This window comes from Enterobacter sp. ECC_219_Taxon_10 (assembly GCF_058354905.1).
This window is the reverse complement of sequence record NZ_CM178005.1, coordinates 1422747-1652074: the sequence shown is the minus strand read 5'-3', so window position 1 is coordinate 1652074 and position 229328 is coordinate 1422747. Positions and strand designations below refer to the sequence as shown.

Here is a 229328-nt window from a genome sequence, read left to right as displayed (position 1 = left end):
AAGCGACAGGCGGTTAATACCGCGAAACCCGACAATTTCCACACGTTCGAGAAGCATAAATCCCCCGCGAAATGATCACTTTTTCCTTTAAGTTATCAGCAGTATAGCGGCAGGAATCCTGGCACGACAGCAGAACATTCATCCTTGCGAGATTTGAACTATGCTCTATTTACCGCTGACTTGAACAAGGATTGACATCACATTGCCTTAAATCAAATTAATCGAATTTATTTAAGTGGCGAAGGGGTGTTGTTGGTTTTTAAAATACGGGCTCTTTGAGTCGTCATCCCTTTATGGCGATATATCCCGCGCGCGGGAAAACGCGTGGAAAATAATTTTGAGGTGGTTATGTTTAGAAAATTGGCAGCAGAGTGCTTTGGTACATTCTGGCTGGTATTTGGTGGTTGCGGTAGCGCCGTTCTGGCAGCAGCATTCCCTGAATTAGGCATTGGTTTTGTCGGCGTCGCGCTGGCGTTTGGTTTAACCGTATTAACCATGGCGTTTGCCGTAGGGCATATTTCCGGCGGTCATTTTAACCCGGCGGTGACATTAGGTTTATGGGCGGGCGGCCGTTTCCCGGCAAAAGAGGTTATTGGCTACATCGTGGCGCAGGTGGTTGGCGGTATTATTGCGGCGGGCGTTCTGTACGTCATTGCCAGCGGTAAAGCGGGCTTTGACGCAGCGGCCAGCGGCTTCGCCTCTAACGGCTTCGGCGAACACTCTCCGGGCGGTTATTCCATGCTGTCTGCCATCGTCATTGAAATTGTGCTGACCGCAGGCTTCCTGCTGGTGATCCACGGCGCAACCGACAAATACGCGCCAGCAGGTTTTGCGCCTATTGCCATCGGTCTGGCGTTGACGCTTATCCACCTGATTTCTATTCCGGTCACCAACACCTCCGTGAACCCGGCGCGCAGCACCGCGGTGGCCATTTTCCAGGGCGGCTGGGCGCTTGAGCAGCTGTGGCTGTTCTGGGTGATGCCGATCGTCGGCGGTATTCTGGGCGGCGTGCTTTACCGCACCCTGCTGGAAAAACGCGATTAATCTATCCCTCCCTCTCCCCGTGGGAGAGGGCCGGGGTGTGGGCAACAGGCCGCACATACAAGCCGGGTAAGGCGCAGCCGCCACCCGGCTTTCTTTTGCCGCTTTACTGAATAGCCTTTATTGGGTAGTGTCTCTGGCGCTTAACGAATACTCAAAAGGACCGGCTGTTCATGTTTTCAGGACTCCTCATTATTCTGCTGCCCCTGATTGCGGGCTATCTTATTCCGCTGCGTCATGAATCGGCCTTAAAGCTTATCAACCGTTTTCTCAGCTGGATTGTTTACGTCATTCTGTTCTTTATGGGGATCAGCCTGGCCTTCCTGGATAATCTGGCGACGAATTTACTTTCCATCCTGCATTATTCTGCGGTCACCGTGGTGGTTATTTTGCTGTGCAATATTGCCGCCCTGCTGTGGCTGGAACGCACTATTCCGTGGAAAAATAATCACCACCAGGAAAAGCTGCCCTCCCGAATTGCAATGGCGCTGGAATCATTAAAGCTCTGCGGCGTCGTGGTGCTCGGATTTCTTCTGGGCCTTACCGGATGGACATTTTTACAGCACGCGACAGAGGCCAGCGAATATACCCTGATCTTCCTGCTGTTCCTGATTGGCATTCAGCTGCGAAATAACGGCATGACGCTGAAACAGATCGTCCTGAACCGTCGGGGAATGATCGTTGCCGTTATGGTTGTCGCCAGCTCAATGGTGGCGGGCGTCATTAATGCCTTTATTCTCGATCTGCCTCTGAAGACCGGCCTGGCGATGGCCTCCGGGTTCGGCTGGTACTCCCTCTCCGGTATTCTGCTGACCGAATCCTTCGGCCCGGTCATCGGCAGCGCCGCCTTCTTTAACGATCTGGCGCGAGAGCTGATTGCCATCATGCTGATCCCGGGTCTGGTTCGCCGCAGCCGCTCAACGGCGCTGGGCTTGTGCGGCGCGACGTCGATGGACTTTACCCTGCCGGTCCTTCAGCGTTCAGGCGGGCTGGAGATGGTGCCCGCCGCCATCGTACACGGCTTTATTTTAAGTCTGCTGGTTCCGGTTATGATGGCCTTCTTCTCCGCCTGATACTTCTTTGGCGGTAGGTTTCCTGCCGCCAAAATTGCGCTAAATCAATCTCCCCCTATTTTGTCGCAGAAAGCCCTTTTCACCGTTCAGGCACAGGCATAATCTTAAACATGTATATCAAATATAACTTTAACAGGTGTGATTATGTTTTGTGTGCAATGTGAACAAACCATCCGTACCCCGGCAGGCAATGGCTGCTCTTACGCACAGGGTATGTGCGGCAAAACCGCAGAAACATCTGACCTGCAGGACCTGCTGATTGCTGCCCTGCAAGGCCTTTCCGCATGGGCGTTCAAAGCCCGCGAATACGGCATCGTCGACCACTACGTCGACAGCTTCGCCCCGCGCGCGTTTTTCTCCACGCTGACCAACGTTAACTTCGACTCTCCGCGCATCGTCGGCTATGCCCGTGAAGCGATTGCCCTGCGCGAAGCGCTGAAGGCGCAGTGCCTGAAGGTGGATGCTAACGCTCATGTGGACAATCCTATGTCAGAGCTTCAGCTGGTGAGCGACGATCTGGGCGACCTCCAGCGCCAGGCGGCAGACTTTACCCCGAATAAAGACAAAGCGGCGATTGGCGAGAATATTCTCGGCCTGCGCCTGCTGTGCCTGTACGGCCTGAAAGGCGCTGCGGCCTATATGGAGCACGCGCACGTGCTCGGTCAGTACGACAATGACATCTACGCTCAGTACCACAAGATCATGGCGTGGCTGGGTACCTGGCCTGCCGATATGAACGCCCTGCTTGAGTGCTCAATGGAAATCGGCCAGATGAACTTCCGCGTGATGAGCATTCTGGATGCTGGTGAAACCAGCACCTACGGCCACCCGACGCCGACACAGGTCAACGTGAAAGCGACCGAAGGCAAGTGCATCCTGATTTCGGGTCATGATCTGAAAGATCTCTACAACCTGCTGAAGCAGACCGAAGGCACCGGTGTTAACGTCTATACCCACGGCGAAATGCTGCCGGCGCACGGCTACCCGGAGCTGCGTAAATTCAGGCATCTGATCGGTAACTACGGCAGCGGCTGGCAGAACCAGCAGGTGGAGTTTGCCCGTTTCCCGGGCCCTATCGTGATGACCTCTAACTGCATCATCGACCCGACCGTGGGCGCGTATGACGACCGCATCTGGACCCGCAGCATCGTCGGCTGGCCGGGCGTGAGCCACCTCGAAGGCGACGATTTTGGCCCGGTTATCGCCCAGGCGCAGCAGATGGCGGGCTTCCCGTACAGCGAAATTCCGCACCTGATCACCGTCGGCTTCGGTCGCGAGACGCTTCTCGGCGCCGCTGACTCGCTGATCGATCTCGTCAGCCGTGAAAAGCTGCGCCACATCTTCCTCGTCGGCGGATGCGACGGCGCGCGCGGCGAACGTAACTACTTCACCGATTTCGCCACCCGCGTGCCGGAAGACTGCCTGATCCTGACCCTGGCGTGCGGTAAATACCGTTTCAACAAGCTGGACTTCGGCGACATCGAAGGTCTGCCGCGCCTGATTGATGCGGGCCAGTGTAACGATGCCTACTCGGCCATTATTCTGGCGGTCACGCTGGCGGAAAAACTGGGCTGCGGCGTCAACGATCTGCCGCTCTCCCTGGTGCTCTCCTGGTTTGAGCAGAAAGCGATTGTCATCCTGCTCACCCTGCTCTCTCTGGGCGTGACCAACATCGTGACCGGCCCGACCGCGCCAGGCTTCCTGACGCCGGACCTGCTGGCCGTGCTGAACGAGAAATTCGGTCTGCGTTCAGTCACCAACGTTGAAGATGATATGAAGCAACTGCTGAGCGCGTAAGGAGCTATTCATGACCATGCCAACCTCACAATGTCCGTGGCGGATGCAGGTTCATCACATCCATCAGGAGACGCCGGATGTGTGGACGCTGTCACTGCTCTGTCACGACTACTATCCGTACCGTGCAGGCCAGTATGCGCTGGTCAGCGTTCGCAATTCGGCGGACACCCTGCGCGCCTACACGATCTCCTCCACGCCGGGCATGAGCGAGTACATTACGCTCACCGTCCGCCGCATCGATGACGGTGCCGGCTCTCAGTGGCTGACCCGTGACGTGAAGCGCGGAGATTACATCTGGCTGTCCGACGCGCAGGGAGATTTCACCTGTGACGACAAGGCAGACGATAAATTCCTGCTGCTGGCGGCGGGCTGCGGCGTAACGCCGATTATGTCTATGCGCCGCTGGCTGGCGAAGAACCGCCCGCAGGCCGACGTGCAGGCGATCTTCAGCGTGCGCTCTCCGGAAGACGTCATTTTCGCCGAGGAGTGGCGTGATTATCCGGTGACGCTGGTGGCGGAACATAACGCGACGCACGGCTTTGTGCCCGGCCGCCTGAGCCGTGAGCTGCTGCAAAGCGTGCCGGACATTGCGAACCGTACCGTAATGACCTGCGGCCCGGCGCCGTACATGGATATCGTGGAGAAAGAGGTGAAAGCGCTCGGCGTAACCCGCTTCTTTAAAGAGCAGTTCTTCACGCCGGTGGCGGAAGCGGCAAGCAGCGGGATTCAGTTCACCAAGCTGCAGCCCGCGCAGACCTTCTTTGGCCGCGTGGGCACCACGCTGCTGGAAGCGCTGGAAAGCAACAAGGTACCGGTAGTAGCGGCCTGCCGTGCGGGCGTGTGCGGCTGCTGTAAGACGAAGATCGTTTCCGGGGAGTACACCGTCACCAGCACCATGACGCTGTCCGACGCGGAGATTGCCGAGGGTTACGTGCTGGCGTGCTCGTGCCACCCGCAGGGGGACCTGGTCCTCGCATAAACGGTAAACGTTCGGTCGAAGGCCCGGTAAGCGTCAGCGCCACCGGGCTTTTTGTCGGATGACACTGCGTATACCCGACCTGGATTGTGCAGGCTGCTTGTACGGCAGTGAACGAGAATGGCAAAATCGCCGCAGCGGTAACGATTTTCTAAGCTGCCTGTACGGCAGTGAACTTTCATCTGGCTTGATTATGTTCACCGATATTTTTCTAAGCTGCCTGTACGGCAGTGAACAGTGACGCTTCCTCTGAGCGAGTATTATGACGTTTCTAAGCTGCCTGTACGGCAGTGAACAAGGTGCTTGGTTGTTTGTACGTTTCGGGAGTTTTCTAAGCTGCCTGTACGGCAGTGAACTGGAACAATCTACACCTATAACCTTGTCAGATAAAGAATTCCCCTAAAAATTCCCCTTAAACCCTTTTTTTACCACTTACAATTCAACCTAATAAAATCAATCACTTAAAACCCACCAATAAAAAAGGGTCCGTAGACCCCTTCCTTCATTCCAGCATCCAACTTTCACCGCCACGCCGGACCTTTCCCCAGCGCAAACCGCCCTGCCCCTAAAAACGCCACCGTCAGCGAGCCAATAAAGAAGTACACCAGGCTTTCAATCGCCCATGCACCGACCTTATCGAGCGCGAATGTCTCATCCATTCCCACCATCAGCCACGCCACGATCATGGTAAACGCCAGCACCAGCGCGGCCGGGCGCGTGAAGAGGCCGACAATAATCAGTATCGGTGCCACCACTTCACCAACCAACACGCCGTAAGCGATAAACCCCGGCAACCCTTTTTCCACCAGCATGCCGCTGATGAACCCCACACCGCCCAATAGCTTGTGCAAACCGTGAAACAGCATCAGCCCGCCGACGGTAAGTCGTAACAAGAGTTTGCCAAAATCGTCGTGCGACAGCTTTTCATTAACAGCAATTAACAATGATTTAACCATTTGAAATGATTCCTGTTTCCATCCAAGTGATGACCAGATTATGCTGAATAATTGCACAGGAAAACCACCTTTAATTGAGGGGTATAGAGCAGGCAATACAGTGACTTTCTTCTAAGCTTGTAAGCGATATCACAAAAAGGAGACGGACAACCATGAAACAAACCGTGGCTGCATACATAGCGAAGACCCTTGAACAGGCAGGTGTAAAACGTATCTGGGGCGTAACCGGCGATTCCCTGAACGGGCTTAGCGATAGCCTCAACAAGATGAAAACCATCGAGTGGATGTCCACCCGCCATGAAGAGGTCGCCGCCTTCGCCGCGGGTGCCGAAGCGCAGCTCACCGGAGAGCTTGCCGTGTGTGCGGGCTCGTGCGGGCCGGGCAACCTGCATCTGATCAACGGCCTGTTCGACTGCCACCGTAACCACGTGCCGGTGCTGGCGATTGCCGCCCATATCCCCTCTTCCGAAATCGGCAGCGGCTATTTTCAGGAGACGCATCCGCAGGAGCTGTTCCGTGAATGCAGCCACTATTGCGAGCTGGTTTCATCCCCGGAGCAGATCCCGCAGGTGCTGGCGATCGCCATGCGCAAGGCCGTGCTGAACCGTGGTGTGTCAGTTGTCGTTATCCCCGGCGACGTGGCGCTCAAGGCCGCGCCGGAAGGGGCAAGCACCCACTGGTACCACGCCCCGCAGCCGGTGGTGACGCCTGCCGAAGAAGAGCTGAAAAAGCTGGCGCAGCTGCTCCGTTACTCCAGCAATATCGCCCTGATGTGCGGCAGCGGCTGCGCGGGCGCGCATAAAGAATTACTTGAGTTCGCCGGTAAGCTCAAAGCGCCTATCGTCCACGCCCTGCGCGGCAAAGAGCACGTGGAATACGACAACCCCTTTGATGTAGGAATGACCGGGCTTATCGGTTTCTCCAGCGGCTTCCACACCATGATGAATGCCGACACGCTCATTCTGCTCGGCACCCAGTTCCCGTACCGCGCGTTCTACCCGACGGATGCCAAAATTATTCAGATTGATATCAACCCGGCCAGCATCGGCGCGCACAGCAAGGTCGATATGGCGCTGGTGGGCGACATCAAATCCACCCTTGCCGCCCTGCTGCCGCTGCTGGAAGAGAAAACCGATCGCAAGTTCCTCGATAAAGCCCTGAGCGATTATCGCGACGCGCGCAAGGGGCTGGACGACCTCGCCAAACCGAGCGACAAAGCCATTCACCCGCAGTATCTGGCGCAGCAGATCAGCCATTTTGCGGACGACGACGCCATTTTTACCTGCGACGTCGGCACGCCAACCGTCTGGGCGGCGCGCTATCTGAAGATGAACGGCAGGCGCCGACTGCTCGGCTCGTTCAACCACGGCTCGATGGCCAACGCCATGCCGCAGGCGCTGGGCGCAAAAGCGACGGCGCCGGAGCGCCAGGTAGTGGCGATGTGCGGTGACGGCGGGTTCAGCATGCTGATGGGAGATTTCCTGTCGGTGGTGCAGATGAAGCTCCCGCTGAAAATCGTGGTCTTTAACAACAGCGTGCTGGGCTTCGTGGCGATGGAGATGAAGGCCGGAGGCTATCTCACGGACGGCACCGAGCTGCACGACACCAACTTTGCGCGCATCGCCGAAGCCTGCGGCATCACCGGTATTCGGGTAGAGAAAGCCTCCGAGGTGGATGAAGCCCTGCAGCGCGCTTTCTCTATCGACGGCCCGGTACTGGTAGATGTCGTCGTCGCCAAAGAAGAGCTGGCCATCCCGCCGCAGATCAAGCTGGAGCAGGCCAAAGGTTTTAGCCTCTACATGCTGCGCGCCATCATCAGCGGGCGCGGTGACGAAGTGATCGAACTGGCAAAAACCAACTGGCTCAGGTAAAACATTTCGCATGACCTCTTAAACTAAAGGGATGTGAAATGATTGATTTGCGTAGTGATACCGTTACCCGCCCGAGCCGTGCCATGCTAGAAGAGATGATGGCCGCCTCGGTCGGGGATGACGTCTACGGCGATGACCCGACGGTCAACGAACTGCAACGCTATGCGGCAGAGCTGAGCGGCAAGGAAGCCGCCCTGTTCCTGCCAACCGGCACGCAGGCGAACCTGGTGGCACTGCTCAGCCACTGCGAGCGCGGTGAAGAGTATATCGTCGGCCAGGGCGCGCATAACTATCTCTACGAAGCTGGCGGTGCTGCCGTGCTCGGCAGCATTCAACCGCAGCCGATTGACGCCGCACCGGACGGCTCCCTGCCGCTCGACAAAGTGGCGGCGAAAATCAAAGCCGACGATATTCACTTCGCCCGCACCAGGCTGCTCAGCCTCGAAAACACCCACAACGGCAAAGTTCTGCCGCGCGAGTACCTGAAAGCGGCGTGGGAATTTACCCGCGAGCGAGGGCTCGGCCTGCACGTTGACGGCGCGCGTATCTTCAACGCCGTGGTGGAGTACGGCTGCGAACTGAAAGAGATAACGCAGTATTGCGACTCGTTCACCATTTGCCTCTCAAAAGGTCTGGGTACACCGGTGGGCTCCCTGCTGGTCGGCAATGCGGACTACATCAAGCGCGCCAACCGCTGGCGTAAAATGACCGGCGGCGGCATGCGTCAGGCCGGCATTCTGGCGGCCGCAGGGCTGTATGCGTTAAAAAATAACGTGGCGCGCCTTAAGGACGATCACGACAACGCCGCGTGGATGGCGACGCAGCTGCGCGAGATCGGCGCAGACGTGATGCGTCACGACACCAACATGCTGTTCGTTCGCGTGGGCGAAGAGCACGCTGCTGCGCTGGGCGAATTTATGAAAGCGCGTGGCGTGCTGATCAACGCCTCCCCGATCGTGCGTCTGGTGATGCATCTCGACGCGAGCCGCGAACAGCTGGCGGACGTGGTGAAACACTGGCAGGCGTTTTTACAGCGCTAAGGAGCATCACGTGCCGCAACGCATTCTGGTGCTTGGCGCCAGCGGATATATTGGTCAGCATCTCACCTCTGCGTTAAGCCAGCAGGGGCATCAGGTGCGGGCAGCGGCACGCAACACCGAGCGTCTGCAAAAACTCACTTTGCCAGGCGTGACCTGTCACAACGTCGATCTCAACTGGCCGAAGGAGCTTCCCGCGCTGCTGGAAGGGGTAGACACGCTTTACTACCTGGTTCACAGCATGGGCGAAGGCGGCGATTTCATCGCCCACGAGCGGCAGGTGGCGATGAACGTCCGCGATGCCCTGCTGCAAACGCCGGTGAAGCAGGTGATTTTTTTAAGCTCGCTTCAGGCGCCCGAACACGAGCAGTCCGATCACCTGCGCGCCCGCCAGCTGACGGCCGACACGCTTCGCGGGGCGAATATTCCCGTCACCGAGCTGCGCGCCGGGATCATCGTCGGCGCGGGTTCCGCCGCCTTCGAGGTGATGCGCGACATGGTCTACAACCTGCCGGTGCTCACGCCGCCGCGCTGGGTGCGTTCGCGCACCACGCCGATTGCGCTGGAGAACCTGCTGCATTATCTGGTGGCCCTGCTGGATCACCCGACAGAGCAACACCGCGTGCTGGAGGCGGCAGGCCCGGAGGTGTTGAGCTATCAGGAACAGTTCGAACACTTTATGCGCGTCAGCGGACGCCGCCGCTGGCTTATCCCCATCCCCTTCCCGACCCGCTGGATATCGGTGTGGTTTTTGAATGTGATCACCTCGGTTCCCCCGACGACCGCGAAGGCGCTGATCCAGGGGCTGAAGCACGATCTGCTGGCGGACGATCGCGCGCTGCGCGCGTTGATCCCCCAGGAATTGATCCGCTTTGACGACGCGGTGCGCCATACGCTGAAGGAAGAAGAGAAGCTGGTGAACTCCAGCGACTGGGGTTACGACGCCCAGGCCTTTGCCCGCTGGCGGCCCGAATACGGCTATTACCCGAAGCAGGCGGGCTGCACGGTAAAAACCTCTGCTAGTCTCCACGCGCTGTGGGAGGTAGTGAACCAGATCGGCGGCAAAGAGCGCTATTTCTTCGGCAATATCCTCTGGCAAACGCGCGGCGCGCTGGATCTGCTGGTAGGCCATCGTCTGGCGAAAGGTCGTCCTGCCGCCCCATATCTCAACGTGGGCGACACGGTCGACAGCTGGAAGGTGATCATCGTCGAACCGGAAAAACAGCTGGCGCTGCTGTTCGGCATGAAGGCCCCGGGCCTGGGGCGGCTCTGCTTTACGCTCAGGGACAAAGGCGACCACCGGGAACTGGACGTTCGCGCCTGGTGGCACCCGCACGGGATGCCGGGTCTGTTCTATTGGCTACTGATGATCCCCGCGCACCTGTTTATCTTCAGGGGGATGGCGAAACGCATTGCGCAACTGGCAGAACAAAAGACGAAAATAACTCAATAAAACCCTCTTTCTTTCACCTTTCCCATTGCAACACATCGTAATTCACGAAAGAATGCGCACGAAATTCTTTTCAACACAGTGGATTGATATGAAGGTACTGGTTACCGGGGCGACCAGCGGCTTAGGCCGAAATGCGGTCGAATTTCTGCGCAACAAGGGCATCAGCGTCAGGGCCACCGGTCGCAACGAAGCGATGGGTAAACTGCTGCAAAAAATGGGCGCGGAGTTCGTCCATGCCGACCTGACGGAGCTGGTCTCCTCGCAGGCGAAGGTGATGCTCGCCGGTATCGACACGCTGTGGCATTGCTCCAGTTTTACCTCCCCGTGGGGAACCCAGGAAGCCTTCGATCTCGCCAACGTGCGCGCCACGCGTCGTCTGGGCGAATGGGCCGTCGCCTGGGGCGTGCGTAACTTTATCCATATCTCCTCTCCGTCGCTCTATTTCGACTATCACCACCATCGCGACGTGCAGGAGGATTTCCGTCCTGCTCGCTTTGCCTGTGAGTTTGCCCGCAGTAAAGCGGCCAGCGAAGAGGTGATCGACCTGCTGGCCCAGTCAAACCCGCACACCCGTTTTACGGTCCTGCGTCCGCAGAGCCTGTTCGGGCCGCATGACAAGGTATTTATTCCGCGTCTGGCGCAGATGATGCACCACTACGGCAGCGTGCTGCTGCCGCGCGGCGGCGATGCGCTGGTGGATATGACCTATTACGAAAATGCTGTCCACGCCATGTGGCTGGCAAGCCAGCCGGACTGCGACAAGCTGATTTCCGGGCGCGCGTATAACATCACCAACGGCGAACCCTGTACGCTGCGCAGTATTGTGCAGCGGCTGATTGATGAACTGCAGATCGACTGCCGTATCCGTTCCGTGCCCTACCCGATGCTGGACATGATCGCCCGCAGCATGGAGCGTTTTGGCAGTAAATCCGCCAAAGAGCCTGCGCTGACGCACTATGGGGTATCGAAGCTCAACTTTGATTTTACGCTGGATATTTCGCGGGCGGAGAACGAGCTGGGGTATAAACCGATTGTGACGCTGGATGAAGGCATTATGCGCACGGCGGCATGGTTACGGGATCACGGGAAGCTTCATCGCTAGCGTTTTGCCCGCCTGCAACAGCACCGTACCGTCCCCTCGCCCCTCCGGGGAGAGGGTTAGGGTGAGGGGAAAGTGCAAATACTAAAACGGCAACCTTTCGGTTGCCGTTTGCTGTTTATAATGCCGTCCAGGCATCAGACCATGCCAGACCTGCGCCTGGTTCATAGTATGCCGGGGCGTTGTTACACCAGCCGCTGTACGGGAACGGTTTGCACTGGAACAGTTTACCGTGGTTGTTCACGATATCACCTGCGTTGTACTTGCTGTTCGCGCTCCACGCCGGGTAAGAGCCGGAAGTGCCTTCGTCCTGAGACGGGGTCGCTTTCGCCTTCACGTTCAGCAGATATGAGGTGGTGCTGCTCAGCTCGCCATCGCTGACGGTCAGGCTCACTTCAATCTGCTGCGCCGTTGCGGACTCAGGTGCAGTGAAGGTCACTACCGCTTTGTCTTCGCCGGTCACGGTCTGGCCGTCCTGAGAGCGCCAGGTATAGGTCAGCTTATTGCCGTCGGCATCGGTAGAACCTTCGGCGCTCAGAGAGACCTGTGCGCCCGCGTCAACAGCCCCGATTGGACCCGCAATATGCGCAACCGGTGCATGGTTTGCCACTACAGGCTCTGCCGGGGTTTCATCCGGCGTCGGCGCTGGTGCCGGTGCCGGCGTTTCATCTTCGGAAGGCGTTGGCGTTACCGGGGTTTCGTCCGGCGTTACGGCAGAGCCGTCATCGTTTACGATATTGACGTTATAGAACTTCTGCACGCACTTGGTGTAGTCACCGTCTTTAAAGGCGCTGAACGGCGTCTGGTAGCCCACCAGCTGGCAAGAGTAGGTCTTACCGTCCGGCGTATCAGCGCTCCATCCCCAGTCCTGTTCCCAGTAAATCTTCAGGGCACCGGCACCGTATTCGTCGAACTGCTTCATGTTGGCGCAGCCCAGCACTTCATTGGCCGGAACGGGCACTTTCAGATAGTTCGCGAACTCTTTGTAGTACTTGATACGGTTCTGCGACTGGGCAATTTCAGTCGGGCCGCCGCACTCTACGCCGCCGTTGATGATCTGGGTGGTCACGCCGAAGCCAGGGACCAGACCGTTGGCTTTATCGTGATCGTTCGGCTGCCACGTGCCGTCGATAACCTGCAGCATGCTTGGTTTAGGCGGCTGCGGGTAGGCGAAGAAGAAGATCGCACTCGCCAGGTTCAGCCAGGTGTCCGCCACCAGCTCAGGTTTGTCGAGCAGCGTACGCACGTCGCCGTACATCGCTTCAGAGAATGGACCGTAGTTGTAGTTGTAGGACAGCTGCTTCGCACCGCGGCCGAAGTAGCTCAGGAAGTCGCCGTCTTTGTCTTTACCGCACGGCCAGGTCTGGCCCTGCCAGACGTCTGGGTTACATTCGCCGTTATAGCCGCCCTTCTGGCCTTCGCTCCAGCCCATTTCACGCACGTGCACCAGCGCCTGACGCCATTCGGCTTCAGGACGCCAGCTTTCGTGACCGCCGGTCTCTTGGGCAAAGTGAGCAAACATGGTTGCTAGCTCTTTGCGGCAGATCGCGTCGCTGTCACGGCCGTCGTTGTAGGTCTTACACAGCGCCGGGAATTTACCTACCGCTTTCAGGAAGTTGCTGTAGGTGTATGCCTGAGCACGCAGCGGGAACAGGTATTCCCAGTCGCTGGCTTTCACAATCCCTTCAACGCGCTTCACGTTTTCCGGGTTCGCCGCGCGGCCTGGTTCAATCAGTTCAACCTGAGCGTTGTCCAGAGTCTTGATGGTCTCTTTAACGGAGGCCATCAGCGGGAAATCCGTCAATTCCTTCTCTTTCTTCGCCAGATCGCTGGCTTTCATGGTGTATGGTTCACTGGTGGTCGCCTGCAGCGAGGCAGCCTGCGCCATAAACGGTGCTACGCATGCGCCGGCAACGAGTACACTCAGTAACGTCCTTTTATTCATTTCAGTATTCCTGTTAATTGAAGTTAAAGATAAATCCCGGCTTATGTATTAATCCATTAATAAATAAACCACAGACAGCTGTTTTCACTTTTCGAAGAACACCCTCGGGAATTCTTCAAAAATAAAAAACCTTAATATTGCGCCGCTAATTTCAACTGTTGATATTTTTTCCAGACCTTATGCGCATACTTCATTCGCTGCGGATAATTCTCTTTTTTTAAACCGGCGTTATAGGCACCTACCGCTTCCCAGTTATAGCCGTACACCTTGATCATCCCTGAAAGGATGGAGGCGCCGACCATGATGGAGGTACAGGGTTCGGTCATCAGCCGATATTCGTCAATGCCTCTGCTTTCCAGCTCCGTAAAATGTGTACTGTTAATCTGCATCAGCCCGACATCACGCGTGCCGTCATGATTTTGCCCAACCGCATACGGATTCATACCGGATTCAACATTGGCTATGGCATACAATAAATACGGATCGACATGATAATAGTGCGCTGCTCTGTCCCAACAATTTGCCAGTGCGCTTTGGCTTATTATTAATAACAACAATATTACCTTTTTCATTTTTACCTGCTGTAAGCGTCAGTGATTTCTCCTTAGCAACATCCTGTAAAATGAATTTTGAATCACTCACCATCCCTCACGGGGATGGTGAGTGTTTATCGGGCTATATTATTTGCAGTCTGTTGAAGGACCTTCTTTCACCCATACATCGCTGTTAGCCGGGTTATCACCGCGAGTCCACCATTTGGCACGGTAAACGTTGCCCTCGTAGGTGGTGGTATCACCGCCGTTGTAGACCAGGTCAGAACGCCAGTTCATCTTCACGTCGCTGACCAGTTCCCATGCGTCCACACCGAAGCCAGGCTGGTTGCCCTGCGTCCAGTACTTCGCTTTCCACACCAGATGGTCGAAGCTGACGGTATCGCCATTGTTGTAGATTTTGCTGGCATCCCACGCGGCATACTTGCTGGCGTTAGCATCAACAGGCGCGTCGCAGCTGCCGGTTGCAGATCCTTCGTCAGAAGGTGGTGTAACGTCATCAGCCGGAGGAGTAACGTCGTCCGCTGGAGGCGTCACATCATCAGCAGGTGGCGTAACATCGTCAGCAGGCGGCGTAACGTCAGCCGGTTTCGGATTCACGGTCACCTGGACGTTAGACTGCACGCTGGTTTTACCGTCGCTCACCACAACACTCAGGGTGTAGGAAGAGGCGGAGCTCACTTCCGGTGCGGTGATGTTAACGTTCGCCGTGTCGGTACCGGTCGCGTGCATATCCGCTGGAACGCTCCAGGCGTAGGTCAGTGCATCACCGTCTGGATCCGCAGCCTGCGCATGCAAAGCGTAGGTTTCACCCGCCTGCAGCGTTACCGCTTCCATTGCATTCACAACGGGTGCCTGGTTCGCTTTTGGCGCTTTGTTCACAACCTGCACATCAATCGCGTTGCTCAGGCCTTTCGCGTCGGTCACCGTCAGGCGGAACGCCAGAGTCTGATCGCTGGTAGCAGCCGCAACGTTGAAGGTCGCTTTCGCTTTGGTGCTGTTGGTGAGGGTCACAGATGGGCCAGAAATCTGGGTCCATTTGTAGGTAATGGCATCGCCATCCGGGTCGGTTGAGGCGGAGCCATCCAGCGTAACAGTGGCCGGACCGGAGATGGTCTGGTCTGTCGATGACGCGATTGGCGCGTGGTTGGTCACCACAGGCTCAACCGGCGTAGAGCTGCCCAGCAGGCTTTCGTTCATGGCGTTCAGAATGTCGCCGTTGTCAGAGTCAATAGACCAGGAGAACAGACCGCCCAGTTTGTTGGCCAGAACGTATTTACCTTTCGCAGCGGCAGAGCGCGCATCTTCATAGGAGATCAGATCGCCGGTTGACTTGTTGAAGACATAAGGCGCTTCCGCGTCAGCATCGTAACCGTATTCCCAGCCTGGCTTACCTTTGTACTCGTTCACAATCTGACGATAATCCACCACGCCCGGTTCCCAGGTGCCTTTAACAGGTCCTGTTGCGGTACCGGTGAACGGATTGTCGCCCGTCTGGCCGTGTACGCCGGTCCAGCCGCGACCGTACATGCCCGCACCCACCACAATTTTGCCAGGCTGTACGCCCTGCTGGAGCAGCGCATTCACGCCGTTTTCGGTGGTGTAGTCGGTATCTGGACGCCATGCTGGTGCACGCAGCGCCGCCTGGTGACCCAGCACCGTGTTGCTCCACGCGCCGTAGAAGTCGTAGCTCATCAGGAAGATATGATCGAGATACTGCTGCGCGGTGGTGTAATCCACATCTTCAATCTTGTCTTTACCGGAACCAATCGCGGTGGTCAGTTCGTAGGTACGGCCCGTCTTCGCAGACAGTTCATCCATCATCGCGCGCAGGTCGTGCATCAGGGCGGTGTAGGTTGCCTTATCCTGCTGCGGGTTGCCCAGCGCCGCGTTCTCACCGCCGCCGCCCGGGAATTCCCAGTCGATATCTACACCGTCAAAGAATTTCCAGGTCTGCAGGAACTCTTTCACTGAGGAGACAAAGCGGGCGCGAATGGCCGGATCGTTCATCTGATAGAACGGGTCAGACAGGGTCCAGCCGCCGATAGATGGCAGAACTTTCAGGCCTGGATGCGCTTTTTTCAGCGCCATCAGCTGACCAAAGTTGCCTTTGTACGGGTCGTCCCAGTTAGAGACGCCGGACTGTGGCTTTTGCAGGGCTGCCCACGGATCGTGGATCGCCACGGTGTAGTCCTGACGGCCGTTACAGGCGCGCTTCAGGGCTTCAAAGCTATTACCGCCTTCGATAGATTTCAGGCTGTCGTTGATGCCGTCACCGCCGCAGATTGGAATGAAGCCGTACAGAATGTGGTTCAGGTTAGCCGCAGGGATTTTATCAACCGGGAAGTTACGGCCATACACGCCCCACTCGGGGAAGTAGGCACCGACCACTTTATCGGTATGCTGTGCGAAGGTTTTGTTGTTCTCCAGCATCGGCGCGTTCAGCGGCAGCAGGTGGCTACCGTCGGTGTCCGCAACGATAATCAGCTTGCTGGCGCTTTTGGTGCAGCCGCTGGCATTACAAAGTTCAACTTGTTCCTGGTAGCGTCCACCTTTTTTTACCTTGAAGGTGGCAGAGCCGGACGCGCTGCCCGCGCCAGACCAGACCGTGGTGCCGTCCAGCAGCACTTTCGCTGAGGTTGGCGCGTCGCCACTCCAGACATTCCACTCAACCTTCACGTCCACGCCGTCAGGGTGAACTTTGACAAGGCTGTTATAGTCCTGTGCAGCCTGGTCTACTTCTACCAGCGCAAATTTGTCATTACCGCTGCTAATAGTAGGCGTACCGGGTGCCGCTGCAAATACTGAGCTTGTTGCGGCTGCAACAAAAAGCGCCAGATATTTAGGCTTCATAAATTTCATTTTTATTTCCTGATAAATTTATTCGTAACGTTAATAACCCATGCCTTCCTTGAGAACATGGATGCGTTTCGCGTAATGCGTATTTAACCAACCTGAAAACCGTGACAAAAAACGTTTTGCTGCGTTGTATTCCTCCATAAAAAGATACAAGCCCATATTCCGTGTAGCTTATATCCCTTACGATACACTGAGCGCAAAGAGACGTCCTTCTCTTCCACCATCAAAAAAATTTATAAAAAAACTTGACCTGTATATTTAAAATATGAAAGCAAACTGCTGTCCAATAAACACCACTATTCCAGCAAATGAGAGATACGGTCCGAAAGAAATAGTGAGGTTATTTTTATTTAAATTATTTAAGGTGAAATAACCCACAATACCGCTCAACGCTGCCGCGAGTTCAATTGAAGGCAGCGCCTGCCAGCCGCACCAGGCGCCCAGGGCCGCCAGCAGCTTAAAATCGCCATATCCCAGCCCTTCCCGCCCGGTAATCAGACGGAATGCCCAGTAGAGCAGCCAGAGGGAGAGATAGCCCACGACCGCACCGAACAGCGCATCGCGCAGCGGCATCTGGTGGTCAAACGCATGGAACAATAATCCTGCCCACAGCAGAGGCTGCGTCAGACAATCCGGCAGGAGCTGATGCCGCCAGTCAATCATTGCCAGGGGCAGCAAAAAAGCGGCCAGCAGCCACAGGGCGAAAAGGGACAGGATGTCTGGCATACACCAGGCGGTGATGCCGCAAAACAGCGCGGAAAAAAGTTCGATTAAAAATAGCCGCAAGGGGATAGCCGTTCTGCACTGGCGGCAGCGCCCGCGTAATACAAGCCAGCTGACCAGCGGGATATTCTCCCAGGCGCTCAGGCTGTGCTGGCACACCGGACAGTGCGACGCCGGAAAGAGCAGATTACCGCCCCTCTCCTCCTGCATCACCATGCCCGGCACGCGTTCGGCAACCACCCCAAGAAAGCTTCCGATAATACTGCCGAAGATCGCACTCATTACCGGGAACCCCACCGGGTATACGTCCCGCATCAGCGCGAACGTGTTCATGCCTTTTTGCTCCAGGTGAGCTGGACTTCCGCTTTCACATCGCTGAGGCGATCGACCGGCGTGAGGTTCATTTTCTGCAGCCTGACGCCGGAGGTCTGGTTTATTTCCCGCAGCCAGCTCTTTAATTCATAGACATTTACGCGACTGACCACGAACGATAAGGTTTGCCCATCCTGACGCACGTCTGTCAGAGGCAGATGAATTTCCTGGGCGCTGTTCTCCACCACCGTGCGCGGATTATCCGTTTTGACAATCTGGACCTGGAGATGGTTTTTATCTATTTCACTGCGCATCCAGTTCAGCGTCTCTTTTTGTCTGCTCAGCGTGGCCTTACTGTTCTGAATCATATTATCCAGCGGAACCATTCCCGCGTAATAAATAACCCCCCCCGCTATCGCGACAGCACATATTTTCAGAATAATTTTTTCCCTGGCACTGTAATTCTGGTAACGAGACTTAAGCTGCGTGATTCGCTCTTTCATTTATATTTCCCTGCGATCATGGCGGTATAAGGAGCAGAGGTCGAAACAGGCTGTAAGGTGAAATCAAAATATTCCCCCGCCTGGTTTACAAACGTCTGCAACGCGGATTGGCTTTGCGAACTGGCGCTCAGCGTCAGCGTGTTTTGCTGAGCATCGTATTCGAGCAGCGTGATCTCCAGCGCGGGTACGGCCTGCCTGGCTTTCTCCAGATCTTCCAGCTGCAGAAACACCCCTTTGCTCTGCTTTTTCATGTTTTGACCAAAGTGATATTTGATATTGGTCTGCTGGCGCATGCTCGGAAAATGGTGCTGATAAACCTGCAGGATCTCCTGCTGAAGCTGATTTTCCTGCTGCACCAGCATCCAGGCCATGGCGACGCGCGGGCCCAGCAACAGGCCGAGAGAGAGCAAACCCGCCGCGGCAATTGTCGCTTTGATGCCCTTCGAGGCTTTCCCCGAGCCCGCTTTCGCGCTGAATTCGCAGTGCAGGAGCGTGACGCGGCAGGCTTGCCACTGGGGCTGGATCAGCACCAGCGGATGCTGCCAGGGCTGGGCGATGTCGACCGCGACGCCGGCAGGCACTTCACCGTAGCAGCACACCTCCCCCTCTCCGGCCTTCTGCATCAGAAGCGGCAGCAGGCTCGCTTCCATCTCACTGGCAATATGCGGTGATAAACGCAGCCAGTAGCTGTCATCCAGGGCGACAAGGGTACTTCCGCCAGCCGTCACGGGCAGCAGCCAGGCATCCGGCAGCACCTGAATCACCTTTAACCCCGCCTCCTGACAGCGGTTTAACCACCCGCGCAGCAGATCGGCGTCTATCGCCACCGCATCCACTTCGGCACCTTTTTTGTTCAGCACCGTCCAGTGGAGATTATCCACGTCGCCAATCAGCGTCTCTTCCGCCATCCAGGAGAACGCCGTCGCCTGAGAGGCGACTTTTTTCGGCAGCGTAAAATGACGGAAGATCATGCTGCTGGCGGGCAGCAGCAGACAAACACGGGACGCCAGTGGATGGTCCGCCAGTGCGTCCAGGCTCTCCAGCGTCTCAACCTGCTGGCTGCCGGAGACACACCCCATAATTTTCCCGCCCTCGCGGTTATCGGGACGAACAAAAAGTACCTGTTTCATAGCGATCTACTTTTCTTATTCAATCATTCGGTAACGACGTTGCCACGTCACGATCTCACCGGCTTCGTTATTGACCTGAAGCTGGCTAACCACGCGAAGCGTTAATTCATCGGTATTGCCGGTATAGTTCACCCGGAAATACCGGCTGCTGATGGAGAGAAGCTCAGCCACCTGCGGGAGATCGTCTTTCAACTGCGGGAAGGTCTGCTCCAGCGCCTTGCTGAAGGTTTCCATATTTTCCCAGCCGGTTTCTGGACGCGAATCAATCAGGCGAACGGCGTCATCTTCCGTTAATTTTCCGGGGAACAGGGCGGCCAGTAAGGCGGCCTGCTCCGGTTTCAGGGTATTCACATCCACTTTGCTGGCAGAGTCCGGCAGCGCGCAGAGCAGCTTGCTCACCTTCGGGTATGCCGCTGCCGGGAACGCGGGCAGCTGTTTGATCTCAGCAATGGTGCGCATCATCTGGTTTGCGGGCTGGCGGGCAGGCACGACGCCGGCCCAGGCATCGCTCTCTGCACCGTCTTTGGCGGTCGTCGCGTCGCCATCTAGATAGTCCACCAGCTGTTGATACACCTCTTCCGCCGTAGCGTGGCTGATGCCGCTTTCCGTCAGGATCTGTTCAACAATCTGCTCGTTACGCGGTTTTTCCGGCACCGCGGGCGCGTTTTGCCCCTGCGGTATTTTCTCTGCGGCCAGCAGGTTGTTGACGTTAAAGCAGTCCTGCGCGTCTTCCACCTGGCTGACCACCGTGTAATCTTCGCCCCGGGTTTCCAGCGGCTGATGCCAGTCGCCTTCAAGGTTCAGGGCCTTGTTTTCACCGCTGGCGTCGGCCTGCAGGCGGTCTTTCACCACCTTTTCCTGCGCCTGCATCGCCCAGCGCAGCTGCTGCTGGCTCACCTGGTAATGGGTTTTCTGCAGGTTGCGGCAGAACTGCTGGCTGATTTTGGCGGCCAGCGCCGACATCATGACCAGCAGGATCAGCACCACCAGCAGCGCGACCCCTTTTTGTTTACGTAATGCACTCATGATTTTGCTTCCGGTGCTGGTGCTGGTGCTGGTGCTGGTGCTGGTGGTGGCGCAGACGCAGCGGCGGGCGCAGCCGCTTCAGGCATATCGCCCGGGGTCGTGAAGACCCAGCGCCAGGTGTCGCCGTTTTCCATGGTCAGCGTCAGCTCCACGCCGTCCGGCAGATGCGCCGCGTCACTCCAGCTTTTCTGCCAGCCCTGACGGTAAAAACGCCACTGCAGGGATTTCACCTCGCTGACAATCGGCACCTCATCGGGTTTAACGTCCGCCGGGCCGTCAATCACCGGCCAGACGTCGCGATACAGACGCCCCTCTTCCAGCCGCCAGCGCACGCGCTCCAGCTGAACCGTTCCACTCACCCCGTTCAGGGTGGTCAGCTCAAGGGCATCGCCCTCCTGACGAAACAGTTCCGGCTCGTTACGCGGCGCGCGCGCCTGAAGCTGATAAAAATCGCGCTCCATCAGATTCCAGGCCCGCTGCAGCTGGTTGAGCTTTGCGGCGCTGGCATCCGTCGCCGAACTGGTGCGCATCGCGCCGTCCAGAATTTGCCAGGCCAGCGTGCTGATCACCGCGAAGATGGTCAGGGCAATCATGATCTCCAGCAGGGTAAATCCGCGCTGGCGTCGCGTTTTTTTCACTTGCTCTCTCCCGGCGGAATGATGTGCAGGGCAATAACCGGCTGGCTGTCGTCGCCTTCCGCGTAGACGCGAATCGCGTTCGCCCAGACGTTGTCGGCGGTTTTTACCCGCTGCTTGCGCCAGTTCCAGCTGCGCCCGCCCATGATTTCCGTCCCCTGCTCCTCGGCGTCCGGGAAGTCGGTTTTCGTGAGCTGCGCTTCCGCCAGCTGATTTTCCGCCACCCAGCTGGCCTGCAGCGTTTCGGCCAGACCGTGGGTGAAACGCACGTTCAGGGTGACGGAGTTCATCAGAGCCAGCGCGGCGGTGGAGAAGATCACCAGCGCGACCATTACCTCCAGCAGCGTCATCCCCTTTTGCTTTTTATTGCCGTTAGCCATCGTTTTCTACCGATACCGGGGCCGCGCCTTGCGACACCACGCGGAAATGGTGCTGTTTGTCGTAGCTTTGCAGCGTCAGCGTGAAGCGGCTGATTTCGCCGTCCGGTAAAAAGAGCACCTGCGGGTCAGAGGTTACCGTGGCGGCAAGGCGCTGCGGCGAGAGCGAAACGTGCATCTCCTCCGGGAAATCGCCTTTGGTGGTAATTCGCCCCGCGGATAACGGCACCCAGCGACGTTCGCCATTTTTATCTTCGAGCGTCACCAACTGATAGTTATCCGTGGTAATCACCAGCCCGACAATATTTCCGTCCATCACCGCACGGTCTGAACCATAATCAACGAGGGCTTTTAATTGCTGGCCAAATATATCCGCACCGCTGCGTGAAGGTATTGTTGACACTACCATCATGGCGCAGCTGGCAAATATCACCAGCGCCAGAATAATTTCCAGCAACGTAAAGCCGCGTTGTTTATTCATTATTTCTCTTTCTTATCGAGAGACCAGTTCGTAATATCATCGGCGGTATTCGCTTCACCGTCCGGACCGGCTGAGAAGACATCGACCGCGCCGTGTTCGCCCGGGCTCACCAGAATATAATCTCCACCCCACGGGTCCTGCGGCAGACGGCGGATATAACCATCGGCACGGTAGCCGTTCGGAATTGGCGCGATTTCAGGCTTGGTCACCAGCGCCTGCAGGCCCTGCTCAGTGGTCGGATAGCGGTGGTTATCCAGCTTATACATATCCAGTGAACCTTCGAGCGCAACAATATCGCTGGTCGCTTTTTGTTCGTCCGCTTTCTCTTTATTCCCCATTAAGTTTGGCACTACCATACTCGCCAGAACGCCGAGAATAACAATCACCACCATTAATTCGAGCAACGTGAAGCCCGCCTGGCGCGCCAGGTTTTTACGTTTTAAAGCCATGATTTAACCTACCATATTATTAAGTTGCAGAAGCGGTTGTAATATTGACAGTACGATGAATAAAACAATCGTTGCCATGGATACCACCAGCGCCGGTTCAAATACCGACAGCGTTAATGTAATGCGATGCTGTAATGCCGATTCCTGGTTTTCCGCCGCGCGGTCCATTAAATTACCTAATTCCCCGCTCTCTTCGCCGGAGGCAATCATATACAGCATGGTCGGCGGGAATAATTTCGCCTGTTCAAGCGCCGCGTAAAGGGATGCCCCCTGGCGCACGGTATCCGCCGCCTGCTCCAGCACCTGCCGGGCGTAGAGGTTTTCGATACCGTCCATTGCGATATACATCCCCTCCAGCAGCGGCACGCTGCTGGCTTGCAGAATGCTCAGGGTGCGGATATAGCGGGCACTGTTGATGGCGCACACCAGCTTTTTAATTGGCGAACCGTTCACCAGCCAGCTGTTCCAGCGAAAGCGGTTTTTGACATTTCTGAGCCAGGTTTTAAAGCCGATAAAGCCGCCCCCCAGGATGCCCACAATATAGATGCCGTACGCCTGCAGGAAATCGCTCACGGCAATCAGCGTGCGGGTAGTGATTGGCAGCTGCTGCTTCATGTGGGTGAACTGCTCGATCACCTGCGGCACCACCGCCACCAGCAGTATGCTGATGACCGCGATGGCCACCACGGTCAGGGTGATCGGGTAGACCATCGCCTGCGTCAGCTTGCTCTTCATCTTCTGGCGCTGCTCGTTGTACTCCGCCAGCTTCTCCAGCACGTCGCCCAGGTGGCCGGTCTTTTCACCGGCCATCACCAGCGTGCAGTAGAGCTTGTCGAAGGTGCGCGGAAACTGGCTGAAGGCGTCAAACAGCGTGTGCCCTTCCACCACCTTCTCGCGGATCTCCACCACCATCGCTGCCAGCTTTTTGTCTTCCGTCTGCTTAGAGATCGCCTTCAGCGCACTCTCCAGCGGCAGCGCGGCGTTGACCAGCGTGGAAAGCTGGCGGGTAAACATCGACAGCACCGGCGTTGAGAGCTTTGCCCCGGTTTTTGCTTTTCCGGCGGACGCCGCTTCACGGGTTTCGGTGATGCTGACGGGCATCAGCTTTTGCTCGCGAAGCATCTGGCGAACCTGCTTTTGCCCCTCGGCCTGCAGCGTACCGCGCTGGGTTTTTCCCGCGGCATCCGTCGCCGTCCAGGCGTAGAAGGCCATTACGCATCCCCCCCACGCTCGGCGGTGACGCGCATCACCTCTTCCAGAGAAGTCACGCCGCTAATCACCTTCAGCAGCCCGTTTTCACGCAGGCTGTAGGCCTGCTTAAAAAGCTGCGTTTCAATCGACATTTCGTCTTTATCTTCATGAATGGCGCGGCGCATGGTGCTGTCCACCACCAGGAACTCATGAATACCGGCACGGCCCTGATAGCCGCTCTGGCGGCAGTGTTCACAGCCCACCGCGCGGTAGATTGCTTTTGGCGGCGCGTCCATAAAGCCGAACAGCGCTTTTTCATTGGCGTCCAGCGGACTGGTGGTCCGGCAGTGCGTGCACAGCCGGCGCACCAGACGCTGGGCAATGACACCGAGCAACGATGATCCGATTAAAAACGACTCCAGCCCCATATCCCGCAGACGCGTAATCGCCCCTGCGGCGCTGTTGGTGTGCAGCGTAGACATGACCAGGTGACCGGTGAGCGACGCCTGCACCGCGATTTGCGCGGTTTCACCGTCGCGAATTTCCCCGATCATCACCACGTCCGGGTCCTGACGCAGAATGGCGCGCAGCCCGCGGGCAAAGGTCATGTCCACGCGCGGGTTAACCTGCGTCTGCCCCACCCCTTCCAGCTCGTATTCAATCGGGTCTTCGACGGTCAGGATGTTGCGTTCGTGACCGTTCAGCGCCGAAAGAATGGCGTACAGGGTGGTACTTTTACCGGAACCTGTCGGCCCGGTGACCAGGATAATGCCGTGCGGGCGGTCAATCAGCCCCTTTAACTTCTCCAGCTCTTCATCAATCAGCCCCAGCTTGTTGATGTCGGGCTTCAGATTGCTTTTGTCGAGCAGACGCATGACCACGCGCTCGCCGTACTGGGACGGAATGGTCGAGACACGCACGTCAATCGCCTTGCGGCCAATGCGCAGGGAGATACGGCCATCCTGCGGCAGGCGCTTCTCGGCGATATCCAGCTTCGACATGACCTTGATACGCGACACCAGCAGCGGCGCGAGCTTGCGCGCCGGCTGAAGCACCGGGCGCAGCACGCCGTCGACGCGAAAGCGAATGCTCAGCGTGCGCTCAAAGGTTTCGATATGAATATCCGACGCGCCGTCTTTCACCGCCTCGCCGAGAATGGCGTTGATAAGGCGGATCACCGGCGAGTTTTCGTCGTTATCGAGCAGATCTTCGTTGTCCGGGATCTCCTCGGTTAACGCCATCAGGTCGATGTCCGCGTCCATGTCGTCTACCAGCTGCTGCGACACGCCGCTGCTCTGCTGCCAGATTTTGGCCAGCATCTCGTCAAACGCTTCCGGCGTCAGGGTGACCGGGACGAACGCGCGTCCCAGCACCCGGCGCACCTCCAGCAGTGCAAATGCCGGAGTGTCATCACGGATATAGACGTCATTGTTATAAAATAAAACGCCGTTATCTTTTGCGTAGCTGCTGCTACACAGAGTTTTACTCAGTTCGTCCACGTTGCCCCTCCGCCTTACTCTTTAAACGGATTGCGCGTCGCGCTGGTTTTCACCGGAGCGGCGTGGGTACTGGTGCCGGCAGACGGAAACGCGGGTAAAACGGCGTTATCCGCCGGTTCAAGAATGCCGAGCTTTTTCTCCTCCGCGCGCTGCATCTGGCGAACGCGGATCTGGTCATATTTCTCTTTCGACGCCGCGCTGTAGTTTTCGTCGTCACGCAGGACGGTGGTATGGATAAACACCATCAGGTTGCGCTTGGAGGTATCCTGCGAGGTGTAGCGGAACAGCTGCCCGACCAGCGGGATATCGCCCAGCAGCGGGACTTTGGAGACCGACTGTTTGGTGACGTTTTCCATCAGGCCGCCAAGCACCACCGTCTGACCGCTGTGCACCATCACTTCGTTATTGATGGTGCGGGTGTTGAAGGTTGGGCCGAGGCTGGCGTCTTCCGTTGCACTGTTGTCAACGCTGGACACTTCCTGCTCAATTTTCAGGTGGATCATGTCGCCATCGTTGATTTGCGGCACAATTTTCAGCTTGGTACCGACGGTCTTACGCTCAACGGAGTTAAAGACGTTGTCGCCGCTGGTGGTCTGCGAACCGGAAAGGACCGGCACGTCCTGGCCGACGTTAAACGACGCTTCTTTATTATCCAGCGTAACGACGCTTGGCGTGGAGAGAATGTCGTTTTTACCGTCGGTAGAGAGCGCGGTCATCAGGGCGCCGAAATCACCGTTAAAGAAGCCGGTCGCCAGGCCGGTGAAGCTCGCCCCCTTCATGGTACCGTTCTTAATCTGGCTGATTGGCAGGCCGGTGGAGCCGAACTGTACGCCACCGTGCTTGCCGGTCCACTGCACGCCGAGATCCAGGCCGTTGCCGTCCTGCACTTCAGCAATGATCGCTTCCACCAGCACCTGCGGACGACGAATATCCAGCTTGTCGATCACCTTCTCCAGGGAGTTCATCACGTTAGGCTGCGCGGTGATCACCAGGGAGTTGGTTGACTCGTCGGCGGTAATATTCAGATCCGTTGAGGCTCTCGCGGTTTTCGCTTTGGCGGTGCCCGGCTTGTCTTTCAGCTGCTCGCCAATCCCGGTGAGAACCGGAACCACTTTGGTGGCGCTGGCATATTTGAGATAGAAGACGCGGGTATTCCCCTCGTTGTTCTGCTCACGGTCCAGCTGATGAATAAGGGAACGGGTACGCGCGCGCGCGTCTTCCGGGCCGCTGATCACCAGGCTGTTGGTTTCGTCATCGGCCACCACTTTTGTGGCCAGCTGCGGGGCGTTCTGCCCTTTCTGCTCCTCGTTGTTGAGGTTATTCAGCATATCCGACAGATCTTTGGCGGAAGCAAAACGCAGCGGCACAATTTCGCGACGCTGAACACCGTTTTTATCGACGCGCTGCACCAGGTCAACCAGGCGGTTAACCACCGAGGCTTTACCGGTTAACAGCAGCACGTTGGACGGTTCGAAGTGGACCACGTTCCCGATACCGGTGGCATCGTTAAGCTGACGCAGCAGCGGGGCAAGCTCGCGCACCGGCACATTTTCCATGCGCACCACGCGGGTGATGATCTCATCGCCCTTGCCCGGGTTTTTGCTGTCGGCCAGCGGCGCACCCGCGGTGCGGGCTACGCTTGAGCGCACCACTTTCACCATCCCGTTGTCCATCGGGATCACCGACAGACCATACAGATCCAGCACGCTCAGGAAGAACTGGTAATACTCATCTTCCGTCAGCACGTTATAGGTTCTGACCGACACCGTGCCCTGAACGGACGGGTCGACGAGAATGGTTTTGTTAAGATTGCGGCCTACCGTATCGATAAACTCGCGGATATCGGTATTTTTAAAGCTCGCGCTAAAGTTGGCTGCAAGCAGCGAACTGGAATATAACGACAATGCGGTCAGCGCCACGCACGCCCAAGGAAATTTCTTCATGTCTGTACACTTGTTAATTGTTTAGAACATTGACCCGAATATTTTCAAGGTGAGCGTGACGTCTGACGACGACCTCCGCTTCTTTCATTTTCGACCAGTTGGCAATAATACTTTTTGCCTTTGCTTCATCGGTCATATCGACAGAGTTAACTTCTACCGCCACATCGCCCTTTTGTAGCCCGGAATGGCTATAGAACGAGGAGGCATTCCTTGGATTAATGTTGTAGCCTTCCAGCTGGCCTTTTTCGATTAACGGTTTGAGCACCAGATAATCATCCAGATGCACGCTTTCCGCGCCTGCATCTTTCGTCGATTTGGTTACCGGGCCGCTGTCAACGCCGCCCTTAAAATAGTCAGGCTTATTTAACGCCAGTACCTGCGTAGCACCTTCGTAATTAACCACCACATTGTCTTTGTTAATTTCCTGAATAAACGCATCGTTAAAACCAGTCAGAGGCTCGCCTTCACGATAGCTCTTCTCCCCCCCCGGCGTTTTGATAACCGCGAAGGAAAGCCAGGCGTCATCGCTACGCACGATACCTTCTATCTCCGCTGCCAGCGGGGCTTTCGTCGCAGTCGGTAAGTTGTCCTGACGCACCGCAGCCGTGAAAAGGGTGAACTTTTTTTCTTCACGACGATTTTTCAGTGGCTGTTCATCAGATTTAGCCAACTTATTCGTAACTTTTTTATAATCTTTAAACGTCAGATAGCCTTGCTGGCCGCAAAAAATTAACAGCGCAAACATAATGCAAGGCGTTATCCACCGTGACAGAAATGAGAACCTCATTTTTCATCTGGCCTTTAACAAAGCGAAAATAAGCAGCGTCGTGCTGCGCCAATATGTGAGAAAATAGTAATTAGCTGCTGTAAATACGACCACTGACTTTGCCGCTAACTTTCATAAAGAAAAATATTGACCGTATAAAATCCAGATGTTAGGCATCATCCACTGGATATTTTTACCCTGCACGCAAATTGACCACCCTATAGCGTTGCTTTACTTTCTCGTCCTGTTGCTATTCCTAATCAGAGACGGTAAGTCGTTATGTATCAGAGCCACTTTCATTTTAAAAACCCGCCGTTCAGGGAGATCGCCCGCTCATCCGGGGATTTTCTGGTGCCCTATCATCAGGACGTGTTCAACCTGCTGAAAGAGAAAACCCAACAGGCGGGCGTGAGCGGTCTCTTTTGTGACGACGCCCGTTTGTTAGGTCAGTTCAGCCATGCGCTGAAAACCGCGACGCCCGGCGTTCTTGCCATCAACGCGTTTCCAAAACTGAGCGCCAGTAGCCTGCTGTACAAGCTCAACCCGGGAACGAAAGAGAACAAGAACCGGATTCAGGCGGTAGATGCGGTGCTGCAGCAGTGGCAGGGTGGGAAAGCCAGAACGAAAGTGCTGGTCATTACCCATACCGAAGCCATGAAAGAGAGCTGCCGCGAGGTGCTGGGTATGTTGCTCACGCGCGCCCAGGAGCTGGAGTTTCGCCTGGCCGTGGTGCTGATGGGCACGAAGGATCAGGACGCCGTTCTGATGCAGCAATCTGAACTGCGTGAATATGCGCATACCCGCCACACGTTACGTCCCCTGACCTGCCGGGAATTTCTCAGCTATGTGCAGGCGCAGTGTGAAGAGCACGGGTGCGAGAACTCGCCGCTTACGCCGGCGCGTGTGCGTAAGATGCACGCGCTGACCAAAGGGAATATCAGCAAGCTGAATGAACTGGCACACCTGTCAATGCTGGCCGCCTGGACCGAACGTGCGCTACAGGTCAGCCCGCGTCATTTACGCCTGGCGGCCGGTGAGATCCTTCCTGCGAAAAAACACGGTAAGCGCCTGGCAACCGTGGGACTGTTCGCTTCCGTGCTGTTCGCCGCCTGCGGCTGGTATTTAACCTCCTCGATCACCGCAAAACTTCCCGTTCAACTGCCGGTGCCCGTCAGCTGGAAACAGCAGGCGCCAAAAGTTGAGGCGCCCGCGGTGCCGGTTATCGACAACGAAATGGTTAATCAGCCGGATGCGATGCACCAGCTTTACCTGATGTGGGGGTACGACGCCTCGGCGGATGACGCCCTGTGTCAAAACGCCGCGAAGGTGAACCTGATGTGTAAACAGGGCAACGCCTCGCCGGACGCGCTGGCACGAGAGGGTTATCCGTGGGTCAGCGAACTTAAAACCGGTGACCATCTTAACTACGCCGTGGTCGCCCGCGTTGGGGATACCTCTATCGACCTGCTGATGAACAACCGCACCTGGCAGGTAAGCCGCAGCTGGTTTAACCAGCATGCGACCGGGAACTATACCCAGCTGCACCGCCTGACGCCGGAAGGTAAAGACGCCATCAGTGCCGCCAGCGATGCGAAAGACATGGGCTGGCTGGATCAGCAACTGAGCCTGGCTCTTGCCCAGCCTGAAACCCATGCTCAGACCTGGACGGCGGAGATGATGAAACGCACCCGCGAGTTCCAGCAAAAAATGAATCTGCACGTGGATGGCATTCCTGGGGAAGACACGCTGATGCAGCTCATGCGTGAAACCCATACCACGCCGAGCGTATTGCTCCAGGCCACATCAGACGCCAAAACGCAGGAGAAGCATTCCTAATGTCTACCATCTGTCTTGCGGCTCAGCGCAGCTACGTCACCGGGGAGGCGGTCTGGTTTTCATACCGCTTCCCCAGCCTGAGAAAAATTTGCGGTAATACCCTTTTATGGGCGTTAGGTTTGTGCGCCATGGTCATGGCAGGGTTGTACGCGCACGTTTACTGGAACCTGCGCCATCCTGTGCCGGAACCGGTTAAAGCGAGCGTCGCGAAACCCGAAACACAGCTTTCAGATATGCACTACGTGTATGTAAGTAAGCCGTTCCCGCATCCGCATCCGAAACCCGCGCCGGTACACGCTGATGTTCCCGCCATGCAGGATCTGCCCATCAACAGCGATGATGCTGACTGGCAGCAGGCACCTGACGGCGGCGTGCCGCACGATACCTCGCGGGATACTTTACCCGGAACCGAAGCGCACGATGCGGTACCCGCCAGCGCGAGCGGTGACGATGCCTCAATAACCGAATTATTTAAGCAGGCATTAAAAGAACAAGAGCAGGATTATTCGCAAGGCAAAATTCCCGCGCCGCCGGTTGACGAGACGCAGGATAATTCGCAGAAAGGTTCATTGCAGAAAGTGGATCCCCGGTCACCTTTGAGTAAGAAAGGAGACCGGCTGGAGTAGTTAATATTTTTCAGGCAACGTTGTCAGGTTAAGGAGTCGACCCTTTTCCACGACAATATACTGACCTTTTTTCAGATCGGAGAGGATTTTAATAATGGTACTGCGCGCCAGGTTCGTGTATTCCTGAATATAATCATAAATATTGATATCGCGCTGATGATGAACAATTAGATCGTTAATTTCGTACAAAAATTCACGTACGACAGAATAAGCACTGCGGGCAACCAGCACATCGTCGCGTTTGCTCAGCATGCAAATGTACCAGGAGAGCACTTTGGTCAGTTCAGGCCATAAGTTTTTATCGGTCATCAACTGCGCGAAGACCTCTTTTTTGATTGAGCGCACCACGGTGTTGGCGCGAACGAGGCCGTACATGTGGGTCGCGTTGTAGTACATAGCCGCGAGACCAAAAATGCACTGACCCGTTACCGTGAACATGCACAGCTCGTCGGATTCGCGTCGGAATTCCACTTCGCCGCTGACGATAACATGGATATATTGCGAATCAGACGTAGATATTTTTTGCCATTTCTTTAAGGTTTTCTCTTCAAAACCTGAGGTTGCAGAAATAATGGCTTCCATTTCATGTTGCGGACGTAATTTTTTTGCGTAGATGCTTAACATTGTTATACCCGATTTAAGATATGAAATTTTAAAGATGCAGGACCAAGGCAATAAAAGCCTTAATCTTCGAAAATTTTTCTGAAGATGTTCTCAAGGAGAAAAATTAAGAACTGAATGCGATATATTTATTTGCTGCATTAGTTAGCAAGCTATGTGTCTATCTTAAATCCGGATAATTTTAAGTCAATTAACTAAAAATGAATTGAGTTTGTACTTAAGATTAATCTGAAGGGTTTTCAGGAAAAACAACTGATTCGGGGTATTCCGAAGGATTACCCCTGCCCGTACTTCTCTAAGAGCGCTTCACCTATGGCCATCGTTTCAACATCGGCGATGCCGTTCCACAGGTCAGGCCTGAAGTGCATCTGGAATGCCATGATGATGCGTTTCTGCTGCGCCGGGGTACTGTTAACCGGCACGTCATAGCCATAGCGCGCAAGCACATCGAGCAACGCGACGGTATCTACCTGCTGAAAGCGCGGTCGTCCGTTTATATAGAACGCCACGCGCGCGGGATCGGGCCATGCACCTATCCCCTGCTGAGCCAGCTCCCGCCACGGGAACAGCGGGCCAGGATCGTCTTTGCGCTGCGGCGCAATGTCCGAATGGGCCACTACGTTTTCAGGCCTGATGCTGTAGCGGGCAATGATATCTTTCGCGAGCGGCACCAGCGCCGCAATCTGCGCAGGCTCAAACGGCGTAAAATGCTTCACCCCGGCCGTTTTCTGCCAGCCACGATTTTCCAGCTCAATGCCGACAGACGTATCATTGATGCGGTTGGTGCCGCGCCAGAAGCTGATGCCGGCATGCCAGGCCAGCTCGCTCTCCGGCACCAGCTGCCAGATGCGCGGCTTGCCGTCCGGCGCAGGGGGCTTCGCGGGGATCAGATAATGCGAGCTGACGTTTTTGTCGGTTAAGGTCGCAAGCGAGGTGTCGAAGTCATCGGCGGTATAGTGGATTACCAGCACCTTGATACGCGGATAGGCCGCCTGCGCCTGATGGCGCGTATCCAGCTCGTAGGCGCCTTTATCAACGATACCTTTTTCCGGGGCGCATCCTGCCAGCAACATCGCCAGCAGGAGCGTTGAAAGCGAACGCTTCATCGACGGGTTTTCACCGCCGTGCCGCTTACGCTCACCATCAGCATGCTGGAATCTTTGCCGACGGTTTCATAATCAATATCGATTCCCACAACGGCGTCCGCGCCCAGCGCTTTTGCCTGCTCGCCGAGCTCCTTAAACGCAATTTCTCGCGCTTTACGCAGCTCTTTTTCGTACGCGCCGGAGCGTCCACCGACGATGTCACGAATGCCGGCAAAGAAATCCCGGAAAATGTTCGCGCCGAGAATCGCTTCGCCGGTAACCACGCCGCAATACTCGGTGATGGTTTGTCCTTCCAGGGTTGGCGTTGTTGAAAACTGCATTCTTTTCTCCTTCTTTAGCGTTCAATGCCTTAGGCACAGCATTATCGGTTCGTTACGCTATGATTGAAAGGATAGTTAATAAATAAGGAAATCAACATGCGCTACTCTGCTTTAACACTTTTAGTGCCCTGCGCGCTGGTGCTCAGCGCCTGTACCACCACGGTCACGCCAGCCTTTAAGGATATCGGTACCCGCAGCGGCCCCTGCATCGACGGCGGCCCGGATACCGTGGCGCAACAATTTTATGATTACCGCATTCAGCATCGCGGGAATGACCTGACCGCCCTGCGCCCGTACCTGAGCGATAACCTGGCAAAACTGCTCAACGACGCCACCCGCGATCCGCAGCATAACGCTCTGCTGAAATCCGATCCGTTCTCGAGCCGCGCCACGCTGCCGGACAGCGCCGAGGTGGCCAGCGCGTCAACCATCCCGAACACCGATGCGCGGAACATTCCGCTGCGCGTGAAGCTGACCCAGGGAACCCAGACCTGGCAGGATGAAGTGCTGATGATCCGTGAAGGCCAGTGCTGGGCGGTGGACGACGTGCGCTACATCGGCGGCAGCGTTCATGCCCCGGCCGGCACGCTGCGCCAGTCGATTGAGAACCGCTAAATCATCAGTGATAAAAATGTTACCCCCGTAAAATGTCCGGCATTTCGTGCGGAATGCCGACATTTATACTCGCCGACCTTGCCGTTCGCTATTTTGTGCTATGTTTAAGAGGAAATACGGGTTATATTTAACTTTTAACGCAGAAATATTGCATAACTATTCTGTCAACGGTACTATCTGCGGCCTCAATTGCTATAGATTGCCTGGATGAGTAAAGACTGCCCCGATGAGTATTAAACTAAACGGCATTAACTGCTTCTACGGCGCACACCAGGCGCTGTTTGACATCACGCTGAACTGCCCAGAAGGCGAAACGCTGGTTTTACTTGGCCCAAGCGGTGCAGGCAAAAGCTCCCTTCTGCGCGTCCTTAATCTGCTTGAAATGCCCCGTTCCGGTACGCTGGCTATCGCCGGTAACCATTTTGATTTCGCGAAAACCCCGTCAGATAAAGCGATTCGCGAGCTGCGTCAAAACGTCGGCATGGTCTTCCAGCAATACAATCTCTGGCCGCATCTGACCGTCCTGCAAAACCTGATTGAAGCCCCGTGCCGCGTGCTGGGGTTAAGCAAGGAGCAGGCCATCGCGCGTGCCGAAAAGCTGCTGGAGCGTCTGCGCCTTAAGCCCTACAGCGACCGCTATCCGCTGCACCTCTCCGGGGGTCAGCAGCAGCGCGTAGCCATTGCCCGCGCGCTGATGATGGAGCCTGCGGTACTGCTGTTTGATGAACCGACCGCGGCGCTGGACCCGGAAATCACTGCCCAGATCGTGAGCATTATTCGCGAGCTGGCGGAAACCAATATCACGCAGGTCATCGTTACCCACGAAGTGGAAGTGGCGCGTAAAACCGCCAGCCGTGTGGTCTACATGGAAAACGGGTACATCGTTGAGCAAGGTGACGCGAGCTGCTTCGCGAACCCGCAAACCGATGCCTTCAAAAACTATTTATCTCATTGATTGTGTCAGGGGAAATATAATGAAAAAAGTATTACTTGCCGTGCTGCTTGCTGGCGTTACCCTTTCCGCTACCGCAGCCCAGACTATTCGTTTCGCCACGGAAGCCTCTTACCCTCCGTTTGAGTCCATTGATGCGAACAATAAAATTGTTGGCTTCGACGTAGACCTGGCAAACGCCCTGTGTAAAGAGATCGATGCAACCTGTACCTTCAGCAACCAGGCGTTCGACAGCCTGATCCCAAGCCTGAAGTTCCGCCGTATTGACGCCGTCATGGCCGGTATGGACATCACCCCTGAGCGTGAAAAGCAGGTGCTATTCACCACCCCTTACTATGACAACTCCGCCCTGTTTATTGGTCAGAAAGGTAAATTCACCTCTGTCGATCAGCTGAAAGGCAAGAAAGTGGGCGTGCAGAACGGCACCACGCACCAGAAATTCATCATGGATAAACACCCGGAAATCACCACCGTTCCGTATGACAGCTACCAGAACGCGAAGCTGGATCTGCAGAATGGCCGTATCGACGGCGTATTTGGTGATACCGCTGTCGTGACCGAGTGGCTGAAAGCCAACGACAAACTGGCGCCAGTGGGCGACAAAGTGACCGATAAGGATTACTTCGGTACCGGTCTGGGGATTGCCGTTCGTCAGGGCAACACCGAGCTGCAGCAGAAATTCAACGCTGCGCTGGAAAAAGTGAAGAAAGACGGCACCTACGAAACCATCTACAAAAAATGGTTCCAGAAGTAATTCCTGATGAATGAAATATTTCCTTTAGCAAGCGCCGCCGGGATGACCGTCGGCCTTGCCGTTTGCGCACTGATTATCGGCCTCGTGCTGGCGATGTTCTTTGCGGTGTGGGAATCCGCGAAATGGTTCCCCGTCGCCTGGACAGGATCCGCGCTGGTCACCGTGCTGCGTGGGCTGCCGGAAATTCTGGTGGTCCTGTTCATCTATTTCGGCTCCTCGCAGCTGCTGCTGACGCTGTCGGACGGCTTCACCCTCAATCTTGGCTTTGCGCAGATCCCGGTGCAGATGCAGATTGAAAACTTCGACGTCAGCCCGTTCCTGTGCGGCGTGATTGCCCTCTCCCTGCTCTACTCCGCGTACGCGTCGCAAACCCTGCGCGGTGCGCTGAAGGCCGTACCGCAGGGGCAGTGGGAGTCGGGTCAGGCGTTAGGCCTGTCGAAATCAGCCATCTTCTTCCGTCTGGTGATGCCGCAGATGTGGCGCCACGCCCTGCCGGGGCTGGGTAACCAGTGGCTGGTATTGCTGAAAGATACCGCGCTGGTGAGCCTGATCAGCGTTAACGATTTAATGCTGCAAACCAAAAGCATCGCCACCCGTACCCAGGAACCTTTTACGTGGTACATCGTGGCGGCGGCTATCTACCTGGTGATCACGTTGCTCAGTCAGTACATCCTCAAGCGTATTGACCTGCGTGCGACGCGCTTTGAACGGAGACCAGGCTGATGCTTGAATATTTTCCCGAGCTGATGAAAGGGCTGCACACCAGCCTGACGCTGACCGTGGCGTCCATTATCGTGGCGCTGATCCTGGCCCTTATCTTCACCATCGTCCTGACGCTGAAAACGCCGGTGCTGGTGTGGATCGTGCGCGGCTATATCACCCTGTTTACCGGTACGCCGCTGCTGGTGCAGATCTTCCTGATTTACTACGGCCCGGGCCAGTTCCCGTCGCTGCAGGAGTATCCGGTTATCTGGCACCTGCTCTCTGAGCCGTGGCTGTGCGCCCTGATTGCCCTTTCGTTGAACAGTGCGGCCTATACCACGCAGCTGTTCTTTGGTGCGATCCGCGCCATCCCGGAAGGACAATGGCAGTCCTGCGGGGCGCTGGGCATGAGCAAGAAAGACACGCTGGCAATCCTGCTGCCGTACGCCTTTAAGCGCGCACTCTCCTCCTACTCCAACGAAGTGGTGCTGGTGTTCAAGAGTACCTCTCTGGCCTACACCATCACCCTGATGGAAGTTATGGGCCACGGGCAGTTGCTGTACGGGCGCACCTATGACGTGATGGTGTTCGGCGCGGCCGGCGTGGTCTATCTGGTGGTAAACGGCCTGCTGACGCTGATGATGCGCCTGATTGAGCGTAAAGCGTTAGCGTTTGAGCGCAGAAATTAACCACGCGAGTGCATAAAACGATATTCACAGAGCGGGTAACCTGATGGGTTATCCGCTTTTTTTTGCCATTAAAATAATATTTAATCATTTTTATTGCATATAAATTCATTAAATGGCATTGTACATCCATGCCGCAGACACGGCGCATAAATAAGACAGACGGGAGCATTACAATGAAAAAGTTAGTTCTGGCCGCACTACTGGCAACCTTCGCCGCTGGCGCATCCGCTGCTGATAAAATCAATTTTGGCGTTTCGGCGACTTATCCGCCGTTTGAATCGCTGGATGCCAGCAACCAGATCGTCGGTTTCGATATCGACCTGGCGAAAGCGCTGTGCAAGCAGATGCAGGCCGACTGCACCTTTACCAACCACGCGTTTGACAGCCTGATCCCGTCGCTGAAATTCAAAAAATACGATGCGGTAATCTCCGGGATGGACATCACGCCGGAGCGCAGCAAGCAGGTGGCATTTACCGACCCGTACTACGCCAACTCGGCGGTAGTGATTGCGAAGAAAGGGGCGTACAAGTCCTTCGACGAGCTGAAAGGCAAACGCATCGGGATGGAAAACGGCACCACGCACCAGAAATACCTGCAGGACAAGCATCCTGAAGTGAAGACCGTGGCCTATGACAGCTACCAGAACGCGATTATCGACCTGAAAAACGGCCGTATTGATGGCGTATTCGGCGACACCGCCGTGGTGAACGAATGGCTGAAAACCAATCCGCAGCTGGGTACGGCGACCGAGAAAGTCACCGACCCGCAGTACTTCGGCACGGGCCTCGGCATCGCGGTGCGTCCGGATAACAAGGCCCTGCTGGAAAAACTGAACGGCGCGCTGAAGGCAATTAAAGCGGACGGCACGTATCAGAAAATCAGCGACCAGTGGTTCCCGCAGTAATCTCTTTTGCCGGGTGGCGGCTTCGCCTTACCCGGCACTCTCTCACAGCGGTACAAAGAACCTGAACCGCGCCCCGCTCACCGACTCCATCAGCCTGATCCCGCCGCCGTGCAGCTCCAGCATACGCTTAACGATTAACAGCCCTAACCCACCGCGGTTCTCCCGCGCTGCCTGGGTATTCAGCGCCGACGGCCGCTGGAACAGATCGTCGCGCAGCGAGGCATCCACCCCCGTTCCGGTGTCGGCTACTTCGACCTGAAGCTGTTCATTCTCCTGCCAGACCGCCAGACGAATTTCCCCGCCGGTGGGCGTATGGCGCATCGCGTTATCCAGAAGGTTGGTCACCACGCGCTCGATCATCGACACATCGGCATTGACCAGCGGCAGGGGCCCCGGCACGTCAATATGCAGATTGACCTCGCGCGTGCGGGCGGTGAGCTCAAACTTCTGCGCCACGTCGGAAATCAGCTCTCCCATCGCGAAACGCTCGCGCTGCGGCTTAATGCCGCCGTGCTCAAGGCGCGCCAGCTCGAACAGCTGCTGCGAAAGATGACGTACCTTTTGTCCCTGACGCAGCGCGGTGGCGAGATACTGCTGGTGCTCCTGCGGCGTCAGGGTGGCGGATTTGAGCGACAGGGTTTCCAGATAGCCCAGCAGCGAGGTGAGCGGCGTGCGGAGATCGTGCGAAATATTGGCGATAAACTCCCTGCGCTGGCGATCGCTGTCGGCCAGCTGGTCCCACTGGCGGGTGATTTTCCGCGCCAGCTCGATAAAACTGTTGCGCAGCAGAGCCACTTCGTCATTGGCCGCGGCGTCCGGCGGCTGCGCTGCCAGCAGCCTGATTGCGCTAATGCTGTCCTGCTCCAGGCCGGTGACCTCCTCCGTCAGGCGCTTAACCGGACGCGTCACCCAGTACCAGACCAGCAGTCCCGCCAGCAGGCCAAACAACGCGACCCACAGCAATGACCAGAGCACCGTGCTCCAGAGCGCCTTATGCCAGGCCATTTCCGCCAGCGCGTTCGACTCCTCGCCCTGCAAAATAATGTACAGGTAGCCCTTAAGCTCGCCGTCCTGTCGCAGCGGCGTGGCGCTGAACACTTTTTTATTTTGACTGCGCGGATCGTCGCCCAGTACCGGTATGGCGGTACCGCTCAGGAAGGTCTGAACCGGTGCCAGGTCGATTTTTTGCCGCTGAATATGGCCCGGCGGTGCGGCGTCGGCCAGGATATCGCCGTCCGGCGAGATAACATACAGCTCAACGCTCGGATTAAAGGTCATCAGCCGGTCAAACAGCGGTTTCAGCGCGCTGCGGTCGACCCTGCCCTGCCCGTCCAGAATCGGTTCCCGCTGGACGATCTGCTGCGCCAGCCCGCCCGACAACCGCTGCACCATCGCATTGCCGTACTGCATACTGCTGTAGAGCTGTACCGCGCAGGCGACGGTGGCGCAGAGCATCATCAGCAGGACAAACAGCAACGTCAGGCGCTGGCTCAGGCTAAAGCGGCGCATGATGGTTTGGCTCCGCAAATTTATAGCCCTTGCCCCAGACGGTGCGAATAATCTCCGGCTCGGCGGCGTCCTTCTCAATCTTGATGCGCAGGCGGTTGATATGGGTGTTGACGGTGTGCTCATAGCCTTCGTGCTGATAGCCCCACACCTGCTCTAGTAGCGCCAGACGGGAAAACACCTCGCCGGGATGGCGGGCGAAGAAGTACAGCAGTTCGAATTCGCGCGGGGTGAGATCCACCGCCTGGCCGTGAAGCAGCACGCTGCGCGCCAGCGGATCGATCGTCAGGCCGTGGGCCTGAATTTGCCCGTCAGCCTGCGCCTGCCCCATCGCCTGCTGGCGGCGGAACAGCGCTTTGATGCGGGCAATCAGCTCCTGCACCGAAAAGGGTTTGGCGAGGTAGTCATCGGCGCCGGTTTCCAGCCCGGTGATGCGGTCGGTTTCGCTGCTGCGGGCGCTGATGATGATCACCGGCAGGTAGCGGGTCATCTGACGGATGCGGCGGCAAATTTCCAGGCCGTCAACGTTGGGCAACATCAGGTCGAGGATCACCGCATCCCACGGCTGTTTTTCAAGGCGCTGCAGGGCGTTGCCCCCGTCGGGCTCGTGGGTAATGGCGTAGCCTTCGTCTTCTAAATTGAGTCGCAGAAGCGCCGCGATATCGTGGTCATCTTCCACCAGCAGGATCTGCTTCATGGGTAAGCCTTTATTCATCTCTTATGACGTAAGCTTACCTGATTTTGTGGGCCGGCAGAGTTCACATTTTGTTTAAGATTTCACGAGCAACGTCAGCACTTCATAATGCGCGGTGTGCGGGAACATATCAAAAAGCTGTACCCGCTCAATGCGGTAGCCCGGCAGGCTGGCGATGTCTTTCGCCATGGTCTGCGCGTTGCAGCTGGAGTAGACGATAAAATCGGGCGCCATCTGGCTCAGGTAGTCGCACAGCGCATTTCCAATGCCACGGCGCGGCGGATTGACCAGCACAAGCTCCGGCACGTTGCCCTGACCGGTGGCAAACTGCGTGGAGTCCAGCGCCTGGAAGTGCAGATTGGTTAACCCCAGTTCAGCGGCGGACTGTTTCGCGCAGGCAATCGCCTCGGCAGAGATCTCAATTCCGGTGAGCTGCATCTCAGGCGTGGCGCAGTGCAGACCAAAACCGCCCACGCCGCAAAACAGATCCCACATATGCTTGATGTTTAACGCGCGCACCCAGTCGCGGGCGGTGGCGTACAGGCTGCTTGCCACGGTCGGGTTGGTCTGGAAGAAGCTTTGCGGGCGGATCCACAGCGGCACGCCGTTGAAGCTCTCCGCCAGCGCGTGCTGGTCGGTGAAGAAAATCTCTTTCTCCCCTTCCATGATTGCCATATGCACCGGCTGAATATTTGCGGTAATCACCTTTAACTGGGGAAGCTGTTCCTGCAGCCAAGGCAGCGCCGCGCGCAGCTGCTCCAGCTTGGCTTCCGAACGCAGCACGAAGCGCAGCATCATCCCGCCGTCTTTCTGGCTTTCGGTCAGGAGAAGGTACTTCAGCTCGCCGCGCCTGCGGGCGACGTTATAAGGCGTTAACCCCGCGCGAGCGATAAACGGCTTCAGTGCGGCAAAAACCGGCTCAAACGAGGCGGGATACAGCGGGCAGTGGGTTAAGTCTTCCGGCGTGCCGTCGCGGTGCAGCATCCCCAGCAATGGTTTTTCAACGCTGCCGCTGACCACCATTTTGGCTTTGTTGCGAAAGCCCTGCTCAGGGCCGGTGACGGGTGCGCACCACTCGCCCACCGCGCGTGCTGCCAGCAGCTGTTGCAGGTCGGCCATTTTGGCGGTCAGTTGTTGAGAGACCGGCTGTTCTATCCACTGACAGGAGCGACAGCGTCCGGCGTCATAGAGTGCGCACTGCATATGAAAACCTTAAGGAAAACGAGGGCTGCGATTATACACATTATTGCAGACGGAAGAACCGCCGACTGGAGGCAGGAATATAAAGCAGGCAGAGCACCAGCATATCCGGCAGCTTCTGCAGGACCAGCGCATGGAAAATCTCGCGCTTTGAGCCACCGGCAATGCTGAACAGCTCCGGGTAGCCATAGCCCAGCGAGGCGGCCCACAGATAGCTGGCGGCGGTAATTTGCGTGAGCAGATAGACCCAGCGCGCCCAGTTGCGCCCTTTAACCAGCGAAAACGCGCAGTAGATCTCGATAAACACCAGCACCAGACTGCTCAAAAAGACCAGCGTCAGGTTCCACGTCTGCACGCTGCGGTGAATGAATTCCCCGATGCCGCGCACGCCCAGGGTATTCAGAATCATCAGCACGTCCAGGCAGCGGATCATAATAATGGCGAGCGCCGCCACCTGCACCAGCGCAGGAACGTTAGGACGGGCGTGCGTAAGACGTGATTTTTTTAATAATCCCAATGTTTTACTTCCCTGAAAAACAGTGCCGCGTCATGCGCGGCACATCACTGGAAATTTTAAATGCTTCAGCCGCGTCTTGCACGCTGGATATCGCGCACGCGCTGTTTTTCCGCGCGCGCCATCAAATACCAGGCGATAAATCCGACAATTCCGACCACGCCGAGGATGATAGAGGCCAGGGCGTTGATCTCCGGGTTGACTCCCATGCGCACGCTGGAGAAAACCAGCATCGGCAGCGTCGTCGCGCCCGGGCCGGAGACAAAGCTGGCGATAACCAGATCGTCCAGCGACAGCGTGAATGCCAGCAGCCAGCCGGAGATCACCGCCGGCATGATCATCGGCAGCGTGATGATGAAGAAGACCTTCAACGGCGTGGCGCCGAGATCCATCGCCGCCTCTTCGATGGAGCGATCCAGCTCGCGCAGGCGCGAAGAGATCACCACCGCGACATACGCGGTACAGAAAGTCACGTGCGCCAGCCAGATGGTGAGCATACCGCGATCCGCCGGCCAGCCGATGGCGTGCGCCAGCGCCACGAACAGCAGCAGCAGCGACAGGCCGGTTATCACGTCCGGCATCACCAGCGGGGCGGTGATCATGAAGGCAAACCCGTTCGACCCGCGAAAACGCCCGAAGCGCACCATCACCAGCGCGGCGATGGTGCCCAGAACGCAGGCCATCGTGGCCGCCAGGGCAGCAATGGTCAGGCTCAGCCCCACCGCGCTCATCATCGCGTCGTCGTGGAACAGCTCGCTGTACCAGCGCGTCGACCAGCCCGCCCAGACCGTCACCAGCTTAGAGCTGTTGAACGAGTAGATCACCAGCATCAGCATCGGCGCATACAGGAAGGTAAAGCCGATAATGAGGATCAGAATTCGCCACGGGGAGCGTACTACCGGTAGGTTGTTCATCCGCGATCTCCCATCTGTTTCTGCTGATGCTTGTGGAACCACATGATCGGGACGATCAGCAGCAGGAGCATGATAATCGCCACCGCCGACGCCACCGGCCAGTCGCGGTTATTGAAGAATTCCTGCCACAGGACGCGGCCAATCATGATGCTGTCCGGCCCCCCGAGCAGTTCCGGGATCACAAACTCCCCGACCGCCGGAATAAAGACCAGCATCGACCCGGCGATAATGCCGCCCTTGGTCAGCGGGACAATGACGCTGAAGAAGGTTTTCAGCGGACGGGCGCCGAGATCGAGCGACGCTTCCACCAGCGAGTAATCAATCCGCGTCAGGGCCGTATAGATCGGCAGCACCATAAACGGCAGATAGGCGTACACAATGCCGATATAGACCGCAAGGTTAGTGTGCAGGATCGTTAGCGGCTGATCGATAACCCCGAGCCACATCAGGAAGTTATTCAGCACGCCGTTGTTTTTCAGGATCCCCATCCACGCGTAAACGCGGATCAGGAACGAGGTCCACGACGGCAGGATCACCAGCAGCAGCAGGATATTGCGCGTCGATGGCTTGCTGTGCGCCACCGCCCACGCCAGCGGGTAGCCCATCGCCAGACAGCAGAGCGTCGAGATCGCCGCCACCTGCAGCGACTGCAGATACGCTTCGAAATAGAGCGGATCCTCGGTGAGCTGCAGGAAGTTACCCAGGTTCAAGGTCAGCGTCAGCTGTCCGTCGGCCCACTCCCACAGATCGGTATACGGCGGGATCGCCCGGGCCATCTCCGCCAGGCTGATCTTAAACACGATCAGGAACGGCAGCAGGAACAGCAGGATCAGCCACACGTACGGCATGGCGATTACCAGCTTGCGGCCGTGGTTCATCTTAAGGCGCGTCAGCCAGTGGGCAAAGCCGCCCGGTTTGGCTGCACGGGCTGGAGGTTCAAGTGTGCTCATGATCGCTCCTTATACCGTCAGCACAACGCAGCTGTCCGCGTCCCAGCACAGGCGCACTTCGTCGCCCCAGGTCGGCTGGCCCTTCCGGTAGCGATGTTCGTTCTGCAGCTGGGCGCTGAGCATCTGTCCGCTTTTCAGGCGCACGTGGTAGATGGACAGATCGCCCAGATAGGCAATGTGCACCACTTCGCCGACGGCAAAGTTGTAACCGTCGGCAGGCGGATCGTCACAGAGCATGATCTTCTCCGGGCGCAGCGCCACGTAGACCGGCACGTTGTCCACTACCGAACTGTCAGGATCGACCTTAAGCGGATGCTGCAGCCCCGGCGATTCGATGACCAGACCATCCTCCTGACGATCCTTCAGCAGTCCTTCGAAGACGTTAACCGAGCCGATGAACTCCGCACTGTAGCGGGTGGTCGGATGCTCGTAAATCTCTTCCGGCTCGCCAATCTGCACGAACTTACCGCGGTTCATGATCGCGATACGACCGGCCATGGTCATGGCCTCTTCCTGGTCATGGGTGACCATCACGCAGGTCACGCCCACGCGCTCGAGGATATCCACCACTTCCAGCTGCATGCGATCGCGCAGCTTTTTGTCCAGGGCACCCATCGGCTCGTCGAGCAGCAGCAGCTTCGGGCGTTTCGCCAGGCTTCTCGCCAGGGCCACGCGCTGACGCTGGCCACCGGAAAGCTGGTGCGGCTTACGCTTCGCGAACTCCTGCATGTGAACGAGGCTTAGCATTTCTGCCACGCGCGCGGTGATTTCGGCTTTCGGCAGCTTGTCCTGCTTCAGGCCAAAGGCGATATTCTGCTCCACCGTCATGTGCGGAAACAGCGCGTAGGACTGGAACATCATGTTAATCGGGCGCTGGTACGGCGGCACGCTGGAGAGATCCACGCCATCGAGCATAATCTGCCCGGCGGTGGGCTGTTCAAAACCGGCCAGCATACGCAGCAGGGTCGATTTACCGCAGCCCGAGGCGCCCAGTAGCGCGAATATTTCGCCTTTATAGATAGTCAGGCTGACGTCGTCCACGGCATGCTGGCCATCAAAAGATTTGGTGAGGTTACGAATTTCAAGAAGCGGGGTCAGCGCTTTACGGACTTTCGCCTGCGGGCGGGGGATCGCGTCATTCACGGGGTGCTCTCCGGCATAAATCAAATCATGGTGCAGGCGCACCAGAACGGTGCGCCCGTTGCCGGGGGCGGTGCGCTTGCCCGGCCTACGACTCACGGTAAATTATTTACCGCTTTTCACCTTAGTCCACGCACGGGTACGGACGCGGTCAATTTTTGGATCCTGAACCTTCAGGGTAAACAGCTTGGCGAACACGTCCGCCGGCGGATAGATTGCCGGGTTACTGCGGATCGCTTCGCTGACCAGCGGCACGGAGGCCTTGTTACCGTTCGCGTAGTACACGTGGTCGCTGATGTGGGCGATCACCTCAGGACGCATCAGGTAGTTAAGGAACTGATACGCTTCGTCTTTGTTTTTCGCATCAGCAGGCATCGCGAAGACGTCGAAGAACGCCAGCGCCCCCTCTTTTGGAATGAAGTAAGAGACGTTCACACCGTTTTTCGCCTCTTTCGCGCGGTTAGCCGCCTGCCACACGTCCCCTGCCCAGCCGATCGCCACGCAGATGTCGCCGTTCGCCAGGTCGTTGATGTACTGAGACGAATGGAAGTAACGGATATTCGGACGCAGCTTCAGCAGCAGATCGGTCGCCGGGCCGGTGTAGTCATCCGCCTTGTTGCTGTTCGGATCTTTGCCCAGGTAGTTCAGCACGGTGGCAAAAATCTCTTCCGGCGCATCGAGGAAGGAGACGCCGCAGCTTTTCAGCTTCTCGAGGTTTTCCGGCTTCAGCACCACGTCCCAGCTGTCCAGCTTAACGTCCGGGCCCAGCGCGGCTTTGACTTTATCCACGTTGTAGCCGATACCGGTGGTCGCCCACAGGTAAGGCATGGCGTATTTGTTATCCGGGTCATGCTTGGCGACCAGCTTCAGCACTTCCGGATCGAGGTTTTTCCAGTTCGATAATTTGCTTTTATCCAGCGGCTGGAACACACCCGCCGTCAGCTGACGCTCCAGGAAGCTCGCGGAAGGCACGACCAGGTCAAACCCGGTGCTGCCCGCCATCAGCTTTCCTTCCAGCACTTCGTTGGAATCGAAAACGTCGTAAACCACCTTAATGCCGGTCTCTTTTTCAAAATTTGCCACCGTGTCCGGCGCAATATAGTCAGACCAGTTGTAAACGTGCAGCGTTTTTTGTTCCGCAGCGAGCGTGCCGGCAGAGACGGCCATCAGAGCACCCGCAACCAGACCCGATAACCATTTTTTATTCAAGGCGATCATAGTGTTATTCCTTCTGAAAGCTCGTTAACAAACGAACTAAAACTGTGCAATCTGGATATATGCAAAAATCATGCATAGTTTGTCGCTCTGCTCAAAATAAAAAGAAACCTCTTTACCCGGCAGCTTCCGCTCGCTTTTTTAAGCATCGCAAGAATAACTGTAGCCCGTGTCTCCGGCTATAGCCCAGACGAAAAAACGCCTTTTATCAATTTTTTATGCAGGTTAAGTCTACGTGATAAGCCGAAATGGCCTTTGAGGAGGTGAAATATTCTTTAAAGAAAGGTTAAAAGCAGCAGAAAAAATGGCCTTATGCAGCCGCTCTGGCAGCGACTGCGCAAAAGTCAGACAGGCTTAGTGAAGAAAATTGGGAGATGCATCATTATTCTCTGCATCATCTTCCGCGCTATACAGCAGATGGTGTGCATTGGCTTCCATCATTACCATGGAAATTTGCTCTTCACTCAAGCGCATAAACCAGGCGAACTGCTTGAACGACAGCCCGGCACCGGAGAATAAAGACTGGCAAACCACCAGTTTCGGCAGATTATCATCCTGTATATCGAGAAATGCTTTCACCGTCAAAGAACTGGCGTTGATCGCCGAGAGATCGGAGGCCAGCGCCAGCAGCGCGGACGGCTTCACTTCGGCCAGCGCGGAAAATAGGATCACGTCGTTAATCAGATCGATTTTGGCATCGAAAATGCCATCGAAATTCTGCATGTGAGGCAGATGCAGCGCCTGGCAGGAATCGCATTCAAAGAACGTGATCCCGGCATCATCAAGCCATTGACGTAACGTATCCAGTGTAGGAACGACCTGTAAATCCATCGCTGTGCAGCCTCTTTAATAAAAACTTCGCATAGGGTACTCAAAAAGCGCACGGTAATCCATTTAACCGCCCGTTTTAAGACAGTAGCCCGGCGTCGCATGACGTTCGATCCATGCGATCATTTTACCTGCAATATCGACCCCTGTGGTTTTTTCCACGCCTTCCAGCCCCGGCGAGGCATTCACCTCCATGACCAGCGGCCCGCGCGTCGCCCGCAGAAGGTCCACGCCTGCAACGTCCAGCCCGAGGGTTTGCGCCGCTTTGACGGCAATTTCCCGCTCGCGGTCGCTGATATCAGCCACCCGCGCCACGCCGCCGCGGTGGAGGTTAGAGCGGAAATCGCCCTCTTTGGCCTGACGCTCGATAGCCGCCACGACCTCGTTACCTACCACAAAGCAGCGAATATCGCGCCCTTTCGCCTCTTCGATGTACTCCTGTACCAGAATATGCGCATTCAGACCGCGAAAGGCGTCAATCACGCTCTCCGCCGCCTGACGGGTCTCCGCCAGCACCACGCCAATGCCCTGCGTGCCTTCCACCAGCTTGATCACTAAAGGCGCGCCGCCCACCATATCGATAAGATCGCTGGTGTCGTCCGGGGAATGGGCAATCCCGGTGACGGGAAGATCGATTCCCTGGCGGGCGAGCAGCTGCAACGAGCGCAGCTTGTCGCGGGCGCGGGAAATGGCGACGGACTCGTTGAGCGGGTAGCTGCCCAGCATCTCGAACTGGCGCAGCGCGGCGGTGCCGTAATAGGTGATCTGGGAGCCGATGCGCGGGATCACCGCATCAAAATGCGGCAGCTTGCGGCCTTTGTAGTGAATCGACGAAGCGGCCGGGTCGATGTTCATATAGCAGGACATCGGGTCGAGGATCTCAACCTGATGCCCGCGTTTCGCCGCCGCTTCTCGCAGGCGCTTACATGAATAGAGCGTTCCATCCCGGGACAATATGGCAATTTTCACCCTGCACCTCTCTGAAGACATGGAAAAAGCCTGCATATCATATACGCAGGCAGGCGCAGGAGGAATGGACTATCGCGTCGCCCACCCCTGTTTGTGGAGGTAATCAAGAATAAACGGGCGGTTTTCTTTGATGATGGTGCGACGAATATGGTCAGTCCAGGTGTCGCGACGGTTATTGCTGCCGCGCGTCATGTAGTAGTTGGCCAGCTCTTCATCATATTGATTCAGGACGTTCTGATTGACCGGCTGGTACCCCGCTAACAATACTGTCATCGTCTTGAACAGGATTTCTAACGTTACTATTGTTTTGATTACTTCCATCGGTCTGATCCTCGTCTTCTGAATGTTGGGTTATTTCTTCATCATCTAAAAATTCACCCTGATCCATCTGTTTGCTGATTTCGTTCAGACGTTCAGTAATAATCTCGTTCATAAACGCTTTGATCGAACGGGTATCGGTTGCAGCCTCGATAATGGCTTGCGCCTGAGTAGTTGCGATTTGAAACATTGCAGTGCGAACTAATGAGGAAAACTTACTAATCGAGGATTCGACCAACGCAACCGGGATTAATGATCCTGCTGTCTCACGGGCTTTCATTTCCATGATCCGCGCTTCTGCATCGAGCTTGCGTAACTTCGCCTGAACCATCGCCTCTTTGTTATCTACCTCGCGTAACGGGGTGATAATGTTCTTAACCACCCATTCTGTGACCTCTGGTTCGCGGAAACGCCACTTGTCAGAACACCAGCGAATCCGCGCCCCGTTCGTTCAGCCACGTAGTAACGCTTTTCATGTCGAAACCGTACCGCTTCGCAATCGTGCTTTTTGTTGAGTATTCCACGTAATTTTTTCTCTCTGTTTACGTAATTCTGTACTGGTATTTATGAGAAAAAATATTTGCGGGAATTGTGAACAATCGCGGAAGAAGTGAACTAAGTGTTACATTCTCACAGAAATTATTTATTGATAGCTTCCAACGATGAAACAGGACAGGATTCAAAACTTCACATACACGTAAAAGATCGAGCGTTTGAAAGTACGCAGTTGATCAAGTTTTCGAGAGTACCTTTTTGGTTTGACAGAACCCACTTAAGAAATTGCCACTTTACATGATATGATGTATCTCATTAGAGATACATCATATCAGCGAACATAAATCTCTGTTAATTTATCATATTAAACTTTCGTATTAACTGTTTAACATACTGATATCAGCGCCTATGGCTTTTAAAACTGGACGCATAAAATAGCCCTTTCCTTCATTATCTTTATCTGTTTCAATTAACTCTAATGACGGCTGGCTTTCTTCTGTTTCTCTTAAAATATTCCAATTGATAGTTTTCTGATTATTTTTAGCATCAATACCAACCACCTGTAATCTTTCACCAATTATTGGCATGTTACGGACAAAACCATTCGATTTAACATCTTGTTTTCTTAGCCACAATTCTGAAGCCCAAGCTAACCCAAAGGCGTCCATCATCTTAGCCCGATCTGCCGCGACCCGCCAAAATATATACTTATCGGATTGATCATCGAAGTGTGTACTTAAGATATCAATAACACGATACTCCCTGTCAAAAAGGAACATTGTCTGTACAAGATGTCCATATGTATTGAAATTGATTTCAACAAGCTTTGAAATATGTTTAACAAGATCATCGATACAATTAATAGTACCAATATCTTCAATTAAGCTAACTTTTTCTTTAACGCTATCCGGAATCAAGCCTTCATCATACCGCGTTGAATTAATTGATACTTTGCCAGTTGAATAGTCATTTAATTTAAAATAACTAACATGCCTTTTTTCATTGCGAAGTGAATCAAATGATGACGGGGTGGTAATATCATCACCGATTGGATTACCTAATAAATTCCCAAGTGACTTACAACATTCATACATACGGCTATAAATAATATTCAAAGCATGTAAAAGCTCATAGTCTTCAAGGGTGTTTGCAACCCATCGGCGTTCTGATTTTATTACAGCTGAATCAGACACGGCAGAAGGGAATTTTTTTTGAGCTAAACGAACAAGTTTTTTAACTCCGATCCCAAGCAATTCACGTTTTGTTGAGATGGCAATATCTTGCTCTTCAATGTACGAAAAGATAAGTGTTGCTTTAGCATCACTATACATATCTAAATCACCCTCTTTTTCAATAACATTACGAGAGTCTTTAGCCCAAGTCATCAATTGATCATCACGCCATTGATCAACAACATTTAGCTTATACCATGATTCGTAACCAGCAATTTCCTTCTTATTTTTTTGGATAATAAATGTTACTGTCCTAGATGTGGTAAGGAATTGATTAAGATTTAACCGGAAGAGTTCAGGATCAAAGTATGTTTGCGTACAGCTAGTAAGTACATGTGCAAGATCTTTTAATCTTCTTTCCCAAGGTTTTTTGATCATTATTATCTCCATCATTTAAACATCAATTGGTTAGCACGCTGTATAGCACCCTTTTTGATTGGAGCAGTACTAAAATCACAAGCCGATAACTACTTTCGTTGATCTTCGTCACACTATCAATCGAGAATCATCATTGAAAGTATTGTTTGTCGAAATGATTGATATGAAAATGTATCACGATCCACACAGAGTTATAAATGATGCCCTCTAATATTCCAATACACCTTTACAAGTATAAAAGTTTTAGTGTTGACAGCTTAGATTTGCTTGTTAGTGATCAACTATATTTCGCTAACCCTAACAGCTTCAATGATCCTTTAGATTGCAACCCTTCAATTAAAGACAACATTCATGATGTTGATGTGTTGAAAGATATTCTAAAGAGATTGATAATCGACAACACGAAAAAAGAGCTAACTGAAGCGGCATCTAAAATAAAATACACTGGGCCGCGAACACTTGAAAAGATCGAATTAATAGGCGAGCACGAAGCAGCTCAAGTATTATCAGGTATTGATGATTTCTTGTTAATCTTCGATGAAGATATAGTGTTCGTGCTTAATGATATGCTCGAACTAATCAAAAAAAATCTAATGACTAATTATACTAGTGGTGTTCTATCATTAGCACAAAATTATGATTGTCCGTTGATGTGGTCGCACTATGCAGATCAACATAAAGGATTCTGTATTGGGTACGATGTATCTGACAATGGTTTTTATGATATTTATGCTTTGAACTATGGCGGTTCTCGTTTTATTACGACACAACAGATTTACGATATGCTGTTTGGTTCAACCGAATCAATTAGGAAAAGCGCGAAGAAAGCAATTGATGAAGTTGTGTTATTGAGTAAAGCCCCACAATGGTGTTATGAAAAAGAACATCGCGTGATCCTTGAGCAAGGATTACAAGATAATCCGTTCAGGCTGAGTGATATTACCTTCGGTTTGCGGTTCAAAGATTCTGCAAAATATTCAGTGATGCAAGCGTTATCAGGTAGAGGCGTTGATTTAGCATTTTACGAGATGGTGTTGAGTAATGATTCTTTTGAACTGGGAAGAGTACCCCTGTCGCTAGAAGATATGCCAATGCGCCATTTTCCTAAAAATAATTATCTGGTGTATCAAGATTTCATGGATCTCTCAAATACTACCAATTTTTAGATTCCATTATGAGATTCTGAGGCGGCGAGAACATCGCCGCCTTGAATGTTTAGCGTGTAAATGAATTATAAGTAAAATTTCTTCACTCACTTTTAATTCTAATATACTCATCATTATCTACTATCACCGATAGAATAACCCATCGCAGAATCCTCCACCAAAAATAAACGACATCTATTCCTTGCGACGTGTCATCATCAAGCATTCCATGCGCAACTGTATTTCTTAAGTTAGAGCCATTAGGATTAGTTAATAACATTTTCATTTCGAAAAGAAAATCTTCGTCAAAAACCTTTTTGGCGCTATCTTTACTCAATAAAGTATTGATTGAAACCTCTGTGCTTTTGGCGTTTTTTTCAATAACCGCTGTGTAATCTCCAAAATCATATAATATTTTCCTTATCGTATCTTCGATAAGTGGTGCTAATAAATGGACAGAAGTAGCAAAATCCCGTTCAATACCAAACATCAGAGCTTTAGCAAAAAGCGTTTTTTTATTGGGAGAGATAAATGCACATTTAGCACATATCCCTTTAATAAAGTCGTAATCTACATAATGCTCTTCAATAATTTTATGAAGAGCAGGAATGATGAACCCGTTTACCTTATACGAAATATCATGGAAGAATTCCGTAGTAAGAGGTATCAGTAAGTTTTCGATGTTTTTTGGGTCTATATCATCAATATCAACTCCTCCAGACGAACCCACAATCCTACCTTCAGCATCTACGACGGTATTATCAAACATGTGACTCAATGGATGACGCTTTATGCTATCAACGCATTTTTCGACTAAGCTTTTTTTAGAAATATTGCCTGTTACGAAGCAGAAATAGACTAAAACAACCAATATATTAGGTTTGTTCGTTACAAAGTTGATGGCTTTATTGACTTCGTCTGAAATATCGTAAGGTTCAGACTTGATTATAACCATTGATTCTGAAGCAATCTTCCCTTCAAGTCGAATATTTGCTTTTAATTTTTCAATTTGTTGCACTACACCGAACTTATCTCTGATGGATATTTTTGTAGCTTTATAATGTTTCAGGGCATTTTTATATGAGCTTATGGCTATCAAGCCAGTATAGTGTTCACCTTCTTCGTTAAAAACTCTTGCTTGAGCAATATTAACTAATTGGCATCGATAATCGCCATCCCCAGAGTAAATGTCAGCCTTATATCTTTCATGCAATATATCCAAACATGTCAGAGCATTACGATAATTCTGGGTTTTCCTAAATCTTACAATCTCTTTCCTTATTTTTTTATTGATTTTTTCTGCAAGCTCCGTCCCAATGCCAGTGTTAGTTATGAACGAAGCCATTTCACAAAACAAAAAATCATCTGTAGTATTGAAAAAGCAATTCAGAACTTTTCTTTCGACTTCGATTGAAAAAATATCATCTTCTAGAATTTTAGGTAGTCGTAAACACCTTTGGTAGCTATCTCTGACTAATGAATACCATTTGTCTGTCTCTATTGTAAAAGATGCATAGATTTTTCTGGCTTCATAGGCAAAAGTTCCTTTCCGCCCTTTTTTATATAGCCATAAAAAATCTAACAATCGCGCCCGCAGTGGCATAATTGTGATTTTAGATGCAATATCTTCAATCAAGTCTAAATCTTCTGGATGGATGATTTTCGAGAATTCTTTGCCAGTTTCACGATCTATATAGCTTGAGTTTCTCTTATGTAAATCAATTTTTGCATTAAGAACATTAGTAAAAAAATCTATGGTTGTTTCGCAATCAACATCATAGTTTTTGTATGAGTGCAACTTTAAATCATAACCTTCATAAGCTTCCACATCAGAACTGTTAATGATCTGTATGACTCGCTCGATAACATCAACATTAATTTTACGTTGCATATTTTTATTTAACTTAAAATTTTTTATTTCTAATATTATAAGATGTGCTTCATCTTAGCGGAAGTTAAAGGATGAATTTCGCTCGGTATTATGAGAGCTATTTCACTTTAGTGCACCGACGAAAACGTAATCGACTTTGTTATGTTCGTGATCATTCACGGCCTTTTCACTAAGCGGCATTAAGCATCTAAGGCGGCGAGATCATCACCGCCACAGAAAGTTTAGCGTGTAGCCCATCCTTGTTTATGCAGGTAGTCCAGAATGAACGGGCGGTTCTCTTTGATGATCGTTCGACGGATGTGATCACTCCACGTATCACGGCGGTTGTTGGTTGCGCGTGTCATGTAGTATTCAGCTAGTTGTTCATCGTACTCGTGTAGAAGTTCCATGTTCACTGGCTGGTAGCTGTTTTCATGTACGACCAGATCAGCAGGCAGACGAGGTTTTGTAATTTCTTCATATTGGGGTATTGACTTGTTAGGCCAGCCGAGGCACAGGCCGAACAGCGGCAGCACATGTTTTGGCAGCTTCAGCAGCTCGGTCACGCTTTCGATGTTATTACGCAGGCCGCCGATGTAGACGCCGCCTAACCCCAGCGATTCTGCCGCCGTAAAGGCGTTTTGCGCCATCAGCGCAGTATCCACCACGCCCAGCAGCAGCTGTTCGGCCAGCCCCAGTTCGGCTTCAGGGCAGATTTGCAGATGGCGGTTAAAGTCGGCGCAGAACACCCAGAACTCTGCCGCCTGCGCCACATGCTTCTGCCCGCCGGTCAGCGTGACCAGCTGCTCGCGCATGTCCGGGTCGGTAATGCGGATAATCGAACTGCACTGCAGGAAGCTGGAGCTGGAGGTCGCCCTGGCGCTGTCAATAATCGCGGCACGCTGCGCCTCGGTAATCGGCTCATCGGTGAAGTGGCGAATGGAACGGTGGGACTGGAGCAGGTCTATGGTTGGCGTCATCTTCTCTCTCTTTATCTTGCTAAAACCCTATGGCAGCCAGTATAGGCAATGATGTGCGCGGTGTAATTGGCGAAACATAGCTCATAGATATTATAACGACAGGCGAAACCTTCTTTAATGACGGCGGGTTATGGGGCACTATACGTGTCATTCGCCGTCAGGCTTGTTTTTTTGAGGAGAGAGAAATGTTTGCAGTAATTTTTGGTCGTCCAGGGTGCCCTTACTGTGTTCGCGCGAAAGAGCTGGCTGAGAAACTGACCGAAGAGCGCGATGACTTCAACTTCCGCTATGTGGACATCCACGCGGAAGGCATCACCAAAGCCGATCTGGAAAAAACCGTCGGTAAGCCGGTTGAAACCGTACCGCAGATCTTCCTCGATCAGAAACACATCGGCGGTTGCACCGACTTTGAAGCCTACGCCAAAGAACATCTGGGCCTGTTTGCCGCTCAGTAATGAAAAGGCGCCCTCACCGTGAGGGCGTTTTTATTTGTGGTGCCGTCGGTGCTGAACCAGACTGCGCACAAACAGGTAGCAGAGCGCGCCAAGAGCGCACCAGAACACCGCGCTCAGCAGCCACGCCAGCTCCTGCCAGAAACTCCGCGTTGAAATATACAGCAAGCGCATCATCAGCAGACACAGCGGCGCTGCGAGTATGGCACCGAGAAGCGGTTTCACCACCTCCCCTTTGCGGGAGAGAAAACTGGCGGCAGCACCCGGCAGCGTGAAGAAGAGCAGCCCCAGCTCAGGATGCCCGGACGCCCTGAACGCGCCCTTCACATTAAATGCGAGCGACATGCACACGACCGTGAACAGCAAAAAACAGCTGATCACCCCCGCCCAGTTTCGTTTCATATTCAAACTATCCTCCTGACTTATCTCTATCAAATACACATTCGTCGGGTAGACGCCCAGTCAGATAAAGCAGTGCGGCAATCCATGCCAAAGTACGCACAGGGTGATGCGATAATCAGTAGCTGTCAGTAGCTAATGCGATTAAACTACACGCCAGCTAATGTTTTAGGGAATAAAACAGGAAACAGGGAGCGTTAACGCCTTTCCCTGACCCAGAAAACAGTAGCCCAAAAAGTCCTTTCATTCAACAACTTACTGGTAAACAAGAAGTTAGCCTCCGTGAATATAAACGTCGCAGACTTGTTAAATGGGAATTACATCCTGTTATTATTTGTGGTACTGGCGCTGGGTCTTTGCCTGGGTAAATTGCGCCTGGGTTCGGTTCAACTCGGTAATTCCATTGGCGTTTTAGTCGTCTCCTTATTATTAGGCCAGCAGCATTTCAGCATTAACACGGACGCGCTGAACTTAGGTTTTATGCTGTTTATTTTTTGCGTTGGCGTAGAAGCGGGACCTAACTTTTTTTCAATTTTCTTCCGCGACGGCAAAAATTATCTGATGCTGGCGCTGGTGATGGTCGGCAGCGCGCTGCTGATCGCGTTAGGGCTGGGCAAACTGTTTGGCTGGGATATCGGGCTCACGGCCGGTATGCTGGCAGGCTCCATGACCTCCACCCCCGTGCTCGTGGGTGCCGGTGATACCCTGCGCCATTCCGGCATGGCGGGCGCGCAGCTCTCTACCGCCCTCGACCACCTGAGCCTCGGCTATGCCCTGACCTATCTGATTGGTCTGGTGAGCCTGATCGTTGGCGCACGCTACCTGCCAAAACTGCAGCACCAGGATCTGCAGACCAGCGCCCAGCAAATCGCCCGCGAGCGCGGTCTGGATACCGACTCCAAACGTAAAGTCTATCTTCCGGTGATCCGCGCCTACCGCGTCGGGCCGGAGCTGGTGGCATGGGCAGACGGCAAAAACCTGCGCGAGCTGGGGATTTACCGCCAGACGGGCTGCTACATCGAACGTATCCGCCGCAACGGCATTCTGGCGAACCCGGACGGCGACGCGGTGCTGCAGATGGGCGACGACATCGCGCTGGTGGGTTACCCGGACGCCCATGCTCGTCTCGACCCGAGCTTCCGTAACGGCAAAGAGGTGTTCGACCGCGACCTGCTCGACATGCGTATCGTCACCGAAGAGATCGTGGTGAAAAACCACAACGCCGTGGGCCGCCGCCTGGCGCAGCTTAAGCTGACCGACCACGGCTGCTTCCTCAACCGCGTGATCCGCAGTCAGATTGAGATGCCCATCGACGACAACGTCGTGCTCAACAAAGGCGACGTTCTGCAGGTCAGCGGCGACGCGCGACGCGTAAAAACCGTTGCCGACCGCATCGGCTTTATCTCCATTCACAGCCAGGTCACCGACCTGCTGGCCTTCTGCGCCTTCTTTATCGTTGGCCTGATGATCGGGATGATCACCTTCCAGTTCAGCAACTTTAGCTTCGGCATCGGTAACGCTGCCGGGCTGCTGTTCGCCGGGATCATGCTGGGCTTCCTGCGAGCGAACCACCCGACCTTCGGCTACATTCCGCAGGGCGCGCTGAACATGGTGAAAGAGTTCGGTCTGATGGTGTTTATGGCGGGCGTCGGCTTAAGCGCGGGCAGCGGCATCGGCCACAGCCTGGGCGCCGTCGGCTGGCAGATGCTGGTTTCCGGCCTTATCGTCAGCCTGGTGCCGGTGGTGATCTGCTTCCTGTTCGGCGCCTACGTGCTGCGCATGAACCGCGCCCTGCTCTTCGGGGCGATGATGGGGGCGCGTACCTGTGCCCCGGCGATGGAAATCATCAGCGATACCGCGCGCAGCAACATCCCGGCGCTGGGGTATGCGGGCACGTACGCTATCGCTAACGTGCTGCTGACGCTGGCGGGTACGCTGATTATCATCATCTGGCCGGGACTCGGATAACTCCTAAGTTTGCGCGTAATGAAAAAATTTTTGTTACGCGCAGAACTTTTTTTGCAGGGGGCAGTCATAACTAGTGCCACTGCTTTTCTTTGATGTCCCCAATTTGTGGAGCCCATCAACCCCGCCGTTTTGGTTCAAGGTTGATGGGTTTTTTGTTGCCTGAAATCCCCTCACTTACAGAATCAATCGCTTACAGCCACACTTTCTGATGTTGGACGTCAGCTCCGGATAAAAAACCCTATCCCATTACTTTCTCCTTCCAGACTTCATAAAACTATCGCTCCCTGACAGCAAAAGAATAAAATCAGGAAAAACGTCAGCAAGGAAAGCCGCATGTTCAATTTTTATCCCGAGAAAACCTACAGCAGAACGGAAGTAATGAGCAAGCCATCGCCAGTTCCGCCAGTAAATGGCGTCTACTTCTGGTGGTTTAAGGAAATCCCTCCTGGTGTGCCGACCGAGGGCTGCATCGCCTCAGACGGCTACACGCTGCTATATGTTGGTATTTCGCCCGACCAGAGAGGGAAACCTAACAGCCGTTCGAACTTAAGGAAACGAATCAAAACGCATTACAGCGGCAATGCGGCTGGCTCAACACTCAGGCGCACCCTGGGTGTGTTATTGAGTGGTTTAAGTGGCTTTCCCCTGCGCCGCGTGGGTTCTGGATCCAGAATGACATTTACTCACGCTGGCGAGCAGTGGCTTGATGTTTGGATGGAAAAGAATGCTAAAGTTCACTGGCTTCCTGTCGAAGCGCCCTGGGAACTTGAAGACACGCTGATCGCATCGACTCCCCTACCATTAAATATTCAGGGTAATCTTCACACCTTTAAATCCAAACTTTCGGAAATGCGTAGTCAAGCTGCTACGGAGGCAAGAATGATGGAAATTGCTGATGAACGGGGTTTTAAAAGGCGTTTAGCAGCTCAGTGCTCAATCTAGTCTATGGTAAATCCCTCTTTGGGAACAGCTACTGACCTTTCCAGCCCAGCGTTTGTTGAATCCCCGACGCGGCAGCACAATAATCACGTCCGTTTCGTCCAACTCCAAAACGAGCTGGTCCGCTTCAAAATCCCGGTTTTCTGTCAGCGTCAGACTCATCCGTTGCCAGTCCATCACCATCGTCACATCTTTGCCTTCGGTGGTTATGCTGAAGCAATGTTAGGGTGTTGTGGGAGGGAGAAAATGTGTTTGTAAGAAATGAATTAAATCCACTACAAGTAACTATCGAGCCAAATAATATTTGGCTCGATGAGGAAGTAATTAATTTTAGAAGTTACTCAATTGATTAATCCCTCTCCAAGCAAACCTGTTAGCCTGGAGAGGGTTAATTTAGTGATTCCAAAGACTAGTATACGCCTCTCCAGCGAGTCTATCCGTTCTATTTATGATATTATCGGAGTTCCACTCCCCACCATAAATAGTCTGTAGCTCATGAACAAATTCCTCTGTAAGGATAAACTCAGACTGCTCATAGATAGGAATCTTGCGTTCCAACGGCTTATCGCCAGCTTGCTCATTTAGTTCTTTAGATAACGGGATAAGGTTACCAATCATACCAATTTCCTTCCCCCCACCATTACTCTGGGGCAAAACATGCTCTAAGGTTATTGAATGCGGCCTATATTCATTACCAGCATGCCGAGACATTTCAAACTTACTCAAAATATATTGAATGAGTTTCTTTTGCTTATTTTTTTCATCAGTAAATGTCAGATCCCTGAAGTTTTCAGTGAAGACTGTCAACTCTGGCTTACGATTACTTAGTAGTGTGCATAATTGCTCAATAACCTCACCATTTGTGACTTTCGTCGATTGGGGAGCATTTATTGCTCTCGCAGCCTTCGAATAAGCACCTTCGATCCCTGATGGGCGTAAAGAGCAAACAGCATTAAAAACAAAATGGAAGTTTTCAATTGTATGCAAAGCTCTAAGCAAATCACGTTGCCTGAGTTTACCCGCACGTTTCGCTTTCATTAATGCCAATAAAAAAGGCTTGCACTGAGTCACACTAAAAAGTCGTAATGCGTTTAGTGACTGATAAAGAGGTTTATCTTCCTGCTGCGGAAAATCGCTATCAAGAGGTGAGGATATTAATACATATAATCTTGCATCATCTTTTAGCTCTTGAATAAATGCAGCTGGGTCTATATCTCCTTTTCGCCACTTTGTTATAAATGATTTATATAGATTCTCATTGCTGACATATGCATATTTAGAAACCCACCAATGCCTCATAAAACTTTCAATGGTACCCACACCATTCCTATCTGTTAGAATAGTACGAATCGATTTCCAATTATCTTTTGCATCATCATTTGGATGTTCATCAGTCAAAGCTTTAAACAATTTATTCTTAATCAAATCAACAAAACTTAAATTCATACCTCGAGCATTAAGCGTTTCAAATATAGTATACGCCTCATCTTCCTCATTTACCGTAATAAAAATAATCTTTAAATATCTTAAGATTTGATCACGAACAAACTTCAAAATAACTGCATAGCATTCATCGTTAGTTAGATCGGTGGAAAAGTATCTACCCAGCCTTTCCCTTGACGCAAGACTTGATATTTCTTTATAGGCAGCTAAAAGATTCCTTTCTTCTTGTGATTGAGGCTGTTCCTCTGCTTTATCGATATGTTGAATATTTTTCTGAAAGAAAGGCTTTGGTGTTTCATTAATTAACTTGAAAAATTTCCTCCCTTCATCATCCCTACCTTCGATGTAATTCTCAAATAATGCTTCCGCCAACCCACGCTGATCAATACTTATGAAACACTCACATAATACTGATAAAAATATTGTTAAGGTCGTCAATCTTTGTTGACCGTCGACTATTTGCATCTCCCGACCAGTTTCATCGCCAACAAGAACTAGCGAACCTATAAAATATTCATTATTAACGTATGCGCTCTCAGTATTAGGCTTTATATTAGATATAACGTCATACCAGAGCTCATTTATTTGCTCCCGAGCCCATGAATATTCTCTCTGAAATCTTGGGACAACATATTTTCTGTTTACGGACAATAATTCTGAAATAGTTCGTGTATAAGCATGTAGTTCCATTATGCACCTATCGCTCTGAATATGTGAGGATACATTACATCAATCTAATGAAGTGTAAAGCGTGAACGCTCGCTCGTCCCCCTCCACACTTGGCCGCTTCATGTTGTGGTTTTCATGCAGGTTTATGATGGGCCGGAAAGAGCGCCAGTCCTGACGGTCGCGACCCATCGAGATCCTTTTTGGATCATGCTAATCTACGCACCACAGACATGCACTGCTTTCTTAAACCGCGGGATGCCATATGGAAGAGAGTTTCCCATGGAGCAAAGTCACTGATGCGCACTCTCATCGTGCCTTACTCCATATCTATTCAGCTTAGTAATAAGGTCGCTAGTCAGATCTGACATCCACAAAAGCGCAATTTCCTTCTCGTCATCGATACAATCTGAGCTAGAGACCAGCCGGGCCATAAGTTCTATCCACTACAAAGTAAGTAACTCCATAAAAAAATCGTTCACAATTCCCTACCAATGCTACTGTTCATATGCAAAGTTAACCATATGATTTAAAAATTAAATAGTTTTCTACTCAGCTAACACAATGATTAATAGCTATGCCATCTCCCCGCACCACTGACACCAAATTTCATACTTTTCCAGACGCTAGTTTTCTAGATTATACGCAACCCGGCTCCAAACGGCGAACTTCCATCATTCAGCATCAGATCTACTTCCGCTTCTATCTTGCAATCAAAACACATATGATTAATCGCATATAAAAATCACACCTGCAGGAACTCCCATGCTCCACCCCCTCCAGCTCTTCAAAACCCTCTCCGACGAAACGCGGCTCGCCATCGTCATGCTGCTCCGTGAAGCCGGCGAACTGTGCGTCTGCGATCTCTGCGCCGCGACCGCCGAGTCGCAGCCGAAAGTCTCCCGCCATATGGCGCTGCTGCGCGAGTCCGGGCTGGTGATCGACCGTCGCGAGGGCAAATGGGTCCATTACCGTCTCTCTCCCAACATGCCTGCATGGGCGGCAACCGTTATCGACAACAGCTGGAACTGCCTGCGGGAAGAGACGCGCATGAAGCTTAAAAACCGGCTTCCGGGCTCGTGCTGATAACAATACATTCACAAAAACAGATATAACGGAGTAAAAGATGTTTCTGGCAGGGGCTATTTTTCTGTTTACGCTGGTGCTGGTCATTTGGCAGCCAAAGGGGCTCAGTATCGGCTGGAGCGCGACCATTGGCGCTCTGCTGGCACTGGCAAGCGGAGTGATCCACATTAACGATATACCTGTGGTGTGGAATATCGTCTGGAACGCCACGGCAACGTTTATCGCCGTCATCATCATCAGCCTGCTGCTGGATGAGTCCGGCTTTTTCGAATGGGCGGCGCTGCACGTTGCCCGCTGGGGAAACGGTCGCGGTCGATTGCTGTTTACTTATATTGTGCTGCTGGGTGCGGCCGTGGCGGCGCTGTTTGCCAATGACGGTGCGGCGCTGATCCTCACCCCTATCGTTATCGCCATGCTGATGGCGCTGGGGTTCAGCAAGCAGGCCACGCTGGCGTTTGTGATGGCGGCAGGTTTTATCGCTGATACCGCCAGCCTGCCGCTGATTGTCTCCAATCTGGTCAACATCGTGTCGGCAGACTTCTTTAATCTGGGGTTCAGCGAATACGCCTCGGTGATGATCCCGGTAGATATCGCCGCGATTGCCGCAACGCTGGTGATGCTGCATCTCTTCTTCCGCAAGGAAATTCCCCCGGAATATGACCTGGCGAAACTTCAGGAGCCCGCGCGGGCCATTCACGACCTGCCGACGTTCAGAACGGGCTGGATCGTGCTGCTGCTTCTGCTCGTCGGCTTCTTTGTGCTTGAACCTCTCGGCATTCAGGTCAGCGCCATCGCCACCGTCGGCGCGCTGATTTTATTCGCTGTCGCAAAACGCGGACATGCGATAAACACCGGAAAAGTGCTGCGCGGCGCTCCGTGGCAAATTGTTATCTTCTCGCTGGGGATGTATCTGGTGGTGTATGGCCTGCGCAATGCCGGGCTGACGGACTCTCTCACAGGCGTGCTGAATAGCCTGGCCGGACACGGACTGTGGGCCACCACGCTGGGGACCGGGTTCATCACCGCGTTTCTGTCATCCATAATGAACAATATGCCCACGGTGCTGATTGGCGCGCTCTCCATTGAGGGCAGTACGGCGACGGGATTGATCAAGGAAGCGATGATTTACGCCAACGTGATTGGCTGCGATCTGGGGCCGAAAATCACGCCTATCGGTAGCCTCGCCACCCTGCTCTGGCTCCACGTGCTGGCGCAGAAAAACATGACGATTACCTGGGGCTACTATTTCCGGACGGGCATTATCATGACGCTGCCGGTCCTGTTTGTGACGCTCGCCGCGCTGGCGCTACGTCTCTCCTTCACACTGTAATGAGCCACTGATATGAGCCACATCACCATTTATCACAACCCCGCCTGCGGCACGTCGCGCAATACGCTGGAGATGATCCGCAACAGCGGCACGGAGCCGGAGATTATCCTCTATCTGGAAACCCCGCCGTCGCGCGAGAAGCTGACCACCCTGATTGCCGATATGGGCATTTCGGTGCGGGATCTGCTGCGTAAAAACGTGGAGCCGTATGAACAGCTCGGCCTTGCCGAAGATACCTTCACCGACGACCAGCTTATCGATTTTATGCTGCAATACCCGATCCTGATTAACCGTCCAATCGTGGTGACGCCGCTGGGTACCCGCCTGTGCCGCCCGTCTGAAGTCGTGCTCGACATTCTGCCGGAGGCGCAGAAAGGGGCGTTTACGAAAGAGGATGGCGAAGCCGTCGTGGACGCCAGCGGGAACAAAATCGAACCCAGGTAAAACTGGCAGGGCGAGTGATGCCTAAGGGTTCCCCTCGCCCGCAATTCTCCCCACCATCGCCCGGATCTCTTCGCGGGTTAACGGCGCCCGGTCGGTGACATAGTGCAGCGTCATCCCTTCGATAAACGCATCCAGCGCGCGGGTGGTGACCGGGTCGAACCACTGCTCCAGCGTGGTCTGGCTCATCTTCATCCAGTCCTGCATCACCGTTTTGAGCGCCGCGCTGCGGTGCATAAAGGCGTAGAGCTGATACATCAGCGCCATGTTGTGCGGCGTGGTCACCTGCGAGCTGTGGATCAGCGTGGTGATGGATTCGCACGCCATTTCCGGCCCGGTGACGCCCGAGAAGAAATCCCGGTATTGCTGCGACATCTGTCGGGTAAACCATGTGAAGGCCTCCTCCAGCAGCGGCTCCATACCGTCGAAATAATAGGTCATCGACCCCAGCGGCACGCCCGCGCAGGTGGCGATTTTACGGTGCGTGACGGCGTGAATCCCGTGCTCGGCAATGGTATCGAGCGTGGCCTGCAGGATCTTCTCCCGGCGATGCGGATCGTTCGGTGGTCTGCTCATAAATTCCTCACGTGGTTTATGTACAAATGTACACAAACTTGCTAGTGTTGTCGCTATTGTTGTACTTCTGGTGCTCCCCAATGACGCTGACCTCTCCCCGTAAAGCCCTGCAGCTCCGCATGTGGGCGCTGTTTATGTTCTTCTTCATTCCCGGCCTGCTGATGGCCTCCTGGGCCACGCGCACCCCCGCCATTCGCGATATTTTGTCCGTTTCTACCGCTGAGATGGGCATCGTCCTGTTCGGCCTGTCGATAGGCTCCATGAGCGGCATTCTCTGCTCTGCCTGGCTGGTGAAGCGCTTCGGTACGCGGGCGGTGATCCGCACCACCATGTGCTTCGCGGTGTTCGGGATGGGGATATTAAGCGTGGCGCTGTGGTTTGCCTCGCCGGTGCTGTTTGCCCTGGGCCTGACGGTATTTGGCGGCAGCTTCGGTTCGGCTGAGGTTGCCATCAACGTTGAAGGGGCGGCGGTCGAGCGCGAGATGAACAAAACCGTACTGCCGATGATGCACGGCTTTTACAGCCTCGGCACGCTCGCCGGCGCGGGCGTGGGGATGGCGCTGACGGCCACCGGCGTGAGCGCGAATCTGCACATTCTGCTGGCGGCGCTGGTGTGCATCATTCCGATCCTGACCGGCATCCGGGCGATCCCGAACGGGACCGGCAAGAATTCCGCTGAAGAACAGCATTCAGCGGAAAAAGGGCTGCCCTTCTACCGCGATTTCCAACTGATGCTCATCGGCGTGGTGGTGCTGGCGATGGCCTTCGCGGAAGGTTCCGCCAACGACTGGCTGCCGCTGCTGATGGTGGACGGTCACGGCTTTAGCCCGACCTCCGGTTCGCTGATTTACGCCGGGTTTACGCTGGGGATGACCGTCGGGCGCTTCACCGGCGGCTGGTTTATCGACCGCTACAGTCGCGTGGCGGTGGTGCGCGCCAGCGCCCTGCTGGGCGGCCTGGGTATTGCGATGATCGTCTTTGTGGACGTGGACTGGATTGCCGGGGTCTCGGTGATCCTCTGGGGTCTGGGCGCGTCGCTCGGCTTCCCGCTGACCATTTCAGCCGCCAGCGATACCGGCCCGGATGCCCCGACGCGCGTCAGCGTGGTGGCGACCACGGGCTATCTTGCCTTCCTGGTCGGGCCACCGCTGCTCGGCTTCCTCGGCGAGCACTACGGGCTGCGCAGCGCCATGCTGGTGGTATTAGGGTTGGTCATCATCGCGGCGCTGGTGGCGCGCGCGGTGGCAAAGCCGGAAACGAATCAAACGACACTGGAGAAGGGATATGAGCGTTAAACTGATCGCCGTCGACATGGATGGCACATTCCTGAGTGATGCCAAGACCTATAACCGCCCGCGCTTTCTGGGGCAGTATGCGCGCATGAAGGCGCAAGGCATTCGCTTCGTGGTCGCCAGCGGTAACCAGTACTACCAGCTGATCTCCTTTTTCCCGGAGATCGCGCATGAAATTGCGTTTGTCGCTGAAAACGGCGGCTGGGTGGTCGATGCCGGGGAAGATGTATTCAACGGCGAGCTGACAAAAGCGCATTTCAGCACCGTGGCCACCGTGTTGAATGATGTCCCCGGCATTGAGATTATCGCCTGCGGGAAAGGCAGCGCCTACACCCTTAAGGCCTATGACGATGCCTTCATTGATATCGCGTCAAAATATTATCACCGCCTCGAAAGGGTGCAGGATTTCGACAATCTGAACGACATCTTCTTCAAGTTCGGGCTCAACGTTTCCGATGATGAAATTCCGCGCATTCAGGCGCTGCTGCATGAAAAGCTGAGCGACATTATGGTGCCCGTCACCACCGGTCACGGCAGCATTGACCTGATTATCCCCGGCGTGCATAAAGCCAACGGTCTGCGGATCCTGCAAAAGCGCTGGGGCATAGACGATAGCGAAGTGGTTGCCTTCGGCGACAGCGGCAACGACGTGGAGATGCTGCGCCAGTCCGGGTTCAGCTTTGCGATGGCGAATGCCAGACCGCATATTAAAGCGGCGGCGCGTTTTGAAGCGCCACACAATAACGAGGAAGGCGTTTTAAACGTGATTGAGAAGGTGCTGAACGGGGAGGCACCGTTTAATTGATACCGTGCGGTCTGGTGCCCTCGCCCCTCACCCTGGCCCTCTCCCCAAAGGGGAGAGGGAAAAAAGATTAGGGTTGCAGGGCGTTTCCGACGCGTTTGTCCTTCAGGAACACCACCATCAGTCCAACCCACAGCGCGCCGTTGGCGAGGTTAAACAGGCTGAACAGACCGTTGCCGCCCAGGGCGTAGGCATGCTTGCTCACTTCGATACCGACGGTAAAAATCAGCATCTGCAGCATCCCCATCGCCGCGGACACCGTGCCTTTACTCATCTCGCTCGCAAACAGCGTCAGGCGCACCAGGCCGGCGTTCGCCACGCCAATCCCGAAAGCATAAATACTCAGCCCCGCCGTCATCCACAAGTAGGCGTGGGATGACGCGACGGTCGCCACCGCAGCAAGAATCAGACCTGCCGCAATCGGCCAGCCGCCCATAATAATCAGGGAACGCACGGTGCGGCGAGACGTCAGACGGGCCAGCACCAGGTTACCGATAATCAGCGCGCCAAAGATCGGCACCTGCAGCAGGCCGTACTCATAACTGCTGAGTTTTTCACCGCTGATGATTATAACCGGTGACTGCGCGATCCACGCCAGCAGCGGCAGGCTAACGAATCCGGTCGCCAGCGCCCCCGCCACAAAGCGGCCATTTTTCAGCACTGCTTTGTAATCCCGGCCCAGCTCTTTCAGCGAGAGTTTTTCGCCCAGACGGGTAGCCGTTTCCGGCATCGCACGGTGCAGGCCGAAGAACGCAATAGCGGCGAGAACGGCAAAGAGCACAAACATCCCTTCCCACGGTGCAACGTGCACCCATGCGGCCCCCACCAGCGGCCCGAGTAAGGGGGCGATCAGCGCCACGTTCGCCATCAGCGCGGTAATTTTGATACACACCGCCTCTTCAAACGACTCCTGAATGGCGGCATACCCCACGGCGCCAATAAAGCACAGGCTGACCCCCTGCAGGAAGCGCAGCAGGGTAAATTGCTCAATGTTTTGCGCCAGCAGCGTAGCAAGACAGGTGACGATAAACCACACCACCCCCGTCAGCATGACCGGACGGCGGCCAATACGATCCGACAGCGGGCCTAACAGCCACTGTAAAAACATGCCGCCGGCCAGGTAGGCGGTCATGGAGGTCGGCACCCACTCAATTCCCGCGTTGTACTGCTCCACAACGGCCAGCATACCGGGCTGGATCATATCGTTGCCGATATAGGTAGAGAATTCGTAGAGCACCAGACACAGGGGGAAAAGCAACGCCTGACGACCCAGACGTGAACCAGAAGTAGAACGGTTTAACATGCAATCTCTTTATGATGACAAAATCGCGACGAGTGTAATGAAATGCCGCAGCCCGAGATAGTAATTTATCGAGGATAAACAGAAATAAAGCACATATCGTCTTCGTTTAAGGTTTCCTTAAGTTGACAGATTTATGATAGCCCGATTATTCGTCAACGACCTCATATTATGGCACTCACCTCCAGCCGTTCAGAATTGTCTAACTTACAGACAAATAAGACAAAACGACTTTACCGCTTACCGCCCCGCTTTTATGGTTATCAGCTTTTAGTGCTGATAGTCCTTGCCGTGGTGTTTACCTGGCTATCGCGCAATGAAGCGTTCGACAGATGGATCACCGGCTTTTGGTATGACGCGGCGACACAGACTTTCCCGCTGCAGAAAGACCACCTGCTGGATCTGCTGAACCATCGTCTGGCGAAGTACATTGCGATCGCCTTAGGCGCCATGGCGCTGTTTTACGGCGCTTATAAACGTAATGCAAGGCTGGTCACCGCTGCGCTGCTGATGGGGCTTGGCGCGCTGGTGGTCGGCGTGCTGAAAAGCATGAGCCACCATAGCTGTCCGTGGGATCTGGTGGAATATGGCGGTAAGGCCGTGTCTTATCCTCTGTTCAGTTCCGTTCCGGCAGACAGCGGTCCGGGGCGCTGTTTCCCAGGAGGTCATTCCTCCAGCGGCTTTATGGTGATGGGGCTGTTTTTTGCCTTCTGGCGCGAGCGTCCGCGTCTCGCCTGGAGTTTTGTTGCCCTTGGCGTGCTGCTCGGTCTGGCGATGGGCTTCGGCCAGGTCATGCGCGGGGCACATTTTTTCTCTCACAACCTGTGGGCCGGGTGGTGGGTCTGGTTTTCCCAGGTGGCAGTCTACGGGCTGGTTTCCACCCGGTTTGCAAAAGAGTGATAACGCTATGCTAGAGAATCTGAATTATCAGCTGTTTTATCTGATCAACGCCACCCCGGCCTCGCCAGAGTGGATGATCGATTTTGCCACCTTTCTGGCGAAAGACCTTATCAGTATTGTGCCTGCGCTGGCAGCCATTCTCTGGCTGTGGGGGCCCCGCAGCCAGGTCAAGGCGCAGCGCCAGCTGGTGATTAAAGTGGCAATGGCACTCGGAGTAAGCGTACTGGTCAGCTATATTCTCGGCCACGCGTTCCCGCACGATCGTCCGTTTGTCGATCGCATCGGCTATACCTTCCTGCACCACGCGCCGGATGACTCCTTCCCGAGCGATCACGGTACGGTTATCTTCACCTTCGCGCTGGCTTTCCTGTTCTGGCATCGCCTGTGGTCTGGTGCAGTCCTGATGGTGGCGGCGCTGGCAATCGCCTGGTCTCGCGTTTACCTGGGCGTTCACTGGCCGCTCGATATGGTGGGCGGTTTCCTGGTCGGGCTGATTGGCTGCGTGAGCGCGGCTATCCTGTGGAGCCTCTTCGGTGAAGCGCTCTACCGCACGCTGTCTTCACTCTATCGTGCCATTTTCGCTATCCCGATCCGCAAAGGCTGGATACGTGACTAACCCCAACCTGACAGGTTACACTTGAACCCCCGCCCTGCGGGGGTTCACTTTTTTTATCCCGAGGAACTATGGAAACACGTCGCGATGACCGCATTGCTCAGCTGCTACAGGCGCTGAAGCGCAGCGATAAGCTGCATCTTAAGGAAGCCGCCAACCTCCTCGGCGTCTCAGAGATGACCATTCGTCGGGATCTGAACAGCGAAAGCGCGCCCATCGTGCTGCTGGGCGGGTATATTGTGCTTGAGCCGCGTAGCGCCAGCCATTATCTGATCAGCGACCAGAAGACGCGGCTGGTGGACGAGAAACGCAAAGCCGCGCGCCTTGCGGCCACGCTGGTACAGCCGCACCAGACGCTGTTTTTTGACTGCGGAACAACCACGCCGTGGATTATCGAAGCCATCGACAGCAGCATTCCCTTTACCGCCGTGTGCTACTCCCTCAACACCTTTCTGGCGCTTCAGGAGAAACCCGAGTGCAGGGTAATCCTCTGCGGCGGCGAGTTTCACGCCAGCAACGCTATCTTCAAGCCGCTTAACCTGCAGGACACGCTCAGCAATTTATGCCCGGACATCGCGTTTTATTCTGCCGCAGGCGTGAACGTGCGCCAGGGTGCAACCTGCTTTAATCTGGAAGAGCTGCCGGTGAAGCACTGGGCGTTAAGCGCCGCGCAGTACCATGTGCTGGTGGTCGATCACAGTAAGTTTGGCAAGGTGCGTTCGGCAAGAATGGGCGAGCTGGCGCAGTTTGACGCCATCGTCAGCGATTGCCGCCCGGACGACGAGATCGTAGCCCATGCAAAGGCGCAGCAGGTGAAGTTGATGTATTAAGAGGGGTGCGGCCTGACGCCCTCACCCCGGCCCTCTCCCAAAGGGAGAGGGAGAAAACCCACAAGATTTAACTAAACCAGCTGCCAAACCACCCGTGGAATTTCATCAACACGAAATCCCACATCCGGCTAAAGAAACCGCCCTCTTCTACCGCTTCCATCACAATCAGCGGACGCTGTTCAATCGACTTGCCGTTTAGCTGGAAATCAATCGTCCCGACCACCTGGCCTTTTTTCAGCGGCGCGGTGAGCTGCGGGTCAGTCAGGGTATAGCTGGCCTTCAGGTTTTTCAGCTGGCCGCGCGGAATGGTCACGGAACCGGCCTCACCTGCCCCCAGATTCACCTCGCTCTTGTCACCAAACCAGACGCGCTGGCTGACGAACGTGGCATCCGGTTTAATCGGCGTCACGGTTTCATAGAAGCGGAAGCCCCAGGTCAGCAGTTTTTCTGATTCATTAAAGCGGATGCGGTCGGTTTTGGTGCCCAGCACCACCGAGATCAGACGCATATCGCCCTGCGTCGCGGAGGCCACCAGGTTATAGCCCGCACCGGCCGTAGTGCCGGTCTTCATTCCGTCCACGTTGACGTTGCTGCTCCACAGCAGACGGTTGCGGTTCGGCTGGCGAATTTTGTTGAAGGTAAACTCTTTCTCTTTGTGGATGGCGTATTCATCCGGCACGTCATGGATCAGCGCTTTCCCCAGCAGCGCCATGTCGCGCGCGGTACTGAATTGTCCCGGCGCATCCAGACCGTGAACCGTTTTGAAGGTGGTGTTGGTTAAGCCGAGCTTCTGCGCATAGCCATTCATTAAACCAATGAAAGAATCCTGGCTGCCGGCAACGTAATCGGCCAGCGCGATGCACGCATCATTTCCCGACTGAATGATTACCCCTTTATTCAGATCGGAGACGGAGACCTGATCGCCAGGCTTCAGGAACATCACCGACGAGCCGCGCAGCGCCGGGTTTCCGGTCGCCCAGGCATCCTTCCCGATGGTAACCATATCGTCCAGATTGATCTTGCCCGCTTTTAACGCCTGCCCGACGACATAGCTGGTCATGATTTTGGTCAGGCTCGCCGGATCGAGTTTCTCATCGGCATTGCCTTCCGCCAGCACTTTACCGCTGGAATAATCCATCAGTATCCAGGCGCGCGCGTCCACTGGCGGCGCTTCGGGCGCAGCCTGTTCAGCCGCGTAGAGCGTTGGTGCAAACAGGAAAAGGAGCGCAGAGCCTGCCGCCAGGCTGCGCAGAGAAGTCATTTTTCGCGTCATAAATGCCACCCGAGTGTCCATTCAAAAATTACGTCACATCACCGTGTCGCAAGAAGCGATGAGTAATAGCGCACTAAAACGGTTAAAGAAACCCAACGAGGGTAAAGTTATTAAAGTTTATGCAATAACATTCATTTACGCTTTGATTCAGGCGATTTTTTTGTCTTCTGTTGCGTAATTGTTAGGTTTATCTCACCATGGCGAAAAGCCGACCCGGATTCACATCTCATCAGGAGAAAATATGATTACGCTGTGGGGCAGGAACAATTCGACCAACGTTAAGAAAGTGCTCTGGACGCTGGAAGAGCTGGATTTACCGTTTAATCAAATCATGGCTGGAATGGCGTTTGGCGTGAACAAAGAGGCCGACTTTCTGGCCATGAACCCGAACGGCCTGGTGCCGCTGCTGCGCGATGACGAAACAGACGCGACGCTTTGGGAGTCCAACACCATTGTGCGTTACCTCGCCGCCCAGTACGGTCTTGGCCGCCTGTGGGTTGAAAACCCGGCGCAGCGCGCCCAGGGTGAGAAATGGATGGACTGGGCAAACCAGACGCTCTCCCCCGTTCACCGCGTGATCCTGATGGGGCTGGTGAGGACCCCTGAAGCCGAGCGCGACTACCCTGCTATTCATGCCGCGCAGGATGCCTGCGAAAACCTGTTTGCCATGATGGATGACGAACTGGCGAACCACGCCTGGTTCTCCGGTGAGGCGTTCGGCGTGGGTGATATTGCCGTTGCGCCGTTCGTCTGGAACCTGACCAACCTCGGTCTGAAGTGGACCCCGCGCCCGCACCTTGAGCGCTGGCTTAAACAGCTGAGCGATCGCCCGGCATACCGTAACGTGGTGATGATCCCGGTCACCTGATTACGCTCCGGACGGGCTGACTTTCAACAGCTGCCCGTCCGTTTCATCCGTCAGTACATACAGATACCCGTCCGGCCCGACCCGCACGTCGCGAATGCGCTGTTCCCGGTCGCCCAGGATCCGACCGTCCTCCGTGACCCTGTTGCCGTCCACGCTCAGCACGATAACGTCCTTCTCCTTCAGTGCGCCGATAAACAGCTTGTTTTTCCACTGCGGGAACACGTCGCTGTTGTAGAACGCCATGCCGCTGACGGCGGGTGACACTTTCCAGACAAACAGTGGCTTCTCCGCGCCCTCAACGTGCTCGCCTTTGGCCTCCGGGATTTTCAGCCCGCTGTAGTTGATGCCGTGCGTCGCCAACGGCCAGCCGTAATTTTTGCCCTTCTCCGGGATGTTGATTTCATCCCCGCCGCGCGGGCCGTGCTCGTTCAGCCACAGCGTGTCGCTCCACGGGTTCATCGCCATTCCCTGCGGGTTGCGAATACCATAAGACCAGATTTCAGGCCGCGCGCCGGAGGTATTCACAAACGGGTTATCCGGCGGCACTTTGCCGTCTTCGGTGAGGCGCACCACTTTACCCTGCAGCTTGTCCAGATCCTGCGCCGTCGGGCGCTGGTTGTTCTCGCCGAGTCCGATAAAGAGATACCCTTTTCCGTCGAACACCAGTCGCCCGCCAAAATGGTTTCCGGTAGAGAGTTTCGGCATCTGGCGGAACACCACCTGAAATCCCTCGATGCGGGAAAAATCGTCGCTCAGGCGGCCATAGCCCACCGCCGTTCCGGCCTTGCCGTCCTGCCCGGCTTCGGCATAGCTCAGCCAGACGCGACGCGACTTTTCAAAATCCGGCGCCAGCACCACGTCCAGCAGTCCTCCCTGGCCGTTCGCCCACACCTTCGGCACGCCGACAATGGGATCGGAAAGCCCTTTCCCGGCCTGCCAGCGCTTGAGCTGCCCGCCCTTAAGGGTGACCAGTAAACCGTTATTGCCCGGCAGGAACGCCATCGACCACGGGTGATCGAGTCGGTTTTGCAGCACCTCAACCTTCACCGCCTCTGGCGCGGCAATAAGCGAAAACGGAATGAATAACGCAGGCAGGAAAATCAACGAGGATCGAGGCATAACGCGCTCCTTTTTCGGCATATGGCATAAAGATTAGCCATTACCTCCGGGCGCGTTACCACTTTTACAAAAGCTTAATCAGATGGGGGGAGTTGTCTCCCCCCGGGCTCAGTGCTGTGAAAGCGTCTCGTGCTTATTCAGGCACATGATGCAAAGAGAGAGCGTTGTCAGGCAGTTTTCAAGCTTCTCCGCGTTAACAGCGATAAAATTCGGGCAGTCGTGGCGTCCGTTCATCAAACATACCCCTGCAATGGAGAGCACCTCAGCGGCACGGCGCAGCGCCATTAGCTCGCATTCATCGTATTCCGCCTTCAGGGTTGGTGCTTTTTCACGCATGAAATTACACAGTTCAAACAGGTTATCACGCAGATGTTCGCTTTCGCTGACTGACATATAGCCCTTTGCCTTCCTGAGCTGCAGATAGGCGGCCAGGTCGATTCGGGCGTTGATCAGCTTGTTAAGCAGATCGCGTTTCAGTCTGTCAACGGACATGCTATTTCCTCCTCTGTCAGCCATGTTGCACATTCAGAATAAGTTCATTTTTTGTACAGTTTAATGCCTGAGATCAATTATTCTTAACCAATTAACATTATTTACAATGTTACAACCTCTACCCGGCCCATCCCGCTTGCAAAGAGTGTATAAATCCCACGCGATACGCTGTAAAATCCCGCCCTGATAACTCCATAATTGATGAATTTTTAACCTATGAGCAATGTTACGCACCAGCCGAAAATCGGCTTCGTCTCCCTGGGCTGCCCGAAAAACCTGGTGGATTCCGAACGCATCCTGACCGAACTGCGCACCGAAGGCTATGACGTGGTGCCAAGCTACGACAACGCCGATATGGTGATAGTGAACACCTGTGGCTTTATCGACAGCGCGGTGCAGGAGTCACTGGAAGCCATCGGTGAAGCCCTGACCGAAAACGGCAAAGTGATCGTGACCGGCTGTCTGGGTGCGAAAGAAGACCAGATCCGCGAACTGCACCCGAAGGTGCTGGAGATCACCGGCCCGCACAGCTACGAGCAGGTGCTGCAACATGTTCATCACTACGTGCCAAAACCCAAGCACAACCCGTTCCTGAGCCTGGTGCCGGAACAGGGCGTGAAGCTGACGCCGCGCCACTACGCTTACTTAAAAATTTCTGAAGGCTGCAACCATCGCTGCACCTTCTGCATTATCCCGTCCATGCGTGGCGATCTGGTGAGCCGTCCGATTGGCGAAGTGCTGGCGGAAGCGAAACGCCTGGCCGACGCGGGCGTGAAGGAGCTGCTGGTGATTTCCCAGGACACCTCCGCGTACGGCGTGGACGTTAAGCACCGCTCCGGGTTCCACAACGGCGAGCCGGTGAAAACCAGCATGGTGGGCCTGTGCGAGCAGCTGTCTAAACTGGGTATCTGGACGCGTCTGCACTACGTCTACCCGTACCCGCACGTTGACGACGTGATCCCGCTGATGGCGGAAGGCAAAATCCTGCCATACCTGGATATCCCGCTGCAGCACGCCAGTCCGCGTATCCTGAAGCTGATGAAGCGCCCTGGCTCGGTTGACCGCCAGCTGGCGCGCATCAAGCAGTGGCGTGAAATCTGCCCGGAATTGACCCTGCGCTCCACCTTCATCGTCGGCTTCCCGGGTGAAACCGAAGAAGACTTCCAGATGCTGCTCGACTTCCTGAAAGAAGCGCGTCTTGACCGCGTAGGCTGTTTCAAATACAGCCCGGTAGAAGGCGCAACCGCCAACGAGCTGGCGGACCAGGTGCCGGAAGAGGTGAAAGAAGAGCGCTGGAACCGCTTCATGCAGCTGCAACAGCAGATCTCTGCCGAGCGTCTGCAGGAAAAAGTGGGCCGCGAAATTATGGTCATCATCGACGAAGTGGACGAAGAAGGCGCGATTGGCCGCAGCATGGCGGACGCCCCTGAAATCGACGGCGCGGTGTACCTGAATGGCGAAACCAGCGTTAAGCCGGGCGATATTATTCGCGTGAAGGTTGAAAACGCCGACGAGTATGACCTGTGGGGTAGCCGGGTTTAATCTCCTTTCCCCCTCACCCTAACCCTCTCCCCACTGGGGAGAGGGGACTGCTCGGTGCGGTTTTTCACCCTCGCCCCTTTGGGGAGAGGGCCGGGGTGAGGGGCAAGCAAAAGCCTACCCCTTAATCCTCGGATCCAGCGCGTCGCGCAGCCCGTCCCCCAGCAGATTAAACGCCAGCACGGTCAGAAAAATCGCCAGACTCGGGAAGATCGCCACGTGCGGCGCAATCACCATATCCGCCCTCGCCTCGTTCAGCATCGCGCCCCACTCCGGCGTCGGTGGCTGAGCCCCCAACCCTAAAAACGACAGGCTGGCCGCCGAGATAATCGACACCCCGATACGCATGGTGAAATAGACCACGATGGACGATACCGTGCCCGGCAGAATATGGCTAAAGAGGATGGTAGCGTCGCTTGCCCCCATGCTGCGGGCGGATTCGATAAAGGTTTGCTGTTTCAGCACCAGCGTGTTGCCGCGCACCAGGCGGGCAAAGGCCGGTATCGAAAAGACCGCGACGGCGATAATCACGTTCGCCATACCACTGCCCATGATCGCCACCACGGCAATCGCCAGCAGAATGCCGGGGAAGGCAAACAGCACGTCGCAGATACGCATGATGATGCGGTCCCACCAGCCTTCGTAATACCCGGCGACAAGCCCCAGCACGGTCCCGATGGCCGCGCCGATCAGCACCGCGAACACTCCGGCGGCGAGAGAAATCTGCGCCCCCACCAGCACGCGGCTGAAGATATCGCGACCGAGGGAGTCCACGCCGAACCAGTGCAGCATCGACGGTCCGTCGTTCAGACGGTCGTAGTCAAAATAGTTCTCCGCATCAAACGGCGCCACCCAGGGCGCAACGATCGCCACCGCGATCAGCAGCAGGACAAACAGCCCCGCCGCCATCGCGACCGGCTGACGGCGAAAACGCCGCCAGAATTCGGACCACGGCGTGCGGACATGCTCCGGTTTCAGCCCCGGCATCGCGCTCAAAACGGCCTGACGCCGCCAGTTCAACAATCGCATCTTACTTATACCTGATGGCCGGGTTAATGGCGGCGTAGAGCACGTCCACCACTAAGTTGATAAGAATAAACTCCAGCGAGAAAAGCAGCACTTCCGCCTGAATCACCGGGTAGTCGCGCATCTCGACGGAATCGACCAGCAGACGTCCCAGCCCCGGCCAGTTGAAGACCTTTTCCACGACGATAGAGCCGCCCAGCAGGAAGCCAAACTGCAGCCCCATCATCGTCACCACCGGGATCATCGCATTGCGGAACCCGTGCTTGAGAATGACCCACTTCTCGCTGACCCCTTTCGCCCGCGCGGTGCGAATATAATCTTCGCTAAGCACGTCCACGAACGAGGCGCGGGTAAAGCGGGCCATCACCGCCGACACGGCCGCGCCCAGCGTCATGGAGGGCAGAATATAATGCTTCCAGGTATCGGCCCCGACGGTCGGCAGCCAGCCCAGCTCGACGGAGAAGATCTGCATCAGCAGCATCCCCAGCGCGAACGCCGGGAAGGAGATGCCGGTCACCGCCAGCGCCATGCCGAGCTTGTCCGGCCAGCGGTTGCGCCAGACGGCCGCGACAATCCCGGCGCCAAGCCCAAACACCACCGCCCAGCTCATGCTGGCTATCGTTAACCAGAACGTCGGCATAAAGCGGCTGGCAATCTCCTCCGACACCGGACGGCGCGACACCATCGAGATACCAAAATCGCCCTGCAGAACGTTGCAGATATAATGGATGAACTGCATATACAGCGGCTGGTCGAGGCCAAGCTGCTTACGCACCAGGTCAATGACGGTGGCATCCGCTTCAGGCCCGGCAACCAGACGCGCCGGATCGCCCGGCAGCATGTGGACAAACAGAAACACCAGCACCGCCACAATCAGCAGCGTCGGGATAAGCCCCAGCAGGCGTTTACAAACATAGTTCAGCATGAGGTTTATTTTAAATCCGCATCGTCAAAGCTAAAACCCGTGTCCGGCATGATGTAGAACCCGGTCAAGGCTTTGTTATGGGCTGACACCAGTTTCTCCACCACCAGCGGCACCCACGGCGACTCTTTCCAGATAATATCCTGCGCGTCTTTGTAGAGGCGCGCTTTCTCTTCCGGTTTGGTGGTTTTCAGGGCATCGGCCAGGTCTTTGTCCACCTGCGGATTGCTGTAAAACGCGGTGTTGAACAAGGTTGGCGGCCAGTTCTGCGAGGCAAACAGCGGCGACAGCGCCCAGTCGGCTTCACCGGTCGAGGCTGACCAGCCGGTGTAGAACATCCGCACGCCGCTCTCTTTCTGCCCTTTCCCCTCCACTTCTGCCGCACGCTGCCCGGCATCCATCGCGGTGACCTGCGCCTTAATCCCCACCTGCGCCAGCTGCTGCTGGGTAAACTGCAGCACCTTCTGGGCAGTACTGTGATTATGCGACGACCACAGCGTGGTGCTGAAACCGTTCGGGAAGCCCGCCTCTTTCAGCAGCTCGCGCGCTTTGGCCGGATCGTACGGCCACGGCTGATAGCTTTGCGCATAGGCGATAGCCGGCGGCAGCACGCCGGTCGCCGGGGTGGCATAGCCGGCAAAAGCGACCTTCACCAGCGCCTGCCGGTTAATGGCATAGTTGATGGCCTCACGCACCTTCGGATTATCGAATGGCTTTTGCGTGACGTTCATGCTGATGTAGCGCTGCATGATCGACGGGCTGGCGACCAGTTCCAGCTTGCTGTTTTTCTGCAGAATGGCGGCCTGCTCGTACGGGATCGGGAAGGCAAACTGCGCCTCGCCGGTTTGCAGCATCGCCGCGCGGGTGTTGTTGTCCACCACCGGACGCCAGGTGATGGTGTCCAGCTTCGGCAGCCCTTTCTGCCAGTATCCCGCGAATTTCTTCACCTTCACAAAATCGGTCTGGTTCCAGGTGAGCAATTCGTAAGGACCAGTGCCAACAGGATGGAAGCCGATCTCCTTGCCGTATTTTTTCAGCGCGGCAGGGGAAATCATCGCCGTTGCCGGATGCGCCAGAATATTGATAAACGCGGAGAACGGCTCTTTCAGGGTGATTTTTACCGTCGCCGGGTCGACCACCTCGGTGCTGGCGATATTTTTATACAGGTTATAGCGCTTGAGGCTATTTTCCGGATTGCTGGCGCGATCGAGGTTAACCTTCACCGCCTCCGCATTGAAATCTGTCCCGTCCTGGAACTTCACGCCGGTTCTGAGCTTGATGGTATAAACCAGCCCGTCTTCGGACACGGTGTATCCCTCCGCCAGCACGTTTTTGAGCTTCATCTCTTTATCCAGGCCAAACAGGCCCTGATAGAACGATTTTGCCACCGCCTGAGAGAGCGTGTCGTTGGCGTCGTACGGATCGAGCGTGGTGAAGTTGGAGCCGACGGCGACCACCACATCTTTGGCGGCGAACGCGGGGGCAGCGGCCAGGGCTGCCGTCACGCTCGCGGCTAACAACCATCTACGCGCTACAAAAGTAACCATTGTGTTCTCCTGCCTGTTGTAAGTTATAACCGCGAAAACGCATTGTCCTGACGCGGGGGAGCCACGAAGTGGCCAGGACCGACCTCGCGCAGCGTCACGCGCTCCACGGCCTCGCCGCGTTTACGTATGTTGCTCGGCATTTCATCCTGCAGCAGCACGCGCTGGCCGTGACGGTGCGCCGGATCGGCAACCGGGACCGCCGCGATAAGCTTGCGGGTATACGGATGCTGCGGGTTTTCAAACACCGCCCTTCGCGGCCCAATCTCGACTATTTGCCCCATAAACATCACCGCCACGCGGTGGCTGATGCGTTCTACCACCGCCATATCGTGCGAGATAAACAGGAAGGCAATACCCATATCCCGCTGTAAATCCAGCAACAGGTTGATAATTTGCGCCCGGATGGAAACATCCAGCGCCGAGACGGATTCATCGGCAATCACCACCTTCGGGTTTAGCGCCAGCGCGCGGGCGATGCAGATACGCTGCCGCTGTCCGCCGGAAAACTCGTGCGGATAACGCCAGGCGTGTTCCGGCTTCAGGCCGACGCGCTCCAGCAGCCAGGCCACGCGGCGCTGTGCCGCCTCGCCGTCGAGCAGGTTATGTACCCGCAGCGGCTCCATAATCGAATACCCCACCGTGTGGCGCGGGTCGAGAGAGGCATACGGATCCTGGAAAATAAACTGAATATCCCGGCGGACTGCCTGTAATTTGTTATCTGGCAGGGTGTCGATACGTTCACCGTTAAAGGTTATCGTCCCCTCCTGCGTCTCCACGAGCCTGAGCAGCGCCCGCCCGGTGGTGGATTTCCCGCAGCCGGACTCCCCCACCAGCGCCAGCGTTTCGCCCGGCCAGAGATCGAAACTGACGTTTTCCACCGCGTGCACTTCGCGCTTTACGCGGTTCAACACGCCGCTGCGCAGCGGAAAACGGGTGACCAGATCGCGCACTTCCAGAATGGGCTTACCCGGCACCACGGTGTCCTGCTCGCGCTCATCCTCCTGCGGCTCAGACGCCTCGAGAGAAATCAGGGGGAAGCGGCGCGGCAAATCGCTGCCGTTCATCGCCCCCAGGCGCGGTACCGCCGCCAGCAGCGCTTTGGTATAAGGATGAACCGGCGCGTGAAAGATCTGCTCGACCGGGCCAGTTTCCACCGCGCTGCCCTTGTGCATGACCAGCACCCGATCGGCAATATCGGCGACCACGCCCATATCGTGGGTGATAAAGATCACCCCCATCTCCATCTCCTGCTGCAGCACCTTGATGAGCTGCAGGATCTGCGCCTGAATCGTCACGTCCAGCGCCGTCGTCGGTTCATCAGCAATCAGCACCGCCGGACGGCAGGAGAGCGCCATGGCAATCATCACCCGCTGGCGCATGCCGCCGGAGAGCTGATGTGGGTAGCGCCCCAGAATGGCCTGCGCCTCCGGAATGCGCACCAGCTCCAGCATCCGTCGGGCCTCTTTCAGCGCCTCATCGCCGCTCAGACCCTGATGCAGCCGGATGGACTCGGCAATTTGCTCCCCGACCGGGAAAACCGGGTTGAGCGAGGTCATTGGCTCCTGGAAGATCATCGCAATGTCCGCCCCGCGCACGCCCTGCATCTGCGCGCCGCTCAGCTCGTTTAAATCAATGACCTGACGGTTACGTCGGCGCAGGAACATTTTTTCGCTGCCGATCTGCCCGCCCGTCTGTTCCAGCAGGCGCATCAGCGCCAGCGCGGTGACCGATTTACCGGAACCGGACTCACCAACAATCGCCAGCGTCTCGCCGCGCCTGAGCGAGAACGATAAATTCTGTACTGCGGGGATGAACTGCCGCTCTTCCTGAAACGCAATATTCAGCTGGTGGACAGCCAGCACCTCGCGGTTGTCCAGCTCTTCACTGTGCGGCACGCGCAGCCCCCTTATTCACGATAGATGCCCGTGCTCGGCTCATCACCGGCGTAACCCCAGGCGCGATACATCCCTTCGCTGTTAAACGGCAGAGCCACGTTGCCCTCACGATCCACGGCAATGAGCCCGCCGACGCCGCCCAGGGCGGGCAGTTTCTCCATCACCACGCGCTCGCAGGCTTCGCTCAGGCTTAAGCCGCCGTAATCCATCAGCGCGGTGATGTCGTAGGCCGCCAGGGCGCGAATAAACACTTCCCCGGTGCCGGTACACGACACCGCCGCCGTGGCGTTATTGGCATAGCAGCCCGCGCCCGGCAGCGGGCTGTCGCCGACGCGTCCGGGCAGCTTGTTGGTCATCCCGCCCGTGGAGGTCGCCGCCGCGAGGTTTCCGGCCTTATCCAGCGCCACCGCGCCGACCGTGCCCATTTTGGTGGTTTCATTAAGCGGCGCACTATGGTCAAGCTGTGTCATGCCCGCCGTTCGGGCTTCCAGCAGCTGTTGATAGCGCTCCTCCGTGGAAAACAGATCCGGCGATACCGGTTCCATTCCGTGCTCAAAGGCAAATTTCTCCGCTCCGGCGCCCGCCAGCAGAACGTGCGGGCTCTCTTCCATCACCAGTCGCGCCGCCAGCACCGGATTTCGCAGATGGCTCACGCCCGCCACGGCACCCGCCTTCAGGGTGACGCCGTCCATCACGCAGGCGTCCAGCTCGTGGGTTTCATCCCGGGTAAAGACCGAACCGATTCCGGCATTAAAGAGCGGACACTCTTCCAGCAGGCGCACCGCCTCGGTGACCACATCCAGCGCGCTCTCGCCCGCTTCCAGCATTTTCTGGCCCGTTTCCACAATGGCGTACAGCGCGTCAATGTAGCGCTTTTCCTGCTCGGGGCTGAGCTGTGCACGGGTGATTGCCCCGGCGCCACCATGAATTGCGATTACCGCATTAACCATTCGCATCACCCGTTAGCCTGATTTGCGGCTTTTTCTATAAATATCATTATCGTCGATGAAACTTCAGATGATTTTTGAATATAGAAAGACGCAACAGTGATGTAAAGCGTACACCCATCGGGTCATACAGTTAGCCGCACTTTTCTGCCATAATGAGCGCTTTCGTTGTTACTCCGCAGGAGCCCACCATGGATTTTACCGCCGGACTGATGCCGCTTGAGACGGCACTCTCGCAGATGCTTGACCGCATTACTCCCCTGCACGATGTCGAAACGCTGCCGCTTGTGCACTGTTTTGGCCGCATTGCCGCGCGCGATATCGTCTCTCCGCTTAACGTACCGGGGTTCGATAACTCCGCGATGGACGGTTACGCGGTACGCATGGCGGATCTCCGGACGGGTAACGCCCTGCCGGTGGCGGGTAAAGCCTTTGCGGGCCAGCCGTTTAGCGGTGAGTGGCCTGCGGGCACCTGCGTACGCATCATGACCGGCGCGCCGGTTCCGGCTGGCTGCGACGCCGTGGTGATGCAGGAAGAGACCGAGCAGACCGACGACGGGGTGCGTTTTACCGCGAGCGTCAAAGCGGGACAGAACATCCGCCGTACCGGCGAGGACATCACCCTTGGCGCAACGGTCTTTGCCGCGGGGCAGAAGCTGACGGTAGGTGAACTGCCGGTACTGGCGTCGCTCGGTATCGCGGAAATTGATGTTGTCCGGCAAGTGCGCGTTGCCGTTTTCTCTACCGGCGACGAGCTGCAGCTTCCGGGGCAGCCGCTGCAGGACGGTCAGATTTACGATACCAACCGTCTGGCGGTGCACCTGATGCTGGAGCAGCTGGGCTGCGAGGTGATTAACCTCGGGATTATTCCAGACGATCCGGAAAAACTGCGCGCCGCGTTTATCGAGGCGGATAACGCCGCCGATGTGGTCATCAGCTCCGGCGGCGTATCGGTTGGCGAAGCGGATTACACTAAAACCCTTCTCGAAGAGCTGGGCGAAATCGCCTTCTGGAAACTGGCGATCAAGCCGGGCAAACCGTTCGCCTTTGGCAAGCTTCCGCACAGCTGGTTCTGCGGCCTGCCGGGTAACCCGGTCTCTGCCGCGCTGACCTTCTACCAGCTGGCGATCCCGCTGCTGGCGAAGCTTTCCGGCAACAAAGCCAGCCCGTTGCCGGAACGCCTGCGCGTGCGTGCCGCCACGCGTCTGAAAAAATCGCCGGGCCGTCTCGATTTCCAGCGCGGTATTCTGGCGCGCAACGCGGACGGTGAGCTTGAAGTGAGCACAACCGGACATCAGGGCTCGCACATTTTTAGCTCCTTCAGTCTGGGCAACTGCTTCATCGTGCTGGAGCGCGAACGCGGCAACGTGGAAGCCGGCGAATGGGTCGAGGTCGAGCGCTTTAACCACCTCTTCGGAGGCTGACATGACGGTGGAGCTGAGCGACCAGGAGATGATGCGCTACAACCGCCAGATCGTGCTGCGCGGGTTTGACTTTGAGGGGCAGGAAGCGCTCAAGGCAGCCAATGTGCTGGTCGTCGGTCTCGGCGGGCTGGGCTGCGCCGCCGCGCAGTACCTTGCCGCAGCGGGCGTTGGCAGGATGACGCTGCTGGATTTCGATACCGTGTCGGTGTCCAACCTGCAGCGCCAGACGCTGCACAGCGACGCGACGGTGGGCCAGCCGAAAGTGGAATCCGCCAGAGCGGCGCTGGCGCGTATCAACCCTAATTGTGAATTCACCCTGATTGACGCAATGCTGGATGACGATGCGCTGTCGGCGCAGATTGCGCAGCACGATCTGGTGCTGGACTGCACCGACAACGTGGCTATTCGTCACCAGCTGAATGCGGGCTGTTTTGCCCATAAAACACCGCTGGTTTCCGGCGCGGCCATCCGTATGGAGGGGCAAATCAGCGTCTTCACGTACGCCGAAGGTGACCCCTGCTATCGCTGCCTGAGCCGCCTGTTCGGTGAGAACGCGCTAACCTGCGTCGAGGCGGGCGTGATGGCGCCGCTCGTTGGCGTTATTGGTTCGCTGCAGGCAATGGAAGCGATCAAAGTGCTGGCGCGCTACGGCACGCCTGCCGCGGGGAAAATCGTGATGTATGACGCGATGACCTGCCAGTTCCGCGAGATGAAGCTGATGCGTAACCCGGGGTGTGAGGTTTGTGGAGGTTAAAGCAAACGGCAACCTTCAGGTTGCCGTTTTAGTGTTTGCTCCCTCTCCCTGTGGGAGAGGTTTGGAGTGAGGGCATCAGGCCGCCCCCGTCAGATCGACGTCCGTCCAAACGCCCTCTGCCAGTCCTGCTCAAATTTCACAATCGCCGCATCCACAGCCGGAGACGTAATAAACTGCTGCGCCACGTCCAGCGGCAGCGTGATGGACTCACACCCTGCCAGCAGGCAGTCCAGCGCCTGACGCGGCGTTTTGAAGCTCGCGGCCAGCACCTTTGACTGCGGGGCGTGCAGCGTCAGCAGCTGCTGCAGCTCAATCACCGTCTGGATCCCATCCCCGCCCTGCGCGTCCACGCGGTTGACGTAAGGGGCCACATACTCCGCCCCCGCCAGCGCGGACAGCATTCCCTGCGCGGCACCGTACACCGCCGTACCCAGCGTCGGGATCCCTTCCGCTTTCAGCATTTTAATGGCAGCCAGCCCTTCCGCGGTCACCGGCACTTTCACCACCAGATCGTTAATGATGGCCCGCAGCTTACGCGCGTCCTCCACCATCCCTTCGGCGGTGGTCGCCATCACCTGGGCGAACAGACGGCCTTTACCACCCAGCGCGTCATGCAGCGCGGGCAGCAGCTCGTCGAGCGGCGTTTTACCTGCCGCCACAATGCTTGGGTTGGTGGTCACGCCCGCCAGCGGGAAGATACGCGCCAGCTTTTTGACTGCCGCAACGTCAGATGTGTCGAGATAAAGTTCCATGGTGTCACCCTCAAAATTAGCCTGCACTTACCCTATCACGACAAAACCTGCTCAAGAGTTGACCTGCATCAAGATAACTTTCATTCGAAAGTAATTTAATCTTCATATGCAAGATGAGAGGCGAAATCATGATCTTCAATATTCAGCGTTACTCTACCCACGACGGCCCCGGTATTCGAACCGTGGTGTTCCTGAAAGGCTGCTCGCTGGGCTGTCGCTGGTGCCAGAACCCGGAAAGCCGCTCCCGCAGCCGGGACGTGCTATTTAATTCGCGTCTGTGCCTGGAAGGCTGCGACCTGTGCCAGCAGGCGGCACCGGGCTGCATCGAACGCGCGCTGAACGGGCTGGTCATCCATCGCGAAAAGCTGAGTGAAGAGACGCTTAATGCCCTGACCGACTGCTGCCCGACGCAGGCGCTGACCGTCTGCGGTGAAGAACAGCAGGTCGAGGAGATCATGGCGACCGTACTGCGCGATAAGCCTTTCTACGACCGCAGCGGCGGCGGCATCACCCTCTCCGGCGGCGAACCATTTATGAACCCGGAGCTGGCGCACGCCCTGTTTAAGGCCAGCCACGAACAGGGTATCCACACCGCCGTCGAAACCTGCCTTCACGTGCCGTGGCACTATATTGAGCCGTCATTACCGTACGTCGATCTGTTCCTCGCCGACCTGAAGCATGTGGATAGCGAAGTGTTTAAACAGTGGACCGACGGCTCGGCCAAACGGATCCTGGATAACCTGAAGCGCCTCGCGGCTGCCGGGAAAAAGATCACCATTCGCGTGCCACTGATCCAGGGCTTCAACGCGGATGAAGCGTCCATTACCGCCATTACCAATTTCGCCGCCGATGAACTTGGCGTCGAGGATATTCATTTTCTGCCGTATCACACGCTGGGCATGAACAAATACAGCCTGCTCGGCCAACCCTACTCTGCCCCTGACAAACCGCTGGATAACCCTGCCCTGCTGGACTTCGCGCAGCAGTACGCCTGCCAGAAAGGGTTAACCGCGACCTTACGAGGATAAACCTATGACCACTCTGAATCTCAACACCCTCAGCGAGCGCATTAAAGCGCATAAAATGGCGCTGGTGCATATCGTTAAGCCGCCGGTCTGCACCGAGCGCGCACAGCATTACACCGAGATGTACCAGCAGCACATGGACAAGCCGATCCCGGTGCGTCGCGCTCTGGCGCTGGCGTATCACCTGGCTGAGCGCACCATCTGGATCAAACACGACGAGCTGATTATTGGTAACCAGGCAAGCGAAGTGCGCGCCGCGCCGATTTTCCCAGAATACACCGTCTCCTGGATTGAGAAAGAGATTGACGATCTGGCGGACCGCCCGGGCGCGGGCTTTGCGGTGAGCGAAGAGAACAAGCGCGTACTGCATGAAATCTGCCCGTGGTGGCGCGGCCAGACGGTGCAGGACCGCTGCTACGGCATGTTCACCGACGAGCAGAAAGGCCTGCTGGAAACCGGCATTATCAAAGCCGAAGGCAACATGACCTCCGGCGACGCGCACCTGGCGGTGAACTTCCCGCTGGTGCTGGAAAAAGGTCTCGACGGCCTGCGCGCCAAAGTGGCCGAGCGCCGCTCGCGCATCAACCTGACGGTGCTGGAAGACCTGCACGGCGACCAGTTCCTGAAGGCGATTGATATCGTGCTGGAAGCCGTCAGCCTGCACATCAAACGCTTCGCCGATCTGGCGCGTGAGATGGCGTCTGCGGAAACCAGCGAAAGCCGCCGCGACGAGCTGCTGGCGATGGCGGAAAACTGCGACGTGATTGCTCACGAGCCGCCAAAAACCTTCTGGCAGGCGCTGCAGCTGTGCTACTTCATTCAGCTGATCCTGCAGATTGAATCTAACGGTCACTCGGTGTCATTTGCCCGAATGGATCAGTATCTCTACCCGTACTACCGCCGCGACGTGGAGCTGGACCAGAGCCTGGACCGCGAGCACGCCATCGAGCTGCTGCACAGCTGCTGGCTGAAGCTGCTGGAAGTGAACAAAATCCGCTCCGGCTCGCACTCGAAAGCTTCCGCCGGTAGCCCGCTGTACCAGAACGTCACCATTGGCGGCCAGAAGCTGGTCAACGGTGAGCCGATGGACGCGGTCAACCCGCTCTCCTACGCGATTCTGGAATCCTGCGGTCGCCTGCGCTCCACCCAGCCTAACCTGAGCGTGCGCTACCACGCAGGGATGAGCAACGACTTCCTCGACGCCTGCGTGCAGGTGATCCGCTGCGGCTTCGGGATGCCGGCGTTCAACAACGATGAAATCGTAATCCCGGAATTCATCAAGCTCGGCGTTGAACGCGACGACGCCTACGACTACGCGGCCATCGGCTGCATCGAAACCGCGGTGGGCGGCAAGTGGGGCTACCGCTGCACCGGCATGAGCTTTATCAACTTCGCCCGCGTGATGCTCGCCGCGCTGGAAGGCGGCCGCGACGCCACCAGCGGCAAGGTGTTCCTGCCGCAGGAGAAAGCGCTCTCCGCCGGTAACTTCGACAACTTCGAGGAGGTGATGGCGGCGTGGGATACACAGATCCGCTACTACACCCGCAAATCCATCGAGATTGAGTACGTGGTAGACACCATGCTGGAGGAGAACGTCCACGACATTCTCTGCTCGGCGCTGGTGGACGACTGCATAGAGCGCGCGAAAAGCATCAAGCAGGGCGGCGCGAAGTATGACTGGGTCTCCGGCTTGCAGGTGGGGATCGCCAACCTCGGCAACAGCCTGGCGGCGGTCAAGAAGCTGGTGTTCGAACAGGGCACTATCGGTCAGCAGCAACTGGCGGCCGCCCTGGCGGATGACTTCGACGGGCTGACTCACGAGCAGCTGCGCCAGCGTCTGATCAACGGCGCGCCGAAGTACGGCAACGACGACGACAGCGTGGACATGCTGCTGACGCGCGCCTATCAGACCTACATCGAAGAGCTGAAGCAGTACCACAACCCGCGCCACGGCCGCGGCCCGATTGGCGGTAACTACTACGCGGGAACGTCGTCCATCTCCGCCAACGTGCCGTTTGGCGCGGCAACGATGGCGACCCCAGACGGACGTAAGGCGCACACCCCGTTGGCGGAAGGGGCAAGCCCGGCTTCCGGTACGGACCACCTCGGCCCGACGGCGGTGATCGGCTCGGTCGGTAAACTGCCGACGGAAGCGATTCTTGGCGGCGTACTGCTGAACCAGAAACTGAACCCGTCGACGCTGGAAAACGACAGCGATCGCCAGAAGCTAATGGTGCTGCTGCGCACCTTCTTCGAGGTGCATAAGGGCTGGCATATTCAGTACAACATCGTCTCGCGCGAAACGCTGCTGGAAGCGAAGAAACACCCGGACCAGTATCGTGATCTGGTGGTGCGCGTCGCGGGCTACTCGGCATTCTTCACCGCCCTGTCGCCGGATGCGCAGGACGATATTATTGCGCGTACTGAGCATACGCTGTAAGAAAACGCCCGGTGGCGCTGCGCTTACCGGGCCTACAGAGTCTCCCCGTAGGCCGGGTAAGGCGAAGCCGCCACCCGGCTTTCTGACTTTCATTCGAAATTAAATTTGTGCTCCCCGTCACCTTGTTATTAGAATGTTTCAAAACGAGTGACCCAGGAGCACAGTATGACCGTTAAAGTTATCGTCACCGATATGGACGGAACTTTCCTTGATGATGCCAAGCAGTACGATCGTGACCGCTTCCAGGCACAGTTTGAACAGCTTAAAGCCCGCGACATTGAATTTGTTGTCGCCAGCGGCAACCAGTATTACCAGCTCATATCCTTCTTCCCCGAACTGAAAGACCAGATCTCCTTCGTGGCGGAAAACGGCGCGCTGGTGTTCGACCACGGCGAACAGGTTTTCCACGGCGAACTGACGCGTCATGAGTCGCAGATCGTCATTGGCGAACTACTGAAAGACAAAGGGCTGAACTTCGTGGCCTGCGGTCTGGAGAGCGCCTACGTCAGCGACCAGGCCCCGGACGCCTTCGTGGCGCTGATGTCAAAGCACTACCACCGCTTAAAGCGCATCAGCGATTACCGCGAAATTGACGACGTGCTGTTTAAATTCTCCCTGAACCTGCCGGACAGCGATATCCCAACTCTGGTGGATAAACTGCACGTCTCCCTGGACGGCATTATGAAGCCGGTCACCAGCGGCTTTGGCTTTGTGGATTTGATTATCCCCGGCCTGCACAAGGCCAACGGCATCAGCCGCCTGCTGAAACGCTGGAAAATCTCCCCGCAGGAGTGCGTCGGCATTGGCGACAGCGGCAACGATGCCGAGATGCTGAAGCTGGTGAAATACTCTTTTGCGATGGGCAACGCGGCAGAGAGCATCAAAGAAATCAGCCGCTACAGCACTGACGACAACAACCTTCAGGGCGCGCTGAACGTCATTCAGGCCGTGCTCGACAACCATTCCCCGTTCGACGCCTGATCCTCTCCTCGCCGGAGCCTCGCTCCGGCCTCTCACTCTTTTTCCGTCCTGTGGCTTGCGTCAAGTTTTTAAACTTGCATTAACTTATTTTTAACTTAAAGTATCACTTGTAGATATTTTTACTTTCGAATGAAAGATGCGAGGCGGTTATGACCTTTACCAGTGAAACTTTGCCGGCGGATCACAAAGCGGCAATCCGTCAGTTGAAACGTGAGCTGCGCGCGCAGATCGGCGACGTGCAGGCGGTGTTTAATAAGCTCAGCGATAAAATTGCCACCCGCGTGGCGGAGATCAACGCCCTTAAGAACAAAGGCGAAACCGTCTGGCCGGAGATCCCGTTTGCGGACGTGAAAAACGGCACGATTACCGACGCACAGCGCGAGGCCGTTAAGCGCCGCGGCTGCGCGGTGATTAAAGGTCATTTCCCGCGCGAGCAGGCGCTGGCGTGGGATCGGTCGATGCTCGACTATCTCGATCTGAACAAATTTGACGACGTGTACAAAGGGCCAGGCGATAACTTCTTCGGCACCTTAACGGCCTCCCGCCCGGAGATTTACCCGATTTACTGGTCGCAGGCGCAGATGCAGGCGCGCCAGAGCGAAGAGATGGCGCAGGTGCAGTCGTTCCTGAACCGTTTATGGACTTTCGAGAGCAACGGCAAGCAGTGGTTCGACCCGGACGTGAGCGTGATTTACCCGGACCGTATTCGCCGCCGTCCGCCGGGAACCACCTCGAAAGGGCTGGGCGCGCATACCGACTCCGGCGCGCTGGAGCGCTGGCTGCTTCCGGCTTATCAACAGGTGTTTGCCTGCGTGTTTGACGGCAACGTCGATAAGTACGATCCGTGGAACGCCGCGCACCGTACCGAAGTGGAAGAGTACACCGTCGATAACACCACCAAATGCTCGGTGTTCCGCACCTTCCAGGGCTGGACGGCGCTGTCGGACATGATCCCCGGTCAGGGACTGCTGCACGTGGTGCCAATTCCGGAAGCGATGGCTTACATTCTGCTGCGTCCGCTGCTGGACGACGTGCCGGAAGACGAGCTGTGCGGCGTGGCACCAGGGCGCGTGCTGCCGGTTTCCGAGAAGTGGCACCCGCTGCTCATCGAGGCATTAAGCAGCATTCCGGCACTCGAGGCGGGCGATTCCGTATGGTGGCACTGCGATGTGATCCACTCCGTCGCGCCGGTGGAAAATCAGCAGGGCTGGGGCAACGTGATGTACATCCCTGCCGCGCCGATGTGCGAGAAAAACCTCGCTTACGCGAAAAAGGTCAAGGAAGCGCTGGAAACCGGCGCGTCGCCGGGAGACTTCCCGCGCGAGGATTATGAAAAAAGCTGGCAGGACCGCTTTACCGTGAACGATCTCAACATCCACGGCAAGCGCGCGCTGGGCATGGCTTAACTGTCGTAAAGCCCTTCTCGCTCCACGGCGGTGCGTCGTTTCCCCTGACGTATCCGCCGTACCGATTCCCGCACGGTCAGGGTTCCATTAAGCAACAGCGTTCCCACCGGCGCGTCCGGACGCATCAGCCGCTGCTGTAGCATATGCACCGCTTCGGTTCCCAGCTCGTCGCGGGGCACATGCACCGCCGTCAGCGGCACGTCCTGGATTGCCGCCAGATTAAATCCGTCGATGCTCATCACCGACACGTCCTGCGGCACGCGCAGACCGTGGTTTTGTAATGCGCTGATGGTACCCGCCGCCATGAAGTCGCCGCCGACCAGAAACGCCGTCGGCAGGTCTTTTCCCTTCTGCTGGTTAAGCCACTCGCTCACCAGCTGCTCCGTCTCTCTGGCGCTGAAGCTTGGCACCACCAGCAGATCGCGTTTATCGTTGAATTTCAGGTTATGAGACTGCCACGCGTCGCGGATCCCCGCCAGGCGCAGCTCCATGGTGTAGCGGCGCAGGCACAGCACGTTCATCACCTCGCGGTGCCCCATCTCGAACAGGTACTCCGCCGCCCGCTCGCCAATGGTGCGGTGATCCGGGGCGACGGCAGGCAGGCGCATGCGGCGGTCCCGGCAGTTAATCAGCACGCAGGGTTTCCCCACGTCCACCGCCAGGTCGTGAATATGTGGATCGTCGATGCCGAGAAGAATGGCCGCCTGGGTATCCGGCTCGTTCATGCGCGCCAGAAACAGCTGGGCGTCGCTGTCGTTCTCCTCCAGCGCGCAGTAGCGCAGCCGGACCTCGTGCGAGGCAAGCCCTTTGCTCACGCTCTGGATCACGCGGTAATAAAAGATGTCGGACCGCTCGTCAAACGCCCGCTGCGGGGCAAAAACCACCAGGCTGTTAAGCAGCAAACGTCCTGCCGCCATGCCCTCCATCACCCCCAGCTCCCGCGCGCACGCCAGCACCTTTGCGCGCGCCTTTTCGCTGGTATTCGCTTTGCCCGCCAGCACGCGGGAAACCGTGCTGATGGAGAGCTGTGTGCGGGCCGCGATTTCGGTGATTTTTAGCCTTTTGTTCATTTTGTGATCTGGCTCCATTTGCGAAATGAAAAAATTTTCATAGCGTATCCGTCAGGCAAAAACTGACATGAACGCCATCATGCCAGAGTGTTTTCGTTAGTTATGAGAAATTTTGCACAAAATCCACTTTTGCCCTCTCATTTTCTCCCTTAAGGTGAACCTGTCACACAACTTCCATACTAGTTGTATAGCAACTTAAGCAGTTTAAACGGATAGAAATCAAAGGCATAAAAATCTGTGTGACACCTGAACCTCCGTCCCCTTACCGTCCGTCTTGTGGAGAGTAAAATGAGTCAGGACATCAATAACACCGTTGCGACAAGTAAAACCCGTCGCGTCATCAAGAACCTGCGCTGGTACGTACTGGTGCTGTTCTTACTTGGCGTCACCGTTAACTACATCACCCGTAACTCGCTCGGGATCCTCGCCCCGGAACTGAAAGAGAGCCTGGGGATCACCACCGAGCAGTACTCCTGGATCGTCGGCGCGTTCCAGATCGCCTACACCATTTTCCAGCCCCTGTGCGGCTGGCTGATTGACGTTATCGGCCTGAAGATTGGCTTTATGGTCTGCGCCGGGATCTGGGCGCTGATGTGTATCTTCCACGCGGGCGCCGGAAGCTGGCTGCACCTGGCGATTCTGCGCTTCTTTATGGGGGCCTCTGAGGCCGCTGCCACCCCGGCGAACGCCAAAACCATCGGCGAATGGTTCCCGAAATCTGAGCGACCCGTTGCCGCCGGCTGGGCAGGCGTGGGCTTCTCCATCGGCGCGATGCTGGCTCCGCCTATCATCTACTTTGCTCACGCCTCGTTCGGCTGGCAGGGCGCGTTTATGTTTACCGGCGTGCTGGCGCTGCTGTGGGTGATCCTGTGGTGGGCGTTTTACCACAACCCGGAGCTGCACCCGAACCTGAGCAAGGACGAGCTGGCGTTTATCAAGCAGGATAACGAACCGCCCGCGGTGAAACTGCCGTTTCTGACCGCGCTGAAAACCGTCTCGAAAAACAAACGTTTCTACGGTATCGCCATTCCGGCCTTTATGGCGGAACCGGCCTGGGCCGTGCTGAGCTTCTGGGTGCCGCTGTACCTTGCCAAAGAGCACGGCATGGACCTGAAGCAGATTGCGATGTTTGCCTGGCTGCCCTTCCTCGCCGCCGACCTCGGCAGCGTGGCGAGCGGCTACCTGACGCGCCTCTACACCCGCTGGTTTGGCTGCTCCCGCGTAAACTCGGTGGTGGCAAGCTCCGTCACCGGCGCGTTCCTGATGATCTCGCTGGCCATCGTCGCCATTACCCGCGACCCGTATATCACCATCGTGCTGATCTCCATCGGCGGCTTCGGGCACCAGATCATCTCCTGCATGCTGAGCGCCCTGGTCGTGGAGTCGTTCGACAAAGGCCAGATGGCGACCGTCAACGGCATGCGCGGCTCGGCGGCGTGGATCGCCAGCTTCCTGTTCTCGCTGTTAATCGGTGTGACCGCCGACAAAATCGGCTTTAACCCGCTCTTTATAGCCATGGGTTTCTTTGACCTGATTGGCGCTGTCTTCCTGGTAGCATTTATTGCTGAACGTCGCGCCAAGCGCGCCTGATAGTGGATGTATTGCATATGAAAACCCTGAAAAACTGGACCGTAGATAAGCAGTCGGCAAACCATCTGGAACTGCTGGTCGATAACCAGCACCGCCTGTGCCTGTATGTGCTGGAAGAGAACCTGTTCCGCGTGCTGATTACGCGTAAAGGCGAGCTGGCGCTGGACCGCACCTGGAGCATCGCGCCGGAAAAAGACGTGCCGTGGGAAGGCCGTCGTCGTGACGATATAAGCGGTTTCTCCTGCCCGGCCTGGACGCTGACGCAGCAGGATGATGCCGTTACGGTGGCAACGGAGCAGCTGCGCGTGACCGTCCACCAGCCGCTATGGATGGAGTGGCACTACCGCAATGAGGCGGGCGAATGGCAGCCGCTGGTTAATGACCGTCCGACCAGCGCCTACCTGCTGAACGCCCACGGCGACGGCGTGGCGCACTACTTCAGCCGTCGCAAGGACGAGCGTTTCTACGGCCTGGGCGAGAAAGCGGGCGATCTGCAGCGCAACGGCAAGCGCTATGAGATGCGCAACCTCGACGCAATGGGGTACAACGCGGCCAGCACCGACCCGCTCTACAAACACATCCCGTTCACTATCGCCCGCCGCGACGACGTCAGCTACGGCCTGTTCTACGACAACCTGAGCAGCTGCTGGCTGGATCTGGGCAACGAGATCGACAACTACCACACCGCCTACCGCCGCTGGCAGGCGGAAGCGGGCGATATCGATTACTACATTTTTACCGGCAGGCGCGTGCTGGACGTCACCAAAGCCTTCGTGCGCCTGACCGGGAAAACGCTGTTTGGGCCAAAATGGAGCCTGGGCTATAGCGGCTCAACCATGCACTACACCGACGCGCCGGACGCCCAGAACCAGCTGATGAACTTTATCCGCCTGTGCGAAGAGCACGCCATTCCGTGCGACTCGTTCCAGCTCTCCTCCGGATATACCTCCATCAACGGCAAGCGCTACGTCTTCAACTGGAACTATGACAAGGTGCCGCAGCCGAAGGTGATGAGCCAGGCCTTCCACGACGCGGGACTGAAGCTTGCGGCCAACATCAAGCCGTGCCTGCTGCAGGACCATCCGCGCTATAACGAAGTGGCGGAGAGCGGCCTGTTCATTCGTGATTCAGAAACTGATGCACCAGAACGTTCAAGCTTCTGGGATGACGAAGGCTCGCACCTCGACTTTACCAACCCGCAGACGGTGAAGTGGTGGCAGAACGGCGTCACTACCCAACTGCTGGAGATGGGCATCGACTCCACCTGGAACGACAACAACGAATATGAAGTGTGGGACGGGGAAGCGCGCTGCTTTGGCTTCGGCAAGGAGATCGCCATCAAGCACATTCGTCCGGTAATGCCGCTGCTGATGATGCGCGCCTCGCTGGAAGCGCAGCAGCGCTTTGCGCCGGAGAAACGTCCGTATCTCATCTCCCGCTCCGGCTGCGCCGGGATGCAGCGCTACGTTCAGACCTGGAGCGGCGATAACAGCACCAACTGGGACACCCTGCGCTATAACATCCGCATGGGGCTGGGCATGAGCCTGTCCGGGCTGTTCAACGTCGGCCACGACGTGGGTGGTTTCTCCGGGGATAAGCCGGACGCCGAGCTGTTCGTGCGCTGGGTGCAGAACGGCGTGATGCATCCGCGCTTTACCATTCACTCATGGAACGATGACCACACGGTGAACGAGCCGTGGATGTATCCGGGCGTCACGCCTGCTATTCGCGGCGCGGTTGAGCTGCGCTACCGCCTGCTGCCGTACCTCTACACCCTGCTCTGGCAGGCGCACGCCGACGACGAGCCGATGCTGCGCCCAACCTTCCTCGACCACGAGCACGATACGCAGACCTTCGTAGAGTGCGATGACTTCCTGCTGGGTCGCGACCTGCTGGTCGCCAGCGTGGTCGAAGCCGGGCAGCGCGAGCGCCGCGTCTGGCTGCCGGATAACGCCACCGGCTGGTACGATTTTTACACCCACGCGTGGTATGCGGGCGGCCAGTCGATCGTTCTCGACGCGCCGCTGGAAAAACTGCCGCTGCTGGTGCGCGCCGGGGCCGGTCTGCCGCTCAGCGAACGCATCCGTCACGTGAGCGCGGATGAAGACAGCACCCGCGAGCTGCAGCTGTTCCCGGTGAAGGGCGTCGGCACCACCTCCGGGCTGCTGTTTGAAGACGACGGCGAAAGCTGGGGCTATCAGAACGGCAATGCGCTATGGGTGGAATGGGAAATGGTGTGCGATGGCGCAACCGTCAACCTGAAGATCAACGCGCGCGGGGATTATCGTCCGGCGTGGAAAGCGCTTAAGGTGTCGTTGCCTGTAGGGGAAAAACGTAAGCTGCTGGTGAACGGGATTGAAGGGGGCGAGTGGGTGGTGTAGTGCGGCCTGATGCCCTCACCCTGACCCTCTCCCACCGGGAGAGGGAATAGAACGTAGGCCGGGTAAGGCGAAGCCGCCACCCGGCTTTTTTTAGTTCTCGATACCTTTACTGCGCAGGTAATCTTCGTAGTTACCGGTGAAGTCCACCACGCGCTCTGGCGTAATTTCAATTACGCGGGTCGCCAGCGAGCTGACAAACTCGCGGTCGTGAGAGACGAAGATCAGGGTGCCCTGATACATCTCCAGCGCCATGTTCAGCGATTCGATAGATTCCATATCCAGGTGGTTAGTCGGTTCGTCCATCACCAGGATGTTCGGTTTTTCCATCATCAGCTTGCCGAACAGCATGCGGCCTTTCTCACCACCGGAGAGCACTTTGGCCGGCTTTTTGATGTCGTCCTGGCTGAACAGCAGACGACCCAGAATGCTGCGCACCGCCTGCTCGTCATCGCCTTCCTGCTTCCACTGGCTCATCCAGTCGAAGACGGTGAGGTCGTTTTCGAATTCGTATTCATGGTCCTGCGCGTAGTAGCCAATCTGCGCGTTCTCGGACCATTTCACGGTGCCGTTGTCCGGCTGCAGTTCGCCGACCAGGGTTTTCAGCAGTGTGGATTTACCCACGCCGTTGGCGCCCAGAATGGCAATCTTCTCGCCCACTTCCAGCAGCAGGTTGAAGTTTTTAAACAGCGGGCCTTCATCAAAGCCTTTGGTAAGGGCTTCCACTTCCAGCGCGTTACGGAACAGCTTCTTGTCCTGCTCGAAGCGGATGAACGGGTTCTGACGGCTGGAAGCTTTAACTTCCTCCAGCTTGATTTTGTCGATCTGACGGGCACGAGAAGTTGCCTGACGCGACTTAGAGGCGTTGGCACTGAAGCGGCTGACGAAGGACTGCAGGTCCGCAATCTGCGCTTTCTTCTTGGCGTTGTCCGCCAGCAGACGCTCACGCGCCTGGGTGGCCGCCGTCATGTACTCGTCGTAGTTGCCCGGGTAAACGCGCAGCTCCCCGTAGTCCAGATCCGCCATGTGCGTACAGACCATATTCAGGAAGTGACGGTCGTGCGAGATGATGATCATAGTGCTGTCGCGATCGTTCAGCGTCTGCTCCAGCCAGCGGATGGTGTCGATGTCCAGGTTGTTCGTCGGTTCGTCGAGCAGCAGGATGTCCGGGTTAGAGAACAGCGCCTGTGCCAGCAGCACGCGCAACTTCCAGCCTGGCGCAACTTCGCTCATCGGGCCGTAATGCTGTTCAACCGGAATGCCCACGCCCAGCAGCAGCTCGCCCGCACGCGCTTCTGCAGAATAGCCGTCCATTTCGCCGTACTGCGTTTCCAGATCGGCCACTTTATAGCCATCTTCTTCGCTCATTTCGGCCAGCGCGTAGATGCGATCGCGCTCCTGCTTCACTTCCCACAGCTCCGCGTGCCCCATGATCACGGTGTCCAGCACGGTGAACTCTTCAAAGGCGAACTGATCCTGACGCAGCTTACCGATGCGCTCGTTAGGGTCGAGCGACACGTTGCCGAGCGTTGGCTCCAGATCGCCGCCGAGGATCTTCATGAAGGTGGATTTTCCGCTACCGTTGGCGCCAATCAGGCCGTAACGGTTGCCGCCGCCAAATTTGACGGAAATGTTTTCGAACAGCGGCTTACTGCCAAACTGCATAGTGACGTTGCTGGTAACTAACACGGGGAGATTCCTGCGAAAAGTGTGATAAACACGGCATTATGCCACAATTCCGAATTGAGATCCCGTGTTGCGGCAATCCACTAAACTTTAACAAAATCGAAAAAAATGTGATTTCGTACACATCTGAATTCCCTGTTAGCGGGAATGCACATATAATGCGCTCCCATCACAGATTCAGACTTATCAACTCATCGCCAGAATGGCTTAGATACCTCGCACAACATGAACATGAAATTAACAACGCTTTTTGCGGCGGCGTTAGCCGTAGTAGGTTTTTGTAAGACCGCGTCTGCGGTGACGTATCCCCTGCCGACCGACGGAAGCCGTCTGGTGGGTCAAAATCAGGTAGTGACGGTACCTGAGGGTAACTCTCAGCCGCTGGAGTATTTCGCCGCACAGTACCAGCTGGGCCTGTCTAATATGCTGGAAGCGAACCCGGGCGTTGACCCGTATCTGCCAAAAGCGGGTACCGTGCTGAATATTCCTCAGCAGCTGATCCTGCCGGATACCGTTCATGAAGGTATCGTAATCAACAGCGCCGAAATGCGTCTGTATTACTACCCGAAAGGCACCAACACCGTTATCGTGCTGCCAATCGGTATCGGCCAGCTGGGCAAAGACACCCCGCTGAACTGGACCACCAAAGTCGAGCGTAAGAAAGCGGGCCCAACCTGGACCCCAACCGCCAAAATGCACGCGGAATACATCGCTGCGGGCGAACCGCTGCCCGCCGTTGTGCCAGCCGGCCCGGATAACCCAATGGGTCTGTACGCGCTGTACATTGGCCGCCTGTACGCTATCCACGGCACCAACGCCAACTTCGGTATCGGCCTGCGCGTAAGCCACGGCTGCGTGCGCCTGCGTAACGACGACATTAAGTTCCTGTTTGAAAACGTGCCGGTCGGCACGCGCGTTCAGTTCATCAACGAACCGGTGAAAGCGACCTCTGAGCCAGACGGCAGCCGCTACATTGAAGTGCACAACCCGCTGTCCACCAGCGAAGACCAGATCAATAACAACGAAATCGTACCGATTACGCTGAACAGCGCGGTGCAGTCCGTGACCTCTCAGCCTGACGTGGAAACCACCATCGTCGACCAGGCGATTCAAAACCGCTCCGGTATGCCGGTTCGTTTGAATTAACAGAGAAAAATTAAAAAAGCGGGCTTCGATGCCCGCTTTTTTTTACCCGTTATTCACGATCACGATCCCGCCGTGGTCGTAGCGATAGTGGCAGTGGGCATACTCCAGCGCTGTGCCGTCCTCCAGATAAATCACCTGCTCCACTTCCAGCACCGGATCGGTCTGCTCGCAGACCAGATGCTCTCTGTCCAGCGCGTTTGGCTTTAGCGCCCTCACCACCCGGTACGATCCCATAATTTTCAGCCCCAGCGTCTCCTGAACGTACTGGAACACCGAACCTTCAAGATGGCTTTTCGTCAGGCCGGGCACCAGATTCATCGGCATTACCGTGGAATCCAGCGACATGGGTTCACCGTTTAGTAAGCGCAGGCGGATAAAGTCATAGACAGGCGCATCGGCGTTAATCATCAGCGACGCCTGCTCTTTCTCGTTCGGGAAGCGCAGTTCGAAGTGCACCACCTGGCTGGTCACCGTCCCCAGATGTTCCCAGGTTTTGGTGGCGCCGAAGTAGTCGCTGCCGGAGAGATCCCACTGCGAGAGTTGAAGGAAATTTTTGCGGATAAACGTTCCCTGTCCCTGGCGGGTATAGACCAGACCTTCGACGATCAGCTGGCGCATCGCCTGCTGAATGGTCATCCGGCTGGTGCTGAACTCCGCCGCCAGCGCAAACTGGTCCGGCAGCGGTTCATTGGCGGCGTACTGCTGGTTGATGATGCGTTTTTTAATTTCCCGCGCTATGGTGATGTACTTCGCCGCCATCGTCCTTCCTTTCAGTTAGTTTTCTATCCCGCTGTTTTTCATCGCCACTCTCTCGGCAATCTTGAGGAAAGGCAGGTAGAAGAATACACCAAATACGATGATTGCCAACTGCACCACCACCGCGCGCCAGTCCCCCGCCGTCGCCAGCCAGGCGCTGAGAATTGGCGGAGTGGTCCACGGGATCATCACCACGCAGCGCGACATTAATCCCAGCGTGGTACAGAGCCAGGCGAAGTAAATGCCGATGGCGGGCAGCAGCACAAACGGGATCATCAGCGGCAGGTTAAACACGATCGGCAGGCCGAAAATGACCGGCTCGTTGATGTTGAACAGACCCGGCGCCAGCGACAGACGCGCCACCTGCTTCGCCGACTTTTGTCGGGAGAAGATAAAGATGGCGATCAGTAGCGAGATGGTGCTGCCCGTGCCGCCCACCATGCCAAACGTCGGCACGAAAATGTTGTTGATGATATGCGGGATGGGTTGACCGTTGGCGAAGGCCAGCATGTTCTCGTTGGTGTTGATCAGCAGGAACGGCTCCAGCACCACGCTGTTAACGACTGACTGATGAATACCGAGGGTGAACAGAAAGTTACCGAAGCTGTAGATGAAAATCGTCCCCGGCAGGCTGGTGTTGATCAGCCGCAGCGGCTGCTGGATAAAGGTCGTAATGAGATGGATCAGGTCCGTGTGCAGAACGTTTGCCAACAGCGCCGCCAGCACGGCGAACACCGACAATGTAAGAATGGTTGGGATCAGCGCGGTAAAGGATTTGCTCACCGCCGGCGGCACGTTCTCACCCAGCGAAATGTGCAGCGCCTTCAGGCGCGAAATAGCGATAAACAGTTCCGTTGAGAGCAGCCCAATCAGCACCCCGGCGAAAATCCCGGTTGAGCCAATATTGGCGAACGTCAGCACCTGAGTGACGTTCACCACGGCGTCGCTACCGACGGGCGTAAGCTGCAGGCGCATCGGCATCATGATGATGAAGCTGCTGACGGCGATGACCACTGCCGAGACCGGATTGTCGAAATCTTTGTTGCGCGCCAGCGACCAGGCAATCATCGGGGCCAGCAGCAGCGCGGCGATGTTCAGCGTGCCGTTGATAATCGCCTCGCCCCACACCTTAAACTGCACGAGCGTCTCGCCGTGAAAAATCCACGGAAACACCACGTTGTTCACCAGCACCGCCAGGCCGGCGAGGATGAAAATCGGCATCACCGTGGCGAAGGCGTCGCGCAGGGAACGCAGGTGCACCTGGTTTGCCAGGCGCGCCGAGAACTCAACAAATTTATCGACAAAGGACTGCATGTGCGGTGTTATTTTTGCTTCAGACATAGCGGATAGTTCCCATCAATCAGTCACAAAAACGGCCCGGCAGCGTACGGCTTACATCTCGCGTCCGTTGGTATGAATAACCTGTTTTAACCACGCGTAGCTCTTCTTCGGCACGCGCTTGAGGTCTTTCAGGTCGTGGTTTTCCCGGTTGACGTAGACCACACCGTAGCGCTTACGCATGTCGCCCTGGGAGCTGAGAATGTCGATTAAGCCCCAGCCGAGGTAACCGATCACCTCCGCCCCGTCCTCGAACATCGCCGCCTTCATCGCGTCGATATGCGCCCGGTGGTAGTCGATGCGGTAGGTGTCCTCAATCGGGTTCATGCCGTCCCAGGACTCAATCACCCCGATACCGTTCTCGATCGGGAATACCGGCATCCGCCAGTCGTTGGCGTAGCGGGTGATGATGGTGCGAAAGCCCAGCGGATCGATCTGCCAGTTCCACTCGGTGGCCTTCAGGTACGGGTTGTTTTTATCGCCGTGCAGGAGGTAATAGTTCACCGGCGTGCCTTCCGGGATCGCATCGCTGTCCAGCGTTTTGCTGGCGTAGTAGCTGAAGGCCATATAGTCGTTTCTGGTACGCGCGAGAAGTGCTAAATCCTCGGCGCGATAGATATCACCAAAACCCTCCTGCTCCACCACCGCCATCACCGCCGGGCTGTAGCCCTGCCCGGCAAAGACGCGCAGCAGGTTCTGGTTGAGGAACTCGTCGTACTGCTGGGCGCAGAAGATATCGCGCGGTTTGCAGGTGGCCGGATAGATCAGCTGGTGCGCCAGCATGCCGCCCATCAGCTTGCCCGGTTTGGTCTGGTGCAGATACTCGGTCAGCGCCATGTGCGCCACCATGGTGTGATGCTGCAACTCGTAGAGCTCGCGCAAGGTTTTCTCGCCTTTCATGTAGCCGGAAATGCGGAAGGCTTCCGGCATATGGAAGATGTTCTGCTCGTTGAAGGTCAACCAGTACTTCACCCGGTCGCCGAAGCAGTCGATCATCTTTTTGCCGTAGCGGATAAAGGCGTCCATCACGCGGCGGTCGTTGAAGCCGTTGTACTCCTGCGCCAGCGCCAGCGGCATATCGAAGTGGTACAGGCAGATCATCGGCTCGATGCCGCGGGCGATCAGATCGTCAATAAAGCGGTCGTAAAACGCGATGCCTTCGTCGTTGAACGCGCCGTCACCCTGCGGACACACGCGGCTCCAGGAGATCTGGAAGCGGTAGCAGTTCATGCCCAGATCCTGCATCAGGTCAAAATCTTCCCGGTAGCGATGGTACGAATCGGTCGCCACTTTCCAGTCGGAGATGTTTTCCCCGGCTTCGCGAATGTCGTACACCGACATGCCCTTCCCGCCCTCGTTCCAGGCCCCTTCCGTCTGCATGCTGGATACCGAGTTGCCCCATAAAAAATTGGCCGGCAGCGATTTGTTCATGCTCTCCCCCCTATATGACTAGTCATTTAAATATTCATGCCTAGTCATATAGTCGAAGATAAAATGGCGATCAAAGAGGAGGATCGTTTTTTGTGAGCGATGCGGAAAAAAAGCCCCGGTAAGCGAAGCGTCACCGGGGAAAAGGAAGGTTACTGCTGTGCGAGCTGATTGCGGCGATATTCTCCCTGCCGCTCCAGCATCCAGCCCGGATATTCGCGCGGCAGCGCGCTCACCGCATCCAGCTGCTTAAGCTCGTCTTCGCTTAAGCGGATCCCGGTCGCGGCGATGTTGTCGTCCAGCTGATCGACACGTTTCGCACCAATAATCACGCTGGTCACGGCTTTTTGATGCAGCAGCCACGCCAGCGCGATTTGCGCGACGGAGACGCCCTTGCTTTCGGCAATCGTGCGCATCACGTCCACGCAGTCGAAGGCGCGGTCTTTATTCACCGGCGGGAAGTCGAACTCCAGACGGCGGCCTCCGGTTTCGCTCGTCCCGTCGCGGCCATATTTTCCGCTCAGCAGCCCACCCGCCAGCGGGCTCCAGACCATCAGCCCGACGCCTTCGCTCTGCATCATCGGTACCAGCTCGCGCTCAAGATCGCGCCCGGCGATGGTGTAGTAGGCCTGCAATGACGCAAAACGCGCCAGCCCCAGACGCTCGGAAATCCCGAGCGCTTTGGCTATCTGCCACGCCGCCCAGTTCGAGACGCCGATGTAGCGCACGTGGCCGTGCTGCACCAGGTTATCCAGCGCATAGAGCGTCTCTTCAATCGGCGTTACGGGGTCAAAGCCGTGAAGCTGGTAGAGATCGATATGATCCAGCTGCAGGCGACGCAGGCTCTCCTTCACGCTGCTGATGATGTGATAGCGCGAGCTGCCGCGCGAGTTCACCCCCGCGGTGCCCGTTTCGCCGAACACCTTGGTGGCAACCACCACATTCTCGCGCGGGACGTTGAGGTTTTTCAGCGCCTGCCCGAGGATCGCCTCCGAGCGCCCTTCCGAATAGACGTCGGCGGTATCGATAAAGTTGATACCCGCGTCCAGCGCGCGCCCTACCAGCTGTTCGGCTTCGCTCTGCTGCAGCTGGCCAATTTTTCCCCACATGCCGCCTTCACCGCCGAAGGTCATGGTGCCGAGGCACAGTTCAGAAACAAACAGTCCGGTGTTGCCCAGTTTTTGATAACGCATAAGTTAATCCTCGCATGTCGATTGGGTACCCGATAGTTATACCCGCCCCTCAGTCATCGCGAATGTGGCGTTCCTGTCCGTTTCTTGCCCAATCCTCTGAATTTATCCGCGCGGGGCGTCACCAAAGACGCTGTAATCCGGGAGCTGCACCTGCTGATAGGGCTCCCAGCCGCCGCCGAGCGCCTTGTAGAGCGCCACCAGATCGAGCGCACTCTGCACCTGCGCCTGAGCGCGCTGCTGCTCGGCCTGCGCCAGCTGACGCTGGGCGTCCAGCACGTCAATAAAGCTGGCGATCCCCTGCCGGTAGCTGTCGCTCGCTAAATCAAAGGCGTTTTGCAGGGCGTCAATCGTTTTAGCGAGACCCGCTTCACGCTGCTGGTCGGTACGGTAACTTACCAGCGCGTTTTCGACATCCCCGAGCGCCGTCAGGACCGTCTGGCGATAATCCAGCACCGCCGCCCCCTGCTGCGCGCGCGCCACCTTAACGCTGGAGACCAACCGCCCGCCCTGGAAAATGGGAATGGAGACCTGCGGCCCAAAGCTGTAGAAGTGGCTGCTCCAGTCGGTCAGCCAGTTGCTTTCGCTGTTGCGCAGGCCAAACTGCCCGGAGAGCGTAAAGCTCGGGAAAAGCTCCGCCACCGAGACGCCGATTTGCGCCGTCGCGGCGTGAAGGTTCGCCTCCGCTTCGCGCACGTCCGGACGGCGGCGCGCCAGCGTGGACGGAATACCCGTTTGCACGATATCCGGCAGCGCGGGCATTGGCTGCACGCTTTGCAGTTCCGCATCCAGCGCTCCCGGCGGCTTGCCGAGCAGGATCGCCAGGCCGTTCATCGCCTGGCGCTCCTGCGCCTGATACTGCGGTAGCTGCGCTTCGAGGTTGCCCAGCTGCGCCCGGGCGTTTTCCACATCCATCTGCGGCGACAGCCCGCCCCGCTGGCGGCTTTCGGTCAGATCCAACGTCTGCTGGGCGCTTTTAATCTGGGTATTCAGGGTGGCAATAATGCTCTGCGCCCCGCGCAGCTGTAGCCACGCGCGCGCCACTTCGGCTTCCAGCGACACCAGCGCGTCATTACGCTGCTCTATAGCCGCCTTCTGCTGAGCCTCCGCCGCCTCCACCTGACGGCGCACCTTGCCCCACAGGTCGATTTCCCACTGGGCGTCGAAGCTGCCCTGGTAGAGGTTAATCGGCTGCGTCAGCGGCCCCAGCGCGCCTCTGAGTTCAGGATCGACATTATCCAGCTGGTCGTAAACGCCGTGGGATTTCAGCTCCCCTTCCAGCCCGAGCTGCTGGCGCGTCGCCTGCAGATTGCCGTTCACCGACGGGAAAAATGCCCCGCCCGCCTGGTTAATCTGTTCACGCGCCCCGGCGATGCGCAGCACCGTCTGCTGCAGGGTCAGGTTTCCGGCGATGGCGCGCTCAACCAGGCTGTCGAGCTGCGGCGAACCGAAGGTTTTCCACCAGCGGGGATTGGTCGCGGCGGAGGTGGTTTGCGATTTCACCGCGCTGTCGCCCTTATCGTTCCAGTGCGTAACGGCGGGCGGCGCAGGCTGCTGGTAGTCCGGCCCGACGGCGCAGCCCACCAGCAGCATCACTATCATCAGGGGGTGTAAACGTCTGTGTATCATCAATGTGCTCCTGCACTCCCCTCGCTCTTAACCGGCGAGAGCAACAAACAAAACGGAATCAGTAACAAGGCCACCGCGCTCAGGATGGTGAAGACGTCGATGTAGGCCAAAAAGCGCGATTGCTCGATCATCGTCTGGTACATCCTCCCGGTGGCTATTCCCGTAGGGTCACCCACCTGGGTGGTGAAGTTTTGAATAGCCTGCGCGCTCTCGCGTATCGCCAGCTGGAACTGCTCGTTGAACGGCGAGGCGTGGTACGCAAGGTGCGCGCTGTGCGCCTGCGCGCGCTCGGTGATGGCGGCCGTCGAGAGCGAAATCCCGATGGACCCCGCCACGTTGCGGAACATGGTAAACAGAGCCGCCGCATCGGCGTTGAGCCGCCTCGGTATCGAGATAAAGGCGATGGTGGTGAGCGGCACAAACAGGAACCCCAGACCTATCGACTGGGCGCTGCGGAACAGCACCAGCGTTTCGAAGTCGATATCCGGCGTCAGCGTGCGCGACCAGAAGAACGACACCGCCAGACAGGTAAAGCCAAAGGCGATGATCCAGCGCGTCTGCACCACCGGCATCAGCTTCAGCACCAGCGGGATGGTTAACACAATCAGCACCGCCCCGGGCGAGAGCACCAGCCCGGACCAGGTGGCGGTATAGCCCAGATCCTGCTGCGCCAGCTGCGGGATCACCACCGAGCTGCCGTAGAGGATCATCGCCATCCCCGCCATCAGCAGGCTGGAGATCGCGAAGTTGCGGTCCTTCATGCAGTGCAGATCCACCACTGGCTTTTTGGCATACATCAGCCAGTAGATTGCGCCGATAATGCCGACCAGCGTCAGCACCGCGAAGGTGCGGATAAAGTTCGAATAGAACCAGTCGTCATCCTCGCCCCGGTCGAGCATCACCTGCAAACAACCGAGACCAAGGGCGATCAGGCCGATCCCTGTCCAGTCAATTGTCAGCTTCTCTTTTGATTTGCTCTCCCACGGCGGATCTTCCAGCAACTGGTAGATCGCCAGCACCGTGACAATCCCCACCGGGATGTTGATAAAGAACACCCAGCGCCAGGAGTAGTTGTCAGTGATCCAGCCGCCCAGCGTCGGGCCGAGCACCGGCGCAACGATAATCGCGATCGAGGAAAGCCCGAACGCTTTGCCCCTGTCCTCCGGCTTGAAGTAGTCGAGCAGCACCGACTGCTGGGTGGGCTGTAGCCCACCGCCAAAGAAGCCCTGCATCACGCGGAACAGGATAATTTGCCACAGCTCGGTGGCAATGCCGCACAGGAACGAGCAGATGGTAAACATCACGATGCAGATCAGGAAGAACTGCTTGCGGCCAAACAGCCGGCTCAGGAACGCCGAGATGGGCAGCACGATGCCGTTCGCCACCAGGTAGCTGGTCAGCACCCAGGTGGATTCGTCATAGCTGGCCGAGAGCGACCCCGCAACGTGCGGCAGCGCGACGTTGACGATGGTGGTGTCCAGAATTTCCATAAACACCGCCAGGGTGACGACAATCGCCACCGCCCACGGATTGCTGGCGGGCTTCCAGTTATCGTGGCTGTGATCCGTCATTCCACGGTAACCTTCGGTTCAACCGACAGCCCCAGCGGCAGCGGCTTGTTTGGATCAAGACCTTTATCAATGACGATTTTTACCGGCACGCGCTGAACAATCTTCACAAAGTTACCGGTGGCGTTTTCCGACGGGAAGGCGGAGAAGCGCGAACCGCTGCCCTGCTGGATGCTGTCGATATGGCCCTCAAGTTCCATATCCGGCCAGGCATCCACGGAGACGCTGACCTTATCGCCGGGCTTCATGCGCTCAAGCTGGGACTCTTTAAAGTTCGCCACCACCCACACGTTCGGGGAAACCAGCGAGAACAGCGCGGTGCCCGCCTGCACCAGCGTGCCGGGCTGCACGTTGCGTTTGGTGACAAAGCCGTCGAACGGAGCGCGGACTTCGGTGTAAGAGAGGTTCAGGTTGGCGGTTTCCAGCTGCGCTTTGGCCTGATCGACCTGACGCTCGCGGGCTTCGACGTTGGTCTCCTGCTGTCGAATTTGCAGCTGAACCTGCTCCGCCACTTCCAGCTGCGCCTGGGCGCTGGCCAGACCAGCCTGGGCGCTGCGTAGCTGAGCATTCGCGGAATCAATACTTTGCTGGGTGGTCGCGCGCGGGTCGACGCCGCGCTGGCGACGGTACTCTGCCTGCGCGTTCGCCAGATCGGCCTGCGCTTTCAGCACCTGCGCTTTAGCTTCATCACGCTGGGCGGGATACTGCACTTTTGAGAGCGCCAGCTGCGCCTGGGCCTGATGGAGCTGCGCGATAGCCAGCCCAAGCTGCGCCTGAGCCTGATCGCGCTGCGCGGTGGTATCACGCGGATCGATGACTACCAGCAGGTCGCCCTTTTTCACACGCTGGTTATCGCGCACGCGCAGCTCGGTAACGTAGCCCGCCGTCTTGGGGGCAATCGTCACCACATCGCCGTCGGTAAAGGCGTCGTCGGTCGTCTCTTCGTTACGGGTTAAAAACCACCAGACCAGCGCCACAACGACCATTACCACCACGACAATGCCGAGGATAATTAACGGTTTCTTGCCCGGGCGCTTACGCTCATTATTGTTTCTGTCCTGCTCGTCAGCAGGCGGGTTTTGATCTTCAGCCATAGTTCAGCAACGGTCCTGTCAGTGAGCGGCATCACACTATGCCGTTCACTAAAGCTAGGACGTTGCTATACGTTTGCCAGGAAAAACTGACAAATTGCGCACTATATGAGAAGGAATAGTCCGAAACCGATCGCCGCAGCCCAGAGCAGCATCGGAATCGACCAGAGATGGAAGCGCCACCAGATGCGGCGGTCGTTGGCCATGCGCAGGGCGATCAGGTTTGCCAGGGAGCCGGGCAGCAGCCCAAACCCGCCAATGTTAACCGCCCAGGCCAGCAGCGTGTCCGGCGGAACGTAGTTGAGCAGCAGAATGGTGGCAGGCACGTTGCTGATAAACTGCGACAGGCCAATCGCCGTCAGCCACAGCCCCGGCTGCGACAAGCCGCTGACGCTGTGCAGAACGTTTTGCAGTACCGGAAGCTGGATAAGAAGATGCACATCAATAAACATCGCCATAAAGACCAGCAGCAGCGTCCAGTCCACGCTCACCAGCACGCGCCGTGCCAGTACGACAAAGCCCGCAGCGACGAGCAGGACGCCCGCCAGCTCGTACTTCAGCTCCAAGGCAAACAGAAAGACGATATACAGCCCGAGGCAGCTCCAGACCAGCCGCGGCTGCCACTGCGGGCCCGTGGTCCCGCTATGGTATTGCAGCTTTTTATCCGGAAACGCGAACCAGCACACTGCCAACAGCGACAGCATCATCACCAGCGCGAGAGGCGCCATCTGCCAGGTAAAGGCAGCGAACGACAGACCGGAACGTCCCCAGAGGAGGATATTTTGCGGGTTGCCGATAGGGGTCAACAGAGAACCCGCGTTAACGGCGAGCGCTTCAAAGATGATCAAGCGGCTGACCGGGATCTCGCACAGCTTACGCAGCGTGAGCGTGAGGGGCACGATGATAAACAGCGCCACGTCGTTGGTCAGAAACGTTGACAATACCGCAGCGGAGAACACCATAAACAGGGCCAGCCTGCGCTCGGTGGCAAAACGGCGCACCATTTTACGGCCCAGCACGTCAAAATAGCCGCTCAGCTCGACCCCTTTGGTCAGCATCATTAACCCGCTCAGGGTAATGATGGTGCGCCAGTCAATCGCCGCAGACCAGGCCTGTGGCGCAAACGGCACAAACAGGCTTAACGCTGCGCCAATAATTAATAAGAGATGGAAGAAACGATCGCGTGACAGGGCCTGCAGTCCAGGGATTTTCATTCAGCGGAGGGACCATATTTAAGGGTAAACTCACGAAACTTCACCAGCGTCTCTTCGCTAACGTGGTGTTCCATTCCTTCCGCATCCCGGCGGGCAATTTCCGGGCTGACGCCCAGCACCAGCAAAAAATTCTCGACAAGCTGGTGACGCTCGCGGCTCTCCTGCGCAAGCTTCTCCCCTTCCGGCGTCAGAAACACGCCGCGCCAGGGGATCATTTCAATAAGGCCCACCGAGGCCAGACGTTTTAACATTTTCGCGACCGTCGGCTGCGAAACCCCCAGCCTGGCGGCCATATCAACCTGACGCGCTTCCCCGACCTCGCGGATCAGATCGGAAATCAGCTCAACATAATCATCAATTAGTTCACGCCGGTGCGCCTCACGGACCTGGCGAAAACCTTCGACATGTTCTTCAACATTCACCAGTTGCGTCGTTTTCCTCATTGTTGGCTTACCTGCACGACGGTTCATTGTACTTCCTCAGTGGGGTGACGCTTCCAGCGCCCGGTATCGAGAGCGCACATTGTAAACCATAGCTCTGCAAGCACAAAAAATTAACGAAATAGCCATAGCTATACAATATAGCCTGTGCTATATCTGTATGTAATGCAGTCACCCTTCACGGATCGAAGGGATCAAAAATCAGGAGGTCTTATGAACGAATTCAAGAGGTGTATGACCGTGTTTACCCACTCTCCTTTTAAAGTGCGCTTAATGCTGTTGAACATGCTGTGCGATATGTTTAACAACAAACCGCATCAGGACGACAAACCTTCCCACTAAGCGGCGTTGCGGTACGCCGCTTCATTTTTCTGTCACATTTCCGCTGTAAACTGACCAATTCCCGATTATTTTTGCGGATTTGCAGCCCCCTTCGCAAAACATCTGTTTAGCAACTGTTGACCTTAATTCACGCTCGCACTATCTTCTTGCAGCCCTGCACAATTTGCGGCTCGCTGAAGCGGACCTCTCATTCCCTTTCCACGCACTGTCCGGCAGGCTTTGACCCTTGGCGCCAGGGTGAGCACATGGCGTTTTTGTGATAGTGACCTATGAATGTAACCCTGATAGATACCATCGTTACCCGCAGCCGGGCCTTAAGCCCGTGGACGGGATTTTACTTTTTGCAGTCGCTGCTGATTAACTTTGCGCTCGGCTATCCCTTCAGCCTGCTTTATGCGGTGGCTTTCACCTGTGTGCTCCACGTACTGTGGAGGAGTGCCCCGCGAGTGCAGAAAGCGTTTGTGGGGGTCTGTTCACTGGTTGCTGCTATGTATTTCCCGTTTGGTCAGGCCTACGGCTCGCCAAACTTTAATACCCTGCTGGCGCTGCACTCGACCAACATGGAAGAGTCGACGGAGATCCTGACGATCTTCCCGTGGTACAGCTACGTGGTAGGGTTATTCATCTTCGCGTTGGGCGTTATCGCCATCCGCCGTCGGTCGGGCGAGAAAAAATCCTGGGGTAAAATCGAAATACTCTGTCTGGTCTTCAGCCTTGCCGTGGCGTTCGTCGCCCCCATCCAGAATATTCCCTGGGACGGTAAGCTAAGGCTCATCAATATCGGCTATCCGGTTTTCCGCTTCGTTAAAGACGTCGTTGTCAACAATAAAGAGGTTCTCGACGAGCAGGCGCGCATGGCTGAACTTTCCAATATGAAAGACACCTGGAACGTGCTGGCGGTTAAGCCGAAATATCATACCTACGTGGTGGTGATTGGCGAGAGCGCACGTCGCGACGCACTGGGTGCCTTCGGCGGGCACTGGAATAACACGCCGTTTGCCAGCTCGGTCAACGGCACCCTGTTTACCGATTATGTTGCGGCCAGCGGCTCGACGCAGAAATCGCTTGGCCTGACGCTGAACCGCGTGGTGGATGGCAAACCTCAGTATCAGGATAATTTTGTTACGCTGGCCAACCGCGCCGGTTTTCAGACCTGGTGGTTCTCCAATCAGGGGCAAATTGGCGAATACGACACGGCCATCGCCAGTATTGCTAAGCGTGCTGACGAAGTGCAGTTCCTGAAGAGCGGCGACTTTGAAGCCGACAAAAACACCAAAGACGAGGCGCTGCTGAAGATGACGGCGCAGGTCTTTGCTACCCCGCGCACCCAGCCTCAGCTGATTGTTCTCCACCTGATGGGATCGCACCCGCAGGCCTGCGATCGCACTGGCGGGAAATACGCAGAGTTTGTGCAGTCAAAAGAGACCTCTTGTTATCTCTACACCATGACGCAAACTGACGATCTTCTCAGCAAGCTGTATGATCAGCTGCGCAACACGGGCGAAAGCTTCTCTGTGGTCTATTTCTCGGATCACGGGCTGGCGTTTAAAGAGCGTGGCAAAGAAGTCCAGTATCTGGCGCACGACGACCAGTTCCAGCAGAACTTCCAGGTGCCGTTTATGGTGCTGTCGAGTGATGATAAAACGCATCGCGTCATTAAAGCGCGGCGCTCGGCGAATGATTTCCTGCAGTTCTTCTCACAGTGGACGGGGATTAAGGCCAAAGAGATAAAAAATAGTTACCCGTTTATCTCCAACAAGAAAGCGCCCCCAGTGTACGTTACCAACTTCAAGTTACAGAAAGTTGACTACAACCATCTGGGTACGGATATTTTTGATATTAAGAGTAAGTAGTTTCTGCCGTCTCGTGCGGTCTGATGCCCTCACCCTGGCCCTTTCCCACAGGGCTGAGGGATCCCCACAAAATAATGTTTGCATGGACGCCCCCCTCTCCCTTGAGGGAGAGGGCTGGGGTGAGGGGAACTTACGGCTCCGGTGGTCATTCCGTTCACTTTATGTTCCTTGCTACTCTGTAAGGACATGACCGGTGAACGTGCCAGGGCGGCTCAATCGCCACCGCCCTGGCGACCCGGGCTCCCGGCGGTAAATCGCCGCTTCGCGGTGCCCTCAGCTTATTCCTTCAGGCTATCGGGTCGGGCATGAGCCTGCATCCCTGCAGGCCACGCCCTCTCGGCGCATCCGTGCGCCTCGCCCCGGCCTTACGGAAACGCTTCGGCGATTTACAGCCGGACCAGGGCGTCGCTGAAAACCTTAAATCGTTCTGAAACAACCTTATTGCTTCTGCTTAAAAATTACTGGGGATTCCTCAGCCCGCAGGGAGAGGGAAAAGGCAAAAAAAAAATCCGCCACATTGGGCGGATTTTTTATTTCATCACCGGAGTGATTAGAAGCGGTAACCTACGCCCGCGATCCAGGTGCCAACGTCAACGTTGCGGATACGGCTCTGCTCATAGGAGAAGTCCAGAGCCACGTCCTGGATTGGGTTGAACTGCAGGCCTGCGCCATAGGAGAAGCCGTAGTCGCTGGTGCTTGCAGTGCGGTTCAGACCCTGGTTTTCGGTCTGCTGGAATTTACCGTAGCCAACACCTACAACACCGTAGATGCTTGCCCAGTCGTTCAGACGGTAAGCTGGACCAGCGGTGATACCGTAGTACTGGCCTTTGTTGTATGCGCCGTTTTCAGTACGATCTTTCTCGGTGTAGGTGAAAGAACCGATCACGCCCAGCGGGTTGTTATCCTGCTCGTAACGATACTTCAGGTTGAAACCGTTGGTTTTGTTCATCACGCCCTGCATATCGCTCTGAGCGTAACCACCGGTTACAGTAGAAGTAGCAGCTACAGCGGTACCTGCGGAAACAGCCAGTACAGCGGCCAGTGCTGAAAGACATGCAATTTTTTTCATAACCACCTCAAATGTGCTTCAAGTAAGTCCGTAAGTTTTAAATATATCAAAAAAATTTGCGAAACTCTTTGTGATTCGTGATGTCTAATGAGGCCTTTCCTGTAACAGAACGTTTCCAACATCAGCTAACTCTTTCAAATCACATGCGATTTTTCCTACTAAACGCCCATATTGCGCGTCTGCGCCGTTACATTCATCCAGATTATTCCTAATCTTTCAGGCGATAAATCCACCAGCGCTTAACCATTTTACGGATTTCACGGGCCTTTTTTTTCAACAGAGTCTCAACCGTAGCTGTATATTTCCTTTACACTGCAACCTTTACTCCATTTGACATTAGCTGACAGGAGAAAGGATGCCTGGGTTATCCCGCACGTCGTCGGTCTGGTTGCCGGTAGCCGTCATACTCATTGCCATGTTGTCTATCCAAAGCGGTGCCTCGCTGGCAAAATCGCTTTTTCCTCTGGTGGGTGCCCCCGGGGTGACGGCCCTGCGTATCGTGCTGGGCACGGCGATACTGGTGGTCATTTTCAAACCCTGGCGTCTGCGCTTCAAAAAAGAGCAGCGTCTCCCCCTGCTTTTTTATGGTCTCTCCCTCGGGGCAATGAACTATATGTTCTACCTCTCCATCCAGACCATTCCGCTCGGGATCGCCGTCGCGCTGGAGTTTACCGGCCCGCTGGCGGTGGCGCTTTTCTCCTCCCGTCGTCCGGTGGATTTTATCTGGGTCGTGCTGGCCGTTCTGGGCTTATGGTTCCTGCTGCCGCTCGGCCAGAATGTCTCTGAGATTGATCTCACGGGCGCAGCGCTGGCTCTGGGAGCAGGGGCCTGCTGGGCTGTCTATATCCTCACCGGGCAGCGCGCGGGTGAAGAACATGGCCCGGCAACGGTTGCCCTGGGTTCCGTGATTGCGGCTATCGTTTTTGTGCCGATCGGTATGGCGCAGGCCACGGAGTCTATCTGGCAATGGTCAGTCATGCCCATCGGGCTGGCGGTCGCTGTTCTTTCAACGGCTCTCCCCTATTCTCTGGAGATGATCGCCCTGACGCGTCTGCCGACGCGCATATTTGGCACCCTGATGAGCATGGAGCCCGCCCTTGCGGCGATCTCCGGGATGGTGTTCCTGGGCGAAACGCTGACGTTTACCCAGACGCTGGCGCTCTGCTCAATTATCGCGGCGTCAATGGGTTCAACGCTCACCATGCGCCCGGAGCCCAAAGTAGAGAAAATCGACATCAGCTAATGCCATATATTCTGCATGGCTTCACGGCCATGCAGAATAAAGGCCAGAAATTCATACGTTATAATTTCTTACATACCTGGTCATATTATCGAAATATCCTTTCCCACCTGTTCCCCTTCCGGTGAATTAAGATTGATCTGTATCAATTTCAAAATTACCCATTCATTTCAAGCAATTAAATTATCAAACTCCTTCTTACTATTAAACCGATAGGCACAGCCAGACCGCAGAGAAAAAATCCGGTGCTATACTTAGTTCCGTAATTACCTGGGACATAAACATCAAGAGGATATGAGATTATGAGTACCGCTAAACTGGTGAAAACGAAAGCGTCTAATCTGCTTTATACCCGTAACGATGTATCGGATAGCGACAAAAAGGCGACCATTGAGTTGCTGAATCGCCAGGTGATCCAGTTCATCGATCTTTCGCTGATCACCAAACAGGCCCACTGGAATATGCGCGGTGCAAACTTTATTGCCGTTCATGAAATGCTGGATGGCTTCCGCACAGCACTGGTGACACACCTCGATACGATGGCTGAACGTGCCGTACAGCTGGGTGGTGTCGCGCTTGGGACCACGCAGGTGATCAACAGCAAAACGCCACTGAAAAGCTACCCGCTGGATATTCATACCGTTCAGGATCACCTGAAAGAGCTGGCGGACCGCTACGCGATTGTGGCCAATGACGTGCGCAAAGCGATTAGCGAAGCCAAAGATGAAGATACCGCAGACATCTTCACCGCCGCGTCCCGCGACCTGGATCAGTTCCTGTGGTTTATCGAATCTAACATCGAATAATTCATACGACATTTCTATCAAACCCTCGCCTCTGGTGAGGGTTTTGCACATCTATGGTGCACAGTTTTTGCCTGATACGGTGCAAAAGTGAAGAAATTGTAATAATCACCTCACACAACCGTTAATGGAAGATTGTTTTTTCGTCAGAATTTACGCTAAATATCTCCCCGTCAGTTGACCCAAACGAAGTGCACCAAAACGGTGCTCCATCCTGGTGCAACACGACATCATTGCCACGTTTTTTGTGCAATGCATGACTCCATCCCCTTTGCAAAACAACAGCTTGAAAAGTTGGCACGATTTTTTCATTGTGCCAGTCGTTCTCGCAGGGGATCGCCCCGTGGATATAAAAGGAAATGCTATGAAGTCTGTATTAAAAGTTTCACTGGCTGCACTTACCCTGGCTTTTGCGGTGTCCTCTCAGGCTGCCGACAAACTGGTTGTGGCGACCGACACGGCGTTCGTTCCGTTTGAATTTAAGCAGGGTGATAAATACGTTGGTTTTGATGTTGATCTGTGGGCCGCTATCGCCAAAGAACTCAAACTGGACTACACCCTGAAGCCAATGGACTTCAGCGGCATCATCCCGGCACTGCAAACCAAAAACGTCGATCTGGCGCTGGCGGGTATCACCATTACCGAAGAACGAAAAAAAGCGATCGACTTCTCTGACGGCTACTACAAGAGCGGCCTGCTGGTGATGGTCAAAGCCGATAATAACGACGTTAAAAGCGTGAAAGACCTCGACGGCAAAGTGGTCGCGGTGAAGAGCGGTACCGGTTCTGTGGATTACGCGAAAGCGAACATTAAAACCAAAGACCTGCGTCAGTTCCCGAACATCGACAACGCGTACATGGAACTCGGCACCAACCGTGCTGACGCTGTTCTGCACGATACGCCAAACATCCTGTATTTCATCAAAACGGCAGGTAACGGCAAGTTCAAAGCCGTGGGTGACTCTCTGGAAGCTCAGCAGTACGGTATCGCGTTCCCGAAAGGCAGCGACGATCTGCGCACGAAAATTAACGGCGCGCTGAAGACACTGAAAGAGAACGGCACCTACAACGAGATCTACAAAAAATGGTTCGGTACCGAGCCTAAATAATAAGACGTAAAAACGACGTTCACTCAGGGGCGGCCTTTCGCCCCTGCTATTTTTGAAACACGGTAACAGTAACAGGAAATTATCATGCAGTTTGACTGGAGCGCCATCTGGCCTGCCATTCCACTCTTGCTTGAAGGCGCTAAAATGACCCTGTGGATTTCGGTCCTCGGTCTGGTTGGCGGGTTGATTATCGGTCTTGTCGCCGGTTTCGCCCGCACCTACGGCGGCTGGATTGCAAACCACATCGCGCTGGTTTTCATCGAAGTGATCCGCGGCACGCCTATTGTTGTGCAGGTCATGTTCATCTACTTCGCCCTGCCCATGGCGTTCACCGACCTGCGCATCGACCCGTTCAGCGCAGCCGTCGTGACCATTATGATCAACTCAGGCGCCTACATTGCGGAAATCACCCGCGGTGCGGTTCTATCGATTCATAAAGGTTTCAGCGAAGCGGGTCTGGCGTTAGGTCTTTCTCGTCGCGAAACGATCCGCCACGTTATTCTCCCGCTGGCGCTGCGCCGCATGCTGCCACCGCTGGGTAACCAGTGGATCATCAGTATTAAAGATACGTCGCTGTTCATCGTTATCGGCGTGGCCGAACTGACCCGTCAGGGTCAGGAAATTATTGCGGGCAACTTCCGCGCACTGGAAATCTGGAGTGCGGTCGCCGTTGTCTACCTGATCATTACGCTGGTTCTGAGCTTCGTTCTGCGTCGTCTTGAAAGAAGGATGAAAATCCTGTGATTGAATTTAAAAACGTTTCCAAGCACTTTGGCCCAACCCAGGTGCTGCACAATATCGATCTGAACATCAAGCAGGGTGAAGTGGTGGTGATTATCGGGCCATCCGGCTCCGGTAAATCCACCCTGCTGCGCTGCATTAACAAGCTGGAAGAGATCACCAGCGGCGATCTGATCGTTGACGGTCTGAAGGTGAACGACCCGAAAGTGGACGAGCGTCTGATTCGCCAGGAAGCGGGCATGGTGTTCCAGCAGTTCTACCTGTTCCCGCACCTGACGGCGCTGGAAAACGTAATGTTTGGCCCACTGCGCGTGCGCGGTGCCAACAAAGCGGCAGCGGAAGCGCTGGCAAAAGATCTGCTGGCGAAGGTTGGCCTGGCGGAGCGTGCGCACCACTACCCTTCCGAGCTTTCCGGCGGCCAGCAGCAGCGCGTGGCAATTGCGCGCGCGCTGGCGGTGAAACCGAAGATGATGCTGTTTGATGAGCCGACGTCCGCACTCGACCCGGAGCTGCGCCACGAGGTGCTGAAAGTCATGCAGGATCTGGCGGAAGAAGGGATGACCATGGTTATCGTGACCCACGAAATCGGCTTTGCTGAGAAAGTGGCCTCCCGCCTGATCTTCATCGATAAAGGCCGTATCGCGGAAGACGGTAACCCGCAGGCGCTGATCGCGAATCCGCCGAGCCAGCGTTTACAGGAGTTCCTGCAGCACGTCTCCTGATCCCTCGCTTTACACCAAGCCGGGCTTGCCCGGCTTTTTTACGCCAGATTGTTCCCAAAAACGCCCCTCCTCCCCTCGCCCTCTATACTTATCATTTTGCACGATATTTTTGTCGGAGGACGCCGTGCCCTGGATCCTGCTGCTGTTGATAAGCCTGTTTAGTGCGCCATCGCTCGCCGTGGCGATACCCGGTGTCACCACCGGAGCGACCGCGACCCAGCAAGGTTCTCCTCCTCCGGAACCGGATGCTGAACAAAAAAAAGCGGCTTACAGCGCGCTTGCCGACGTTCTTGAAAACGACGCCTCCCGAAAGGAGCTCATCGAGCAGCTGCGCAAAGCCGCCGCCGCGCCGCCGCAGGAAACCGTTCCGACCCTCACCCCGCCGCATGTGGAGGAACAAAAAACGGTGCTGGAAAACGTCACAGACGTGAGCCGCCGTTACGGTGAAGCGCTTTCCGCGCGCTTTGCCCAGCTCTACCGCAACCTGATGGGATCCCAGCACAAGGCGTTTAACCCGCAAACCTTTACCGCCGCCGCCACCCAGTTTTTGATGCTGGCCGCGGCCGTGTTTATTTTTTACTGGCTGGTGCGCCTGTGCGCCTGGCCGCTGTACCGCAGGATGGGCCACTGGGGGCGAAAAAAGAACCAGCATAAAAACAGCTGGCTGCACCTCCCCGCTATGGTTGCCGGGGCGTTTATCATCGATTTACTGCTGCTGGCATTAACGCTGTTTGTCGGTCAGGTGCTGGCGGATCGCCTCAACACGGGCAACAAAACCATTGCCTTCCAGCAGGCGCTCTTCCTGAATGCGTTTGCGCTCATCGAATTTTTTAAAGCGGTGCTGCGCGTCATCTTTTGCCCGCGCGTGCCTGAGCTTCGCCCTTTCAATATCAGCGATGACAGCGCGAAATACTGGGCCGTGCGGCTAAGCGTGCTCAGCGGCCTGATAGGCTACGGCCTGCTGGTTGCCGTGCCGATTATCTCCAACCAGGTTAACGTGCAGTTCGGCGCGCTGGCAAACGTGCTGATCATGCTCTGTATAACCGTCTGGTCTCTGTACCTTATCTTTCACAATAAAAAGGCGATCACCGAGAGTCTGCTGCACCTGGCCGACCGTTCCCTCTCGTTTTTCAGCCTGTTTATTCGCGCCTTCGCGCTGGTGTGGCACTGGCTGGCAAGCGCGTACTTTATTGTGCTGTGCTTCTTCTCGCTGTTCGACCCGGGAAACAGCCTGAAATTTATGATGGGGGCAACGTTCAAAAGCCTGGCGATTATCGGTATCGCGGCATTTGTGTCCGGGCTGCTGTCCCGCTGGATCTCGAAAACCATCACCCTGTCGCCGCAGGTACAGCGTAATTACCCGGAACTGCAAAAACGGGTAAACGGCTGGATGTCGGTCTCGCTCAAGGTGGCGCGCATTCTGACCGTCTGCGTGGCGATCATGCTGCTGCTGAACGCGTGGAGCCTGTTTGATTTCTGGAACTGGCTACATAACGGCGCAGGCGAGAAGACCGTCGATATTTTAATTCGTATTGCGTTGATATTATTTTTCTCCGCCGTCGGCTGGACGCTGCTGGCAAGCCTTATCGAGAACCGTCTGGTCTCCGATATTCACGGCAGACCGCTCCCCAGCGCCCGCGCGCGGACGTTGTTGACCCTGTTCCGTAATGCGCTGGCGGTGATCATCAGCACCATCACCATCATGATCGTGCTGTCGGAAATCGGCGTGAATATCGCCCCGCTGCTGGCAGGTGCCGGCGCGCTGGGGCTGGCGATCTCTTTCGGTTCGCAAACGCTGGTGAAGGATATTATTACCGGCATCTTTATCCAGTTTGAGAACGGGATGAACACGGGCGATCTGGTGACCATCGGGCCGTTGACCGGCACCGTTGAGCGCATGTCGATTCGCTCGGTGGGCGTGCGTCAGGATACCGGGGCGTACCACATCATTCCGTGGTCATCGATCACCACCTTCGCCAACTTTGTGCGCGGCATTGGCTCCGTTGTGGCGAACTACGACGTGGATCGTCACGAGGATGCGGATAAAGCGAAGCAGGCGCTGCGGGATGCGGTGGAAGAGCTGATGCAGATGGAAGATATTCGCGGGCTGGTGATTGGCGAGCCGTCATTTGCCGGGATCGTCGGGCTGACGAACACGGCATTTACCCTGCGCGTGTCGTTCACCACCCAGCCGCTGAAGCAGTGGACGGTGCGCTTTGCCCTCGACAGCATGGTGAAGAAGCACTTCGATCTGGCGAACGTGAGAACGCCGGTGCAGACGTATCAGGTATTGTCGCCGCCCGCCTCGCCGCTCCCTCCGCAGGAGCCTACGCTGTAACCCTATTGCCCGGTAGCGCTGCGTTTACCGGGCCTGTGGGTACTTACTTCCGACGTTTGTTATCGTCCATAAATGACCAGGCGATAAAGCGGCTCTGCTTCTGGCCCTGCGCCATCTCTTTTTTCACCACTTTTACAGCGCCCGCTTCGGTCAGCGCGCGGTAGAGCGGCGGCAGGTTATCCCCTCGGGAAACCAGCGTCGTGAACCACTTCACCTGACGGCCAAACTGTTTGCTTTCCGCAATCATGCGCAGGATAAACGCAACTTCACCGCCCTCGCACCACAGCTCCTGCTGCTGACCGCCGAAGTTCAGCGCGGCGTCTTCCGCCTGACCGAGGTTGCGGCGTTTACGCTCGCTGCCCGCGCGGGCCGCTGCCGCCGAATCATGAAACGGCGGGTTGCACATCGTGGCGTCATAGCTTTCATTTTTGTGAATAATGCCGTTGAAGATAGCTGCAGCATCTTTCTGACGACGCAGACGAATAGCGCGGCTCAGGCCGGAATTGGCGCTGACGATCGCCTGCGCGCTGGCAAAGGCCTCGGCCCCGATTTCGCTCCCGGTAAAGCGCCAGTGATACTCATGCACGCCAATCAGCGGGTAAATCAGGTTTGCCCCGGTACCAATATCCAGGATGGAAGCCTGCTGCGGGATCGCGCCGTCACGGTCTTCGGCGAGAAGATCGGCAAGGTGATGAACGTAATCAGCGCGGCCCGGAACGGGAGGACAGAGAAAGCCTTCCGGGATATCCCAGTGCGCCACACCGTAAAAATGCGCCAGCAGCGCTTTGTTCAGCGTTTTCACCGCCTGCGGGTCGGCAAAGTTGACAGACGGCTCACCCGCTGGGGTCTGGACAATGTAGTCCTGCAGCGCAGGGCAGCTTTGGCACAGGGCGTTCATGTCGTAGCGACTGCGGTGGCGGTTTCGTGGGTGCAATCCCGGCTTTTGGGAAGTCATGGCATTCTCCTTTAAACAGCGGCGTAAGATACCCTGTGCTGGCCCAACGGTAAATCTTTCTCTGCGGCGCTTAAAAAAACACCGTAAATCAAACACCTCTACGTCTATGATCTGTCAGTGAATTGTCAGCTTTTATCGTTCAAAAAATAAGCAGATCATCATCAAATATTTGCGCTAAGTCACACTCGTCAGGCTTCTAAACTTAGAGGGAATCACCTGTTGTTTCCTCATGAGGATGTGATTATGAAAAAGTACCTGACCCTTGCTGTTATCGCCGGCGTCCTGGCGACCGCTTCATTTTCTGCAATGGCCGTCCAGTCGCTGACCGAGAGTAACGATACCAGCCAGCTGCGTCCGGCGGGCACCGTCTCGGTAAGCCGCGCAAGTAATCTGGACGATCTGCAAAATAAACTGGCCGAGAAAGCCCGCCAGGAAGGTGCCAAAGGCTTCGTGGTTAACTCCGCAGGCGGAGATAACCATATGTACGGCACTGCGACCATCTATAAATAATTTCCCTCTCTATAAAACTGCATCTGCCTGCCGGATGCAGTTCGCTTCCCCCTTCACCTTGATTGTTCATTTTTTAACCCCATATTCAAAGCAGGGTATAAACCAATTTCAGGAGGATGCTATGGCTTCCGGCTGGGCGAATGACGACGCCGTTAACGAACAGATCAACAGTACGATTGAAGATGCAGTTGCGCGCGCTCGCGGTGAGATTCCGCGCGGTGAAAGTTTAAAGGAGTGCGAAGAGTGCGGAGAGCCGATTCCGGAGGCGCGGCGTAAAGCCATCCCCGGCGTAAGGTTATGCATCACCTGCCAGCAGGATAAAGATTCAAAAAATGCTTCACATCCAGGTTATAATCGCAGAGGATCGAAAGACAGCCAGCTACGTTGACTTTCCTTTACCTAAGTTAACCGCGAGGGAACCTACCTTTACGCTCACGAAATTTAGCGAACCGCGTAGCAAAATGTGCCCTTCACCTCTCTTCTGTAAAGCGCACCAACAAGAAGTGTAAAGCGCAACTTCGATTTAATTAATAATCAATAAGTTATTTGTCATTCAATTTTTTTGATTGAACACGTCAATTCTCTTCGATTTTATCTCACCGAAAAAAACGTGATACTTATCACATCGACGGAACATCGTCCCCTTAACAGAAAACACCTGCGAGAGATTAATTATGAAAACCATTAAATATGCTGTAGCTGCTGTTGCCCTGTCCGCTCTGTCTTTTGGCGCATTCGCCGTAGAGCCAGTTTCATCCACTCAGGCTCAGAGCATGAATAAAATCGGTGTGGTGAGTGCAGAAGGCGCAACCACGCTGGACGGTCTGGAAGCCAAGCTGGCCGAGAAAGCGGCGGCTGCCGGTGCAAGCGGATATACCATCACCTCCGCTAACACCAATAACAAACTGAGCGGTACTGCGGTTATCTACAAATAATCGCCTGAATGAATGCTGTACCCTCGCCAAACCCTCTGGTGAGCTGCTCCAACCCTCATTGACCCTGTTGTTACCCTTGTTTGCCCGTCCGCCACTGGACGGGCTTTTTTTTGCCTAAAACGCCGCTTCAACGCGTTTCAGACCGGCCTCGACCGTGTCAGCTTCCCCGGTTGCCAGCAGGCAGCAGGCCATCTGCAGCTTAATAGCATGCGGCACAGGCACATTTCCGGCAAGGCACTGTTCAATCCAGCGCGCGGTGGTGAGCGGATCTTTCGCCTCGGGGAGAATGACTCCCGTATTCTCTTCCCCACGCTCCAGAACCGCACGCGTACCGGCAGAATCGATCAGCATCAGCTGAGGGCAGCGCAGTGGATTGGCATAAACTTCACCTTCCGTGCCGTGCATCAGCAGCGCCCTGCCGCCAATCTCCTCAAAAAATGTCCCAACACGCCCCACGTATTCCGGGTGTGAGACGCTGGAAAGGCGCAATGCGGCGTCTTCAGCAAACGGCGTCGCCAGCTTCGCCAGGGTATGCGCGCTGTTACGCACGCCCATTCGCCAGCGCATATCAAGCTGCTTTTCCAGCGGCGGACACAGAGCACCAACGGGGATGTAAACCGGTTCATGACCCTCCAGCTTTGCCTGCGCCTGGCCCGCATGACGCGTGGGTTCAATCCCCAGCATGCCAAAAATGGTCTCCGTCAGCACGCGCGTCGGATCTTCGCTGACCCCGTGTACCACCACCGGGAACCCCAGCTTATGTAATAAGATCGCCAGCAGCGGGGTCAGGTTTGCCTGCTTGCGCGCGCCGTTATAGCTGGGGATTACGATCGGCATCGGTTTTGCCACCGGCGGCGTTAAGCGCAGCGTTTGCGCCTGCATCGCCTCGTAAAAGCCGCGCATCTCCGCTTCGCCCTCGCCTTTAATACGTAGCGCAATCAGGATGCCGCCCATTTCCAGGTCCGGTACCTCTCCATTGATCATACGGGTATACAGGGCGCGAGCGGTCTCATGGTCCAGATCGCGGGCGTGGTTTTTGCCCCGGCCTACCTCTTTGATAATCTTGCGATAATCCACGACATCTCTCCTGAAAATATCATCTTGTTAACAATATAGCCCCGTTGAACGTCTGGACGTTAGTTTTTTTCGACACAATCAACGTTTTGTTTTTATGGCGAAAAATGAAACTCAAGCATTATTTCAATTATTTGTGATTTCTGCAGAAGATTCTTAACGCATCAATATTTGTTTAAATAACCAGCGGAAAGTTATTAAGGGTCAACGGTGAAAACGTCCAGGCAACGCTATCACCAGAAACATATCAGGATTTGTTATGAACAAGGTTGCTTTAGGTTTAATTATCGCCGCAACGATAGGATGTTCTGCATCCGCATTTGCGACAACAAACGGTGAAGGTCAGATCAATTTCACCGGTGAAATTATCGATTCTGCTTGTCAGGTCGTGAATGGGTTGAGTAACCCATTAAATGTTCAGCTGGGCAAAGTGTCTAAAACGGTATTTACCGGCGCAGGCTCTACCAGCACATTGACGAAGTTTGATATTCAGTTAACGAACTGCCCGGAAACGGTCACCTCCGCTGCGATTAACTTCGGCGGTACGCCGGATGCGAATAACAACGCCACGCTGGCCTTAACGCCAGATACCGATGCAGCTACAGGTGTCGCTATTCAGCTGGTTGACGCGTCAGAGCAGCCGGTCACCCTGTATACACCGTCTCAGCAATATCCATTAGCCTCCGGCACGGCGGTTAACGATCTGGAGTTCGGCGCACGCTATATCCAAACCGGCGCTGCGATTACCGCAGGCCCTGCTAACTCTGTATCGACCTTCACCGTTATTTATAACTGATCTTATCAATCCTGAGATATTAATGCTTTTGCGGGCATTAATATCTCATCTATTTATTGAGAAATCTTTATGCGCCACGGTTATTTACTGAGCACTCTTTTACTGGTAGCCGCCACTGCACATGCAGGTGTCGTTATTAATGGCACCCGTCTGGTCTATCAGGGAGATAAAAAGGAATCATCTCTTGGTCTTTCAAATCCAGATGCGACGGATTATCTGGTGCAGTCCTGGGTTGATTCCGGCGGTAAAAACCTGGCCAAAGCCCCGTTCCTGATCACCCCGCCGCTTTTCCGTCTGGATGCGAAAGAAGATAACGTTCTGCGCGTGGTGCGTACGGGCGGAAATTTACCGGAAGACAGGGAATCCCTGTACTGGTTGAACATTAAAGCGATCCCTTCCTCAAAGCACGTTGAGGGGGTAAACACGCTGCAAATCGCCATTAACACCCGCATTAAATTGCTCTATCGCCCGTCCGCGGTAAAAGGCAGACCAGAAGATGTGGCCGATAAACTTGAATGGCGCCGCGAAGGTAACGATCTGGTCGTGAATAACCCAACGCCGTTCTATATGAATTTCCAGACCGTTACGTTGAATGGTCAGAAAATCACTAAAGCCACCTGGGCCGTCCCGAAAACGGAAACGCATTTTGCTTTACCTGGCAATGTCGGGGGCACGAACTTAACGTATTCCATTATTACTGATTACGGCAGCATCAGCCATACCTGGTCGAAATCCGTTCATTAATACTTCCCCGGTAATAAAATAATCATGTACAGCGATAAAAAGCCGTTCACCTGCCGATTTTCGTCATTGCTGGTCATTCTCTGTAGCCTGGCAATGGCGATCTTTGCGCAGCAGGTTATGGCTGATGATTATTTTAACCCGGCCCTGCTGGATATTGATAATCCCCAGCAGGGGAAAACCGATTTGTCCGTCTATGAAAAAGGCCCTGGCCAGGCGCCGGGTAAATATCAGGTCGCGGTATTTATCAATAACAATAAAATTGATACCCGCGATGTCACCTTCACTCTGCAAAAAGACGCTCAGGGTAACAGCACGCTGCAACCTTGCTTCACCCTGGACGATTTAAAAAGCCTCGGCATCAAAACGAAAAAATATCCGCAGCTGATGGCCAAAGGCCAGTGCGCCGATTTACACGCCATCCCTGCAGCATCCGCAACTTTCCGCGTTCGTAACCAGCAGCTGCTGCTGAGCATTCCCCAGTCGGCGCTCGGTCAGGTACCTCGCGGTTACATTGACCCAAAAGAATTTGACGAAGGGATCAACGCAGGCTTGCTTAACTACAGCGCCAATGCCAGCCAAAGCCATGCGCGCCAGCAGGGTGAACAGGATAACAGCAGCCAGTACGTTAACCTGCGTCCTGGCTTGAACATTGGCGCGTGGCGCGTTCGCAACTATTCCACCTGGAATCGCAGTACCACGGGTAAGGAGGAGGAACAGAAATTCACCTCCGTTTATACCTACGCGCAGCGCGATATTGTGGCGATGAAAAGCGACCTCACCGTCGGCCAGAGTTCCTCCCCATCCGACGTGTTTGACAGCGTCCCCTACACCGGCGTGGAGTTGAAATCCGACAACGACATGCTGCCGGACAGTGAAAAAGGCTACGCCCCCATTATTCGCGGCACCGCCCACAGTAACGCGCTGGTAGTGGTACGCCAGAACGGATACATCATTTATCAGAACACGGTCGCACCGGGCGCGTTCGAAATTAACGATCTCTACCCCACCGGCAGCAGCGGCGATCTTCAGGTCACCGTGAAAGAGACCGACGGCAGCGAAAGCCATTTCGTCGTGCCGTTTGCCTCCGTGCCGGTATTGCAGCGTGAAAAAAACCTGCGCTACAGCGTGACCGCCGGACGCTATCGTTCTTATGACAAAGACGTGGAGAAGACCCCGTTTGCCCAGGGCAGCGCCATCTACGGTTTACCCTACGGCTTTACCGCCTACGGCGGCGTGCAGCAGAGTAGCCATTATCAGTCTCAGGCGGCTGGCGTCGGGAAAAACATGGGCGATTTAGGGGCGTTCTCCATTGACGTCACCCGCGCCAAAGCCCTGTTGAAAAAACAGCAGGCCAGCAAAGGCCAGTCGTGGCGCGTGCGCTACAGCAAAGATATCGCCCGCTCGGGCACCAACTTCTCGCTGGCCGGCTACCGCTACAACAGCAAAGGGTTTTACACCCTCGAAGACACCATGGAGTCGTATACCCGCTCTGACGACTGGTCTGCACCGCAGCAGCGCCGCGCCCGAACCGAAGCCACCATCGACCAGACGCTGCCGGAAGGCTGGGGATCCGTCACCCTGAGCATGGTGAAAGAAACGTACTGGAGCCAGAGCCAGAACATGACCTCCATGAGTGTCAGCTACAACAACAGCTGGCACGGCGTGAGCTACAGCCTCAGCTACAGCATGAATAAAAACACCAGCGACAGCGATGAAGACGGTAATGAGGTAACGAACGACAATCAGTTCTCGCTGAGCGTCTCCGTGCCGCTGGACCACTGGATGCATAACACCTGGGCCACCTACAACCTGAACAACACCAAAGACGGCACGACGCAGAACATCGGCCTGAACGGCACGGCGCTGAAGGAAGACAACCTTAACTGGAACATTCAGGAAGGGTTGAGCAGCACCGGCAGCGGTAACTCCGCCAGCGTCAATGCCGACTACAAAGCGACCTATGGTGAAGTGAGCGCGGGGGTCAGTCAGGACAAATATCAGCAGACCGTGAACGTCGGTTTGCAGGGCGGCGTCATTGCCCATGCTAACGGGGTAACCCTGAGCCAGCCGCTCGGTGAGACCATCGCGCTGGTGAAAGCGCCGGGCACGCACGGAACCCATATCACTAACCAGACGGGCGTTGAGACCGACTTCCGCGGCTACACCGTCGTGCCGTTTGTTACCGCGTATCGCCATAACACCATCGCGCTGGATACCGAAACGCTGCCGGACAACGCCGACGTCACCCACGCGGCGCAGATCGTGACCCCAACCCGCGGGGCCGTGGTGCGCGCCAGCTTTAATACCCGCGTGGGTAACCGCGTCCTGATGACGTTGACACAAAACGGTAAACCGCTGCCCTTCGGTGCAACGGTAACCACGGACGATAAGGACAGCGAATTTATTGTCGGTAACGACGGGCAGACCTATCTCTCAGGTCTGCCACAGCAAGGGCATCTCAACGTTTCCTGGGGACAGGAGGCGAGCGAGCACTGCGTCGCTGACTATGCGCTAACGGATGAGAAAGAGAAAACCAGCATCATTAACGCTGCCGCGCAGTGTCACTGATCCACCGTTCAGGCTAACGACTATGCAACTGATTAAACAATGCTTTTTCTTACTGGTTCTGGGAACCGCCGCGTTATTTATGCCACATGCGAAGGCGACCTGTTCCACACCGGATATGCCGAAGATGATTAACGTCGCCTCGATTATGGTTCCCACTACCCTGGCTGTAGGTGACACCATTCCGGGTTCGGAACAGACGGTCCACGTGGCGGGGAAATGCGATCACCCTTACGAGAGCGGTATGGAGATCATCTCCTGCTACTACGGAAGTGGTTCAGAAATTCCCGGCTTGACTGGCGTTTATGATTCGGGCGTACCCGGCGTAGGCGTGGCGCTGATGAATGACAAAGGTCAGCGCATCACGGGTGGGGGCCTGGCTGCCTGCGATTCCCGCAGTACGCCGATTGGCTATGTATCGAATGACGGCATGATGAGCTTTGATTTCAACGTGACCCTTCAGCTCGTAAAAACCAGCAATTCGGTGCAGTCCGGTACGCTGCAGCAGGCGCAGACTAAGTTTGGTACTGGTGTGTATGGCAATGACGGTATCGGAAGTCCCAACATTATCTCCTACGCCGGTAACGTCAATTTCCAGAACGTCACCTGCTCCGTCCTGCCGAAAAACCTGACGGTCAATCTGGGGGACTTCCCGGTCAGCGATTTCGTCAGCGTGGGGATGCTCTCTTCACCGGCACAAAACTTTGACGTTACGGTGAACTGCAACAGCACCGTACAACCTGAGGTGAAAATAACCAGCGCAAACGGCTATGAAACGGCGTTTGAAGGGGTGCTGAAACTCACGCAGCAGCCCGGCGCGGCAACAGGCGTCGGCGTAAGAATGCTGTTCGACGACAATATCGCCACCTTTGATACCTACGTTAACACCCGAAGCGAAGCCATCGCCAACGAAACGCTGACCATACCGTTTGAGGTGCGCTACGAGCAGGTCAGCGACGTGGTCACCCCCGGCCCGGCCAATACCGTTGCCACCATCACGCTTGCCTATAAGTGACCGACATGAAAAAGACAATCGCACTTCTGGCGCTGGGGCTGATCGCCCAGGCGCACGCCGACGATATTCAGATCCAGATGACGGGCAACATTTACGCCAATACCTGCATCATCGACAGCGCCAGCCGCAACCTGACGGTGGATTTAGGCCAGGCAGTATCCGGCGATTTTAAAGACGTGGGCGATACCGGCGAGTGGAAAGATTTTTCCCTTTCAGTGTCACATTGCCCGGCCACGCTCGCCCTTGCCACGGCCTATTTCTACGGCCAGGCCGACAGCGCGCACCCGACTAAGTTCGCCAATATCGGCAGCGCAAAAGGGCTGGCGCTGGAGCTGGCAGACCGTCAGGACAAAATCCTGATTGCCCCGCAGGCGGCCTTTAACGCCGTCATTAATCCAGGTGACCACACGGCCACGTTTCCGTTGTCCGCACGCTATTACGCCACCGCCATACCCGTCACGGCCGGCACGTTCAGCAGCGTAGTGCAGGTGACATTCACTTACCAGTAGGACCGCGCCTCTTAGCACGGATGCTTTTACCACGCCCGGCGGCCAGTTTTGCCGGGCGTTTTTTTACCTCCGGCACCTCCGGCTGTTCGATCGGGAAAACAGGCAGCGCGTTCAGCAAACGCTGGCCGTAGCTTTTGGTGAGCAGACGCTTGTCATAAATCACCACCTCGCCCCAGCAGCCGTGGCTACGAATAAGACGCCCCACCTGCTGAATCAGGTTAAACGACGCCGCAGGCAGGCTCTGCACCTCAAACGGATAGCGGTTAAGACTCTTCAGCCACTCCCCCTCGGTGATCACCACCGGGCTGTCGATGGGCGGAAAGGCAATTTTATGGATGTGCACCTGCGTCAGGTAGTCCCCTTTCAGATCCAGACCTTCGGCAAACGACTGTAGCCCCACCAGCACGCTGCGCTCGCCGTTATCAATACGCTTGCGGTGGGTTTCCACCAGCCGATAGCGCGGCTGATCGCCCTGTACCAGCAGAAGTAAACGCAGATCGGTGACGTGTTCGAGGAAGCGCTGCATCGCCCGCCCGCTGGCAAACAGCACCAGCATGCCGGGGTACTTTTTACTCTCGACCTGTTCGCGGAAGTAGGCCGCCATCTCCGCAATGTGCTGCTCTTCGTTGTCGATAAGCGGCTCGAATTTCATGCGCGGAATCACCAGCTTGCCCTGCTCGCAGTGGTTAAAGGGCGAGTCCAGCGCCACAAAACGGTCGCCCGCTTTCTCCTTCAGGCCGCTCATCTCCTGCAGCCTTGAGAAGCTGTTCAGGGAGCGCAGGGTTGCGGAGGTGACAACCACGTGCGGCACGCTGCGCCAGATCAGCTTTTCCAGCTGATCGGCCACGCGAATGCCCACGCAGTGGAAAAAGAGGTGGACCTGCCCATCCCGCACTTCGCGGGTGGCCCATTTGGTGACCGGCGCCCCCGACGCCTGAGCCATCGAAGCCAGACGCCAGAGCTTGCTCTGCGCCTCAAACATCCCCAGCGCGCGGTTCATCTGCAGCAGAATGCGGTGCAGGCGCACCACGTCGTGCGAGCCGGTTTTCTCGCTCAGATCGTTTAAGAACATCTCCGCCAGCCCGCGCAGCTTTTCCAGATGCTTCGCCAGCTGCTGGCAGATCTCCATCACCTCTTCCGGTAGTTCCCCCATCGCAAAGCGGTGTTCGGCTTCCTGGGCGGCAGGAAGATAGAGGTTCAGGATGTTGTTCAGGGACGAAATGAGGCTATAAACCTCTTCACAGTGCTCGCTCAGCCGCTCCGGGACCGCCAGCGGCGGCGTGGTTTTCGGGCGGAACTGCTCCATGCAGGTCGCCACCAGCTTGCAGAAGAGATCGAGCTGCAGGCGGAACCAGGGCGCCGTAATTTCAGCGCTCATTTCCAGCGCGTCCCGCGCCACGTCCGGCAGATGGTGACCTTCGTCGAGCACCAGCAGCAGGTTTTTGGGTTCCGGCAGCACCGCTTCACTCTCGAGCGCCGCCATCACCAGCGCATGGTTGGCGACAACCACCTCCGCCTCCTGGATCTCGCGCCGGGCGACAAAGAACGGGCACTCGCGGTAGTAGTGACAGTTGCGGTTCAGGCAGCTTGCTTTATCGGTGCTGAGCCTGCGCCATAAGTCGTCGCTAATCGCCAGGCTGGTGTGATCCCGCAGGCCGTCCCACTTATAGCCGTCGAGCTCGGTTTTCAGCTTTGCACACTGCTCCTGCTCCGCCTTATTGTTTGGCGTCAGCTCGTCATCCAGAAACGCGAGCAGATCCTGTTGATTCGGCTCGCTGCTGGCAAGCGCCGCCAGGTTACGCGGACACACGTAACGCCCGCGCCCAAAGGCTGCCGTAAACCGCAGATCGGGGATGATTTTGCGCAGCAGCGGTAAATCTTTGCTGAAGATCTGATCCTGCAGCGCCACGTTGGCGGTGCTGACCACCAGCGTTTTGTCCTCTTCCCGCGCAATCGCGATGCCGGGAATCAGATATGACAAGGTTTTCCCGACGCCGGTCGGGGCTTCAATCGCCAGATGTCGCCCGTCGTCCCCGGCGAGCGTTTTTGCCACGTCGGCAATCATCTGCCGCTGCGGCGCTCGGGGGATAAAATCGGGGATCTGCTGCTGTAGCGCCTTATACCATGCGCCAATTTGCGCTTTCAGCGCCGCGGTTAAAGCCATTGGAAAACCTGAAATACTGTATAAACAGCCACTATTGTGGCACTTTCTCTTCTCTGCCGCAAAAAGAAAAGCCCGGCTTTACGACCGGGCTTCCAGATTACTGCGGGTTAGCAGGCTTGCGCGGGCGGCGTCGGCGCTGCCCTTCCCCTGCCGGCTTGCCTTCGCCGCTGCGCCACGGGCTTTCACCCGCCGGCTTGCCGTCGCTGTTGCGACGAGGCGGTTTGCCCGATGATTTTGGCGCGCCGCCTTCTGAACGACGCGGCTGCTGACCGCGACCGCCGCCGCCCTGACCGCGACCGCCACCCTGACGACCGTTCTGAATCGGCTCGGCTTTGATGGACGGGTCCACTTCGTAACCCGGGGTTTCAATGCGCGGGATCTCTTTCTTCAGCAGACGTTCGATGTCACGCAGCAGCTTGTGCTCGTCCACGCAGACCAGAGAGAGCGCCTCACCGGTTGCCGCCGCACGACCGGTACGGCCGATACGGTGCACGTAGTCTTCCGGGACGTTCGGCAGCTCGTAGTTCACCACGTGCGGCAGCTCTTCAATATCGAGGCCACGGGCAGCGATGTCGGTCGCCACCAGCACGCGGATGTCGCCAGACTTGAAGTCCGCCAGCGCACGGGTACGCGCGCCCTGGCTCTTGTTACCGTGAATGGCGGCGCTGCGGATGCCGTCTTTATTCAGCTGTTCCGCCAGGTGGTTAGCGCCGTGCTTGGTGCGGGTAAAGACCAGCACCTGCTGCCAGTTACCCTGGCCGATCATCTGGGAGAGCAGTTCGCGCTTGCGCTTTTTATCCACAAAGTGCACGTGCTGCGTCACCTGCTCGGAGGCGGTGTTGCGGCGCGCCACTTCCACTTCGAGTGGGTTATGCAGCAGCTTTTCCGCCAGCGCCTTGATCTCGTCGGAGAAGGTCGCGGAAAAAAGCAGGTTCTGGCGACGCGGGGGCAGCTTAGCCAGCACGCGGCGAATGTCGTGGATAAAGCCCATGTCGAGCATGCGGTCGGCTTCGTCCAGCACCAGAATTTCGATGTTATCCAGCTTCACCGCGTTCTGGTGTTCCAGATCCAGCAGGCGGCCCGGCGTTGCCACCAGAACGTCCACGCCGCCGCGCAGTTTCATCATCTGCGGGTTAATGCTCACGCCACCGAAAACCACCAGCGAGCGAATGTTGAGGTAGCGGCTGTACTCACGCACGTTCTCACCAATCTGCGCCGCCAGCTCGCGGGTTGGGGTGAGGATCAGCGCACGCACCGGACGACGGCCTTTGGCGTGCGGCTGGTTTTTTACCAGCAGCTCTAACAGCGGCAGCGTAAAGCCCGCGGTTTTACCGGTGCCGGTCTGGGCGCTGGCCATCAGGTCACGGCCCTGAAGCACTGCGGGGATCGCCTGCTGCTGGATTGGGGTTGGCTCAACGTAGCCCTGCTCTGCGATGGCGCGCAGAATTTCCGGGTTCAGGCCAAGGGAATCAAAAGACATAAAAACTCCGAACCGCCCCGACCATCACAGGTGTAGTTTTCAGGGAGATATAACAATTAGGAGGACAAAAACCACAATGTCGCGAAGGGGCGGAGTGTAGCAGCTTTTGTGACGTGGCGCATAAAATATCCCTCAGCATTCCCTCGACGTAAGCGGGAATCAGGCATAATCTTAATCAATCGATTGATTAATTCTTAATGCCGCCATGAATACGACACCCACAACAACCAAAGGTGAACAGGCCAAAAATCAGCTTATCGCCGCCGCGCTGGCGCAGTTTGGCGAGTATGGTCTGCATGCCACCACGCGGGATATCGCAGCCCAGGCCGGACAAAACATTGCGGCCATTCCCTACTATTTTGGCTCAAAAGAGGATTTATATCTCGCCTGCGCCGAGTGGATCGCCGATTTTATCGGCGCGCAGTTTCACCCGCACGTTGAGGAAGCCACCGCGCTGCTCAGCCAGCCGTCACCCGATCGCGCCGCCGTTCGCCAGCTTATTCTCAAAGCCTGCCATAATATGATTCGCCTGCTGACGCACGACGATACGCTCAACCTGAGCAAGTTTATTTCCCGGGAACAGCTCTCCCCGACTGCCGCCTACCAGCGGGTACACGATCGGGTAATTGCCCCGATGCATACCCACCTGACCCGGCTGATCGCCGCGTATACCGGGCGGGACGCCAGCGATACCGACACTATTTTGCATACCCACGCCCTGCTGGGTGAAATTCTCGCCTTCCGTCTGGGGCGGGAAACCATCCTGTTACGCACCGGCTGGACACAATTCGATGAGGATAAAGCCGCGCAGATTAGCCAGGTTATCGCCTGTCATCTCGATCTGATCCTGCAAGGCTTAACGCAAAGGAGCCTGAAGTCATGAAAAAACCTGTCGCCATCATTCTGGTGGTTGTTGTTTTGCTTGCCGCGGGAATCGGTGGCTGGCTGTGGTATCAGAGCCAGCAGGATCGGGGCCTGACGCTGTACGGTAACGTGGATATTCGTACTGTGAATATGAGCTTCCGCGTTGGCGGACGTCTCGCCTCGCTGAGCGTTGACGAAGGCGATGCCATCAAAGCCGGTCAGACGCTGGGCGCGCTGGATAAAGCCCCTTTTGAGAACGCGCTGATGCAGGCCAAAGCTGGCGTTTCCGTCGCGCAGGCGCAGTATGACCTGATGCTGGCAGGCTATCGCGATGAAGAGATTGCCCAGGCTGCCGCCGCCGTTAAGCAGGCCAAAGCCGCGTACGACTATGCGCAGAACTTCTATAACCGCCAGCAGGGACTGTGGAAAAGCCGCACCATTTCCGCCAACGATCTGGAAAACGCGCGGTCATCCCGGGACCAGGCGCAGGCAACGCTGAAGTCCGCGCAGGATAAATTAAGCCAGTACCGCTCCGGTAACCGCGAGCAGGACATTGCCCAGGCGAAAGCCAGCCTTGAACAGGCGCAGGCCCAGCTGGCGCAGGCGGAACTGGATCTGCACGACACGACCTTAATCGCTCCCTCTGACGGCACGCTGATGACCCGCGCCGTGGAGCCGGGCAGCATGCTCAGCGCGGGCAGTACCGTCTTAACGCTCTCCCTGACCCGTCCGGTGTGGGTGCGCGCCTACATTGACGAGCCGAACCTCGGGCAGATGCAGCCGGGCCGCGAGCTGCTGCTCTATACCGACGGCCGCCCGGACAAGCCGTATCACGGCAAGGTGGGCTTTGTCTCCCCTACCGCCGAATTTACGCCGAAAACGGTGGAAACACCGGACCTGCGTACCGACCTGGTTTACCGCCTGCGCATCATCGTCACCGATGCGGACGACGCGCTGCGTCAGGGCATGCCTGTTACCGTGACCATAAACGACGGGGAACGACATGAATGATGCGGTTATCCAGCTCAACGGTCTGGTCAAACGCTTCGCGGGCATGGACAAGCCGGCGGTCGCGCCGCTGAACTGCACCATTCAGAAAGGCTACGTAACCGGGCTGGTCGGCCCGGACGGCGCGGGGAAAACCACGCTGATGCGGATGCTGGCGGGGTTGCTCAAGCCGGACGAAGGCTCGGCCAGCGTGCTTGGCCTGGACCCGATAAAAGACGACGGCGCGCTCCACGCCATGCTCGGCTATATGCCGCAGAAGTTTGGCCTGTATGAAGATCTGACGGTGATGGAAAACCTGAACCTGTACGCCGACCTGCGCAGCGTCACCGGTGAAACGCGGCAGAAAACCTTCGCCCGACTGCTGGAGTTTACCTCCCTCGGCCCGTTCACCGACCGGCTGGCGGGCAAGCTCTCCGGCGGGATGAAGCAGAAGCTGGGTCTGGCCTGCACGCTGGTGGGCGAGCCGAAGGTGCTGCTGCTGGATGAGCCCGGCGTCGGCGTGGACCCGATTTCCCGCCGCGAGCTGTGGCAGATGGTGCACGAGCTGGCGGGCGACGGGATGCTGATCCTCTGGAGTACCTCCTACCTCGACGAAGCGGAACAGTGTCGGGACGTGCTGCTGATGAACGAGGGTGAACTGCTCTATCAGGGCGAACCAACCGAACTGACGCAAACCATGGCCGGGCGCAGCTTCCTGCTGCACAGCCCGCAGGAGTCGAACCGCAGGCTGCTCCAGCGGGTGCTGAAGCTGCCGCAGGTCAGCGACGGGATGATTCAGGGCCGCTCGGTGCGCGCGATCCTCAAAAAAGAGGCTACCGTCGACGATATTCGCCATGCGCCAGGCATGCCTGAGATCGACATGACGGAAACCGCACCGCGCTTTGAAGATGCGTTTATCGACCTGCTGGGCGGTGCGGGCGCGTCGGAATCCCCCCTTGGCGCGATCCTGCACACGGTGGAAGGCACGCCGGGCGAAACGGTGATAGAAGCGAAATCCCTCACCAAAAAATTCGGGGACTTCGCCGCTACCGACAACGTCAATTTTGCCGTGAAGCGCGGCGAGATTTTTGGCCTGCTGGGGCCGAACGGCGCGGGAAAATCCACCACCTTTAAGATGATGTGCGGCCTGCTGGTGCCGACGTCCGGCAAGGCGCTGGTGCTGGATATGGACCTTAAGGTCAGCTCCGGCAAGGCACGTCAGCACCTCGGCTACATGGCGCAGAAGTTCTCGCTGTACGGCAACCTGACGGTCGAGCAGAATTTGCGCTTTTTCTCCGGCGTGTACGGCCTGCGCGGGCGGGCGCAGAATGAAAAAATCCGCCGCATGAGCGACGCCTTTGGGTTAACGAATATTGCTTCCCATGCCACCGACGAATTGCCGCTCGGCTTTAAGCAGCGGCTGGCGCTGGCCTGCTCGCTGATGCACGAACCCGATATTCTTTTCCTGGATGAGCCGACCTCCGGCGTTGACCCCCTCACCCGCCGCGAGTTCTGGCTGCACATCAACAGCATGGTGGAAAAAGGGGTGACCGTGATGGTGACCACCCACTTTATGGACGAGGCGGAGTACTGCGACCGTATCGGGCTGGTCTATCGCGGCAAGCTGATCGCCCACGGCACGCCAGACGACCTGAAGGAGCAGGCCGCTGACGAAGAACAGCCAGACCCGACTATGGAGCAGGCGTTTATTACCCTCATCCACGACTGGGACAAGGAGAATGCCCATGCGCAGTAGTGCTATATCCTGGCGCCGGGTGCGCGCGCTGTGTATTAAAGAGACGCGGCAGATCGTGCGCGATCCCAGCAGCTGGCTGATTGCGGTGGTGATCCCCCTGCTGCTGCTGTTTATCTTTGGCTACGGCATTAACCTCGACTCCAGCAAGCTGCGGGTCGGGATTTTGCTGGAGCAGCAGAGCGAAGAGGCGCTGGACTTTACCCACGCCATGACCGGCTCGCCCTATATCGACGCCACCGTCAGCGACAACCGGCAGGAGCTGATCCAGAAAATGCAGGCCGGGAAAATTCGCGGCCTGATCGTCATCCCGGTGGATTTCGCCGCCAATATGGCTCGGGCGAATACCAATGCACCGATCCAGGTGATTACCGACGGCAGCGAGCCGAATACCGCCAACTTCGTACAGGGCTACGCGGAGGGGATCTGGCAGCTCTGGCAGATGCAGCGCGCGGAAGACCGGGGCGAGACGTTTGAACCGCTTATCGACGTGCAGACGCGCTACTGGTTTAACCCCGCCGCCATCAGCCAGCACTTTATTATTCCGGGTGCGGTGACCATCATCATGACGGTGATCGGCGCAATCCTCACCTCGCTTGTGATCGCCCGCGAGTGGGAGCGCGGCACCATGGAGGCGTTGCTCTCCACCGAGGTGACCCGGGTCGAGCTGCTGCTGTGCAAGCTTATCCCCTACTACTTCCTCGGCATGCTGGCGATGCTGCTCTGCATGCTTGTGGCAGTCTTTATCCTCGGCGTGCCGTACCGCGGCTCGCTGGTGGTGCTGTTCTTTATCACCAGCCTGTTTTTACTCAGCACGCTGGGGATGGGGCTGCTCATCTCCACCATCACCCGCAACCAGTTTAACGCCGCGCAGGTGGCGCTGAACGCCGCTTTCCTGCCGTCGATAATGCTCTCCGGGTTTATCTTCCAGATAGACAGCATGCCGGCGGTGATCCGCGCCGTGACTTACATTATTCCGGCGCGCTACTTCGTGAGCACGCTGCAGAGCCTGTTCCTGGCGGGGAATATTCCGGTGGTGCTGATCGTCAACACCCTGTTTCTGATGGCGTCGGCGGTGATGTTTATCGGGTTGACGTGGATGAAAACCAAACGGCGACTGGATTAAGGAGCGCACATGTTTCACCGTTTATGGACACTGATCCGCAAAGAGCTGCAATCCCTGCTGCGCGAGCCGCAAACCCGCGCCATTCTGGTGCTGCCGGTGCTGCTTCAGGTTTTACTGTTCCCGTTTGCCGCCACCCTTGAGGTGACCAACGCCACCATTGCCATTTACAACGAAGACAACGGCAAACACGCCGTCGAGCTGACGCAGCGTTTCGCCCGCGCGAAGGCCTTTACCCACATCCTGCTGCTGAAAAGCCCGCAGGAGATCCAGCCCACCATCGACACGCAAAAAGCGCTGCTGCTGGTACGCTTCCCGGCGGATTTCTCCCGCAACCTGGACACCTTCCAGACCGCGCCGATGCAGCTGATCCTCGACGGGCGCAACTCCAACAGCGCCCAGATAGCGGCGAACTATCTGCAGCAGGTGGTGAAGGATTACCAGCAGGAGCTGATGGACGGCAAACCGAAGCCCAACAACAGCGAGCTGGTGGTGCGCAACTGGTACAACCCGAATCTGGACTACAAGTGGTTTGTGGTCCCGTCGCTAATCGCCATGATCACCACCATCGGGGTAATGATCGTCACCTCCCTGTCCGTCGCCCGCGAGCGCGAGCAGGGCACGCTGGATCAGCTGCTGGTCTCCCCGCTCGCCACCTGGCAGATTTTCGTCGGCAAAGCGGTGCCGGCGCTGATCGTCGCAACGTTCCAGGCCACCATCGTGCTGGGGGTGGGGATTTGGGCCTACGAGATCCCGTTCGCCGGTTCGCTGGCGCTGTTTTACTTCACGATGGTGATTTACGGGCTGTCGCTGGTGGGATTTGGACTGCTGATATCCGCGCTCTGCTCGACGCAGCAGCAGGCGTTTATCGGGGTATTCGTCTTTATGATGCCGGCGATTCTGCTCTCCGGGTACGTTTCGCCCGTCGAGAACATGCCGGTGTGGCTCCAGGATTTAACGTGGATAAACCCGATTCGACACTTTACGGATATCACCAAGCAGATCTATCTGAAGGATGCGAGTCTGGACATTGTCTGGGGAAGTTTGTGGCCGCTACTGGTCATAGCGGCCACGACGGGCTCAGTGGCCTATGCGATGTTTAGACGCAACATTGCGTAGCTTTTTCTCTTTGGTGAGCAACGAGACGACAGCTGGCCCTGCGAGGATTGCCAGACCCGCCAGGGCCAGCAGCAGGTTGTTTTGCAGCACGCGTGACAGCAGCCAAAGCACGATCATCGCGGCACCAAAGTACCAGGTGGTGGTGAGCTCTTCGAGCACATCACCCACCTCGCGCCAGCGCGCTTCATGGTGGCGCTGTAAGAACAGCATCGACAGCACGGTGACGCCATAGAGGACGCACAGTCCTAAGCCAACACGCACCAGCGTGCCGCTCATCCAGCCCATCACCAGTACGGCCACGACCAGTAAATGCAACATTATCTGCCAGCAACTCAAACCGGTTGCGACACGAACACGTTGTTGCCACTTCATGGCTTCTCTCCTGAAGGATTTTTCTCTGCTTAATCAGACTACCGCACTTTACGGAAAATTCCGTAACGCCGCATCTTTTTGTGACGCCGACTACACTTTATTTTCATCGGGATAGTCACCCAGGAAGGTGTTTATGGGCAAAAAAACGCAGCATTTCTCGCTTAAGGTGCTGACGATAAACATTCATAAGGGCTTCACAGCATTTAACCGCCGCTTCATTTTACCGGAGCTGCGCGACGCGGTACGCACCGTCAGCGCGGACATTGTCTGCCTGCAGGAGGTGATGGGCGCGCACGAGGTGCATCCCATGCATTTCGAAAACTGGCCCGATACGCCGCACTACGAATTTCTGGCCGACACCATGTGGAGCGATTACGCTTACGGCCGCAACGCGGTCTATCCGGAAGGCCATCACGGAAACGCCGTGCTGTCGCGTTTTCCTATCGAACATTACGAGAACCGGGACGTCTCCGTTGGAGAGAGCGAAAAGCGCGGGCTGCTTTACTGCCGCATCGCACCGCCGGATCTTGACGTTCCCGTTCACGTAGGCTGCGTTCACCTTGGCCTGCGTGAAGCCCACCGTCAGGCGCAGCTACAGATGCTGGCTGACTGGACCAATGCGCTTCCGGAAGGCGACCCCGTGGTGGTAGCCGGTGATTTTAACGACTGGCGGCAGCGGGCCAACCATCCTCTGAAGGTGAATGCGGGGCTGGAGGAGATTTTCACCCGGGCACACGGTCGTCCCGCACGGACGTTTCCCGTGCGCTTTCCCCTGCTGCGCCTGGACCGCATCTACGTGAAAAATGCGCATGCCAGCAGCCCGACGGCGCTGGCGTTACTTAACTGGCGACATCTTTCCGACCATGCCCCGCTGAGCGCGGAGATCCACTTATGAAATGCACATGGCAGGAAGGTAACCGTATTACGCTGCTGGAAAACGGCGATAACTTTTATCCGGCAGTCTTCGAGGCGATTAGCCACGCGCAGCAGAAAGTCTACCTTGAAACGTTTATCTGGTTTGAAGACGACGTTGGCAGACAGCTGCACAGCGCGCTGCTGCATGCCGCCCGGCGCGGGGTAAAAATCGAGGCCCTGCTCGACGGGTATGGCTCGCCGGATCTCAGCGATGAATTTGTTAATGAACTCACCGCAGCCGGCGTGGTGTTCCGTTACTACGATCCCGGTCCTCGCCTGTTCGGCATGCGCACCAACCTGTTCCGCCGCATGCACCGCAAAATCGTTGTGGTGGACGAAACGGTGGCGTTCGTGGGCGGCATTAACTACTCCGCCGAGCATATGTCGGATTACGGCCCGGAGGCCAAGCAGGACTACGCGATCCGCATTGAAGGGCCGGTGGTTCAGGACATCCAGCTGTTCGTGCTGGAAAACTTGCCCGGTAAAGAGGCCGCTCGCCGCTGGTGGCGACGCCGTCATCGCCCGGAAGAGAACCGCAAGCCCGGCGAAGCGCAGGCGCTGTTTGTCTGGCGGGACAACGAGGAGCATCGGGACGATATTGAACGTCACTACCTGAAGATGCTGGCCAATGCGAAGCGCGAAGTGATTATCGCCAATGCCTATTTCTTCCCCGGCTACCGTATTCTGCACGCCATGCGCAACGCGGCCCGCCGCGGCGTCCGGGTGAAACTCATCGTGCAGGGCGAGCCGGATATGCCGATTGTGAAGGTCGGCGCGCGTCTGCTCTACCGCTATCTGGTTAAAAGCGGCGTGCAGATATATGAATACCGCCGCCGCCCGCTGCACGGCAAAGTGGCCGTGATGGATGACCACTGGGCAACCGTTGGCTCCAGTAACCTCGATCCGCTGAGCCTGTCGCTTAACCTGGAAGCGAACCTGATCATCCACGACCGCCAGTTTAATCAGACCCTGCGCGATAACCTTCAGGGACTTATCAATAAGGACTGCGTGCGGGTGGATGAATCCATGGTGCCGAAACGGAGCTGGTGGAACGTTGGCGTCGGCGTGGTGGTGTTCCACTTCCTGCGCCACTTCCCGGCGATGGTCGGCTGGCTGCCGGCGCATACGCCGAAGCTGGCGCAGGTGGATCCGCCGGTACAACCCGAAATGGAAACCCAGGACCGCGTTGAAGCGGAAGATGGAGGCAAACCCTGATGTCAAAATCTCATCCTCGCTGGCGGCTGGCGAAAAAAATCCTCACCTGGGTATTCTTTATCGCGGTCGCGGTACTGCTGGTGATCTACGCGCAGAAAGTGGACTGGGAAGAGGTGTGGAAGGTTATCCGCAACTATAACCGACTGGTGCTGCTCGGCGCCGTTGGGCTGGTGATCGTGAGCTACCTGATGTACGGCTGCTATGACCTGCTCGGCCGCGCCTACTGCGGACACAAGCTGGCTAAACGTCAGGTGATGCTGGTGTCGTTTATCTGCTACGCCTTTAACCTGACGCTGAGCACCTGGGTCGGGGGGATTGGCATGCGCTATCGCCTGTACTCGCGGCTTGGCCTGCCGGGTGGGACGATCACGCGCATTTTCTCATTAAGCATCACCACCAACTGGCTGGGCTATATTCTGCTCGGCGGGGTAATTTTCACCATCGGCGTGGTGCAGCTGCCCGCGCACTGGTATATCGACGAAGCCACGCTGCGCATTCTCGGCTTCGTGCTGCTGCTGATCATTGCCGTGTATTTGTGGGCCTGCGCCTTTGCCAGACGCCGCCATATGACCATTAAAGGGCAGAAACTGGTACTGCCGTCGTGGAAGTTCGCGGTACTGCAGATGGCGGTTTCCAGCGCCAACTGGATGGCGATGGGGGCGATCATCTGGCTGTTGATTGGCGAGGACGTGAACTACTTCTTCGTGCTGGGCGTGCTGCTGGTGAGCAGTATCGCCGGCGTTATCGTGCATATCCCGGCAGGGATTGGGGTGCTGGAGGCGGTATTTATTGCGTTGCTGGCCGGAGAGCATGTCTCACAGGGGACGATTATTGCCGCCCTGCTCGCCTACCGCATGCTCTATTACTTCCTGCCGCTGGCGCTGGCCACGGTCTGTTATCTGGTGCTGGAGAGTCGGGCGAAAAAGCTGAGGGCGAAGAACGAGAGGATGTTAGCGAAGTGAATAAGTCGGGTGGCGGCTTCGCCTTACCCGACCTACGGTTCGCGTTTCGTAGGCCGGGTAAGGCGAAGCCGCCACCCGGCAAAACAACCCTAGCGACGGTTGCCAAAAATACGCAGCAGCATCAGGAACAGGTTGATAAAGTCCAGATAGAGCGTCAGCGCGCCCAGAATCGAGTATTTGCGCAGGTTGGAACTGTCGCGCACGTCGATCTGCTCGCCGATGTTTTTCAGCTTCTGGGTGTCGTAGGCGGTCAAGCCAACAAAGACCACCACCCCGATGTAGGTCACGGCCCACATCAGCGCGTCGCTCTTCAGCCACAGGTTCACCAGCGACGCCAGCACAATCCCGATCAGCCCCATAAACAGCATGTTGCCTAAGCCACTCAGGTCACGTTTGGTGGTGTAACCGTACAGGCTCATCACGCCAAACATCCCCCCGGTCACCACAAACGTGCTGGCGATGGAGGAGTAGGTGTAGACGATGAAAATGCTGGAAAGCGTCAGGCCAGTCAGCGCCGAATAGAGCATAAACAGCGTGGTTGCCATGCCCGCGCTGAGCTTTTGCACCAGCCCGGAGAGCACAAACACCAGCGCCAGCTGCGCGATAATCAACCCAAAGAAGGTGATTTTGCTGGAGAAGATAAACATCATCAGTTCAGGCGTGTTCGCCGCATACCACGCGATAAACGCGGTAAGCAGCAGGCCAACCGTCATCCAGCCGTACACCTGAGCCATATACGTCTGCAGGCCGCTACGGGTCTGCTGTACTATTGAATCGGAACGCGGAAATCGGTCCATGATTCACTCCTGATTAAGATTAAGAAGACACACACGTTAAGAGTAACACATCCACGTAAACCGACTACCAACGGCTGGCGGCCTGTTTATCGCTGTCGCGAGATTCCACCCAGCGGTCCCCTTCCGGCGTGGCTTCGCGCTTCCAGAACGGCGCTTTTGTTTTGAGATAGTCCATGATGAACTCCCCGGCCTCAAACGCGCTGCCGCGGTGTGCGCTGGTCACGCCGACAAACACAATCTCTTCACCGGGCCACATCTCACCAATGCGGTGGATAACCGTGACGCGCCCAAGCGGCCAGCGGCCTCGCGCCTCTTCCACAATTGCCGCGAGCGATTTCTCCGTCATACCGGGATAGTGCTCCAGCGTCAGCGCTTTTACGCTGTCACCGAGGTTGTGGTTACGCACTTTGCCGGTGAAGGTGACGACCGCGCCGTCTTCATCGCGTTCCGCCAGCCAGCTGTATTCGGTCCCCACGTTAAAACGCTCGGGGCTCACCAGAATTCGGGTTTCCGCCATCTTAGCCCCCTGTCACCGGCGGGAAAAAGGCCACTTCATCCCCTTCGGCCAGCGGGTGGCTGAACTCCACCAGCGTCTGGTTAACGGCGGCAAGCAGTTTACCTTCGTCCAGCGCCAGCGCCCAGCGGTCGCTTTGCGCCGCCAGATGCGCGCGCAGGGCAGCGACGTTTTCGAAAGACGCATCCAGCATCAGGCTGTCGGTATTGACCAGCTCGCGGACCTGGGCGAAAAAGAGCACCTTAATCATGGCTATCCACCTTAAAATCACCGGATTTGCCGCCGCTTTTCGCCAGCAGGCGAACCGGGCCAATCACCATATCTTTCTGCACTGCTTTGCACATGTCGTAGATGGTCAGCGCGGCAACGGAGGCCGCCGTCAGGGCTTCCATCTCCACGCCGGTTTTCCCGGTTAAGCGGCACAGGGACTCAATGCGCACGCGGCTGTGCTCCGGTTGCGCCTGCAGGTTCACCTCCACCTTGCTCAGCATTAGCGGATGGCAGAGCGGGATTAAGTCCCAGGTGCGCTTGGCGGCCTGAATACCCGCGATGCGCGCAGTGGCAAAGACGTCGCCCTTATGGTGGCTGCCGTCGATAATCATCGCCAGCGTTTCCGGCAGCATAGTGACGAACGCTTCCGCGCGCGCTTCGCGCACCGTTTCGGCTTTAGCGGAAACATCCACCATATGCGCTTCACCGGCGGCGTTAATGTGGGTTAGTTGTGACATAGCTTATTTCTTTAAATGGGGATGGAAATTACAGGGACGGGTACGGGCATCCAGCTGCGGGGCAATAATATTTTCCCACGCGGTGCGGCAGGCTTTAGTCGAGCCCGGCATGGCGAATATCAGGGTTTTGTTCGCCACGCCCGCTACGGCACGGGACTGAAGCGTAGAGGTGCCGATCTCTTCAAACGAGAGCATGCGAAACACTTCGCCGAAGCCTTCCACTTCGCGGTCGAACAGCGGGAGCAGCGCTTCGGGGGCCTGATCGCCTGCAGTAAAGCCGGTGCCGCCGGTAATCAGCACCACCTGAACGTCGTCACTCGCAATCCACTGCGAAACCTGCGCGCGAATGGCGTAACGGTTCTCTTTGACGATCGCTTTATCAACAATCTGGTGTCCGGCTTCGTGTGCCGCCTCGCGCAGCCAGTGGCCGGAGGTATCTTCTTCTTCACCACGGCGGTCGGAAACGGTAAGAATAGCAATGCGTGTCGGGATAAATTCTGCGCTTACCTGACTCATCTTCTGATTCCTTCTTAAGCCTGATTACCCGCCGATGTAGGACAGGTTCTGAGTAATACCGGTATTGCCCTGATGCAGGAAGTGGGTCTGTTTTTTATGCGTCAGCGCTTCAGAAATGCGTGCTTCAAGCGAGTCCTGCTGCGCATCGTCTTCCAGCAGATCGCGAAGGTCTACGCCGCCGTCGCCAAACAGGCAAAGGTGGAGCTTGCCAACGGAGGAGACGCGCAGGCGGTTGCAGCTGGCGCAGAAGTCTTTCTCATAGGGCATGATAAGCCCAATCTCACCTTCGTAATCCGGGTGGCAGAAGACCTGCGCCGGGCCGTCGCTGCGCTGGCGGATCTGGTGGATCCAGCCGCGTCTCAGCAGCGCGTCGCGCAGCACCATGCCGGAGATGTGATGGCGACGGAACAGCTCGCTGCCCTCGCCGGTTTCCATCAGCTCAATAAAACGCAGTTGAATGCGGCGTGGTTTGATCCACGCCAGGAAGGTGTCCAGCTGATGATGGTTTACATCACGCATCAGTACCGTGTTGACTTTGACTTTGTCGAAGCCCGCAGCGAATGCGGCGTCGATGCCGTCCATGACCTGCTGGAATTTATCCTGGCCGGTAATGGCGTGGAACTGACGGGCATCGAGGCTATCGACGCTGACGTTGATAGCGGTTAAGCCAGCGTCGCGCCAGTTCGCCACGTCGCGCGCCATGCGGTAACCGTTGGTGGTCACCGCAATCTGGCGGATACGTTCGTTTTCACGTACGGCGGCAATGATGTCGGGGAAATCACGACGCAGGGAGGGTTCGCCCCCGGTAAGACGGACTTTTTCCGTACCGAGCTCAGAGAACGCACGCGTGACGCGGCGCACTTCATCCACGGAGAGAAAGCCGTTATTGGTGACGCTGCCCGGCTTGTAGCCATCGGGCAGGCAGTAGGTGCAACGGAAGTTGCAAACATCGGTAATCGACAGACGCAAGTAGTAAAACTTACGCGCGAAAGCATCAGTAAGTTGTGAAGCCATGTACACCTTTCCAGATACGGGAGGCACAGTCATTTCTTTCTGTACCCTGGTGGCAAATCCGCCACGGCCAGGGCGCCATATCATTCGACACAGGCGCCAGGGCTAGAGTGTATGTTTTCAACGTTGAAAACGTGGTTTAAGCGATAGTAGCGCGGAAATTCTGGCGGCGCCATTATCACTTCACGCTATATAATTATCTATATAGCGAATCAATCGTGCATTTTCGCTACAGAATACTTAAAAACCGTATTTTCGCATTGATATACGTCATTTTGCGTCGGGTGAGGCATCGTCTTTTAGGGGTAGTTAGGTTACTGTTACGCGATTACAGGTGAAAAGGAATATGTATGCGCAGTCGCACTTTTGCGGATCTTGACCGAGTGGTCGCTCTTGGCGGAGGCCACGGCCTGGGCCGCGTTATGTCCTCTTTGTCGTCACTGGGCTCACGGCTGACAGGGATAGTAACAACCACCGACAACGGCGGCTCAACCGGACGCATTCGTCGTGCTGAAGGCGGCATCGCCTGGGGAGATATGCGCAACTGCCTGAATCAGTTAATTACCGAGCCGAGCGTCGCGTCGGCGATGTTTGAGTACCGTTTTGGCGGTAATGGCGAACTTTCCGGGCATAACCTTGGAAATTTAATGTTAAAGGCGCTTGATCACCTGAGCGTACGGCCTCTGGAAGCCATCAACTTAATCCGTAATCTGCTCAAAGTGGACGCATTCCTGATCCCGATGTCCGAACAACCGGTTGACTTGATGGCAATCGACGCCGAAGGGCATGAAGTTTATGGCGAGGTGAATATTGACCAGCTCATCCTGCCGCCAACTGAGTTAATGACCTATCCGAGCGTACCCGCCACGCGTGAAGCGGTGGAAGCTATCGGGGAAGCGGATTTAATTCTGATCGGCCCCGGCAGCTTTTACACCAGCCTGATGCCAATTCTGCTGGTGAAAGAGCTGGCGCAGGCGCTGCGTCGCACCCCTGCCCCGATGGTTTACATCGGTAACCTCGGCCGCGAGCTGAGCCCGGCCGCGGCAAGCCTGTCGCTGGCGGACAAACTCAATTTGATGGAGCACTACGTCGGGAAGAAGATCATTGACGGCGTAGTCGTGGGCCCAAAAGTGGATGTGTCAGGGATTGGCGATCGTCTGGTGGTGCAGGAGCCGCTGGAGGCCTCAGACATCAAGTATCGCCACGACCGTCACCTGCTGCGCGACGCGCTGGAGAAGGCGATTCAGGCGTTGGGTTAGGTTCGTTTTGTGCGGCCTGATGCCCTCACCCCGGCCCTCTCCCACAGGGAGAGGGAGAAAACAACGTTTACTCACGATGCCGCGATGAAAAGATCCCGCAGCTGATGAAGCTGGTCGCGGATCTGCGCCGCCTCTTCGAATTCCAGGTTCTGCGCGTGCTGCATCATCTGCCCTTCCAGCTCGTGGATTTTCTGCTGCAGCGCCTTCGGCGTCAGCACGACGGTATCTTCTTCTACCACTGAACGCGCCTTGCCGCGGCCTTTCGCTTTGGTCTTCGCAATGTTCTGACCCAGGGCCAGAATATCCACCACCTTCTTGTTCAGCCCCTGCGGCGTGATGCCGTGCTCTTCGTTATAGCGCTGCTGTTTCTCGCGGCGGCGTTCCGTTTCGCCAATCGCTTTCGCCATCGACGGGGTGATTTTGTCACCGTACAGAATCGCTTTCCCGTTGACGTTACGCGCGGCGCGGCCAATGGTCTGGATCAGCGAACGTTCAGAGCGCAGGAAGCCCTCTTTATCGGCGTCCAGAATCGCCACCAGCGAGACTTCCGGCATATCCAGACCTTCTCGCAACAGGTTAATCCCCACCAGCACGTCAAATTCGCCCAGACGCAGATCGCGGATGATCTCCATACGCTCCACGGTGTCGATATCCGAGTGCAGATAGCGCACCTTCTCACCGTGTTCTTCCAGATACTCGGTCAGGTCTTCCGCCATTCGTTTGGTGAGCGTGGTCACCAGCACGCGCTCGTTGATGGCGGAACGGGCCCGGATCTCAGAGAGCAGATCGTCCACCTGGGTCGCAACCGGGCGCACCTCGATAATCGGATCCAGCAGCCCGGTCGGACGGACCACCTGATCAATCACCTCATCGCCGGATTTCTCCAGCTCGTAGTTGCCCGGCGTGGCCGACACGTAGATGGTTTGCGGCGCCAGCCCCTCAAACTCTTCAAACTTCATCGGACGGTTATCGAGCGCTGACGGCAGGCGGAATCCGTACTCCACCAGCGTCTCTTTACGCGCGCGGTCACCGCGGTACATCCCGCCGATCTGCGGGATCGTGACGTGGGATTCGTCGATCACCAGCAAACCGTCTGCCGGAAGGTAGTCAAACAGCGTCGGCGGCGGCTCGCCCGGCCCGCGCCCAGAGAGGAAGCGCGAGTAGTTTTCGATACCCGAGCAATAGCCCAGCTCGTTCATCATCTCCAGATCAAACTGTGTGCGCTGGCTCAGGCGCTGCTCTTCCAGCAGCTTATTGTTCGCCAGAAGCACCTTACGGCGCTCTGCCAGCTCCACTTTGATCTCTTCCATCGCCTGCACGATACGCTCGCGTGGCGTCACGTAGTGTGTTTTAGGGTAGATGGTAAAACGCTGGATCACCGACTCAACGTGCCCGGTCAGCGGGTCGAACAGCGACAAACGCTCCACCTCTTCGTCAAACAACTCAACACGCAGCGCCATATCGTCCGATTCCGCAGGGAAGATGTCGATCACCTCACCGCGCACGCGGAACGTCCCGCGCTGGAACGCCTGGTCGTTACGGGTGTATTGCAGCTCGGCCAGGCGGCGCAAAATCGCGCGCTGATCGATGATCATCCCCTGCGTCAGGTGCAGCATCATCTTCAGGTAGAGATCCGGGTCGCCCAGGCCGTAAATCGCCGAAACCGACGCGACCACAACCACATCGCGACGCTCAAGCAGCGCCTTGGTCGCCGACAGTCGCATCTGTTCGATGTGTTCGTTCACCGAAGCATCCTTCTCGATGAAGGTGTCAGAGCTCGGCACATAGGCTTCCGGCTGGTAGTAATCGTAGTAGGAGACGAAATACTCCACCGCGTTTTCCGGGAAAAACTCTTTCATCTCGCCGTAAAGCTGTGCCGCGAGGGTTTTGTTGGGTGCAAGCACCATCGTGGGGCGCTGCAGGTCAGCGATCACGTTCGCGACAGTAAACGTTTTGCCCGAGCCGGTTACCCCCAGCAGCGTCTGGTGCGCCAGCCCGTCTTCCAGCCCCTCTTTAAGGCGACGGATCGCCTCAGGCTGATCGCCTGATGGGCGGAAAGCAGAATTCAGTTTGAACGGTTTACTCATGGGCGACGACCTGATGACGTTATAAGCGGCAGGTGAGTAATTTTACTCGTTGTTGCCAGGAATGCCAGTAAAAAACACTGGATGAAAAACCAGTGGCGTGTCAGGATATTTAGCGTAGCGGCTGAATCATTAGCGCGTTAGCGAACAAAATTTAGGCTCTGACGAGATAAAAAACCAGCCAGGCTGGGTTATCCCCAGAACTTTTTCTTTTTTAACATTTGTCAAGCCAGGTAATGATAGTTTTATGGCAACGAGTGACACTTTCATTACGGTAATTGCTTTTATCTAACCAATTAAATTATAAAGGATATTTTCTAAAGCCGCGTTTCGCGTCAATTTGGGCGAAAGCCGCGTCTTCTCTCGCTTATCGCGTGTTTTCTAACTCTAATGCACATGGTTATCCACAGGAATAGTGGATAACTGCTTCCAGCCCGTGCAGACCGCCGCTCAGCAAATTCCCGGATTTTCCCACGAGGCGGCAACAAAAAATTTTTATAGCTATTTTTTGACGATAAACAGTTGAGTCATTCATAACCAACCGGTGCGATCCTGCTCACATTTCCGCCATTTTTCGTCCTGCACCACCATTCAACACCGCCAGCACCGCCGATGTGCAATCCCCGTTCGTTTAGACGATTCACCGGTGGCTTATTCCTAAAAAAAGCCGTTTTTTTAATCGATTTACGCTTTCTGGCAGGGGTTTTGCAGAAGCATAAACGAGCGTCACCGACACATTTTTAAGGAGAGAAAGATGTTGAGTCTGCGTGCAGTGAATCAGTTTTACGGAAGCCAACATACGCTGTGGAACGTGGATTTAGATTTTCCGCAAGGGATGTGCACAGGCGTCGTTGGCCTGCCGGGGATGGGCAAAACCACCCTCATGAACTGCATTACCGGAAAAGTGCCCGTCGATAGCGGCACCATCATCTGGCATGAAGCGGGTGCACCGCCGCGTGATTTGCTCAGCCAGGCGTCAGAAGAGCGTTCAGGGCCGGGAATAGGCTATGTGCCGCAGGACAGGCGGATTTTTTCTCAGCTGACGATTGAGGATAATCTGCATATTGCCATGCGGGCGGTGGGGAAACCCGACCCGGCAGCGAAAAGCGACGTATACGATCTGTTCCCGGAACTCTACGCGCGACGTCAGACGCGAGGCAACACCCTTTCGCCGGAGGATCAGTATCAGCTCGCGCTGGCGAATGCGCTGGTCAACCGCCCGCGGATGCTGATTCTGGATGAACCCATGCACGGCGCGGGACACGGCTTTGCCCAGAAGCTGGCGCAGCTGCTGGTGCGCTTAAACCAGGAGTTAGGCATGACGGTGCTGTTAGCGGAGCAGCAGCTGTCGTTTATCCGCCGGGTGGCGGATCGGTTTTGCATGCTTTATCGCGGGCGTAACGTGGCGCACGGCCACGTTAGCGAACTGAACGATGAGCTTATTGCCCACTGGATGTCGCGGGAAGCAAGGCGCTGAGGTCGAGATAGCGCCCGGTTTCGGCATTTTCCGCGCCGTCAGCAAGCCAGGGAATTTCCCCAAGGCACGGCGCGGGCAGTACGCGCCTGAGCGTCGCCAGATACTCCTGATGTCGTTTCCCCGGCGCAACCACGTCGTTGGCTATCCAGCCCGCCAGACGCAGCCCGGCCTGCCGTACGGCCTGCGCGGTCAGCATAGCGTGATTGATGCAGCCCAGCTTAACGCCGACAACCAGAATGACCGGGAGCCGCTCGGCCTGCACCCAGTCAGCAAACGTCTGCGTGTCCGAAAGCGGCGTAAACCAGCCGCCCGCGCCTTCCACCAGCACCCAGTCGGCCTGGCTTTCGAGCGTCCGTAACCCGGCAGACAGCACGGCGAACTCAATCGGACGGCCTTCGTCGGCGCTGATAATGTGCGGCGAGGTCGGCTCGGCAAAGGTGTATGGATTGACCGCTGAATAGGCAAGCTTAAGGGTACTATTACGCTGGAGCGCCAGCGCATCGGTGTTGCGTAACCCTTCCGCCGTCATCTCGCTGCCGGAAGCAACAGGCTTATATCCGGCGGTGTTTTTCCCAAGCTTTCGCGCCGCCTGCAGAAGGGCCGCGCTGGCAACCGTCTTGCCCACTTCCGTATCCGTGCCGGTAACAAAATAACGTTCAGTCACGTTCGATAATCCCATGAAAAAGTTGATAAGAGAGCGGGAAAAAGCCCCGCTGCTGCGGCCAGGCCAGCTCCAGGCGCTGCAGCTGGCCCCGGGTCAGCGGTTTTTTCTCCCGCCCGGCGTGCAGGTGCGTAGCGCCGATGCCCTTCAGCGAACGCATGGCGCTGAACGCGTCGCTAAAATTGAGCGTGATGGTCTGCACCGTGCTGCGACAGCGCCAGCCTGCCAGCGCCTGCGTGACCTGCTCATGCGATAAGAAGCGGTTGGCATGCGGCTGCTCATCTACTGCCTGCCATGCCTGATTTAGTTCCGGCAGCGAGCTTTCCAGCAGGGTGGTAAAGGCCACCTTCCCGCCCGGGCGGGCGACGCGATAAAGCTCGCGTAAGGCCTGTTCCAGGCTGCTGCACCACTGCACCGCCAGATGGCTCCAGACCAGATCGAACTGCGCGTCCGCCAGCGGAATAGCCTCGATATCAGCCACAAGGTAGTGATGCGCAGCCTGCTGCTGGCGCGCCTCGTCCAGCATGGCGGGCGACAGGTCGATGGCCGTCACCTGGCTCCCCGCTTCACGCCAGTAGCGGCTGTTACTGCCGGGACCACAGCCGGCGTCCAGTACCTGCGGAAAGCGGTTCCCGCCAAGCGCGGCCAGGAGCCCCTGCGCGCTCTGGCGCTGCAGTTCATCGTGCTGAGAATAGCTCCGCGCGGCCCGGCCAAATGCCGCCGCAACGGCCTGTTTATTCACCGGCGTCATGGAGCGCCTCCAGCAGCGTCTGGATATCCCGAACTTCATGCGCCGCCGTCAGGGTTAAACGCAGCCGTGCGGTACCCGGCGGGACCGTTGGCGGGCGGATGGCGGTCACCCACATGCCGCGCTCGCGCAGCGCCTGTGCCAGCGCCAGCGCGCGGCCGTTTTCACCAACTATCACCGGCTGGATGGCGCTCTGCGACTCTGGACTGAGGAAGGGCAGAGCCGCCAGTCCCTGGCGGAAGCGGGAGATATGCTCTGCCAGCCGCTGGCGACGTTCATCCCCTTCTGCGCTGCGGATCACCGCCAGCGACGCAGACAGCGCCACGGCCTGTGCCGGGGGCATGCTGGTGCTGTAGATCAAATGCCGGGCAAACTGCAGCAGATAGTCAGCGACGGACTCGTTGCACAGTACGGCGGCGCCGCTGGCGCCAAAGCCCTTGCCGAAGGTGACAATCAGCAGCTCGGGCTTCACGTTTTGCTGGTATGCGCTGCCGCGACCTCCATCGCCCATCACGCCAATCCCGTGGGCATCGTCCACCAGCAGCCAGGCGTTTTGCCGCTTTGCGGCCTCGTGCAGCGCAGCAAGCGGCGCGCTGTCGCCGTCCATGCTGAACACCCCTTCGGTGACCGCCAGCTGTTGCCCGTCGCAGGGTTTATCAAGCAGCGCAGCAAGCTGTGACGCATCGTTATGGGCAAAGCGGCGCAGCTGCGCCGGGCTTAAATTTGCCGCCTCAAGCAGCGAGGCGTGACTTAAGCGGTCGGCGACAATGCGGTCCTCTTTCCCCATCAGGGCCGCGATGACCGCCTGATTGGCGGCAAAGCCCGAGATAAAGAGCAGCGCACGCGAATAGCCAAGCCAGTCGGCCAGCTCTTCCTCCAGCGCCTGATGCGCCGTGGTGTAGCCGCTGACGTGTCCCGAGCCGCCGCTGCCCACGCCAAACCGCTCCGCGCCCTGCTGCCAGGCGCGGACGATGGCCGGATGCTGGCTCAGTCCGAGATAGTCATTGCTTGAGAAATTACAAAACTGCCGCCCCTCGCGGGTCAGAAAACGGCCCGCGCCGTTTTCCACCACACTGCGTATGCGAAACGCCTCTGCCGCCCGGCGTTCTTCCAGCGCGGCATTAATTCGTGCCTGCCAGGTCATACGGCTGCCGCGTTGTAGAACTGGTCGGTGTCGGCGTTGAAAATCTGCTGCTCCAGCTGCTGCTGTTGCTCGTTATCGCCCGTCAGCACCTCGGTCTGGTGCGGGTTCAGCCCCAGCTTACGGAACAGCTGAACATCTTTGTCCTCTTCCGGGTTCGGCGTGGTCAGCAGCTTGCAGCCGTAGAAGATGGAGTTGGCCCCGGCCATAAAGCACATCGCCTGGGTTTGCTCGTTCATCTGCTCGCGGCCCGCAGAAAGGCGGACGTAAGAGGTTGGCATCATGATGCGCGCCACCGCGATGGTGCGAATAAAATCAAACGCATCCACGTCGTCATTATCCGCCAGCGGCGTGCCTTTGACCTTCACCAGCATGTTGATCGGCACGCTTTCCGGCGGGGTGGGCAGGTTCGCCAGCTGCAGCAGCAGGCCCGCGCGGTCTTTCACCGTTTCGCCTAAGCCGACAATACCGCCGGAGCAGACCTTGATCCCCGCTCCACGCACTTTGTCCAGCGTGTCCAGGCGCTCCTGGTAGGTGCGCGTGGTGATGATATTGCCGTAAAACTCCGGGGAGGTATCGAGGTTGTGGTTGTAGTAATCGAGCCCCGCCGCCGAGAGGCGCTGCGCCTGCTCCTCGTTCAGCGTGCCAAGCGTCATACAGGCTTCGAGGCCCATCTCCTTCACGCCCTTCACCATCTGCTCCAGATACGGCATGTCGCGGTCGTGCGGGTTCTTCCACGCCGCGCCCATGCAGAAGCGGGTCGAGCCAGCGTTTTTCGCCTTGCGCGCCGAGTCGAGCACCTGCTCCACTTCCATCAGCCGTTCGGACTCCAGGCCGGTTTTGTAGCGCGCGCTCTGCGGGCAATATTTGCAGTCTTCAGGACAGGCGCCGGTCTTGATCGACAGCAGCGTGCTGACCTGAACATGGCGCGGATCGAAGTGCTGACGATGCACCTGTTGGGCTTCAAACATCAGCTCAAGGAAAGGTTTGTTGAATAATTCAGTAACTTGCGACATCGTCCAGCGTGCGTGGTGAGCCATCGGGCTTCTCCAAAGGGTTTTGTTAATTTTCGGTTCGGTTTATACTCGTAAACCTAAAACTTTTCAAAATGGTTTACAAGTCGATTATGACCCAGGACGATCTCGCCTTCGACAAGCAGCATATCTGGCACCCTTACACCTCCACCACCCGCCCCCTCCCCGTCTATCCGGTGGCCTCGGCCCACGGCTGCGAGCTGCACCTTGCCAGCGGCGAGCGGCTGGTTGACGGAATGTCCTCCTGGTGGGCGGCCATTCACGGCTACAACCACCCGCGCCTGAACGCGGCGATGAAAGCCCAGATTGACCAGATGGCGCACGTGATGTTTGGCGGGATTACCCATCAGCCGGCGGTGGATTTATGCCGTCGCCTGGTGGCGATGACGCCTGAATCGCTGGAGTGCGTCTTCCTGGCCGATTCCGGCTCGGTAGCGGTGGAAGTGGCGATGAAAATGGCGCTGCAGTACTGGCATGCGAAGGGCGAAGCGCGCCAGCGGTTCCTTACCTTCCGCAACGGTTATCACGGGGATACCTTCGGGGCGATGTCGGTGTGCGATCCGGACAACTCCATGCACAGCCTGTGGAAGGGGTATCTGCCGGAAAACCTGTTTGCCCCGGCCCCGCAGAGCCGCTTCGACGGCGAGTGGAACGAGATGGACATGGTCGGTTTCGCGCGGCTGATGGCGGCGCATCGTCATGAGATTGCCGCCGTGATCCTGGAGCCAATTGTGCAGGGCGCAGGCGGGATGCGGATGTACCATCCGGAATGGCTGAGGCGCATTCGCAAGATGTGCGACCGCGAGGGCATTCTGCTGATTGCCGATGAGATCGCCACCGGCTTTGGCCGCACCGGCAAGCTGTTTGCCTGCGAGCATGCGGGCATTTCGCCGGATATTCTGTGTCTCGGCAAAGCGCTGACCGGCGGCACCATGACGCTCTCCGCCACGCTGACCACCCGCCAGGTTGCCAACACCATCAGCGACGGCGAGGCGGGCTGCTTTATGCACGGCCCGACGTTTATGGGCAACCCGCTGGCCTGCGCCGTTGCAAGCGAAAGCCTCGCTATTCTGGAGAGCGGCGAGTGGCAGGCGCAGGTTGCGGCGATAGAAGCGCAACTGAAAGAGGAGTTGAGCGCCGCCTCCGGTGCGAATTTCGTGGCGGACGTGCGCGTGCTGGGCGCCATCGGGGTGATTGAAACCACCCATCCGGTGAATATGGCGGCGCTGCAGCGCTTCTTCGTGGACCAGGGCGTCTGGGTGCGGCCTTTCGGCAGGCTTATCTACCTGATGCCACCGTATAGCATTACGCCAGAGCAGCTGCGTAAATTAACCGACGCGGTCGTAACAGCCGTTAACATTCCCGCGCATTTCACGATTTAACCCCATGCGTTACACTTCCTGAACGAGTGAATAACGAGGGTAAACCGTATGAAAATCATCAGTAAAGATCTGCGCGACGGTGAAACACTCCCTGAACGCCACGTTTTCAACGGCATGGGGTATCAGGGCGATAATATCTCCCCGCACCTGGCGTGGGACGAGGTTCCAGCCGGAACCAAAAGCTTTGTCGTGACCTGCTACGACCCGGACGCGCCGACCGGCTCCGGCTGGTGGCACTGGATCGTAGCGAACCTGCCCGTCGACACGCGCGTCCTGCCGCAGGGTTCCGGCTCTGATCTGGTTGCCCTGCCTGAGGGCGCGATTCAGACCCGCACCGATTTTGGTAAAGCGGGCTACGGCGGCGCGGCGCCACCAAAAGGGGAAACCCACCGCTATATCTTCACGGTGCACGCGCTGGACGTGGAGAAGATTGAGGTTGATGAAGAGGCGAGCGGCGCGATGGTCGGGTTTAACGTGCATTTCCATTCGCTGGGGAGCGCGTCGATTACGGCGATGTATTCATAATCGAGCGAGTTAATGGCCCCTCACCCTAGCCCTCTCCCCATAGGGGAGAGGGAACTTGAACACCCTCTCCCCTATGGGGAGAGGGCCGGGGTGAGGGGAAACATCACAGTACGGAAGGCAACAACCCCACCAGACGCCCTTCTTCCAGCAGCACCATCGCCTTATCAATATCCGGCGCAAAGAAGCGATCATCATCGTAGTGCGTAACGTGCTCGCGCAGTTCCTGACGCGCCTGCTCCAGCAGCGGGCTGGATTTAAGCCCATCACGCAGATCGATACCCTGACACGCCGCCAGCCACTCCACCGCCAGCACGCCGCGGGTGTTGGAGGCCATTTCCCACAGACGACGCCCGGCAGCCGGCGCCATCGAAACGTGATCTTCCTGGTTTGCAGACGTCGGCAGGCTGTCCACGCTGTGCGGGTGCGACAGGGCTTTGTTCTCGCTTGCCAGCGCGGCTGCGGTCACCTGGGCAATCATAAATCCCGAGTTGACCCCACCATTACGCACCAGGAACGGCGGCAGCTGGGACATATGTTTATCCATCATCAGCGCAATGCGGCGCTCGGACAACGCGCCGACTTCGGCAATCGCCAGCGCGATGTTATCCGCCGCCATCGCCACCGGCTCAGCGTGGAAGTTGCCTCCGGAGACCACCTCGTTTTCCTGGGCGAACACCAGCGGGTTATCGGACACCGCGTTGGCCTCCACCAGCAGCACCTCTGCCGCCTGGCGCAGCTGCGTCAGGCACGCGCCCATCACCTGTGGCTGGCAGCGCAGGGAATACGGATCCTGAACCTTCTCGCAGTTATGGTGTGAATCGGCAATTTCGCTGGTGTCGGTAAGCACGTGGCGGTACATCGCGGCGGCATCAATCTGCCCGCGCTGACCGCGCACCTCGTGGATGCGGGCATCGAACGGGCGACGCGAGCCCAGCACGGCTTCGGTGGTCAGCGCACCGCACACTACCGCCGAGGCAAACAGATCTTCCGCTTCAAACAGGCCGCGCAGCGCGAAGGCCGTCGATGCCTGAGTGCCGTTCAGCAGTGCCAGCCCCTCTTTCGCCGCCAGCGTAATTGGCGTTAATCCGGCTTTTTTAAGTGCCTCCTTCGCAGGCAGCCACTCGCCCTGCCAGCGCGCTTTGCCTTCGCCCAGCAGCAGCAGCGACATGTGCGCCAGCGGCGCGAGGTCGCCGGATGCGCCTACGGAACCTTTGGCCGGGATCCACGGGTAGACCTCTGCATTCACCAGCGCCATCAGCGCCTGGATGACGCTCAGGCGAATGCCCGAGAAACCGCGCGCCAGGCTGTTGATTTTGAGCACCATCATCAGGCGGACAATCTCATCATCCAGCGGCTGACCCACGCCCGCCGCGTGCGACAGCACCAGCGAACGCTGTAAGTTTTCCAGATCGTGCGTGGCGATGCGGGTCTGCGCCAGCAGGCCAAAGCCGGTGTTAATCCCGTAGGCGGTGCGCCCCTCGGCCACGATGGCTTCAACGCAGGCGACGCTGTCATTAATGGCGGCGTGAGCGCTTTCATCCAGCGAAAGGGTGACCGGTTTACGCCAGACGTTACGCAGCTGTTTGAGCGTCAGCGAGCCGGGAGTGAGTGTTAAGGCGTTCATTCATGCTTTCCTTGTGTGGCAGGGATCATCGGCAGGTTCAGCCCCTGCTCTTTGGCACAGTCAATGGCAATCTCGTAACCCGCATCCGCGTGACGCATCACGCCGGTTGCCGGGTCGTTGTGCAGCACGCGAGCGATACGCGCGGCGGCTTCATCGGTACCGTCACAGACGATGACCATCCCGGAATGCTGGGAGAAGCCCATCCCCACGCCGCCGCCGTGGTGCAGCGAGACCCAGGTGGCGCCGCTGGCAGTATTCAGCAGGGCATTAAGCAATGGCCAGTCGGAGACCGCGTCAGATCCGTCGCGCATGGCTTCGGTTTCGCGGTTCGGGCTGGCAACGGAGCCGGAGTCCAGGTGGTCGCGGCCAATGACGATCGGCGCGGAGACTTCACCGCTGCGCACCATTTCGTTGAAGGCGAGGCCCAGCTTTTGCCGCCACTCCAGCCCAACCCAGCAGATGCGCGCCGGCAGGCCCTGGAAGCTGATGCGCTCGCGGGCCATGTCCAGCCAGTGGTGCAGATGTTTGTCATCCGCAACGATCTCCTTCACTTTGGCATCAGTTTTGTAGATATCCTGCGGATCGCCGGACAGGGCAACCCAGCGGAACGGGCCGATGCCGCGGCAGAACAGCGGGCGAATATAGGCAGGCACGAAGCCGGGGAAGTCGAAAGCGTTATTCACGCCCATCTCTTTCGCCATCTGGCGGATGTTGTTGCCGTAGTCAAAGGTCGGAATCCCCATCTGGCTGAAGGTCAGCATCGCAGAGACGTGTTCAGCCATAGAGCGTTTCGCAGCAAGCACGGTGCCTTCCGGGTCGGTCTCCGCTTTTTGCTGGTATTCTTCCCACGCCCAGCCTTTTGGCAGGTAGCCGTGCAGCGGATCGTGGGCGCTGGTCTGGTCGGTGACGAGATCCGGGCGCACGCCGCGGGCAACCAGCTCCGGCAGAATATCCGCCGCGTTGCCGCACAGGGCAATCGACACGGCTTTGCCTTCGGCGGTGTATTTTTTAATGCGCGCCAGCGCATCGTCCAGATCGGTTGCCTGTTCATCGACGTAGCGGGTGCGCAGACGGAAATCAATGCGGCTCTGCTGGCACTCAATGTTCAGCGAGCAGGCGCCGGCAAGCGTGGCGGCCAGCGGCTGTGCGCCGCCCATGCCGCCGAGACCCGCGGTCAATACCCAGCGGCCTTTGAGCGAGCCGTTATAGTGCTGGCGACCGGCCTCCACGAAGGTTTCGTAGGTTCCCTGAACAATCCCCTGGCTGCCGATGTAGATCCAGCTACCGGCGGTCATCTGGCCATACATCGCCAGCCCTTTCGCATCCAGCTCGTTGAAGTGTTCCCAGGTGGCCCAGTGCGGCACCAGGTTAGAGTTGGCGATCAGCACACGCGGCGCGTTTTTATGGGTTTTGAACACGCCAACCGGCTTGCCGGACTGCACCAGCAGGGTTTCGTCGTGTTCGAGTTCGGTCAGGGATTGTACAATGGCGTCATAGCATTCCCAGTTGCGCGCGGCGCGGCCTATGCCGCCGTAGACCACCAGCTCGTGGGGATTTTCCGCCACCTCGGGATCGAGGTTGTTCATCAACATGCGCAGCGGGGCTTCGGTGAGCCAGCTTTTGGCGGTAAGCGTGGTGCCGCGCGCGGCGCGGACGTCCTGCTGACGGTATTTACCTGACGACATTGTGTGCTCCTCATAAGGGACAGATGATGCATTTAGATATACTTGTATAGACAAGCACACACAAGGTCGTATTTAACAAAAAAGATACAATTTTGTTATATTGCGTTAGCGATCACGCTTATAAAACTTATGACATAAAGTGGCCCTGTAGCCTGTAACGGTTACCCGGGAAGAGCAGCCGGGCATGCGACACGATGTGCGATGACGACCAGGTACGACGGCGGATCAGCAGGCACGGATCGTACTCTTTAATGCGCAGCCGTTCGCACTCCTGCGGCGTGGCGCGCACGGCCTCCACAATGTGCTCCCCTTCCGTCAGCGGAGCGACGAGCGAGAGATAGGCATGTGGCGTAGTTTGGGTGTAATCCTGGTTGAGATAGTCCGGTATCCGCTCTGCGTTGACGCAGCGATCTTCTATCTGCACCGGAATGTCGTTTTCAAAATGCACCATCACGGAGTGGAAGATGCGGCTGCCCTCTTTGACGTTCAGCTCTGTGGCCTGCTCGGCGCTGGCCTGGGTCTCTTCCAGCACCAGCACTTCGCACCGGTGATGATGATTACGCGCGGCAATTTCGTCCGCGATGCTGCGGATTTCAAACAGGGCAGATTGCCCTTTGGGTTCCGCCACGAAGGTGCCAACTCCCTGCAGGCGCACCAGAAGCCCTTCGTCGGTCAGCTCTCTCAGCGCCCGGTTGACGGTCATCCGGCTAAAACCGAACTGGGCCACCAGCTCGGCCTCCGACGGAATGCGGTCGTGCGGGCGCCAGACGCCGGTAGCGATTTTTTCGCTGATCGCCTGCTTCACCTTTTCATAGAAAGGCGCGGGAGGGCTCGGCTGCGGCAGGGGCGAGCGTGAAAACATCATGACTCCTTAAATAGTGTTATGCCCACCAGTGAGCAATTTGCCAGGCCAGACGGGCGGCGAGCTTTGCGCCCTGTCCGTCCCGATCGTACTGCGGGTTAAACTCTACCAGATCGGCGGCCTGCAGCTTACCGCTGCGGCAGATTTGTTCGATAACCGGCAGCAGATCCAGCGCCGGGACTCCTAACGCGGCCGGGGCGGAAACGGCAGGCATTTCGCTTGCGGGCAGAACGTCCAGATCGATCGTCAGGTAGACGCGATCGGCCTGCGCCAGCACCTTTTCCAGCGCCGGTAGGGCCTCGCGCCTGAAATGGAGATCCTCCACCAGCGTGACGTTCAGGCGTTCGGCCTCATCCCACAGTGCCTGGGTGTTCGCCGCGCGGCTGACGCCAAAGCAGGCGTAGCGAAACTCGCTCCCGCGTTCATCGCAGTAGTTAGCCAACTGACGAAACGGCGTACCGGACGTCGCCCGGTCGGCCTTGCGCAGGTCAAGATGCGCATCCAGATTTATCACCGTCACACGCTCTCCAGGGAACGCATCCAGAATCCCCCGACCGTGCGCCCAGGCGGTTTCGTGCCCGCCGCCAAACACCAGCGTGCGCATCCCGGACTGCTGGCAGGCCGTGACGGCATCGCTTAACGCCTGCTGTGCCGCTTCCAGCTCATCGCCCTCAACGTACACCGAGCCCATATCCGCCAGCCGTTCGTGCCCCTGATGGCTTGCCATATTTGCCAGCGCTTTGCGCAGCATATCCGGTGCCTGCACGGCACCGGGCCTGCCCTGATTGCGTTTAACCCCTGCATCACATTCAAAGCCTATCAGCGCGATGCCGGATGAAAGCGGCGTAAACTGCGCCTGATGGTGTATCGTCTGGAAAATGCGCGTTGCATTGCTGGCCTCGGCGCTGTCGTCGCGCCCCTGCCAGACGGTTTCGGCTACGGGCCGCCATAACTTCATACTGCCTCCCCCCGGAAAACGCGTTGATAAAGCGGGTTGCGCCCCGGCTCGTAGACCATCTCTACCGGGTGGCGAGCATCCCAGACGATAAAATCAGCGACAAACCCCGCCCGCAGCTGCCCGTGGGTAGAACCGCGCCCCAGTGCCTGCGCCGCATGCCGCGTGACGCCAGCCCAGGCCTCTTCCGGTGTGAGGCCAAACTGGACGCAGGCCATATTCATCGCCAGGTGCAGGCTGGCAAACGGGCTGGTGCCGGGGTTATAGTCGGTGGCGACGGCCATCGGGACCCCCTGTTTTCTGAGCCGTTCAACCGGCGGACGCTGGCGCTCCTGAAGAAAATAGAACGCGCCGGGAAGCAATACCGCAACCGTGCCGCTTTCCGCCATCGCCTGAACGCCTGCGTCGTCGAGATATTCGATATGATCGGCCGACAGCCCGTTATATTGGCTCACCAGCGCCGCGCCGCCCTGATTCGACAGCTGTTCAACATGTCCCTTCACCGGGATACCGAGCGCAGTCGCCGCCTGGAAGAGGCGCTCGGTTTGCGACGGGGTGAAGCCGACGTTTTCACAAAACACGTCTACTGCTTCATATAACTCTTTTTGCCACAGCGTGGGCAGGATCTGCTCACAGACCAGCGTGAGGTACGCATCCGGATCCTGCCGGTATTCCGCTGGTACGGCGTGTGCGGCCAGCAGCGTTGCGCTGATATCGATCGGATTATTGAGGCTCAGCTGGCGGGCAACCTGCAGCATCTTCTCTTCGGCCTCGGCGTTGAGTCCGTATCCCGATTTGATTTCAACGGTCGTCACACCTTCATTCATCAGACGCTGGAGCCGTTGCTGCGCCAGTGTCAGCAGGGTTTCCGGGGAACTGCCGCGCGTTGCCGTCACGGTGGCGTTAATCCCGCCCCCCTGGGCGCTGATGGTTTGATAAGAGACGCCGTTCAGACGCTGCTCCCACTCCGCCGCGCGGTCGCCGCCGAACACCAGGTGGGTATGGCAGTCAATCAGGCCTGGCGTGACCAGACGTCCCTCAAGATCGACGACGTGACGGTGTCCGGCAGGAATGTCAGATTCAGGGATCACGGCAAGGATAGTTTGACCGCGCACGACCAGGGCGTGCTGCTCTTTCAGGCCATAGGGCGCGGATGTGTCGGGAACCATTGTTGCCAGTCGCGCATTTCGCCATATTACGTCGTCAGGATGAAGCTGCATGGGCATTCCACTTGTCATGGGTTGTATAGACATTTATTTGCATACGTCGTCTGCTGTCAACCGCCTTGAGGGAAAATGTTATTTATTTGTGATGACTTTCCCGTCACCTCATGGCAAAAAATGCAACTTTTACCCTTTTTATCTTCCCGTTTCGCTCAACTTAGTATAAAAAAGCAGGCTATTTCGTCTATCCCGTAAAGACTTGCATACCCAGGAGCTTCACCTTGAACATTTCCAGGATTTCCCGTCTGGCGTTAGCGCTCGCCTTTGGCGTGACATTATCCGCATGCAGTTCAACACCACCGGATCAGCGACCTTCTGAGCAGGTAGCGCCCGGTACTGCTTCCCGCCCGATTTTGTCCGCAGATGAAGCGAAGAACTTCGACCGTGCCCACTACTTCTCGGCAATGGATCCTAACGCCGCGCCGTGGACACCGTCTTCAATTAACCTGCCCAAACAGCCTGACTTCGTGGTTGGCCCGGCGGGTGCGCAGGGCGTTACGCACACCTCCATTCAGGCTGCGGTTGACGCGGCCATTACTAAACACAGCGCGTCTCGCCAGTACATCGCGATCCTGCCGGGTGAATATGAAGGCACCGTGTATGTTCCGGCGGCCCCGGGCAGCATTACGATTTACGGTCTGGGCGAAAAAGCGATCGACGTAAAAATTGGCCTGGCGATTGATTCCGAAATTGACAACAACACCTGGCGTCACCTGGTGAACCCGGCCGGCAAATATATGCCGGGCAAACCGGCGTGGTATATGTTTGATAACTGCCAGAGCAAGCGTTCCGCCACCGTTGGCGTGATGTGCTCGGCGGTATTCTGGTCTCAAAATAACGGCCTGCAGCTGCAGAACCTGACCATCCAGAATACCCTGGGCGACAGCGTAGATGCCGGTAACCACCAGGCCGTTGCGCTGCGTAGCGATGGCGATAAGGTGCAGATTAACAACGTCAACATTCTGGGTCGTCAGAACACCTTCTTCGTGACCAACAGCGGCGTGCAGAACACCCTGCAGAATAACCGCCTGACCCGTACGCTGGTGACCAACAGCTACGTTGAAGGTGACGTGGATCTGGTGTCCGGTCGCGGCGCGGTAGTGTTTGATAACACTGATTTCCGCGTGGTGAATTCCCGTACCCAGCAGGAAGGCTACGTGTTTGCGCCAGCAACTCAGTCTAACCTGTTCTACGGCTTCCTGGCCGTGAACAGCCGCTTCAACGCGGCCGGTGATGGCGTGGCGCAGCTGGGCCGCTCTCTGGACGTGGACTCTGCCACTAACGGCCAGGTCGTTATCCGCGACAGCGTGATCAACGAAGGCTTTAACGTGGCGAAGCCGTGGGCTGATGGCGCTGTCTCCAAACGTCCGTTCTCCGGCAATACCGGTACGATGGATGATAAAGGGAACGTGCAGCGCAACCTGAACGACGCGAACTTCAACCGCATGTGGGAATACAACAACCGCGGTCTGGGCAGTAACGTGGTCGCTGAGCCGAAGCAGTAAGATAAGAGTAAAAGGGGGATGTTAATCCCCCTTTTTACTGCGACTGGATACGTCAGGCACCAAACTTAAGATACGCATCCAATAGTTGCATAATCGCAACCATGAGTTGCAGGAACAGAATTGCCCATTCCACACCGCTCATACGCCACTCCTTTGGTATAGAGCACTTCTCCTCTGATTTACCTTTCCGCTGCCTGTCACCAGAGGTGTGTTGGTTATGTTTTGACGTGCTCCGCAGTTTAGGCACTGTCGGCACCACCCGACAGCCAGGACTTGAAACGGATCCTGAATTGCGGAACTGCAACACATCAAACCAACGAACAGAATGATATCAGACCATTACTGTACATAAAAACAGTTAAATGGAGTTTAGGAATTTATAAAGAGAAAACAAATAAGTAACTGTTTATACTGAATATTAATATCCACCATCGTCTCATAATCTCTTTTTTTCGTTGATGATGAATTTACATCACCTTAAGCCAATATTATGATGGACGTGTTGGTTACGTTTTGATGTGCTCACCCGGCAACCACCGGGCATAAAAAACCTCGCATTCGCGAGGTTTTTTGTTTTTAGCGGCTTAGTGAGCGTTTACCACTACCCACATTGGCCCCTGGCCGACGGCGTACCGTCCTTTCTCTTCCAGCAGCCCCTGCTCGCCTTTGATTTCATACAGCGCGATGTGGTGGGATTTCTGCCCCGCCGCAATCAGGTATTTACCGCTGTGATCGATATTAAAGCCGCGCGGCTGGGTTTCCGTTGGCTGGAAACCTTCAATCGCCAGCACGCTGCCGTCTTCAGAGACGCTAAACACGGTAATCAGGCTGGAGGTACGGTCGCAGGCGTAAAGGTGGCGGCCATCCGGCGTGATGTGAATATCCGCCGCCCAGCGGGTATCGGAGAAGTCAGACGGCATCATATCCAGCGTCTGCACGCACTCAATCTGACCGTTTGGATCTTTCAGTTCCCATACGTCCACAGAGCTGTTCAGTTCATTGACGACGTAGGCATATTGCTGGTTCGGGTGGAAGACCATATGGCGAGGACCTGCGCCCTCAACGGTGGTGACCTCAGCCGGATTCTGCGCCACCAGGTGACCATCGTCGCTCAGGGTGAACAGGCAGATACGATCCTGCTTCAGCGCAGGCACCCACAGCGTGCGGTTGTCCGGAGAGATATTCGCCGAGTGACAGCCTTCCAGCCCTTCCACCACATCCACGGTATCCGTCGGAATACCATCTTCAAGTCGCGTCACGCTGACGCAGCCCGCATTATAGGAGCCGCTGAAAACGAAGTTGCCTTTACGATCGGTCGAGATGTGGGTTGGGCTGCCCGGCAAGGGCGCTTCAGCGGTGTAGGTCAGCGCGCCGTCGTCAGGAGAGATACGGTAGGCCAGCACGCGAAACTCCGGGCGCACACCCACGTACAAGAAACGTTTATCCGGGCTGATGACCATCGGTTGCACCTGGCCCGGCACATCAACAACCTGAACCAGCGTGAGCGAACCTTCTGCATTCAAGCGCCAGACGTGGATCTGCTGACTTTCAGGACTGGCGGTATAAACGGTTTGTTTCATGAATACTCCTTTCCTCACTGCACGTGAAAGTGATTATTTTTAACGGTGAATGCTGAATTTTAGCCAGGAATTTTGCAGCGATTTACTCTCGGTGTAACATCCCCTGAGACCTAAAATTCAACATTAACCCGGAAGAACAAATGACCTCGCGTGTGATTGCACTGGATTTAGACGGAACATTACTTACCCCTCAGAAAACCCTGCTCCCCTCCTCCCTTGAAGCGCTTAAACGCGCGCAGGAAGTGGGGTATCAACTCCTTATCGTAACGGGTCGACATCACGTTGCCATTCACCCTTTTTATCAGGCACTGGCGCTAGATACACCTGCAATTTGTTGTAATGGCACTTATTTGTATGATTATCAGGCAAAAAAGGTTTTAGCCGCCGACCCGCTGCCGGTTCCGCAGGCGCTGCAACTGATTGATCTGCTGGATGAGCATGACGTACACGGTCTCATGTACGTAGATAACGCGATGGTGTACGAGCGCCCTACCGGCCACGTGGTGCGCACCAGCAACTGGGCATTGTCCCTGCCTGAAGCGCAGCGCCCGGTCTTTACCCAGGTTTCCTCCCTGCGCCAGGCGGCCCGGGATGTTGAGGCTATCTGGAAATTCGCCCTGACGGATGAAGACACCACCAAACTGAATACCTTCGCGAAGCACGTCGAGGAAACGCTGGGGCTGGAGTGCGAATGGTCCTGGCATGACCAGGTGGATATTGCCCGCAAGGGTAACAGCAAAGGCAAGCGCCTGACGCAGTATGTGGAATCAAAAGGCGGGTCGATGCAGGACGTGATCGCCTTCGGCGATAACTACAACGACATCAGCATGCTGGAAGCCGCCGGTACGGGCGTGGCGATGGGCAATGCCGACGACGCGGTGAAAGCGCGCGCCAACGTGGTGATTGGCGACAACACCACCGACAGCATCGCGCAGTACATTTATACCCACCTGCTGTAATCAGGCGGTGATTGAGACGCTCTTAATTTGCGCGTAAAGCCACAGGCCGGGCTTGATTGCTAACTCATCCCTGGCCCACGGGCTGATGCGCGCCCAGAGCGTCCTGCTGCCGACTTCAAGCTTCACCTCCACCTGCCCGTTATCATCAAAACACTCCGCCACTTTGGCGCGCAGAATATTGCGAATACTGGTTTGCAGCGGCGGCTGCAGCACCAGCGAGACGTCCGACGCCTGGATGCGAATTCGCAGCGCGGACTGTAACGGTTTATCGATCTTATTGACCCACAGATGCTGGTCACCCAGCGCCAGCGCGGTCATCGCGTAGTGCGGATGATGTTCCAGAACGCTGACCTTCAGGATGCTGCTCTGCTGCTCTCTCGGTAACCAGGGGTGCATTACGCTGCTGCCCCACACCTCTTCCAGGTTGCCGAAGGCCTTCACGCTGCCCTCTTCCAGCACGAGCACTTTGTCGGCCAGATGAAGGATCTCATCCAGCGAATGGCTGACGTAGAGCATCGGAATATTAATTTCACGCGTCAGTCGCTGCAGATAAGGCAGAAGTTCGCGCTTGCGCGGTATATCGAGCGAGGCCAGCGGCTCGTCGAGCAGCAGCAGTTCGGGGGCGGTCAGCAACGCGCGGCCAATGGCCACCCGCTGTTTTTCTCCGCCGGAGAGTGAGGACGGCAGCCTGTCGAGCAGAGGCTCAATGCCTAAAAGCGTGACCAGCTTGTCAAACTGCCCGGCCATGCTTTTCGCCATGCCGTAGCGCAGGTTGCCGCGCACGCTGTAGTGCGGGAACAAGCGCGCGTCCTGGAAAACGTAGCCGATGCGGCGCTTGTCCGGTGAGAGGTAAACTTTGTTCTCCACGTCATTCAGGACGCGGTTATTCAGGACAATACGTCCTGACTGCGGGCGCGTCAGGCCGCTGATGGCGTTAATCAGAGACGTTTTTCCCGCCCCCGACACGCCGAAGACGGCGGTGATGCCGCTTGCAGGCAGCGTCTCGTTAAGCGTCAGGGTATGGTTTCCCAGCGTCTGGGTGAAATTCAGTTCCAGCATCGTTATTTCCCCATCCGCTCGCGGCTCAGCCGCGCCAGCCATTCAGAAACCAGCAGCGAAACCAGGGCTAGTACGATTGAGATGATGCACAGCCGCGCTGCGGCACTCTCCCCCCCCGGCGTCTGAATCAGGGTGTACATGGCCGACGGAATGGTTCGCGTCTCACCGGGAATGTTCGACACAAACGTGATGGTCGCGCCGAACTCGCCCAGCGAGCGGGCGAAGGCCAGCACCGTCCCGACAATAATGCCCGGCAGCGTAAGCGGGAGCGTGATGGTGAAAAAGACGCGCCAGCGTCCGGCGCCCAGCGTGCGGGCCGCCTGTTCGAGCTTCATGTCCACGCCTTCCAGCGCGAGGCGGATTGCCCTCACCATCAGCGGGAATGACATCACCGCCGCCGCCAGCACCGCACCGCGCCAGCTAAAAGCGAATGTGAGTCCGAACCAGTCGTAGAGCCTTTCGCCGATAAAACCGCGTCGCCCCATCGAAATCAGCAGCAGGTAACCGACCACCACAGGCGGTAAAACCAGGGGGAGATGAAGTACACTGTCGAGTAGCGCTTTGCCGGGAAACCGACAGCGAACCAGTAACCAGGCAAAGAAGATCCCAAAGGGCAAACTCAGCGCAACCGCCAGGGAAGAGACTTTAAGGCTCAGCAAAACAGCCTGCCATTCAGGATCGGTCAGTATCATCAGTGAGTCGTAAATCCATAACGTTTAAAGATTGCGGACGCCTCCGGCCCCTTCAGATAATCGCGGAAGGCCGTTACGGTCGCATTTTTATGTCCATCAACAATCGCGACAGGATATTCCACTTTCTTGTGGGAATCTTCCGGGAATGTTGCCACCACCTTCACGCCTTTGCTGGCAACGGCATCGGAGCCATACACAATGCCCAGCGGAGCTTCGTTGCGTTCCACCAGCGCCAGCGCGCCGCGCACGTCTTCCGCCGGGGCCAGCTTCGGCGACAATGCCTCCCATGCCCCCAGCGTTTGCAGCGCTTCTTTGGCATAGATCCCGGCCGGAACGTGCTCCGGATCGCCCACTGCCAGACGCCCACCGTTCAGCAGATTTATCCAGTTGGTCTCTTTATTGATGGTGATGTCCGCCTGCGCGCTGGCTTTTGGTGCCACGACAACCAGGCTATTCCCCAGCAGCGTTTCGCGGGTTGTTGCATCAATCGCTCTCTTCTCCGCCGCGTAATCCATCCACTTCTGGTCAGCCGAGATGAACAGATCCGCCGGTGCGCCCGCTTCTATCTGGCGCGCCAGCGTCGAAGAAGAGGCAAAAGAGGAGACCACCTCGACGTTTTTCTCTTTTTTATACGCCGCCGCGATATCCTGCAGCGCGTTGGTCAGTGACGCCGCCGCAAAGATCGTGATTTTACCCTCGTCCGCCAGCGCGTGTCCGGTAAGTGAAAGCGTCAGCGTTGCCCCTGCGAAAAGGCGTACCCATGAACGTGCCATCTGTAACTCCTGTGAGTAGCGTTATATACAAATTAATATAACGATATCTTCAGGGAGATCCCAGCGGTAAATCGTACCGCTCAAGGGGTAAGGCGGACGGATATCTTAATAATATCGGCGAAAATGAAAAAATCTTGAGAGCAAAACGCCCGGGCAAGCCGGGCGTTTTGTGGGAAATTAATGCTGCTTTTTCGCACGGTCTCTGTGACCGATATTCGAAAAGACGTTGAACACTTCACCCAGGCCGTAGATGGCACCGAGGATGATGGCCATCACTACTGGTACCATGATCACGGCGAATACCAGACTTTTCAACAACTCTAACATGGTTTTCTCCAGATTTTGTGAATGGGCTATTCTACCCTTAAAAGTAAGAAAAACATCCCCTTTTGTGCGGTGCCCTTTGCGCCCTGCACCATTTGGGTCACAATATTCTTTTTGCCAGGACACTGTTATGCAGGCCGAAATTCTTCTTACTCTCCGACTTCAGCAAAAGCTTTTCGCCGACCCCCGGCGTATTGCCCTGCTTAAACAGATAGAACAGACCGGCTCAATTAGCCAGGGAGCCAGGAATGCCGGGATTAGCTATAAAAGCGCCTGGGATGCCATCAATGAAATGAACACCCTGAGCGAACAACCGCTGGTGGACAGAGCCACAGGGGGCAAAGGCGGTGGCGGGGCTGTCGTCACACGTTACGGCCAGCGTCTGATTCAGCTCTACGATCTCCTGGGACAAATCCAGCAAAAAGCGTTCGATGTATTGAGTGACGACGATAACGTTCCGCTGGACAGCTTGCTGGCCGCCATTTCCCGCTTCTCGTTACAGACCAGCGCCCGCAACCAGTGGTTTGGTACGGTGACGGCGCGCGATAATCTCCAGGTACAGCAGCATATTGAGATCCTGCTTGCCGATGGCGTCACCCGTCTGAAAGCGGCGATAACGGCGCAGAGCGCAGAGCGCCTCAATCTGGACGAAGGTAAAGAGGTGCTGGTGTTGCTGAAAGCGCCCTGGGTCAACATCACGCGTGACCCGGACAAGGCAAAGGCCGCAGATAACCAGCTGCGCGGCGCCATCAGCCATATCGAACGCGGCAAAGAGCAGTGCGAGGTGCTGATGCCCCTGGCAGACGGACAAACCCTTTGCGCGACGGTCCCGCTCAGCGAGGCGGACGGTTTAGAAGAAGGTGCTATCGTCACCGCATATTTCAACGCAGACCGGGTGATTATCGCCACATTGTGCTGAGTGCATTGACAATCGTGCCGACAGTGCGTATCCCTGACAGCAGTTGCTGCAAAAAATGGGATACATCATGTCATCATTGCATATTTCGCAAGGTACGTTTCGTCTTAGCGATACCCGAACGCTGAAGATTGCCGATCTGACAATACGCGCGGGTGAAAGCTGGGCGTTTGTCGGCACCAACGGCAGCGGTAAATCCGCGCTGGCCCGGGCGCTGGCCGGAGAGCTTCCCCTTCTCAAAGGCGAATTCCAGAGCAATTTCAAACGCGTGACGCGCCTGTCCTTTGAACAGCTGCAAAAGCTGGTAAGCGACGAGTGGCAGCGCAATAACACCGATTTACTCAGTCCTGGTGAAGAAGACACCGGTCGCACGGCGGCGGAGATTATTCAGGATGAGGTGAAAGATCCCGCTCGCTGCCAGCATCTGGCGGAACAATTTGGCATCTCCGCTCTGCTGAACCGGCGGTTTAAATACCTCTCTACCGGCGAGACGCGGAAAACGCTTCTGTGTCAGGCGCTCATGGGCCAGCCGGAGCTGCTGATTCTGGATGAGCCCTTTGACGGGCTGGATGTTCACTCCCGCGCCCAGCTTGCCGCCCTCCTGGGCTCTCTGAATCAGGAAGGCTATACGATCGTTTTGGTGCTGAACCGCTTTGATGAAATTCCTGATTTCGTGCAGAACGCGGGCGTGCTGGCAGACTGCAGCCTGATCGAAACCGGGGAAAAATCTGCGCTGCTCAAGCAGGCGCTCATTGCCCAGCTTGCGCACAGCGAAAAGCTGGCGGGTATTGCGCTGCCGGAGCCCGACGCGCCGGCAGCGCGCCACGGTCTCGATCCCCGGCAGCCGCTTATCGTTCTGCGCGACGGGGTGGTTTCCTATGATGACCGTCCGATCCTTAACCACCTCAGCTGGACGGTCAATCCTGGCGAGCACTGGCAGATTGTCGGCCCTAACGGCGCGGGAAAATCAACGTTGCTGAGCTTGATCGTCGGCGATCACCCGCAGGGCTATAGCAACGATCTGACGCTTTTCGGGCGGCGTCGCGGCAGCGGCGAAACCATCTGGGATATCAAAAAGCACATCGGCTACGTCAGCAGCAGCCTGCATCTTGATTACCGGGTTAGTACCACGGTACGCAACGTGATCCTTTCCGGCTATTTTGATTCCATCGGCATTTATCAGGCGGTGTCGGACAAACAGCGCAAGCTGGCCCAGCAGTGGCTGGATATTCTGGGCATGGACAGCCGGGTCGCTGACGCGCCGTTTCATAGCCTGTCGTGGGGGCAGCAGCGCCTGGCACTGATCGTTCGCGCGCTGGTAAAACACCCTACGCTTCTGATCCTCGACGAACCGCTGCAGGGGCTGGATCCGCTCAACCGACAGCTGATCCGCCGCTTTGTAGACGTGCTGATTAGCGAAGGTGAAACGCAGCTGCTGTTCGTTTCACACCATGCCGAAGATGCCCCTTCCTGCATTACCCACCGCCTGGAGTTTGTCGCGGACGGCGAGGGTTATCGCTACCTTCTCAGCAGCGTCGATTAAGCGTGGAGGGCACCGCCCTCCTCTTTTCAGATAACTTGCATCAATACATCGCTATCTCTTTGATCTAGAATGCTCTGACTCATCGAAAAAGCGAGTGTAAAAACGAGTGTAAACGATTCCACTATTTTATCCCATGTCACACTTTTCGCGTCTCTGTTATGCTATGGTTATTACATACCATAAGCCCAATGGAGCGAATTATGCGAGTTCTGGTAACAGGTGGTAGCGGTTACATCGGAAGTCATACCTGTGTGCAGCTGCTGCAAAATGGTCACGATGTGATCATCCTCGACAACCTGTGCAATAGTAAGCGCAGCGTGCTGCCGGTAATTGAACGTCTTGGCGGTAAACAGCCAACTTTCGTGGAAGGCGACATCCGCAACGAAGCGCTGATGACCGAGATCCTTCACGACCACGCCATCGAAGCGGTGATCCACTTCGCGGGCCTGAAAGCAGTTGGTGAATCGGTTGCGAAACCGCTTGAGTATTACGACAACAACGTCAACGGTACCCTGTGTCTGATCTCCGCCATGCGCGCGGCGAACGTCAAAAACTTTATCTTTAGCTCCTCCGCCACCGTCTACGGCGATCAGCCCAAAATCCCTTACGTGGAAAGCTTCCCGACCGGTACGCCGCAAAGCCCGTACGGCAAAAGCAAGCTGATGGTGGAGCAGATCCTGACCGACCTGCAAAAAGCGCAGCCGGAGTGGAGCATCGCGCTGCTGCGCTACTTCAACCCGGTCGGTGCCCATCCGTCCGGCGATATGGGTGAAGATCCGCAGGGTATTCCGAACAACTTAATGCCGTACATCGCCCAAGTGGCGGTAGGCCGTCGCGAGTCGCTGGCCATTTTTGGTAATGACTACCCCACCGAAGACGGCACCGGCGTGCGCGACTATATCCACGTGATGGATCTGGCAGACGGCCACGTTGCAGCCATGCAGCAGCTGGCTGACAAACCGGGCGTGCATATTTATAACCTCGGCGCCGGGGTCGGCAGCAGCGTGCTGGACGTGGTTAACGCCTTCAGCAAAGCCTGCGGTAAGCCGGTGAACTACCACTTCGCTCCGCGTCGTGATGGCGACCTGCCTGCTTACTGGGCCGATGCCACCAAAGCCGATAAAGAGCTTAACTGGCGTGTCACCCGCACGCTTGATGAAATGGCACAGGATACCTGGCACTGGCAGTCACGCCACCCGCAAGGCTATCCGGACTAAGGATCCGTCATGACTTCGTTTAATCCCGTCGATCATCCGCATCGTCGTTTTAACCCGTTAAGCGGGCAATGGATTTTGGTTTCCCCGCATCGCGCCAAGCGCCCCTGGCAGGGGGCGCAGGAGACGCCTGCAAAACAGACGCTGCCACAGCATGACCCGGACTGCTTCCTGTGTCCGGGCAATACGCGCGTCACCGGAGATAAAAACCCGGACTACAAGGGCACCTTCGTCTTCACCAACGATTTTGCCGCCCTGATGACCGACACGCCGGACGCCCCCGCAAGCCACGACCCGCTGATGCGCTGCGAAAGCGCGCGCGGTACCAGCCGCGTGATCTGCTTCTCGCCCGATCACAGCAAAACGCTGCCAGAGCTGAGCGTGGACGCGCTGAAAGAGGTGGTCAGCACCTGGCAGGCGCAAACCGCTGAGCTGGGGCAGAGCTATCCGTGGGTGCAGGTGTTCGAAAACAAAGGCGCGGCGATGGGCTGCTCTAACCCGCATCCACACGGCCAGATCTGGGCGAACAGCTTCCTGCCCAACGAAGCCGAGCGTGAAGATCGTCTGCAGAAAGCCTATTTCGCAGAAAACGGCTCACCCATGCTGGTGGACTACACTCAGCGTGAGCTGGCCGACGGCAGCCGTACCGTGGTGGAAACCGAGCACTGGCTGGCCGTCGTGCCCTACTGGGCCGCCTGGCCGTTTGAAACGCTGCTGCTGCCGAAAGCGCACGTTCAGCGCATTACCGATCTCAGCGACGCGCAGCGCGACGACCTGGCGCTGGCGCTGAAAAAACTGACAAGCCGTTACGACAACCTGTTCCAGTGCTCCTTCCCGTACTCCATGGGCTGGCACGGCGCACCGTTTAACGGGGAAGAGAATCAGCACTGGCAGTTGCACGCCCATTTCTACCCGCCGCTGCTGCGCTCTGCGACGGTGCGTAAATTTATGGTGGGCTATGAAATGCTGGCGGAAACCCAGCGTGACCTGACGGCGGAACAGGCGGCAGAACGCCTGCGCGCCGTTAGCGACGTCCACTATCGCGAATCAGGAGTCTAAAAAATGAGTCTGAAAGATAAAACACAATCCCTGTTTGCTGAGAAATTTGGCTACCCTGCCACCCACGTTATCCAGGCGCCCGGCCGCGTTAACCTGATCGGTGAACACACCGACTATAACGACGGCTTCGTGCTGCCGTGCGCCATCGATTACCAGACGGTCATCAGCTGTGCGAAGCGCGACGACCGCAAAGTCCGCGTCATTGCGGCAGATTACGGTAATGAGACGGACGAGTTTTCCCTCGATGCCCCGATTGTGACGCACGACAGCCAGCAGTGGTCTAACTACGTACGCGGCGTGGTGAAGCATCTGCAGAAGCGCAACAAGAACTTCGGCGGTGCCGATTTAGTCATCAGCGGCAACGTGCCTCAGGGTGCGGGCTTAAGTTCGTCGGCCTCGCTCGAAGTGGCCGTGGGAACCGTCTTCCAGCAGCTGTATCATCTGCCGCTGGACGGCGCGCAAATTGCGCTGAACGGCCAGGAAGCGGAAAACCAGTTCGTGGGCTGCAACTGCGGCATTATGGACCAGCTGATCTCTGCGCTGGGCAAAAAAGAGCACGCGCTGCTGATCGACTGCCGCTCGCTGGGCACCAAAGCCGTTCCGCTGCCAAAAGGCGCGGCCGTCGTGATTATCAACAGCAACTTTAAACGCACGCTGGTGGGCAGCGAATACAACACCCGCCGCGAACAGTGCGAAACCGGTGCGCGCTTCTTCCAGCAGCCTGCCCTGCGCGACGTGACGCTCAATGAATTTAACAAAGTGGCGCACGAACTGGATCCGGTTGTCGCCAGGCGCGTACGTCACGTGCTGACGGAGAACGCCCGTACCGTTGAAGCCGCGTCCGCACTGGCGAAAGGTGACCTGAAACGCATGGGTGAACTGATGGCAGAATCTCACGCCTCCATGCGCGATGATTTTGAAATCACCGTGCCGCAGATCGACACCCTGGTGGACATTGTGAAAGCGGTCATTGGCGACAAAGGCGGCGTACGTATGACGGGCGGCGGTTTTGGCGGCTGCATCGTTGCGCTGGTTCCGGAAGAGCTGGTCCCTGCCGTCCAGGACGCCGTGGCGAAGCAGTACGAAGCGCAAACGGGCATCAAAGAAACGTTCTATGTATGTAAAGCATCACAAGGAGCCGGACAGTGCTAAACGAAACACCTACCCTCGCACCGGATGGTCTGCCGTATCGCCTGTTAACCCTGCGCAACAGCGCGGGGATGGTGGTTACGCTTATGGACTGGGGTGCGACCCTGCTATCAGCCCGCGTACCAATGCCGGACGGCAGCGTGCGCGAAACCCTGCTCGGCTGCGCCTCGCCTGAGCAGTATGTCAATCAATCCGCCTATCTGGGCGCGTCCGTAGGGCGCTATGCCAACCGTATCGCGAAGAGCCGCTTTGAGCTCGACGGCGTCCAGTACGCCCTGCTTCCAAGCCAGGGTGAGAACCAGCTGCACGGCGGGCCGGACGGCTTTGACAAACGCCGCTGGAAGATTGTTCGTCAAAACGACGGGGAAGTGCTGTTCTCACTGGATTCGCTTGATGGCGATCAGGGCTTCCCGGGGAATCTTATCGCATCCGCGCGCTTCACGCTGACCGACGACAACCGAATCGCCATTGAATACCGTGCGACGGTCGATAAGCCGTGTCCGGTCAACCTGACTAACCATGCCTACTTCAATCTGGACGGCAACCAGTGCGACGTGCGTAACCACAAGCTGCAGATCCTGGCTGACGCTTATCTGCCGGTTGACGAGATGGGCATTCCGTATCAGGGCCTTAAAGACGTGAGCGGGACCAGCTTTGATTTCCGCAGCGCTAAAGTTATCGCCCAGGATTTCCTGAGCGATGACGATCAGCGCAAGGTGAAAGGCTACGATCACGCGTTCCTGCTGCACGCCAAAGGTGATGTAAAACAGCCTGCCGCGCAGGTCTGGTCTGCGGATGAGAAGCTGCAGATGATGGTGTATACCACCGCCCCTGCCCTGCAGTTCTACTCAGGCAACTATCTTGGCGGCACGACGGCGCGCGAACACGATGAGTACAGCGACTGGCAAGGGCTGGCGCTGGAGAGCGAATTCCTGCCGGACAGCCCCAATCATCCTGAATGGCCGCAGCCGGACTGCGTGCTGCGCCCGGGCGAAGAGTACGTGAGCGTCACAGAGTATCATTTCATTCCGCATTGATTTCCAGCCCTCCCATCGGAGGGCTTTTTTCTGCGCGTCTTGCTGAAAATAGCGCCGATCGCAGACAAAATCATAACCCTGGATTCACAAGCATCTTACACTCAGAGACTATTTTCGCTATGGTTAGGGTTAAGCGTTGCTGGTGGCACCGCCACGGCAATATAATGAGAATTGTTATCATTCTAAAAATGCTTGAGGAGTAAGAGATGGCTATTACTAAGCTGGTTCTGGTGCGTCACGGCGAAAGCCAGTGGAACAACGAAAACCGCTTTACCGGTTGGTACGACGTTGATCTGTCTGAGAAAGGCGTAAGCGAAGCAAAAGCAGCAGGTAAACTGCTGAAGGAAGAAGGCTTCAGCTTTGATTTTGCTTACACCTCTGTGCTGAAACGTGCCATCCATACCCTGTGGAACGTGCTGGACGAACTGGACCAGGCCTGGCTGCCGGTTGAGAAATCCTGGAAACTGAACGAGCGTCACTACGGTGCGCTGCAGGGCCTGAACAAAGCGGAAACCGCTGAGAAATACGGTGACGAGCAGGTTAAACAGTGGCGTCGCGGCTTCGCGGTCACCCCACCAGAGCTGACCAAAGATGACGAGCGCTACCCGGGCCACGACCCGCGTTACGCGAAACTGACCGACGCTGAGCTGCCAACCACCGAGAGCCTGGCGCTGACCATCGACCGCGTTGTGCCTTACTGGAACGAAACCATTCTGCCACGTCTGAAAAGCGGCGAGCGCGTGATCATTGCCGCTCACGGTAACTCCCTGCGCGCGCTGGTGAAATACCTGGACAACATGGGTGAAGACGAGATCCTCGAACTGAACATCCCAACTGGCGTACCGCTGGTGTATGAGTTCGACGAAAACTTCAAGCCAATCAAACACTACTACCTGGGTAACGCGGACGAAATCGCAGCGAAAGCAGCGGCTGTCGCGAATCAGGGTAAAGCGAAGTAATTTTCGCCGGACGTAAAAAAAGCGCGGAGCCTTCCGCGCTTTTTTATTTGTGCCTGAGAATTCAGCCGCGACGCGCTTTTACCGCATTCGCCAGCTGACGCAGGATGGCATCGGTATCTTCCCAGCCGATGCAGGCATCAGTCACGCTTTTGCCATACACCAGCGGCTCGCTACCTTCCAGGTTCTGGTTCCCTTCGACCAGATGACTTTCAATCATCACCCCAATTACCGCCTTCTCACCGTTGGCGATCTGCTGGCAGACATCTGCCCCCACTTCCATCTGCTTTTTGAACTGCTTGCTGGAGTTGGCGTGGCTGAAGTCGATCATCACCTGCGCCGGCAGCCCGGCTTTTTCCAGCCCGGCCTTCACCTCTGCCACATGTTTTGCACTGTAGTTTGGCTCTTTGCCACCGCGCAGAATGATATGGCAGTCGCCGTTACCGCTGGTGTTAACGATGGCAGAGTGACCCCATTTGGTCACAGACAGGAAGCAGTGCGGCGCCCCCGCTGCGTTGATGGCGTCGATAGCCACCTTAATGGTACCGTCAGTGCCGTTTTTGAAACCCACCGGGCAAGAGAGACCGGAAGCCAGCTCGCGGTGGACCTGAGATTCAGTGGTGCGGGCACCAATCGCGCCCCAGCTCATCAGATCTGCCAGGTATTGTGGCGTGATCATATCCAGGAACTCGCCGGCAGCTGGCAGGCCGCTGTCGTTGATCTCCAGCAGCAGCTTGCGCGCAATGCGCAGGCCGTCGTTGATCTGGAAGCTGTTATCCATGTGCGGATCGTTAATCAGCCCTTTCCAGCCTACTGTCGTGCGCGGTTTTTCAAAATAGACGCGCATCACGATTTCAAGCTCGTCCTTCAGCTCTTCACGGAGGGCGAGCAGACGGGCCGCATACTCTTTCGCGGCGGCAGGATCGTGAATGGAGCACGGGCCAATCACCACCAGAAGACGATCGTCATTACCTTTCAGGATCTTGTGGATCGCTTTACGAGCATGAGAAACCGTGTTTGCGGCATTTTCAGTGGCGGGGAATTTCTCAAGGAGCGCTACAGGAGGTAATAACTCATTGATCTCTTTAATGCGTAAATCGTCGTTCTGATAATTCATCTTCTTTCCAGCTCTGCCATATCTTTAGTAATGAAAGCAATCCTTTCAATCTATCTTGTCGACCAGGAAGTGTAAACACGGTTTTACACTTCACGCAGATAATTCCTGGAATTCGCCTAAAAATCGCCACAAAATAGCGAAAAATGAGATCTAACCTAAGCTTTTTAACTGTAACAACCATTTTTACACGCTTAAACGCGATTCCATACTGACGTAAGTCCGTAAGGCGGAATCTTTCGCCTCTAAAAAGATGCACTGTTGGAGAATGTTATCCAGCGTAACGACAAGAACAGGAGCACCATGATGAAAATGACAAAACTGACAACCCTCTTCCTGACTGCCACACTCACCCTTGCCAGCGGCAGCGCCCTGGCCGCAGAAACGGGTACTTCAGACAGCAACGGTGATGCCAATGCGGCAGCAGCAGCAGGCCAGGTTGCGCCTGATGCGAAACAGAATATCGCCCCGAACAATGTCGATAACAGCCAGATCAATACCGGGAACACCAATACCGGCGGCACCATGCTGCATCCGAACGGCGGTGCTTCCGACACCATGAATCATGACAATATGAGCTCGGATGAGGTTCATAAGAACTCGATGTGCAAGGACGGCAAATGTCCCGATCCGAACGACAAAGTGGGTAACGACGCCAATACCAAAACTGATGGCACAACCCAGTAATTCTTGATGCTTTAAATGCGAAAGGAGAGCCCTGGCTCTCCTTTCTTTTTGGAGTAACCTGTTAAAAACGCTACACTAAAATAATAACGAATCAGGAAAGCAGACATGGCGCACACCCACTCACACGCATCTTCTCCCGGAAATGACAACGCAAAACGACTCATGCTGGCCTTTGGCGTTACGGCCACGTTTATGGTTATTGAGGTCATTGGCGGCCTGGTTTCCGGCTCTCTGGCGCTGCTGGCTGATGCCGGACATATGCTGACCGATGCCGCCGCGCTGCTTTTCGCCCTGCTGGCGGTGCAGTTTGCTCGCCGCCCGCCCAACGCACGCCATACCTTCGGCTGGCTGAGGCTGACGACCCTCGCCGCGTTTGTTAACGCCATCGCGCTGGTGGCGATCACCCTTCTTATCGTCTGGGAGGCCGTACAGCGCTTCAGGCACCCTCAGCCGATCGCCGGGACAACGATGATGGTCATTGCCGTGGCGGGACTATTGGCGAATATCCTCGCGTTCTGGATTTTGCACCGCGGTAGCGGGGAAAAGAACCTCAACGTGCGCGCTGCGGCCCTGCACGTTCTGGGAGATTTACTCGGCTCGGTCGGAGCGATTGTCGCCGCGCTGGTGATCCTCAATACCGGCTGGACGCCCGTCGACCCGATTCTCTCCGTGCTGGTGTCGTGTCTGGTCTTGCGAAGCGCCTGGCGGCTGCTGAAGGAGAGCGTCAATGAACTTCTTGAAGGTGCACCGACATCCATAGACATTGACGAGCTGAAACGTAACCTGCGCCGCTCAGTTCCGGAAGTACGCAACGTGCATCACGTGCACGTTTGGCTGGTGGGGGAGAAGCCGGTCATGACGCTGCACGCGCAGGTGATCCCGCCTCATGACCACGACGCGCTGCTTGAACGCATCCAGCATTTTCTTGAACATCACTACGAGATTGGTCACGCTACCATCCAGATGGAGTATCAGCTCTGTAACGGGCCGGACTGCCACCTTAATGAGGCGCAGCCCGACCATTCACATCATCACCACCATTAGCGGGAAAGCGCGTGAGAGCCTCGCTCACGCGCGCTGTTAATCCACATTCGGCTGCCGTTCAGGGCAATGAAGGTCAGCAGCAGATACTCCAGCGACATCGCATAGACGCCCTGCAGAGCAAAAATTACCACGCTGATGACGTTGATGATGACCCACAGCAGCCAGTTCTCAACGTATTTGCGCGTCATCAAGACCATCGCCGCAATCGACAGCACCATCATGCAAGAGTCCCAGAACGGGAAGGCATCCGGTTGAAGCTCCGGCATCGTCACGTTCAGGCCAATAGCGGACATGACCGAAACGGCAACGCGGGTCAGGAACGCAAACACCGGGTTGATATAGACGGTCATTAAACCAATGGCAACCACGCAGGCAACGAACCAGGCGATGGCTTTTGGCAGGGGCAGCCAGCGGATCTGCAGCTCAGCCTCCTGCTGGCTGTTTTGCCGGGACCAGGCGTACCAGCCGTAAATATTGGCGGCGAAGAAAAACAACTGCAAAAGCAGACTGGCATACAGCTGGATCTGGAAGAAGATAATCGCAAACAGCGTGACGTTAATCAGGCCGAACGCGTAGTTACCGATCTTCTCAAGGCTTGCCAGCCAGATACACAGCAAACCCGCCAGCGTGCCTACGGCTTCAATCCATGACAGGTCATAGCCACCTGCACCAATCGGTATATGAACCAGAATGTTCTGCGTGCTAAAAAAATCCATCTTTTCCCCAGGGCGTTTTTAAATTAAGTACGTAGTGTAGCCGCAAAATCCAGCATGCGGTTAAGCGGAATTAACGCACCTTCACGCAGGGCGGCGTCGACGTGGATTTCATGCGCCGCACCGCCCGTCTCGAGCCCTTCGGCAATCGCTTTCAGGCCGTTCATCGCCATCCACGGGCAATGCGCGCAGCTGCGGCACGTCGCGCCCTCCCCCGCCGTTGGCGCTTCCAGGAGCTCTTTCTCCGGCACGGCCTGCTGCATCTTATAGAAGATACCGCGATCGGTCGCCACAATGAGCTGCTTGTGCGGCAGCGTCCTGGCCGCGTTGATAAGCTGGCTGGTTGAGCCAACGGCATCGGCCATATCAACAATCGACTGCGGTGATTCTGGGTGAACAAGAATGGCGGCATCAGGATAAAGCGCCTTCATGCGCGCCAGCGCCTGGGTTTTGAACTCGTCGTGAACGATACAGGCACCTTGCCAGCAGAGAACGTCAGCGCCCGTCTGCTTCTGGACATACTTTCCAAGATGGCGGTCAGGGGCCCAGATAATTTTCTCACCCAGGCTGTCCAGATGCTCAATAAGCTCAACGGCGATGCTCGACGTGACCACCCAGTCTGCGCGCGCTTTTACCGCCGCGGAGGTGTTGGCGTAAACCACCACGGTTCGGTCAGGATGGGCATCGCAGAATGCGGTGAACTCATCAATCGGGCAGCCGAGATCGAGTGAACACTCCGCGTTAAGCGTCGGCATCAGAATGGTTTTTTCCGGGCTCAGGATCTTTGCCGTTTCGCCCATAAAACGCACGCCTGCAACCAGCAGCGTGGAAGCGGGATGTTTTGCCCCGAAGCGGGCCATCTCCAGTGAATCAGAAATACAGCCCCCGGTCTCTTCCGCCAGCTGCTGAATTTCCGGGTCGGTGTAGTAATGGGCCACCATCACCGCATCGCGCTCTTTAAGAAGCCGTTTGATCTTCTCGCGATAGAATTGTTTTTCATCCTGACTCAGCGGAACAGGCTTTGGCGGAAACGGATAGATGGCGGCTTCAGGATCGAACATCACACTCATTATGGCTTCTCGTTTTACTGGCTTAACAATATTGCCTTTCTTTTGCATGACAAAGCAAAACGCGCGGCAATTGTGTTTTATATACTAAACAAGATAGCGAATCCGGAGTGAAAAGTCACCGGGAATAGATGAGCAGAGCATTTGTTGTCGCGCAGATAGCAAAAAGGCGCCTTTAGGGCGCCTTTCTACATTGGTGGGTCGTGCAGGATTCGAACCTGCGACCAATTGATTAAAAGTCAACTGCTCTACCAACTGAGCTAACGACCCCTTGCGGGATGTACTTCAAATTTATTCAGGCTGGTGGGTCGTGCAGGATTCGAACCTGCGACCAATTGATTAAAAGTCAACTGCTCTACCAACTGAGCTAACGACCCATTTGGGTGTTGCCTGAATTATCACTCGGAACCAATAAAATTGGTGGGTCGTGCAGGATTCGAACCTGCGACCAATTGATTAAAAGTCAACTGCTCTACCAACTGAGCTAACGACCCGAGTGGTGGGTGATGACGGGCTCGAACCGCCGACCCCCTCCGTGTAAAGGAGATGCTCTACCAACTGAGCTAATCACCCACTCTGTACTGCCGGTAATGCGTTAAGTGGTGGGTCGTGCAGGATGACTCGGCTTCGCCTCGCCCTACGGGCCGTTGCTTACGCAACGTTATCCTTCACGGTTTACTACTACTTCCACCTGACTTAGTGGTGGGTCGTGCAGGATTCGAACCTGCGACCAATTGATTAAAAGTCAACTGCTCTACCAACTGAGCTAACGACCCACTTTTACGCTGTTTTCACGTTGTTTGATATCCCGTGGCAACGGCGGCATATATTACTGATTTAAGAATTCTGCGCAACAAAAATTTCGATGAAGATCACTTAACTGCTTACGAATCATGCTGCACGACCAGAAATAACGCGATTTCTGGTCATGCGATAATCATCCCATCGAATTCAGGCGTTTTTGCGCCTGCTTAGCACCTTCGGTGCCCGGGAATTTTGCGACCACCTGCTGATAAACCGCTTTGGCTTTCGCCGTGTCGCCTTTGTCCTGCATGATCACGCCAACTTTATACATCGCGTCTGGCGCTTTCGGCGATTTCGGGTAATTTTTCACCACTGAGGCAAAATAAAACGCCGCATCGTCCTTTTTACCCTTGTTGTAATTCAGCTGACCGAGCCAGTAATTGGCATTTGGCTGGTAGGTTGAATCAGGGTATTTCTTAACAAAGTTCTGAAACGCAGCAATCGCGTCGTCCTGACGAGACTGATCCTGCACCAGGGCAATGGCCGCATTGTAGTCCGTATTTGCGTCACCACTCTGTACAGGCGCCCCTGTTGAGGCTGAAGCATCAGCAGACGGTGCGGGTGCGGAGGTCGCTGCACCGCTCTGATCGCCTGCCGCTGGCTGTGCTGCTGCACCACCGCTGCTCAGGCTATCTATCTGCAACAAGATTTGCTTCTGACGTTCCACAACCTGGTTAAGCTGATACTGGCTTTCCTGAATCTGACCGCGGAGAGAGTCAATATCATTTTGGTTATCGGAAAGTTGCTGCTGGAGTTGGGTTAAAAGCTGACTGTGAGCGTTAGAAATACGCTCGAGCTGAGTGACCCGGTCTTCTACCGAGCCTGAGCCGACACTACTGATTGGTGCCTGAGCAAAAGCGGCCCAGGGGGCCGCTATTCCAACCAGTAACGACAGACTCAACAGATGATGTCTGAAGTTACTGCTCATGCAATTCTCTTAGTAAACCAGTACGGCACGACGGTTTTTGGAGTAAGCCGCTTCGTCGTGACCCAGTACTGCAGGTTTTTCTTTACCGTAAGAAACGATGGAGATCTGGTCAGCAGAAACGCCTTTACCCTGCAGGTACATCTTAACGGCGTTAGCACGACGTTCACCCAGGGAGATGTTGTACTCTGGAGTACCACGTTCGTCCGCGTGACCTTCTACGGTGACTTTGTAAGATGGGTTGCTACGCAGGAAGTTAGCGTGAGCATCCAGCATCGCAGCGAAGTCAGAACGGATGTCGTATTTATCCAGATCGAAGTAAACGATGTTGTTCTGCTGCAGCTGCTGCATCTGAAGACGCGCTTGCTCTTCAGAAGACATGTTGCCATTGCCGTTCGCGTCCATACCGGTACCGGCACCCATCATGCCTTCGCCGCTCTGGTCATTGCTGGCGTTCTTGTTAGAAGAACACGCTGCGATTGCCATTACAGGCAGAGCGATCATCAGCCCCTTCAGCACTTTGTTCAGTTGCATTTCTATGATTCCTTTAGTAATCAATTAATTATTATTTACAGATACGGCGACCAGGCAGGTGATTTTACCTGTCCATCAGTAGCCGGAATACGCGCTTTGAAACGCCCATCTGTAGAAACCAGATTCAGCACAGATCCCATCCCCTGAGAAGAGCTGTAGATTACCATAGTGCCGTTAGGTGCCAGACTTGGCGTTTCATCCAGGAACGTTGACGACAGAACTTGAACGCCACCCGCTACCAGATCTTGTTTGGCAATGTGCTGCTGCCCACCATTGGAGCTGACCATTACCATGAATTTACCGTCGCTGCTCACGTCTGCGTTCTGGTTCTGAGAACCTTCCCAGGTAATACGCTGCGGAGCGCCGCCGTTGATGTTCACTTTATAGATTTGTGGACGGCCGGCCTGGTCAGAGGTAAACGCCAGGTTTTGACTGTCCGGGAACCATGATGGTTCGGTGTTGTTGCTGCGACCATCGGTCACCTGACGGATCTGGCCGGAGCCAATGTCCATCACGTACAGGTTAAGGCTACCGGTTTTAGACAGCGCAAACGCCAGTTTAGACCCATCCGGAGAGAAGGAAGGCGCACCGTTGTGACGTGGGAACGACGCAACCTGACGAACCGCACCGTTAGCCAGCGTCTGGATAACCAGCGCAGAACGACCGCTCTCAAAGGTAACATACGCCAGTTTAGACCCGTCCGGAGACCAGGCTGGAGACATCAGCGGCTGTGAAGAGCGTTTTACCAGGAACTGGTTGTAACCGTCGTAGTCAGAGACGCGCAGCTCGTACGGGAACTGACCACCATTGGTCTGCACCACATAAGCAATACGGGTACGGAACGCACCTTTAATGCCGGTCAGTTTTTCGAATACCGCATCGCTGGCCGCGTGTGCCGCGTAGCGCAGGTACTGTTTCGTGACCTTGTAAGAGTTCTGTGCCAGAACGGTACCCGGTGCACCGCCGGTATCCACCAGCTGCCAGGCCACGTTGTATGAGCCGTCCGGGTTAGGGGTAACCTGACCCACAACCACCGCATCAATACCCAGCGCAGACCATGCAGCAGGCTGTACTTCCTGCGCACTACCCGGCTGCTGAGGCAGACGAGAACGATCTAACGGGTTGAATTTACCGCTGTTACGCAGGTCAGCCGCCACGATGCCGCCAGCATCTTCAGGTGCAGCGCCAGGACCGGCCCACTGGAACGGAACAACACCGATTGGGCGTGCCGAGTCCACCCCCTGGGTGATCTCGATACGTACTTCTGCGTGCAGGACTGCTGCCCACAGCATTAAAAAACCAAATGCTACACGTAATGCCTGCTTCATCATATCTCCCTTATCCGGGTAACCTTACCCACGATAATTTAGCAGAATGTTAACAAACTCAAATAGACAAAACTACCAGAACCCTGTGACTAAACCTGGTCTATTTTTCCCCGTTTGCACGGGGAAAATGTAACTTAAGGTTTGAAGTCCAGCGGTGCATTTTTGAAGACTTCGTAGACTGCCTGCGAAGGCGGTTTAGGCATCTTCGCCTGACGCGCTGCAGCCAGAGCCGCAGTACATAAAGCCGGGTCGCCACCTTCAGACTTAATGTCAAGCAGCATGCCGTCCGGAGCCAGTTTTATACGCAGCGTACACGTTTTACCGGTATAGGAAGACGCGTCATAGAACCGGCTTTCAATCGCCGATTTAATCTGCGCGGCATAGCCGTTGATTTCGGCCCCTGTCGCACCGTTACTCTTAGTGTTACCACTTCCGGTCGGCGCTGCGTTGTTTCCTTTCGCCCCACCGCCCGTTTTCGGTGCATTCTTACCGGAGCTTAAATCCCCCAGCAGATCGTCAACCCCTGCGGCAGCAGCGGCTTTTTCAGCGGCAGCAGCCTTTTTCGCAGCCGCTTTTTCAGCAGCAGCTTTCTTATCGGCAGCGGCCTTCTCAGCTGCAGCTTTTTTATCTGCAGCGGCTTTTTCCGCGGCGGCAGCTTTTTCTGCAGCAGCCTTTTCGGCAGCAGCAGCTTTCTTCGCAGCCTCGGCAGCCGCTTTCTTCTCTGCTTCCTGAGCGGCTTTTTTCGCGGCTTCGGCTTCAGCTTTCTTCTGAGCATCAGCTGCGGCTTTCTTCGCAGCTTCCGCTTCGGCTTTTTTCTGAGCATCCGCAGCGGCTTTCTTCGCCGCTTCCGCTTCGGCTTTTTTCTGAGCATCCGCAGCCGCTTTCTTCGCCGCTTCTGCCGCTAATTTCGCCTGGGCATCAGCCTGCGCTTTAGCATCTGCTGCGGCTTTGGCAGCCGCCTCTTCCGCCTGCTTTTGCTGTTCCTGCGCTTTCTTCGCGGCCTCTTCGGCTTGCTTCTGCTGTTCCGCCTGCGCTTTCGCTGCTTCCTGCGCCTGCAAACGTTCTTTCTCAAGCTGCTTCAAACGCTCCTGCTCGGCGGCCTGCTTTTCACGCAGCTCTTCCGCCTGCTGTTGCGCCTGTTTTTCACGCTGCTCTTCAGCCCGTTTGGCACTCGCCTTCTGCTGTTGTTCGCGATTATAGTTCTGCACTACCGCACCGGGATCCACCATTACGGCGTCAATGGAAGATCCTCCACCGCCGCCTGCTGATGCATCAATATGCTCGTCGAACGAACTCCAGATCAGCGCTGCAAAAAGAATAACGTGCAGCACTGCGGAGACGATTATCGCTCGCTTAAGCTTGTCGTTCTGTTCGGTTGCCTTTGACACTATCGGTTCCCAAAAACTACGCGGATGATCAAATAGGTTGAGTCATTAAGCCAACTGACTTAACACCCGCACTATGTAGCAAGTTCAGCGCTTTAATAATTTCATCGTAGGGTACGTCTTTCGCGCCACCGATTAAGAAGACCGTTTTCGGATTTGACTCGAGGCGACGCTGCGCCTCAGCAATCACCTGCTCGGGTGGAAGCTGATCCATGCGATCTTTTTCTACCACCACGCTGTACTGCCCTACGCCGGAAACTTCAATGATGACCGGAGGATCGTCATTGGTGCTCACCGCCTGTGATTCTGTCGCATCCGGAAGATCCACCTCCACGCTCTGGGTAATGATTGGCGCTGTTGCCATGAAGATCAGCAGCAGTACCAACAGGACGTCCAGCAGTGGAACGATATTGATTTCGGACTTGAGCTCGCGACGACCTCGTCCACGCGATCTGGCCATGGTTTACCCCTTGTTGCTCTCGGTGCTGGTAAACGCCTGACGGTGCAGAATCGCGGTGAACTCTTCCATAAAGTTGTCGTAGTTCAGTTCCAGTTTGTTCACGCGCTGGTTCAGACGGTTGTAAGCCATAACCGCCGGGATAGCCGCAAACAGACCGATAGCGGTCGCAATCAGTGCTTCAGCGATACCCGGTGCAACCATCTGCAACGTCGCCTGCTTCACCGCGCCAAGCGCGATAAAGGCGTGCATGATCCCCCACACGGTACCAAACAGACCGATATACGGGCTGATGGAGCCGACAGTGCCGAGGAAAGGAATGTGCGTTTCAAGATTTTCCAGCTCACGGTTCATAGAGATACGCATCGCACGCGAGGCGCCTTCCACGACCGCTTCCGGCGCATGATTGTTTGCACGATGCAGACGAGCAAACTCTTTGAATCCGCTATAGAAAATTTGTTCGGAGCCGGTCAGGTTTTCACGGCGTCCCTGGCTCTCCTGATACAGACGAGAAAGCTCAATACCCGACCAGAACTTATCTTCAAACGCTTCCGCTTCACGGCCAGCAGCATTGAGGATACGCGTTCTCTGGATGATGATGGCCCAGGATGCGATTGAAAAACCAATCAAAATCAACATGATAAGTTTAACCAGAAGGCTTGCCTTCAGGAACAAATCAAGGATATTCATGTCAGTCACTGCTTAAACTCCGCGACAATAGACTTAGGAAGCGCACGAGGCTTCATTATGGTTGGATCAACACAAACAATCAGTACTTCAGCTGAGTTCAGTACGGTGTTCTCTGCGTTGACTATCCGCTGCGTGAATACCAGTGAGGTCCCGCGCATTGATGTAATTTCAGTTTGGACTTCGAGCATATCGTCGAGTCTGGCAGGCGCAAAATACTCAAGCGTCATCTTGCGTACCACGAAGGCAACTCGCTCAGCCAACAGCACCTGTTGACTAAAGTGATGATGGCGCAGCATCTCTGTGCGTGCCCGTTCATAAAAAGCAACGTAGCTGGCGTGGTAAACCACACCACCGGCATCGGTATCTTCGTAATAGACACGAACCGGCCATCGAAACAGCGTTGTATTCACTTTACATCCCGGTAATGCAATAAAAGTTAATGCTTTTAAACTTCGCTACTATACGCGCGGGAAAGATGGTTTGGAATGGGAGAAAGTAAACGGAGAGTAAATTTTTATGGGCTCGGGTAAGCCCATAACGTTATAGGACGTTTCTTATTCAGAAGAAGAAGAAAATCAATCCGGCGAGAAGGACCAGATCGGCAATGAGCGGGCAGAAAATGCCCTGCCAGTGAACCGCTTTTGGACGAAAGCCCACGCCGTGGATCACCCCGGCACACACCGCCCACATGATGAGGAAGCCGTGCCAGATCTCAAGCTCGCTGGTCTTTGCCGCAAAGCGCGACGGGTCCCAGAAGATACAGCCTGCCAGCAGTAATGCCATCACTAAAGAAAGCGCCCGTAACGGGCGCTTATCCATTACCGCGTAAAGTTTCGCGATAATATTCATCAGTGTTTTTCTTCACCCGCTTTGGTCGCTTCTACGTGCTCAAGCGCCAGGGCAGTAATGACACCAAAAGCACAGGCAAGAAGCGTCCCTAAAATCCATGCGAAATACCACATATTCAGCTCCTTACTTAGTACATAGAGTGGGTGTTGCTTTCGATATGTTCTTTAGTGATACGACCGAACATTTTCCAGTAACACCAGATGGTGTAAGCCAGAACAATCGGAACGAACACGCAAGCAACGTAAGTCATTAAGTTCAGCGTCATATGGCTGGAGGTTGCATCCCACATGGTCAGGCTAGCATTCAGCATGGTGCTGGACGGCATGACGAATGGGAACATGGCAATACCCGCCGTCAGGATGATGCACGCCAGCGTCAGTGAAGAGAACACGAACGCCAGAGCACCTTTCTCCAGACGAGACGTCAGCACGGTCAGCAGGGGCAGCAGTACACCCAGAGCCGGGATCGCCCACAGCGCAGGGGTATTGTTGAAGTTCACCAGCCAGGCACCAGCCTGACGCGCCACTTCTTTGGTCAGCGGGTTAGACGGTGCCGAGTGGTTAATCGCGGACGTCACCACGTAACCATCAATACCGTACACCACCCACACGCCTGCCAGAGCAAAGCAAACCAGCGTCACCAGTGCCGCAACCTGAGCAGTAGCACGAGAGCGCAGGTGCAGTTCACCGACGGTACGCATCTGCAGGTAGGTTGCGCCCTGAGTGATGATCATCGCCACGCTCACCACACCGGCCAGCAGACCAAACGGATTCAGCAGCTGGAAGAAGTTACCGGTGTAGTAAAGACGCATGTATTCGTCGAGGTGGAACGGTACGCCCTGCAGCAGGTTACCGAACGCCACGCCAATCACCAGCGGTGGAACGAAGCTACCGATGAAGATGCCCCAGTCCCACATGTTGCGCCAGCGGGTGTCTTCAATCTTGGAACGGTAGTCGAAACCGACCGGACGGAAGAATAAAGAGGCCAGTACCAGAATCATCGCCACGTAGAAGCCTGAGAACGCAGCCGCGTAGACCATCGGCCAGGCAGCAAACAGCGCGCCGCCTGCGGTGATCAGCCACACCTGGTTACCGTCCCAGTGAGGGGCGATAGAGTTAATCATGATTCGACGCTCGGTGTCATTGCGACCGAGGAAACGGGTGAGCATCCCCACCCCCATGTCGAAACCATCCGTGACGGCGAAACCGATCAGCAGAACGCCAACCAGCAGCCACCAGATAAAACGCAATACTTCATAATCGATCATTTGATGACTCCTGTCTTAGCGTGCCGGCTGAGTAGTCACAGTGGACTGCTCGTAGTGATAGCGACCGGTTTTCAGGCTGCTTGGGCCAAGGCGCGCGAACTTGAACATCAGGAACAGTTCAGCCACCAGGAACAGGGTGTACAGACCACAGATCAGCAGCATGGAGAAGATCAGATCGCCTGCCGTCAGGGAGGAGTTCGCTACCGCCGTTGGCAGCACCTCACCAATCGCCCATGGCTGACGGCCGTATTCTGCGACAAACCAGCCGGACTCAATTGCGATCCACGGCAGTGGAATACCGTACAGCGCGGTACGCAGCAGCCATTTTTTCTCGCCGATGCGGTTGCGAATCACGGACCAGAAGGACGCCGCAATGATCAGCAGCATGATGATGCCGCAGCCCACCATGATACGGAATGCGAAGTACAGTGGCGCAACGCGAGGAATCGAGTCTTTGGTCGCCATCTGAATCTGTGCTTCCGTCGCATCAGAAACGTTCGGGGTATAGCGTTTCAGCAGCAGACCGTAACCCAGATCTTTCTTCACGTTGTTGAACTGGTCGCGAACAGCCTGGTCGGTAGAACCGGCACGCAGCTGTTCCAGCAGCGAGTAGGCCTTCATACCGTTACGGATACGCTCTTCGTGCTGAACCATCAGCTCTTTCAGACCCGTTACCTGCTTATCGACAGAACGGGTTGCAATGATACCCAGCGCGTAAGGGATCTGAATGGCGAAGCGGTTTTCCTGCGCGTCCTGATCGGGAATACCGAACAGCGTAAAGGCAGCAGGCGCCGGCTGGGTTTCCCATTCGGCTTCGATAGCGGCCAGTTTGGTTTTCTGCACGTCACCCATTTCGTAACCGGATTCATCACCCAGAACGATAACGGAGAGGATTGCAGCCATACCGAAGCTTGCAGCGATAGCAAAGGAGCGCTTGGCAAACGCGAAGTCACGACCGCGCAGCATATAGTAGGAGCTGATACCCAGCACGAACATCGCGCCGCACACGTAGCCAGATGCCACAGTGTGAACGAATTTAACCTGAGCAACCGGGTTCAGGACCAGCTCGGCAAAGCTGACCATCTCCATGCGCATGGTTTCGAAGTTGAAGTCAGACGCGATCGGGTTCTGCATCCAGCCGTTCGCCACCAGGATCCACAGCGCGGACAGGTTAGAACCTAATGCCACCAGCCAGGTTACGGCCATGTGCTGGACTTTACCCAGACGGTCCCAACCGAAGAAGAACAGACCTACAAAGGTGGATTCGAGGAAGAAGGCCATCAGACCTTCAATGGCCAGCGGCGCACCGAAGATATCCCCTACATAGTGGGAATAGTAAGACCAGTTAGTCCCGAACTGGAACTCCATGGTCAAACCGGTTGCCACGCCCAGCGCAAAGTTGATACCAAACAACTTGCCCCAGAACTTGGTCATATCTTTATAAATCTGTTTGCCGGAGAGGACGTAAACCGTTTCCATGATGGCCAGCAGGAACGCCATACCGAGCGTCAGTGGCACAAACAGAAAGTGGTACATCGCGGTCAAGGCAAACTGTAAGCGCGACAGTTCGACTACGTCTAACATTATGACTCCTTGCTCATCGCATGAAGACTCCGAGAGTGAACCCCGTCAGAGAGAGATCCACACGCATGCCCCAATACAAATTATTCGCATCCTGGTCGTCGTTATTACCCTGGAGAAGGATAAAAACGATAACGATAGGTTACAAATAGGTTAATAAAAAACTCAAATTGATCCCGCAAATATAATACGCTGCAAAACCCTTACAATAAACAGGTTTTTATTGAATCACATTTACGTTTTTCGACGACGATCAACTTATAGCAAAATCACCACATTTCGGCCATTTTGATCGGGAACAATTTAGCGCTTTTCTACTCATTTTTCCAAGAATTAAACATTGATTTAAATCAAAAAAGACCGGCAATGTTAACAAAGTTTAAGTGTGGTGATTTTGGTGAAATCCATGTTAAATACATGTATATACAAAAGTTGTGCAGGTTATCAAAGATGATGCAAATTTAGTTAAAAGTGATTTACCTTAACTACGCGCTCAATATCACCTCATCGCACCCTCTACATTAAAAAACCATCCTGTCGCCCCTCGCACAGATCTCCCTCCCCTCGCGGCCCCCCCTGTTCACGATCTGTAAGCCAGCCAAAGAGGAACATTTTTTCCGTGTTTCACTACCCTTACTGCGAATCGTCTGCTTCCTTCAAGCAATGGGGCAGAAAGGGGCTGATGCTATTATTAGCTTCAAAAAAAATTGCAGCAAAAAAGCGTGCCGGGCAGGTGAGTGAATTATTTACCCTTCGAATGATTGCGGTGTAATTAGCAGCTTGAGAATAAAAATAACACTATATCAATTAATTTAAATTATATATTTGCACAAATTAACCACAAAACCACGCTTTCCTGCGATTAATAAAAAAACAAAATCATATATTAAGAATTTATTTAGGCCAGCTTATCTTGTGAGAGCATTTTATTACTGAAATAATTATTTTTTAAATTTTTACCCACTCAAAGAGTTATTACCATATGAAATACCTACCTCTGCTCGGTGCTTTATTAATAAGCACGACCGCATTTGCGCATAATGACGATGCCTATAGTCACGATGCGGCAATTATGGATTATACCCAGACCGACTGGATGGCCCGCCTCCCTGGCAACCTTACCCTTTCACGATTGAGTATCCCAGGCACGCATGATTCAGGCTCACGCTACGGTGGAGATGCCATCGCCAACCAGGTCATGACCATTCCTCAGCAGCTTAACGCGGGGATCCGCTATCTGGATATTCGGGTGCGGCACATCGATGATGCTTTTGCTATTCATCACGGCGTGAAATATCAAAATCTTAACTTTGATGACGTAATGAAGTCGGTGACGGCCTTCCTGCAACAGCATCGCGGCGAAACCGTGGTGATGCGACTTCGCGAAGAGTATTCCCCGTCGAATAACACCCGAAGCATCAGCGAAACCATGGATAGCTATATTTCGACGTATCAAAATACGTTCCTGTCCGATTATGGTTACCTTCACGACCCTACGCTTAATCAGGTTCGCGGAAAAGTCTTTATTATTTGGGACAATTTTGAAAGCACCGGCAGTCCCCCCGTTGCATCCCGCCGTTTAAATAGTATCGAAATGCAGGATGCCTGGTCCGTAAGTTCAAACTGGGATCTCTACGGTAAATGGGAAAAGGTTAAAAAGTTTATTAATGATAATCAAAATTACGGTGATATCTCGATTAACTATCTGAGCGCGGCGGGGGGATCTTTTCCCTATTTTGTTGCCAGCGGCCACTCCAGCGCAGGCACATCGGCACCGCGCCTCTCAACGGGCCTGACCACGCCGGGATGGAAATATAAGTACCCTGATTTCCCACGGGTTAGCTGTTTTATCCGCATCTGTACGATCGCGTTTGAAGGCACCAACACGCTGACCCGCAACTATCTGAACAATAATTATGTTGAGCGCACAGGGATCATCGCCGCCGATTTCCCGGGCAAAGGGTTAATTCGCGCCATCATCAATAAAAACAACTTCTAAAAAAAGGCCGCTTTTCAGCGGCCAACCATGTCGAAACGACATATTTTATGATGTCGATGAAGTTAGAGCCAGGGATCGGGTCACAGCCGATGCCCACACAGGTGGACTGGCCGATGAATGTGGTCCGGCATGATGCCGATTTTGCATTCGCCAGGGGTGATAACGCCTGGGCAGTTCGGGCCGATCATGTGCACGCCTGCTTCATCCAGCTTCACCTTCACGGTCAGCATATCCAGGATGCGATTGGTTATCGAAGACGAAAAAAATATAAACAGAAGTGATTTTAATTAACGCGAGAGAAAAACGCCCTGCCGAAGCGAGACAAGCAATAAGCGTAGTCGGGCCAGTTTATTTTTCCATTCTGTTTTTGCAACCCTTAGAAATTACATTTGATTTACTTTTATTATCCCGGAAGTTAACACCGAAGCATGACTATTTAATGATAAAAGGCCGCAAACTCTGCGGCCTTTTGATCGTGTCAGCGTTTTTCAGGCAAGAAGAATGCTGAAGGTTCGTGACTGTCCCGGTCTGAATGCCCCGACGATGCCCTCTTCTTCACGATTGTCTATTATCCGTTCATTCATGTCCGTTTCGCAGCACCGTTTCACGGTCGGATCCACGGATAACGTCGCGTCACATGCGCTGGACTCAGAAGGGTTGAACAGACGAAGAATGAGCTCGTCTCGATCTTCAGCCTTTTTGAGCGTACTGAGCACGCATCCCGTTGGCGAAAGCGCCAGCAGACTGTAACTTTCCGGCGTGGTAAACGACGAGCGATTGAGCTTCATCGCGTCCCAGGGAATTTTGTTATAGCACTGCACCGGTGTTAACCACGATTTAGCCTGCTGCGCGACGCCCGCGTTTTCCGGCGTTCCACTGAAGCTGAATAGGCTAAAGCGACAGCTTAACGAACCGCGCACCTGGGAGTCAGGAACAGGCATTTTGATTCCTGAAGGTCTACCGGGGCGCAACAGCAAATCTTCTTTGCCGAGTAACCCCACGCCGCGAAGCAGGGTCAGGGCAAAGGCTTTTTTATCCTCGCCTACTACTTCAAACTCGCGTAGTCCTTCGGTGAACAGCGCAAGCCCGTTTCGTTTTTCCTGCAGGACGGCATAGTTGAGTAAGTTCCAGACCGGAACCGGCGCTTCTTTCCACCCCTCCTCCTGCCAGTTTTCCATCGCCGCGTCCTGCACCGGACGAGTGAGAGTGCCAAACTGCGTATCCGCTAACACGCCCTGGGTTGTAAACGGCGTTGGGATCAGCACGCGAACGCGGTGGTCGTCAGCCTGATTATCCAGACGCACTGCCACATCAATACGTCTGCTGTGGTGGCTAAGCGTGATTTCAAACTCAGCGCCGAGAGACCCGTTTCGCTGACCCGCCGCGCGTTCGGCCAGATTAGATGGTACCGCGATCTGATGGCGAATCACCGCCCTGCTCTGCCAGCCTTCGTGTATAACCTCGACCTGATGCTCACCCTGTGCAGAAGTGAGTCTCCACTCTTCCCGCGAAGGCGAGTAGTCGTACTCATCGCCATCATCCGAACTCTCTTCGATTTCCAGCACGCGGTCATAAATCAGCCCGGTTTCTTTGTCGCGCAGGCGCAGCGTACCGTCGTTATTTATATCAATCTGCCAGAAGGCGTTTTCAAGCAAGGATTCGGTGTTTTTCACCGGCGAGAGCACCTTCCCGGCCACGTTTGGTTCGATAAACAGCGTACGGTAGCCCATCGACGGCAGTATCTGGCTGAGCTGAATATCAAACTCCATAAACGGTTCGTAATTGCCGTAATGGACAATCTGCCGGTCAATGAGACCAGGGTCGAGCTCGCGCGCGCTGCGAATGAAATACGGGATCTCGTTGCCTTTATCATCCCGCAGACGGAACTGGCTGGCGCGCAGTCGAATCGTGGTGTTCATCACCTCTTCACGCGGCCAGGGCATCAGGTTGAACATCACCAGCTTGTCGGCGTCGCTTTGCGGCATGTTGTCGACAATCTTGCGCATATAGAAACGCACCAGGTTGTCCGCCATGTCCTCAGCCAGCTCAAAGCGGGAGACAATCTCGCGGTGCACCTTGTCGCTGCAGCAGCAGCCGATGCTGTCGTGAGCGTGGTTTTTGAGGATCTCTTTCCACATCTTCTCCAGCAGGCCGTGGTGGTAATCGAAGCCCAGCGTCCAGGCAAGCGTCGCCAGCGGTTCGAGAATATTGACAATTTTGTTCTCGATACGCGCATGGGCGATTTTAATATCCATGCGCGTGGAGCCGATTGTCCGGTGAACGCGCATATATTTCCCGTCGATAAACTCCCCTTTCAGGGTCGCCAGCTCATCGCGGCGCGCCTCGATATGGTCAAACACCTCCTCAAAACGGCTCATCACAAATTGACGCTGGGGATAGATTTCACGCAGCTTATCCATCACCGCAAAAATGTTCTGCTGCAGCGGCATTTGATCGTGGCCGTTGGGCAGCAAAATCTCTTTGGTGACGGAGGCCTTTTCCAGAACGTCGAAATAGCTATCGAGCCGTTTTCGCAGCCCGGCTTCGTCCTCCGGTAAGTACTTACCAATCGCGTAGCCCAGCGGCAGCACCTGAGCCGTAACTTCGCTGCCGTCCTGGCTCTGCCAGAGAAACTCGGTTTTATCGGTCCCGTGTCGTTCAGAACAGCCGCGCCAGAACATGGTGCGGGTAATGCCAAATCCGTTATAGATATGCGGAAGCTGGCCGGACATACCAAACGAATCCGGCAGATAACCTATCTTCATCGGCTCGCCGAACGCCATACAGTCCCGGATACCGTACATCAGGTTGCGGACAATCGACTCGCCGCTGACAATAGTGGTATCGGTCTGGGTATACCAGGGGCCAATAATGAGCTTTCCGCGCTCGACTAGCGCCTTCACGCGTGCCCGGTTTTCGGGCACGACGGCAAAATAATCCTCCAGCACCGCCGTCTGACCATCGAGGACGTAATATTTATATTCATCGTCCTGCTCCAGACGGGTCAGGATCTCTTCCATATTATTGACCAGAAGAATACGTGACTCTTCAGTGGTGAAGTACCACTCACGGTCCCAGTGCATATGCGGCGTGATATGAACGCGAGATACAGCTTTCATCTTCGTTTCCTGTTTTGTGAGTTTTTACGGTATGGCGTCTTCAATGACGTATTTGCCCTTTTTTACCGCCTGGCGTCGCCAGAGCAGCAGAATAAAGGTGGAGATAGCGGTACCCACCAGCGCCGCGCCAAACCAGCCCGCCGCCGCAACCACACCGCTCAACCCGGCATCGTGAAGTAAAAAGAGAGAGAAAATACCGGCCCCCGGGGTGGATAACCCGATCCCCATCGCACCAACAATCGCGCCTGTTACCATGGAGCCGAGCACAAATGAGCCAATGACGCGAAGCGGATCTTCAATCGCCATTGGGATCGCCCCTTCGGTAATGCCCGCCAGGCCGAGCAGCCACGTTGATTTACCGGTTTCAATTTCAAACGGTTTAAAAAACTTCGGCGCCAGCATCGTTGACGCCGTCACGGTAAAGGCCGACACCATTTTGACGGAGGCAAAGATCGCATAGGGACCGTATACCCCGTTAGCCATCGCTCCCAGACAGAACGCGTAAGAGGCTTTGTTGACCGGGCCACCCAAATCGAATGAGCACATAAAGCCGAGGATCGCCCCCAGAAGCAGCGCATTCGCACCGGATAAACCGTTAAGCCAGGCGGTGAGCGTAGTATTAAGCCAGGCCACCGGCTCACCGATCACAAACAGCATCAGGCTGCCCGCACCCAGTACGCCAATAACCGGATAGAGATAAAAGGTTAAAAAACCGTTGAAGCGGCTACTCAGGCGAATGTGATTTTTCACCCAGCGCATCAGGTAACCCGCGATCAGCCCTCCGACGATAGCGCCCAGAAAACCGGAACCGATCATATTGGCTGCAAGCCCGGCCGCAAAGCCCGGCGTCAGCGCGGGTTTATCCGCCAGCGAGTAAGCTGTATAGGCCGCCAGAACGGGTACCATCAGAATGCCGAGCATGCCGCCGCCAAGCTTGCGGTACATCCACAGCCACGAGTTTTCCTGGTCGAACAGGTGCTGCAGGCCCAGAATTTGTGCCAGCAGTACCGACACGGCCAGCACCGTCCCGCCGGCGACGATCAGCGGCACCGCAAAGGAGATACCGCTAAGAAGCGCCTGCTTGAGTTCAGTTTTAACGCTCTTTTTCGTTTCGGGATCGCCATGCACTTGACGTGCATCGGTTGAGGGCTGGAGTGCCAGCGCGCGTTCAATGAGAGCTTCAGCATGGCGCAGAGGTTCCGCAACGGGCACTGAAATGGCGGGGATCCCCTGAAAACGTTCGCTCTCCTTGATCGCCACCTCCGCCGCAAAGATGCAGGCTTTGGCCTCCTGCAGCTGCTGCGCGGTGATGCGTCCCTCAATGCCGTTCGCCCCCTGCTTTTCGACCACTACGTTGACGCCCAGTTTGCGTCCCGCTTTTTCCAGATACTCCGCAGCCATGTAGGTATGGGCGATTCCAGCCGGACAGGCGGTAACGCAGACGATTGTCGGGGCATTTACCGCGACATCGGCCTCTTCCGCATCAGGAGCAGCTTCCAGCGCAGCAAGAACTTCTTCCGCCGTGGAGGCCGCCATCACCCGTGCCCTGAGATCGTCATCCGCCAGGCGAGACGTTAGCTCCGTTAGCACCTGAATATGCGTCGAACCGGCTTGTGCAGGCGGAATAGCGAGCAGAAAAATCAGCTCAACCTTTTCCGGCCCATCAACGCCTTCCCACTCCAGCGGTTCGCTCAGGGTTGCCACGGCAAAAGCCGCTTCCTTCACGGCTGCTGATTTACCGTGAGGCACGGCCAGTCCTTCTCCCAGCGCCGTCGGGCCAAGCGATTCACGCTGGAAAACTTCCGCCAGAAAGGCATCGGCGTCCGCTATTTTGCCCAGCGTAACCAGCCGCGCTGCAAGCTGACGGATTGCCTCATCACGGCCAGTAAACTGCGCCTGAACGCAGACAGCACGCGGATCGGTCAGAGTCGTCAGGTTCATAAAGATCCTCACCTATAAAAAGTTATTGTCTGGGAAGGATTCTGGCAGACTTAATAATACATTTATGTGATCATTTTCACTAACCATCAAATTTGTATTTGAGTTGTATTATTTACAAATTATTAGTTGAATGCATAATGCCCTAAAAAGGTATTAAGCAGGCGCGATGAAATGGGCAATAAACCAATGTACCGGCAGATAGCCGATGCGTTCCGCGAGAAAATTAATGCCGGGGAATTAAAACCCGGGGACGCACTCCCGACGGAGTCCAGCCTTCAGGAGGCTTTTAGCGTCAGCCGTGTCACCGTACGGCAGGCTCTGAAGCTGCTCGCCGATGAGCAGATCGTCGAAAGCATTCAGGGCAGCGGCTCGTATGTAAAAGAGGAGCGGGTTAACTACGATATTTACCAGCTCACCGGATTTTACGAAAAGCTGGCGGACCGAAACGTCGATACGCACAGCGACGTCAGGGTCTTCGAAGTGGTGAAAGCCGATGAGATGCTCGCGGCACGGCTGGCGATCAACCCGGACGATAAAGTCTGGCACGTCAAACGAGTCCGCTTTATCAAGCAAAAACCGGTGAATCTGGAAGAAACATGGATGCCGCTGGCGATGTTCCCCGACCTCACCTGGGAAGTGATGGAGAATTCGAAATACCACTACGTTGAGCAGATCAAAAAGCTGGTTATCGATCGCAGCGAGCAGGAACTGGTGCCGATCATGCCGTCAGAAGAGGCAATTGCCGCGCTGGCGCTCGATCCGGCGAAGCCGATCCTGGAAAAAGTCTCCCGCGGGTTTCTGAAGGACGGACGGGTATTTGAATACAGCCGCAACGTGTTCAATACCGACGATTACAAGTTCACGCTTGTCGCCAAACGCAGGCAATAAAAAAGGCCGCTTTACAGCGGCCAACCATGTCGAAACGGACATTTTTATACTTCAACGCCCCCCTTTCGGGGAGCAGAGAGGACTTACTTAATGATGGATTTCAGTGCTTCGCCGATATCCGCCAGGCTGCGAACGGTCTTCACGCCTGCGGCTTCCAGCGCTGCGAATTTCTCATCAGCCGTACCTTTACCACCGGCGATGATCGCACCTGCGTGACCCATACGCTTGCCTTTCGGCGCGGTCACACCCGCGATGTAGCCCACAACTGGCTTGGTCACGTGTTCTTTGATGTAAGCAGCCGCTTCTTCTTCCGCGCTTCCGCCGATCTCACCGATCATCACGATCGCTTCGGTCTGCGGATCTTCCTGGAACAGCTTCAGGATATCGATGAAGTTAGAGCCCGGGATCGGGTCACCGCCGATGCCCACGCAGGTGGACTGGCCGAAGCCGTAATCGGTGGTCTGCTTAACTGCTTCATAGGTCAGGGTACCGGAACGGGACACGATGCCCACTTTGCCCGGTTTGTGAATGTGGCCCGGCATGATGCCGATTTTGCATTCGCCCGGGGTGATAACGCCAGGGCAGTTCGGGCCGATCATGCGCACGCCAGCTTCGTCCAGCTTCACCTTCACGGTCAGCATATCCAGCGTCGGGATGCCTTCGGTGATGGTGATGATCAGTTTAATGCCTGCGTCGATCGCTTCCAGAATGGAGTCTTTGCAGAACGGAGCCGGAACGTAGATCACGGTCGCGGTTGCGCCCGTCGCTTCTACCGCTTCACGCACGGTGTTGAACACCGGCAGGCCCAGGTGGGTGGTACCGCCTTTACCTGGCGTTACGCCGCCAACCATCTGCGTACCATAGGCAATCGCCTGTTCGGAGTGGAAAGTCCCCTGGCTACCGGTGAAGCCCTGGCAGATAACCTTGGTATCTTTATTAATTAAAACGGACATTATTTCCCCTCCACTGCGGCAACAACCTGCTGAGCTGCATCCGTCAGACTTTTCGCTGCAATAATATTCAGGCCGCTGTCAGCCAGTTTTTTCGCGCCGAGTTCAGCGTTGTTACCTTCCAGACGCACAACTACCGGAACGTTAACGCCCACTTCTTCTACCGCACCGATGATACCGTCTGCGATCAGGTCGCAACGGACGATACCGCCGAAGATGTTCACCAGAACAGCCTTCACGTTGTCGTCGGAGAGAATGATTTTAAACGCTTCGGTTACGCGCTCTTTGGTTGCGCCACCGCCCACGTCGAGGAAGTTTGCTGGCTCACCGCCGTGCAGCTTAACGATGTCCATGGTGCCCATTGCCAGGCCCGCACCGTTAACCATGCAGCCGATGTTACCATCCAGCGCTACGTAGTTCAGTTCCCACTGTGCCGCCTGCGCTTCACGTGGATCTTCCTGAGACTGATCGCGCATTTCGCGCAGATCCGGCTGGCGGAACAGCGCGTTGCCGTCAGCGCCCAGCTTGCCGTCGAGGCAGATCAGATCGCCCTGGGTGGTGATCACCAGCGGGTTGATCTCGATCAGCGCCAGGTCGCGCTCCAGGAAGATGGTCGCCAGACCCATGAAGATCTTGGTGAACTGCTGAACCAGCTTGCCTTCCAGGCCCAGTTTGAACGCCAACTCGCGACCCTGGTAAGGCATTGGGCCCGCCAGTGGATCGATTGCTACTTTGTGGATCAGGTGAGGCGTTTCTTCCGCCACTTTTTCGATTTCCACGCCGCCTTCGGTAGACGCCATGAACACCACGCGACGGGAGCTACGGTCAACAACCGCGCCCAGGTACAGCTCTTTCGCGATATCGGTTGCCGCTTCAACCAGGATCTGGTTGACCGGCTGGCCGTTTGCATCTGTCTGGTAGGTCACCAGACGCTTGCCGAGCCAATGTTCAGCAAACGCACGAATCTCTTCTTTGCTTTTAACAACCTTCACACCGCCCGCTTTACCACGGCCACCAGCGTGAACCTGACATTTAACTACCCACGGGCCGGAACCGATTTTAGATGCGGCTTCTTCTGCTTCACGCGGGGTAGTACAGGCATAACCCACCGGAGCCGGTAAGCCATACCGGGCAAACAGCTGTTTGGCCTGATATTCATGTAAGTTCATGTGTTCTATCCATCCTTCAGGTAATCGTTAGGTCGTGCTTTTATTGGCCCGGCAGCCATACGCCGCCGGGCAAGACTGCAAAACTAGACGTCCAGCAGCAGGCGCGTTGGATCTTCCAGCAGCTCTTTAATCGCCACCAGGAAGCCTACGGACTCGCGGCCGTCGATCAGGCGGTGATCGTAAGAGAGCGCCAGGTACATCATCGGCAGGATCTCAACCTTACCGTCTACCGCCATAGGACGATCTTTAATAGCGTGCATACCCAGGATCGCGCTCTGCGGCGGGTTAATGATCGGGGTAGACATCAGCGAGCCGAATACGCCGCCGTTGGTAATGGTGAAGTTACCGCCGGTCAGGTCGTCTACGGTCAGCTTGCCGTCGCGGCCTTTAACAGCCAGCTCTTTAATGTTTTTCTCGATATCAGCCATACCCAGGGTATCCACATCACGCAGAACCGGCGTTACCAGGCCACGTGGAGTAGAAACCGCCATGCTGACGTCGAAATAGTTGTGGTAAACCACGTCATCGCCATCGATAGACGCGTTCACTTCCGGGTAGCGTTTCAGCGCTTCAACCACCGCCTTCACGTAGAAGGACATAAAGCCCAGACGGATACCGTGACGTTTTTCAAAGGCGTCACCGTACTGCTTACGCAGGTCCATGATTGGCTTCATGTTCACTTCGTTGAAGGTGGTCAACATCGCGGTGGAGTTTTTCGCTTCCAGCAGACGCTCGGCCACGCGCTTGCGCAGGCGGGTCATTGGCACGCGTTTTTCGCTACGTGCGCCCAGAGCAGGCTGTGCTGCTGGTGCTGCCGCAGGGGCTTTCGCTTCTGCCTGAGCAGGCGCTTTCGCCAGGTGCTTATCGATATCTTCGCGCGTCAGACGACCGCCCACACCGGTGCCTTTAATGGCTGCCGGGTCAAGGCTGTGTTCCGCCAGCAGGCGACGGATCGCCGGGCTAAGGGCATCGTTAGATTGTTCTTCCAGAGAAGCCTGCTGGCGCTGAGCCGGCGTAGAGGCTTTCTCTTCAGATTTGGCGCTGGACTCTTTGCCCGCGCTGTTGCCTTCACGCAGGCGACCCAGGATCTGACGAGAGGTGACCGTGGTACCTTCATCTTCCAGCACCGCGTCCAGAACGCCATCCGCCGAAGCCGGTACTTCCAGTACCACTTTGTCAGTTTCGATTTCTACCAGCACTTCATCGCGCTTAACGGCATCGCCTGGTTTTTTGTGCCAGGTAGCGACGGTCGCATCTGCTACGGATTCAGGCAGGTCGGGAACAAGAATATCTACGCTACTCATTATGTATCCTTTAATTAATCGACGTTCAGCGCGTCATTGACCAGATCTTGTTGCTGCTTCTGGTGAACGGACATATACCCTACCGCCGGAGAGGCGGAGGCCGGGCGACCTGCATAGCGCAGGGCTGACCCAAATGGAATCACTTCACGGAAATGATGCTGGCTGCAGTACCATGCGCCCTGGTTGAGCGGCTCTTCCTGGCACCAGACAAAATCATGTACGTGAGCGTACTGTTTCAGCACTTCCTGCATCGCCTGATGCGGGAACGGATAAAGCTGTTCGATACGCACGATGGCGACATCTTTCTGATCGTTCTTACGGCGCTGTTCCAGCAGGTCGTAATAAACCTTACCAGAACACATCACCACGCGCTTCACGGCCTGCGGATCCAGCTCGTCAATTTCACCGATGGCCGGCAGGAAGGTGCCGTTCGCCAGCTCATCCAGGCTGGACACCGCCAGCGGATGACGCAGCAGGGATTTCGGCGACATCACCACCAGTGGACGACGCATACCGCGCAGCGCCTGACGACGCAGCATGTGGTAGACCTGAGCCGGGGTGGACGGCACGCAGACCTGCATGTTCTGCTCGGCGCAAAGCTGCAGATAACGTTCCAGACGCGCGGAGGAGTGCTCCGGACCCTGACCTTCATAGCCGTGCGGCAGCAGCATCACCAGGCCACACATGCGGCCCCACTTCTGCTCGCCGGAGGAGATGAACTGGTCGATAACCACCTGCGCACCGTTGGCGAAGTCACCGAACTGCGCTTCCCAGATGGTCAGGGTGCGCGGTTCTGCCGTGGCGTAACCGTACTCGAAAGCCAGTACCGCTTCTTCAGACAGCACGGAGTCCCAGACCTTGAACTGGCCTTGACCGTTGTGCACGTGCTGCAGCGGGGTGTAGGTTGAACCGTTAGACTGGTTGTGAACCACCGCATGACGGTGGAAGAAGGTGCCGCGACCCGCATCTTCACCGGACAGACGAACAGGAATGCCTTCGTCAACCAGCGTCGCGTAAGCCAGCGTTTCCGCGCCGCCCCAGTCAAACAGCTTCTCGCCTGCCGCCATGGACTGACGGTCAGCGTAAATTTTCGCCACGCGAGACTGCATCTCGATAGCGTCCGGCACGGTGCTGATGCGTTTAGCCAGCTCCTGCAGGCGCTTCATCTCCACTTTGTTCGGGTAGCTCTCATCCCACTCGTGGTTGAGGTACGGCGACCAGGTAAAGGAGTGCATGTTCATCGGGCGCAGCTCTTTCACTACGCATTCACCCGCGTCCAGCGCGTCGCGGTAGAGGTTAACCATTTCGGTCGCATCTTCCAGCGTCGCCACTTTGTCGCTTTCCAGCTTGTCAGCATAGATTTTGCGTGGGGTCGGGTGTTTTTTGATTTTCTGGTACATCAGCGGCTGGGTTGCACTTGGCTCATCCGCTTCGTTGTGGCCGTGACGGCGGTAGCAGAAGAGGTCAATGAACACATCGCGTTTGAAGGTATTACGGAAGTCCAGCGCCAGGCGGGTAACGAAAGCAACGGCTTCCGGGTCATCCGCGTTAACGTGGAAAATGGGTGCCTGTACCATCTTACCGATGTCGGTGCAGTACGGGGTAGAACGCGCATCCAGCGGGTTAGAGGTAGTAAAGCCCACCTGGTTGTTGATCACGATGCGAACGGTACCGCCCACTTCGTAACCACGCGCTTTCGACATGTTCAGGGTTTCCTGAACCACGCCCTGCCCTGTTACCGCCGCATCGCCGTGGATGGTGATTGGCAGCACTTTATTGCTGCTTGGCTCGTCCAGACGATCCAGACGCGCGCGTACGGAACCGATAACCACCGGGCTGACGATTTCCAGGTGCGACGGGTTAAACGCCAGCGCCAGGTGAACCAGACCGCCTTCGGTTTCGATATCCGACGAGAAGCCCATGTGATACTTCACGTCGCCGGTGCCGAGGTGTTCTTTATGTTTGCCCGCGAATTCGTCGAACAGGTCCTGCGGTTTTTTACCCAGCACGTTGACCAGCACGTTCAGACGACCGCGGTGCGCCATGCCGAGCACCACTTCACGGGTGCCGCTCTTGCCTGCGTGGCGAATCAGCTCTTTCAGCATCGGCACCAGCGCGTCTCCGCCTTCCAGCGAGAAGCGTTTTGCGCCCGGGAACTTCGCACCCAGATAGCGCTCAAGCCCTTCCGCTGCGGTCAGTTCACTCAGGAAGCGTTTTTTCTCGTCAGCCGAGAAGGTCGCGTGGCCCGCTACGGATTCGATGCGCTGCTGGATCCAGCGTTTCTCTTCGGTAGAGGTAATGTGCATATATTCCGCGCCGATGGAGCCGCAGTAGGTTTGCTTGAGCGCGTCAATCAGATCGCCCAGCTTCATCGTGTCTTTGCCGATGGCAAAGGAACCTACGTTAAAGCTTTCCTGGAAATCGGCCTCGGTCAGATCGTGATACGCCGGATCGAGATCGGCCACACGGTCTTGTTTCCACAGTCCCAGCGGATCGAGATTCGCATGCTGGTGACCGCGGAAGCGATAAGCGTTGATAAGCTGCAGGACTTTAACCTGCTTCGCATTGGTGTCAGGGTCGGAAATCGCAGAAGAGTAACGTGAGGCATCCTTCGCCAGACGACGGAAATAATCACGTGTTTTGGAATGGAATTGATCCGGTTTGACCCCTGTACCAGGCAACTGCTGGAACATGGAACGCCAGTTTGCGTCCACTGAGTCAGGATCGGTTAAGAAGTCTTCATAGAGCTGTTCTATCCAGCTCTGGTTCGCACCAGAGAGGTAAGAAGAGTCCAGCCAGGCTTTCATTGCGCCGTTCTGCATCGTGATCCCTTAAGCATTTTTATGCTTACTTTCGCCGTAGAAACTACCACGCACACCACGTGTACGTGCCGGGGTTCACCTGCGAGCTCTTATTGGCCCGCGAAGGAACCTTTAGAAACTGTCTAAATAATCTTCGTCGTTCCGGCTGCAACTGCGTTGCGGCTTTCACTCACCCCAGTCACATAGTTAACTATGCTCCAGGGGATTCGTTCAGCCGCGCCTTGTCTCGCGCTGAACGTCTCGATTATTTACTTAACTGGCAGTTTTTAAAGGTTTCTGCAATCTGTTCCCTCTCCCTTAGGGAGAGGGTTAGGGTGAGGGGAACAGCGCTCCCCTCTCACTACTTACGCACTGCGCTGCAGCAGCATCGACTTAATATGGCCGATGGCGCGCGTCGGGTTCAGCCCCTTCGGACACACACTGACGCAGTTCATGATGCTATGGCAGCGGAATACGCTGAAAGCGTCACTCAGTCCTTCCAGACGGCTATCGGTTTCGGTGTCGCGGCTATCGATCAGGAAGCGATAGGCAGCCAGCAGACCGGCCGGGCCGATAAACTTGTCCGGGTTCCACCAGAACGACGGACAGGACGTTGAACAACATGCACAGAGAATACACTCGTACAACCCATCGAGTTTTTCACGCTGCTCGGGAGACTGTAAGTGCTCGCGAGCGGGTGGATTTTGCCCATTATTCAATAAGTAAGGCTTAATCTTCTCATATTGTGCATAGAATTGCCCCATGTCTACCACCAAATCACGCACGACCGGCAGGCCTGGCAGAGGACGGATAACAATTTTCTGACCAGGACGCTGCAACGCTGAAATTGGCGTGATGCAGGCCAGGCCATTTTTGCCGTTCATGTTCACCCCGTCAGAGCCACAAACCCCTTCACGGCAGGAGCGGCGGAACGACAGCGTAGGATCTTTTTCTTTCAGCTGGATTAACGCATCCAGCAGCATCATGTCACGGCCTTCTTCCGCTTCCAGGGTGTAATCCTGCATGCGCGGAGCATCATCAACATCCGGGTTATAACGATAAACTGAGAATTCGAGTTTCATTATCCTGTCTCCGCATTAGTAAGTACGAATCTTCGGCGGGAACGCCGGACGCAGTTTCGGTTCCATGTTGACGCTACGACGCGTCATGGTTTCCGACTCTGGCAGATACAGGGAATGGCACAGCCAGTTTTCGTCATCACGCTCCGGGAAGTCGAAGCGGCTATGCGCGCCACGGCTTTCGGTACGGAAGTTTGCCGACATCGCCGTCGCGAACGCGGTTTCCATCAGGTTATCCAGCTCCAGGCACTCAACGCGCTGGGTGTTGAACTCGCTGGAGGTGTCGTCCAGACGGGCATTTTTCAGACGCTCGCGGATCGCTTTCAGCTGCTCAAGACCTTTGGCCATCGCGTCGCCTTCGCGGAATACCGAGAAATTGTGCTGCATGCACTCCTGCAGCGCTTTACGGATTTCAACCGGATCTTCGCCGTTACGGTTACCGTTCCAGCGGTTGAGGCGCTCAAGAGAGGCATCGATTTCTTCGTCAGTTGCGTCACGCAGCGCGCCCTGCTCGGCAATGGATTCCTGCAGATGCAGACCCACCGCACGACCAAACACTACCAGGTCCAGCAGCGAGTTGCCGCCCAGACGGTTTGCGCCGTGTACGGACACGCAGGCAATTTCGCCTACGGCGAACAGGCCAGGGATAACCACGTCTTCGCCCTGCTCGTTCACGGTAAGCGCCTGACCGGTCACTTTGGTCGGAATACCGCCCATCATGTAGTGGCAGGTTGGGATAACCGGAATCGGCTCTTTCACCGGGTCGACGTGGGCGAAGGTGCGGGACAGTTCCAGGATGCCCGGCAGACGGGATTCCAGCACCTCTTTACCCAGATGGTCGAGCTTCAGCTTCGCGTGTGGACCCCATGGGCCGTCACAGCCGCGGCCTTCACGGATTTCGATCATGATGGAACGCGCCACCACGTCACGACCCGCCAGGTCTTTCGCATTCGGGGCATAACGCTCCATGAAGCGCTCGCCGTGTTTGTTCAGCAGGTAGCCACCTTCACCACGGCAGCCTTCTGTTACCAGCACGCCCGCACCGGCGATACCGGTTGGGTGGAACTGCCACATCTCCATATCCTGCACCGGCACGCCCGCGCGGATAGCCATACCGACACCGTCACCGGTGTTGATGTGGGCGTTGGTGGTGGACTGGTAAATACGGCCTGCGCCGCCAGTCGCCAGCACGGTAGCGCGGGCTTTGAAGTAAACCACTTCACCGGTTTCGATGCACAGCGCGGTACAGCCGACGATCGCGCCATCGGCGTTTTTCACCAGATCCAGCGCGTACCACTCGGAGAAGATGGTGGTGTGGTTTTTCAGGTTCTGCTGATACAGGGTGTGCAGCAGCGCGTGGCCGGTACGGTCAGCCGCCGCCGCGGTACGTGCCGCCTGCTCGCCGCCGAAGTTTTTCGACTGGCCACCAAACGGACGCTGATAGATGGTGCCATTTTCCAGACGGGAGAACGGCAGCCCCATGTGATCCAGCTCCAGAATCGCTTCCGGGCCGGTTTTACACATATATTCGATGGCATCCTGGTCGCCGATATAGTCGGAACCTTTAACCGTGTCGTACATGTGCCATTCCCAGTTATCTTCGTGGGAGTTACCCAGCGCAACGGTGATACCGCCCTGCGCAGACACAGTGTGGGAACGGGTCGGGAACACTTTAGAGAGCAGCGCACAGGTCTGGCCGCTCTGGGAAATTTGCAGTGCGGCACGCATACCTGCGCCACCGGCACCAATTACAACAGCATCAAATTCTCTGACTGGCAGTTTCATTACACACCCCACACCACAACGAATCCATAAATAACGTAAACCACCAGTGCAACAACAATGGCCAGCTGCAGCGGGAGGCGAACGCCTAACGGTTTTACGTAATCGGTCAACACCTGCCACATGCCAATCCAGGCATGAATAAGGATGGAGAACAGGGCCAGCAGGGTGAACACTTTGGTGAAGGCGGATCCGAAGAACCCACTCCAGATTTCCCACGTCAGCGTGCCGCTGGTCGCGAAGAAACCGATCATATAGATGATGTAAAGGGTGAGAACGATAGCGGTAGCACGGACCAGAATGAAGTCATGTACGCCGTTGCGTCCTAATGCGGAGGCGTTGCTTACCATACGAGAACTCCTGCGAGAAGTGAAAGCACGACAGTAATCACAAATGAAATGTTTGCGGAGCGTTTCCCGGCTTCGAAGGTCTCTTCGAGATAACCAAAGTCCATCAGCATATGGCGAACACCCACGACGACGTGGTATGCCAGCGCGGTCAGAATGCCCCACATGATGAATTTCACGAAGAAGCTGTTCATGATGGCCGAAGCCTGGAGGAATCCTTCAGGGGAAGAGAGGCTGGTGCCCAGTAACCACAGCAAAATACCGACCGCCACAAACGTAATCACACCAGAAACACGGTGCAGAATGGACGCTATTGCTGTTACGGGGAACCGGATCGTTTTCAGATCCAGATTGACAGGTCTTTGTTTTTTCACATTTCTTATCATGAATAACGCCCACATGCTGTTCTTATTGTTTCCTTCCTCCGGACTGCGATGCGGGTCAAGCAGCGTTCCTTTTCTATAACTGCGCGTCATGCAAAACATTGCTTCCAGATGCTAAAACGACACGTTACAACGCTGGGTGGCTCGGGATTGCAGGGTGTTCCGGAGACCTGGCGGCAGTATAGGCCGTTCACAAAATCATTACAATTAACCTACATACAGTTTGTTGGGTTTTCTCTGGAACAGTGATCAGGGTCACGATAACAACATCTTTTTAATTTTTAATCATCTGATTTGACAAATGTTAAACATTATTGTTACAAACGTCATCAGAAAAGGCATATAATGCGCAAAAGTTATGAGGTCTCTCTTTCACCTGACAAATAGTTATGTAACAGTGTGATGGTATTGACCGAAGTTATCAGGACAGTTATTAGTGATATACAGGTTTGAATAATTCGGACTGCAAAAACGCTGATTTGCTGTTGTTTCACTGATATTTCATTCGTTTACCTGCAAGGCGCCATAGCTCTGTACCCTGGTTACTCCTCGTGAGCTGAGCGGTAAGCCAAATAACAATCTGGTAACGGTGATTAACAGCTGAATGCAAATCCGGTAAAAGCAGTCTTAAGCATAAGGCGCTAAGGAGACCGTAAATGGCTGATACAAAGGCAAAACTCACCCTAAATGGTGATGATGCTATTGAACTGGATGTGCTAAAAGGCACGCTCGGTCAGGATGTTATTGATATCCGTACGCTGGGTTCCAAAGGAGTATTTACCTTTGACCCTGGATTTACCTCTACCGCATCTTGCGAATCCAAAATCACCTACATTGACGGTGACGAAGGTATCCTGCTCCATCGCGGCTTCCCCATCGATCAGTTAGCCACCGAATCCAACTACCTGGAAGTGTGCTACATCCTGCTTAACGGCGAAAAGCCGACGCAGGCGCAATACGATGAATTCAAAACCACCGTAACCCGTCACACCATGATCCATGAGCAGATTACCCGTCTGTTCCATGCGTTCCGTCGTGACTCTCACCCGATGGCGGTGATGTGCGGTATTACCGGTGCGCTGGCGGCGTTCTACCACGATTCTCTTGACGTGAATAACCCGCGTCACCGTGATATCGCGGCGTTCCGTCTGCTGTCCAAAATGCCTACCATGGCGGCGATGTGTTACAAATACTCCATCGGCCAGCCGTTTGTGTACCCACGTAACGACCTCTCCTACGCCGGTAACTTCCTGCGCATGATGTTCTCCACGCCGTGCGAAGAGTACGAAGTGAACCCGGTGCTGGAACGCGCAATGGACCGTATTCTGATCCTGCACGCTGACCACGAACAGAACGCCTCTACCTCTACCGTCCGTACCGCAGGCTCTTCAGGCGCGAACCCGTTCGCCTGTATCGCTGCGGGCATCGCCTCCCTGTGGGGACCGGCGCACGGCGGCGCGAACGAAGCGGCTCTGAAGATGCTGGAAGAGATCAGCACCGTTGAGCATATTCCTGAGTTCGTGCGTCGTGCGAAAGACAAGAATGACTCCTTCCGCCTGATGGGCTTCGGTCACCGTGTTTACAAAAACTACGACCCGCGCGCCACCGTCATGCGTGAGACCTGCCACGAAGTGCTGAAAGAGCTGGGTACCAAAGATGATCTGCTGGAAGTGGCGATGGAGCTGGAACACATCGCGCTGAACGACCCGTACTTCATCGAGAAGAAACTCTACCCGAACGTCGATTTCTACTCTGGCATTATTCTGAAAGCGATGGGCATTCCGTCTTCCATGTTCACCGTGATCTTCGCCATGGCGCGTACCGTGGGCTGGATTGCGCACTGGAACGAAATGCACAGCGAAGGCATGAAAATTGCTCGTCCTCGTCAGCTGTATACCGGCTACGAGCAGCGTGATTTTAAGTCTGATATTAAGCGCTAATAAACACGCCCGGCGGCGCTTCGCTTGCCGGGCCTACAAGTGCGAAATGTAAGCCGGGTAAGGCGTAGCCGCCACCCGGCTTTTTTACGTCTGGCACCGAGGACACCAGTAAAACGGTCGTGAAGAGAGCGTGGTCTTCTCAATTATCCCGCCACACCGCTCGCACTTCTTACCCGCCCGATGAAACACCTTGAACCGGAACAGCGCCCCGTGATGCTTGTTCTCATCCACCACGCCGCGCGTGTTGTAAGACAGCCGCGGAATATCCAGCAACGCCTGCGACAGCGCCTCCAGCTGATCATCGCTCAGCTGTGAGGCCTTGTGCTGCGGCGCCAGCCCCACTTCCCAGAGGATCTCCACCCGCAGGTAGTTACCTAATCCGGCCAGGAATGCCTGATCGAGCAACAGCCCGGAAAACTGACGGTTGCGGAATTTTGGTGATAACAGACGCGCCTTCACGTCACTCGCCGTCAGGCGCATGTCCAGCACGTCCGGCCCGACGCGCTGAAGAAATCGATGCGTGAGCAGCTGCTCCGGCGTTAACATTTCGATATCTGACGCGCTGTACAGCAGGATCGCCTTATCCGCCGTTTGCAGCCTGACGCGCAGCACGCGGGTGGTTTGCGGCTGTTCACCCGACTCCACCACGCGCCAGACGCCGTAAAGCTGGTTATGGCTATATAACGTCAGGTTATGGGAAAAATGCGTGAGCAACGCTTTGCCGCGCGTTTCAATGTGGGTCACCGTCTGCCCCACCAGCTCTGATTCAAACGGTTTTAGCTGAGGAAAAGCAAACCAGACATCGGTCAGGGGTTTGCCCTTGATCGCCGCCTCCAGGCTATCCGCCGCGCGGCGGATCTCCGGACCTTCTGGCATTTTTGTATCCTTATCGTCATTATTCGGCGCTGACGAGGATGCCCTCTTCAGAGAACGCTGCCCGCAGGCGGCGCGCGAACTGGAGCGCATGCTCACCGTCGCCGTGTAAACACACCGTATCGGCCTGAACAATTGCCGAAGTTCCATCCACGGCGGTAACCCGCCCGGCGCGCACCATCTCCAGCGTCTGCGCCAGCGCTTTGCCTTCATCAGTAATCAGCGCACCGGCCTGCGTGCGCGGAACAAGACTGCCGTCCGGCATGTATCCCCGATCGGCAAAGACTTCCTGCCGCGTCGTCAGCCCCAGCCGCTCTCCGGCGCGAATAAGCTCGCTGCCCGCCAGGCCCACCAAAATCAGCTGCGGATTGCAGTCCCGCACCGCGCGGGCAATGGCGTCCGCCAGAGCAGCATCTTTCGCCGCCTGATTGTAGAGCATACCGTGCGGCTTCACGTGGCGCAGCACGCCGTGCTCAGCGCGCACCATCACCTCCAGCGCACCGATCTGGTAGAGCATTTGCGCGTAGATCGTCTCAGGGGGCAGATCCATCGCCGTGCGGCCAAAGTTCTCCCGGTCAGGGAAGCTCGGGTGAGCGCCAATCGCCACGCCGTTTTTAATGGCATTACGCACGCTCTCCAGCATGGTTTGCGCATCCCCCGCGTGAAAGCCGCAGGCGATATTGACCGAGGAGACCAGGGTCATCAGTTCCGCATCGGCGCTGCTGCCCTCCCCAAGATCGGCGTTTAAATCAATTTTTACCATCAAGCCTCCACGCCAGCTGTTCGAGATAACGCTGCTGATCCTGCCGCGCTTTCAGCGCCTCCTCCAGCGAACACTGTACGAAATGAATCGGCTGGCCGAGAGGAATTTGCGCCAGATGGTAGCGATCCGCGTCGATAATACAGGCAATGCGCGGGTAACCGCCGGTGGTTTGCGCATCGTTCATCAGCACGATGGGCTGCCCGTTGCCCGGCACCTGAATCACGCCCGGCAGCAAGCCGTGGGAAAGCAGCTCCCGGTCCGTCGTGCGGGTCAGCGGCTGCCCCTGCAGACGGTAGCCCATGCGGTTACTCTGCGGGCTGATCTTCCACGGCGCGCGCCAGAACGACTCTTTAGAAGCCTCATCAAACTCCTGATATTCCGGTCCCGGCAAGGCACGGATCACGTTCCCCCACAGCAGTTGTTTTACGCCCTGCGTGGTGGAGAAATGGCGCGCTGACGGCTTAATCGCCAGGCGATCCCCGTCGCGCAGCAGGCGCCCTTCATGTCCGCCGATGCCCGCTTTTTGATCGGTACTGGATGACCCCAACACCTCCGGCACGTCAATGCCCCCCGCCACCGCAAGATAGCTACGCACACCGTGGAGCGGACGTTTGAGCGTCAAGCGCTGCCCGGCCTTCGCCCGCAGACGCCAGCCGGTCCACACCGCTTTGCCGTCCAGCGTCGCGTCGCAGCCCGCGCCGGTTAAGGCGAACCAGGTCTCCTGACCAAACTCAATCACACACTGACCCAGAGTAATTTCTAGCGCCGCCGTACTGCCCGGGTTGCCGACCAGCAGGTTGGCAATCTCCAGCGATGGGCGGTCAAGCGCGCCGCAGTAGCTCACGCCGGACTGGCGCATGCCAAAGCGCCCGGCATCCTGAACGGAGGTGTAAAGCCCCGCGCGAATAAGCGTTAACATACCCCCTCCTTCTGCGGGATAAAGCGCAGGGTATCACCCGGTTGCAGGAGGATCGGCGTATCCTGCCCCGGTTCAAATAGCGGCATGGAGGTGTGCCCGATAAGCTGCCAGCCGCCCGGTGAGGTAAGCGGATAAATTCCGGTTTGTTCACCGCCAATCGCCACCGTTCCCGCGGGAACGCTCAGGCGCGGTTCGGCCCGACGCGGGGTATGCAGCCGGGGAGATAGTCCGCCCAGATACGGAAAGCCCGGCTGAAAACCCAGAAACCAGACGACGTACTCCACCGAGCTGTGCAGTTCAACAACCTGCTTTTCCGTGAGACCGCAGTGTTCGGCTACTACGCGCAGATCGGGGCCGCCCTTACCGCCATAAACAACCGGGATCTCAATCGTCCTCGATTCCGGCTCCAGCGCTTCGCTCTCCTCCCACCAGCGCTGCAGGCGCTCAATCGCATCCAGCGCCCCCGTGTGCGGGTTACGCAACACCACCGTGATATTATTCATACCCGGAATGGCCTCAACGACGCCCGGCATGTCGGGCAGACGCTGTGCCAGCCGCCAGATACGCTTCTGCGTGGCGAGCGTAACCGGCGGTTCAAGCTCCAGAACGACTGCGGTTTCACCCAGAAGATAACAACGCGCTCGCTGCACTTAACTACCTCTCATCAGGCCGGATTAGGAATATCAATAAAAGTCACATCAAGATCGGTATTTTCCGTCAGCCACTCGCTGAGGGCGCGAATACCGCCGCGCTCGGTAGCGTGGTGGCCTGCCGCGTAAAAATGCAGCCCCTGCTCGCGCGCAGAGTGAACCGTCTGCTCGGAGACTTCGCCGGTAATAAACGCATCGACACCAAAGCGCGCGGCGCTGTCGATAAAGCCCTGACCGCCGCCGGTACACCAGGCCACACGCTTCACCTTATCCGGCCCGGTATCGCCGCACCACAGCGGACGACGCCCCAGGCGCGCCTCGATCCAGGAAGCCAGCTCCAGGCCCGGTACCGGCATCGACAGTTCACCCCACGGCACCAGCGGCTCGATTTCGCCCATTACGGTAATCCCCAACAGCTGCGCCAGCTGGACGTTATTCCCCAGTTCCGGATGTGCATCCAGCGGCAGATGGTAACCGTACAGGTTGATGTCATTCGCCAGCAGCGTTTTGAGGCGATTGCGCTTCATGCCGCGAATAATCGGCGATTCGTTTTTCCAGAAGTAGCCGTGATGGACAATCACCGCATCGGCGTCCTGACGCACCGCCTCATCCAGCAGCGCCTGGCTTGCCGTCACGCCGGTGATGATTTTCTGCACCGTTTCGCGCCCTTCCACCTGCAGGCCATTCGGGCCGTAGTCGCTGAAGGAGGCGGTATTAAGCTTTTCGTTAATCAGGCGTTCCAGTTCACTGTTTTTCATCATCATTCTCTCAAACTTTTCGTGCGGCCTCGTACGCCGCCAGCGTGGCGACGCGCGCCTGTTTATGGTCAACGATCGGGCGGGGATAATCGAGCTTTACGCCCTGTTTATCCGCCCATGCCCACGGGTCGTGGATCGCTTTTGCAGGAACGTTCCTGAGCGCGGACAACCAGCGGCGAATAAAGTCGCCGTTAGCATCAAATTTTTGCCCCTGGGTAGTCGGATTAAAAATCCTGAAATAGGGAGCCGCATCGGTGCCGGTAGAGGCCGCCCACTGCCAGCCGCCGTTATTTGCCGCCAGGTCACCGTCAATCAGCTGAGAAATAAAATAGCGCTCCCCAACGCGCCAGTCGATAAGCAGATCTTTCACAAGGAAGCTGGCGGTAATCATTCGCAGACGGTTGTGCATCCACCCGGTTTCATTTAGCTGGCGCATGGCGGCATCAACAATCGGAAAGCCTGTCTCCCCTTTTTGCCAGGCCTGTAAAAGCGCCTCATCGTGCTGCCATTTGACGTTATCGGTCCAGGGAATGAACGGACGATGCTTACAGAGATCGGGATGATAGGTCATCAGATGGCGATAGAATTCGCGCCAGATAAGTTCGTTCAGCCACACCGAGCCCGCCCCTCCGTCCAGCGCCTGCGGCTGTTCGGCCAGAAGACGATGTAAACACTGGCGAGGAGAGAGCACGCCCAGCGCCAGGCTTGCCGATAAACGGCTTGTTCCTTCAATTGCCGGGAAATCCCTGCGCGCGTCGTACTCTCCCGCACCCTGTTTGCAAAACTGGCGCAGCTTCGCAATAGCGGCCTTCTCATTGGCAGGAAACAGTAGTTCATCAAATGCCTGTTGGGGATAGCTAAACGTTAATTCAGGCTGATTGGTTATAACCTCCCCTCTGACGGCGGGCGCAGGTACGCACTCCGGCAGCGCCTCTTTCAGGCGTTTAACAAAAGCATTTTTAAACGGCGTAAACACTTTATACATTTCGTGACCGCCGGTCATCACGCTGCCCGGTGCCAGCATCACGCTGTCATCAAATCCCTCACAAACCACCTCTCCGAGCATTTTCTCCAGCTGGCGATCCCGCTGCTGTTCGTTCAGTTCGTACTGGTAGTTATAAAAAAGATGCGTAACGCCGTTCTGCTGACATATCTCCTGCAGCATATGAAGCTGCGCGGTAAAATCGCTGACCTCTTTGTAGATCAGCGGAATGCCTTTTTCGGCAAGCGCGCGTTGCAGTTCGTTCAGATGGGATTTGAGGTAAGCCGCCTGCCGCGGAGCCATATCGTGCTGCCGCCACTGCTCGGGCGTAGCCATAAACAGAGCCAATACGTTAGCGTCTTTGGCGCGACAGGCCGCCGCGAGTGCGATGTTGTCATGTACGCGCAAATCCGCGCGAAACCAAACCAGATGGGTGGGCATAAAACTCCAGGCGAATATCCATTATGTCCATAAGGGCATGCCGTAAAAGGAAAAAGCATGCATTGAACTACTTTGCCATGAAGTGTAGACGGGATGAAATAAAAAAGGCCGCTCGAGGCGGCCTTAACGCTACTTGTCCTGCGCTATCGTAGTTAAAGCGACAAACACATTCGGTTCATCGCTCTTTACAACGAGTACGCTGGCGACAATGAACGCGATGCAAAAATAGCGTTTCATTATGCGGTCCCTGCAGCTAACCGCTCCACCGTTCACCACCGGTGATAAGTCGGTGGACACAAGCCCGGGTAGGCGGGCTGCTTTACGGCTGTAAATACACCTTTCCCAGGACCGATGCCCATTTGCGAGATGGCGGAAAGGGACGCAGCATCATAATTAACATCCGCTATAAAGGTAAGATACTCGAATAAAATTAGGAATTTATAAAGGTTTCGAGGGGTTGCCATCTGATTACAGGAGGGTATGATAAGAATCCCGGGTAGGGGCTGCAAGACCACCCAACGGACCGCGAATCCCGAGGGACAAAAAAACCGCCATATTGCTATTGGCGGTTTTTTTTATAGCTACGCGTCAGCGTCGTTTCAGTAGAAATCGCAGGTCGCTTTCTCGGCCTGATCCATCCACACCGGCTTTTCGCTGGTTTTCGCCCAGACGCGGTGCAGATAACTGTAAAAACGCGCACGATCTTTCCAGAACAGCATCACCGGCAGGGCCAGCACGCCAGCCACTACGGCGAAAGTGCGACGCATGAACACGATATGAGCCGGATACTCTTTATAAAGATCCATATTTTTCTCCCCTGTAGTTGGCCGGAAATCTTCTCCGGAAAATGTGAAATCTGTGACCTGGCTAAAATAATATCGCTTTGCGTGTAATTTTACTACTCATCCGACCACTTATTTTTATCCATTTAGTGAATATTTACACTTCCGCCGTAATTAAGTTACAAAAAAGTTAACAGTTTACTTATCAATAGTTAATTTGTGGCCTTTGGCATTTTTATACTTTTTTTACATCCGCCCTCCGCATTTTTGCGAAATCTTTGCGCCGTAAATCCTACCGTTAGCACAACAACAAAAGTCACCCGGAGGTGGATTGTGAGTGCAGGTCTTATTGCCGGCATCGTGCTGGTGTTCCTGTTATTGGGTTATCTGGTCTATGCCCTGATTAACGCGGAGGCATTCTGATGACTGCTCAGGCGTTTTTGCTTATTGCCAGTTTCTTAGTGGTATTGTTCGTTCTGGCAAGGCTGCTGGGAACGGGACTGGCACGGCTTATCAACAACGTCCCCCTGCCCGGCACGGGAAGCGTTGAGAAAGGGATCTGGCGCGTACTGGGAATCGACGATCGGGAGATGAGCTGGCGTGAATATCTGATCGCCATTCTGCTGCTGAATATTGTCGGGCTGATTGCACTTTTTGCCATGCTGATGCTTCAGGGCATCCTGCCGCTGAATCCGCAACAGTTGCCGGGCCTGTCCTGGCACCTGGCGCTGAATACGGCAGTCAGTTTCGTTACCAACACCAACTGGCAGTCCTATGCCGGTGAAACCACGCTCAGCTATTTCAGCCAGATGGCTGGGTTAACCGTGCAGAACTTCCTCTCTGCCGCCAGTGGTATCGCGGTAATTTTCGCGCTGACGCGTGCGTTTGCGCGTCAAAAAATCAGTACTCTGGGTAACGCCTGGGTGGATTTAACGCGCATTACGCTGTGGATCCTGCTGCCGATTGCGCTGCTTATCGCGCTGTTCTTTATTCAGCAGGGCAGCCTGCAAAACCTGCTGCCTTACACGCCTTATACCTCGCTTGAAGGCGCAAAACAGCTCCTGCCGATGGGGCCAGTGGCGTCACAGGAAGCCATCAAGATGCTCGGGACGAACGGGGGCGGCTTCTTCAACGCCAACTCGTCGCATCCGTTTGAAAACCCTACCGCCCTGACCAATTTTGTGCAGATGCTGGCGATCTTCCTGATCCCCGCTGCGCTCTGCTTTGCCTTTGGTGACGTGGTCAACGATCGCCGTCAGGGCCGCACCCTGCTCTGGACCATGTCGCTGATCTTCGTGGTCTGCGTGGCGCTGGTGATGTGGGCGGAATGGAACGGTAACAGCCATTTCATGCAGCTTGGGGCGAATAGCAATATCAATATGGAAGGGAAAGAGAGCCGCTTCGGCATTCTCGCCAGCAGCCTGTATGCGGTGGTCACTACGGCGGCCTCGTGCGGGGCGGTGAACGCCATGCACGACTCTTTCACCGCGCTTGGCGGCATGATCCCGATGTGGCTGATGCAGATTGGCGAGGTGGTGTTTGGCGGCGTGGGTTCAGGTCTTTACGGCATGCTGCTGTTCGTACTGCTGGCGGTATTTATTGCCGGTCTGATGATTGGCCGCACCCCGGAATACCTCGGTAAAAAAATCGACGTTCGCGAGATGAAGTTAACCGCGCTGGCGATTCTGGTCACCCCGGCGCTTGTGCTGCTCGGCACCGCGCTGGCGCTGATGACCGAGGCCGGACGCAGCGGCATCTTTAACCCCGGCATTCACGGCTTTAGTGAAGTGCTTTATGCAGTCTCCTCTGCCGCCAACAACAACGGCAGCGCCTTTGCGGGCTTAAGCGCCAACTCACCGTTCTGGAACTGCCTGCTGGCGTTCTGCATGTTCGTGGGTCGCTTCGGGGTCATTGTGCCGGTCATGGCGATTGCCGGATCGCTGGTGAATAAGAAAATTCAACCGACCACCACCGGGACATTACCGACCCACGGCGCGCTGTTTATCGGCCTGCTGACGGGCACCGTGTTGCTGGTCGGCGCCCTGACCTTTATCCCCGCCCTCGCGTTAGGCCCGGTCGCGGAAACTCTCTCTTTACGCTGATTTTGCGGAGTATTTGTCATGAGTCGTAAACAACTGGCCCTGCTCGAACCGACGTTAGTTCGTCAGGCGCTTATGGATGCGGTCAAAAAGCTGAGCCCGCGCGTGCAGTGGCACAACCCGGTGATGTTTATTGTCTGGGCGGGAAGCGTCCTGACCACCGCCCTGGCGATTGCCATGGGGACGGGCCACATGCCGGGAAACGCGATGTTTACCGGCGCCATCAGCCTGTGGCTGTGGTTTACCGTGCTGTTCGCCAACTTTGCGGAAGCGCTGGCGGAAGGCCGGAGTAAAGCGCAGGCCAACAGCCTGAAAGGGGTGAAAAAAACGGCGTTTGCGCGCAAGCTGCGTGAGCCGAAATACGGCGCGCAGATGGACCACGTTCCGGCGGATGAACTGCGCAAAGGCGATGTGGTGCTGGTGGAAGCCGGAGACATCATCCCCTGCGACGGTGAAGTCATTGAGGGTGGCGCATCGGTAGACGAAAGCGCCATTACCGGAGAGTCCGCGCCGGTGATCCGTGAATCCGGCGGCGATTTTGCCTCCGTGACGGGCGGGACGCGCATTCTTTCCGACTGGCTGGTGATCCAGTGCAGCGTCAACCCGGGCGAAACTTTCCTCGACAGGATGATCGCCATGGTGGAAGGCGCCCAGCGCCGTAAAACACCTAACGAAATCGCCCTGACCATCCTGCTGGTGGCCCTGACAATCGTCTTCCTGCTGGCAACCGCGACGCTGTGGCCGTTCTCCGCTTACGGCGGCACCGCGGTCACCATCACGGTGCTGGTGGCGCTGCTGGTCTGCCTGATCCCCACCACCATCGGCGGCCTGCTGTCGGCCATCGGCGTGGCCGGCATGAGCCGCATGCTCGGTGCAAACGTCATCGCCACCAGCGGGCGTGCGGTTGAAGCAGCCGGTGACGTGGATGTCTTGCTGCTGGATAAAACCGGGACCATTACCCTCGGTAACCGCCAGGCGTCCGAATTCTTACCCGCTCCGGGCGTGGATGAAAAAACGCTGGCGGACGCCGCGCAGCTCTCCTCGCTTGCCGATGAAACCCCTGAAGGTCGCAGTATCGTGATCCTCGCCAAGCAGCGTTTTAACCTTCGCCAGCGCGACGTTCAGAGCCTGCATGCCACCTTCGTGCCCTTCACGGCGCAAACCCGCATGAGCGGTATTAACATTCAGGACCGGATGATCCGTAAAGGCTCCGTTGACGCCATTCGTCGCCACATTGAGGCAAACAATGGCCACTTCCCGCCAGAAGTGGACAGCCTGGTCGAAAGCGTGGCCCGTCAGGGGGCCACGCCGCTGGTGGTGGCAGAAGGCTCGAACGTGCTGGGGGTGATTGCCCTGAAGGATATCGTCAAAGGCGGCATCAAGGAGCGCTTTGCCCAGCTGCGTAAAATGGGCATCAAAACGGTGATGATCACCGGGGATAACCGTCTTACCGCCGCGGCGATTGCCGCCGAGGCGGGCGTGGATGATTTCCTTTCCGAGGCCACGCCGGAAGCGAAGCTCGCGCTGATCCGTCAGTATCAGGCGGAAGGCCGTCTGGTCGCCATGACCGGTGACGGTACCAACGACGCCCCTGCCCTGGCGCAGGCCGACGTGGCGGTGGCGATGAACTCCGGTACCCAGGCGGCAAAAGAGGCGGGGAACATGGTCGACCTCGACTCAAACCCAACCAAGCTGATTGAGGTGGTGCACATTGGCAAGCAGATGCTGATGACGCGCGGTTCGCTGACCACGTTCAGTATCGCTAACGATGTGGCAAAGTACTTCGCCATCATTCCGGCCGCGTTTGCCGCGACCTATCCGCAATTAAACGCGCTGAACGTGATGCACCTGCACTCCCCGGCATCGGCCATTCTGAGCGCCGTGATCTTTAACGCCCTGATTATTGTCTTCCTGATCCCGCTGGCGCTGAAGGGCGTGAGCTATAAGCCACTTACGGCGGCCGCCATGCTGCGCCGCAACCTGTGGATTTACGGCCTGGGCGGGCTGGTGGTGCCTTTCATCGGTATCAAGGCTATCGACCTGCTGTTGACCCTGTTCGGGCTGGTTTAAAAGGTGAATCAAATGACAATGTTACGCCCCGCTATACTTCTGTTTATTCTGCTGTCTCTCATTACCGGCGGGCTGTACCCGCTGGTAACTACCGCGCTGGGCCAGTGGTGGTTTAAGGATCAGGCCAACGGCTCGCTGATTATGCAAAACGGTGAAAATCGCGGTTCGCGCCTGATTGGTCAGAACTTTACGGATGCTCGTTACTTCCAGGGTCGCCCTTCCGCCACTGCCGAAAGCCCGTATAATCCGATGGCATCCGGCGGCAGTAACCTGGCGGGCAGCAACCCTGAGCTGGATAAAGCCGTTGCTGAGCGCGTGGCAGCCCTGCGCGCTGCCAATCCTCAGGCCAGCCGTGAGGTGCCCGTCGAGCTGGTAACCGCCTCGGCCAGCGGGCTGGACTACAGCCTGACCCCGGCAGCAGTGGCCTGGCAAATCCCGCGCGTCGCCGCCGCCCGTCAGTTGACCATCGAACAGGTGAGCAAGCTGGTTGCTGAGCACACGCAAAAACCGCTGGTCAGCTTCATCGGCATGCCCGTGGTGAATATTGTTGAGCTGAATCTGGCGCTGGACGCGCTAAGGAAAAACTAAATGACCGACGAGCCCATGCGCCCGGATCCGGACAGGCTGCTTGAACAGACGGCTGAAGCCCATCGCGGCAAACTGAAAATTTTCTTTGGCGCCTGCGCGGGCGTCGGGAAAACCTTCGCCATGCTGACAGAAGCCCAGCGGCTTCGGGCGCAGGGGCTCGATATTCTGATCGGCGTGGTTGAAACCCACGGACGTAAAGAGACGGCGTCGCTGCTGAAAGGGCTGGCTACCCAGCCGCCCCGCCGCATCAGCCACCGTGGTCGGTTAGTCACTGAGTTTGATATTGATGCCGCCCTCGCCCGCCGTCCCGCCCTTATCCTGATGGACGAACTGGCGCACAGCAATGCGCCAGGCTCACGCCACCCAAAACGCTGGCAGGATGTTGAAGAGCTACTTGAAGCCGGCATCGATGTTTTCACGACGGTTAACGTTCAGCATCTGGAAAGCCTGAACGACGTGGTCAGCGGCGTGACCGGCATTCAGGTGCGAGAGACGGTGCCGGATCCCTTCTTTGATTCCGCGGACGAGGTGGTGCTGGTCGACCTGCCCCCCGATGATTTACGCCAGCGCCTGCATGAAGGCAAAGTCTACATCGCCGGCCAGGCCGAGCGCGCCATCGAACATTTTTTCCGAAAAGGTAACCTGATTGCCCTGCGCGAGCTGGCTCTGCGTCGTACTGCCGATCGCGTCGACGATCAGATGCGCGCCTGGCGCGACCTGCAGGGCCAGGAGCGCGTCTGGCATACGCGGGATGCCATCCTGCTGTGCGTGGGGCACGGCAGCGGCAATGAAAAGCTGGTCCGCACCGCTGCGCGCCTGGCAGCCAAATTTGGCAGCGTCTGGCATGCAGTGTATGTCGAAACGCCGCAGTTGCACGCTCTGCCCGAAAACCAGCGCCGCGCGATCCTGAGTTCGCTGCGCCTGGCGCAGGAGCTGGGCGCTGAAACCGCAACGCTCTCCGATCCACAGGAAGATAAAGCCATACTGCGCTACGCGCGAGAGCATAATCTGGGGAAAATTGTCATTGGCCGCCGCCAGCATCGCCGCTGGTTTAGCCGCGAATCCTTTGCCGACAAGCTGGCCCGCCGCGCGCCGGATCTGGATCTGGTGATCGTGGCGCTGGATGACAAGCCCACGCCGTTACCCAGCCGCGCCCCGGACAGCCGAGCCTTCAGCGATAAATGGCGCATTCAGCTTCGCGGCTGTTTTGTCGCCGTTGTGCTCTGCGCCCTGATCACTATTATTGCCAGCAAATGGCTGATTGCCTTCGACGCGGCCAACCTGGTGATGATCTACCTGCTTGGCGTAGTGGTGGTGGCGCTCTTTTACGGACGCTGGCCGTCGGTACTGGCGACGGTGATCAACGTCATCAGCTTCGATCTATTCTTTATTGATCCTCGCGGGACGCTCGCGGTTTCAGACGTGCAATACATCCTCACCTTCGGCGTGATGCTCACCGTCGGGCTGGTGATCGGGAACCTGACGGCCGGCGTGCGCTACCAGGCGCGTATCGCCCGCTATCGCGAACAGCGCACGCGCCATCTGTATGAGATGTCTAAATCGCTGGCGGTGGGCCGTACGCCGCTGGATATTGTGCAGACCAGCGAGCAGTTTATTCGCTCGACGTTTCATGCCAGCAACCTGATTTTACTCCCTGACGAACACGGTAAGCTGCGCCCGCTGACGTCGGCCTCAGGCATGACGCCCTGGGATGAAGCCATCGCGCGCTGGAGCTTTGATAAAGGGCTACCCGCGGGCGCAGGGACTGACACCCTGCCCGGCGTGCCCTATCAAATTCTGCCGCTGCGCAGTGCCGATAAAAATCAGGGGCTGGTGATTGTTGAGCCCTCCAACCTGCGCCAGCTGATGATCCCCGAACAGCAGCGACTGCTGGAGACCTTTACCCTGCTGGTTGCCAGCGCGCTGGAACGGCTGGCGCTCACCGCCAGCGAAGAACAGGCCCGGCTGGCGAGCGAGCGGGAAAGCATTCGTAACTCGCTGCTGGCGGCGCTGTCTCACGATCTGCGTACGCCACTTACCGTCCTGTTTGGCCAGTCAGAAATTCTGACGCTGGACCTGGCAGCGGAAGGCTCCAAACACGCCCTTCAGGCCAGCGAAATCCGCCAGCATGTGCTGAATACCACGCGCCTGGTGAATAACTTGCTCGATATGGCGCGTATCCAGTCAGGCGGTTTTAACCTCAAAAAAGAGTGGCTCACGCTCGAAGAAGTGGTGGGCAGCGCGCTGAAAATGCTCGAACCTGGCTTAGGCGGGCGGCATATTGCGCTGAACATGCCCGAGCCACTGACGTTAATTCACGTTGATGGCCCGCTCTTTGAGCGGGTGCTGATCAACCTGCTGGAAAATGCCGGCAAATATGCGGGTGCCAGCGCCCGGATTGGCGTGGATGCTACGGTGGACGATGGAACGCTTCATCTTGACGTCTGGGATACCGGACCGGGCATTCCTGCCGGGCAGGAGATGGCTATTTTTGAAAAATTCGCGCGCGGCAATAAGGAGTCGGCCATTCCGGGCGTGGGGCTGGGGCTGGCGATTTGCCAGGCAATTATTGACGTCCATGGCGGGACCATCTCCGCGGAGAATCGTCCGGAAGGCGGCGCGCGTTTTTGTGTTACACTTCCTCTGGAAACCCCGCCAGAACTTAATGAATTACCAGAGGATTTGTGATCAACGTTCTGATTGTTGAAGATGAGATCGCCATTAGCCGGTTTCTGCGCGCTGCGCTGGAAGGCGATGGTCTGCGCGTTCATGATGCGGGTACGCTTCAGCGGGGTTTAATTGAAGCCGCCACCCGCAAGCCGGACCTGGTGATCCTCGATCTTGGCCTGCCGGACGGTGACGGCATTGATTTTATCCGGGAAGTGCGTCAGTGGAGCCAGATGCCGATCCTCGTGCTCTCGGCCCGTACAGAAGAGACGGATAAAATCGCGGCGCTGGATGCCGGGGCGGACGATTATCTGATTAAACCTTTTGGTATCGGCGAGCTACAGGCTCGCCTGCGCGTGGCGCTGCGCCGCCACAGCGCAACCACGCCCGCTGACCCAACCTACACGTTTGGGGATATCCGGGTTGACCTGGCCGCGCGGCGCATTGTGCGCGGCGATGAGGAAATTCACCTCACGCCAATAGAATTTCGCCTGCTCGCCGTACTGCTCAACAACCACGGCAAGGTACTCACCCAGCGCCAGCTGTTAAGTCAGGTGTGGGGACCCAATGCTGTAGAACATAGTCATTATCTACGCATATATATGGGACATCTTCGTCAGAAACTCGAAGTCGACCCCGCTCGCCCTCGCCATCTATTAACTGAAACCGGTATCGGTTATCGGTTTATGCTTTGAATAACTATTCACTTTATTTTTAAATAAAACGAAATCCCTCAGAAAATATTTCACAAATAACCCATGCGTTATTTTTGCGGGTTATTTTCGCTCATTTAAAACATTAACAGAACAACCCGTTAACGCATCATCAACAAATCAGAGTTTTGATCTGCGATATTCATTTTAAACGAATATTTATTTCTGATTTGATCGGTTAACGGTGATCTACCTCACGGTTAATCGGCTTTTTCTGGATAAAATGACCATGCTTTCAATTACTGAAAGGAAAATGAAACATGGAAAACAACAATCGCTTAATGCCCCATATAAGGCGGACAACACATATCATGATGTTTGCCCACCGAAACTGCTTTGACTTTCATCTCTTTAATGCCCGGTAGTCCTTCGACTTCTGGCGCACTCGCTTACAGGCTATCCTTAAACACCTTATTTTACAGGCTATTGCCTGTGATCTCGTGCGCTCATTCATCCTGATTCAGAATCATCCGCACCGGGCGGACTGAATTTCAATCATCAAAAAAGCAATTCACTGATTTTAATCAGCGGCCACCCTTTGCTTTTTTTCCGGAAAAATTATCGATTTCTTTCTTGCAAGAAATCGAAGGACGCTTATTACCTAAAATAAAGAGAGAAAGATGAAAAGTTTAAAAATCGCAGCCAGCCGTGCATGTCCGGATTGCTTTACTACCCAGCGTGAACTGGTGGATGTCCGCGCCTCTGATTATATTGATGTTGCCGCCATTGTTCTGACGGTTACGGATATTGCCAGCGGTATTCTGGACGAAATAGAAGCCACCGGTTTTGGCATTCCCGTATTTGTCGCAACGCACAAAGAAGAGTTCATCCCGGCAGACTATTTATCTCGCATTCATGGCGTATTTGAGTTCTCAGACACCAGCAACGACTTTTATGGACGCCAGCTGGAAGCGGCCGCCCAGAAGTATGAAACCCAGCTGCGCCCGCCGTTTTTCCGCGCCCTTGTCGACTATGTAAAACAGGGCAACAGCGCGTTTGACTGCCCGGGGCATCAGGGTGGCCAGTTCTTTCGCCGCCATCCTGCCGGCAATCAGTTTGTCGATTTCTTTGGTGAGACGCTTTTCCGCGCCGATCTGTGCAACGCCGACGTGGCGATGGGCGATCTGCTGATCCACGAAGGCGCGCCGTGCATCGCCCAGCAGCATGCGGCAAAAGTCTTTAATGCCGATAAGACCTACTTCGTGCTGAACGGTACCTCGTCATCCAACAAAGTGGTGCTTAACGCTCTGCTCACCCCGGGCGACCTGGTGCTATTCGACCGTAATAACCACAAATCTAACCATCACGGTGCACTCCTCCAGGCTGGCGCAACGCCGGTCTATCTGGAAACGGCGCGCAACCCGTACGGCTTCATTGGCGGCATTGACGCCCACTGCTTCGAAGAAAGCTATCTGCGCGAGCTGGTAGCAGAGGTGGCGCCGGGCCGCGCGCGCGACGAACGTCCGTTCCGTCTGGCGGTTATCCAGCTGGGTACCTACGACGGCACCATCTATAACGCCCGTCAGGTGGTGGATAAGATTGGGCACCTGTGTGATTACATCCTGTTTGACTCGGCCTGGGTGGGTTACGAGCAGTTTATTCCGATGATGGCCGACTGCTCGCCGCTGCTGCTGGAGCTGAACGAAAACGATCCGGGGATCCTGGTCACCCAGTCCGTGCATAAACAACAGGCTGGCTTCTCGCAGACCTCGCAAATCCATAAGAAAGACAGCCATATCAAAGGGCAACAGCGCTATGTCCCACATAAGCGGCTGAATAATGCCTTCATGATGCACGCCTCCACCAGCCCATTTTATCCGCTGTTCGCTGCGCTGGACATCAACGCCCGCATGCATGAAGGCCAGAGCGGCCGCAACATGTGGATGGACTGCGTGGTTAACGGTATCGAAGCGCGCAAGCTGATCCTGGAGAACTGCCGGTATCTGCGCCCGTTCGTGCCGGAGACAGTGGATGGCCGTCCGTGGGAAAGCTGGGACACGGCGGAGATTGCAACCGATCTACGCTTCTTCCACTTCGTGCCGGGTGAAAACTGGCACGCTTTTGAAGGCTACGCTGAGCACCAGTATTTTATCGACCCGTGCAAGCTCCTGCTGACCACGCCGGGCATTAACGCCCGCACCGGGGAGTATGACGACTTCGGCGTGCCCGCCACTATCCTTGCCAACTTCCTTCGCGAAAACGGCATCGTGCCGGAAAAATGCGATCTCAACTCGATCCTGTTCCTGCTCACGCCGGCGGAAGATATGGGCAAGCTGCAGCAGCTTGTGGCACAGCTGGTGCGCTTCGAAAAACTGCTCGAGAGCGATGTTCCGCTGAAAGAGGTATTGCCTTCTCTCTACAAACAACATCCGGAACGTTACGCGGATTACACCCTGCGCCAGATCTGCCAGGAAATGCATGACCTGTACGCCCGCCACAACGTGAAGCAGCTGCAAAAAGAGATGTTCCGCAAGTCTCACTTCCCACGCGTGATGATGAACCCGCAGGACGCGAACTACGCCTACCTGCGCGGCGAGGTCGAGCTGGTCTCCCTGCGCGACGCGGAAGGCCGCATCGCCGCTGAAGGTGCGCTCCCTTACCCACCGGGGGTGCTGTGCGTGGTTCCAGGGGAAGTCTGGGGCGGTTCCGTGCTGCGCTACTTTGCCGCACTGGAAGAAGGCATCAACCTGCTGCCGGGCTTCGCGCCGGAGTTGCAGGGCGTGTATGTCGAGGAGTGTGACGGTCGCAAACAGGTTCGCTGCTACGTCATCAAACAATCCGCCGCTCAGCCCGCGCTGCTGAAAGGAGAGAAATTATGAGTAAGTCCAATAAGATGGGCGTGGTGCAGCTGACTATCCTTACCATGGTCAACATGATGGGTTCCGGGATTATTATGCTGCCCACCAAGCTCGCCGAAGTGGGGACGATTTCGATTATCTCCTGGCTTGTTACCGCCGTAGGATCGATGGCGCTGGCGTGGGCGTTCGCCAAGTGTGGGATGTTCAGCCGCAAGTCAGGTGGCATGGGCGGCTATGCTGAGTACGCCTTTGGTAAGTCCGGCAACTTTATGGCGAACTACACCTACGGCGTATCGCTGCTGATCGCCAACGTGGCGATTGCCATTTCCGCCGTCGGCTACGGCACGGAGTTGTTTGGCGTGACGCTCAGCCCGGTACAAATTGGGCTGGCGACCATCGGGGTTCTGTGGATCTGCACCGTGGCCAATTTTGGTGGCGCGCGCATTACCGGTCAGCTCTCCAGCATCACCGTCTGGGGCGTGATTATCCCGGTTGTCGGCCTGTGCATCATCGGCTGGTTCTGGTTCAGCCCAACGCTCTACGCCAACTCCTGGAATCCGCACCACGTGCCGTTCTTTACGGCAGTGGGCTCGTCTATCGCCATGACGCTCTGGGCCTTCCTGGGTCTGGAATCCGCCTGTGCGAACGCAGAAGTGGTAGAGAACCCGGAGAAGAACGTGCCGATTGCGGTCCTCGGCGGAACGCTGGGCGCGGCGGTGATCTATATCGTCTCGACTAACGTCATTGCCGGGATTGTGCCAAACATGGATCTGGCTAACTCCACGGCGCCGTTCGGGCTGGCCTTTGCCCAGATGTTCACCCCGGAAGTCGGGAAAGTGATCATGGGTCTGATGGTGATGTCCTGCTGCGGCTCGCTACTCGGCTGGCAGTTCACCATCGCGCAGGTGTTTAAATCCTCGGCTGATGAAGGTTACTTCCCAAAAATCTTCTCCCGCGTGACCAAAGCCGACGCGCCGGTGCAGGGTATGCTGGCAATTGTCATCTTCCAGAGCGGATTGTCGCTGATGACCATTAGCCCGTCCCTGAACAGCCAGTTTAACGTGCTGGTCAACCTGGCGGTGGTGACGAATATCATTCCGTATATTCTGTCGATGGCGGCGCTGGCGATCATTCAGAAGGTGGCGAAAGTTGATCCACGCAAAGCGCGTGCGGCGAATATTGTGGCGCTGATTGGGGCAATCTACAGCTTCTATGCGCTCTACTCATCCGGCCAGGAAGCGATGCTGTATGGCGCGATGGTGACCTTTATGGGCTGGACGCTGTACGGTCTGGTGTCACCGAGATTTGAATTGAAGAATAAGCATAGTTAAAAAAAAGCCCGGTGGCGCTAGCGCTTACCGGGCCTTTTTCTCCCTCTCCCTTTGGGAGAGGGCCGGGGTGGAGGCATCAGCCCGCACCAGAACCGCACTTACGCGTTTTTCAGCACTTCGCTGACAATCTCTACCGCTTCTTTCTCAATCTGCTGGCGGTGCTCAGCGCCGAGGAAGCTTTCGCAATAGATTTTGTACGCATCTTCCGTACCGGACGGACGCGCGGCGAACCAGCCATTTTCGGTCATCACTTTCAGTCCACCGATAGACGCACCGTTACCCGGTGCCGCCGTCAGACGGGCAGTGATCGGATCGCCTGCCAGGGTACTTGCGCTGACCATCTCTGGGGAGAGTTTGGACAATGCAGCTTTCTGCGCAGAGGTCGCGCCAGCCTGGATACGGTTATAGCTTGGCGCACCAAAGCGTGCCGCCAGCTCGTTGTAGTGTTCCTGCGGGTTTTTACCGGTAACCGCGGTGATTTCCGCAGCCAGCAGGCACATGATGATGCCGTCTTTATCGGTTGACCACGGGGTGCCGTCGAAGCGCAGGAAGGACGCGCCCGCGCTCTCTTCGCCGCCGAAGCCAAAGCTGCCGTCGTGCAGACCGTCAACGAACCACTTGAAGCCCACCGGCACTTCCACCAGCTTGCGGCCCAGCGCGTCCACCACGCGGTCGATCATCGCAGAAGAGACCAGCGTTTTACCGACAGCCACCTCTTTGCCCCACTGCGGGCGGTGCTGGAACAAGTAGTTGATCGCAACAGCCAGGTAGTGGTTCGGGTTCATCAGCCCGGCAGGGGTGACGATGCCGTGACGGTCATAATCCGGGTCGTTAGCAAATGCCAGATCGAACTTGTCGCGCAGCGCCAGCAGGCCCGCCATCGCGCACTCGGAGGAGCAGTCCATACGGATCGCGCCGTCTTTGTCCAGGTGCATGAAGCGGAAGGTCTGATCAACGTGATCGTTCACGATGGTCAGATCCAGCTTGTAGTGCTCGGCGATGCGCTTCCAGTACTCAATACCGGAGCCGCCCAGCGGATCCACGCCCAGCTTCAGGCCGGCTTTCTGAATCGCCGCCATATCGACGATATCCGCCAGCCCTTCCACGAACGGCTGAACCAGATCCTGCTCTTTCACGTGGCCGGAGGCCATCGCTTCATCAAGAGAAATACGTTTAACGCCTTTCAGGCCGTCGGCCAGCAGCGCGTTTGCACGATCTTCCACCACTTTGGTGACGTTGGTGTCAGCCGGGCCGCCGTTAGGTGGGTTGTATTTGATACCACCGTCTTCCGGCGGGTTGTGGGATGGCGTGATAACGATCCCGTCTGCCAGTGCGCCACCTTTTTTGTTGTGCACAAGGATTGCGTTTGATACCGCTGGCGTTGGGGTGAAGCCGTTGTTCTCCTGCACAATCACGTCAACGCCGTTTGCCGCCAGCACTTCCAGCACGGAAATGAACGCCGGTTCAGACAGCGCATGGGTATCTTTGCCCACGTAGCACGGACCGGTAACGCCGTTTTTGGCGCGCTCTTCCGCAATGGCCTGAGCAATGGCCAGAATATGCGGTTCGTTAAAGCTGTGGCGCGCCGCGCTGCCGCGGTGACCAGATGTACCAAACTTCACTGCGTGTTCTGCGTTGCCCACGACCGGTTTCAGCACGTAATACTGCGCGGTCAGCTGAGCGACGTTAATCAAATCGCTTTGTTGTGCAGGTTGGCCTGCACGGCTGTGATTTGCCATTACCGGGTCCTTATGATGCAAGGGTTAAATTGTACCGCAAACCTTTTCAATCAATTCCGCCGGGAACTGCATGGACTGCATGATGTGTTCAATCATGCTGCACTTGCGGCCCGTATTGGTATTGGTGATCACCCAGTACGGGGTGCCAGGGACATGTTTAGGTTTGGTTTGATTGCCATTTTGCAGCAGCGTCTGCTCGTCGCCCGCGAAATAGACGCGGGTACGGCCGTGCAGCGACTCGGTCGCTTCAGCAAACGCTTTGTTATCCAGGGCGTAAAGTGTAGACAGCACCAGCATAAAACGGTTGACCGCCTTTTTCTGCTCCGCATATTCGTCGGAGAGCAGCAGCTCACGCATCGCGCGCACTTTATCTTTTACCGGCGTCACGGCAGGTTTTGCCTGTGCAGCAACGCTCGGCTGAGACACGACATCTTTGGTAACTGGGGTGGCAGGCTGTGAAGCGGCGGAAATTTTAAGCATGCGCCGTAAAATGTCGGACGCGCTCTCCCCGATATGCCGCGTCTGGCTGGCAATATACTGATAGAGTTCGTCATCAACTTCGATTGTTTTCATCTTAATCCAGTGCGATATCTTATCTGAATACA

The 229328-nt window shown here is 56.2% G+C and carries 209 protein-coding genes, 5 tRNA genes, 3 pseudogenes, 1 CRISPR repeat array and 1 riboswitch (1 of these 219 only partly in view); of the genes and pseudogenes, 90 read left to right on the top strand and 127 right to left on the bottom strand.

Going from position 1 to position 229328, the window contains the following annotated elements; translation table 11 throughout:
* Nucleotides 1-57: the beginning of an ATP-dependent endonuclease gene (locus tag AC4ICF_RS07870; protein ID WP_192982963.1), read on the bottom strand. The gene continues 1602 nt to the left of window position 1, outside the view; 57 of the gene's 1659 nt are visible here — the first part of the coding sequence; the start codon lies at nucleotides 55-57; its stop codon lies beyond the left edge, outside the window.
* Between the two features lie 291 nt (nucleotides 58-348).
* On the opposite strand from AC4ICF_RS07870, the gene aqpZ reads away from it, so the two are divergent.
* The 4 genes from aqpZ (at nucleotide 349) to hcr (ending at nucleotide 4890) form a co-directional block, all read left to right on the top strand.
* Nucleotides 349-1044 carry an aquaporin Z gene (aqpZ, locus tag AC4ICF_RS07865; protein WP_014831264.1) on the top strand — a complete coding sequence of 232 codons (696 nt, stop codon included), beginning with the start codon at nucleotides 349-351 and terminating at the stop codon, nucleotides 1042-1044.
* A gap of 170 nt (nucleotides 1045-1214) precedes the next feature.
* On the top strand, nucleotides 1215-2114 hold the full coding sequence (locus tag AC4ICF_RS07860; protein ID WP_116340996.1) for a LysO family transporter: 900 nt from the start codon (nucleotides 1215-1217) through the stop codon (nucleotides 2112-2114).
* Between the two features lie 144 nt (nucleotides 2115-2258).
* Nucleotides 2259-3911, top strand: a complete 1653-nt coding sequence (gene hcp, locus AC4ICF_RS07855) for a hydroxylamine reductase (RefSeq protein ID WP_316380030.1) — start codon at nucleotides 2259-2261, stop codon at nucleotides 3909-3911.
* Between the two features lie 10 nt (nucleotides 3912-3921).
* Complete coding sequence (gene hcr, locus AC4ICF_RS07850) at nucleotides 3922-4890, top strand: NADH oxidoreductase (RefSeq protein ID WP_316380029.1); 969 nt, start codon at nucleotides 3922-3924, stop codon at nucleotides 4888-4890.
* An 85-nt stretch (nucleotides 4891-4975) separates the two neighbouring features.
* Nucleotides 4976-5243: a CRISPR direct-repeat array (repeat unit 28 nt; unit sequence TTTCTAAGCTGCCTGTACGGCAGTGAAC).
* Between the two features lie 165 nt (nucleotides 5244-5408).
* Here the strand turns inward: hcr and AC4ICF_RS07845 are convergent.
* Complete coding sequence (locus tag AC4ICF_RS07845) at nucleotides 5409-5843, bottom strand: DoxX family protein (protein ID WP_316380028.1); 435 nt, start codon at nucleotides 5841-5843, stop codon at nucleotides 5409-5411.
* A gap of 152 nt (nucleotides 5844-5995) precedes the next feature.
* On the opposite strand from AC4ICF_RS07845, the gene poxB reads away from it, so the two are divergent.
* From poxB to AC4ICF_RS07825, 4 genes are all read left to right on the top strand, one after another.
* Nucleotides 5996-7714: a ubiquinone-dependent pyruvate dehydrogenase gene (poxB, locus tag AC4ICF_RS07840; protein ID WP_166710610.1), complete on the top strand. Its 1719-nt coding sequence runs from the start codon at nucleotides 5996-5998 to the stop codon at nucleotides 7712-7714.
* A 38-nt stretch (nucleotides 7715-7752) separates the two neighbouring features.
* On the top strand, nucleotides 7753-8754 hold the full coding sequence (gene ltaE / locus AC4ICF_RS07835; protein WP_316380027.1) for a low-specificity L-threonine aldolase: 1002 nt from the start codon (nucleotides 7753-7755) through the stop codon (nucleotides 8752-8754).
* Between the two features lie 10 nt (nucleotides 8755-8764).
* Nucleotides 8765-10204 (top strand): SDR family oxidoreductase, encoded by a 1440-nt coding sequence (locus tag AC4ICF_RS07830; protein ID WP_233002264.1) that lies wholly within the window; start codon nucleotides 8765-8767, stop codon nucleotides 10202-10204.
* Nucleotides 10205-10292: 88 nt separating this feature from the next.
* The gene (locus AC4ICF_RS07825; protein ID WP_116341168.1) at nucleotides 10293-11306 is read left to right on the top strand and encodes a 3-beta-hydroxysteroid dehydrogenase; all 1014 of its coding nucleotides are present in this window, start codon (nucleotides 10293-10295) and stop codon (nucleotides 11304-11306) included.
* A gap of 115 nt (nucleotides 11307-11421) precedes the next feature.
* On the opposite strand, the gene AC4ICF_RS07820 is transcribed toward AC4ICF_RS07825, so the two are convergent.
* The 15 genes from AC4ICF_RS07820 to gspC form a co-directional block, all read right to left on the bottom strand.
* Nucleotides 11422-13248, bottom strand: coding sequence for a chitinase (locus tag AC4ICF_RS07820; protein WP_163328555.1), 1827 nt, complete (start codon nucleotides 13246-13248; stop codon nucleotides 11422-11424).
* Between the two features lie 131 nt (nucleotides 13249-13379).
* Complete coding sequence (gene iagB, locus AC4ICF_RS07815) at nucleotides 13380-13820, bottom strand: type III secretion system invasion protein IagB (RefSeq protein WP_116341012.1); 441 nt, start codon at nucleotides 13818-13820, stop codon at nucleotides 13380-13382.
* Nucleotides 13821-13928: 108 nt separating this feature from the next.
* Nucleotides 13929-16661, bottom strand: coding sequence for a glycosyl hydrolase family 18 protein (locus AC4ICF_RS07810; RefSeq protein WP_316380026.1), 2733 nt, complete (start codon nucleotides 16659-16661; stop codon nucleotides 13929-13931).
* Between the two features lie 255 nt (nucleotides 16662-16916).
* The gene (locus tag AC4ICF_RS07805; protein WP_316380025.1) at nucleotides 16917-17714 is read right to left on the bottom strand and encodes a prepilin peptidase; all 798 of its coding nucleotides are present in this window, start codon (nucleotides 17712-17714) and stop codon (nucleotides 16917-16919) included.
* A complete protein-coding gene (locus AC4ICF_RS07800) occupies nucleotides 17711-18196 on the bottom strand; it encodes a type II secretion system protein M (protein WP_316380024.1) in 486 nt (161 codons plus the stop codon). The genes AC4ICF_RS07805 and AC4ICF_RS07800 overlap by 4 nt, the downstream gene beginning before the upstream one ends.
* Nucleotides 18193-19326 (bottom strand): type II secretion system protein GspL, encoded by a 1134-nt coding sequence (gene gspL, locus AC4ICF_RS07795; RefSeq protein ID WP_316380023.1) that lies wholly within the window; start codon nucleotides 19324-19326, stop codon nucleotides 18193-18195. The genes AC4ICF_RS07800 and gspL overlap by 4 nt, the downstream gene beginning before the upstream one ends.
* 15 nt (nucleotides 19327-19341) lie before the next feature.
* The gene (gspK, locus tag AC4ICF_RS07790; RefSeq protein ID WP_316380022.1) at nucleotides 19342-20352 is read right to left on the bottom strand and encodes a type II secretion system minor pseudopilin GspK; all 1011 of its coding nucleotides are present in this window, start codon (nucleotides 20350-20352) and stop codon (nucleotides 19342-19344) included.
* Nucleotides 20349-20990, bottom strand: coding sequence for a type II secretion system minor pseudopilin GspJ (gspJ, locus tag AC4ICF_RS07785; protein ID WP_316380021.1), 642 nt, complete (start codon nucleotides 20988-20990; stop codon nucleotides 20349-20351). Before gspJ ends, gspK begins: the two co-directional genes overlap by 4 nt.
* The gene (gene gspI / locus AC4ICF_RS07780; protein WP_116341024.1) at nucleotides 20987-21367 is read right to left on the bottom strand and encodes a type II secretion system minor pseudopilin GspI; all 381 of its coding nucleotides are present in this window, start codon (nucleotides 21365-21367) and stop codon (nucleotides 20987-20989) included. The genes gspJ and gspI overlap by 4 nt, the downstream gene beginning before the upstream one ends.
* On the bottom strand, nucleotides 21360-21845 hold the full coding sequence (gene gspH / locus AC4ICF_RS07775) for a type II secretion system minor pseudopilin GspH (RefSeq protein WP_166710593.1): 486 nt from the start codon (nucleotides 21843-21845) through the stop codon (nucleotides 21360-21362). Before gspH ends, gspI begins: the two co-directional genes overlap by 8 nt.
* Nucleotides 21845-22294, bottom strand: a complete 450-nt coding sequence (gene gspG, locus AC4ICF_RS07770) for a type II secretion system major pseudopilin GspG (protein ID WP_006809430.1) — start codon at nucleotides 22292-22294, stop codon at nucleotides 21845-21847. The genes gspH and gspG overlap by 1 nt, the downstream gene beginning before the upstream one ends.
* A 3-nt stretch (nucleotides 22295-22297) precedes the next feature.
* Nucleotides 22298-23506, bottom strand: coding sequence for a type II secretion system inner membrane protein GspF (gene gspF / locus AC4ICF_RS07765; protein ID WP_166710589.1), 1209 nt, complete (start codon nucleotides 23504-23506; stop codon nucleotides 22298-22300).
* The gene (gene gspE / locus AC4ICF_RS07760; RefSeq protein WP_439209910.1) at nucleotides 23506-24984 is read right to left on the bottom strand and encodes a type II secretion system ATPase GspE; all 1479 of its coding nucleotides are present in this window, start codon (nucleotides 24982-24984) and stop codon (nucleotides 23506-23508) included. The genes gspF and gspE overlap by 1 nt, the downstream gene beginning before the upstream one ends.
* Before the next feature lie 14 nt (nucleotides 24985-24998).
* Nucleotides 24999-26927 carry a type II secretion system secretin GspD gene (gene gspD, locus AC4ICF_RS07755; RefSeq protein ID WP_116341032.1) on the bottom strand — a complete coding sequence of 643 codons (1929 nt, stop codon included), beginning with the start codon at nucleotides 26925-26927 and terminating at the stop codon, nucleotides 24999-25001.
* Nucleotides 26928-26940: 13 nt separating this feature from the next.
* The gene (gene gspC, locus AC4ICF_RS07750; protein ID WP_116341034.1) at nucleotides 26941-27672 is read right to left on the bottom strand and encodes a type II secretion system protein GspC; all 732 of its coding nucleotides are present in this window, start codon (nucleotides 27670-27672) and stop codon (nucleotides 26941-26943) included.
* Between the two features lie 300 nt (nucleotides 27673-27972).
* Here gspC and AC4ICF_RS07745 point away from each other — a divergent pair, with 300 nt between their 5' ends.
* Together AC4ICF_RS07745 and AC4ICF_RS07740 are read left to right on the top strand one after the other, a co-directional pair.
* Nucleotides 27973-29529, top strand: coding sequence for an ExeA family protein (locus AC4ICF_RS07745; RefSeq protein ID WP_316380019.1), 1557 nt, complete (start codon nucleotides 27973-27975; stop codon nucleotides 29527-29529).
* Nucleotides 29529-30155 (top strand): type II secretion system protein GspB, cryptic system variant, encoded by a 627-nt coding sequence (locus AC4ICF_RS07740; RefSeq protein ID WP_116341038.1) that lies wholly within the window; start codon nucleotides 29529-29531, stop codon nucleotides 30153-30155. Before AC4ICF_RS07745 ends, AC4ICF_RS07740 begins: the two co-directional genes overlap by 1 nt.
* Here the strand turns inward: AC4ICF_RS07740 and AC4ICF_RS07735 are convergent, their stop codons facing one another.
* The 3 genes from AC4ICF_RS07735 to AC4ICF_RS07725 all read right to left on the bottom strand — a co-directional run bounded on the left by AC4ICF_RS07735 (nucleotide 30156) and on the right by AC4ICF_RS07725 (nucleotide 32202).
* The gene (locus AC4ICF_RS07735) at nucleotides 30156-30779 is read right to left on the bottom strand and encodes a helix-turn-helix domain-containing protein (RefSeq protein WP_316380018.1); all 624 of its coding nucleotides are present in this window, start codon (nucleotides 30777-30779) and stop codon (nucleotides 30156-30158) included.
* Between the two features lie 272 nt (nucleotides 30780-31051).
* The gene (locus tag AC4ICF_RS07730; protein WP_116341041.1) at nucleotides 31052-31882 is read right to left on the bottom strand and encodes an N-acetylmuramoyl-L-alanine amidase; all 831 of its coding nucleotides are present in this window, start codon (nucleotides 31880-31882) and stop codon (nucleotides 31052-31054) included.
* Complete coding sequence (locus tag AC4ICF_RS07725) at nucleotides 31879-32202, bottom strand: heavy metal-binding domain-containing protein (RefSeq protein WP_028012516.1); 324 nt, start codon at nucleotides 32200-32202, stop codon at nucleotides 31879-31881. Before AC4ICF_RS07725 ends, AC4ICF_RS07730 begins: the two co-directional genes overlap by 4 nt.
* A gap of 96 nt (nucleotides 32203-32298) precedes the next feature.
* Here AC4ICF_RS07725 and AC4ICF_RS07720 point away from each other — a divergent pair, with 96 nt between their 5' ends.
* The 6 genes from AC4ICF_RS07720 to artJ all read left to right on the top strand — a co-directional run bounded on the left by AC4ICF_RS07720 (nucleotide 32299) and on the right by artJ (nucleotide 36819).
* A complete protein-coding gene (locus AC4ICF_RS07720; RefSeq protein WP_116341044.1) occupies nucleotides 32299-32817 on the top strand; it encodes a lipoprotein in 519 nt (172 codons plus the stop codon).
* Nucleotides 32818-33043: 226 nt separating this feature from the next.
* A complete protein-coding gene (artP, locus tag AC4ICF_RS07715) occupies nucleotides 33044-33772 on the top strand; it encodes an arginine ABC transporter ATP-binding protein ArtP (RefSeq protein ID WP_116341046.1) in 729 nt (242 codons plus the stop codon).
* 19 nt (nucleotides 33773-33791) lie between these two features.
* Entirely contained in the window at nucleotides 33792-34523 is a 732-nt protein-coding gene (gene artI / locus AC4ICF_RS07710) for an arginine ABC transporter substrate-binding protein ArtI (RefSeq protein WP_008500032.1), read from the top strand.
* A gap of 6 nt (nucleotides 34524-34529) precedes the next feature.
* Complete coding sequence (gene artQ, locus AC4ICF_RS07705) at nucleotides 34530-35246, top strand: arginine ABC transporter permease ArtQ (RefSeq protein ID WP_025756069.1); 717 nt, start codon at nucleotides 34530-34532, stop codon at nucleotides 35244-35246.
* Complete coding sequence (gene artM, locus AC4ICF_RS07700; protein ID WP_163330820.1) at nucleotides 35246-35914, top strand: arginine ABC transporter permease ArtM; 669 nt, start codon at nucleotides 35246-35248, stop codon at nucleotides 35912-35914. The genes artQ and artM overlap by 1 nt, the downstream gene beginning before the upstream one ends.
* Before the next feature lie 173 nt (nucleotides 35915-36087).
* The gene (gene artJ, locus AC4ICF_RS07695; protein WP_028019301.1) at nucleotides 36088-36819 is read left to right on the top strand and encodes an arginine ABC transporter substrate-binding protein ArtJ; all 732 of its coding nucleotides are present in this window, start codon (nucleotides 36088-36090) and stop codon (nucleotides 36817-36819) included.
* A 42-nt stretch (nucleotides 36820-36861) separates the two neighbouring features.
* Here artJ and AC4ICF_RS07690 read toward each other — a convergent pair whose 3' ends face one another.
* The 13 genes and pseudogenes from AC4ICF_RS07690 to AC4ICF_RS07630 form a co-directional block, all read right to left on the bottom strand.
* Complete coding sequence (locus tag AC4ICF_RS07690) at nucleotides 36862-38331, bottom strand: sensor histidine kinase (RefSeq protein WP_316380091.1); 1470 nt, start codon at nucleotides 38329-38331, stop codon at nucleotides 36862-36864.
* On the bottom strand, nucleotides 38315-39022 hold the full coding sequence (locus AC4ICF_RS07685; RefSeq protein ID WP_116341052.1) for a response regulator transcription factor: 708 nt from the start codon (nucleotides 39020-39022) through the stop codon (nucleotides 38315-38317). The genes AC4ICF_RS07690 and AC4ICF_RS07685 overlap by 17 nt, the downstream gene beginning before the upstream one ends.
* Nucleotides 39023-39094: 72 nt before the next feature.
* On the bottom strand, nucleotides 39095-40222 hold the full coding sequence (gene rlmC, locus AC4ICF_RS07680; RefSeq protein WP_316380015.1) for a 23S rRNA (uracil(747)-C(5))-methyltransferase RlmC: 1128 nt from the start codon (nucleotides 40220-40222) through the stop codon (nucleotides 39095-39097).
* 40 nt (nucleotides 40223-40262) lie between these two features.
* Complete coding sequence (locus AC4ICF_RS07675) at nucleotides 40263-40736, bottom strand: YbjO family protein (protein WP_116341056.1); 474 nt, start codon at nucleotides 40734-40736, stop codon at nucleotides 40263-40265.
* A gap of 65 nt (nucleotides 40737-40801) precedes the next feature.
* Nucleotides 40802-41647, bottom strand: coding sequence for a putrescine ABC transporter permease PotI (gene potI, locus AC4ICF_RS07670; RefSeq protein WP_061098748.1), 846 nt, complete (start codon nucleotides 41645-41647; stop codon nucleotides 40802-40804).
* Complete coding sequence (gene potH, locus AC4ICF_RS07665; RefSeq protein ID WP_116341058.1) at nucleotides 41644-42597, bottom strand: putrescine ABC transporter permease PotH; 954 nt, start codon at nucleotides 42595-42597, stop codon at nucleotides 41644-41646. Before potH ends, potI begins: the two co-directional genes overlap by 4 nt.
* A gap of 9 nt (nucleotides 42598-42606) precedes the next feature.
* Nucleotides 42607-43740: a putrescine ABC transporter ATP-binding subunit PotG gene (gene potG, locus AC4ICF_RS07660; protein WP_045630953.1), complete on the bottom strand. Its 1134-nt coding sequence runs from the start codon at nucleotides 43738-43740 to the stop codon at nucleotides 42607-42609.
* A gap of 102 nt (nucleotides 43741-43842) precedes the next feature.
* Nucleotides 43843-44955 carry a spermidine/putrescine ABC transporter substrate-binding protein PotF gene (gene potF / locus AC4ICF_RS07655; protein ID WP_041910676.1) on the bottom strand — a complete coding sequence of 371 codons (1113 nt, stop codon included), beginning with the start codon at nucleotides 44953-44955 and terminating at the stop codon, nucleotides 43843-43845.
* Nucleotides 44956-45306: 351 nt separating this feature from the next.
* Nucleotides 45307-45783, bottom strand: a complete 477-nt coding sequence (locus AC4ICF_RS07650; RefSeq protein WP_003858385.1) for a YbjN domain-containing protein — start codon at nucleotides 45781-45783, stop codon at nucleotides 45307-45309.
* A gap of 63 nt (nucleotides 45784-45846) precedes the next feature.
* Nucleotides 45847-46749, bottom strand: a complete 903-nt coding sequence (gene rimK / locus AC4ICF_RS07645) for a 30S ribosomal protein S6--L-glutamate ligase (RefSeq protein ID WP_029739445.1) — start codon at nucleotides 46747-46749, stop codon at nucleotides 45847-45849.
* Nucleotides 46750-46818: 69 nt separating this feature from the next.
* Nucleotides 46819-46977: pseudogene (locus AC4ICF_RS07640) on the bottom strand (oxygen-insensitive NADPH nitroreductase); the annotation flags it as partial.
* Nucleotides 46964-47449 carry a hypothetical protein gene (locus AC4ICF_RS07635; protein ID WP_316380014.1) on the bottom strand — a complete coding sequence of 162 codons (486 nt, stop codon included), beginning with the start codon at nucleotides 47447-47449 and terminating at the stop codon, nucleotides 46964-46966. The gene AC4ICF_RS07635 and the pseudogene AC4ICF_RS07640, both read right to left, overlap by 14 nt.
* A 490-nt stretch (nucleotides 47450-47939) precedes the next feature.
* Nucleotides 47940-49172 carry a hypothetical protein gene (locus AC4ICF_RS07630; protein ID WP_316380013.1) on the bottom strand — a complete coding sequence of 411 codons (1233 nt, stop codon included), beginning with the start codon at nucleotides 49170-49172 and terminating at the stop codon, nucleotides 47940-47942.
* Between the two features lie 197 nt (nucleotides 49173-49369).
* On the opposite strand from AC4ICF_RS07630, the gene AC4ICF_RS07625 reads away from it, so the two are divergent.
* Nucleotides 49370-50338 carry a DUF2971 domain-containing protein gene (locus tag AC4ICF_RS07625; RefSeq protein WP_316380012.1) on the top strand — a complete coding sequence of 323 codons (969 nt, stop codon included), beginning with the start codon at nucleotides 49370-49372 and terminating at the stop codon, nucleotides 50336-50338.
* An 82-nt stretch (nucleotides 50339-50420) separates the two neighbouring features.
* Here AC4ICF_RS07625 and AC4ICF_RS07620 read toward each other — a convergent pair whose 3' ends face one another.
* Together AC4ICF_RS07620 and nfsA are read right to left on the bottom strand one after the other, a co-directional pair.
* Nucleotides 50421-52208 carry a DUF7380 domain-containing protein gene (locus tag AC4ICF_RS07620; RefSeq protein WP_316380011.1) on the bottom strand — a complete coding sequence of 596 codons (1788 nt, stop codon included), beginning with the start codon at nucleotides 52206-52208 and terminating at the stop codon, nucleotides 50421-50423.
* 221 nt (nucleotides 52209-52429) lie between these two features.
* On the bottom strand, nucleotides 52430-53167 hold the full coding sequence (gene nfsA, locus AC4ICF_RS07615; RefSeq protein ID WP_316380010.1) for an oxygen-insensitive NADPH nitroreductase: 738 nt from the start codon (nucleotides 53165-53167) through the stop codon (nucleotides 52430-52432).
* 185 nt (nucleotides 53168-53352) lie between these two features.
* Between nfsA and AC4ICF_RS07610 the strand changes: the two genes are divergently transcribed.
* On the top strand, nucleotides 53353-53622 hold the full coding sequence (locus AC4ICF_RS07610) for a GrxA family glutaredoxin (RefSeq protein WP_006809455.1): 270 nt from the start codon (nucleotides 53353-53355) through the stop codon (nucleotides 53620-53622).
* Between the two features lie 30 nt (nucleotides 53623-53652).
* Here AC4ICF_RS07610 and AC4ICF_RS07605 read toward each other — a convergent pair whose 3' ends face one another.
* Nucleotides 53653-54021 carry an inner membrane protein YbjM gene (locus AC4ICF_RS07605; RefSeq protein ID WP_116341062.1) on the bottom strand — a complete coding sequence of 123 codons (369 nt, stop codon included), beginning with the start codon at nucleotides 54019-54021 and terminating at the stop codon, nucleotides 53653-53655.
* A 279-nt stretch (nucleotides 54022-54300) separates the two neighbouring features.
* Here AC4ICF_RS07605 and AC4ICF_RS07600 point away from each other — a divergent pair, with 279 nt between their 5' ends.
* Nucleotides 54301-55986 (top strand): aspartate:alanine antiporter, encoded by a 1686-nt coding sequence (locus tag AC4ICF_RS07600; protein ID WP_014169303.1) that lies wholly within the window; start codon nucleotides 54301-54303, stop codon nucleotides 55984-55986.
* A gap of 333 nt (nucleotides 55987-56319) precedes the next feature.
* Nucleotides 56320-56928: a GIY-YIG nuclease family protein gene (locus tag AC4ICF_RS07595; RefSeq protein ID WP_439209911.1), complete on the top strand. Its 609-nt coding sequence runs from the start codon at nucleotides 56320-56322 to the stop codon at nucleotides 56926-56928.
* Here AC4ICF_RS07595 and AC4ICF_RS07590 read toward each other — a convergent pair.
* Nucleotides 56928-57135 (bottom strand): annotated as a pseudogene (locus AC4ICF_RS07590) (phage late control D family protein); the annotation flags it as partial. The gene AC4ICF_RS07595 and the pseudogene AC4ICF_RS07590 overlap by 1 nt on opposite strands.
* Before the next feature lie 183 nt (nucleotides 57136-57318).
* The gene (locus AC4ICF_RS07585) at nucleotides 57319-59058 is read right to left on the bottom strand and encodes a DUF262 domain-containing protein (RefSeq protein WP_316380008.1); all 1740 of its coding nucleotides are present in this window, start codon (nucleotides 59056-59058) and stop codon (nucleotides 57319-57321) included.
* A gap of 741 nt (nucleotides 59059-59799) precedes the next feature.
* Here AC4ICF_RS07585 and AC4ICF_RS07580 point away from each other — a divergent pair.
* Genes AC4ICF_RS07580 through arsC form a run of 3 tightly spaced genes read left to right on the top strand, consistent with a single transcriptional unit; the run spans nucleotide 59800 to nucleotide 61894 of the window.
* The gene (locus tag AC4ICF_RS07580) at nucleotides 59800-60120 is read left to right on the top strand and encodes a metalloregulator ArsR/SmtB family transcription factor (protein ID WP_116341066.1); all 321 of its coding nucleotides are present in this window, start codon (nucleotides 59800-59802) and stop codon (nucleotides 60118-60120) included.
* Between the two features lie 40 nt (nucleotides 60121-60160).
* On the top strand, nucleotides 60161-61450 hold the full coding sequence (locus tag AC4ICF_RS07575) for an arsenic transporter (protein ID WP_316380007.1): 1290 nt from the start codon (nucleotides 60161-60163) through the stop codon (nucleotides 61448-61450).
* 12 nt (nucleotides 61451-61462) lie between these two features.
* A complete protein-coding gene (gene arsC / locus AC4ICF_RS07570; protein ID WP_163330812.1) occupies nucleotides 61463-61894 on the top strand; it encodes a glutaredoxin-dependent arsenate reductase in 432 nt (143 codons plus the stop codon).
* Between the two features lie 21 nt (nucleotides 61895-61915).
* Here the strand turns inward: arsC and AC4ICF_RS07565 are convergent, their stop codons facing one another.
* On the bottom strand, nucleotides 61916-62467 hold the full coding sequence (locus AC4ICF_RS07565) for a TetR/AcrR family transcriptional regulator (RefSeq protein ID WP_166710573.1): 552 nt from the start codon (nucleotides 62465-62467) through the stop codon (nucleotides 61916-61918).
* Nucleotides 62468-62547: 80 nt separating this feature from the next.
* Here AC4ICF_RS07565 and AC4ICF_RS07560 point away from each other — a divergent pair, with 80 nt between their 5' ends.
* On the top strand, nucleotides 62548-63762 hold the full coding sequence (locus tag AC4ICF_RS07560; protein WP_316380006.1) for an MFS transporter: 1215 nt from the start codon (nucleotides 62548-62550) through the stop codon (nucleotides 63760-63762).
* Entirely contained in the window at nucleotides 63752-64564 is an 813-nt protein-coding gene (locus tag AC4ICF_RS07555) for a Cof-type HAD-IIB family hydrolase (protein ID WP_316380005.1), read from the top strand. Before AC4ICF_RS07560 ends, AC4ICF_RS07555 begins: the two co-directional genes overlap by 11 nt.
* Before the next feature lie 67 nt (nucleotides 64565-64631).
* Here the strand turns inward: AC4ICF_RS07555 and AC4ICF_RS07550 are convergent, their stop codons facing one another.
* Complete coding sequence (locus AC4ICF_RS07550) at nucleotides 64632-65864, bottom strand: MFS transporter (RefSeq protein WP_116343423.1); 1233 nt, start codon at nucleotides 65862-65864, stop codon at nucleotides 64632-64634.
* Nucleotides 65865-66032: 168 nt separating this feature from the next.
* On the opposite strand from AC4ICF_RS07550, the gene AC4ICF_RS07545 reads away from it, so the two are divergent.
* The 3 genes from AC4ICF_RS07545 (at nucleotide 66033) to deoR (ending at nucleotide 68204) form a co-directional block, all read left to right on the top strand.
* Complete coding sequence (locus AC4ICF_RS07545) at nucleotides 66033-66761, top strand: phosphatase PAP2 family protein (RefSeq protein ID WP_163330809.1); 729 nt, start codon at nucleotides 66033-66035, stop codon at nucleotides 66759-66761.
* 7 nt (nucleotides 66762-66768) lie between these two features.
* Entirely contained in the window at nucleotides 66769-67377 is a 609-nt protein-coding gene (ybjG, locus tag AC4ICF_RS07540) for an undecaprenyl-diphosphate phosphatase (protein ID WP_166710568.1), read from the top strand.
* Between the two features lie 68 nt (nucleotides 67378-67445).
* Complete coding sequence (deoR, locus tag AC4ICF_RS07535; protein WP_163330807.1) at nucleotides 67446-68204, top strand: DNA-binding transcriptional repressor DeoR; 759 nt, start codon at nucleotides 67446-67448, stop codon at nucleotides 68202-68204.
* A gap of 67 nt (nucleotides 68205-68271) precedes the next feature.
* On the opposite strand, the gene dacC is transcribed toward deoR, so the two are convergent.
* Entirely contained in the window at nucleotides 68272-69477 is a 1206-nt protein-coding gene (gene dacC, locus AC4ICF_RS07530; RefSeq protein WP_316380004.1) for a serine-type D-Ala-D-Ala carboxypeptidase, read from the bottom strand.
* 241 nt (nucleotides 69478-69718) lie between these two features.
* On the opposite strand from dacC, the gene AC4ICF_RS07525 reads away from it, so the two are divergent.
* On the top strand, nucleotides 69719-70345 hold the full coding sequence (locus tag AC4ICF_RS07525) for a glutathione S-transferase family protein (RefSeq protein WP_316380003.1): 627 nt from the start codon (nucleotides 69719-69721) through the stop codon (nucleotides 70343-70345).
* Here the strand turns inward: AC4ICF_RS07525 and AC4ICF_RS07520 are convergent, their stop codons facing one another.
* Both AC4ICF_RS07520 and bssR read right to left on the bottom strand, forming a co-directional pair.
* Nucleotides 70346-71464 carry a PQQ-dependent sugar dehydrogenase gene (locus AC4ICF_RS07520; RefSeq protein WP_163330805.1) on the bottom strand — a complete coding sequence of 373 codons (1119 nt, stop codon included), beginning with the start codon at nucleotides 71462-71464 and terminating at the stop codon, nucleotides 70346-70348. It lies immediately after the preceding gene.
* Between the two features lie 108 nt (nucleotides 71465-71572).
* A complete protein-coding gene (gene bssR, locus AC4ICF_RS07515; RefSeq protein ID WP_116343416.1) occupies nucleotides 71573-71956 on the bottom strand; it encodes a biofilm formation regulator BssR in 384 nt (127 codons plus the stop codon).
* A 216-nt stretch (nucleotides 71957-72172) separates the two neighbouring features.
* On the opposite strand from bssR, the gene rimO reads away from it, so the two are divergent.
* Nucleotides 72173-73498, top strand: a complete 1326-nt coding sequence (gene rimO / locus AC4ICF_RS07510) for a 30S ribosomal protein S12 methylthiotransferase RimO (RefSeq protein ID WP_491466202.1) — start codon at nucleotides 72173-72175, stop codon at nucleotides 73496-73498.
* Between the two features lie 114 nt (nucleotides 73499-73612).
* On the opposite strand, the gene gsiD is transcribed toward rimO, so the two are convergent.
* The 5 genes from gsiD to iaaA are packed head-to-tail and all read right to left on the bottom strand — an operon-like array spanning nucleotide 73613 to nucleotide 79835.
* On the bottom strand, nucleotides 73613-74524 hold the full coding sequence (gsiD, locus tag AC4ICF_RS07505; RefSeq protein ID WP_163330804.1) for a glutathione ABC transporter permease GsiD: 912 nt from the start codon (nucleotides 74522-74524) through the stop codon (nucleotides 73613-73615).
* 1 nt (nucleotide 74525) lies between these two features.
* Complete coding sequence (gsiC, locus tag AC4ICF_RS07500; protein WP_116343413.1) at nucleotides 74526-75446, bottom strand: glutathione ABC transporter permease GsiC; 921 nt, start codon at nucleotides 75444-75446, stop codon at nucleotides 74526-74528.
* Between the two features lie 5 nt (nucleotides 75447-75451).
* Nucleotides 75452-76990, bottom strand: a complete 1539-nt coding sequence (gene gsiB, locus AC4ICF_RS07495; RefSeq protein ID WP_116343412.1) for a glutathione ABC transporter substrate-binding protein GsiB — start codon at nucleotides 76988-76990, stop codon at nucleotides 75452-75454.
* Nucleotides 76991-77013: 23 nt separating this feature from the next.
* Nucleotides 77014-78885, bottom strand: a complete 1872-nt coding sequence (gene gsiA / locus AC4ICF_RS07490) for a glutathione ABC transporter ATP-binding protein GsiA (protein WP_316380002.1) — start codon at nucleotides 78883-78885, stop codon at nucleotides 77014-77016.
* 11 nt (nucleotides 78886-78896) lie between these two features.
* Nucleotides 78897-79835 (bottom strand): beta-aspartyl-peptidase, encoded by a 939-nt coding sequence (iaaA, locus tag AC4ICF_RS07485; protein WP_316380001.1) that lies wholly within the window; start codon nucleotides 79833-79835, stop codon nucleotides 78897-78899.
* A 188-nt stretch (nucleotides 79836-80023) separates the two neighbouring features.
* Between iaaA and moeA the strand changes: the two genes are divergently transcribed.
* The gene (gene moeA / locus AC4ICF_RS07480) at nucleotides 80024-81256 is read left to right on the top strand and encodes a molybdopterin molybdotransferase MoeA (protein WP_316380000.1); all 1233 of its coding nucleotides are present in this window, start codon (nucleotides 80024-80026) and stop codon (nucleotides 81254-81256) included.
* A gap of 1 nt (nucleotide 81257) precedes the next feature.
* Entirely contained in the window at nucleotides 81258-82010 is a 753-nt protein-coding gene (gene moeB, locus AC4ICF_RS07475) for a molybdopterin-synthase adenylyltransferase MoeB (protein ID WP_316379999.1), read from the top strand.
* An 89-nt stretch (nucleotides 82011-82099) separates the two neighbouring features.
* Here moeB and fsa read toward each other — a convergent pair whose 3' ends face one another.
* Nucleotides 82100-82762 (bottom strand): fructose-6-phosphate aldolase, encoded by a 663-nt coding sequence (gene fsa, locus AC4ICF_RS07470; protein WP_316379998.1) that lies wholly within the window; start codon nucleotides 82760-82762, stop codon nucleotides 82100-82102.
* A 128-nt stretch (nucleotides 82763-82890) separates the two neighbouring features.
* Between fsa and AC4ICF_RS07465 the strand changes: the two genes are divergently transcribed.
* The 4 genes from AC4ICF_RS07465 (at nucleotide 82891) to AC4ICF_RS07450 (ending at nucleotide 88614) form a co-directional block, all read left to right on the top strand.
* Nucleotides 82891-83790: a glycyl-radical enzyme activating protein gene (locus tag AC4ICF_RS07465; RefSeq protein ID WP_316379997.1), complete on the top strand. Its 900-nt coding sequence runs from the start codon at nucleotides 82891-82893 to the stop codon at nucleotides 83788-83790.
* Between the two features lie 4 nt (nucleotides 83791-83794).
* Complete coding sequence (locus AC4ICF_RS07460) at nucleotides 83795-86227, top strand: formate C-acetyltransferase/glycerol dehydratase family glycyl radical enzyme (RefSeq protein WP_316379996.1); 2433 nt, start codon at nucleotides 83795-83797, stop codon at nucleotides 86225-86227.
* 165 nt (nucleotides 86228-86392) lie between these two features.
* Entirely contained in the window at nucleotides 86393-87208 is an 816-nt protein-coding gene (locus AC4ICF_RS07455) for a Cof-type HAD-IIB family hydrolase (protein WP_163330797.1), read from the top strand.
* 149 nt (nucleotides 87209-87357) lie between these two features.
* The gene (locus AC4ICF_RS07450) at nucleotides 87358-88614 is read left to right on the top strand and encodes a DUF1479 domain-containing protein (RefSeq protein WP_316379995.1); all 1257 of its coding nucleotides are present in this window, start codon (nucleotides 87358-87360) and stop codon (nucleotides 88612-88614) included.
* On the opposite strand, the gene AC4ICF_RS07445 is transcribed toward AC4ICF_RS07450, so the two are convergent.
* Nucleotides 88611-89684 carry a LacI family DNA-binding transcriptional regulator gene (locus AC4ICF_RS07445; RefSeq protein WP_316379994.1) on the bottom strand — a complete coding sequence of 358 codons (1074 nt, stop codon included), beginning with the start codon at nucleotides 89682-89684 and terminating at the stop codon, nucleotides 88611-88613. The genes AC4ICF_RS07450 and AC4ICF_RS07445 overlap by 4 nt on opposite strands.
* A gap of 288 nt (nucleotides 89685-89972) precedes the next feature.
* On the opposite strand from AC4ICF_RS07445, the gene AC4ICF_RS07440 reads away from it, so the two are divergent.
* Together AC4ICF_RS07440 and AC4ICF_RS07435 are read left to right on the top strand one after the other, a co-directional pair.
* Entirely contained in the window at nucleotides 89973-91274 is a 1302-nt protein-coding gene (locus AC4ICF_RS07440) for an MFS transporter (RefSeq protein WP_316379993.1), read from the top strand.
* Between the two features lie 17 nt (nucleotides 91275-91291).
* Nucleotides 91292-93655: a glycoside hydrolase family 31 protein gene (locus tag AC4ICF_RS07435; protein ID WP_491466201.1), complete on the top strand. Its 2364-nt coding sequence runs from the start codon at nucleotides 91292-91294 to the stop codon at nucleotides 93653-93655.
* Between the two features lie 90 nt (nucleotides 93656-93745).
* Here the strand turns inward: AC4ICF_RS07435 and AC4ICF_RS07430 are convergent, their stop codons facing one another.
* Nucleotides 93746-95341, bottom strand: a complete 1596-nt coding sequence (locus AC4ICF_RS07430) for an ABC-F family ATPase (RefSeq protein WP_163330792.1) — start codon at nucleotides 95339-95341, stop codon at nucleotides 93746-93748.
* Nucleotides 95342-95563: 222 nt separating this feature from the next.
* Between AC4ICF_RS07430 and ldtB the strand changes: the two genes are divergently transcribed.
* Nucleotides 95564-96484 (top strand): L,D-transpeptidase, encoded by a 921-nt coding sequence (gene ldtB, locus AC4ICF_RS07425; protein ID WP_008501186.1) that lies wholly within the window; start codon nucleotides 95564-95566, stop codon nucleotides 96482-96484.
* A 42-nt stretch (nucleotides 96485-96526) separates the two neighbouring features.
* Here the strand turns inward: ldtB and AC4ICF_RS07420 are convergent, their stop codons facing one another.
* The 9 genes from AC4ICF_RS07420 to mntR form a co-directional block, all read right to left on the bottom strand.
* Nucleotides 96527-97243: a GntR family transcriptional regulator gene (locus tag AC4ICF_RS07420; protein ID WP_316379991.1), complete on the bottom strand. Its 717-nt coding sequence runs from the start codon at nucleotides 97241-97243 to the stop codon at nucleotides 96527-96529.
* Between the two features lie 15 nt (nucleotides 97244-97258).
* Nucleotides 97259-98581 (bottom strand): PTS sugar transporter subunit IIC, encoded by a 1323-nt coding sequence (locus tag AC4ICF_RS07415; protein ID WP_116343399.1) that lies wholly within the window; start codon nucleotides 98579-98581, stop codon nucleotides 97259-97261.
* Nucleotides 98582-98632: 51 nt separating this feature from the next.
* The gene (locus AC4ICF_RS07410) at nucleotides 98633-100009 is read right to left on the bottom strand and encodes a glycoside hydrolase family 1 protein (protein WP_116343398.1); all 1377 of its coding nucleotides are present in this window, start codon (nucleotides 100007-100009) and stop codon (nucleotides 98633-98635) included.
* A 149-nt stretch (nucleotides 100010-100158) separates the two neighbouring features.
* Nucleotides 100159-101199 carry an aldo/keto reductase gene (locus tag AC4ICF_RS07405; protein WP_316379990.1) on the bottom strand — a complete coding sequence of 347 codons (1041 nt, stop codon included), beginning with the start codon at nucleotides 101197-101199 and terminating at the stop codon, nucleotides 100159-100161.
* A 102-nt stretch (nucleotides 101200-101301) separates the two neighbouring features.
* The gene (locus tag AC4ICF_RS07400) at nucleotides 101302-102825 is read right to left on the bottom strand and encodes an efflux transporter outer membrane subunit (protein WP_163330788.1); all 1524 of its coding nucleotides are present in this window, start codon (nucleotides 102823-102825) and stop codon (nucleotides 101302-101304) included.
* Nucleotides 102825-104396 (bottom strand): DHA2 family efflux MFS transporter permease subunit, encoded by a 1572-nt coding sequence (locus tag AC4ICF_RS07395; protein WP_028012453.1) that lies wholly within the window; start codon nucleotides 104394-104396, stop codon nucleotides 102825-102827. The genes AC4ICF_RS07400 and AC4ICF_RS07395 overlap by 1 nt, the downstream gene beginning before the upstream one ends.
* Entirely contained in the window at nucleotides 104393-105487 is a 1095-nt protein-coding gene (locus AC4ICF_RS07390) for an HlyD family secretion protein (protein ID WP_316379989.1), read from the bottom strand. Before AC4ICF_RS07390 ends, AC4ICF_RS07395 begins: the two co-directional genes overlap by 4 nt.
* A gap of 101 nt (nucleotides 105488-105588) precedes the next feature.
* On the bottom strand, nucleotides 105589-106698 hold the full coding sequence (locus AC4ICF_RS07385) for an anion transporter (protein ID WP_163330786.1): 1110 nt from the start codon (nucleotides 106696-106698) through the stop codon (nucleotides 105589-105591).
* Nucleotides 106695-107168 (bottom strand): manganese-binding transcriptional regulator MntR, encoded by a 474-nt coding sequence (gene mntR / locus AC4ICF_RS07380; protein ID WP_023335001.1) that lies wholly within the window; start codon nucleotides 107166-107168, stop codon nucleotides 106695-106697. Before mntR ends, AC4ICF_RS07385 begins: the two co-directional genes overlap by 4 nt.
* 183 nt (nucleotides 107169-107351) lie before the next feature.
* Between mntR and mntS the strand changes: the two genes are divergently transcribed.
* Together mntS and AC4ICF_RS07370 are read left to right on the top strand one after the other, a co-directional pair.
* Nucleotides 107352-107480 carry a manganase accumulation protein MntS gene (gene mntS, locus AC4ICF_RS07375; protein WP_014831181.1) on the top strand — a complete coding sequence of 43 codons (129 nt, stop codon included), beginning with the start codon at nucleotides 107352-107354 and terminating at the stop codon, nucleotides 107478-107480.
* A 269-nt stretch (nucleotides 107481-107749) separates the two neighbouring features.
* On the top strand, nucleotides 107750-109333 hold the full coding sequence (locus AC4ICF_RS07370) for a phosphoethanolamine transferase (RefSeq protein WP_116343393.1): 1584 nt from the start codon (nucleotides 107750-107752) through the stop codon (nucleotides 109331-109333).
* Between the two features lie 550 nt (nucleotides 109334-109883).
* Here AC4ICF_RS07370 and ompX read toward each other — a convergent pair.
* On the bottom strand, nucleotides 109884-110402 hold the full coding sequence (gene ompX, locus AC4ICF_RS07365; RefSeq protein ID WP_014883110.1) for an outer membrane protein OmpX: 519 nt from the start codon (nucleotides 110400-110402) through the stop codon (nucleotides 109884-109886).
* A 355-nt stretch (nucleotides 110403-110757) separates the two neighbouring features.
* Between ompX and rhtA the strand changes: the two genes are divergently transcribed.
* The 6 genes from rhtA to ybiO all read left to right on the top strand — a co-directional run bounded on the left by rhtA (nucleotide 110758) and on the right by ybiO (nucleotide 117354).
* Entirely contained in the window at nucleotides 110758-111645 is an 888-nt protein-coding gene (gene rhtA, locus AC4ICF_RS07360; RefSeq protein WP_116343392.1) for a threonine/homoserine exporter RhtA, read from the top strand.
* Between the two features lie 299 nt (nucleotides 111646-111944).
* Nucleotides 111945-112448, top strand: coding sequence for a DNA starvation/stationary phase protection protein Dps (gene dps, locus AC4ICF_RS07355; RefSeq protein ID WP_008501171.1), 504 nt, complete (start codon nucleotides 111945-111947; stop codon nucleotides 112446-112448).
* Between the two features lie 361 nt (nucleotides 112449-112809).
* A complete protein-coding gene (glnH, locus tag AC4ICF_RS07350; protein WP_316379988.1) occupies nucleotides 112810-113553 on the top strand; it encodes a glutamine ABC transporter substrate-binding protein GlnH in 744 nt (247 codons plus the stop codon).
* A gap of 84 nt (nucleotides 113554-113637) precedes the next feature.
* Nucleotides 113638-114297: a glutamine ABC transporter permease GlnP gene (glnP, locus tag AC4ICF_RS07345; protein WP_003858462.1), complete on the top strand. Its 660-nt coding sequence runs from the start codon at nucleotides 113638-113640 to the stop codon at nucleotides 114295-114297.
* Nucleotides 114294-115016, top strand: a complete 723-nt coding sequence (gene glnQ / locus AC4ICF_RS07340) for a glutamine ABC transporter ATP-binding protein GlnQ (RefSeq protein WP_116343390.1) — start codon at nucleotides 114294-114296, stop codon at nucleotides 115014-115016. Before glnP ends, glnQ begins: the two co-directional genes overlap by 4 nt.
* 124 nt (nucleotides 115017-115140) lie before the next feature.
* Nucleotides 115141-117354 (top strand): mechanosensitive channel protein, encoded by a 2214-nt coding sequence (gene ybiO / locus AC4ICF_RS07335; RefSeq protein WP_316379987.1) that lies wholly within the window; start codon nucleotides 115141-115143, stop codon nucleotides 117352-117354.
* A 43-nt stretch (nucleotides 117355-117397) separates the two neighbouring features.
* Here the strand turns inward: ybiO and rlmF are convergent, their stop codons facing one another.
* The gene (gene rlmF, locus AC4ICF_RS07330; protein ID WP_163330783.1) at nucleotides 117398-118309 is read right to left on the bottom strand and encodes a 23S rRNA (adenine(1618)-N(6))-methyltransferase RlmF; all 912 of its coding nucleotides are present in this window, start codon (nucleotides 118307-118309) and stop codon (nucleotides 117398-117400) included.
* Nucleotides 118310-118552: 243 nt separating this feature from the next.
* Here rlmF and mcbA point away from each other — a divergent pair, with 243 nt between their 5' ends.
* From mcbA to ybiJ, 3 genes are all read left to right on the top strand, one after another.
* A complete protein-coding gene (mcbA, locus tag AC4ICF_RS07325; protein ID WP_163330782.1) occupies nucleotides 118553-118819 on the top strand; it encodes a DUF1471 family periplasmic protein McbA in 267 nt (88 codons plus the stop codon).
* A 121-nt stretch (nucleotides 118820-118940) separates the two neighbouring features.
* Entirely contained in the window at nucleotides 118941-119207 is a 267-nt protein-coding gene (locus tag AC4ICF_RS07320; protein WP_116343387.1) for a DksA/TraR family C4-type zinc finger protein, read from the top strand.
* Between the two features lie 286 nt (nucleotides 119208-119493).
* A complete protein-coding gene (gene ybiJ / locus AC4ICF_RS07315; protein WP_014883102.1) occupies nucleotides 119494-119754 on the top strand; it encodes a DUF1471 family protein YbiJ in 261 nt (86 codons plus the stop codon).
* A 114-nt stretch (nucleotides 119755-119868) separates the two neighbouring features.
* On the opposite strand, the gene ybiB is transcribed toward ybiJ, so the two are convergent.
* The gene (ybiB, locus tag AC4ICF_RS07310) at nucleotides 119869-120831 is read right to left on the bottom strand and encodes a DNA-binding protein YbiB (protein WP_316379986.1); all 963 of its coding nucleotides are present in this window, start codon (nucleotides 120829-120831) and stop codon (nucleotides 119869-119871) included.
* Nucleotides 120832-121087: 256 nt separating this feature from the next.
* Here ybiB and AC4ICF_RS07305 point away from each other — a divergent pair, with 256 nt between their 5' ends.
* The 5 genes from AC4ICF_RS07305 to AC4ICF_RS07285 all read left to right on the top strand — a co-directional run bounded on the left by AC4ICF_RS07305 (nucleotide 121088) and on the right by AC4ICF_RS07285 (nucleotide 126457).
* Complete coding sequence (locus tag AC4ICF_RS07305) at nucleotides 121088-121624, top strand: fimbrial protein (protein WP_061098798.1); 537 nt, start codon at nucleotides 121088-121090, stop codon at nucleotides 121622-121624.
* Nucleotides 121625-121693: 69 nt separating this feature from the next.
* Nucleotides 121694-122368, top strand: coding sequence for a fimbrial biogenesis chaperone (locus tag AC4ICF_RS07300; RefSeq protein WP_116343385.1), 675 nt, complete (start codon nucleotides 121694-121696; stop codon nucleotides 122366-122368).
* A 24-nt stretch (nucleotides 122369-122392) separates the two neighbouring features.
* Nucleotides 122393-124936 carry a fimbria/pilus outer membrane usher protein gene (locus AC4ICF_RS07295; RefSeq protein WP_316379985.1) on the top strand — a complete coding sequence of 848 codons (2544 nt, stop codon included), beginning with the start codon at nucleotides 122393-122395 and terminating at the stop codon, nucleotides 124934-124936.
* 22 nt (nucleotides 124937-124958) lie between these two features.
* Nucleotides 124959-125948 (top strand): fimbrial protein, encoded by a 990-nt coding sequence (locus AC4ICF_RS07290; protein ID WP_491466200.1) that lies wholly within the window; start codon nucleotides 124959-124961, stop codon nucleotides 125946-125948.
* A gap of 5 nt (nucleotides 125949-125953) precedes the next feature.
* Entirely contained in the window at nucleotides 125954-126457 is a 504-nt protein-coding gene (locus AC4ICF_RS07285) for a fimbrial protein (RefSeq protein ID WP_116343424.1), read from the top strand.
* Here the strand turns inward: AC4ICF_RS07285 and dinG are convergent.
* Nucleotides 126444-128621 carry an ATP-dependent DNA helicase DinG gene (gene dinG, locus AC4ICF_RS07280; protein WP_316379984.1) on the bottom strand — a complete coding sequence of 726 codons (2178 nt, stop codon included), beginning with the start codon at nucleotides 128619-128621 and terminating at the stop codon, nucleotides 126444-126446. The two genes, AC4ICF_RS07285 and dinG, sit on opposite strands and share 14 nt — an antisense overlap.
* A 97-nt stretch (nucleotides 128622-128718) precedes the next feature.
* Nucleotides 128719-130101, bottom strand: a complete 1383-nt coding sequence (gene rhlE, locus AC4ICF_RS07275; RefSeq protein WP_316379983.1) for an ATP-dependent RNA helicase RhlE — start codon at nucleotides 130099-130101, stop codon at nucleotides 128719-128721.
* Nucleotides 130102-130306: 205 nt separating this feature from the next.
* On the opposite strand from rhlE, the gene cecR reads away from it, so the two are divergent.
* The 5 genes from cecR to AC4ICF_RS07250 are packed head-to-tail and all read left to right on the top strand — an operon-like array spanning nucleotide 130307 to nucleotide 135947.
* Nucleotides 130307-130984 carry a transcriptional regulator CecR gene (gene cecR, locus AC4ICF_RS07270; RefSeq protein ID WP_116343381.1) on the top strand — a complete coding sequence of 226 codons (678 nt, stop codon included), beginning with the start codon at nucleotides 130307-130309 and terminating at the stop codon, nucleotides 130982-130984.
* On the top strand, nucleotides 130981-131976 hold the full coding sequence (gene hlyD, locus AC4ICF_RS07265; RefSeq protein ID WP_163330775.1) for a secretion protein HlyD: 996 nt from the start codon (nucleotides 130981-130983) through the stop codon (nucleotides 131974-131976). The genes cecR and hlyD overlap by 4 nt, the downstream gene beginning before the upstream one ends.
* Nucleotides 131969-133708 (top strand): ATP-binding cassette domain-containing protein, encoded by a 1740-nt coding sequence (locus AC4ICF_RS07260; protein WP_316379982.1) that lies wholly within the window; start codon nucleotides 131969-131971, stop codon nucleotides 133706-133708. The genes hlyD and AC4ICF_RS07260 overlap by 8 nt, the downstream gene beginning before the upstream one ends.
* Complete coding sequence (locus AC4ICF_RS07255) at nucleotides 133698-134831, top strand: ABC transporter permease (RefSeq protein WP_163330773.1); 1134 nt, start codon at nucleotides 133698-133700, stop codon at nucleotides 134829-134831. Before AC4ICF_RS07260 ends, AC4ICF_RS07255 begins: the two co-directional genes overlap by 11 nt.
* Before the next feature lie 9 nt (nucleotides 134832-134840).
* Nucleotides 134841-135947: an ABC transporter permease gene (locus AC4ICF_RS07250; protein ID WP_116343377.1), complete on the top strand. Its 1107-nt coding sequence runs from the start codon at nucleotides 134841-134843 to the stop codon at nucleotides 135945-135947.
* On the opposite strand, the gene AC4ICF_RS07245 is transcribed toward AC4ICF_RS07250, so the two are convergent.
* The gene (locus tag AC4ICF_RS07245; protein WP_115874544.1) at nucleotides 135909-136319 is read right to left on the bottom strand and encodes a YbhQ family protein; all 411 of its coding nucleotides are present in this window, start codon (nucleotides 136317-136319) and stop codon (nucleotides 135909-135911) included. The genes AC4ICF_RS07250 and AC4ICF_RS07245 overlap by 39 nt on opposite strands.
* A gap of 133 nt (nucleotides 136320-136452) precedes the next feature.
* Between AC4ICF_RS07245 and AC4ICF_RS07240 the strand changes: the two genes are divergently transcribed.
* From AC4ICF_RS07240 to AC4ICF_RS07230, 3 genes are read left to right on the top strand one after another with little or no spacing between them, the layout of a single operon-like run.
* Nucleotides 136453-137214: an endonuclease/exonuclease/phosphatase family protein gene (locus tag AC4ICF_RS07240; protein WP_316379981.1), complete on the top strand. Its 762-nt coding sequence runs from the start codon at nucleotides 136453-136455 to the stop codon at nucleotides 137212-137214.
* A complete protein-coding gene (gene clsB / locus AC4ICF_RS07235) occupies nucleotides 137211-138449 on the top strand; it encodes a cardiolipin synthase ClsB (protein WP_116343375.1) in 1239 nt (412 codons plus the stop codon). Before AC4ICF_RS07240 ends, clsB begins: the two co-directional genes overlap by 4 nt.
* A complete protein-coding gene (locus AC4ICF_RS07230) occupies nucleotides 138449-139411 on the top strand; it encodes a YbhN family protein (RefSeq protein WP_316379980.1) in 963 nt (320 codons plus the stop codon). Before clsB ends, AC4ICF_RS07230 begins: the two co-directional genes overlap by 1 nt.
* Nucleotides 139412-139500: 89 nt before the next feature.
* Here AC4ICF_RS07230 and AC4ICF_RS07225 read toward each other — a convergent pair whose 3' ends face one another.
* The 6 genes from AC4ICF_RS07225 to moaA all read right to left on the bottom strand — a co-directional run bounded on the left by AC4ICF_RS07225 (nucleotide 139501) and on the right by moaA (nucleotide 142980).
* Complete coding sequence (locus tag AC4ICF_RS07225) at nucleotides 139501-140208, bottom strand: Bax inhibitor-1/YccA family protein (RefSeq protein WP_010428846.1); 708 nt, start codon at nucleotides 140206-140208, stop codon at nucleotides 139501-139503.
* Nucleotides 140209-140272: 64 nt separating this feature from the next.
* Nucleotides 140273-140725, bottom strand: a complete 453-nt coding sequence (gene moaE, locus AC4ICF_RS07220; protein WP_116343373.1) for a molybdopterin synthase catalytic subunit MoaE — start codon at nucleotides 140723-140725, stop codon at nucleotides 140273-140275.
* 1 nt (nucleotide 140726) lies between these two features.
* Entirely contained in the window at nucleotides 140727-140972 is a 246-nt protein-coding gene (gene moaD, locus AC4ICF_RS07215; RefSeq protein ID WP_116343372.1) for a molybdopterin synthase sulfur carrier subunit, read from the bottom strand.
* Nucleotides 140965-141450, bottom strand: coding sequence for a cyclic pyranopterin monophosphate synthase MoaC (moaC, locus tag AC4ICF_RS07210; RefSeq protein ID WP_049008689.1), 486 nt, complete (start codon nucleotides 141448-141450; stop codon nucleotides 140965-140967). Before moaC ends, moaD begins: the two co-directional genes overlap by 8 nt.
* Nucleotides 141451-141453: 3 nt before the next feature.
* Complete coding sequence (moaB, locus tag AC4ICF_RS07205) at nucleotides 141454-141966, bottom strand: molybdenum cofactor biosynthesis protein B (RefSeq protein WP_116343371.1); 513 nt, start codon at nucleotides 141964-141966, stop codon at nucleotides 141454-141456.
* Nucleotides 141967-141990: 24 nt separating this feature from the next.
* The gene (moaA, locus tag AC4ICF_RS07200; RefSeq protein ID WP_166710509.1) at nucleotides 141991-142980 is read right to left on the bottom strand and encodes a GTP 3',8-cyclase MoaA; all 990 of its coding nucleotides are present in this window, start codon (nucleotides 142978-142980) and stop codon (nucleotides 141991-141993) included.
* Nucleotides 142968-143102: riboswitch (molybdenum cofactor riboswitch) on the bottom strand. It overlaps the preceding gene by 13 nt.
* Before the next feature lie 225 nt (nucleotides 143103-143327).
* On the opposite strand from moaA, the gene yvcK reads away from it, so the two are divergent.
* The gene (gene yvcK, locus AC4ICF_RS07195; RefSeq protein ID WP_316380459.1) at nucleotides 143328-144236 is read left to right on the top strand and encodes a uridine diphosphate-N-acetylglucosamine-binding protein YvcK; all 909 of its coding nucleotides are present in this window, start codon (nucleotides 143328-143330) and stop codon (nucleotides 144234-144236) included.
* Nucleotides 144237-144307: 71 nt separating this feature from the next.
* Here yvcK and uvrB read toward each other — a convergent pair whose 3' ends face one another.
* Nucleotides 144308-146323 carry an excinuclease ABC subunit UvrB gene (uvrB, locus tag AC4ICF_RS07190; protein WP_491466199.1) on the bottom strand — a complete coding sequence of 672 codons (2016 nt, stop codon included), beginning with the start codon at nucleotides 146321-146323 and terminating at the stop codon, nucleotides 144308-144310.
* 751 nt (nucleotides 146324-147074) lie between these two features.
* On the opposite strand from uvrB, the gene AC4ICF_RS07185 reads away from it, so the two are divergent.
* On the top strand, nucleotides 147075-147797 hold the full coding sequence (locus tag AC4ICF_RS07185) for an ABC transporter ATP-binding protein (protein WP_116343367.1): 723 nt from the start codon (nucleotides 147075-147077) through the stop codon (nucleotides 147795-147797).
* On the opposite strand, the gene bioD is transcribed toward AC4ICF_RS07185, so the two are convergent.
* Genes bioD through bioB form a run of 4 tightly spaced genes read right to left on the bottom strand, consistent with a single transcriptional unit; the run spans nucleotide 147760 to nucleotide 151387 of the window.
* Nucleotides 147760-148461 (bottom strand): dethiobiotin synthase, encoded by a 702-nt coding sequence (bioD, locus tag AC4ICF_RS07180; RefSeq protein ID WP_192982878.1) that lies wholly within the window; start codon nucleotides 148459-148461, stop codon nucleotides 147760-147762. The two genes, AC4ICF_RS07185 and bioD, sit on opposite strands and share 38 nt — an antisense overlap.
* Nucleotides 148454-149209 (bottom strand): malonyl-ACP O-methyltransferase BioC, encoded by a 756-nt coding sequence (bioC, locus tag AC4ICF_RS07175; protein ID WP_316380461.1) that lies wholly within the window; start codon nucleotides 149207-149209, stop codon nucleotides 148454-148456. The genes bioD and bioC overlap by 8 nt, the downstream gene beginning before the upstream one ends.
* Entirely contained in the window at nucleotides 149193-150350 is a 1158-nt protein-coding gene (gene bioF / locus AC4ICF_RS07170) for an 8-amino-7-oxononanoate synthase (RefSeq protein WP_316380462.1), read from the bottom strand. Before bioF ends, bioC begins: the two co-directional genes overlap by 17 nt.
* The gene (bioB, locus tag AC4ICF_RS07165) at nucleotides 150347-151387 is read right to left on the bottom strand and encodes a biotin synthase BioB (protein ID WP_116343363.1); all 1041 of its coding nucleotides are present in this window, start codon (nucleotides 151385-151387) and stop codon (nucleotides 150347-150349) included. Before bioB ends, bioF begins: the two co-directional genes overlap by 4 nt.
* Nucleotides 151388-151473: 86 nt before the next feature.
* Between bioB and bioA the strand changes: the two genes are divergently transcribed.
* Nucleotides 151474-152763 (top strand): adenosylmethionine--8-amino-7-oxononanoate transaminase, encoded by a 1290-nt coding sequence (bioA, locus tag AC4ICF_RS07160; protein WP_407065521.1) that lies wholly within the window; start codon nucleotides 151474-151476, stop codon nucleotides 152761-152763.
* Between the two features lie 48 nt (nucleotides 152764-152811).
* Entirely contained in the window at nucleotides 152812-153288 is a 477-nt protein-coding gene (locus AC4ICF_RS07155; protein ID WP_316380464.1) for a kinase inhibitor, read from the top strand.
* 103 nt (nucleotides 153289-153391) lie between these two features.
* Here AC4ICF_RS07155 and hutH read toward each other — a convergent pair whose 3' ends face one another.
* The 5 genes from hutH to hutI all read right to left on the bottom strand — a co-directional run bounded on the left by hutH (nucleotide 153392) and on the right by hutI (nucleotide 159634).
* Nucleotides 153392-154912: a histidine ammonia-lyase gene (gene hutH, locus AC4ICF_RS07150; RefSeq protein WP_316380465.1), complete on the bottom strand. Its 1521-nt coding sequence runs from the start codon at nucleotides 154910-154912 to the stop codon at nucleotides 153392-153394.
* Nucleotides 154909-156597, bottom strand: a complete 1689-nt coding sequence (gene hutU, locus AC4ICF_RS07145; RefSeq protein WP_316380466.1) for a urocanate hydratase — start codon at nucleotides 156595-156597, stop codon at nucleotides 154909-154911. Before hutU ends, hutH begins: the two co-directional genes overlap by 4 nt.
* A gap of 127 nt (nucleotides 156598-156724) precedes the next feature.
* Entirely contained in the window at nucleotides 156725-157459 is a 735-nt protein-coding gene (locus AC4ICF_RS07140) for a histidine utilization repressor (RefSeq protein ID WP_316380508.1), read from the bottom strand.
* 19 nt (nucleotides 157460-157478) lie between these two features.
* On the bottom strand, nucleotides 157479-158417 hold the full coding sequence (gene hutG, locus AC4ICF_RS07135; protein ID WP_316380467.1) for a formimidoylglutamase: 939 nt from the start codon (nucleotides 158415-158417) through the stop codon (nucleotides 157479-157481).
* Entirely contained in the window at nucleotides 158414-159634 is a 1221-nt protein-coding gene (gene hutI, locus AC4ICF_RS07130; RefSeq protein WP_316380468.1) for an imidazolonepropionase, read from the bottom strand. Before hutI ends, hutG begins: the two co-directional genes overlap by 4 nt.
* A gap of 224 nt (nucleotides 159635-159858) precedes the next feature.
* Between hutI and AC4ICF_RS07125 the strand changes: the two genes are divergently transcribed.
* Nucleotides 159859-161142, top strand: coding sequence for a putative acyl-CoA thioester hydrolase (locus AC4ICF_RS07125; RefSeq protein ID WP_316380469.1), 1284 nt, complete (start codon nucleotides 159859-159861; stop codon nucleotides 161140-161142).
* 52 nt (nucleotides 161143-161194) lie between these two features.
* Here the strand turns inward: AC4ICF_RS07125 and tisB are convergent, their stop codons facing one another.
* Complete coding sequence (gene tisB, locus AC4ICF_RS07120; protein WP_023332440.1) at nucleotides 161195-161284, bottom strand: type I toxin-antitoxin system toxin TisB; 90 nt, start codon at nucleotides 161282-161284, stop codon at nucleotides 161195-161197.
* A 442-nt stretch (nucleotides 161285-161726) separates the two neighbouring features.
* The gene (gene pgl / locus AC4ICF_RS07115; RefSeq protein ID WP_116343354.1) at nucleotides 161727-162722 is read right to left on the bottom strand and encodes a 6-phosphogluconolactonase; all 996 of its coding nucleotides are present in this window, start codon (nucleotides 162720-162722) and stop codon (nucleotides 161727-161729) included.
* A 140-nt stretch (nucleotides 162723-162862) separates the two neighbouring features.
* Here pgl and AC4ICF_RS07110 point away from each other — a divergent pair, with 140 nt between their 5' ends.
* Entirely contained in the window at nucleotides 162863-163681 is an 819-nt protein-coding gene (locus tag AC4ICF_RS07110; protein WP_232935967.1) for a pyridoxal phosphatase, read from the top strand.
* Here the strand turns inward: AC4ICF_RS07110 and modC are convergent, their stop codons facing one another.
* The 4 genes from modC to AC4ICF_RS07090 form a co-directional block, all read right to left on the bottom strand.
* Nucleotides 163682-164740: a molybdenum ABC transporter ATP-binding protein ModC gene (modC, locus tag AC4ICF_RS07105; RefSeq protein WP_116343352.1), complete on the bottom strand. Its 1059-nt coding sequence runs from the start codon at nucleotides 164738-164740 to the stop codon at nucleotides 163682-163684.
* A 2-nt stretch (nucleotides 164741-164742) separates the two neighbouring features.
* Nucleotides 164743-165432, bottom strand: coding sequence for a molybdate ABC transporter permease subunit (modB, locus tag AC4ICF_RS07100; protein WP_116343351.1), 690 nt, complete (start codon nucleotides 165430-165432; stop codon nucleotides 164743-164745).
* Complete coding sequence (gene modA / locus AC4ICF_RS07095; protein WP_316380470.1) at nucleotides 165432-166205, bottom strand: molybdate ABC transporter substrate-binding protein; 774 nt, start codon at nucleotides 166203-166205, stop codon at nucleotides 165432-165434. Before modA ends, modB begins: the two co-directional genes overlap by 1 nt.
* A gap of 177 nt (nucleotides 166206-166382) precedes the next feature.
* Nucleotides 166383-166532 (bottom strand): AcrZ family multidrug efflux pump-associated protein, encoded by a 150-nt coding sequence (locus AC4ICF_RS07090; RefSeq protein ID WP_013097516.1) that lies wholly within the window; start codon nucleotides 166530-166532, stop codon nucleotides 166383-166385.
* A 127-nt stretch (nucleotides 166533-166659) separates the two neighbouring features.
* Between AC4ICF_RS07090 and modE the strand changes: the two genes are divergently transcribed.
* From modE to gpmA, 7 genes are all read left to right on the top strand, one after another.
* On the top strand, nucleotides 166660-167448 hold the full coding sequence (modE, locus tag AC4ICF_RS07085) for a molybdenum-dependent transcriptional regulator (RefSeq protein WP_316380471.1): 789 nt from the start codon (nucleotides 166660-166662) through the stop codon (nucleotides 167446-167448).
* A 67-nt stretch (nucleotides 167449-167515) separates the two neighbouring features.
* Nucleotides 167516-168988, top strand: a complete 1473-nt coding sequence (modF, locus tag AC4ICF_RS07080) for a molybdate ABC transporter ATP-binding protein ModF (RefSeq protein WP_316380472.1) — start codon at nucleotides 167516-167518, stop codon at nucleotides 168986-168988.
* A 200-nt stretch (nucleotides 168989-169188) separates the two neighbouring features.
* Nucleotides 169189-170205, top strand: a complete 1017-nt coding sequence (gene galE / locus AC4ICF_RS07075) for a UDP-glucose 4-epimerase GalE (RefSeq protein ID WP_439209959.1) — start codon at nucleotides 169189-169191, stop codon at nucleotides 170203-170205.
* 9 nt (nucleotides 170206-170214) lie between these two features.
* A complete protein-coding gene (gene galT, locus AC4ICF_RS07070; protein WP_163330754.1) occupies nucleotides 170215-171261 on the top strand; it encodes a galactose-1-phosphate uridylyltransferase in 1047 nt (348 codons plus the stop codon).
* 3 nt (nucleotides 171262-171264) lie between these two features.
* A complete protein-coding gene (galK, locus tag AC4ICF_RS07065) occupies nucleotides 171265-172413 on the top strand; it encodes a galactokinase (protein WP_116343346.1) in 1149 nt (382 codons plus the stop codon).
* Nucleotides 172407-173447 (top strand): galactose-1-epimerase, encoded by a 1041-nt coding sequence (gene galM / locus AC4ICF_RS07060; RefSeq protein ID WP_316380473.1) that lies wholly within the window; start codon nucleotides 172407-172409, stop codon nucleotides 173445-173447. Before galK ends, galM begins: the two co-directional genes overlap by 7 nt.
* Before the next feature lie 206 nt (nucleotides 173448-173653).
* Complete coding sequence (gene gpmA, locus AC4ICF_RS07055) at nucleotides 173654-174406, top strand: 2,3-diphosphoglycerate-dependent phosphoglycerate mutase (RefSeq protein WP_008501111.1); 753 nt, start codon at nucleotides 173654-173656, stop codon at nucleotides 174404-174406.
* A gap of 61 nt (nucleotides 174407-174467) precedes the next feature.
* Here the strand turns inward: gpmA and aroG are convergent, their stop codons facing one another.
* Entirely contained in the window at nucleotides 174468-175520 is a 1053-nt protein-coding gene (aroG, locus tag AC4ICF_RS07050; RefSeq protein ID WP_316380474.1) for a 3-deoxy-7-phosphoheptulonate synthase AroG, read from the bottom strand.
* 303 nt (nucleotides 175521-175823) lie between these two features.
* On the opposite strand from aroG, the gene AC4ICF_RS07045 reads away from it, so the two are divergent.
* Both AC4ICF_RS07045 and zitB read left to right on the top strand, forming a co-directional pair.
* Entirely contained in the window at nucleotides 175824-176204 is a 381-nt protein-coding gene (locus tag AC4ICF_RS07045) for a protein YbgS (RefSeq protein ID WP_116343343.1), read from the top strand.
* 105 nt (nucleotides 176205-176309) lie between these two features.
* A complete protein-coding gene (gene zitB / locus AC4ICF_RS07040; RefSeq protein ID WP_316380475.1) occupies nucleotides 176310-177248 on the top strand; it encodes a CDF family zinc transporter ZitB in 939 nt (312 codons plus the stop codon).
* Here zitB and pnuC read toward each other — a convergent pair.
* The 18 genes from pnuC to cydA all read right to left on the bottom strand — a co-directional run bounded on the left by pnuC (nucleotide 177245) and on the right by cydA (nucleotide 188851).
* Nucleotides 177245-177964, bottom strand: a complete 720-nt coding sequence (gene pnuC / locus AC4ICF_RS07035; protein WP_116343341.1) for a nicotinamide riboside transporter PnuC — start codon at nucleotides 177962-177964, stop codon at nucleotides 177245-177247. The genes zitB and pnuC overlap by 4 nt on opposite strands.
* Nucleotides 177965-177987: 23 nt before the next feature.
* Nucleotides 177988-179031: a quinolinate synthase NadA gene (nadA, locus tag AC4ICF_RS07030; protein WP_232935961.1), complete on the bottom strand. Its 1044-nt coding sequence runs from the start codon at nucleotides 179029-179031 to the stop codon at nucleotides 177988-177990.
* Between the two features lie 191 nt (nucleotides 179032-179222).
* Nucleotides 179223-179298, bottom strand: a tRNA-Lys gene (locus AC4ICF_RS07025).
* Nucleotides 179299-179329: 31 nt separating this feature from the next.
* Nucleotides 179330-179405, bottom strand: a tRNA-Lys gene (locus AC4ICF_RS07020).
* Nucleotides 179406-179446: 41 nt separating this feature from the next.
* Nucleotides 179447-179522, bottom strand: a tRNA-Lys gene (locus AC4ICF_RS07015).
* Between the two features lie 3 nt (nucleotides 179523-179525).
* Nucleotides 179526-179601, bottom strand: a tRNA-Val gene (locus AC4ICF_RS07010).
* 127 nt (nucleotides 179602-179728) lie between these two features.
* Nucleotides 179729-179804: transfer RNA gene (locus tag AC4ICF_RS07005), tRNA-Lys, on the bottom strand.
* A gap of 161 nt (nucleotides 179805-179965) precedes the next feature.
* Nucleotides 179966-180760 (bottom strand): cell division protein CpoB, encoded by a 795-nt coding sequence (cpoB, locus tag AC4ICF_RS07000; RefSeq protein WP_116343917.1) that lies wholly within the window; start codon nucleotides 180758-180760, stop codon nucleotides 179966-179968.
* Between the two features lie 9 nt (nucleotides 180761-180769).
* Nucleotides 180770-181291 (bottom strand): peptidoglycan-associated lipoprotein Pal, encoded by a 522-nt coding sequence (pal, locus tag AC4ICF_RS06995; protein WP_003858578.1) that lies wholly within the window; start codon nucleotides 181289-181291, stop codon nucleotides 180770-180772.
* 35 nt (nucleotides 181292-181326) lie between these two features.
* Nucleotides 181327-182619, bottom strand: a complete 1293-nt coding sequence (gene tolB, locus AC4ICF_RS06990) for a Tol-Pal system beta propeller repeat protein TolB (RefSeq protein WP_116343916.1) — start codon at nucleotides 182617-182619, stop codon at nucleotides 181327-181329.
* 134 nt (nucleotides 182620-182753) lie between these two features.
* Nucleotides 182754-184007 carry a cell envelope integrity protein TolA gene (gene tolA, locus AC4ICF_RS06985; protein WP_116343915.1) on the bottom strand — a complete coding sequence of 418 codons (1254 nt, stop codon included), beginning with the start codon at nucleotides 184005-184007 and terminating at the stop codon, nucleotides 182754-182756.
* Between the two features lie 28 nt (nucleotides 184008-184035).
* Entirely contained in the window at nucleotides 184036-184464 is a 429-nt protein-coding gene (tolR, locus tag AC4ICF_RS06980) for a colicin uptake protein TolR (protein WP_003858589.1), read from the bottom strand.
* 3 nt (nucleotides 184465-184467) lie between these two features.
* The gene (gene tolQ / locus AC4ICF_RS06975; RefSeq protein ID WP_008501101.1) at nucleotides 184468-185160 is read right to left on the bottom strand and encodes a Tol-Pal system protein TolQ; all 693 of its coding nucleotides are present in this window, start codon (nucleotides 185158-185160) and stop codon (nucleotides 184468-184470) included.
* Nucleotides 185157-185561 (bottom strand): tol-pal system-associated acyl-CoA thioesterase, encoded by a 405-nt coding sequence (gene ybgC / locus AC4ICF_RS06970; protein WP_003858593.1) that lies wholly within the window; start codon nucleotides 185559-185561, stop codon nucleotides 185157-185159. Before ybgC ends, tolQ begins: the two co-directional genes overlap by 4 nt.
* A gap of 148 nt (nucleotides 185562-185709) precedes the next feature.
* Entirely contained in the window at nucleotides 185710-186000 is a 291-nt protein-coding gene (gene ybgE / locus AC4ICF_RS06965; protein ID WP_008501100.1) for a cyd operon protein YbgE, read from the bottom strand.
* Entirely contained in the window at nucleotides 186000-186113 is a 114-nt protein-coding gene (cydX, locus tag AC4ICF_RS06960; protein ID WP_003858598.1) for a cytochrome bd-I oxidase subunit CydX, read from the bottom strand. The genes ybgE and cydX overlap by 1 nt, the downstream gene beginning before the upstream one ends.
* Before the next feature lie 14 nt (nucleotides 186114-186127).
* Nucleotides 186128-187267 (bottom strand): cytochrome d ubiquinol oxidase subunit II, encoded by a 1140-nt coding sequence (gene cydB, locus AC4ICF_RS06955; RefSeq protein ID WP_028012386.1) that lies wholly within the window; start codon nucleotides 187265-187267, stop codon nucleotides 186128-186130.
* A gap of 15 nt (nucleotides 187268-187282) precedes the next feature.
* Nucleotides 187283-188851: a cytochrome ubiquinol oxidase subunit I gene (cydA, locus tag AC4ICF_RS06950; protein WP_116343914.1), complete on the bottom strand. Its 1569-nt coding sequence runs from the start codon at nucleotides 188849-188851 to the stop codon at nucleotides 187283-187285.
* Nucleotides 188852-189830: 979 nt separating this feature from the next.
* Here cydA and AC4ICF_RS06945 point away from each other — a divergent pair.
* Nucleotides 189831-190847: a phosphatidylinositol-specific phospholipase C gene (locus AC4ICF_RS06945; protein ID WP_316380476.1), complete on the top strand. Its 1017-nt coding sequence runs from the start codon at nucleotides 189831-189833 to the stop codon at nucleotides 190845-190847.
* A 43-nt stretch (nucleotides 190848-190890) separates the two neighbouring features.
* On the opposite strand, the pseudogene AC4ICF_RS06940 reads toward AC4ICF_RS06945, so the two are convergent.
* The 3 genes and pseudogenes from AC4ICF_RS06940 to mngA all read right to left on the bottom strand — a co-directional run.
* Nucleotides 190891-191083: pseudogene (locus AC4ICF_RS06940) on the bottom strand (succinate--CoA ligase subunit alpha); the annotation flags it as partial.
* A 252-nt stretch (nucleotides 191084-191335) separates the two neighbouring features.
* Nucleotides 191336-193966, bottom strand: coding sequence for a mannosylglycerate hydrolase (mngB, locus tag AC4ICF_RS06935; protein WP_316380477.1), 2631 nt, complete (start codon nucleotides 193964-193966; stop codon nucleotides 191336-191338).
* A 24-nt stretch (nucleotides 193967-193990) separates the two neighbouring features.
* The gene (gene mngA, locus AC4ICF_RS06930; protein ID WP_166710461.1) at nucleotides 193991-195907 is read right to left on the bottom strand and encodes a PTS 2-O-a-mannosyl-D-glycerate transporter subunit IIABC; all 1917 of its coding nucleotides are present in this window, start codon (nucleotides 195905-195907) and stop codon (nucleotides 193991-193993) included.
* A 171-nt stretch (nucleotides 195908-196078) separates the two neighbouring features.
* On the opposite strand from mngA, the gene AC4ICF_RS06925 reads away from it, so the two are divergent.
* The gene (locus AC4ICF_RS06925; RefSeq protein WP_302218911.1) at nucleotides 196079-196795 is read left to right on the top strand and encodes a GntR family transcriptional regulator; all 717 of its coding nucleotides are present in this window, start codon (nucleotides 196079-196081) and stop codon (nucleotides 196793-196795) included.
* 83 nt (nucleotides 196796-196878) lie between these two features.
* Here the strand turns inward: AC4ICF_RS06925 and sucD are convergent, their stop codons facing one another.
* The 8 genes from sucD to sdhC all read right to left on the bottom strand — a co-directional run bounded on the left by sucD (nucleotide 196879) and on the right by sdhC (nucleotide 206628).
* Complete coding sequence (sucD, locus tag AC4ICF_RS06920; protein WP_008501094.1) at nucleotides 196879-197748, bottom strand: succinate--CoA ligase subunit alpha; 870 nt, start codon at nucleotides 197746-197748, stop codon at nucleotides 196879-196881.
* Nucleotides 197748-198914, bottom strand: coding sequence for an ADP-forming succinate--CoA ligase subunit beta (gene sucC / locus AC4ICF_RS06915; RefSeq protein ID WP_006809579.1), 1167 nt, complete (start codon nucleotides 198912-198914; stop codon nucleotides 197748-197750). The genes sucD and sucC overlap by 1 nt, the downstream gene beginning before the upstream one ends.
* Nucleotides 198915-198997: 83 nt before the next feature.
* Nucleotides 198998-200218, bottom strand: a complete 1221-nt coding sequence (odhB, locus tag AC4ICF_RS06910; protein WP_008501093.1) for a 2-oxoglutarate dehydrogenase complex dihydrolipoyllysine-residue succinyltransferase — start codon at nucleotides 200216-200218, stop codon at nucleotides 198998-199000.
* 14 nt (nucleotides 200219-200232) lie between these two features.
* Nucleotides 200233-203040, bottom strand: a complete 2808-nt coding sequence (sucA, locus tag AC4ICF_RS06905) for a 2-oxoglutarate dehydrogenase E1 component (protein WP_116343910.1) — start codon at nucleotides 203038-203040, stop codon at nucleotides 200233-200235.
* A 344-nt stretch (nucleotides 203041-203384) separates the two neighbouring features.
* Complete coding sequence (gene sdhB / locus AC4ICF_RS06900; protein WP_008501090.1) at nucleotides 203385-204101, bottom strand: succinate dehydrogenase iron-sulfur subunit SdhB; 717 nt, start codon at nucleotides 204099-204101, stop codon at nucleotides 203385-203387.
* A 15-nt stretch (nucleotides 204102-204116) separates the two neighbouring features.
* Nucleotides 204117-205883 (bottom strand): succinate dehydrogenase flavoprotein subunit, encoded by a 1767-nt coding sequence (gene sdhA, locus AC4ICF_RS06895; RefSeq protein WP_316380479.1) that lies wholly within the window; start codon nucleotides 205881-205883, stop codon nucleotides 204117-204119.
* Nucleotides 205883-206230: a succinate dehydrogenase membrane anchor subunit gene (gene sdhD / locus AC4ICF_RS06890; RefSeq protein WP_296269967.1), complete on the bottom strand. Its 348-nt coding sequence runs from the start codon at nucleotides 206228-206230 to the stop codon at nucleotides 205883-205885. Before sdhD ends, sdhA begins: the two co-directional genes overlap by 1 nt.
* Complete coding sequence (gene sdhC, locus AC4ICF_RS06885; RefSeq protein WP_020684965.1) at nucleotides 206224-206628, bottom strand: succinate dehydrogenase cytochrome b556 subunit; 405 nt, start codon at nucleotides 206626-206628, stop codon at nucleotides 206224-206226. Before sdhC ends, sdhD begins: the two co-directional genes overlap by 7 nt.
* A gap of 638 nt (nucleotides 206629-207266) precedes the next feature.
* Here sdhC and AC4ICF_RS06880 point away from each other — a divergent pair.
* Nucleotides 207267-208550: a citrate synthase gene (locus AC4ICF_RS06880; protein ID WP_047347070.1), complete on the top strand. Its 1284-nt coding sequence runs from the start codon at nucleotides 207267-207269 to the stop codon at nucleotides 208548-208550.
* A gap of 84 nt (nucleotides 208551-208634) precedes the next feature.
* Here the strand turns inward: AC4ICF_RS06880 and nei are convergent, their stop codons facing one another.
* From nei to AC4ICF_RS06845, 7 genes are all read right to left on the bottom strand, one after another.
* Entirely contained in the window at nucleotides 208635-209426 is a 792-nt protein-coding gene (nei, locus tag AC4ICF_RS06875; RefSeq protein ID WP_316380480.1) for an endonuclease VIII, read from the bottom strand.
* Between the two features lie 19 nt (nucleotides 209427-209445).
* Nucleotides 209446-210186 (bottom strand): 5-oxoprolinase subunit PxpA, encoded by a 741-nt coding sequence (gene pxpA / locus AC4ICF_RS06870; RefSeq protein WP_116343908.1) that lies wholly within the window; start codon nucleotides 210184-210186, stop codon nucleotides 209446-209448.
* Nucleotides 210173-211105 (bottom strand): 5-oxoprolinase subunit PxpC, encoded by a 933-nt coding sequence (gene pxpC, locus AC4ICF_RS06865; RefSeq protein ID WP_316380481.1) that lies wholly within the window; start codon nucleotides 211103-211105, stop codon nucleotides 210173-210175. Before pxpC ends, pxpA begins: the two co-directional genes overlap by 14 nt.
* A complete protein-coding gene (gene pxpB, locus AC4ICF_RS06860; protein WP_316380482.1) occupies nucleotides 211099-211755 on the bottom strand; it encodes a 5-oxoprolinase subunit PxpB in 657 nt (218 codons plus the stop codon). Before pxpB ends, pxpC begins: the two co-directional genes overlap by 7 nt.
* 14 nt (nucleotides 211756-211769) lie before the next feature.
* A complete protein-coding gene (locus AC4ICF_RS06855) occupies nucleotides 211770-212513 on the bottom strand; it encodes a type 2 GTP cyclohydrolase I (RefSeq protein WP_116343919.1) in 744 nt (247 codons plus the stop codon).
* 10 nt (nucleotides 212514-212523) lie between these two features.
* Nucleotides 212524-213936: a deoxyribodipyrimidine photo-lyase gene (gene phrB, locus AC4ICF_RS06850; protein ID WP_316380483.1), complete on the bottom strand. Its 1413-nt coding sequence runs from the start codon at nucleotides 213934-213936 to the stop codon at nucleotides 212524-212526.
* A 599-nt stretch (nucleotides 213937-214535) separates the two neighbouring features.
* Nucleotides 214536-214742: a YbfA family protein gene (locus tag AC4ICF_RS06845; RefSeq protein ID WP_014069366.1), complete on the bottom strand. Its 207-nt coding sequence runs from the start codon at nucleotides 214740-214742 to the stop codon at nucleotides 214536-214538.
* Between the two features lie 309 nt (nucleotides 214743-215051).
* On the opposite strand from AC4ICF_RS06845, the gene kdpF reads away from it, so the two are divergent.
* From kdpF to potE, 9 genes are all read left to right on the top strand, one after another.
* The gene (gene kdpF, locus AC4ICF_RS06840) at nucleotides 215052-215141 is read left to right on the top strand and encodes a K(+)-transporting ATPase subunit F (RefSeq protein WP_014069365.1); all 90 of its coding nucleotides are present in this window, start codon (nucleotides 215052-215054) and stop codon (nucleotides 215139-215141) included.
* On the top strand, nucleotides 215141-216820 hold the full coding sequence (gene kdpA / locus AC4ICF_RS06835) for a potassium-transporting ATPase subunit KdpA (protein ID WP_316380484.1): 1680 nt from the start codon (nucleotides 215141-215143) through the stop codon (nucleotides 216818-216820). The genes kdpF and kdpA overlap by 1 nt, the downstream gene beginning before the upstream one ends.
* An 18-nt stretch (nucleotides 216821-216838) precedes the next feature.
* Nucleotides 216839-218887, top strand: a complete 2049-nt coding sequence (gene kdpB, locus AC4ICF_RS06830; protein ID WP_116343903.1) for a potassium-transporting ATPase subunit KdpB — start codon at nucleotides 216839-216841, stop codon at nucleotides 218885-218887.
* Between the two features lie 12 nt (nucleotides 218888-218899).
* Nucleotides 218900-219475 carry a potassium-transporting ATPase subunit KdpC gene (gene kdpC, locus AC4ICF_RS06825; RefSeq protein WP_316380485.1) on the top strand — a complete coding sequence of 192 codons (576 nt, stop codon included), beginning with the start codon at nucleotides 218900-218902 and terminating at the stop codon, nucleotides 219473-219475.
* On the top strand, nucleotides 219476-222163 hold the full coding sequence (gene kdpD / locus AC4ICF_RS06820) for a two-component system sensor histidine kinase KdpD (protein ID WP_116343901.1): 2688 nt from the start codon (nucleotides 219476-219478) through the stop codon (nucleotides 222161-222163).
* Nucleotides 222160-222837 (top strand): two-component system response regulator KdpE, encoded by a 678-nt coding sequence (kdpE, locus tag AC4ICF_RS06815; RefSeq protein ID WP_024908812.1) that lies wholly within the window; start codon nucleotides 222160-222162, stop codon nucleotides 222835-222837. The genes kdpD and kdpE overlap by 4 nt, the downstream gene beginning before the upstream one ends.
* Nucleotides 222838-223115: 278 nt before the next feature.
* Nucleotides 223116-223220 (top strand): leader peptide SpeFL, encoded by a 105-nt coding sequence (speFL, locus tag AC4ICF_RS06810; RefSeq protein WP_003858645.1) that lies wholly within the window; start codon nucleotides 223116-223118, stop codon nucleotides 223218-223220.
* Between the two features lie 255 nt (nucleotides 223221-223475).
* Complete coding sequence (speF, locus tag AC4ICF_RS06805) at nucleotides 223476-225674, top strand: ornithine decarboxylase SpeF (protein ID WP_316380487.1); 2199 nt, start codon at nucleotides 223476-223478, stop codon at nucleotides 225672-225674.
* Nucleotides 225671-226984, top strand: a complete 1314-nt coding sequence (gene potE / locus AC4ICF_RS06800; RefSeq protein WP_116343898.1) for a putrescine-ornithine antiporter — start codon at nucleotides 225671-225673, stop codon at nucleotides 226982-226984. Before speF ends, potE begins: the two co-directional genes overlap by 4 nt.
* 98 nt (nucleotides 226985-227082) lie before the next feature.
* On the opposite strand, the gene pgm is transcribed toward potE, so the two are convergent.
* Nucleotides 227083-228723: a phosphoglucomutase (alpha-D-glucose-1,6-bisphosphate-dependent) gene (gene pgm, locus AC4ICF_RS06795; protein WP_116343897.1), complete on the bottom strand. Its 1641-nt coding sequence runs from the start codon at nucleotides 228721-228723 to the stop codon at nucleotides 227083-227085.
* Between the two features lie 24 nt (nucleotides 228724-228747).
* Nucleotides 228748-229296: a replication initiation negative regulator SeqA gene (seqA, locus tag AC4ICF_RS06790; RefSeq protein WP_163330461.1), complete on the bottom strand. Its 549-nt coding sequence runs from the start codon at nucleotides 229294-229296 to the stop codon at nucleotides 228748-228750.
* Between the last annotated feature and the right edge of the window lie 32 nt (nucleotides 229297-229328).

Excerpts from the sequence above, each read along its gene's own strand:
- AC4ICF_RS06925 (WP_302218911.1), top strand. The coding sequence starts at position 196,079 with ATGGGCAATAAACCAATGTACCGGCAGATAGCCGATGCGTTCCGCGAG.
- AC4ICF_RS07300 (WP_116343385.1), top strand. The coding sequence starts at position 121,694 with ATGCGCCACGGTTATTTACTGAGCACTCTTTTACTGGTAGCCGCCACT.
- AC4ICF_RS07410 (WP_116343398.1), bottom strand. The coding sequence starts at position 100,009 with ATGAACAAATCGCTGCCGGCCAATTTTTTATGGGGCAACTCGGTATCC.
- AC4ICF_RS07305 (WP_061098798.1), top strand. The coding sequence starts at position 121,088 with ATGAACAAGGTTGCTTTAGGTTTAATTATCGCCGCAACGATAGGATGT.
- AC4ICF_RS07255 (WP_163330773.1), top strand. The coding sequence starts at position 133,698 with ATGCGCAGTAGTGCTATATCCTGGCGCCGGGTGCGCGCGCTGTGTATT.
- AC4ICF_RS07520 (WP_163330805.1), bottom strand. The coding sequence starts at position 71,464 with ATGCCTCGATCCTCGTTGATTTTCCTGCCTGCGTTATTCATTCCGTTT.
- rimO (WP_491466202.1), top strand. The coding sequence starts at position 72,173 with ATGAGCAATGTTACGCACCAGCCGAAAATCGGCTTCGTCTCCCTGGGC.
- AC4ICF_RS07800 (WP_316380024.1), bottom strand. The coding sequence starts at position 18,196 with ATGAAAGAGCGAATCACGCAGCTTAAGTCTCGTTACCAGAATTACAGT.
- aqpZ (WP_014831264.1), top strand. The coding sequence starts at position 349 with ATGTTTAGAAAATTGGCAGCAGAGTGCTTTGGTACATTCTGGCTGGTA.
- cydX (WP_003858598.1), bottom strand. The coding sequence starts at position 186,113 with ATGTGGTATTTCGCATGGATTTTAGGGACGCTTCTTGCCTGTGCTTTT.
- pgl (WP_116343354.1), bottom strand. The coding sequence starts at position 162,722 with ATGAAACAAACCGTTTATACCGCCAGTCCTGAAAGTCAGCAGATCCAC.
- AC4ICF_RS07860 (WP_116340996.1), top strand. The coding sequence starts at position 1,215 with ATGTTTTCAGGACTCCTCATTATTCTGCTGCCCCTGATTGCGGGCTAT.
- galE (WP_439209959.1), top strand. The coding sequence starts at position 169,189 with ATGCGAGTTCTGGTAACAGGTGGTAGCGGTTACATCGGAAGTCATACC.
- AC4ICF_RS07140 (WP_316380508.1), bottom strand. The coding sequence starts at position 157,459 with ATGTTTTCACGCTCGCCCCTGCCGCAGCCGAGCCCTCCCGCGCCTTTC.
- AC4ICF_RS07650 (WP_003858385.1), bottom strand. The coding sequence starts at position 45,783 with ATGGATTTACAGGTCGTTCCTACACTGGATACGTTACGTCAATGGCTT.
- AC4ICF_RS07585 (WP_316380008.1), bottom strand. The coding sequence starts at position 59,058 with ATGGAACTACATGCTTATACACGAACTATTTCAGAATTATTGTCCGTA.
- artQ (WP_025756069.1), top strand. The coding sequence starts at position 34,530 with ATGAATGAAATATTTCCTTTAGCAAGCGCCGCCGGGATGACCGTCGGC.
- sdhC (WP_020684965.1), bottom strand. The coding sequence starts at position 206,628 with ATGTGGGCGTTATTCATGATAAGAAATGTGAAAAAACAAAGACCTGTC.
- gsiC (WP_116343413.1), bottom strand. The coding sequence starts at position 75,446 with ATGCTGAACTATGTTTGTAAACGCCTGCTGGGGCTTATCCCGACGCTG.
- AC4ICF_RS07595 (WP_439209911.1), top strand. The coding sequence starts at position 56,320 with ATGTTCAATTTTTATCCCGAGAAAACCTACAGCAGAACGGAAGTAATG.
- aroG (WP_316380474.1), bottom strand. The coding sequence starts at position 175,520 with ATGAATTATCAGAACGACGATTTACGCATTAAAGAGATCAATGAGTTA.
- gpmA (WP_008501111.1), top strand. The coding sequence starts at position 173,654 with ATGGCTATTACTAAGCTGGTTCTGGTGCGTCACGGCGAAAGCCAGTGG.
- mntS (WP_014831181.1), top strand. The coding sequence starts at position 107,352 with ATGAACGAATTCAAGAGGTGTATGACCGTGTTTACCCACTCTCCTTTT.
- moaA (WP_166710509.1), bottom strand. The coding sequence starts at position 142,980 with ATGGCTTCACAACTTACTGATGCTTTCGCGCGTAAGTTTTACTACTTG.
- kdpA (WP_316380484.1), top strand. The coding sequence starts at position 215,141 with ATGACTGCTCAGGCGTTTTTGCTTATTGCCAGTTTCTTAGTGGTATTG.
- AC4ICF_RS07405 (WP_316379990.1), bottom strand. The coding sequence starts at position 101,199 with ATGCGTTATCAAAAACTGGGCAACACCGGACTGTTTGTTTCTGAACTG.
- ltaE (WP_316380027.1), top strand. The coding sequence starts at position 7,753 with ATGATTGATTTGCGTAGTGATACCGTTACCCGCCCGAGCCGTGCCATG.
- AC4ICF_RS07625 (WP_316380012.1), top strand. The coding sequence starts at position 49,370 with ATGATGCCCTCTAATATTCCAATACACCTTTACAAGTATAAAAGTTTT.
- AC4ICF_RS06845 (WP_014069366.1), bottom strand. The coding sequence starts at position 214,742 with ATGGATCTTTATAAAGAGTATCCGGCTCATATCGTGTTCATGCGTCGC.
- potF (WP_041910676.1), bottom strand. The coding sequence starts at position 44,955 with ATGATCGCCTTGAATAAAAAATGGTTATCGGGTCTGGTTGCGGGTGCT.
- AC4ICF_RS07290 (WP_491466200.1), top strand. The coding sequence starts at position 124,959 with ATGCAACTGATTAAACAATGCTTTTTCTTACTGGTTCTGGGAACCGCC.
- gspC (WP_116341034.1), bottom strand. The coding sequence starts at position 27,672 with ATGTTTGCGCTGTTAATTTTTTGCGGCCAGCAAGGCTATCTGACGTTT.
- artP (WP_116341046.1), top strand. The coding sequence starts at position 33,044 with ATGAGTATTAAACTAAACGGCATTAACTGCTTCTACGGCGCACACCAG.
- sucC (WP_006809579.1), bottom strand. The coding sequence starts at position 198,914 with ATGAACTTACATGAATATCAGGCCAAACAGCTGTTTGCCCGGTATGGC.
- zitB (WP_316380475.1), top strand. The coding sequence starts at position 176,310 with ATGGCGCACACCCACTCACACGCATCTTCTCCCGGAAATGACAACGCA.
- gsiB (WP_116343412.1), bottom strand. The coding sequence starts at position 76,990 with ATGGTTACTTTTGTAGCGCGTAGATGGTTGTTAGCCGCGAGCGTGACG.
- bioC (WP_316380461.1), bottom strand. The coding sequence starts at position 149,209 with ATGACGCCGGTGAATAAACAGGCCGTTGCGGCGGCATTTGGCCGGGCC.
- sdhD (WP_296269967.1), bottom strand. The coding sequence starts at position 206,230 with ATGGTAAGCAACGCCTCCGCATTAGGACGCAACGGCGTACATGACTTC.
- AC4ICF_RS07295 (WP_316379985.1), top strand. The coding sequence starts at position 122,393 with ATGTACAGCGATAAAAAGCCGTTCACCTGCCGATTTTCGTCATTGCTG.
- bioA (WP_407065521.1), top strand. The coding sequence starts at position 151,474 with ATGACCCAGGACGATCTCGCCTTCGACAAGCAGCATATCTGGCACCCT.
- hcp (WP_316380030.1), top strand. The coding sequence starts at position 2,259 with ATGTTTTGTGTGCAATGTGAACAAACCATCCGTACCCCGGCAGGCAAT.
- artJ (WP_028019301.1), top strand. The coding sequence starts at position 36,088 with ATGAAAAAGTTAGTTCTGGCCGCACTACTGGCAACCTTCGCCGCTGGC.
- AC4ICF_RS06855 (WP_116343919.1), bottom strand. The coding sequence starts at position 212,513 with ATGAAAAACAGTGAACTGGAACGCCTGATTAACGAAAAGCTTAATACC.
- pxpC (WP_316380481.1), bottom strand. The coding sequence starts at position 211,105 with ATGTTAACGCTTATTCGCGCGGGGCTTTACACCTCCGTTCAGGATGCC.
- galK (WP_116343346.1), top strand. The coding sequence starts at position 171,265 with ATGAGTCTGAAAGATAAAACACAATCCCTGTTTGCTGAGAAATTTGGC.
- fsa (WP_316379998.1), bottom strand. The coding sequence starts at position 82,762 with ATGGAACTTTATCTCGACACATCTGACGTTGCGGCAGTCAAAAAGCTG.
- AC4ICF_RS07455 (WP_163330797.1), top strand. The coding sequence starts at position 86,393 with ATGACCGTTAAAGTTATCGTCACCGATATGGACGGAACTTTCCTTGAT.
- clsB (WP_116343375.1), top strand. The coding sequence starts at position 137,211 with ATGAAATGCACATGGCAGGAAGGTAACCGTATTACGCTGCTGGAAAAC.
- uvrB (WP_491466199.1), bottom strand. The coding sequence starts at position 146,323 with ATGAGTAAACCGTTCAAACTGAATTCTGCTTTCCGCCCATCAGGCGAT.
- AC4ICF_RS07185 (WP_116343367.1), top strand. The coding sequence starts at position 147,075 with ATGTTGAGTCTGCGTGCAGTGAATCAGTTTTACGGAAGCCAACATACG.
- AC4ICF_RS07685 (WP_116341052.1), bottom strand. The coding sequence starts at position 39,022 with ATGAAGCAGATCCTGCTGGTGGAAGATGACCACGATATCGCGGCGCTT.
- AC4ICF_RS07735 (WP_316380018.1), bottom strand. The coding sequence starts at position 30,779 with ATGTTAAGCATCTACGCAAAAAAATTACGTCCGCAACATGAAATGGAA.
- AC4ICF_RS07550 (WP_116343423.1), bottom strand. The coding sequence starts at position 65,864 with ATGTTAAACCGTTCTACTTCTGGTTCACGTCTGGGTCGTCAGGCGTTG.
- rhlE (WP_316379983.1), bottom strand. The coding sequence starts at position 130,101 with ATGTCTTTTGATTCCCTTGGCCTGAACCCGGAAATTCTGCGCGCCATC.
- AC4ICF_RS07225 (WP_010428846.1), bottom strand. The coding sequence starts at position 140,208 with ATGGACCGATTTCCGCGTTCCGATTCAATAGTACAGCAGACCCGTAGC.
- dacC (WP_316380004.1), bottom strand. The coding sequence starts at position 69,477 with ATGACGCGAAAAATGACTTCTCTGCGCAGCCTGGCGGCAGGCTCTGCG.
- arsC (WP_163330812.1), top strand. The coding sequence starts at position 61,463 with ATGAGCCACATCACCATTTATCACAACCCCGCCTGCGGCACGTCGCGC.
- gspK (WP_316380022.1), bottom strand. The coding sequence starts at position 20,352 with ATGAGTGCATTACGTAAACAAAAAGGGGTCGCGCTGCTGGTGGTGCTG.
- AC4ICF_RS07545 (WP_163330809.1), top strand. The coding sequence starts at position 66,033 with ATGGCACTCACCTCCAGCCGTTCAGAATTGTCTAACTTACAGACAAAT.
- nadA (WP_232935961.1), bottom strand. The coding sequence starts at position 179,031 with ATGAGTGTGATGTTCGATCCTGAAGCCGCCATCTATCCGTTTCCGCCA.
- galT (WP_163330754.1), top strand. The coding sequence starts at position 170,215 with ATGACTTCGTTTAATCCCGTCGATCATCCGCATCGTCGTTTTAACCCG.
- AC4ICF_RS07720 (WP_116341044.1), top strand. The coding sequence starts at position 32,299 with ATGCGCTACTCTGCTTTAACACTTTTAGTGCCCTGCGCGCTGGTGCTC.
- mntR (WP_023335001.1), bottom strand. The coding sequence starts at position 107,168 with ATGAACCGTCGTGCAGGTAAGCCAACAATGAGGAAAACGACGCAACTG.
- AC4ICF_RS07620 (WP_316380011.1), bottom strand. The coding sequence starts at position 52,208 with ATGCAACGTAAAATTAATGTTGATGTTATCGAGCGAGTCATACAGATC.
- AC4ICF_RS07445 (WP_316379994.1), bottom strand. The coding sequence starts at position 89,684 with ATGAACAAAAGGCTAAAAATCACCGAAATCGCGGCCCGCACACAGCTC.
- AC4ICF_RS07285 (WP_116343424.1), top strand. The coding sequence starts at position 125,954 with ATGAAAAAGACAATCGCACTTCTGGCGCTGGGGCTGATCGCCCAGGCG.
- AC4ICF_RS07435 (WP_491466201.1), top strand. The coding sequence starts at position 91,292 with ATGAAAACCCTGAAAAACTGGACCGTAGATAAGCAGTCGGCAAACCAT.
- AC4ICF_RS07370 (WP_116343393.1), top strand. The coding sequence starts at position 107,750 with ATGAATGTAACCCTGATAGATACCATCGTTACCCGCAGCCGGGCCTTA.
- cpoB (WP_116343917.1), bottom strand. The coding sequence starts at position 180,760 with ATGAGCAGTAACTTCAGACATCATCTGTTGAGTCTGTCGTTACTGGTT.
- modA (WP_316380470.1), bottom strand. The coding sequence starts at position 166,205 with ATGGCACGTTCATGGGTACGCCTTTTCGCAGGGGCAACGCTGACGCTT.
- odhB (WP_008501093.1), bottom strand. The coding sequence starts at position 200,218 with ATGAGTAGCGTAGATATTCTTGTTCCCGACCTGCCTGAATCCGTAGCA.
- tolR (WP_003858589.1), bottom strand. The coding sequence starts at position 184,464 with ATGGCCAGATCGCGTGGACGAGGTCGTCGCGAGCTCAAGTCCGAAATC.
- hcr (WP_316380029.1), top strand. The coding sequence starts at position 3,922 with ATGACCATGCCAACCTCACAATGTCCGTGGCGGATGCAGGTTCATCAC.
- modE (WP_316380471.1), top strand. The coding sequence starts at position 166,660 with ATGCAGGCCGAAATTCTTCTTACTCTCCGACTTCAGCAAAAGCTTTTC.
- nfsA (WP_316380010.1), bottom strand. The coding sequence starts at position 53,167 with ATGACGCCAACCATAGACCTGCTCCAGTCCCACCGTTCCATTCGCCAC.
- AC4ICF_RS07385 (WP_163330786.1), bottom strand. The coding sequence starts at position 106,698 with ATGAAAATCCCTGGACTGCAGGCCCTGTCACGCGATCGTTTCTTCCAT.
- AC4ICF_RS07610 (WP_006809455.1), top strand. The coding sequence starts at position 53,353 with ATGTTTGCAGTAATTTTTGGTCGTCCAGGGTGCCCTTACTGTGTTCGC.
- AC4ICF_RS07825 (WP_116341168.1), top strand. The coding sequence starts at position 10,293 with ATGAAGGTACTGGTTACCGGGGCGACCAGCGGCTTAGGCCGAAATGCG.
- ybiJ (WP_014883102.1), top strand. The coding sequence starts at position 119,494 with ATGAAAACCATTAAATATGCTGTAGCTGCTGTTGCCCTGTCCGCTCTG.
- ldtB (WP_008501186.1), top strand. The coding sequence starts at position 95,564 with ATGAACATGAAATTAACAACGCTTTTTGCGGCGGCGTTAGCCGTAGTA.
- gsiD (WP_163330804.1), bottom strand. The coding sequence starts at position 74,524 with ATGCGATTGTTGAACTGGCGGCGTCAGGCCGTTTTGAGCGCGATGCCG.
- AC4ICF_RS07555 (WP_316380005.1), top strand. The coding sequence starts at position 63,752 with ATGAGCGTTAAACTGATCGCCGTCGACATGGATGGCACATTCCTGAGT.
- glnP (WP_003858462.1), top strand. The coding sequence starts at position 113,638 with ATGCAGTTTGACTGGAGCGCCATCTGGCCTGCCATTCCACTCTTGCTT.
- kdpB (WP_116343903.1), top strand. The coding sequence starts at position 216,839 with ATGAGTCGTAAACAACTGGCCCTGCTCGAACCGACGTTAGTTCGTCAG.
- pxpA (WP_116343908.1), bottom strand. The coding sequence starts at position 210,186 with ATGGTAAAAATTGATTTAAACGCCGATCTTGGGGAGGGCAGCAGCGCC.
- glnH (WP_316379988.1), top strand. The coding sequence starts at position 112,810 with ATGAAGTCTGTATTAAAAGTTTCACTGGCTGCACTTACCCTGGCTTTT.
- AC4ICF_RS07400 (WP_163330788.1), bottom strand. The coding sequence starts at position 102,825 with ATGATACACAGACGTTTACACCCCCTGATGATAGTGATGCTGCTGGTG.
- modB (WP_116343351.1), bottom strand. The coding sequence starts at position 165,432 with ATGATACTGACCGATCCTGAATGGCAGGCTGTTTTGCTGAGCCTTAAA.
- mngA (WP_166710461.1), bottom strand. The coding sequence starts at position 195,907 with ATGAACCTGACGACTCTGACCGATCCGCGTGCTGTCTGCGTTCAGGCG.
- cydB (WP_028012386.1), bottom strand. The coding sequence starts at position 187,267 with ATGATCGATTATGAAGTATTGCGTTTTATCTGGTGGCTGCTGGTTGGC.
- tisB (WP_023332440.1), bottom strand. The coding sequence starts at position 161,284 with ATGAGCGGTGTGGAATGGGCAATTCTGTTCCTGCAACTCATGGTTGCG.
- AC4ICF_RS07725 (WP_028012516.1), bottom strand. The coding sequence starts at position 32,202 with ATGCAGTTTTCAACAACGCCAACCCTGGAAGGACAAACCATCACCGAG.
- AC4ICF_RS07250 (WP_116343377.1), top strand. The coding sequence starts at position 134,841 with ATGTTTCACCGTTTATGGACACTGATCCGCAAAGAGCTGCAATCCCTG.
- tolB (WP_116343916.1), bottom strand. The coding sequence starts at position 182,619 with ATGAAGCAGGCATTACGTGTAGCATTTGGTTTTTTAATGCTGTGGGCA.
- hutU (WP_316380466.1), bottom strand. The coding sequence starts at position 156,597 with ATGTCGTCAGGTAAATACCGTCAGCAGGACGTCCGCGCCGCGCGCGGC.
- ybgE (WP_008501100.1), bottom strand. The coding sequence starts at position 186,000 with ATGAATATTATCGCGAAACTTTACGCGGTAATGGATAAGCGCCCGTTA.
- AC4ICF_RS07630 (WP_316380013.1), bottom strand. The coding sequence starts at position 49,172 with ATGATCAAAAAACCTTGGGAAAGAAGATTAAAAGATCTTGCACATGTA.
- hutI (WP_316380468.1), bottom strand. The coding sequence starts at position 159,634 with ATGCAGCTTCATCCTGACGACGTAATATGGCGAAATGCGCGACTGGCA.
- AC4ICF_RS07090 (WP_013097516.1), bottom strand. The coding sequence starts at position 166,532 with ATGTTAGAGTTGTTGAAAAGTCTGGTATTCGCCGTGATCATGGTACCA.
- iagB (WP_116341012.1), bottom strand. The coding sequence starts at position 13,820 with ATGAAAAAGGTAATATTGTTGTTATTAATAATAAGCCAAAGCGCACTG.
- sdhA (WP_316380479.1), bottom strand. The coding sequence starts at position 205,883 with ATGAAACTGCCAGTCAGAGAATTTGATGCTGTTGTAATTGGTGCCGGT.
- rlmC (WP_316380015.1), bottom strand. The coding sequence starts at position 40,222 with ATGCAGTGCGCACTCTATGACGCCGGACGCTGTCGCTCCTGTCAGTGG.
- dinG (WP_316379984.1), bottom strand. The coding sequence starts at position 128,621 with ATGGCTTTAACCGCGGCGCTGAAAGCGCAAATTGGCGCATGGTATAAG.
- AC4ICF_RS07805 (WP_316380025.1), bottom strand. The coding sequence starts at position 17,714 with ATGAACACGTTCGCGCTGATGCGGGACGTATACCCGGTGGGGTTCCCG.
- pal (WP_003858578.1), bottom strand. The coding sequence starts at position 181,291 with ATGCAACTGAACAAAGTGCTGAAGGGGCTGATGATCGCTCTGCCTGTA.
- gspD (WP_116341032.1), bottom strand. The coding sequence starts at position 26,927 with ATGAAGAAATTTCCTTGGGCGTGCGTGGCGCTGACCGCATTGTCGTTA.
- sucD (WP_008501094.1), bottom strand. The coding sequence starts at position 197,748 with ATGTCCGTTTTAATTAATAAAGATACCAAGGTTATCTGCCAGGGCTTC.
- moeA (WP_316380000.1), top strand. The coding sequence starts at position 80,024 with ATGGATTTTACCGCCGGACTGATGCCGCTTGAGACGGCACTCTCGCAG.
- AC4ICF_RS07245 (WP_115874544.1), bottom strand. The coding sequence starts at position 136,319 with ATGAAGTGGCAACAACGTGTTCGTGTCGCAACCGGTTTGAGTTGCTGG.
- hlyD (WP_163330775.1), top strand. The coding sequence starts at position 130,981 with ATGAAAAAACCTGTCGCCATCATTCTGGTGGTTGTTGTTTTGCTTGCC.
- AC4ICF_RS07845 (WP_316380028.1), bottom strand. The coding sequence starts at position 5,843 with ATGGTTAAATCATTGTTAATTGCTGTTAATGAAAAGCTGTCGCACGAC.
- speFL (WP_003858645.1), top strand. The coding sequence starts at position 223,116 with ATGGAAAACAACAATCGCTTAATGCCCCATATAAGGCGGACAACACAT.
- AC4ICF_RS07810 (WP_316380026.1), bottom strand. The coding sequence starts at position 16,661 with ATGAAATTTATGAAGCCTAAATATCTGGCGCTTTTTGTTGCAGCCGCA.
- AC4ICF_RS07605 (WP_116341062.1), bottom strand. The coding sequence starts at position 54,021 with ATGAAACGAAACTGGGCGGGGGTGATCAGCTGTTTTTTGCTGTTCACG.
- gspF (WP_166710589.1), bottom strand. The coding sequence starts at position 23,506 with ATGGCCTTCTACGCCTGGACGGCGACGGATGCCGCGGGAAAAACCCAG.
- gspL (WP_316380023.1), bottom strand. The coding sequence starts at position 19,326 with ATGAAACAGGTACTTTTTGTTCGTCCCGATAACCGCGAGGGCGGGAAA.
- AC4ICF_RS07565 (WP_166710573.1), bottom strand. The coding sequence starts at position 62,467 with ATGAGCAGACCACCGAACGATCCGCATCGCCGGGAGAAGATCCTGCAG.
- AC4ICF_RS07045 (WP_116343343.1), top strand. The coding sequence starts at position 175,824 with ATGAAAATGACAAAACTGACAACCCTCTTCCTGACTGCCACACTCACC.
- pgm (WP_116343897.1), bottom strand. The coding sequence starts at position 228,723 with ATGGCAAATCACAGCCGTGCAGGCCAACCTGCACAACAAAGCGATTTG.
- moaE (WP_116343373.1), bottom strand. The coding sequence starts at position 140,725 with ATGGCGGAAACCCGAATTCTGGTGAGCCCCGAGCGTTTTAACGTGGGG.
- moeB (WP_316379999.1), top strand. The coding sequence starts at position 81,258 with ATGACGGTGGAGCTGAGCGACCAGGAGATGATGCGCTACAACCGCCAG.
- AC4ICF_RS07260 (WP_316379982.1), top strand. The coding sequence starts at position 131,969 with ATGAATGATGCGGTTATCCAGCTCAACGGTCTGGTCAAACGCTTCGCG.
- AC4ICF_RS07450 (WP_316379995.1), top strand. The coding sequence starts at position 87,358 with ATGACCTTTACCAGTGAAACTTTGCCGGCGGATCACAAAGCGGCAATC.
- moaD (WP_116343372.1), bottom strand. The coding sequence starts at position 140,972 with ATGATTAAGGTGCTCTTTTTCGCCCAGGTCCGCGAGCTGGTCAATACC.
- dps (WP_008501171.1), top strand. The coding sequence starts at position 111,945 with ATGAGTACCGCTAAACTGGTGAAAACGAAAGCGTCTAATCTGCTTTAT.
- AC4ICF_RS06945 (WP_316380476.1), top strand. The coding sequence starts at position 189,831 with ATGAAATACCTACCTCTGCTCGGTGCTTTATTAATAAGCACGACCGCA.
- modC (WP_116343352.1), bottom strand. The coding sequence starts at position 164,740 with ATGCTGGAACTGAATTTCACCCAGACGCTGGGAAACCATACCCTGACG.
- AC4ICF_RS07575 (WP_316380007.1), top strand. The coding sequence starts at position 60,161 with ATGTTTCTGGCAGGGGCTATTTTTCTGTTTACGCTGGTGCTGGTCATT.
- AC4ICF_RS07155 (WP_316380464.1), top strand. The coding sequence starts at position 152,812 with ATGAAAATCATCAGTAAAGATCTGCGCGACGGTGAAACACTCCCTGAA.
- deoR (WP_163330807.1), top strand. The coding sequence starts at position 67,446 with ATGGAAACACGTCGCGATGACCGCATTGCTCAGCTGCTACAGGCGCTG.
- mngB (WP_316380477.1), bottom strand. The coding sequence starts at position 193,966 with ATGAAAGCTGTATCTCGCGTTCATATCACGCCGCATATGCACTGGGAC.
- pnuC (WP_116343341.1), bottom strand. The coding sequence starts at position 177,964 with ATGGATTTTTTTAGCACGCAGAACATTCTGGTTCATATACCGATTGGT.
- speF (WP_316380487.1), top strand. The coding sequence starts at position 223,476 with ATGAAAAGTTTAAAAATCGCAGCCAGCCGTGCATGTCCGGATTGCTTT.
- AC4ICF_RS07110 (WP_232935967.1), top strand. The coding sequence starts at position 162,863 with ATGACCTCGCGTGTGATTGCACTGGATTTAGACGGAACATTACTTACC.
- poxB (WP_166710610.1), top strand. The coding sequence starts at position 5,996 with ATGAAACAAACCGTGGCTGCATACATAGCGAAGACCCTTGAACAGGCA.
- kdpD (WP_116343901.1), top strand. The coding sequence starts at position 219,476 with ATGACCGACGAGCCCATGCGCCCGGATCCGGACAGGCTGCTTGAACAG.
- sucA (WP_116343910.1), bottom strand. The coding sequence starts at position 203,040 with ATGCAGAACGGCGCAATGAAAGCCTGGCTGGACTCTTCTTACCTCTCT.
- AC4ICF_RS07730 (WP_116341041.1), bottom strand. The coding sequence starts at position 31,882 with ATGAAGCGTTCGCTTTCAACGCTCCTGCTGGCGATGTTGCTGGCAGGA.
- AC4ICF_RS07560 (WP_316380006.1), top strand. The coding sequence starts at position 62,548 with ATGACGCTGACCTCTCCCCGTAAAGCCCTGCAGCTCCGCATGTGGGCG.
- kdpC (WP_316380485.1), top strand. The coding sequence starts at position 218,900 with ATGACAATGTTACGCCCCGCTATACTTCTGTTTATTCTGCTGTCTCTC.
- AC4ICF_RS07740 (WP_116341038.1), top strand. The coding sequence starts at position 29,529 with ATGTCTACCATCTGTCTTGCGGCTCAGCGCAGCTACGTCACCGGGGAG.
- sdhB (WP_008501090.1), bottom strand. The coding sequence starts at position 204,101 with ATGAAACTCGAATTCTCAGTTTATCGTTATAACCCGGATGTTGATGAT.
- rlmF (WP_163330783.1), bottom strand. The coding sequence starts at position 118,309 with ATGACTTCCCAAAAGCCGGGATTGCACCCACGAAACCGCCACCGCAGT.
- AC4ICF_RS07460 (WP_316379996.1), top strand. The coding sequence starts at position 83,795 with ATGACCACTCTGAATCTCAACACCCTCAGCGAGCGCATTAAAGCGCAT.
- AC4ICF_RS07440 (WP_316379993.1), top strand. The coding sequence starts at position 89,973 with ATGAGTCAGGACATCAATAACACCGTTGCGACAAGTAAAACCCGTCGC.
- phrB (WP_316380483.1), bottom strand. The coding sequence starts at position 213,936 with ATGCCCACCCATCTGGTTTGGTTTCGCGCGGATTTGCGCGTACATGAC.
- gspI (WP_116341024.1), bottom strand. The coding sequence starts at position 21,367 with ATGGCTAACGGCAATAAAAAGCAAAAGGGGATGACGCTGCTGGAGGTA.
- AC4ICF_RS07820 (WP_163328555.1), bottom strand. The coding sequence starts at position 13,248 with ATGAATAAAAGGACGTTACTGAGTGTACTCGTTGCCGGCGCATGCGTA.
- ybjG (WP_166710568.1), top strand. The coding sequence starts at position 66,769 with ATGCTAGAGAATCTGAATTATCAGCTGTTTTATCTGATCAACGCCACC.
- moaB (WP_116343371.1), bottom strand. The coding sequence starts at position 141,966 with ATGAGTCAGGTAAGCGCAGAATTTATCCCGACACGCATTGCTATTCTT.
- AC4ICF_RS06880 (WP_047347070.1), top strand. The coding sequence starts at position 207,267 with ATGGCTGATACAAAGGCAAAACTCACCCTAAATGGTGATGATGCTATT.
- AC4ICF_RS07580 (WP_116341066.1), top strand. The coding sequence starts at position 59,800 with ATGCTCCACCCCCTCCAGCTCTTCAAAACCCTCTCCGACGAAACGCGG.
- AC4ICF_RS07240 (WP_316379981.1), top strand. The coding sequence starts at position 136,453 with ATGGGCAAAAAAACGCAGCATTTCTCGCTTAAGGTGCTGACGATAAAC.
- hutH (WP_316380465.1), bottom strand. The coding sequence starts at position 154,912 with ATGAACGCCTTAACACTCACTCCCGGCTCGCTGACGCTCAAACAGCTG.
- iaaA (WP_316380001.1), bottom strand. The coding sequence starts at position 79,835 with ATGGTTAATGCGGTAATCGCAATTCATGGTGGCGCCGGGGCAATCACC.
- AC4ICF_RS07395 (WP_028012453.1), bottom strand. The coding sequence starts at position 104,396 with ATGACGGATCACAGCCACGATAACTGGAAGCCCGCCAGCAATCCGTGG.
- rhtA (WP_116343392.1), top strand. The coding sequence starts at position 110,758 with ATGCCTGGGTTATCCCGCACGTCGTCGGTCTGGTTGCCGGTAGCCGTC.
- bioB (WP_116343363.1), bottom strand. The coding sequence starts at position 151,387 with ATGGCTCACCACGCACGCTGGACGATGTCGCAAGTTACTGAATTATTC.
- AC4ICF_RS07320 (WP_116343387.1), top strand. The coding sequence starts at position 118,941 with ATGGCTTCCGGCTGGGCGAATGACGACGCCGTTAACGAACAGATCAAC.
- gspH (WP_166710593.1), bottom strand. The coding sequence starts at position 21,845 with ATGAATAAACAACGCGGCTTTACGTTGCTGGAAATTATTCTGGCGCTG.
- potE (WP_116343898.1), top strand. The coding sequence starts at position 225,671 with ATGAGTAAGTCCAATAAGATGGGCGTGGTGCAGCTGACTATCCTTACC.
- gspG (WP_006809430.1), bottom strand. The coding sequence starts at position 22,294 with ATGGCTTTAAAACGTAAAAACCTGGCGCGCCAGGCGGGCTTCACGTTG.
- artI (WP_008500032.1), top strand. The coding sequence starts at position 33,792 with ATGAAAAAAGTATTACTTGCCGTGCTGCTTGCTGGCGTTACCCTTTCC.
- artM (WP_163330820.1), top strand. The coding sequence starts at position 35,246 with ATGCTTGAATATTTTCCCGAGCTGATGAAAGGGCTGCACACCAGCCTG.
- AC4ICF_RS07465 (WP_316379997.1), top strand. The coding sequence starts at position 82,891 with ATGATCTTCAATATTCAGCGTTACTCTACCCACGACGGCCCCGGTATT.
- bioF (WP_316380462.1), bottom strand. The coding sequence starts at position 150,350 with ATGACCTGGCAGGCACGAATTAATGCCGCGCTGGAAGAACGCCGGGCG.
- AC4ICF_RS07230 (WP_316379980.1), top strand. The coding sequence starts at position 138,449 with ATGTCAAAATCTCATCCTCGCTGGCGGCTGGCGAAAAAAATCCTCACC.
- yvcK (WP_316380459.1), top strand. The coding sequence starts at position 143,328 with ATGCGCAGTCGCACTTTTGCGGATCTTGACCGAGTGGTCGCTCTTGGC.
- bssR (WP_116343416.1), bottom strand. The coding sequence starts at position 71,956 with ATGTCCGTTGACAGACTGAAACGCGATCTGCTTAACAAGCTGATCAAC.
- ompX (WP_014883110.1), bottom strand. The coding sequence starts at position 110,402 with ATGAAAAAAATTGCATGTCTTTCAGCACTGGCCGCTGTACTGGCTGTT.
- moaC (WP_049008689.1), bottom strand. The coding sequence starts at position 141,450 with ATGTCACAACTAACCCACATTAACGCCGCCGGTGAAGCGCATATGGTG.
- nei (WP_316380480.1), bottom strand. The coding sequence starts at position 209,426 with ATGCCAGAAGGTCCGGAGATCCGCCGCGCGGCGGATAGCCTGGAGGCG.
- potH (WP_116341058.1), bottom strand. The coding sequence starts at position 42,597 with ATGAGCACACTTGAACCTCCAGCCCGTGCAGCCAAACCGGGCGGCTTT.
- AC4ICF_RS07745 (WP_316380019.1), top strand. The coding sequence starts at position 27,973 with ATGTATCAGAGCCACTTTCATTTTAAAAACCCGCCGTTCAGGGAGATC.
- AC4ICF_RS07390 (WP_316379989.1), bottom strand. The coding sequence starts at position 105,487 with ATGGCTGAAGATCAAAACCCGCCTGCTGACGAGCAGGACAGAAACAAT.
- mcbA (WP_163330782.1), top strand. The coding sequence starts at position 118,553 with ATGAAAAAGTACCTGACCCTTGCTGTTATCGCCGGCGTCCTGGCGACC.
- cecR (WP_116343381.1), top strand. The coding sequence starts at position 130,307 with ATGAATACGACACCCACAACAACCAAAGGTGAACAGGCCAAAAATCAG.
- AC4ICF_RS07415 (WP_116343399.1), bottom strand. The coding sequence starts at position 98,581 with ATGTCTGAAGCAAAAATAACACCGCACATGCAGTCCTTTGTCGATAAA.
- cydA (WP_116343914.1), bottom strand. The coding sequence starts at position 188,851 with ATGTTAGACGTAGTCGAACTGTCGCGCTTACAGTTTGCCTTGACCGCG.
- potI (WP_061098748.1), bottom strand. The coding sequence starts at position 41,647 with ATGAACAACCTACCGGTAGTACGCTCCCCGTGGCGAATTCTGATCCTC.
- AC4ICF_RS07525 (WP_316380003.1), top strand. The coding sequence starts at position 69,719 with ATGATTACGCTGTGGGGCAGGAACAATTCGACCAACGTTAAGAAAGTG.
- hutG (WP_316380467.1), bottom strand. The coding sequence starts at position 158,417 with ATGAAGTTATGGCGGCCCGTAGCCGAAACCGTCTGGCAGGGGCGCGAC.
- seqA (WP_163330461.1), bottom strand. The coding sequence starts at position 229,296 with ATGAAAACAATCGAAGTTGATGACGAACTCTATCAGTATATTGCCAGC.
- modF (WP_316380472.1), top strand. The coding sequence starts at position 167,516 with ATGTCATCATTGCATATTTCGCAAGGTACGTTTCGTCTTAGCGATACC.
- AC4ICF_RS07420 (WP_316379991.1), bottom strand. The coding sequence starts at position 97,243 with ATGGCGGCGAAGTACATCACCATAGCGCGGGAAATTAAAAAACGCATC.